At 43.3% G+C, this 230,686-nt stretch carries 164 protein-coding genes and 1 pseudogene (2 of these 165 only partly in view); 88 read left to right on the plus strand and 77 right to left on the minus strand.

Translation table 11 applies throughout. The features are described from left to right. Together BW980_RS05575 and BW980_RS05580 are read left to right on the plus strand one after the other, a co-directional pair. On the plus strand, positions 1-2,803 hold the 3' portion of the coding sequence (locus BW980_RS05575) for a SusC/RagA family TonB-linked outer membrane protein (RefSeq protein WP_245799962.1). The gene continues 932 nt to the left of window position 1, outside the view; only the last 2,803 of its 3,735 coding nucleotides appear in the window; its start codon lies off the left edge, out of view; it ends in the stop codon at positions 2,801-2,803. A gap of 17 nt (positions 2,804-2,820) precedes the next feature. After that, complete coding sequence (locus BW980_RS05580) at positions 2,821-4,677, plus strand: SusD/RagB family nutrient-binding outer membrane lipoprotein (protein WP_076453971.1); 1,857 nt, start codon at positions 2,821-2,823, stop codon at positions 4,675-4,677. A 143-nt stretch (positions 4,678-4,820) separates the two neighbouring features. Here the strand turns inward: BW980_RS05580 and BW980_RS05585 are convergent, their stop codons facing one another. Next, positions 4,821-5,864, minus strand: coding sequence for a LacI family DNA-binding transcriptional regulator (locus BW980_RS05585; protein ID WP_076453972.1), 1,044 nt, complete (start codon positions 5,862-5,864; stop codon positions 4,821-4,823). A gap of 252 nt (positions 5,865-6,116) precedes the next feature. Between BW980_RS05585 and BW980_RS05590 the strand changes: the two genes are divergently transcribed. The 9 genes from BW980_RS05590 to BW980_RS05630 all read left to right on the plus strand — a co-directional run bounded on the left by BW980_RS05590 (position 6,117) and on the right by BW980_RS05630 (position 19,590). Further along, entirely contained in the window at positions 6,117-9,215 is a 3,099-nt protein-coding gene (locus BW980_RS05590) for a SusC/RagA family TonB-linked outer membrane protein (RefSeq protein WP_076453973.1), read from the plus strand. An 11-nt stretch (positions 9,216-9,226) separates the two neighbouring features. Then, the gene (locus BW980_RS05595) at positions 9,227-10,591 is read left to right on the plus strand and encodes a RagB/SusD family nutrient uptake outer membrane protein (RefSeq protein ID WP_076453974.1); all 1,365 of its coding nucleotides are present in this window, start codon (positions 9,227-9,229) and stop codon (positions 10,589-10,591) included. Between the two features lie 38 nt (positions 10,592-10,629). Next, positions 10,630-12,072, plus strand: coding sequence for a CBM96 family carbohydrate-binding protein (locus BW980_RS05600; protein ID WP_083690370.1), 1,443 nt, complete (start codon positions 10,630-10,632; stop codon positions 12,070-12,072). A gap of 47 nt (positions 12,073-12,119) precedes the next feature. After that, positions 12,120-12,866, plus strand: coding sequence for a glycoside hydrolase family 16 protein (locus tag BW980_RS05605; protein WP_139327616.1), 747 nt, complete (start codon positions 12,120-12,122; stop codon positions 12,864-12,866). 46 nt (positions 12,867-12,912) lie between these two features. After that, a complete protein-coding gene (locus tag BW980_RS05610; protein ID WP_076453976.1) occupies positions 12,913-13,674 on the plus strand; it encodes a 6-phosphogluconolactonase in 762 nt (253 codons plus the stop codon). Between the two features lie 82 nt (positions 13,675-13,756). Beyond that, positions 13,757-15,265: a family 20 glycosylhydrolase gene (locus BW980_RS05615; RefSeq protein WP_083690371.1), complete on the plus strand. Its 1,509-nt coding sequence runs from the start codon at positions 13,757-13,759 to the stop codon at positions 15,263-15,265. Between the two features lie 45 nt (positions 15,266-15,310). Then, the gene (locus BW980_RS05620) at positions 15,311-16,789 is read left to right on the plus strand and encodes a sodium:solute symporter family protein (protein ID WP_076453978.1); all 1,479 of its coding nucleotides are present in this window, start codon (positions 15,311-15,313) and stop codon (positions 16,787-16,789) included. Positions 16,790-16,793: 4 nt separating this feature from the next. After that, positions 16,794-17,942, plus strand: coding sequence for an N-acetylglucosamine-6-phosphate deacetylase (locus BW980_RS05625; protein ID WP_076453979.1), 1,149 nt, complete (start codon positions 16,794-16,796; stop codon positions 17,940-17,942). A 55-nt stretch (positions 17,943-17,997) separates the two neighbouring features. Further along, on the plus strand, positions 17,998-19,590 hold the full coding sequence (locus BW980_RS05630) for a beta-N-acetylhexosaminidase (RefSeq protein ID WP_076453980.1): 1,593 nt from the start codon (positions 17,998-18,000) through the stop codon (positions 19,588-19,590). 68 nt (positions 19,591-19,658) lie between these two features. Here the strand turns inward: BW980_RS05630 and BW980_RS05635 are convergent, their stop codons facing one another. Beyond that, positions 19,659-20,723, minus strand: a complete 1,065-nt coding sequence (locus BW980_RS05635) for a serine hydrolase domain-containing protein (protein ID WP_076453981.1) — start codon at positions 20,721-20,723, stop codon at positions 19,659-19,661. 296 nt (positions 20,724-21,019) lie between these two features. Between BW980_RS05635 and BW980_RS05640 the strand changes: the two genes are divergently transcribed. Then, complete coding sequence (locus tag BW980_RS05640) at positions 21,020-21,622, plus strand: collagen-like protein (protein WP_076453982.1); 603 nt, start codon at positions 21,020-21,022, stop codon at positions 21,620-21,622. 217 nt (positions 21,623-21,839) lie between these two features. Here the strand turns inward: BW980_RS05640 and BW980_RS05645 are convergent, their stop codons facing one another. The 3 genes from BW980_RS05645 to tcmP all read right to left on the minus strand — a co-directional run bounded on the left by BW980_RS05645 (position 21,840) and on the right by tcmP (position 24,351). Next, a complete protein-coding gene (locus tag BW980_RS05645) occupies positions 21,840-22,415 on the minus strand; it encodes a DJ-1/PfpI family protein (RefSeq protein WP_076453983.1) in 576 nt (191 codons plus the stop codon). A gap of 352 nt (positions 22,416-22,767) precedes the next feature. Beyond that, positions 22,768-23,493: a DUF5131 family protein gene (locus BW980_RS05650; protein ID WP_076453984.1), complete on the minus strand. Its 726-nt coding sequence runs from the start codon at positions 23,491-23,493 to the stop codon at positions 22,768-22,770. Further along, positions 23,494-24,351: a three-Cys-motif partner protein TcmP gene (tcmP, locus tag BW980_RS05655; RefSeq protein WP_076453985.1), complete on the minus strand. Its 858-nt coding sequence runs from the start codon at positions 24,349-24,351 to the stop codon at positions 23,494-23,496. 413 nt (positions 24,352-24,764) lie between these two features. Between tcmP and BW980_RS05660 the strand changes: the two genes are divergently transcribed. Continuing rightward, entirely contained in the window at positions 24,765-25,826 is a 1,062-nt protein-coding gene (locus BW980_RS05660; protein WP_076453986.1) for a LamG domain-containing protein, read from the plus strand. Positions 25,827-26,037: 211 nt separating this feature from the next. On the opposite strand, the gene BW980_RS22775 is transcribed toward BW980_RS05660, so the two are convergent. Both BW980_RS22775 and BW980_RS05665 read right to left on the minus strand, forming a co-directional pair. Then, the gene (locus BW980_RS22775) at positions 26,038-26,277 is read right to left on the minus strand and encodes a DUF1963 domain-containing protein (protein WP_245799964.1); all 240 of its coding nucleotides are present in this window, start codon (positions 26,275-26,277) and stop codon (positions 26,038-26,040) included. Next, positions 26,264-26,869: pseudogene (locus BW980_RS05665) on the minus strand (DUF1963 domain-containing protein); the annotation flags it as partial. The pseudogene BW980_RS05665 and the gene BW980_RS22775, both read right to left, overlap by 14 nt. Positions 26,870-27,195: 326 nt before the next feature. On the opposite strand from BW980_RS05665, the gene BW980_RS05670 reads away from it, so the two are divergent. Beyond that, positions 27,196-27,951, plus strand: coding sequence for a ThiF family adenylyltransferase (locus BW980_RS05670; RefSeq protein ID WP_076453987.1), 756 nt, complete (start codon positions 27,196-27,198; stop codon positions 27,949-27,951). A 37-nt stretch (positions 27,952-27,988) separates the two neighbouring features. Here the strand turns inward: BW980_RS05670 and BW980_RS05675 are convergent, their stop codons facing one another. After that, complete coding sequence (locus BW980_RS05675) at positions 27,989-28,747, minus strand: response regulator transcription factor (RefSeq protein WP_076453988.1); 759 nt, start codon at positions 28,745-28,747, stop codon at positions 27,989-27,991. 162 nt (positions 28,748-28,909) lie between these two features. Here BW980_RS05675 and BW980_RS05680 point away from each other — a divergent pair, with 162 nt between their 5' ends. The 7 genes from BW980_RS05680 (at position 28,910) to BW980_RS22540 (ending at position 37,693) form a co-directional block, all read left to right on the plus strand. Continuing rightward, positions 28,910-29,593, plus strand: a complete 684-nt coding sequence (locus BW980_RS05680) for a hypothetical protein (protein WP_076453989.1) — start codon at positions 28,910-28,912, stop codon at positions 29,591-29,593. A 150-nt stretch (positions 29,594-29,743) separates the two neighbouring features. Beyond that, positions 29,744-29,893, plus strand: a complete 150-nt coding sequence (locus BW980_RS22530; RefSeq protein WP_175609859.1) for a hypothetical protein — start codon at positions 29,744-29,746, stop codon at positions 29,891-29,893. Between the two features lie 5 nt (positions 29,894-29,898). Continuing rightward, entirely contained in the window at positions 29,899-30,051 is a 153-nt protein-coding gene (locus tag BW980_RS22535; RefSeq protein WP_175609860.1) for a hypothetical protein, read from the plus strand. Between the two features lie 62 nt (positions 30,052-30,113). Beyond that, positions 30,114-31,421 (plus strand): hypothetical protein, encoded by a 1,308-nt coding sequence (locus BW980_RS05685; protein WP_245799966.1) that lies wholly within the window; start codon positions 30,114-30,116, stop codon positions 31,419-31,421. 556 nt (positions 31,422-31,977) lie between these two features. Continuing rightward, positions 31,978-34,173: a peptidase domain-containing ABC transporter gene (locus BW980_RS05695; RefSeq protein ID WP_076453991.1), complete on the plus strand. Its 2,196-nt coding sequence runs from the start codon at positions 31,978-31,980 to the stop codon at positions 34,171-34,173. Between the two features lie 348 nt (positions 34,174-34,521). Next, on the plus strand, positions 34,522-36,891 hold the full coding sequence (locus tag BW980_RS05705; protein WP_076453993.1) for a TonB-dependent receptor domain-containing protein: 2,370 nt from the start codon (positions 34,522-34,524) through the stop codon (positions 36,889-36,891). Between the two features lie 625 nt (positions 36,892-37,516). Then, a complete protein-coding gene (locus BW980_RS22540; protein ID WP_175609861.1) occupies positions 37,517-37,693 on the plus strand; it encodes an MBL fold metallo-hydrolase in 177 nt (58 codons plus the stop codon). A 102-nt stretch (positions 37,694-37,795) separates the two neighbouring features. On the opposite strand, the gene BW980_RS05710 is transcribed toward BW980_RS22540, so the two are convergent. The 13 genes from BW980_RS05710 to BW980_RS05775 form a co-directional block, all read right to left on the minus strand. Then, on the minus strand, positions 37,796-38,188 hold the full coding sequence (locus tag BW980_RS05710; RefSeq protein WP_139327617.1) for a DUF3592 domain-containing protein: 393 nt from the start codon (positions 38,186-38,188) through the stop codon (positions 37,796-37,798). 130 nt (positions 38,189-38,318) lie between these two features. Further along, on the minus strand, positions 38,319-38,801 hold the full coding sequence (locus tag BW980_RS05715; protein ID WP_076453995.1) for a hypothetical protein: 483 nt from the start codon (positions 38,799-38,801) through the stop codon (positions 38,319-38,321). After that, positions 38,801-39,157: a hypothetical protein gene (locus BW980_RS05720; RefSeq protein ID WP_076453996.1), complete on the minus strand. Its 357-nt coding sequence runs from the start codon at positions 39,155-39,157 to the stop codon at positions 38,801-38,803. The genes BW980_RS05715 and BW980_RS05720 overlap by 1 nt, the downstream gene beginning before the upstream one ends. Positions 39,158-39,745: 588 nt before the next feature. Continuing rightward, positions 39,746-40,366, minus strand: a complete 621-nt coding sequence (locus BW980_RS05725; RefSeq protein ID WP_076453997.1) for a hypothetical protein — start codon at positions 40,364-40,366, stop codon at positions 39,746-39,748. A gap of 3 nt (positions 40,367-40,369) precedes the next feature. Next, the gene (tssD, locus tag BW980_RS05730) at positions 40,370-42,343 is read right to left on the minus strand and encodes a type VI secretion system tube protein TssD (RefSeq protein ID WP_076453998.1); all 1,974 of its coding nucleotides are present in this window, start codon (positions 42,341-42,343) and stop codon (positions 40,370-40,372) included. Between the two features lie 486 nt (positions 42,344-42,829). Continuing rightward, positions 42,830-43,603, minus strand: a complete 774-nt coding sequence (locus tag BW980_RS05735; protein WP_139327618.1) for a hypothetical protein — start codon at positions 43,601-43,603, stop codon at positions 42,830-42,832. A gap of 573 nt (positions 43,604-44,176) precedes the next feature. Then, positions 44,177-44,761, minus strand: a complete 585-nt coding sequence (locus tag BW980_RS05740) for a hypothetical protein (protein ID WP_076454000.1) — start codon at positions 44,759-44,761, stop codon at positions 44,177-44,179. A gap of 67 nt (positions 44,762-44,828) precedes the next feature. Beyond that, a complete protein-coding gene (locus tag BW980_RS05745; RefSeq protein WP_076454001.1) occupies positions 44,829-45,266 on the minus strand; it encodes a hypothetical protein in 438 nt (145 codons plus the stop codon). A gap of 550 nt (positions 45,267-45,816) precedes the next feature. Further along, positions 45,817-46,233, minus strand: a complete 417-nt coding sequence (locus BW980_RS05750) for a hypothetical protein (RefSeq protein ID WP_076454002.1) — start codon at positions 46,231-46,233, stop codon at positions 45,817-45,819. Beyond that, the gene (locus tag BW980_RS05755; protein WP_076454003.1) at positions 46,226-47,125 is read right to left on the minus strand and encodes a hypothetical protein; all 900 of its coding nucleotides are present in this window, start codon (positions 47,123-47,125) and stop codon (positions 46,226-46,228) included. Before BW980_RS05755 ends, BW980_RS05750 begins: the two co-directional genes overlap by 8 nt. Positions 47,126-47,619: 494 nt before the next feature. Then, on the minus strand, positions 47,620-48,111 hold the full coding sequence (locus BW980_RS05765; protein ID WP_076454005.1) for a hypothetical protein: 492 nt from the start codon (positions 48,109-48,111) through the stop codon (positions 47,620-47,622). Positions 48,112-48,365: 254 nt separating this feature from the next. Then, complete coding sequence (locus BW980_RS05770) at positions 48,366-50,873, minus strand: S8 family peptidase (RefSeq protein ID WP_076454006.1); 2,508 nt, start codon at positions 50,871-50,873, stop codon at positions 48,366-48,368. A gap of 6 nt (positions 50,874-50,879) precedes the next feature. Beyond that, entirely contained in the window at positions 50,880-51,857 is a 978-nt protein-coding gene (locus tag BW980_RS05775; protein WP_076454007.1) for an AAA family ATPase, read from the minus strand. A 395-nt stretch (positions 51,858-52,252) separates the two neighbouring features. Here BW980_RS05775 and BW980_RS05780 point away from each other — a divergent pair, with 395 nt between their 5' ends. From BW980_RS05780 to BW980_RS05810, 8 genes are all read left to right on the plus strand, one after another. Continuing rightward, positions 52,253-53,707, plus strand: coding sequence for an NAD(P)/FAD-dependent oxidoreductase (locus BW980_RS05780; protein WP_076454008.1), 1,455 nt, complete (start codon positions 52,253-52,255; stop codon positions 53,705-53,707). Between the two features lie 39 nt (positions 53,708-53,746). Then, positions 53,747-53,881, plus strand: a complete 135-nt coding sequence (locus BW980_RS22915; RefSeq protein ID WP_262507920.1) for a hypothetical protein — start codon at positions 53,747-53,749, stop codon at positions 53,879-53,881. 2 nt (positions 53,882-53,883) lie between these two features. Then, entirely contained in the window at positions 53,884-54,078 is a 195-nt protein-coding gene (locus tag BW980_RS05785; protein ID WP_245799968.1) for a DUF6132 family protein, read from the plus strand. Positions 54,079-54,235: 157 nt separating this feature from the next. Next, positions 54,236-55,537: a TolC family protein gene (locus BW980_RS05790; RefSeq protein ID WP_076454010.1), complete on the plus strand. Its 1,302-nt coding sequence runs from the start codon at positions 54,236-54,238 to the stop codon at positions 55,535-55,537. Between the two features lie 43 nt (positions 55,538-55,580). Beyond that, the gene (locus BW980_RS05795; RefSeq protein WP_076454681.1) at positions 55,581-56,663 is read left to right on the plus strand and encodes an efflux RND transporter periplasmic adaptor subunit; all 1,083 of its coding nucleotides are present in this window, start codon (positions 55,581-55,583) and stop codon (positions 56,661-56,663) included. A gap of 138 nt (positions 56,664-56,801) precedes the next feature. Further along, complete coding sequence (locus tag BW980_RS05800; RefSeq protein ID WP_076454011.1) at positions 56,802-60,038, plus strand: efflux RND transporter permease subunit; 3,237 nt, start codon at positions 56,802-56,804, stop codon at positions 60,036-60,038. Positions 60,039-60,049: 11 nt separating this feature from the next. Further along, positions 60,050-60,355 carry a hypothetical protein gene (locus tag BW980_RS05805; protein ID WP_076454012.1) on the plus strand — a complete coding sequence of 102 codons (306 nt, stop codon included), beginning with the start codon at positions 60,050-60,052 and terminating at the stop codon, positions 60,353-60,355. An 18-nt stretch (positions 60,356-60,373) separates the two neighbouring features. Continuing rightward, positions 60,374-60,580 carry a YgaP family membrane protein gene (locus tag BW980_RS05810; protein WP_076454013.1) on the plus strand — a complete coding sequence of 69 codons (207 nt, stop codon included), beginning with the start codon at positions 60,374-60,376 and terminating at the stop codon, positions 60,578-60,580. Positions 60,581-60,666: 86 nt separating this feature from the next. Here the strand turns inward: BW980_RS05810 and BW980_RS05815 are convergent, their stop codons facing one another. Both BW980_RS05815 and BW980_RS05820 read right to left on the minus strand, forming a co-directional pair. Beyond that, entirely contained in the window at positions 60,667-62,964 is a 2,298-nt protein-coding gene (locus BW980_RS05815) for a TonB-dependent receptor (protein WP_076454014.1), read from the minus strand. A gap of 77 nt (positions 62,965-63,041) precedes the next feature. Next, the gene (locus BW980_RS05820; protein WP_076454015.1) at positions 63,042-63,416 is read right to left on the minus strand and encodes a hypothetical protein; all 375 of its coding nucleotides are present in this window, start codon (positions 63,414-63,416) and stop codon (positions 63,042-63,044) included. 288 nt (positions 63,417-63,704) lie between these two features. Between BW980_RS05820 and BW980_RS05825 the strand changes: the two genes are divergently transcribed. Continuing rightward, a complete protein-coding gene (locus BW980_RS05825; RefSeq protein WP_076454016.1) occupies positions 63,705-67,877 on the plus strand; it encodes a hybrid sensor histidine kinase/response regulator transcription factor in 4,173 nt (1,390 codons plus the stop codon). 117 nt (positions 67,878-67,994) lie between these two features. Here BW980_RS05825 and BW980_RS05830 read toward each other — a convergent pair whose 3' ends face one another. Beyond that, positions 67,995-69,896 carry a RagB/SusD family nutrient uptake outer membrane protein gene (locus BW980_RS05830; RefSeq protein ID WP_076454017.1) on the minus strand — a complete coding sequence of 634 codons (1,902 nt, stop codon included), beginning with the start codon at positions 69,894-69,896 and terminating at the stop codon, positions 67,995-67,997. Between the two features lie 21 nt (positions 69,897-69,917). After that, the gene (locus tag BW980_RS05835) at positions 69,918-73,232 is read right to left on the minus strand and encodes a SusC/RagA family TonB-linked outer membrane protein (protein WP_076454018.1); all 3,315 of its coding nucleotides are present in this window, start codon (positions 73,230-73,232) and stop codon (positions 69,918-69,920) included. A 757-nt stretch (positions 73,233-73,989) separates the two neighbouring features. Between BW980_RS05835 and BW980_RS05840 the strand changes: the two genes are divergently transcribed. The 21 genes from BW980_RS05840 to BW980_RS05940 all read left to right on the plus strand — a co-directional run bounded on the left by BW980_RS05840 (position 73,990) and on the right by BW980_RS05940 (position 102,683). Further along, positions 73,990-75,183: a glycoside hydrolase family 88 protein gene (locus tag BW980_RS05840; RefSeq protein WP_076454019.1), complete on the plus strand. Its 1,194-nt coding sequence runs from the start codon at positions 73,990-73,992 to the stop codon at positions 75,181-75,183. Positions 75,184-75,296: 113 nt separating this feature from the next. Continuing rightward, positions 75,297-76,175, plus strand: coding sequence for an alpha/beta hydrolase (locus BW980_RS05845; protein ID WP_245799970.1), 879 nt, complete (start codon positions 75,297-75,299; stop codon positions 76,173-76,175). Between the two features lie 4 nt (positions 76,176-76,179). Then, the gene (locus tag BW980_RS05850; protein WP_076454020.1) at positions 76,180-77,658 is read left to right on the plus strand and encodes a sulfatase-like hydrolase/transferase; all 1,479 of its coding nucleotides are present in this window, start codon (positions 76,180-76,182) and stop codon (positions 77,656-77,658) included. Positions 77,659-77,747: 89 nt separating this feature from the next. Continuing rightward, positions 77,748-79,265 (plus strand): sulfatase family protein, encoded by a 1,518-nt coding sequence (locus BW980_RS05855; protein ID WP_245799972.1) that lies wholly within the window; start codon positions 77,748-77,750, stop codon positions 79,263-79,265. A 62-nt stretch (positions 79,266-79,327) separates the two neighbouring features. Beyond that, positions 79,328-82,129 carry a heparinase II/III domain-containing protein gene (locus tag BW980_RS05860; RefSeq protein ID WP_217694787.1) on the plus strand — a complete coding sequence of 934 codons (2,802 nt, stop codon included), beginning with the start codon at positions 79,328-79,330 and terminating at the stop codon, positions 82,127-82,129. A gap of 79 nt (positions 82,130-82,208) precedes the next feature. Further along, positions 82,209-84,194: an alpha-L-fucosidase gene (locus BW980_RS05865; RefSeq protein ID WP_076454021.1), complete on the plus strand. Its 1,986-nt coding sequence runs from the start codon at positions 82,209-82,211 to the stop codon at positions 84,192-84,194. A gap of 286 nt (positions 84,195-84,480) precedes the next feature. Next, positions 84,481-86,787, plus strand: coding sequence for a heparinase II/III domain-containing protein (locus tag BW980_RS05870; RefSeq protein ID WP_076454022.1), 2,307 nt, complete (start codon positions 84,481-84,483; stop codon positions 86,785-86,787). Positions 86,788-86,903: 116 nt separating this feature from the next. Beyond that, on the plus strand, positions 86,904-88,736 hold the full coding sequence (locus BW980_RS05875) for an arylsulfatase (RefSeq protein WP_076454023.1): 1,833 nt from the start codon (positions 86,904-86,906) through the stop codon (positions 88,734-88,736). 115 nt (positions 88,737-88,851) lie between these two features. Further along, complete coding sequence (locus BW980_RS05880; protein ID WP_139327619.1) at positions 88,852-89,601, plus strand: DUF6250 domain-containing protein; 750 nt, start codon at positions 88,852-88,854, stop codon at positions 89,599-89,601. 24 nt (positions 89,602-89,625) lie between these two features. After that, positions 89,626-90,831 carry a DUF4861 domain-containing protein gene (locus tag BW980_RS05885; protein ID WP_076454024.1) on the plus strand — a complete coding sequence of 402 codons (1,206 nt, stop codon included), beginning with the start codon at positions 89,626-89,628 and terminating at the stop codon, positions 90,829-90,831. 6 nt (positions 90,832-90,837) lie between these two features. Beyond that, complete coding sequence (locus BW980_RS05890) at positions 90,838-92,151, plus strand: sugar porter family MFS transporter (protein ID WP_076454025.1); 1,314 nt, start codon at positions 90,838-90,840, stop codon at positions 92,149-92,151. 19 nt (positions 92,152-92,170) lie between these two features. Further along, positions 92,171-93,001, plus strand: a complete 831-nt coding sequence (kduI, locus tag BW980_RS05895) for a 5-dehydro-4-deoxy-D-glucuronate isomerase (protein WP_076454026.1) — start codon at positions 92,171-92,173, stop codon at positions 92,999-93,001. A 32-nt stretch (positions 93,002-93,033) separates the two neighbouring features. Further along, positions 93,034-93,798 (plus strand): SDR family NAD(P)-dependent oxidoreductase, encoded by a 765-nt coding sequence (locus BW980_RS05900; RefSeq protein ID WP_139327636.1) that lies wholly within the window; start codon positions 93,034-93,036, stop codon positions 93,796-93,798. A gap of 34 nt (positions 93,799-93,832) precedes the next feature. Then, on the plus strand, positions 93,833-95,305 hold the full coding sequence (locus BW980_RS05905) for a sulfatase family protein (protein WP_083690374.1): 1,473 nt from the start codon (positions 93,833-93,835) through the stop codon (positions 95,303-95,305). 30 nt (positions 95,306-95,335) lie between these two features. Next, entirely contained in the window at positions 95,336-96,205 is an 870-nt protein-coding gene (locus BW980_RS05910) for an AraC family transcriptional regulator (RefSeq protein ID WP_076454028.1), read from the plus strand. A 99-nt stretch (positions 96,206-96,304) separates the two neighbouring features. Then, the gene (locus tag BW980_RS05915; protein ID WP_076454029.1) at positions 96,305-97,630 is read left to right on the plus strand and encodes an L-fuconate dehydratase; all 1,326 of its coding nucleotides are present in this window, start codon (positions 96,305-96,307) and stop codon (positions 97,628-97,630) included. Between the two features lie 7 nt (positions 97,631-97,637). After that, positions 97,638-98,414, plus strand: a complete 777-nt coding sequence (locus BW980_RS05920; RefSeq protein WP_076454030.1) for an SDR family NAD(P)-dependent oxidoreductase — start codon at positions 97,638-97,640, stop codon at positions 98,412-98,414. 54 nt (positions 98,415-98,468) lie between these two features. Further along, positions 98,469-99,323, plus strand: coding sequence for a fumarylacetoacetate hydrolase family protein (locus BW980_RS05925; protein WP_076454031.1), 855 nt, complete (start codon positions 98,469-98,471; stop codon positions 99,321-99,323). A gap of 7 nt (positions 99,324-99,330) precedes the next feature. Further along, positions 99,331-100,095 (plus strand): SDR family oxidoreductase, encoded by a 765-nt coding sequence (locus BW980_RS05930; protein WP_076454032.1) that lies wholly within the window; start codon positions 99,331-99,333, stop codon positions 100,093-100,095. A 29-nt stretch (positions 100,096-100,124) separates the two neighbouring features. Then, a complete protein-coding gene (fucP, locus tag BW980_RS05935; RefSeq protein ID WP_076454033.1) occupies positions 100,125-101,444 on the plus strand; it encodes an L-fucose:H+ symporter permease in 1,320 nt (439 codons plus the stop codon). Between the two features lie 69 nt (positions 101,445-101,513). Beyond that, positions 101,514-102,683: an alpha-hydroxy acid oxidase gene (locus tag BW980_RS05940; protein ID WP_076454034.1), complete on the plus strand. Its 1,170-nt coding sequence runs from the start codon at positions 101,514-101,516 to the stop codon at positions 102,681-102,683. 17 nt (positions 102,684-102,700) lie between these two features. Here the strand turns inward: BW980_RS05940 and BW980_RS05945 are convergent, their stop codons facing one another. From BW980_RS05945 to BW980_RS05975, 7 genes are all read right to left on the minus strand, one after another. Continuing rightward, positions 102,701-103,336, minus strand: a complete 636-nt coding sequence (locus BW980_RS05945; RefSeq protein WP_076454692.1) for a hypothetical protein — start codon at positions 103,334-103,336, stop codon at positions 102,701-102,703. A 149-nt stretch (positions 103,337-103,485) separates the two neighbouring features. Next, positions 103,486-103,917: a hypothetical protein gene (locus BW980_RS05950; protein ID WP_076454694.1), complete on the minus strand. Its 432-nt coding sequence runs from the start codon at positions 103,915-103,917 to the stop codon at positions 103,486-103,488. A gap of 68 nt (positions 103,918-103,985) precedes the next feature. After that, entirely contained in the window at positions 103,986-105,356 is a 1,371-nt protein-coding gene (locus BW980_RS05955) for an MBL fold metallo-hydrolase RNA specificity domain-containing protein (RefSeq protein WP_076454035.1), read from the minus strand. A 3-nt stretch (positions 105,357-105,359) separates the two neighbouring features. Then, a complete protein-coding gene (locus BW980_RS05960; RefSeq protein ID WP_076454036.1) occupies positions 105,360-106,205 on the minus strand; it encodes an ATP cone domain-containing protein in 846 nt (281 codons plus the stop codon). 26 nt (positions 106,206-106,231) lie between these two features. Next, positions 106,232-106,651 carry a hypothetical protein gene (locus BW980_RS05965; RefSeq protein WP_083690423.1) on the minus strand — a complete coding sequence of 140 codons (420 nt, stop codon included), beginning with the start codon at positions 106,649-106,651 and terminating at the stop codon, positions 106,232-106,234. A 116-nt stretch (positions 106,652-106,767) separates the two neighbouring features. Continuing rightward, a complete protein-coding gene (locus tag BW980_RS05970) occupies positions 106,768-107,607 on the minus strand; it encodes a universal stress protein (RefSeq protein ID WP_076454038.1) in 840 nt (279 codons plus the stop codon). Positions 107,608-107,672: 65 nt separating this feature from the next. After that, positions 107,673-108,524, minus strand: a complete 852-nt coding sequence (locus tag BW980_RS05975) for a universal stress protein (protein ID WP_076454039.1) — start codon at positions 108,522-108,524, stop codon at positions 107,673-107,675. Positions 108,525-108,665: 141 nt separating this feature from the next. Here BW980_RS05975 and trxA point away from each other — a divergent pair, with 141 nt between their 5' ends. From trxA to upp, 3 genes are all read left to right on the plus strand, one after another. Next, a complete protein-coding gene (trxA, locus tag BW980_RS05980) occupies positions 108,666-108,965 on the plus strand; it encodes a thioredoxin (protein WP_013994813.1) in 300 nt (99 codons plus the stop codon). A 108-nt stretch (positions 108,966-109,073) separates the two neighbouring features. Further along, the gene (locus BW980_RS05985; RefSeq protein WP_076454040.1) at positions 109,074-110,072 is read left to right on the plus strand and encodes a Tll0287-like domain-containing protein; all 999 of its coding nucleotides are present in this window, start codon (positions 109,074-109,076) and stop codon (positions 110,070-110,072) included. A gap of 215 nt (positions 110,073-110,287) precedes the next feature. Continuing rightward, positions 110,288-110,941 (plus strand): uracil phosphoribosyltransferase, encoded by a 654-nt coding sequence (gene upp, locus BW980_RS05990; protein WP_076454696.1) that lies wholly within the window; start codon positions 110,288-110,290, stop codon positions 110,939-110,941. 8 nt (positions 110,942-110,949) lie between these two features. Here the strand turns inward: upp and BW980_RS05995 are convergent, their stop codons facing one another. Then, positions 110,950-113,487: a cation-translocating P-type ATPase gene (locus tag BW980_RS05995; protein ID WP_076454041.1), complete on the minus strand. Its 2,538-nt coding sequence runs from the start codon at positions 113,485-113,487 to the stop codon at positions 110,950-110,952. A gap of 208 nt (positions 113,488-113,695) precedes the next feature. Here BW980_RS05995 and BW980_RS06000 point away from each other — a divergent pair, with 208 nt between their 5' ends. From BW980_RS06000 to BW980_RS06020, 5 genes are all read left to right on the plus strand, one after another. Then, complete coding sequence (locus BW980_RS06000) at positions 113,696-114,778, plus strand: efflux RND transporter periplasmic adaptor subunit (RefSeq protein WP_076454042.1); 1,083 nt, start codon at positions 113,696-113,698, stop codon at positions 114,776-114,778. After that, positions 114,775-116,037 (plus strand): ABC transporter permease, encoded by a 1,263-nt coding sequence (locus BW980_RS06005; protein WP_076454043.1) that lies wholly within the window; start codon positions 114,775-114,777, stop codon positions 116,035-116,037. Before BW980_RS06000 ends, BW980_RS06005 begins: the two co-directional genes overlap by 4 nt. Before the next feature lie 10 nt (positions 116,038-116,047). Continuing rightward, positions 116,048-116,719 (plus strand): ABC transporter ATP-binding protein, encoded by a 672-nt coding sequence (locus BW980_RS06010; protein WP_076454698.1) that lies wholly within the window; start codon positions 116,048-116,050, stop codon positions 116,717-116,719. Positions 116,720-116,833: 114 nt separating this feature from the next. Further along, complete coding sequence (locus BW980_RS06015) at positions 116,834-117,220, plus strand: SpoIIAA family protein (protein ID WP_076454044.1); 387 nt, start codon at positions 116,834-116,836, stop codon at positions 117,218-117,220. Between the two features lie 44 nt (positions 117,221-117,264). Next, on the plus strand, positions 117,265-118,215 hold the full coding sequence (locus BW980_RS06020) for a L,D-transpeptidase (protein ID WP_245799974.1): 951 nt from the start codon (positions 117,265-117,267) through the stop codon (positions 118,213-118,215). Positions 118,216-118,231: 16 nt separating this feature from the next. Here BW980_RS06020 and BW980_RS06025 read toward each other — a convergent pair whose 3' ends face one another. The 7 genes from BW980_RS06025 to BW980_RS06055 form a co-directional block, all read right to left on the minus strand. Next, the gene (locus BW980_RS06025) at positions 118,232-120,385 is read right to left on the minus strand and encodes a xanthine dehydrogenase family protein molybdopterin-binding subunit (RefSeq protein ID WP_076454046.1); all 2,154 of its coding nucleotides are present in this window, start codon (positions 120,383-120,385) and stop codon (positions 118,232-118,234) included. Next, positions 120,378-120,869 carry a (2Fe-2S)-binding protein gene (locus tag BW980_RS06030; protein ID WP_076454047.1) on the minus strand — a complete coding sequence of 164 codons (492 nt, stop codon included), beginning with the start codon at positions 120,867-120,869 and terminating at the stop codon, positions 120,378-120,380. Before BW980_RS06030 ends, BW980_RS06025 begins: the two co-directional genes overlap by 8 nt. Positions 120,870-121,104: 235 nt before the next feature. Continuing rightward, positions 121,105-121,533 (minus strand): DUF1801 domain-containing protein, encoded by a 429-nt coding sequence (locus BW980_RS06035; protein WP_076454048.1) that lies wholly within the window; start codon positions 121,531-121,533, stop codon positions 121,105-121,107. Between the two features lie 170 nt (positions 121,534-121,703). Beyond that, positions 121,704-122,219 carry a DUF5004 domain-containing protein gene (locus tag BW980_RS06040; RefSeq protein WP_076454049.1) on the minus strand — a complete coding sequence of 172 codons (516 nt, stop codon included), beginning with the start codon at positions 122,217-122,219 and terminating at the stop codon, positions 121,704-121,706. A gap of 198 nt (positions 122,220-122,417) precedes the next feature. After that, entirely contained in the window at positions 122,418-123,296 is an 879-nt protein-coding gene (locus tag BW980_RS06045) for a DUF808 domain-containing protein (RefSeq protein ID WP_076454050.1), read from the minus strand. Positions 123,297-123,672: 376 nt separating this feature from the next. Beyond that, positions 123,673-124,221 carry a lipid-binding SYLF domain-containing protein gene (locus BW980_RS06050; RefSeq protein ID WP_076454051.1) on the minus strand — a complete coding sequence of 183 codons (549 nt, stop codon included), beginning with the start codon at positions 124,219-124,221 and terminating at the stop codon, positions 123,673-123,675. Positions 124,222-124,403: 182 nt separating this feature from the next. After that, positions 124,404-124,841 carry a response regulator gene (locus tag BW980_RS06055; protein WP_076454052.1) on the minus strand — a complete coding sequence of 146 codons (438 nt, stop codon included), beginning with the start codon at positions 124,839-124,841 and terminating at the stop codon, positions 124,404-124,406. A 693-nt stretch (positions 124,842-125,534) separates the two neighbouring features. Here BW980_RS06055 and BW980_RS06060 point away from each other — a divergent pair. Continuing rightward, a complete protein-coding gene (locus tag BW980_RS06060) occupies positions 125,535-126,878 on the plus strand; it encodes a 3-keto-disaccharide hydrolase (protein ID WP_076454700.1) in 1,344 nt (447 codons plus the stop codon). Positions 126,879-126,880: 2 nt separating this feature from the next. Continuing rightward, on the plus strand, positions 126,881-128,209 hold the full coding sequence (locus tag BW980_RS06065) for a Gfo/Idh/MocA family protein (RefSeq protein ID WP_076454053.1): 1,329 nt from the start codon (positions 126,881-126,883) through the stop codon (positions 128,207-128,209). 233 nt (positions 128,210-128,442) lie between these two features. On the opposite strand, the gene BW980_RS06070 is transcribed toward BW980_RS06065, so the two are convergent. The 5 genes from BW980_RS06070 to BW980_RS06090 form a co-directional block, all read right to left on the minus strand. Continuing rightward, positions 128,443-129,510, minus strand: coding sequence for a LacI family DNA-binding transcriptional regulator (locus BW980_RS06070; RefSeq protein ID WP_076454054.1), 1,068 nt, complete (start codon positions 129,508-129,510; stop codon positions 128,443-128,445). A 230-nt stretch (positions 129,511-129,740) separates the two neighbouring features. Further along, positions 129,741-130,064, minus strand: coding sequence for a hypothetical protein (locus BW980_RS06075; RefSeq protein ID WP_076454055.1), 324 nt, complete (start codon positions 130,062-130,064; stop codon positions 129,741-129,743). Positions 130,065-130,356: 292 nt separating this feature from the next. Further along, positions 130,357-130,701: a hypothetical protein gene (locus BW980_RS06080; RefSeq protein ID WP_076454056.1), complete on the minus strand. Its 345-nt coding sequence runs from the start codon at positions 130,699-130,701 to the stop codon at positions 130,357-130,359. A gap of 25 nt (positions 130,702-130,726) precedes the next feature. Beyond that, a complete protein-coding gene (locus BW980_RS06085; protein ID WP_076454702.1) occupies positions 130,727-132,868 on the minus strand; it encodes a catalase in 2,142 nt (713 codons plus the stop codon). Between the two features lie 80 nt (positions 132,869-132,948). Next, positions 132,949-133,344 (minus strand): hypothetical protein, encoded by a 396-nt coding sequence (locus BW980_RS06090; protein WP_076454057.1) that lies wholly within the window; start codon positions 133,342-133,344, stop codon positions 132,949-132,951. 305 nt (positions 133,345-133,649) lie between these two features. Between BW980_RS06090 and BW980_RS06095 the strand changes: the two genes are divergently transcribed. The 4 genes from BW980_RS06095 (at position 133,650) to BW980_RS06110 (ending at position 135,625) form a co-directional block, all read left to right on the plus strand. Then, complete coding sequence (locus BW980_RS06095) at positions 133,650-134,054, plus strand: VOC family protein (RefSeq protein WP_076454058.1); 405 nt, start codon at positions 133,650-133,652, stop codon at positions 134,052-134,054. A 32-nt stretch (positions 134,055-134,086) separates the two neighbouring features. Beyond that, on the plus strand, positions 134,087-134,608 hold the full coding sequence (locus BW980_RS06100; RefSeq protein ID WP_076454059.1) for a DUF421 domain-containing protein: 522 nt from the start codon (positions 134,087-134,089) through the stop codon (positions 134,606-134,608). Positions 134,609-134,834: 226 nt separating this feature from the next. Next, entirely contained in the window at positions 134,835-135,056 is a 222-nt protein-coding gene (locus BW980_RS06105; protein ID WP_076454060.1) for a hypothetical protein, read from the plus strand. A 119-nt stretch (positions 135,057-135,175) separates the two neighbouring features. Beyond that, the gene (locus tag BW980_RS06110; RefSeq protein WP_076454704.1) at positions 135,176-135,625 is read left to right on the plus strand and encodes a ferritin-like domain-containing protein; all 450 of its coding nucleotides are present in this window, start codon (positions 135,176-135,178) and stop codon (positions 135,623-135,625) included. A 61-nt stretch (positions 135,626-135,686) separates the two neighbouring features. Here BW980_RS06110 and BW980_RS06115 read toward each other — a convergent pair whose 3' ends face one another. Together BW980_RS06115 and BW980_RS06120 are read right to left on the minus strand one after the other, a co-directional pair. Next, complete coding sequence (locus BW980_RS06115) at positions 135,687-136,535, minus strand: phospholipase A (RefSeq protein WP_076454061.1); 849 nt, start codon at positions 136,533-136,535, stop codon at positions 135,687-135,689. Positions 136,536-136,685: 150 nt separating this feature from the next. Continuing rightward, positions 136,686-138,314 (minus strand): hypothetical protein, encoded by a 1,629-nt coding sequence (locus BW980_RS06120; protein WP_076454062.1) that lies wholly within the window; start codon positions 138,312-138,314, stop codon positions 136,686-136,688. Between the two features lie 495 nt (positions 138,315-138,809). Here BW980_RS06120 and BW980_RS06125 point away from each other — a divergent pair, with 495 nt between their 5' ends. The 7 genes from BW980_RS06125 to BW980_RS06155 all read left to right on the plus strand — a co-directional run bounded on the left by BW980_RS06125 (position 138,810) and on the right by BW980_RS06155 (position 150,457). Beyond that, complete coding sequence (locus BW980_RS06125) at positions 138,810-140,333, plus strand: alpha-L-fucosidase (RefSeq protein WP_076454063.1); 1,524 nt, start codon at positions 138,810-138,812, stop codon at positions 140,331-140,333. A gap of 935 nt (positions 140,334-141,268) precedes the next feature. Next, the gene (locus BW980_RS06130; RefSeq protein WP_083690378.1) at positions 141,269-144,352 is read left to right on the plus strand and encodes a SusC/RagA family TonB-linked outer membrane protein; all 3,084 of its coding nucleotides are present in this window, start codon (positions 141,269-141,271) and stop codon (positions 144,350-144,352) included. Between the two features lie 56 nt (positions 144,353-144,408). Then, the gene (locus tag BW980_RS06135; protein ID WP_076454707.1) at positions 144,409-146,175 is read left to right on the plus strand and encodes a RagB/SusD family nutrient uptake outer membrane protein; all 1,767 of its coding nucleotides are present in this window, start codon (positions 144,409-144,411) and stop codon (positions 146,173-146,175) included. A 67-nt stretch (positions 146,176-146,242) separates the two neighbouring features. Beyond that, positions 146,243-147,853, plus strand: coding sequence for a hypothetical protein (locus BW980_RS06140; protein ID WP_076454709.1), 1,611 nt, complete (start codon positions 146,243-146,245; stop codon positions 147,851-147,853). Positions 147,854-147,925: 72 nt separating this feature from the next. After that, on the plus strand, positions 147,926-148,987 hold the full coding sequence (locus BW980_RS06145; RefSeq protein WP_245799976.1) for a family 16 glycosylhydrolase: 1,062 nt from the start codon (positions 147,926-147,928) through the stop codon (positions 148,985-148,987). A gap of 269 nt (positions 148,988-149,256) precedes the next feature. Beyond that, positions 149,257-150,162: a DnaJ C-terminal domain-containing protein gene (locus BW980_RS06150; RefSeq protein ID WP_076454064.1), complete on the plus strand. Its 906-nt coding sequence runs from the start codon at positions 149,257-149,259 to the stop codon at positions 150,160-150,162. A 4-nt stretch (positions 150,163-150,166) separates the two neighbouring features. Then, positions 150,167-150,457: a chaperone modulator CbpM gene (locus BW980_RS06155; protein ID WP_076454065.1), complete on the plus strand. Its 291-nt coding sequence runs from the start codon at positions 150,167-150,169 to the stop codon at positions 150,455-150,457. A 36-nt stretch (positions 150,458-150,493) separates the two neighbouring features. On the opposite strand, the gene BW980_RS06160 is transcribed toward BW980_RS06155, so the two are convergent. Continuing rightward, positions 150,494-154,726 (minus strand): two-component regulator propeller domain-containing protein, encoded by a 4,233-nt coding sequence (locus tag BW980_RS06160; protein WP_083690380.1) that lies wholly within the window; start codon positions 154,724-154,726, stop codon positions 150,494-150,496. 369 nt (positions 154,727-155,095) lie between these two features. Here BW980_RS06160 and BW980_RS06165 point away from each other — a divergent pair, with 369 nt between their 5' ends. From BW980_RS06165 to BW980_RS06190, 6 genes are all read left to right on the plus strand, one after another. Next, complete coding sequence (locus BW980_RS06165; protein WP_076454066.1) at positions 155,096-156,964, plus strand: sulfatase-like hydrolase/transferase; 1,869 nt, start codon at positions 155,096-155,098, stop codon at positions 156,962-156,964. A gap of 3 nt (positions 156,965-156,967) precedes the next feature. Beyond that, positions 156,968-158,476 carry a sulfatase-like hydrolase/transferase gene (locus BW980_RS06170; protein WP_076454067.1) on the plus strand — a complete coding sequence of 503 codons (1,509 nt, stop codon included), beginning with the start codon at positions 156,968-156,970 and terminating at the stop codon, positions 158,474-158,476. A 300-nt stretch (positions 158,477-158,776) separates the two neighbouring features. Continuing rightward, on the plus strand, positions 158,777-161,818 hold the full coding sequence (locus BW980_RS06175; RefSeq protein WP_076454068.1) for a SusC/RagA family TonB-linked outer membrane protein: 3,042 nt from the start codon (positions 158,777-158,779) through the stop codon (positions 161,816-161,818). 14 nt (positions 161,819-161,832) lie between these two features. Further along, a complete protein-coding gene (locus BW980_RS06180) occupies positions 161,833-163,305 on the plus strand; it encodes a RagB/SusD family nutrient uptake outer membrane protein (protein WP_076454715.1) in 1,473 nt (490 codons plus the stop codon). Between the two features lie 132 nt (positions 163,306-163,437). Further along, entirely contained in the window at positions 163,438-165,006 is a 1,569-nt protein-coding gene (locus BW980_RS06185; RefSeq protein WP_076454069.1) for a sulfatase family protein, read from the plus strand. A 3-nt stretch (positions 165,007-165,009) separates the two neighbouring features. After that, on the plus strand, positions 165,010-166,854 hold the full coding sequence (locus BW980_RS06190) for an arylsulfatase (protein ID WP_083690382.1): 1,845 nt from the start codon (positions 165,010-165,012) through the stop codon (positions 166,852-166,854). Positions 166,855-167,051: 197 nt separating this feature from the next. Here BW980_RS06190 and BW980_RS23010 read toward each other — a convergent pair whose 3' ends face one another. From BW980_RS23010 to BW980_RS06215, 6 genes are all read right to left on the minus strand, one after another. Beyond that, positions 167,052-167,159 carry a RagB/SusD family nutrient uptake outer membrane protein gene (locus BW980_RS23010; protein WP_139327620.1) on the minus strand — a complete coding sequence of 36 codons (108 nt, stop codon included), beginning with the start codon at positions 167,157-167,159 and terminating at the stop codon, positions 167,052-167,054. Between the two features lie 34 nt (positions 167,160-167,193). After that, positions 167,194-168,945: a RagB/SusD family nutrient uptake outer membrane protein gene (locus BW980_RS06195; protein ID WP_076454071.1), complete on the minus strand. Its 1,752-nt coding sequence runs from the start codon at positions 168,943-168,945 to the stop codon at positions 167,194-167,196. 10 nt (positions 168,946-168,955) lie between these two features. After that, positions 168,956-172,183 (minus strand): SusC/RagA family TonB-linked outer membrane protein, encoded by a 3,228-nt coding sequence (locus tag BW980_RS06200; protein ID WP_076454072.1) that lies wholly within the window; start codon positions 172,181-172,183, stop codon positions 168,956-168,958. Positions 172,184-172,718: 535 nt separating this feature from the next. After that, on the minus strand, positions 172,719-173,126 hold the full coding sequence (locus BW980_RS06205) for a response regulator (protein WP_076454073.1): 408 nt from the start codon (positions 173,124-173,126) through the stop codon (positions 172,719-172,721). Positions 173,127-173,135: 9 nt separating this feature from the next. Further along, a complete protein-coding gene (locus tag BW980_RS06210; protein WP_076454074.1) occupies positions 173,136-175,802 on the minus strand; it encodes a PAS domain S-box protein in 2,667 nt (888 codons plus the stop codon). A 172-nt stretch (positions 175,803-175,974) separates the two neighbouring features. Next, a complete protein-coding gene (locus BW980_RS06215) occupies positions 175,975-176,838 on the minus strand; it encodes an AraC family transcriptional regulator (protein ID WP_076454075.1) in 864 nt (287 codons plus the stop codon). Between the two features lie 161 nt (positions 176,839-176,999). Between BW980_RS06215 and BW980_RS06220 the strand changes: the two genes are divergently transcribed. The 9 genes from BW980_RS06220 to BW980_RS06260 all read left to right on the plus strand — a co-directional run bounded on the left by BW980_RS06220 (position 177,000) and on the right by BW980_RS06260 (position 188,134). Beyond that, positions 177,000-180,503 (plus strand): PVC-type heme-binding CxxCH protein, encoded by a 3,504-nt coding sequence (locus BW980_RS06220; protein ID WP_076454076.1) that lies wholly within the window; start codon positions 177,000-177,002, stop codon positions 180,501-180,503. Between the two features lie 19 nt (positions 180,504-180,522). After that, positions 180,523-181,380 (plus strand): sugar phosphate isomerase/epimerase family protein, encoded by an 858-nt coding sequence (locus tag BW980_RS06225; RefSeq protein ID WP_076454077.1) that lies wholly within the window; start codon positions 180,523-180,525, stop codon positions 181,378-181,380. 12 nt (positions 181,381-181,392) lie between these two features. Further along, a complete protein-coding gene (locus tag BW980_RS06230) occupies positions 181,393-182,523 on the plus strand; it encodes a Gfo/Idh/MocA family protein (protein ID WP_076454078.1) in 1,131 nt (376 codons plus the stop codon). 133 nt (positions 182,524-182,656) lie between these two features. Next, the gene (locus BW980_RS06235; RefSeq protein ID WP_076454079.1) at positions 182,657-183,745 is read left to right on the plus strand and encodes a sensor histidine kinase; all 1,089 of its coding nucleotides are present in this window, start codon (positions 182,657-182,659) and stop codon (positions 183,743-183,745) included. A gap of 2 nt (positions 183,746-183,747) precedes the next feature. Continuing rightward, entirely contained in the window at positions 183,748-185,070 is a 1,323-nt protein-coding gene (locus BW980_RS06240) for a sigma-54-dependent transcriptional regulator (RefSeq protein WP_076454080.1), read from the plus strand. Positions 185,071-185,264: 194 nt separating this feature from the next. Continuing rightward, positions 185,265-185,699 (plus strand): GreA/GreB family elongation factor, encoded by a 435-nt coding sequence (locus BW980_RS06245; protein ID WP_139327621.1) that lies wholly within the window; start codon positions 185,265-185,267, stop codon positions 185,697-185,699. Between the two features lie 34 nt (positions 185,700-185,733). Beyond that, positions 185,734-186,096 carry a hypothetical protein gene (locus BW980_RS06250; protein ID WP_076454082.1) on the plus strand — a complete coding sequence of 121 codons (363 nt, stop codon included), beginning with the start codon at positions 185,734-185,736 and terminating at the stop codon, positions 186,094-186,096. 317 nt (positions 186,097-186,413) lie between these two features. Beyond that, positions 186,414-187,706 (plus strand): Glu/Leu/Phe/Val family dehydrogenase, encoded by a 1,293-nt coding sequence (locus tag BW980_RS06255; protein WP_076454717.1) that lies wholly within the window; start codon positions 186,414-186,416, stop codon positions 187,704-187,706. Positions 187,707-187,717: 11 nt separating this feature from the next. Then, positions 187,718-188,134, plus strand: coding sequence for a GreA/GreB family elongation factor (locus tag BW980_RS06260; protein ID WP_076454083.1), 417 nt, complete (start codon positions 187,718-187,720; stop codon positions 188,132-188,134). 92 nt (positions 188,135-188,226) lie between these two features. On the opposite strand, the gene BW980_RS06265 is transcribed toward BW980_RS06260, so the two are convergent. The 15 genes from BW980_RS06265 to BW980_RS06335 all read right to left on the minus strand — a co-directional run bounded on the left by BW980_RS06265 (position 188,227) and on the right by BW980_RS06335 (position 215,884). Continuing rightward, positions 188,227-189,294 carry a lactonase family protein gene (locus BW980_RS06265; RefSeq protein ID WP_175609862.1) on the minus strand — a complete coding sequence of 356 codons (1,068 nt, stop codon included), beginning with the start codon at positions 189,292-189,294 and terminating at the stop codon, positions 188,227-188,229. A 102-nt stretch (positions 189,295-189,396) separates the two neighbouring features. Further along, positions 189,397-191,340, minus strand: a complete 1,944-nt coding sequence (locus BW980_RS06270; protein ID WP_076454085.1) for a cellulase N-terminal Ig-like domain-containing protein — start codon at positions 191,338-191,340, stop codon at positions 189,397-189,399. 30 nt (positions 191,341-191,370) lie between these two features. Beyond that, on the minus strand, positions 191,371-192,858 hold the full coding sequence (locus BW980_RS06275; protein WP_139327622.1) for a sulfatase family protein: 1,488 nt from the start codon (positions 192,856-192,858) through the stop codon (positions 191,371-191,373). A 48-nt stretch (positions 192,859-192,906) separates the two neighbouring features. Further along, positions 192,907-194,358 carry a sulfatase family protein gene (locus BW980_RS06280; RefSeq protein WP_076454086.1) on the minus strand — a complete coding sequence of 484 codons (1,452 nt, stop codon included), beginning with the start codon at positions 194,356-194,358 and terminating at the stop codon, positions 192,907-192,909. Between the two features lie 173 nt (positions 194,359-194,531). Further along, positions 194,532-195,833 carry a glycoside hydrolase family 117 protein gene (locus BW980_RS06285; RefSeq protein WP_076454087.1) on the minus strand — a complete coding sequence of 434 codons (1,302 nt, stop codon included), beginning with the start codon at positions 195,831-195,833 and terminating at the stop codon, positions 194,532-194,534. A 45-nt stretch (positions 195,834-195,878) separates the two neighbouring features. Next, on the minus strand, positions 195,879-197,033 hold the full coding sequence (locus BW980_RS06290) for a glycoside hydrolase family protein (RefSeq protein ID WP_076454720.1): 1,155 nt from the start codon (positions 197,031-197,033) through the stop codon (positions 195,879-195,881). Positions 197,034-197,106: 73 nt separating this feature from the next. Then, positions 197,107-200,166, minus strand: coding sequence for a glycoside hydrolase family 2 TIM barrel-domain containing protein (locus BW980_RS06295; protein WP_083690384.1), 3,060 nt, complete (start codon positions 200,164-200,166; stop codon positions 197,107-197,109). Between the two features lie 11 nt (positions 200,167-200,177). Continuing rightward, on the minus strand, positions 200,178-201,617 hold the full coding sequence (locus BW980_RS06300) for a sulfatase family protein (RefSeq protein ID WP_076454088.1): 1,440 nt from the start codon (positions 201,615-201,617) through the stop codon (positions 200,178-200,180). Between the two features lie 37 nt (positions 201,618-201,654). Continuing rightward, positions 201,655-203,946 (minus strand): glycoside hydrolase family 2 protein, encoded by a 2,292-nt coding sequence (locus BW980_RS06305; protein WP_076454089.1) that lies wholly within the window; start codon positions 203,944-203,946, stop codon positions 201,655-201,657. 9 nt (positions 203,947-203,955) lie between these two features. Continuing rightward, positions 203,956-205,908, minus strand: coding sequence for a glycoside hydrolase family 97 protein (locus tag BW980_RS06310; protein ID WP_076454090.1), 1,953 nt, complete (start codon positions 205,906-205,908; stop codon positions 203,956-203,958). Between the two features lie 16 nt (positions 205,909-205,924). Further along, a complete protein-coding gene (locus tag BW980_RS06315) occupies positions 205,925-206,809 on the minus strand; it encodes an alpha/beta hydrolase (protein ID WP_076454091.1) in 885 nt (294 codons plus the stop codon). A gap of 16 nt (positions 206,810-206,825) precedes the next feature. Then, positions 206,826-209,117 (minus strand): FAD-dependent oxidoreductase, encoded by a 2,292-nt coding sequence (locus BW980_RS06320; protein WP_076454092.1) that lies wholly within the window; start codon positions 209,115-209,117, stop codon positions 206,826-206,828. 65 nt (positions 209,118-209,182) lie between these two features. Then, positions 209,183-210,754 carry a sodium:solute symporter family protein gene (locus BW980_RS06325; RefSeq protein WP_245799978.1) on the minus strand — a complete coding sequence of 524 codons (1,572 nt, stop codon included), beginning with the start codon at positions 210,752-210,754 and terminating at the stop codon, positions 209,183-209,185. 198 nt (positions 210,755-210,952) lie between these two features. Continuing rightward, a complete protein-coding gene (locus BW980_RS06330) occupies positions 210,953-212,758 on the minus strand; it encodes a RagB/SusD family nutrient uptake outer membrane protein (protein WP_076454094.1) in 1,806 nt (601 codons plus the stop codon). 18 nt (positions 212,759-212,776) lie between these two features. Continuing rightward, complete coding sequence (locus tag BW980_RS06335; protein ID WP_076454095.1) at positions 212,777-215,884, minus strand: SusC/RagA family TonB-linked outer membrane protein; 3,108 nt, start codon at positions 215,882-215,884, stop codon at positions 212,777-212,779. Between the two features lie 386 nt (positions 215,885-216,270). Between BW980_RS06335 and BW980_RS06340 the strand changes: the two genes are divergently transcribed. After that, positions 216,271-217,287 (plus strand): GntR family transcriptional regulator, encoded by a 1,017-nt coding sequence (locus tag BW980_RS06340; RefSeq protein WP_076454096.1) that lies wholly within the window; start codon positions 216,271-216,273, stop codon positions 217,285-217,287. An 8-nt stretch (positions 217,288-217,295) separates the two neighbouring features. Here the strand turns inward: BW980_RS06340 and BW980_RS06345 are convergent, their stop codons facing one another. From BW980_RS06345 to BW980_RS06380, 8 genes are all read right to left on the minus strand, one after another. Then, positions 217,296-218,738, minus strand: a complete 1,443-nt coding sequence (locus BW980_RS06345; RefSeq protein WP_076454097.1) for a carbon starvation CstA family protein — start codon at positions 218,736-218,738, stop codon at positions 217,296-217,298. A 23-nt stretch (positions 218,739-218,761) separates the two neighbouring features. Next, positions 218,762-219,880 carry a hypothetical protein gene (locus BW980_RS06350; protein WP_076454098.1) on the minus strand — a complete coding sequence of 373 codons (1,119 nt, stop codon included), beginning with the start codon at positions 219,878-219,880 and terminating at the stop codon, positions 218,762-218,764. After that, positions 219,877-221,670, minus strand: a complete 1,794-nt coding sequence (locus BW980_RS06355) for an FAD-dependent oxidoreductase (protein WP_076454099.1) — start codon at positions 221,668-221,670, stop codon at positions 219,877-219,879. The genes BW980_RS06350 and BW980_RS06355 overlap by 4 nt, the downstream gene beginning before the upstream one ends. 242 nt (positions 221,671-221,912) lie before the next feature. Next, positions 221,913-224,828 (minus strand): glycoside hydrolase family 2 protein, encoded by a 2,916-nt coding sequence (locus BW980_RS06360; RefSeq protein ID WP_076454100.1) that lies wholly within the window; start codon positions 224,826-224,828, stop codon positions 221,913-221,915. Positions 224,829-224,864: 36 nt separating this feature from the next. Then, complete coding sequence (locus BW980_RS06365) at positions 224,865-227,126, minus strand: DUF7133 domain-containing protein (RefSeq protein ID WP_083690385.1); 2,262 nt, start codon at positions 227,124-227,126, stop codon at positions 224,865-224,867. 43 nt (positions 227,127-227,169) lie between these two features. Beyond that, entirely contained in the window at positions 227,170-228,408 is a 1,239-nt protein-coding gene (locus tag BW980_RS06370) for a glycoside hydrolase family 117 protein (protein ID WP_083690426.1), read from the minus strand. Between the two features lie 70 nt (positions 228,409-228,478). Beyond that, complete coding sequence (locus BW980_RS06375; protein ID WP_175609863.1) at positions 228,479-229,852, minus strand: alpha-L-fucosidase; 1,374 nt, start codon at positions 229,850-229,852, stop codon at positions 228,479-228,481. 49 nt (positions 229,853-229,901) lie between these two features. Continuing rightward, on the minus strand, positions 229,902-230,686 hold the 3' portion of the coding sequence (locus tag BW980_RS06380) for a sulfatase family protein (RefSeq protein ID WP_083690386.1). The gene runs 703 nt beyond the window's last position; the window shows 785 of its 1,488 coding nt (coding positions 704-1,488); its start codon lies off the right edge, out of view; it ends in the stop codon at positions 229,902-229,904.

Consider the following 230,686-nt stretch of genomic DNA (forward strand, 5'->3'; position numbering starts at 1 on the left):
CGCCAATGATTACGGAAATATTTTGAAAAACCTAAATCCCGATGACTACAAGAGCGTTTCTATCTTAAAGGGGGCCGCCGCTACGGCACTCTACGGCTCACGGGGAATCAACGGGGTCGTTTTGATCCAAAGTAAAGATGGTTCCAACGCGAGGGGTATAGGGGTTTCCGTAAAACAATCCATGGGGGTTGACCGGGCATTTAAGCAGCCTGCCATACAAAATGAGTTTGGACCGGGAACCTTGGCCGGATATGTAGATTATGGGGAAACCAATTCAAGCGGTGATTTTTATCGCTTCGATAGTTCTCAATTCGATTATAACGAAGAAGGGATGCCCACCTTGATCAACCACGCGGGTGGAGGCTTGAGCTATGGCCCTAGGTTTGATGGAAGGCCAATTGAAGATTACGATGGCAATATTATCCCATACAGGGCCAATGACAACAATATGCTAGATGTGTATGACACGGGATACAACTCGAATACCTCGGTTTCCTTGAGTGGTGGCAACGAGAAAGGGAATTTCTATCTGTCGGATTCCTATAACTTAAGAACAGGGATAATGCCCGATAACAGTTTTAGAAGAAACGCATTGATGTTTTCGGGATCTTACCAACTAGCGCCATGGTTACGGGCCAATGCTTCTATTTCATATACGACCTCTAGTTCTAAAAATCCTAGGAACGATATTTCCCAAGGCTTTTTTGACGGTACTTTCGAAAGGATATACAACACCGAGAAATATACCCAAAGACAATATTGGCAAGCCTCGCACGGCGGTGTGCCCAATTCCGATTATGGCGATACATACGCCAATGTACCCAATACGGGACTCTGGTTTGGGTACTACAGTTCCGATCAGGTAAATGAAGAGCAGGTAACACGTCCCGTGGTCAGGCTGACCGCAAATGTTACGGATTGGTTGGATATTACCGCCGAGGGCAATATGAACCACTACACCACCAGATATGAAAACAAGGAGCTGGGTAGCGGTTTTGCCAATGAAGGGGGCTACTATGAACTCCGACATTACGATGATGTAAGCAAAACAGGGAAGCTTACGTTTAACTTTACGCCTAAAATTTCCGATAGTTTTTCAGTCCAATTTTTATTGGGAGGCGAAATTTGGAATCAAGAAAAATCGAATACCAGGGTGCGTACCGACGGAGGTCTGGTAGTTCCAGGAAGGTTTTATCTCGAAAACTCCAAGAAGACCAAACTATCGGAAGGTGGTATTTCGGCCACCAAGCAAATCAATTCCTTGTATTTCCTTTCCAGTTTTAGCTTTAAAGAACAAGTTTTTTTAGATGTGACAGGAAGAAATGACTGGTCTTCGGCCTTGGTATATACCAATGGTGAGGGCAATTATTCGTATTTCTATCCGTCCGTATCTACGTCATGGGTGTTTAGCGAAACCTTCGATATGTCAAGTTTCTTGACCTTCGGAAAGCTGCGCGCATCTTGGGCACAGGTCGGGAGTGATACCAGCCCTTATACGATTAATAGAGGGTACGAGTTGGGCACCTACCAACTGCCGGGGGATAGTTTTATCTACAAGAACTCCGTTAATAATACCGTTGTAGACCGAAATATCAAACCAGAGCGGAAAAATTCCTTTGAAGTGGGGGCCGACGTCCGGTTTTTCAATAGCCGCTTGGGTATCGATGTCGCATATTACGACGAAACGATTACCGATCAAATTGGATCCATTCCTCTGCCACCGGTTTCGGGTTACAGCAATTATTTTACCAATATAGGTACGCTAACCAATTACGGATTTGAATTGACCCTTTCGGGAACCCCCATCAAAACCGAGAACTTTCAGTGGAACACTACCTTTAATTATTGGAACAATACTACGAAGATCAAGGAAATGCACGAGGATCTTGGTGAGTTCAAAAAACTGGGGGGTGATATTACTTATGGGAACTTCCGTATAGGTTCGGTAGCTTTTGAGGGAGGGGAGTATGGCGTTCTTTATTCGGACAGTAGTCCCAAGCGTTATCAGGCGACCGACGACGCGGGCAACCCTATAGACGACCCTAATAATGGTAAGAAAGTTTTGGTATGGAGCGATTCCGGTAGGGGAGCTTACTATGAAAGAAGTTATGAAGCTGAGGAAATAGGTAAGATCCAACCCGATTTTGAAGGCTCGTTCAACAATGAATTCTCTTATAAAGGGCTTTCCTTGTCCGTGCTTTTAGACGCCCGTTTTGGAGGTCATATAGCGTCGTATTCCAGTAGATACGGAACGGCTTACGGATACCTTGAAAAATCGCTAAGGGGAAGGGATGAATCCCACGGAGGAATTGGATGGACGTCGCAATTTGCCGATACCCAAGGCGAAACCTATGTAGATGGGGTTATTCCTGATGGGGTTTTTGCCGATGGACAGGAAGTCGTTACCCCCGATGGCTCTACGGTCGATGTTGGGGGAATGACCTATCAAGAGGCTTATGACCAAGGATATGTAGAACCCACCCATGCCAGTTACTATAATTATTTTAGAAATTCTTGGGGGCAAGGGGTCGTTAATGATGACTGGTTTACCGAGCTTGAATATATCGCCATAAGGAATATTTCGGTGGGCTACCAATTGCCCCGGTCCTTTAGTGATAAGTTGGGAGCCAAAAAATTCTATATCGGTATTAACGCAAGAAACTTGGGGTATCTGCACAATACCATGCCGAACGATATCAATCCTGAAAGTTTTAGGGGTACCTCAAGTAATGAATCCTTTAGGGAACGCTCCTTTAGCCCTTATGTATCTAGCTATACCATGACTATTTCGGTAGATTTCTAAACATAAAACTGTATAAGATGAAAGAAATATATAAGATTGTATTAATCTCTGTTTTGGCACTCGGCGTGGCTTGTGACGCTGATGACTTTGCCGAATTGAACAGTAACCCCTCTGAACTGGCGGAGCCAGATGTCAGGTTTTCAATAACCCAGGCCATACAAGATATGTATGGTAATGACTATACGATTTGGTTCTATGATAATTTCGATTACATTTTTCCATGGAGTCAATTGACAACTGCTGTAGTCGGAGGCGGTAATACCGAGGCATTTGTAGAAATGGGACCTTCTGAGGGACAAAATATTTACCCGAGTCTCTATGCCAATACACGCGATGTGCGTGCGCGTATAGAGGCCCTTCCTGCCGAAAGGCAAGAAGAGATGAAAGCCATTAAGGCCATGACATTTCCTATTCAGATTCACCCGGCATTGACCATTACCGATAATACGGGGTCGATGGTCTATACGGAAGGGGCTATGGCTCCATATACCGATCCACCATTGATTACCCCGGTATTGGATTCACAGGAGACCTTGTTCAATACCTGGTTGGGCGAATTGGATAAGGCCATGGATAGTTTAGTGGCCCCTAATCAGTTTGATATTGGTGATCAAGATGTTATTTATAATGGGGACTATAAGAAATGGGCCAAGTTCTGTAACCTTCTTAAGCTTAAGATAGCCGCAAGGTTGATCCATAAGGATAGGGCAAAAGCCTTGTCAATAGCGGAAGAGGTAGTCAATTCCCCTGTAGGTTACATGAATGACTTGAGCGATGATTTTATCTATAAAAGGGATGTGAATTATTATGGGACCGGAAACGGGCAACAGCCTGGTATAGGGGGAAAACATATAATTGACTTTATGGTCTCCAATGCCGACCCGCGTTTAAGGGTCCTTTATGATAAGAATGATTTTAACGGGGAGGTCGTACAGGCCTTTATCGATGCGGGAAAGGACTTGCCTCCTTATGTCGAGCAATATGTCATCCTTGACGGGGCGGGTAATTTTTCAGGTTGGTCAGGACCGGGGGAGCCTTGGGTCCGTTATGCCGGCGTGCCCCTTTCTCCTGATGCGACCTTTGCGAGTGAAAACAATATTTACTTCAATCAAGGCGAACTCTATAGGGTTTCGGCCGGGGATATTGAAAAAGCGTATACGGCAACCTCTAATTATACGGAACGTATAACGCGTACGGGTTTCAATTTTACTTATCCTACAAAACCAGGTGGTAGGCTTATTGATATTACCGAGAATTTTCCGCCTTTGGAGGTTATTTTGGGCTCTTCGGCCGAGACCAATTTATATTTGGCGGAATTCAAATTGCTGGGGGCCAATATACCGGGGTCGGCCCAAGATTATTTTGACCAAGGGGTGCGGCTTTCCGTAGAACGTTTGGATCGGTTGGCGAGAAACAGTGGTTTGCCCTATTATGAAAAAGACCCGGTATATGAAGATGAGGTAATGGCCGAAGCCGCCTCTACCCGGTTGAAGGCAGGAGAAATCGAAGCGCTGCTTGCTCAGCCTGCCTATGACTTAAGTACCGATGGATTGGAAAAAGTGTACATACAGCAGTATATCAATTTTGCGGCTACGCCAAACGATGTTTGGGCAACTGTACGCCGGTCCGGGATCCCTAAAACGAATAGCGATTACCTGCCTAGGGAAATGTTTACCTCGTCAGGTTCCGAGCTTACGGTACCACGCCGGTTCGTGGTTGGTACCCCTACCGAAGATGACAAAAACTATCAAAATACGGTCAAGGCCCTAGAAGAACAAGGCTTCACTTCGGGAACCAATGACCCTTCCATTTTAAATACGGAAAGGCTTTGGTTTGATCAAGAAAACCCTGGTTATGGGGAAGGACCCCAATAGGGATGCCAATATTTAAGTTAAACCTTGTCTTCCCTTTAGATAAGGGCCGAGGTGTTCGGAAAAAGGCCATTTTAATATTAAAAATGGTCTTTTTTTATGGACATATGTTTTTTTTATAAAGCTGTGCCCCTTGGGCAATTCAACTACAATTTGGTGTCGCTTGCTTTTCTCATTGAGGAAGCCCTGACCACCAAATCGGTCTTGAGGGTAATGGTTTCGAACTCTACAAAACTATCGGTATCGTCTATCTGTCGGATCAATAGGCTTGCGGCGGCCTGCCCCATTTGAAAGGCGCGGTCGTTAATCGTAGTAAGGTTGGGTTCTATGACTCTTGATATGGGGTAATTACTAAAGCCTACTACGGCTATTTGCTCGGGAACCTTGATATGCGCCTTTTGAAAGACCTGAATGGCGCTGATCGCCGTATAATCGTTCGAACAGAACAGTCCGTCGGGCGATTCGGGCAGGGCCAGCATTTTTTTTGCGCATTCGGCCCCTTCTTCGTAGGTCAGGTTCTTGGTTTCTAGAATAAGGGACGGGTCTATGGGCAACTTATGTTTTTTTAAAGCCGTTTTATAGCCCTCCAAGCGGTCTTTGAAAATGTGGGTCGACTGGTTTCCGGCGATATGGGCGATGCGGCTACAGCCTTGTTGGATGAGGTGCTCCGTTGCTTTAAAGGCCGACTCGTAATCGTTGATGACAATTTTGTTCGCGTTAAAATTGGTTGGAACCCGGTCGTAGAAAATTACCGGCACCCCCAATTTGGTAAACTTTTTAAAATGGGCATACGACTTGGTCTCGTTCGAAAGACAGATGATAATGCCCTCGACCATCCTGTTTTGTAAAATACGGGTAATTTCTTTTTCCCTTTCGAAGGAATCCTTCGATTGAAAAATGGTAACATTGTACCCCTTACTGTAGGCGTACTCTTCAATACCGCTAATGACAAGGGAGTGGAAGTGTATATCGATCTTGGGAACGATAATGCCGATGGACTGGGTCTTCTTTTTTCTAAAACTCGAGGCAATGGAATTGGGGGTGAAGCCCAGTTCGTCTGCCTTCTGCTGGACCAGTTTACGTGTGGCATCGCTAATGGCAGGATGCCCCGAGATGGCGCGTGAAATCGTGGAAGGCGATAAGTTCAGTTCCTTAGCCAAATCTTTTAAGGTAACTCTGGAATTCCCCATAGGCGAGTTTTAACAAACGTTTGCGTGAATATTACAATGTCAAATTAGAAGAAATACGTTATATAGGTATAATAACAAATGATATATTGCAAATTTAACATTTTTTAGCTAATTATTCCTAGGTAGGAATAAAATTTAAGGGGATTTTACAATTATTTTATGCAAACGTTTGCATTAATTCGATCTTAATTTTATATTTGAGATCATTAGGTGTTGATATTTCTTTTCTAATAACCAGTTAAACATTGTTTTATGAGTAAAAAAAGTAAATCCGATCGTTCGCATTTCGGTAGTCGAGAGTTCTTCTTAAAGACTGGTATTCTTTGGGTAATGGTGTTTTTTCTTCATGGTTTTGTCTTTTCGCAAGAGCTTCGGATAGCAGGGAAAATTACCGACCAAGAGAGTGGTGAACCTCTTATCGGGGTTAGTGTTGTGGAGAAGGGAACCACAAATGGGGTGGCTTCCGACTTTGATGGAAAGTATATAATAAAAGTAAATTCCCCTGAAGCCGTATTGAGCTTTTCTTCTATGGGTTACCGAGCTGTAGAGGTCCAAGTGGGTGAAAAGGAAGAATTGGACGTTGCTTTACAGCTGGTAGCCAATCAACTCGACGAGTTCGTCGTGGTGGGCTACGGTAAAAAGAAGAAACGGAACTTAACGGGTTCCGTGGTGTCCGTCGGTGTGGAAGATATTGCCCAGACCAACCAACAGGATGCTTTGAGCATTTTACAAGGACGGGCCGCTGGGGTACAGATCGTTTCCAATTCCGGGGCGCCCGGTGGCGGTATGACGGTAAGGGTCAGGGGGAATTCTTCCTTGAACTCGGGAAACTCCCCTTTGTACGTGATAGACGGGGTGCCCGTTGAATCGAATTCCCTTTCTTCATTGAACGGAACGGAAAACTTCGGTTTGAACCCGCTTTCCGATATCAACCCCAATGACATTGAATCCATCGAGGTGCTGAAAGATGCGGCTTCTACCGCAATCTACGGTTCCCGTGCCGCCAACGGCGTGGTGATGATCACGACCAAAAGGGGAAAGGAAGGCAAAGGCCAGGTGAATATCAGTTTTACATCGGGTACGAGCCAGATCACGAGAAAGCTCAGTGTCTTGAATGCTTCCCAGTACCGACAGGTTATTATAGATTCTTATCTGAATATGGACAATCCCGTTGAACCGAACTGGACGGTCATTGATTCCCTAAACCCTAAAAACAACGGTGATGTCGATTGGCAAGAAGAATTGTTGCGGGTCGCGCCACAATATAAGGTAGACGTATCGGTACAAGGTGGTTCGGAGAACGCCAAGTATTCATGGAGTTCTTCCTTTTTGGATCAAGACGGTATCATCCTAAACTCTAACTACAAAAGGGTGACCTCGCGCTTAAATGTTGATTTTGATGTTTCCGACCGATTTAAAATTGGTCAGAGCATTTCCTATACGAACGGGGTGAATAACCGAATAAACGCCGGGGGAACGGGTAACTTAAGTGTGGTTCGTGAACTTTTGATCAGACCGCCATCTTATGCCATGTATTTGCCCGACGGTTCTTTAAACGGGTATCAATTTGGAAAAAGAAATCCCGTAGGTCTCGCCGAATACGCAACGCATTTGAACAAGACCAATAGGGTCATCGGTAACCAATACGGTGAATTCACCTTTTTTGAAGGATTGAAATTGCGCAGTAACCTGAACTTAGACTTCCTCAATATGAAGGAAGACGAGTTCCTTCCGTCTTCCTTAGATTATCGGGAGGGCTACAATTCTGGGGCGACCAGCTCGCTCAACAACTTGACTTGGGGCAATGAAACCTTTTTGACCTATGACAAGGCCTTCAACAAGGGGCATAACCTTAACGCCTTGGCGGGCTTTAGTTTTCAGGAATGGAACTATGAGCGTACCGGCCTTGAGGGAATGTTTTTTCCCAGTGATAACGTCATCACCTTAAATGCGGCGGGAACCATTTCCGGCCAAGAGGCCAACATCCATACCCAACACTCCATGTTGTCGTATTTCGGAAGGTTGTCTTATGATTACAAAGGCAAGTACTTGTTGGAGATGAACTTGAGGGCCGATGGTTCCTCGCGTTTTGGAAAGGACAACCGTTTTGGTTATTTTCCTTCGGCTTCCGTGGGATGGAGGTTTTCCGACGAGAATATATTTGAAAACGTAAATTTCCTTTCCGATGGAAAATTAAGGTTTAGCGCGGGGCAGACGGGTAACGAGGCCATAGGAAACTATACTTCCCAAGGTGAATTTTTAGTGGGTACCAATTATTTAGGCTATTCTGGGGCATCGCCATCGGTAATGCCGAATTCGGGACTCACCTGGGAAACCACTACCCAATACAATGCGGGTCTGGACCTGTCTTTTATGAACAACAGGCTTACGGTCAATGCGGATGTCTACCTGAAGGAAACGAACGATCTGTTGTACAATGTGCCTATACCTAGAACTTCAGGCTTTGCCTATAGCACGCAGAATATAGGAAGCATTGAAAACAAGGGGGTCGAACTCTTGATTTCTACGCGCAACTTGGTGGGTGATTTTAAATGGGATACCAATTTTAATATCAGTACCAACCGTAACGTGGTAAAAGATTTGCCCGACGACTTGTTGACCAATGGATATATACAGAACGGAACCTATCATATCTTACAGGAAGGATTGCCCATAGGTACCTTCTACGGATGGAAGTTCAACGGGGTGTATGCCCGTGATGAGGACAATGTAAACGGTATTACCAACGGGGCCTTGGGCAAGGTGTTCAAAGGGGGCGATCCTATATGGAACGACCTTAACGGCGACAATATCATTGATGAAGACGACCGTGAGGTTATCGGGGATGCCCAGCCTGATTTTTTTGGGGGGATCACGAACAACTTTAGCTATAAAAACTTTAGCCTTGGCGTCTTTATGCAGTTCTCTTATGGTAACGATATTTATAGCGAGATCAACCATCAAAGAAATTCAGTGGTCCGCTATAACAACCTTTCTACCGATGCACTCGATAGATGGCGCCAACAGGGCGATGTTACCGATTTTCCAAAACCGGTTCGCGACGATCCCATGCAATCCGATAGTCGGGTGCAGAGCCGATGGGTGGAAGATGGTTCTTATTTGAAGCTAAAGAACGTCAACTTGCGCTATAGTTTCCCTTCTAAGTTGATCAGTTCATTCGGACTTAGTAAACTTGATGTGTTCGTAACGGCGTCCAATTTGATTACTTGGACCAAATATACCGGTTTTGATCCGGACGTAAACTCTTATAATGGCCTGCGCGCCGGTATTGACGAGGGGTCCTACCCACAGAGCCGTACCATCATGACAGGATTAAACTTTCAATTTTAAAAAAAAGGACCATGAAAAATTATAAAAAAATACTTTCGCTCATTCTTATGGCAGGAATATTTTCTTGTTCCGACGATATATTGGATAAGGATCCCCAAAGCGGTTTTTCCGCCTCGGGTTTCTACCAAACCTCAAGTGATGCCCAGGCCGGGGTATACGGTATCTACGATGCCGTTCAATCTACATTTTCCCTGAACTTTTCCTTTTGGGGAGAGGGTAGGGCCGATGCGGTCGATACAAACCACTCGGGCGACCCATTGCTCATGAAGCAGAATGCCCTGAACAAAACCATGACTTCGGCCCGATGGAACAATTTGTATGAAACCATCAGCCGGGCCAACTATGCCATAAAATACGTACCGGGTGTTTTTGAGTCCGGAAACGATTTTAGCGATCAGTTGGTTGGGCAGGCAAGGGCGCTCAGGGCCTTGTCTTACTTTTATGCCGTACGTGTGTGGGGCGATGTGCCCATGATATTGGAACCCTACGAAAGTTCGGAGCAAGGCTTCTTTGTCGAAAAAACCAATAAAGAGGTCATTTTAGACCAAATAGAAGCGGACTTGTTGTTTGCCGCTGAAAATTGCCGTGAGAGTTTTGGAGGGGAAAGAGATCGCCTCTTGATCACCCAAGGTTCGGCCTATGCCTTGCTAACCCAAGTGTATATGTGGAGGAACAAGTACGAAGAGGCCGTAGACGCTGCCGAAAAAGTGATGGGCAATAGCTTGTACTCCTTGGTGGGGATAGGGGACTGGTCAAAGATTTTTTCGACCGGATTTTCAAACGAAAGCATTTTTGAGATCGGTTACGATGAAACACAGACCAACAATTTAAGGGTACTTTACGCATTGGGCTCCGATAGCCACTATTTCCCCAGTGAGACCTTTAGAAATTCCTTTGAGGAAGGCGATTTGAGAATGGACCTTATTTATGATGTGACGGCGGAACAGCCTAAAAAGATCTGGAAGTTTTTTGGACAAGGCTTCAACGACGAGAGTTCGGATCCCTCCGATAAAAATATAGTAATGGTCCGCTTGGCCGATATTATGCTTTTAAAGGCCGAGGCCCATAATAAATTGGGGCAGGTAAACGAAGCTTTGGGACTCTTGAACATTATTCGAACCAGGGCAGGTCTGGCCGAGCTGACCCAAGACGATGCCATAAGTGCCTATGGCGATGTAGAGTCGGCCATTTTGCACGAGCGCTCCATAGAGCTTTCATTTGAAGGCCACCGTTGGTTCGACCTAGTGCGGACGGGTAAGGCCATTGAGGTGATGAACCCGATCAATGGCTTAAGCGATGAGGCCAACTTGGTGTGGCCATTGCACGAAGACGCCCTAAATAGAAACCCCAAACTCGAACAGAACGCTTTTTACTAGAATCCGGTTCATTTATGTGTTCAATAAAAAAATAAAACATGAAAAATCATATCATAAAATTCACAAAACCCGTTCTGCTTGCCGCCGTTTTTATAGGTGGGGTTTACAGCTGTGAGATCCAAGAAAACTTTGAGTATCAAGAGTCGGGTATAGACGGTAAGTTAGAGATTTCCGCTTGGGAATTTATTAAAAGGGATACCTCCTTGTCCATGTTCGAAAGTGCCATAGTCCGTGCGGAATTACAAGACTTCTTTAGCGATAGCGAAACGAGGACCTTTATCGCGCCTACCAATACCGCTTTTTCCGAATACCTAGAGACGAATTCCTATGCATCTATAGATGATGTGCCCTTGCCTATTTTGCGCAACGCCCTTAAATACCACATTGTAAATGATAAGGTATTGTTTACCGACCCGAAGCTGTTCGAGAACAATAAGCCTTTGCCCTATAGCACCGAGAACGGGCAAACCATGTATTTGTCGCATAACAGTAACTTTATCGGGCTTATCAATGAAGGCACGAGCAAACAATGGGAGATTTACAGTTCGAACATAGAGCCTTTGGGCGATGTGGTACATGTGGTAAATTCCATAGTGTATTTTTCGGCCCCTTCAGGCGATTTGAACGTTCCCGATCCTACCGTAAAAACCGACACCATTTTTCCGATACACGACACCTACGTCAACGGTGGAAGCCAGTCTGGGGCCAATTTTGGTTCTAATGTGCTTTTAAAGGTAAAGAATGTTGATGGTAACGGCGATTATGATAGAAAGGCCTTTTTAATGTTCGATTTGAACGATTTTGACGAAGAAGGGGTAATTACCGATGTAAAACTTGAGATAGCGGTAAAGTTCACCCATGCCAAAGGGGTGGCCTTGGACCTCTATGCCGTACAGGATACGCTGTGGAACGAAATGGGACTCACCTTTGACAACGCCACCTTCCCTACCGATGACCCGATAGCCAGTCTTACGACCACCAAGGTAAGCGCGTTTAGCTATGACCTAACGGATTACGTGACCGGTTTGGGCGGTATGCAACGTGTGGCCTTTATGCTAGATGGTGAGGCGGGTACCAACGAAACGGACGAATTTGGTTCTAAGGAAAATACCGATTTTAATGGGCCCATGTTGATCGCTACCCTAGGTTCGGGCAACAGTTTTCTTGAATTGGAGAAAAACAATGGTTTTACCGTAAACACGGGTGAAGCCTTTGTTTGGAATTCCGATGTTCTTGAAATCTCTGGGGCTTCCAACGGTGATATCATTTATACCGTAGAAGCGATACCTCAAAACGGATGGTTGATCAAAGGGGCACAAACCTTGCAGGTGGGAGATAAGTTTACCCAGCAAGATATCGATTTGATGAACTTGGTCTACATCAATAACGGATCGGGTAGTGCCGATCAGATCGGCTTATCGGCCAAAGACAGGGTCGGGTCGGTCATAGATCCGTTCACCTTGGAAATCCTTATTCAGTAATACGTTTAAATATTCACATGCAAATACAAAAAGACAAAATGTATGCTATGTTACGAAAAGGTATGTTCGGTCTTTTTGTAGTACTCGACCTTTTTGCCCTTAAAGCCTGTAGTGGCCCGGAAGCCCCCCAAGAAACCCCGGTTCAACAATCGAATCGGATCATTGAGTTTTCCGGGCACAAATGGCTGGTCCGTAATTCAAATAATGATAAGCAGGGGCCGGGCCCCAACTACTTCTTAGACTCCGAAGAAAATGTTTGGGTCGACGATGAGGGGCGCTTGCACTTGAAGATTATTAAAAAGGAAGGCATTTGGTATTGCTCCGGGGTGACCTTGCTACGGTCGCATGGGTATAACAAATATGTCATGTATGCCTCGAGTAGGCTGGATCAAATCGATGAGAATGCGGTCGCGGGATTTTTCGTGTACGGAAACGATACCGAGGAAATAGATATCGAGTTTTCCAAATGGTCAAAAACCGAGAATGAAAATTCGCAGTTTGCCGTACAGCCGTCTTCGAAAGTTGACAACAAGTTCCGGTTCAATATGGAATCGGAAAATGGCTTGTCGACCCACTTTTTCGATTGGAAGCCCGATCGCATCGAATTTGCCAGTTTTAACGGGCATGTCGATGTAAATTTAGAAGAACCCCTAAATCACTGGGTGTACAAGGGCGCCGATATTCCGCCCGACGACGAAGAAAGATTAAAAATAAACTTATGGCTTTTTAAAGGAAGTAGTCCATCGAACAACCAAGAGGTCGAAATCATTATCGACAGAATCGAAATTTTATAGGCTCATAAAAGATGTGGCCTAAGCGCAATAAAAAATAGAAACAAAAATGCTAGATTACGCAAAAAATATTAATGTCTTTCCTTCTCGGACTGAAGCAGGTACAGCGGCAGGAAAGGCAATTGAAAAGCATATCCTAAAATTGCAGGAAAGACAAGAAGTGGTACGTATTATTTTTGCGGCCGCGCCTTCGCAAGACGCTATGTTGGAATACTTGGCGCAATCCCCCTCCATTCGGTGGGATAAAATCGTCGCCCTGCATATGGACGAGTATATCGGGTTGCCCAAAGGGGCCCGACAACATTTTTCCAAATACCTCGAAGACCATCTTTTTTCTAAAGTGGGCCTAAAGGAGCGGTTTTTAATAAACCCCCATACGGATTTGGACGAAGAGCTCGAACGGTATTCAAAATTGGTCAACGAAGGCCCAATAGATTTGGTTTGCGCCGGTATTGGCGAAAATGGCCATATTGCATTCAATGACCCTCCGGTAGCCCACTTTGATGACCCTGAAACGGTCAAGATAGTAACCCTTGACGAGGGATGTCGCCAGCAACAGGTGAACGATGGCTGTTTCGCCAGCTTGGACCAAGTGCCGGAAAAGGCCTTGACCTTGACCATTCCCGCCCTGATGAAGGGCGAGAAATTGTTCTGTATTGTTTTGGGCGCCAAAAAGAGCGAAGCGGTAAAAAACTCCCTCTTGGGGCCGATCACTACCGAATGTCCGGCTTCGATATTGGCAACCCATGCCAATTGCGAATATTATTTCGATGAGGATGCCTACCAAGGGGTGCTAAAGGTGTCGAGTTAAATTTTTAAATTAAAGAACGAACTATCCTATGAGGTCAAAATATATTTTACATTCAATCGCGGTGTGGCTTGTACTCCTTGTGATGCCCTTACACTTTCAGGCCCAGACATCGGGGAATAAACGAACGGATGATTTTGCCATTAAGGGCTTTCATATTGATCTACGGATTCAGGTAATGACCCCCCAGGCCTTAAAGGATTTTGCAACGGAACTTTCCGGTTTCGGAATCAATACCTTGGTGATGGAGTGGGAAGGAACCTATCCCTTTAAAAATCACGCTACCATTTCAAATAAGTACTCCTACACGCGTGAAGAGATAAAAGATTTTGTGTCCCATTGTGATAGTCTAGGCATACAGGTCGTGCCACTTCAACAGAGCTTGGGCCATGTAGAGTATATTCTCAGAAACCCCCGGTACAGCATCTTGAAGGAAGACCGAAAAGACATTTCGCAATTGTGCCCCATGCAGGTGGAGGCGAATATAGAGCTGTTTTCGGATCTATTGGCCGATTTGTCGGAAACCCATAATTCCGATTACATACACCTTGGTGGCGATGAGACCTATTTGTTGGGCCATTGTTCCTTGTGTAAGAAAAAGGTAGAGGAAGAGGGAAAGTCGAAATTGTTCGTCGACCATATGAAGATGGTGGCCGAGGCGGTGATCGCCTTGGGAAAGAAGCCGATTATTTGGGCCGATATCATTTTAAAATATCCCGAGGCTGCGGCCGAGTTGCCCGAGGAGACCATTTTTATCGACTGGAACTACGGCTGGAAAACCAATCATTTTGGGGATGTGGCCGGACTTCAAGAATTGGGCTTCACCTTTTGGGGCTCCCCCGCGATCCGCTCCCATCCCGATAATTGGTACGGAACGGGCTGGATGACCCATTTTAAAAACCAAAGGGATTTTATTCCCTACGCCCGGGAGGCCAACTATAAAGGCCTGGTCATGACTTCGTGGTCTACCAGTGGCGTATACGGCTTTACATGGGACGTAGGCTATGATGTGATGGATATGGTGCAAATGCGAAATACTTATCCCATGGCGGGTTTTCGTATCCTTATCGCCAGCTATGCCCATGCCTTGAAAACGGAGAAGCCCTTGGATATCGAAGGCTTTGTTAGGGATTACGGCAAGAAAAGGTTCGGCTTGAACCGGGCCGATAGTCAAAAACTTTGGGATTTCTTTTCGGCCAATCCCGAACCGATTACCAACGGCAAAGCTATAAAGAGTGGCAGTATTGAAGAGGTGGAGGAGCGCTATGGAAAGATAAGGGAGGCCATAAACAGTGTCACGCCCTCAAAGAACGTCAGGGAATTTGAACATTTTAAGTTGATGGCCGATTTAAGGATGCACTACCTAAATTTTAAAAACATTGAGGCCCGCTATAACGCCAAGGGGTTTTCCGTTGCCGATACCCCCGAACTGCTTAAGGCCTTGGACCAGGTCTTAAAAGATGCCGAAGCCCTCGATAAACGATTTATAGACCTCAATAAAGGCTTTCTGTACGATGCCGAATTACAAGAGCAAAATGCCTTAAGGGTCGAGCCTGTGAAAGGACTCTATGACCGCTTGGCCAAATTAAAATAAGTGGATGAATATCGTAAAAACAAATTTTTGCCCTAAATAAGTAAGATGCAGCTACTCGATTGGATTGTTTTATCATTGTACTTTTTAATGCTTTTGTCCATTGGCCTGTGGTCTTATTTTCGGGTAAAGAACGCTGCCGACTTTTACACGGCCGGGGGGAATTTACCCTGGTGGCTATCGGGTATCTCGCATCATGTTTCCGGTTATAGTGGGGCCGTGTTCGTGGCTTATGCCGGTATTGCCTATACCCACGGCTTTAGTCTCTATGTGTGGTGGGCCTTTACGGTGGGCCTTGCTACCCTCTTGGCCGCATTCTACATTGCGCCCCGTTGGTCGAGGCTGCGGATTTTCTCCGGGATCCAATCCCCTACGGAATACCTCCTAAAGCGGTACGACCTAAAAACCCAACAGTTGATCGCCTGGTCGGGGGCTATCATAAAAATCTTCGACACAGGGGGGAAACTTGCCGCCATAGCCGTTCTACTGAATGTGTTCAGCGGAAGCTCCATCACTTTCGGGATTATCTTGGTGGGTACTATTTCCCTCGTATATATAACCATAGGGGGACTCTGGGCGGATGTGTGGAATGATTTCGGACAGTTTATTGTACAGCTGCTCGCCGGAAGCACCATGTTCGTCATGATCATTATGAAATTAGATGATGGTATCGCAGGTATCTTTACGATGTGGGAGCGCTTGCCTGTCGAAAATTCCAACTTTTTTAATAGCCCCTATACCTTTGGCTTTGTGATTGTCATCTTGATCATCAACTTTTTTAGCTATAGCGGGGGTACCTGGAACCTGGCCACGCGCTTTATCTCCTCAACTTCTGGGGAAACGGCAAAGAAGGCGGCCATTCTATCGTCCATACTCTATTTTATTTGGCCCTTGGTCTTGTTTTACCCCATGTTCGCCTCGCCACTTTTTCTAGAGAACCTGGCGGACCCCACACTTTCTTACGGAATGATGGTAAAGCAATTTCTGCCTACGGGCTTGGTCGGACTCGTTCTTGCCTCACTTTTTGCGAATACCCTGTCTATGACGGCATCGGACTCGAATACGGTTTCCGCCGTTATCAGTCGTGATATTCTTCCGGTGCTATTTCCTAAAATAAGGGCTTACGATAACAAAAGCTTATTGCGCCTGGCCAGGCTGACTACCTTTTGCTTTACGGCCCTTACCATAGTGGTCGCATTGAATTCCAGTCATTTTGGAGGTGTTTTTGGCTTGATCATCAGTTGGTTCGGCGCCCTCTTGGGGCCCATCTCCATCCCTATGATCCTAGGCCTGTTGCCTATTTTCGCGAAAAGCGACGGAAGGGCGGCCCTGATATCCATTGTGGGCGGTTTGGTGACCTTTATACTGCTGAAATTATTCCCCATAGATTCCTTTGCCCTAGAGATCGGCGCCCCTACCTTGGTGTCCTTCCTTTTGTTTGCGGTATACGGATTTTTAAACAAGGGCGAAGTGCCGAAAGAAGTATTGGAATTGCATAAAAATTTGGCGAAGACGGATAAAAACTAAAGTAATGAAAGCGAATTTTAAAGGTCAACATTACCGAACGGGAAAGCCTATCGACATTCGTGTTAATGGGGGAAGGATAGTGGAGGTGGAAGAGGGTCTCGCTAGTGAGGGCGAATTTTATTTGGCCCCGGGCTTGGTAGACCTTCAGGTCAACGGATTTAAGGGAATCGACTTTAATAGTGGCCTATTGACGGCCGATGAGGTTTGTGAACTCACCCGTTTTTTATGGGAAGCCGGGGTCACTACCTATCTTCCGACCTTGATCACCAATTCCGACGAAGGCATAGCCAAGGCCATAGAGGCCATTGTTGCCGCCTGTAAGGCCGACGAAAGGGTGAATGCCTCCATCGGGGGGATTCATTTGGAAGGCCCTTTTCTATCGGCTGAGGACGGTCCACGGGGCGCACATCCTTTAAAACATATAAAAGCCCCGGATTGGGAGCTCTTCCGTTCTTGGCAAAAATTGGCCGAAGGCAGGATACAACTCATGACCATGGCCCCCGAATGGCCGGAAGCCGAAGGCTTTATCAAAAAATGTACGGCTTCGGGCGTATTGGTGTCCATCGGGCATACCGCCGCCAGTCCCTTACAAATCCAGACCGCCATAGGGGCGGGCGCAACCATGTCGACCCATTTGGGCAACGCTACCCATTTATCCTTGCCCAGACACGAAAACTACATTTGGGAACAGTTGGCGTCCGACAAGCTATGGGCCTCCATTATCGCCGATGGCTTTCATTTGCCAAAGGCCATGCTAGAGGTGTTCGTCAAGGTAAAGAAGGGGCGGTGCATTTTGGTGAGTGACTGTACAAAGTTTGCCGGCCTCGCTCCGGGATCCTACGATAGCCATATTGGGGGACGTATAGAATTGAGCAAGGAAGGCCGATTGTTTATAAAGGAAGAACCAAAAATGTTGGCCGGTTCGGCCCAGTCCCTCGCTTGGTGCGTTGACCATTTGACGAATTCGGGCATTCTTCCCCTGTCGGAAGCTCTGGATATGGCTTCCGTAAAGCCTATGGAGTTGTTAGGGGCGAACAAGGCCCTGGGATTGACCAAAGGGGCTAGCGCGGACTTCATCGTCTTTGAACGGCGCGCCGATACCATCGAAATTGTAAGGACGGTTAAGTCCGGCGCAACGGTTTACCAGCGCTAGGGCCACTTAAAACACAAAGTAGAATCAAAACACAGTACATAAAAATATTTAGTATATGAAGCTTTCCAATTCCTTTTTTATAGTTCTTGTCCTATCCGTTTTTTCAATGCAGGCTAGGGAAGAAGTCACCATCATTCCACAACCTACGTCACTGGCATATGGCGAAGGCTCCTTTCTATTGAAGGCCAAGATTTCCATAATAAGCGATGGGAACCTGGGGAATGAAGCCAGCTATTTGGCAAAAGTACTGGAGGCAGGCTTTGGGCAATCGCCCCGAATAAAAAGCAAGGGCAAGGGCATTGGACTTTTTCTAGAGGAAAGCCTGTTGTCGGAGCTGGGCAAGGAAGGCTATATCCTGTCGGTCGGAAAAAAGGGGATAACCATTAAAGCAGCTACCAATACGGGGGTGTTCTACGGCATCCAAAGTTTACGACAGATGCTTCCCCCAGATTTCGGCTATGTAGCACCCGTGGAAGGGGTTACTCTTCCGGTTTTGGAAATAAGCGATAGCCCCAGGTTTCCTTGGAGGGCATTTATGTTGGATGAATCCAGGCATTTTAAGGGTAGTGAGACGGTCAAAAAGATGTTGGACCAAATGGCCCTCTTGAAGATGAATACCTTTCACTGGCATTTGACCGATGACCAAGGCTGGCGGATCGAGATAAAAAAATATCCGAAGCTCACGGAAATCGGTTCCAAAAGAAAGAACACCCAGGTGAGCCGAAAGAGTGAGGAAAGAACAAAAGAACCCCATGAAGGTTTTTATACCCAAGAGGAGATCAAGGAAATCATCGCCTATGCCAAGGCCAGGCATATCACCATAGTGCCTGAAATAGAAATGCCGGGTCATGCCAAGGCGGCAATTGCGGCCTACCACTGGCTGGGGACCTTGGGAACCACGACGGAAGTTCCTGCCGTATTCGGAAAAATGGACGATTCCTTCAATATTGGGGACGAAAGGGTAGTGCGTTTTCTTAAGGATGTCCTCGATGAGGTAATGGCCCTTTTTCCAGGCTCCGTAGTGCATATTGGGGGAGACGAGGTGAACTATACGCCTTGGGAGACCCATCAAGATATCGTAAGTTTTATGAAGGAAAAGAACCTCAGTAGCCCTGCTGATTTACAGATTTACTTTACCAATGAAATATCGAACTATATTGACAACGCCGGAAAGCGAATGATGGGGTGGAATGAAATTATGGGCGATGATATACATGGGGAACGCAAGCAGGAAACCGTTCAAACGGAGAAACTGGCAAAATCGGCCATCGTACACTTTTGGAAAGGCGATTTGCAATTGATCAATCGGGCGGTGCAAGAGGGCTATGACGTGGTGAATTCGAATCACTGGGATACCTACTTGGACTACACCTATAAAAGATTGCCCCTGTCAAAGTCCTACGCCTTTGATCCCATTCCTGAAGGCTTGGACCAAAAGTACCATGCGCGTATTTTAGGTTCGGGCACCCAAATGTGGAGTGAATGGATCCCTACGGTAGAAAGCATGGAAAAGCAAATTTTCCCGAGGCTGGCAGCCTATGCGGAGGTAGGGTGGACCCAAACCGACAATAAGGATTTTGAGAGGTTTCGGCGCGCCCTAGACGATTTAAAAATTACTTGGGCCAAATCAGGTATCAGTTTTCACTAGGAACAAGAAAAATCCCCTGCCATGGAGGTAGGGGATTTTTATTTTTTTAAACGCGTGTTGCGCCTTGATCAGTTCAATAAAAATTCTAGGAATTCATTGTCCTCAAAGGTATCTTCTTCGAGTGTGGTCTGCCGGATGATAACCGTTTTAAGCGAGGGTATCAAATACATCCTGTTTTTTCCTGCTCCCAAACCGCCAATGATCTCGGTATACCCATGGTAGTACATGATTCCGCCCGATGAACCATCGGGAGCGGCATCGAGGGGATTGAGTCCATAACCGTTTACATTGTTCAACCAGCAAAAATTACCGTGTCCCGGGTTGGGTCCCGTGGCAACGAACATATCTTCCAACAGCGACGTTTCGATGATTTGCGTGCCGTTATAGTTGCCCTTGTCGATCATAAACTGTCCGAACTTCACCCAGTTTCTCGGGGTTAGGTAGCAACCATTGGGAATGTTGGGATTTCCGGCCTCGTCATGGGTCCAACTCTCATACTCCAATCCGATTTTATCGAAAATTTCAGATTCAAGGTATTCCAATGGGGTTTTGGTAATGCCCTTCTCCTGTAATTTTCGCTCTAAAAGAACCCCGAATATATAATAGTTGCTCGGTCCGTAAGAGAATTTTTCGCCGGGGGTGCTTACCATATTCAATTCGTCAATGGCATATTGATATCTATCGCTCTCATCGGATATCGTCATAAAATTTTGGGAAAGTCCGGAAGACAGGGTCAAAAGATGCTTTATCTTGATTTCATTTTTTCCCGGGTGCAGACCGGTGTCTTGCCATTCGGTGATGGTGTTCGAAACGTACTCCTCGTAATCGATAAGGCCCTGTTGTTTGGCCAATGCGGCAACAGCCGACCAATAAAGCTTGGTCGCACTGTAAATATGGGGCGCGGTATCTTGGTCGGCACCATTGTGGTAATCTTCAAAAATAAGGGAGCCGTCCGTCATGACCAAAACGGCGCTTCCCCCTTTTTCTTTAGAGTAGTTGGCCGCATCCGATAGTTGTTCGGTGGTAAAGGGGTCTTCGGCCTCCGGAACCACTTCGTTAGCGTTGTCATCGCTGTTGGAACAGCCGATCGGAAACAAGGATATCATCGAAAGTATAAAAAAGTGCTTCTTCATGTTATATCGGTTTGTGGGTTGGACTTAAAAAAACGAATTTGGTTTGATCTAGTGGACTATAAGGTGTTTTTCTTTAAGGGGTTAGCTTCCGTTAGGAAGTAAAACGATCTTATCGGCATCCTTATTTTATACATGTTTTTTTCTTTTAAAGGTGAGGGGTGGGGCGGCCCCTTTAAAGCACTACAGAGAACCTGCCGAGGTTGGGCATATATCCTGATTTTTTGTATCTCAAACATACGGGACTCTAACGAAGGGGGAGAGGCTTAGTTTTGCAGGGATACGATAAAATTTCAATTATGGGAACAAAGGGTGTATTGTACGGCTTACTTCTGGTCTTATTGCTTATCTCTTGCTCAAAAGACGGTAATGATGGGGCCATGGGCCCAATGGGACCCCAAGGGGAAACAGGGCGTGCGGGTATCGATGGTCGGGATGGTGAAGACGGGGTCGACGGACAGGATGGAGAGCAGGGGGAAACCGGTACGGCAAATGTCATTTCTTCCGAATGGTTTACCCTCGATTTTGGGGAAACCCCAATAAATGCAATTAATGCATCCGATAATATGAATGTGCCCGACTTAGACCAAGAAATTAGGGATAACGGTTTGGTGACCGTATTTGCCCGAAAAAGTAATGGTGGCGATTACCTGTACTTTCAATTGCCCTATCATCGGTATAATCCTGATTTTCAATATTATTCCATCAAATTGTTTTCTGCTGTAGATGTATTGAACATTAGTGTTTCAAGTGTGGATGGTAGCGATATCTATACTCCCTACCTCACGGAATTCAGGTATATCATAGTACCCAGTGGTATAGCCGCCAAGGGGCAAGCATCGGTAGACTACGCGAAGATGGGCTACGAGGACCTGTGTAGGCACTTAAACCTCGACAAGTAAAAGCCCTCCATAGGAATAGGTGTTGTATTGCAGTTGTGGGGACTTTCGCCCTCCAAGAAACATCCCCCGCCCTGTGCCCCCACCTTCGAAGCAGTGCACTGAGCCTGCCGAAGTGGGGGATTTTAGCACGAGCGTGACGCTTGCGCTAGCGGGGGTGTTTAAATGTTTCGTGTTCGATTGCCCTACAATAAGCTTCCTTGGAATTTGTAGTACCGTTTTACAGGGTAATGCTAGCTCCCATAACTTTTAAGAATTCGCGGATAAAGCCGGGGTGTCCGGGCCATGCAGGGGAAGTAACCAGGTTACCGTCTACAAATACCCCATCTGCGGGAATATCCTGAAATTCGCCACCGGCCAAGGTCACTTCGGGCCCAACGGCAGGATAGGCGGTAAGTTTTCTACCCTTTACCACATTGGCGGCCGTTAATATCTGAATACCGTGGCAAATGGCCGCTACGGGCTTGTTGGTCTCAAAAAAATGGGTGGTGATCTCTAGCAGTCTTTGGTTCAGCCTTAAATATTCGGGGGCCCTTCCGCCGGCAATCACCAAGCCGTCGTAATCTTCAACGACTACATCGTCAAAACTATAGTTCAGGGCAAAATTATGGCCCGGTTTTTCGGTATAGGTCTGGTCGCCCTCAAAATCGTGGATGGCGGTCTTAACGGTATCGCCCTTTTTTTTGTCGGGGCAAACCGCGTGCACTTCATAGCCTACCATTTGCAGCATTTGAAAGGGTACCATGGTTTCATAGTCTTCAGTAAAATCTCCGGTTAGGAACAGTACTTTTTTCATCGTTCTATTTTTTGTTTATGCTTTGTTAAAAGTGGATACGGACACAGACCTAAGATGAGGAGGGAGGTCTGGTCGTAGCAACTAAATTAGGCAATACGCAGCTAAAAATAGAAGGGCAACTATTAAAAAAAAGTGAAGGTTTAGTTATGTATCGATTGGGTGGTTGGGGCGTGTTGCAATTTACATCCCCCGCCCTGTGGGCAGCCCCTTTAAAACCTTGTACTGAGCCTGTCGAAGTAGGGGGTGGCACGAGCGTGACGTTTGTGTTGGTGGGGGACAAGGCAAAATAAAAATTAACTTTGGTGAATTGAAATGTGGTCTTTCTTAGGATACATTATTGCCAATAGTGATTTTACACACTTTGTTGTAATTCCAATTCAGGGATTTCGTCATAAGTTCGTCCGTTAAGTACTCGACCATTTTTCTTTTTATTTTTTCCGCCCCATTGTTTGAAGAAAAACGCAACATCTGCTTCTTCACATTGTTCTTGAATGTCAATAACCCAATCAGAATCCATTGGTCTTGGCGTATGTCCACTTTCTCCACCAACAATAACCCAATCAATTTTATCTAAATTAAGGTTTGGTAAAGGTCCGATTAAAGGTTCAAGAGATAAAAATTTCACTCTCGCATTTGTTTTTCTTAAAAAATCAATTCTATTTTCAACTTTCTGTTCTTCGACCGAAACACCCATCCAAATATTATGTGACCATTTTAATTCCTTGTGAACTTCCAGAAGTCTTTCCGCTCGTTTTGTCAAAACTTGAAAAACATGCCTTGGATTTTCATTCATTACATTAAAAACCTTCTTGATAAACTCTAAAGGAATGTCTTCATGAAATAAATCACTCATTGAATTCACAAAAACTATTTTGGCTTTTTTCCAAGTATATGGAACTTTCAATTCTTTTTCGTGAGTTCTGACTTTAAAATTGTCCTTGTATTTATCAACCCCCATTGCTTTTAAGCGTTTAGACATAATTTCTGCATAGCAAAATTTGCATCCTTGCGATACTTTGGAACAGCCTGTTGTAGGATTCCAAGTCATTTCTGTCCATTCTATGCTTGATTGTGCCATTTAATTTGAGGTGTTATATTTTTCTATTATGTCGTTTGCAATCTTTCGAGCGGTTTTATTATTTGAAACCATATAAAAATGAAACATTATTGAGTTAGATTTATTTTTGAGAATATATGGATTTGTTACGAATGTAAATAATTCTTTAAGTCTTTTCTGATATAATTCAGCTGACCTTTCTATTGCTTTTTCTTCTTTGTTTGTAACAACTTCATCTCCAAATAAAGTAGGCACAATTGTTTGTGAGTAAAAATAATCTAGGATTTCTTTTTTGGGCATTCCGAGAAAAGTCTCCAATCTCATTATCCACGCATCAGAAATTCGACCATCTTTTTTCAATAATCTATTAACACCCATTCCAGTTGGAACTAATATCCAAGCATCAACTTTTAATTCTTGTAGAGCAATTAAAGATTTCCAATTCACTTGCATTCCACACGGGTCGATATAAGCTAAAACTCTATACTTTTTTCCTTTTTGAGTTTTAAGAAATTCTGACATAGATTGTATTTTCTCGTTACAATCAGTATTAACTACATTTATTGTTTTGTGGTTGTAGTTTTGCACCACTTTTTCTATTAATTCATCTGCTTTTTCGATTTCCTTTTCAACAAAATAGTATCTATCAAAAGGTCTTGGCTCATCAATATCTAAAATTCGTTTCGTTGCACCAATTATTATTTTTTGATTTTCATCATTCCCTTTTTTTATAAATCCACTACCTGCAAATCCATCAAAGTAGAGTAGTTTCCAACCAAATCTATCTGCAAATTTGTCCATTATTGTCAGATACGCTTTCGCATATTCAACAAGTATTTCTATTTTGGCTTCAGTCCAATCTCCTCCGAATTTATTCATTTAGTTAGCGGTTAGTTTTGCATTAACGACAACAATCATATATGTGTGTAATATACATATATGCCTCTATATTTAGTTGTGAAACAAGTTCTTAGCGGTTTGAATTCAAGCTAATATAAAAATTCTTACAATCCCGTTCTTACAGAAAAGCGTAATCCAATAAGATAAATTGGTTTTGTGTTGGGGAGAGGGGCGATTTTCGTTCTCTAAAGGAACACCCCGCCCTGTGGGGAGCCCCTTTAAAACCTTGTGCTGAGCCTGTCGAAGTGGGGGTGACACGAGCGTGACGCTCGCGCCAGCAGGGGGTATGTACTCCCCAAGAAAATTAAAGTAAAACCATATGTCTTAATCTTTAATTCATCAGAACAACTCCCGTTTATGGCGTTTTGTTAGTTTTAATAAAAAATAACATTATGATCAAAGTATTGAGACCTATATGCTTGGTATTATTGACTGCTACTTTTGCATGTGGTAATTCTAGCGATATAGATAACGATAAAGGGCAAGAACAGGTAAAAAAGCAGGAGGAAGCGCAAGGGCAAAGCAATGATTTGGATAAGGAAAATGGAAAAGATACGCCCAAACCTACTTTTTTGCCCAATCAAGACCCTAAACCCGATAATAAAAAATGGGTAAAAGTTGAGGGTGTTTCGGATGAGTTTAACGGCAGTGAATTGGATTTTGACAAATGGAACCTGACTCCTGAATTTATATGGAAGGGCCAAGATAGAGGTTGGTACGGCGGAAGTAGGTCTCTTTTTGAAGCGGATAATGTAAGTATTGGCGATGGGTTTCTAAGAATTGAAGGAGAAAAGTTCGATAGCCCTAGGTATTCGCCTAAAGATAATACCAATATGGCGCCACAAAGGAGATATGGGGGAGCCTATGTGTATGGTAAGACCTTGGCCGAACCAGGATATTATATAGAGACCAGGATGAGAGCCAGCAAAACGGCTATGTCTGCGGCCTTTTGGTTAAAATCGGAAACAAAACCGTGTGAGGAAAACTTGAACAATGGTGAAAATCTTGAGATAGACATACAAGAATGTGTTGGCGTTTTTACAGGCGAATTGGGTGATGAATGGACAAAAGATGACTGGGCGGTGAACGCGCATTGGGATCGCATATTTCATTACAATACCCATAGACATAATAGTCCGTGTAGCAACATAGGAGATAGACAGACACGAGGAGGTAAAGCGAATTTCGATAAAAAGAACTCCGAAGAATTTCATATTTACGCGGCCTATTGGCACGTCGATGGTAGTCAAATCGATTTCTACATTGATGGTGAATTGGAAAAATCGGTTACTCCCGTAATTCCGTTTAAAGGCGCTTTACGTTTAATAATGTCGAGTAACTTCTATGATTGGATAGAGGAGACCACAGCGGAAGAAATGGGTTTTAACAGGCCATTGGAAGACCGGTACACCAAATTTGATTGGGTGAGGGTGTGGAAACTTGAAGATTTATAAAAACTACTTTTCAACGGTATTCCGTTGGTGTTTTTTAATGTTCGTGAGTTGCTTGACTTGACAGCACAAATAATCAAGGTATTTCTGTTTATAGTCGAGAGCTAAGAGGACCTTACTGTTTTTGATTTTTTAGAAGGGGAATTTAGTTCTAAATTCAATATTTGCATTTCCCCTTTTCGTATATTTTATACCCTTGGCGGACCGTCACTTTTTAGTGACATTGTAGGGTGAATTTGATTTTTTCTGATTTTTCTTCATAGAAAACATAAATTAATCCAACATCTCCCCACATTAATCCAGCATTGTCTTCCGAGTCTATTTGAAACAATAGTTTTAGTGGGTTTCCTTCGCTGTCTGTTGGTGTAGATTCTCCTTGAACCCATTTGGGATATCCCCCCAAGTTGGCTTTGATAATCTTGTTCTCCAATAAGTTTAGTAACAATTTGGTCATAACTACCCCAAGGTTCGTCTTCGTCTAAAACACAAGACATTTTAGAGGCATTACGGCAATATAAATCTATTCCTTCCCAGTCAGGTAAAGATTGGGTCGAACTGAACTTTATTTCGCAATATCTTGATTTTTCTAGTTCACTTGGTGTATCGATAAGCTTGATATTTCCTTTTTCAATTTTTTTATAAATTTTCACCAACCATCCATCGTCTGAAGTGTCCCAAGGCATCTCATCCCAATCGTAATAGAATTGAATGAGCTCTATACTTTTCGGTAGTTTTAAATCGGTAGAATTGAATACTTGAAAAATGAATTCTAAATTTTTGCCCTTTTTATTTGTTGGCCATACTTCACCTTTTTCAAAATAGGGCCGGCCACCGAAATGTGATATAAATTGAGCATTTTCAGGCGGTCTTGAAGCTGATAAAACCTCCAATTTCGTTGCGGTTCTAATTAAGGGTTTTACCAAATTCTCCAGGTCGGAAATCGTCTTTAAATTCAATTGGTTTAGTTCATTTCGATATTGGTCAAAATGCGATTCAGTTTTCGGTTTTTCTTTTTTACCACTAAATAAATTCTTCCAAAAGCTCATTCTTTACAATCTGGTTTTTATATGGTATACAGCGGGAGTCCGTCTCAAAACCGCCCTCGATTTTGAATAAATTTAATCAATTTCTGCTATAAGGGATGTTGCTTTTAAGGAGAGTTCACAGGGCAGTTATATGAAGGGGAAGCGCGAGAATACCGTAGGCCCTGTTTTCAGAACGTTGATAAAGTTCATGGGACACGGAAAATAAACACCATAGGAATGGCACAGGCCAACAAGGTGATGCAACTCTCATCTGCTAAAACTACACTTATGGGTAGAATAGTATTCTTTTCTAAGTACTAATTTTGTGAATCAAACCATATAAAGGAATGCAAGAACGATATCAACGAAATAGGATATATATTGATGATAAAGAGCAAGAAATTGTTAAAGATTATCCGATAATCCTGGCCGGAAGTGGAATAGGGAGTGTAATTGCCGAATGTGCCTTGCGTTTAGGGTTTGAGAATATCACCATTATAGATGGCGACAAGGTAGAACGATCTAATTTGAATCGGCAAAACTATACCGAAGACGATATTTCTTCTTCGAAAGTAGAGGCTATAAAGTCCAGATTAAAGGCTATTAATAATGAAGCTAATATCAAGGTTTACAACAGTTTTATAACAGAAGCCAATGTAGAGGAATTTGTAAAGGGCCATAAAGTAGCCATTAATGCGCTAGATTTTACGTCGGATATTCCATTGCAATTTGATAAAGTTTGTCAAGAAAACAATATTCCGGTAATTCATCCGTACAATTTAGGGTGGGGCGGACTTGTTACGGTAATTGCACCCAATAGTATAGGTTTATCTGTCATTGCAAAACCAGATGAGAAATTCAATGAGGTAAATATGGTCGAATACATGTCAAGTTATATGAGGTTCTGGGGAAACCCTCAAGATTGGATAGATGAGATCATAGAGAAATACAAAAGCGAAAAAGAAAGTCTGCCACCACCACAACTTTCAATTGCTTCTTGGAAAGTTGCCGCTATGTGCACCCATATTCTTTTTAATATTGCTACGGGAAAACCGGTCAAAAAATTTCCTGAATTTTATTTGTCGACCATATTAAATTCTTGAATATAGGTAATCTTATATTTGCCCCGACCTCAAAACCTTAAATGAGCTTATTATTGGTGGCATACATGATAGCTTCCGATATGTTGGTCACTTCTAATTTGTCGAATAACTTTCTTCTGTGAAATTTTACCGTATCGGGCGATACGTAAATTGATTCGGCTATCTCGTTTATAGTTAAACCTCTAGTCGACAATTGCAATATTTCTTTTTCCCGGGATGAGAGCTTTATTTTTTCATCCGCTTTCCAGAAGTCACCCTCTAGGTTATACTTGAAAATTTTATGATTTCCCTTTTTATAAATTTTAATATTCCCCGCTTGTCGTTCGGCCGATAAGGATACAATACATACGGCTTTCCATATTTTGCCGTTTGCGGTCAAAAATATTGGGGTCAATTTTTGATTTATTAGAATGATTTTTCCTTCTTGGTTTTTTATGTGGAAGTCATATGAAATGGTATGTTCCTTGCGTTCTTCTAAAGGAATTCTGTCATAAAACTCGAAGCCCACCTTGTTGATTTTAATGAGTAAATCCAAATCGGACTTAACTACATACTTGAAGTAGAAAGCATATCCCATCTCCTTGATTTCTTCTGCCGTATGGCCACAAAGGAACAAGGGATTGTCCGAGACGTATTCAAACCCTCTTTTTTGATAATCAATTACATATATACTTTTGTAGGTGGCTCTTGAGAAGGCTTTTATAGCTTCTAAATAATCTAAGGCTTGTCCTTGGTTTTCTTTTGGGATTTCACCAACTGAATTCTTAAAGGAAAAGAAATCTTTCATGTCAGTCATAGAGTCGGTTTGGTGTAGGTTTTTGTGGTTATAAATATAGCTTTTTTCTTATCATTTTGAAAACTACACTTTTGTATAGTTTCAGATAATCAACTAAAAACTACCATTTTGTGTAAACAAACATTACTGAATGCCTAATAGATTTGGAAGTAAAACAAGAATATGATACATCCAAAGAACTATTTAGAAAGATTAGGGGCAGATTGTCTATACGACTTGGCCAAGTTTGTGGTCAATGAAAATTTCAAGCACCACACCAGTAGCGTTTATCCAGAAAACTATACAAAGGAAATAGGATCTATCTTGAAAGAAGAGAAAGATTATTTCAACAATGCCCAGATTTTTGTTTCTAAGGATGAGGACAATTCCATAATAGGATCGATCAGGGTATTACGGTGGAATTATACGGACGTATTGCCTATACAGAAAATATTCGGCATTAATCCATTGCTCCTAAATGGCCATTATATTAAAAGTTCCATTTGGCATATTGGCAGGTTTGCCATAAAGAAAGGGGTAAATGATATTAATTTATTTAAGAGACTTATGGTCTGCGCCATAGCCCCTATATGTCAAGATAAAAATGCCGTAGTCTATGCAGAATGTGACAGTAAACTTTTAAGGGTAATGTTGGCGTTGGGGATCAAGGCCGTGCCTGTAGAGAAACCTCTTAATTATCTAGGCTCTGAAACTATTCCGGTGAGTATGCGGTACAACGGCCTAATCGATTTCTATAATAAGAATAGGTCTTTGGTTCCTGTAGATTTTTTAGGTTCTACCACTGCTCAGCAACTACCTAAAAGGGTAGTTTCCCAACCTCTTCAGCATAACTACTCTTTAGTGTAGAGAAGTACAAAAGACAAACATATAGTTTTATGCTAATAAAATAAATAAGCATATCAAGATATAACGCATACTCTTGGCCGAGAGATAGACCGAATAGCAATTAATGTCTTAAAACTAAGATTGGATCTAATAATTGTAATTTTTTTAAAAATGAAAAATTCAAACCCAGAGAAATTTTTAGATACTCAGGAATTATCAGCTCTTGAGAATCAAACATTAAAAGGAGGTACTTCAATGATCGAATCGGTCGAAGAAGAAGACAAAAAGAAAAAAGAGAAAAAAGTAACCGTTGAAAAGTAATAATTATGAAAAATTCAAACCCAGAGAAATTTTTAGACACTCAAGAACTTTCGGCTCTTGAAAACCAAACATTGACAGGTGGTAGTTCTATGGTAGAATCACTTGAAGATGCAGGTAACAAAGACAAAGAAAAGAAAAAAGAAGTTGTTGTAAAGTAAGTCTTAATAAGGTGTCGGTGTATGCCGACACCTTATTATATATGGAAAAATGATAATATAAAATGATGGAAGATACTAAAAAAGCATTGACCAAAGACTGGTGGCTATTATTTATAGAAGAAAATTTTTCTTTCACTGAGACTAAAGTATTTAAAGACGTTCTCTCTGAATCTTTGCAGGAAAATTTATATAAAGGAGTGAAAGAGATGTTGCAATCAAGAATCAACCGTCTTGATATTTCAAATGGTTTTAGACTATATCAAAAGGGAGAGGAAATTGGTGATTCCAAGGTCCGAAACCTTATAAGGGAAAACAAATTAGGCAGCCAAGAATCAATTGAATCGTATTGCAAAAGGATATTTGGGGAAAATTATGGCATTATCACCAATTATGGTGAGCGTCATTCGGATATTTTAGCTGAAAACGTTTTAGAGGCGATACAACCTCTTTTTGATATTATTGGTATTCCTCCTTGGGGAGTGGAACTTACAACCTTTATAGGTAATTATGGGTGGACTCCCTTGGGGATACATACGGACCAAAGAGGGGAAAATGTTTTGCATTTCCATCTAGGCCCTGGTAAAAAAACAATGTACACTTGGAATGAAGATGTCTATAAAGAGGTAGGTAAGGGCGTTTCAAACAATAAAGATGTAGAGCCCTTGCTCGAATACGCCCAAAAATATGAGTTTGGCCGAGGTGATCTTTACTATATGCCTTGGAATAAGCACCATATAGGTTTTTCCGGCGACTTTTCTATAGGGGTTACATTATGGTTTAATAATCCGACTAAATGCTCTTTTTCAAAACTAATGATCGAGTCGATCAAAAACATGTTTTTAAAAGACGATATGAATATTATAGAAAGTCAATTGGATTACCTGAACAACGAACAAACGTTTAACGACTTCATCGGCACTTTAAATATTTCTTCCAAAACATTAAACGAACCCTTAGTAGACTTTTTGCAGTATACCTATAAAGAATATAAAAAATGTCTGTTGAGTAATGGCGGTTGGCAAAATATTCCCTTAAGGCATCACAAGAAGGTAGAGAACACGAATCATTGTTTTCCAGAATTTGAATTCAAAAAAATTGTCGGTAGCAATGTCTTCAAAATTACACATGAGAAAGAGGAAGATCGCCTATTGGTTTATGTTAGGGGGGTACGGCTATCCTTTAAGTATTTTGAAGGCCTGGTAAAGATTATTGATATGGTCAATACCGGTAAGGTAATTGAAGTTCAAGATGTTATAGAAGAAATTGACGACTTGCCAAAAGATGTGGTGATTTATTTTTTAAAAACCTTGGTAAATAATAGAGGCCTTAAAATTCAAGAGGCCCCGTTAGAGGAAATTCAATTTCAATAGGCCTTTAACCTTCGATTTGTTGAATACGTACTGTGAAACTAAATCTAATAAAATGAATTGCATTGAATTATATGAAACGTATCGGATTAAAAAAAAGAAAGACTATAAATATGTGTTCCAGACAAACGAAGGTGTGATTTATGAATTTAGTTTTAATAGGTCCGGTATACATTATAACTCTTGCTCAACAAATAAAAATATTCTAGAGCTTACCTTGAAATGTAGCTCAGTTTGTCCTAAAAAGGATTATAGAACCTTGACAACAATTGTTCATTTTGTTAAGGAGTTCTTGATAGAATATGATGCATTTTATTTACAAACGCATAATCAGATCGAACACAAAAATACAAGAACGAAAAAACGGCGAGGATTTTCTAGGTTGAAACTTTGGACACGCATTTCAAATCGATACTTTGAGCAGTGCGATTTCCTGATGAGTCCAAATCTAAATGATTCTTATACACAGGATATACCTTGTCTCTTAATAAAAAAAGAGGCCAAGCATTATCGACAAATAGTGAGCAATTTTCATAAGTATTGTAATACGGAATTTTAAATGATAGGGTATAAAAACAGAATAAAACTTGTACGTCAGCACGATTTAATGGATTGTGGACCAGCTTCTTTGAGTATGGTGACCTATTTCTATGGCAATAAATTCCCATTGCATTACCTAAGGGAATTATGCCAAATCGGAAAGGATGGGGTTTCTATGTCGGGAATAATTCATGCCGCTAAAAAAATAGGAATGGAAACGTATTCCACCCGGTTGAATTTAGATCTATTGGTTAAAAAATTTACCAAGCCTTGTATTCTATATTGGAATAAAAATCACTTTCTTGTATTGGAATCCATTAGTAATAAGGGAGGTAATGTTAATTTTCATATTGCAGATCCCGCTCATGGAAAAGTGGTCTTGTCAGAAAAAGATTTTAAAGAACCATGGCTGAAAGGGGGGCAATCTGGTGTTGCTTTATTCTTGTCTCCGACCCATGATTTTTTCTTAAAGAAAAACAATAGCAATGTAAAAAATCATTTCAAGACCATCGTAAATTTTTTAAAGCCTTATAAGAAAAAGATATTGGTTTTGTCTTTTTTGATACTGTTGGGTAGTGCATTCAGTGTGACATTGCCATTTTTAACAGAAGCGTTGATAGATTATGGGGTTACTCCAAAAAACCTGAATTATATAAGCCTTATTCTTCTTGCCCAGTTATTTGTCTTTATAGGGATTATGACCATTAATATCTTAAGAAATTGGTTTACCTTAATTATCGGCACAAAACTCAGTGTAGATATTGTTTATTCGTATCTAGACAAGGTACTTAAACTTCCATTGAGTTTTTTCGACACAAAAAACTCTGGCGATTTTAATCAGAGAATACAAGATAATATTAAAGTAGAAAGATTCCTCACTTCTGACAGTATCTTAACGGTCTTTTCCGCCTTATTACTGTTAGTGTATTCGGGTATTCTATTTCATTATGGCACTTCGCTTTTCTTAACTTATATAGGTCTGACTCTCGTTTCGGTCTATTGGTCTTATTACTGGTTAAAAAAGAGAGAGGTAATAGACTATAAAATATTTCTTGCCAGATCCGAAAATCAAGAAGCTATTTATGAGTTTTACAACGGCATTAGAGAAATGAAGCTCAACCAATATGAGAGTTATAAAAAAAATCAATGGGTTGAATTACAAAACAACTTGCTACAGGCGAATATCAAATCATTAAAAATTGAGCAGTTTCAGTCTATCGGATTTACCTTTTTCAACCAGCTCAAAAATATTTTAGTCACATTTTTGGCAGCTAATTATGTGGTGAAAGACATTATGACCCTTGGGGCTTTGTTAAGTGTTTCATATATCATTGGTCAAATGAATTCGCCAGTACATCAATTATTATCGTTTTTCAGATCTCAACAAGATGCCTTTTTAAGTTTTAATAGATTAAGCGAGGTATATACCCAAGAAAATGAAGAAAAGGAATCCGATAAAAAACTTGACCCCGAAAAAACTCCTGTAGATATTAAAATACAAAATGTCAATTTCAAATATAATGTACTTTCCCATAAATATATTCTTCAAGATATCGATCTAACCATACCACGAGGAAAGATTACGGCCATTGTAGGGCATAGTGGAAGTGGAAAAACAACGTTGATGAAATTACTATTGAAGTTTTTTCCTCCCTTATCGGGGAAAATCTTTTATGGTTTAGATGAAATAAATGGATTGTCTTCGCAAAGTATTAGGGAAAATTCAGGAATAGTGATGCAAGATGGCTATATATTCAATGATACCATTGAAAGGAATATAGCACTGAAAGATAAAATAGTCGATAAAGAAAAATTAGAAAAGGCACTTGGGGCGGTTAATCTGTTAGGCTTCGTCAATTCATTGGCCCTAAAGGAACATACCAAAATAGGTTCGGGAGGGAATGATCTTTCGGGCGGTCAAAAACAAAGGATACTAATTGCACGGGCAATTTATAAAAATCCTAAATATATATTCTTGGATGAAGCCACTTCAGCTTTAGATGCTACCAATGAAAAAGAAGTACATAATAATTTGCAGAAGCTGTTTAAGGATAAAACGGTGGTTATAATAGCACATCGTTTAAGCACTGTTCAAAACGCCGATCAGATTATTGTTTTATCAGAAGGAAAAATGGTAGAACAAGGGACGCATACAGAATTAATAGACAAAAAAGAATTTTATTACACACTGGTTAAAGATCAATTAAATATATAAGAATAATGGGATTTAAAACATTGACAATCATTTTATTAGTTTTAGTTTTTTTGAGTTGTAGTACAACTAACCCTGTCTCATCGTCTAAGTATGAAACAGTATTCTGTACAAGCATAGACAATAGTGAGTATGCTTCGATCTATCGGATTCTTAGAGATAATTTTAATGATTTTCCAAAGAAAAGGGGTAAGAAAGTTACCTATGTAAAAAACAATATAGATTATTCGTTTCGAATAAGCTTGAAAAATAAACGCTTTAAAATGAAATATAGTAGCAATAAGGGATACAATGACCAAATAAGCGCAATGAAGTCGAAGATTGAAAATATGGTGAAGTAAGGAGAAATTTATGAGAATTAGTATAATACTTTGTGTTTTGTTGCATACGGGATTGTTATATTCCCAAAATAGCATTTTAGGTAAGGTTATAGATCAAACGGGAGAGCCATTACCCTATGCCAACATCATCTTATATCATAATGGAAATACTGATGAATTGGTAACGGGTACGGTAAGTGATGACAAAGGGGAATATGTCTTTTTAGATGTTTCAAATGGAACTTATCTGTTGGAGGTTTCTGTCCTAGGGTTTAAAACCGAAAAATCAAATCCCTTTACACTTTCCGATAAAAACCAAGATGTAAGGTTTAATTTTACTTTAAAGGAGGAGGCCCAAGCCTTGAACGAGGTAGTCGTGAAAAGCAATCGCCCGGTAATCCGACAAACCGCGGAAAAATTGATAGTTGATTTAGAGCAATCCGAAATGGTAAGTTCCAACTTACAGGATGTCATGAAAAAAGTACCAGGGATTATCGTTACCAATGGCAACATTACTTATGGAGGGCAACAAGGCGTGACCATTTTGATCAATGGCAAAACGACCGAGTATATGGATATTTCATCCTTGTTGCGCGACCTCCCCGCAGATAATATCGCAAAGGTTGAATTGGTACAACAACCTGGTGCCGAGTTTGACGCAGAGGGATCAGGTCCATTGATCAATATCATCCTTAAAAAAAATGTAAGGCTGGGCACGAATGGAAACCTTAAACTGTATTCGGGATATGACAACCGACCTGAGTATGGGGTGAGTGGTTCGATTGCCAGTTATAAGAACAAGATCAATTGGCAATTAGGTGGCGGTTATAGAAAATCGGCGTGGAGAGAAGACCTCTTTATAACCAGAAGGATCAATGGGGAGGTTTATGATCAATCGACCATTTCACCATACAATCCAAAAACGTATAGATTCAATGGGGGATTGGACTATTACATAAATGAGCATCACACCATAGGGTTTGGAACACGGTTTATTCATACCGATTCCGATAGGATTGCATCTAACAGTACAGAAATCATTGAAGACTCGTCATCGGAAACCTTGCTCACTGAAAATAGCTTTGACCGTAATAGGAAAACCTATAACATAAACCCGTACTATAAGTTCGAAGATGAGCAAAACAAGTTCATTCTAGATTTTGATTATGTTGATTATAATAACGATAATGTTAATGATTTATATCAGCTCGGGCAGAGTGAGATATCATACGACGACCAACGGTATTTTCAGAATGGAAAATATCGGATACTGACTTATAAGGGAGACTATAAACGTACTTTTGGGGAAGGTTCCAATTGGATGTTCGGAACTAAATATTCAAGGGTTTCCACTGATAGTGACTTGAACTCTTTTTTCCGGAACACTGATGGTAATTTCATTTTGGATGCTGATCAAAGCAATGGTTTTTTAGTGGATGAAGATATCTTGGCCATATATTCCAAGTTGGTAAAAAAATGGGAAAAATGGTCGTTTTCCGGTGGGTTGCGATGGGAAAACAGTAATACGAAGGGAACATCTACAAACCCCAATGAGGTAAGAAGTAGGCGAATTTCAAAATTATTTCCTAGTGCCAGTATCGATAGAAAAATCAATGACAAATTGGGGGCTAACCTGTCGTATAGCTATCGAATTTTAAGGCCTTCCTATAATTCCCTAAATGCATTTGTATATTATTACGACCCCTATACCTTTGAGCAGGGAAACCCGAATTTAAAACCTGAATTCACCAATAGTTTTCAATTTAATTTGACTTATGCCAATCAACCTTTTTTTAGTATAGCATATAAAAATACAGAGGATGCCTTGTTCGAAATTATATCGCAGAACGATGTCACGGCCCAAACCTCTCGGTCGGTAATCAACCTTGCTAAAAGGGAGAATTGGAGCTTTAGGGGTTTTGCTCCGGTCGACTTTCTTCATGGCTTGGACGGTTATGCCGGAATTATCGTAAACTATAATAAATATGCTTCGGAGAGTTTGACCCCAAAACTCGATTTGGATAAGTGGAGTTTTACGTGGTATACAAACCTGGAGTATAGCCTGCCTTGGGATATCAATTCAGAATTGACGGGATACTATACCACTGGGGGACTACAAGGGCAAATAGAACACGATTGGTTAGCGGGACTCAGTTTTGCCCTCGGTAAAAAGTTTATGGATGACAAGCTTAAAATAAATTTGGGAATTGAAGAGATTTTGAATCGAAAATTTATAGGTAGTATTAACTATGATAATATTGATGCCGATATTATAAGTGATTGGTCCCGTCAAAATGTCTATTTTCAGTTGACATACAATTTTGGTTCTAATTTTAATAAAGAAAAGGCCGAAAGGAATCCTTCCGAAGAGGAGCAAGACCGAATAAAGGATAATAATTGATTTTTATTCGGTCAGAAAAGCGGGCAAGGCTTCACCCAGAGGTAGTTTACAAGGGAAATTTTATGGATGTACGGGCGTAAGAAGCTATGACCGTTTTTAAAGCCGTAGACCCGGCCTAAACAAAAAGACCCGCAACACATCGTTTGCGGGTCTTTCGTTAACACGAGCTTACACTCTTGATTTACGCTTCTTCATCTTTTTTTCTTCCATGCGTTGAAGAATCTTCTCTTGTTTTTTTGCTTTTAATTCTGCTTTAGAACGCTTTTTTTTAGGCGCAGCCATATGAATAGATTTAATCATTATAAAATAGACCAAGAAGGCATCCTATATGTGGTTCGATTTTTTGCGTAGCGAGTAACCCGACCCAATACGACATGGGACCAGAGCAACTTTTAATAAGGTATATAGGATGCTTACAGGCACACTCGCAGGTGCCCGTTATTTCGGAAAGATGATTTTCAATTTATTGGATTCCATATAAAAACTTGACATACAGATTACCGATACAATTTAGACCTAAAGATAGCCCGATATTTGCATATTACCAAGCTTTTGAAATGCCCTTGGTCTACCCCAATATGCGAAAATAGACCTCGCCGTCCTTACGGTCGGTGACGTGGTCACCATGGGGGTAGACGACGCCATTATGGCTAGCGATTTTGTAGAATGCAATCGCGTCATAGGAGGGCATTACGACTCCTTTCCCTTTATAAAAATCGACCATGGGGCGGCCCAAGAAAAGTTTAAAAAGGCCGAAAAGGAATTACTGCTGTTGGAAGTAGGGGAGTCCGTCACGATTTAAAGGACTTTTATCGCCTAAAAAAGCCCAAAAATCTTGATTTCCGGGCTTTTTCCTTCCAATATGGCCTTGTTTTGTGTATGGGGCCTATTGGTAATCGTTTTTCTACATACCGGCAATGCCAACCAAAGTCGATAGGAGTCCGATTACTAGAAAAAATATGCTACTCTTTAAGTAATGGCCCGAGGATCGACATGTGGAGATTTCCGGCGATTTTTTCCAAACCATAAGGGCTATAGATTCGCCTTTCATGGATTGGGGTTTGAACAGGTGTTTTTCTTCGTCGCTTATTTCCGTATGGGTATATTCCTTATCCTTGACTTCATACCTATAGGTGATTTCCGTCATGTGCACTTTTCTTCCAATACCCTGTTCCTTATACTCCGCTTTGGTAACGGTTCCCTTCATTTTGATTCCAGTGACAAAGAGGAAATACTTTCTGAAATGTATTCCGCCCCAAATGAGTAATCCAACTCCGAATAATAAGGGTAAGATCATATCTTTCTTGGTAAAATGGATGGTTTTGTTCCATTGGTTTTAAGGAAAGTCATTTAGACCTATCGGACTAAAGCGTTTCCTTCCAACTATAGGGAAGTTCTTGCCAAGATGATGCGTAATCGGAATGGGATCAAGCTTCTACAATGGTCACGGACTTTTCTATAGCGGTCTTAAATTCTAGGTATTTTTCAGTAGACTCAAAGTAATCGTGAAAAAATTCATATCTATTTTTTCCGTTATCAGAGTAAATGATAACAGATTCCCCATCATCTGAACTATCTTTTTCATATAGTTCGGATACATCTTTAAAATCGACACTGAGCGTTGATTTTTTATGGGGAAAGACCAATCCGTTTTTACTGATTTTAATGTTGCTACTATTTTGAACGGAATCTTTGTATTGTTTGAATTTATAAATCGAATATACCAGTAACAAAATAGATATAGTTCCCGCTACATAGTAACTATTGGGCGATTCAAGTATGTTTCTGCCTTTATAGGCAATATTGAGGTCATATTGATAGCAGTAAAAGGCTATACCCAAAAAAACAAAGGGCGGTAAGAAGGTCCAATACGAAAACTTGCTTTTGTATATAAATAGTTTTTGTTCCATTAGTCTTTTTGTATTTCAAGTAAGAGCTTCTCGACTTCTTCGGCCACTTTATTTTGCGAACCCGATATTATCATATGCACAAGAATGGCCAGTATGCCCCTTTGTGTCATGTTATTGACAAAAGTGCTGGGGGGCACGGGATGAACATCGACTATACTTGATTCCAATAGGTTGATCTTGGCGCCGGCAGTAGCACTCTTTTTAACCAGAATACATTTTTTGCCAGGGGTGATCGATAAAGAGCCGTCAGTTACCCATTGATCTTGCACGATAGATAAGGTCAAATCGGTTTTTGTCTTTAGGAATTCCATAATTTCCTCTAGGGAATTATACTGGCTCAATAAGTGTCTTTTCATCTTTTTTGTTTTAACTATTTTATAACGATGTATACATGTACTTCTACCTCTATCGCCCGTTATTTGGGGCAACCCAATTTTCTCTACTTAAGATTTTTATAAAAGAGGATTTTTTTTCTTACATGAAAACGTAGTCACTGTAAAAAAATTGCTTTAGGTACATACTTCTATTTAGTGTAGGTTTTGTCTTTCATTATTCTTTTTTTTAGCAAAAAGCTTGCAGTAGAAGTTGTTTTTAAAGTGGAAGTTGACCTGGGGGAATTACTGCCCCATAGGACGTTATAGCGTAGGCTAGGGGCGAGATGGCGCGCTGGCGAAGCAACTTAAGAGTTGCTTGGCAGGGATGTTGTTTAGAGGGCACGGGCGTCAGGCTCAGGATCGTGGGGGCTCAAACAAAGAAGTAGCCCATCTATGTGGGAACTATACATGGAGCTAACCCCATCGGTTTACGAACCGCGTATACAGCCTGTCTCGCGCCGGCTGCGGGAAGACCCGCTCGACACGTACTGAGCCTAGTCGAGGATAGCTTGGTATGAGCGGTGCACTCCATCATTTGATGGGGAGCCATCCACTCGATTCTAAACCGTTTTATTCTTCAGAAGCATAAGGTTCTTCGTATTCCTTAATGATTTTTCCTGTAATACCATCTATTATTATAACACCTAAAAGCATATCTTCCTCACTTTTGTTATAGGTTATAGCCCAAAAAGGTTTTTCGGTTTCCTTACCAATATTTTCAGTACCGAAGCCAAAACTTCTTGTAACTTCAAAACCATAGGCATCCATATCTAACTTTCTGTTTTTAATAAGTTTTAAAATATCTTCCCAAATAAATTTATAGGGAGCATCATAATCTGTTTCTTTTATTAAATTGCCTTTTTCATCATATTCTTTCCAGATACCTTTCTGAAAAAAGTTTTGAAAAATTTGCCCTTCTAATTTGATATTTCCGCTTTTGTAATATCGATTGATAGATTGAAAAAATGATTCTTTAGATTTTACCGTCTCATAGTATTCATAGACATCATCAGATTGTTTTGTAACTGTACTATCATCACTTATAAATGTATATTCATTTAAACGATTTTTGTTTTTATTAAATGTTTCTATATCAAAAGTTTTCATTTTTGTAGTTTTTTGTGGATCATTTTGCGCTTTGCAGTTTGTAAAAAGCACTAATAGTATTGTATATTTTAATAGTATTTTCATTGTTTATTCCTTTTTAAGGTCTTTGTTTGACCAGAGTTTTTTCCATTGCCATAACCAAATATGTTTTCTTGTAGCAGAATAATCCATAATATTTTGCGTAGCTTTCTTTTTGTAACCATAGGTTGCGCTATTATCAAAACTATGTCTTAACCCCATACAATGTAATAACTCGTGTGTTACAGTTGCCTTACGTTTACCAGCAAACATAATAGCTGATTGAGAGTTGAAGCCGTTAGCATATCCTGCTAGTTTTACAATTTTCACTACTTTATCCGTTCTACCACCTGTATCTCCAAAGAAGAACACTTTAAAATAGTCCTTATATTTTGGCAGTTCTTTGTTTAAGGTCATTTCCATATACTCGGCTAAACTATTTCCTCCTTTATTATGATATTTGTTAAGTATTTTTTTACCATTTAGATCTAATAATGTATAACTTTTGTTAAAATCGGGATATTTTGGTTTTTTAGTTGTTGGATCTAATTCAGTCAACTTAAAATCAATTTCGTCTAATTCTAGTTTGGTATAGGCTTGTTTTAAATAACGCGCTAACATCTCCTTTTCAGGTTTTCCTGTCTTGTTTGTTGTATTACCTTTTAATTTTATACCACTATATAGTTCAGTTTCAATTTTTACAAAAACTACCTGAACTTTTTTACGATTGGCTTTATCATTTTTTATGATGTTAAGTTGTCCTAATTGGCGTTTTTGGTACATTACTTTTATAACTTGGTCTGTACTAAACTCTTTAATACACTCAATGGTTAAATGGTCGTCCAACCTTTTTTTTCCTTTGCTTTGTGCGGGTATTTTTTCAGTATTTAGTTTAAAAAGTGTTTTGTCGTACTCAAAAGTTAAATCTAGCTTTTTAGGGTTTTTAATTGTCTCTATCTGTAAACTTAATATCTGCGTTTCTTTTGGGTATATGGTCAACCAACTTTGTATGTATTCATATGCGCTACCATCTGGGTTTTTATGCCAATCTAGAGGTATGGTATCGTAAATATCACATTTTAATTCTTTGTATTTAAAGTCTGTTTTATATTTGGTAAATTTATTTACGCCCTTTATGGATTTGTTTGTGCCTAAGATGTCTTTATAGGTCAGTTTGTCGTCCTTGTCCTTTTTATCTCGCATAAAATCAAAACCGTATTCGCCATCGTAATTTTTGCTTGGTCTAAAATCTACAATTACCTTTGGAGGAGGTATAACTTGCAGAACATTACTTTCTTTATTGGTTCCCTTATAGCTTACCTTGGCAATTAAACCGTCTATTTCTGCAATTCTAAAGTCATCCCATTCTTCTTTGATTTTTAGGGAGCTTATTTGCACAGTTCCTTCATCGGTTAAATATTCGGTAAATGTTAATGATTTCGTGCCCTCTTCGAACTCGGTACCATCTTCTTTTTCAATGATGATTTCAACGCTACCGCCTTCGGCGTTCGTTACTTTGACCTCCAATGCTACTTTTTCTTGGTAGGTGGTCTCTTCAATTGTTTCTCCTTCAACAGTTTTCCACTTTACCGATGCCAATTTTGGTTTTGGCACAATGGATTCGGGCGTTATGTTATTTGCCAAATTAGAAAGGTCGGTTATCTTCCATGGTTTTTCGAATACCATATAGCCTATTCGTAGTATGCCTGGGGAGAAAACGTAGGTATCGATATTGATAGAATGCCCATCATAATTTCTTTGGTAGTTTACTATATAGGTGTCAAAGAACTCATAATCGATAAGTTTTGACGTTCCATCGCGGTTATAAAACCGAATATGACCGTTGCACATAGTGTCGGGCGCAACGGCTAGCCTCAATAAATCAGTATTGTCATCTGCTTCTAAGATAACGGTAAATAATCCTCCATGTGGAACTGAAGTTGGCTTAAAAGTATTGGAGTTGACCCTTTGGTAGAATTGAATATTGGTGTCTAAAATGTTTCTTTTTCTCCCATTAATAGAAAGTTTTGCTAAAAAGCTCATATTTGATTTGTTACTTTTAGGTATAATTTAAACAACGTTAATATAAGAAAATTCTTATTTTCTTAGGTTGTTTATCTGTAAAGGATTTAGAGCGGTTCGGCTATGCGTAGTGTAGGATTTAGAACCTCGTTCTATCAGATTACCGCAATGCTTTTTTAGAAATTGTAAACTTCAATTTTACAACAAAACTCGCATTATGTATAGCCGTTCTGCCTGTTGCACAGATTAACAAAAAAGTGCTTTTGGATTATCCCCTGCTGGCGCAAGCGTCACGCTTGTGCCCATATACTGCTGTGTTTATCACCAATGGCCTGACATGTACAGCCTGTTGCCAGGTCTTCAATTTACCGTTTTTCTTTTTTGGTCAGTGTGTTGGTTTTTGTTGGGGTTAGAAATACATCCCCCGCCCTTCGGGCACCCCCTTCGAAGGGGGATTCATTGTCTGTTGCAGGCACGAGCGTGACGCTCGCGCTAGCGGGGGAGGATTTATCTTATCTTATCCAGTTCCTTTAGTATTTTAAAATACTCCCTTGGAAATTCTTCACGAAACAAGCGTCCAAAATCCTCGTAATGCTCACGGCCGAAATCAATGCGCAACGAGATAAATTCAAATATGGAATCGGTAGTCCTCGTCAGTTTCCAAGGGGGAATTTCACTTCTGATCAGTTTTTCATAGAAATCGTAGCCTTGTAAGAACGCCCTCCCTTTTGGGGTTTGTTCCATCCATTCCCTTACCACGGGCTTCATTGCGCGTGCATTGCAAATGTTAAAGAATTGACGCCAAAAGGTTATTTCGGCCTCGTAGATTGATTCCCTGTTCTTTTTTGATCGGAACATGGGATTATATAACATAAAGGGAAGTATACCTCCCCGTTTGTATTTTCTATAATTGTGCTTTTCGATGATTTCCCGTTCGCCTATGGTGTAACTCCACATATCGGCGTAGGAATTGATATTGATCGAATCTTTCTTGATTAATAGAAACAAGCCAAAGTGTATCGCAAGGGGGTATAGGTAAAACAGGAGTGATGGCCACCAAAACCAGTCGTAATCTACGATTAGCGTTTTGTTGGACTGCAATTGCTTTATCTCCCTTCTTTTATCATGCCATATGGTCAGGCCGTATTTTTCAATAAAGCCTATGTTCGTATTTATATTCTTCTGTGGCTCTTTGTATTCGGTCGTAAAGGGTTGGGATATGGTATCGTTAAGCCATAGGTACAGAATCCTTTTATTCTCTATTCCTCTAGACCTTTTCATCTCATATTTTTTGAGCTCTCCACTTGAAATATCAAAGTCGGATAGAAAGGGTTTTTTAAAAAGTTGGTATACAAGTAGTAGCAAAAGGAGAAAAGCACCTTTTATAAAAAGGATTCTGGGACTCCACCAAAATGATTCCATGATTATTATAAATATTTGGTTCGTCGGCTTCTGGTGGTATAGTTAGGCCGCCGTGGTCCGGCTAGTACGGACAACGGGATGTCCCCCGCCGGTGAGGGATTCTTATGGAGGCCGATATAAACGGTCGCTTTGAAAATGTTATGGCCCGAACTATTTATGGGGTGGGGCACAGGTAAGATAAATTCCATATTGAATTATGATTTTTCAGACCTTAATTTATAATTTTTAACTTTTTTGGTCGGCGCGTTGGTTTTTGTTGGGGTTAGAAATACATCCCCCGCCCTTCGGAGGGGGGAATTGCTCCCTTGAGGACGCATAGCGTAATGTCCCCTTGAGAACGCCGTCTGCGTTAGCAGCGGGCGAGATGGTGCTTTTCAGGGGTGTTCTGAGTAAGGAACCAGGGTGACGCTCGCGTTAGGAGGGGGGCACACCTTATTGCTCCAGGCTATTGATGATTACATTGATGTCCCCAAGATTGATGTGCTTGGCCATTTGTTTGGCGACCACATAGGGGTCCGGAATTTTTTCCTCCTTGATATCGGTGCGTACTACGTATTCTATTGACGATATCCAGTCCTTTGAGGAGAAAAAATAATAAACGTTCGAGTATTCATAGCCTATCAGCTCGGTAAGATTATAGTCCTTATAGATTTCAGTGAAATTTTCCCGGAACAGAATTTTCCGTCCATTTATTTCCGTGGTGCCATCAATTTCGTTCTCTTTCACAAAATTATCCTGTATGACCGAAAGGGTCTCTAAATCTAAAATATCGGAAATATCCTTGATGTTGTTGGTGATGGGGTTCATGGCCTGTGGGCTTACAGAAACGGTTTTGATGATGGTTTCGTTTCCAATGCTTACCGTATCCGTTAGTTGTATGGGCATACCGTCCGTATCCGATAGGGTAAAGTCGCTTTTAATTTTAAAATTCAAGTGTTCGGCTTTTATGCTTTGCAGTTGCGAAAAGGCCGCGGTATAAAGCAATAAGGCTATTAGGGTGAGGCTATTCGTTTTCATTTTTTTCTTTATAAATATTTGTCTGTGTTATGGGTGCTACAGGGCGGGCATGAGGCTCAGGAGTGTGTTATTTTCGTTTTCTCTTTTTTCGATTTTTGTAATTCCTCCAAAACTTTGGTTTGGGCATTGTATTTTCAACAATTTCAATTCCTTTGTTTCTCAAAATCATTTCAATCAGTTCAGGTTTTTGGTCGAACAGCATTGCTAAATACTTGATTGATACACCTTTTAGGTAATTTTGTTGAATTTTTTCTTGGTCAGATTCGGTTATATACTTTAATTCCGGGTTCGATTCTTTCTGAAGTTTTGCTTGATAATTTTGAAGTACTTTAATAATGTCCAATAATACAGAAGGGTTTATTTTAAGAGTCTTTGATTTTTTGTTAGTGTTTAAAATCGTTTGTACAATTTCGATATATAATCGACCATTACCATGTTCCACCAAATCGATAAGAAAATTACTTTTGTCAAATTCAAGTTGAGTGGTTTCCAATATCGTTTTCATTGCTAAAACTCTTTCTTCCGTTTATGGATGTGCTGCAAACTGATTTCAATTCTTTGTTTCCCAAAAAAAGAAATGTCCATTCGATAGATATAGAATTCGATTAACACCCATATCTCCCAATTTCTAAGTATAAATACAGTTGCATTTGGGTGCTTTTTATGTATTATAACGCTGTGTTTGAGTTCAATATTTTGTTGCGGGTATACTCAGGAGTGTAAGGCTTGGGGTAGTAGGTGAACGGCATGGGCGTTATGCTCGTGCTAGTGGGGGCAACTTTGCCCTCGGTTTTGTCTATTCGTCTTCGAAAGAACATCCCCCGCCCTTCGGGCACCCCCTTCGAAGGGGGAATTGCTCCCTTGAGGACGCATAGCGTAATGTCCCCTTGAGGGGACAGAAAAGTAGTCTTAGACTACTTTTCAGGGGTGTTCTTTCGTCGAAACGGCGCGCTGGCAAAGCGGCCTTGGGCTGCTTTTCAGGGGTGTTTTGAGCAGGAAAGGGTGACGCTCGCGCTAGGGGTATAGCAAATGTTTTGTCCAGTTAGATTGTTTGTTTACTTGATTTTGTAGAAAAAATTATCTCCAAAACAACGACTGAAATATTCGGTTTCTGGTTGTTTTCCCATACTGATGCCACCCGTCTTGCTGTTGTCTGAAACCCTAAAATAACTACAGAAACCAGAGGTCAACCCCGCAAGGGTGAATTCCTTCCAGTTTGGCCCCAACTCTTCTTTGAGTTGCTCTTCCGTCATTTCGGTTAAGTCCTCTCTTGGAGACCAACCTGTTCCATTTTCAATGGATTGTTGAAAATAATAGCCGGATTCATCTTTTTTTATTACGAATTCTGTCTTTCCATTTTTTGTTGACGAATATTCGCCTAAAAGATGTTCATTTGAAAATGTCGCTTTTTCTTTTTGAGAGCAAGCTGTAATTAGTATTAAGGTCATTACGATGGATAAATTCTTAAGCATTTTTGTCTTTTTTAAATAATACTGGAATAGTGGAAATAATAATGACGCAACAACCATATATTATATTTTGAAAATTGGTATGAAAAAGGCTGATAATTAGCGTGATAACTGCAAGTCCAGTAAGAATGAAAAGCGAAATTTTAAATTTGGAAAAATTCATACTTAACAAAAATGCAGTTAAGAGTCCGCCATAAAACAAGATTGGTTTTGCATACAGAAGAAAATGGTCTATAAAGCCCAAAGAGGCTGACGAACTTCTTTCTCCAGTTTGAACAAACACGAATTCAACTTGTGATGAATCCATTAGAATTACCCCAAATATTATCATAATATAAACAGGGGAACCTTTCCATTTTTTGTTCATATATGGGAATATTTTCTCCATTTCTAAATTTTGGATTTTTTCCGGTAATTCAGTCAACGAGACTAGAAGTAAAGAAACTACGCTGAAAATAATAGGGAAAATATAGGAATCGTAGGACAGAATGAATAAAGTAAAAACACCTAACAAAGTGAATAAAACTATTTTCACATTCTTGTTAACGTTTACTCTACTGATCAAAAGATTGATTCCTAAATAAATTAGGGAAATCGCTATGGTCGGTTTTAATATCCGCTCGTTGAAAAGCATAAAATCTGCTTGTGAAGAAAAATCAAATCTAAAGTAATTGTTTATGTAAGTCGATTTGGTGTAAAAATTAGATAGAACACCGATTATAATTAGTAAAACTCCTAAGATTTGATTTGTATTTCTTTGTTTGACCTTGCTTTTTTTGAGAGCATCTTTTATTTCCTGTGTTGCGTATTCCCTCTTTAAAAGCTCTTGAGCTATTCTTACCTTATTGTATTTTTTATAGACTAAATCAGATACTACTTTTGATATTTCTTCCATTTGGTCGGTTTTTTATAATTAGCTACAACAATCGTATAGACGTATCCTTATACACCTATACCTCATTATATAGGGGTATAAAACAATAGTTTTCGGCTATCCAAATTCGCTTACAATATAAAAATTTTTATAATTAATTTCTTACGTAAAAGGGTAAGTGCAACCTGATTTTGGGTACGGGTGAGACGCTCACCTATCGGGTATGGGTACCGTTTTATATGGTTTTTGTTACGTATTATAACGTTGACTTTCAGTTGAATATTTTATGGGTGTCCCGTTCACGAATGGGAAATTGCCCCTTGAGGACGCCGTCTGCGTTAGCAGCGGGCGAGATGGTGCGCTGGCAAAGCACCTCAAGAGGTGCTTTTCAGGGGTGTTTTTGCGGGATGAGCGAGAGGATTGGGGTAGCAAAACCGCCATAAAAGCGGTTATGGAGGTGGTTGTTTTGATCATTGCGAGCTCGTGCAATGGTTACTTTTGTTACCGGTAATTATTTATTCGATTATCATTCCGCAATAGTAATTATTCAGTTTGGATAAAATTGTTTTTCCGTATCTAAAAAACTTTAAACATTCATTTTTGTTCATTTTTTCAGTTCCGGCATAACAGAGAGAAATAAATCCTATTTTTTTATCAATCATAATAGCTGTTCTTGAAATCAGTTTTTTAGCAACTTGGTCAGCTCTCCACTTGTCTAATTCAATTATCAGTATTTCATTATTTTTTTCTCCAAAAATATCTATTGCATCTCGTGCTTCACTCACTTGGAATTCAGTTCTCCATTTAAAATCAGAATGATATTCTTTAAGGTGCTCTAAAATATAGTTCTGTAAATTTTGAACTTTTACTTTTTGTTCGGATTGTTTTAATTTAGTTAAGCCTTTTACATAAAGTTCACAATTCAAATTGTTTAAAGAATTAACAATTTGTTCAAACCAATTATCCTCTGATAAATAATCAGTTTTTTCCTTAACTTGAATTTTCATTAATCTTTTTTCGTTTAGCTGGTTTTGGGTGAACCTTGATTACAACAGAACAGCCGTACATATCTCCCAATTTCTAGGTATATATACAGTTGTATTTGGGTGCTTTTTCTGTATTATAACGCTGTGTTTGGGTTCAATATTTTGTTGCTGCCCTGATCGTGAGTATGAGGATTGGGGTAGTAGGTGAACGGTACGGGCGAGACGCTCGCGCTAGTGGGGATACAATTTACAAATGAGGTATAGCAGGCATTATGTTATACCTCTATCGGAATTAATGTTCTGATAGGAGTATAAATATCTACATGAATTTCTGGTGCTTCAATTGTAACAATTAAACTATATCTAACAGTAGAATCATACATTTCAAGTTTTTTCCTCGTTCTATACCAGCCAGAAACAGGATATACAGCTATCTGATTTCTTGTAGCTAGATCTGCCCCAGATCCAATCCAAAAATCACGGTGTATTGACCCTCTATTTCTCTGCTGAGACCCGAGAAACCACTTTTCACCACCACCTGATTTATATTCACTCTGCTCTTCTTCATTCCTAGCATTTTTATTTATTCTTTTATGAAATGTCTCAGGGTCTTCCTCTCGCTTAATTACATTAAAACGTAAGCCATGTGATTGATAGCTAAACTTGTTACTGTATTTTCGGCTTCCTGGGTTTGGTTCTATAAAATAAGAAAGGGTAATGTTCAATTTTACATCTGTTTCGCTAAGAACGTCTTGAAGAACTTCAACAGGCCATGGAAGTTCGAAATAATGAATGTCCTTAAATTTAACATTGCCATCTTTTTTGTAAGGCGTTATTTCTTCTTCGGCAATTAATGTCAATGAATTTTTTGCACTATAGAGAGCTTTTTCTAGGTTTGGAACGCCATAACCAAAAGAACGCAATAAGTTTCTCTTCTCTACTTTATTAAAAGATCTTACATCTTGGATATTTTTACCGCCTAACATAGTTTGTGTCCAGTCAGCGGAATGTATCATTAATCCTCTAATTGTTTCTGGCCATAAATCAGGGTACTCGTTTTTTAGTTGAGCAGCAAAACGTGAAGCCAACGCAGTTGCTGCACTGGTGTCTCCAAATGTTTGTAGTAACGTTGTGCGATAATCTTTATTGGTGGTTAAGAGTTGTAATGAAGAAGGAGCATCGATATCACCTCTTTGGTTAATTAAATTACCTCCTTCCATAACAATGTCTGGCTTTATGGGCCAATCATTTTCCCATATAATTGACGTAGAATTAGCAGGCGACATTCCTCCTCTTTCTGCCAGCAATTTTGAATCTGGAAACTCATCATTGTTCACTGTGTCCATTTCTGTATATGCACCTACAGTTACCGCATTAAATGCTTGAGCAGGATCATGGACTGATTCATAAATGTTTTTATCTGGAAATTCATCGGGCTTTTCAATAACAATGTTACCTCCAGAAACAAAGAACAGTTGCTTTTCTAGGATTTCATCTTCATTGCCGAATGTTATTTTGTCAATAGCAGCAGACCAAGATGAAGGACGACCATAATACGCTTGATTTTTATCTGTTACCGCCATACAGTAGATACGTGGTCGAAAAGGAGCCACAATAATAGGTGAACTAGCTGCATCAATAGTAACAGAGCCATAAAGTTCAGGGTCGTGAGGGTCTCGTTTATTAATTATTTTGACAGATTCTAATTGATGAAAAATTTGAATATTGCTTATTGAGGACATTACAGTTGCAAGGTCACCATATAAGGCAAGACCAGCCATGCCCGTGCCGTGTCCACCTTGAATTTCACTACCGCTGTCATGGATTCCCCAGCTATCAGGTTTATAACTAAAGAGATTACTATTGGGGATAAATTCTCTCAGTAATGGATGTTGATTATTAACCCCTGAGTCTAATATACAAACAGCGATGCTATTTTCATCTGTATGGTTTTCAATTCTGCTTAGAAGTTCATTTACAGCATCTTCTTTTTCAAATAAATTTAAGTTGATAAAGAAGTCAGCCGTTTCTTTTGGTTTTCTTAATTCGGCTAGATTATCTAATAAAAAAAGGGATTGTGATAGTTGTCGAGGAGAAGCCTTTACTAATTTAATAAAGTGTTCAGGGAAGATTAACTCTTGATTTGAAATTTGAGCATCAACCGCTTCTAATTGCTTAATGATTTTATTATATTCAGAAGTTGTGTCAACGCCTCTTTTCCTTCTAAACCAAACTTCCCACCAAACCACTTCATGTTCTTCCGGAAACGGAATTTCCTTAGGTTCTGTCCAAAACTCACGTAATGTCGCAAGTTTTATAGCTGACAAATTACTAACTAATTTAGCGTGACTTGGTTTTTCAGTTGTTGATAGAATATACTCATTCACTCTTGATAAGAAGTGGGAAATTCCCCCTTCAGTTAACATTACTAAAACCCTGAATCTTTCCTTTTCTTGTACCTTTTCAAGTTTTATACTTAATAACTGATATTTAGCATTTTCAGCATTACTATGAAGGCTTTCAAAAGCCGGCTCAATATCAAAATCAGAAATAAATTCTACATAAATGACATTATCTCTCTCAATTCCTTCGGGGGTAGATTGTCCCTTATTATACGCAAATTGATTTCTAATTTGCTCTAAGTGACTTTTTATTTTGTTTCCGTGCTGTATTCTGTTTCTTGAAATTGGAGCATCTGGGTAGAATGACCTTGGACTAGTGTAGTTTTCAGTCCTTGAATAGCCTTCAATTTTTATATGTCGCAGTGGGTTTTGGTTAGCCATCAAAGATTATTGTTTTCGCTTATCGAGAGAAGTCAAAAGAGACGATACGGCAATTTTACTTTTACCCATAATTATCATTTCCTTTATAGCTTCTTCGCAAGCTCCAACAATATCAGAGTAGCTCAACCCAATGGCTTCTTTTGCAATTTTGTCAAGAGAAGTTCTTGTTGATAGTGAAAAACCAGATAGATTTTTTTTCAACACTTTTTTTATTTCTCCGACTTCTGGTAATGGGTATCTAATTATATCATCAAATCTTCTGAACAGTGCTTTGTCTAATAATTCTGGTAAGTTAGTCGCGGCAATTATAATGCTATTAGACTGATCTTTTTCGATGTTAATCAGAAAACTATTTAAAACTCTTTTAATTTCTCCTACATCCTGTCCCTGATCACGCTGTGCTCCAATCGAATCAAATTCGTCAAACAAATAAACCCCTCTGTAATCTTCCATCGCATCAAATATCATTCTCAGTTTGGCAATTGATTCCCCCATAAACTTAGACATAAGGCCATCTAATCGAATTATAAAAACTGGAAGACCTAATTCTCCTGCCAAAGCTTGAGCGGTCATTGTTTTTCCACATCCTGGCAATCCGGTCAATAATAATTTTCTTTTTGGGCTCAGGTTATGCTGTCTTAGAAGATCTATCTTTCTTTGTTCTTGAATAACACGATTCAAAGATTCACGTACTTGCTTATCTAAAACCATATCATTGAGCTTGATCTTGGGTTGAAATACCTCAATGAGTTCATTTAATTCTCTTTTTGGTTTAGAGATAGAAATGGTTCTAGCTTTATCTGAAAAAGAATTGGAACGTTCTTTTTTTGCTCGCTCAATTAGATTTTTAAGTTCTTGAGCAAAAGTAGTATGCCCCTTTCTAGCTTCAGAGGCTGCAATTTGCATAGCAGTAGCAAAGAATCGAGGTTCATCCCCATCCCCAAAAGATTTGATTAAACTTTTTATTTGTTCTGCTGCTGCCATTTATTGCAAAGTTATTCTATTTTGCAAGATTTGTAAGTTACAATTTGTTTTTTTATCCGTGCGGTTAATTAAACACAGCAACCGCATAAGCGTACCCCTATACCTATATATTTTCAGACCTAAAAATAATCTAGGTACCCAAATCCACCCGCAATATAAAAAATCCCCCAATTTTCTTAAACAAAAGTGTAACCCAGACCTGATCTATAGTCTTTATAATTCTTTTTTCACTCTAAGTTTCTTATCCGTCCCGGGCCTGCGTTTTCTGTAACAATAGTTGCTGTGGGGGCTGGGACGAATCCTGAAATTTACGGTATCGGAGTTACGGATTCCCGCCACAGCAAATAAATACCGTGTTGTATCGTGGAACCGACTTGATCTTAAATCCAAACAAAATGGCTAAAATAGTTATACTCGGTGCAGGTATCGCCGGTCACGTAGCGGCGGCACACCTGCGAAGGAAACTACCCAAGGAACATGAGGTCTTGGTGGTTTCCCCAAACGGAAACTACCAATGGATACCCTCCAATATCTGGGTAGGCGTCGGGCGTATGCAAGCGAAAGACATCCTCTTTCCCTTGGGGCCCCTGTACCAAAAAAAGGGCATCACGTTTAAAAGGGCCAAGGTTACTACCTTTCATCCCGAGGGCGATGCCGAAACCCCAAAACCCTATGTAAACATCGAATATGTGACGGGAGCCCCTAAGGGCCAGACCGAAAAGCTCACCTACGACTACCTGATCAATGCCACGGGCCCCAAACTGGCCTTCGATATGACCGAGGGGCTTAACCCGGGTACCAACAAGGCCTATTCGGTCTGTACTTATACCCATGCCGAACATGCCTGGCAGGCCCTTGACACCTTGATCCAAGAAATGAAACAGGGCAAAAAGGCCAAAATATTGATAGGAACGGGCCACGCCAAATCCACTTGCCAAGGGGCCGCCTTTGAATACATCCTCAATGTAGAAAAAGAACTACGCCGGCACAAGGTAAGGGACAAGGCCGAAATTACATGGATTTCAAACGAATACCAGCTGGGCGATTTTGGTATGGACGGCGTTTTGCTGAGCTACGGAAGCAATATTATGAAGTCCAGCGAATTGGTCGAAATGGTCTTTGAAGACCGCGGTATCAAATGGATCCTGGGCGCGGGGGTACATAAAATTGAAGACGGGGTGGCCCACTACGAAAACTTGGAGGGCGAGCAAAAATCGGAGTCCTATGATTTTGCTATGTTGATTCCCGCTTTCTCGGGGTATGGCTTCAAGGCCTATGATAAGGCCCATACCGATATTACCGATAAGCTCTTTAAGGGCTTTATGATTGTCGATGCCGATTACACCCCCAAGCCCTACGAGGAGTGGAGTGTACAAGATTGGCCCGAAACCTATCAGAACCCTTCGTACAAAAACATCTTCGCACCGGGCATTGCCTTTGCGCCGCCCCATGCGATTTCCAGACCCAGGACGAGCAAGAACGGTACGTCCATTTCACCGGCACCGCCACGTACGGGAATGCCCTCGGGCATTACGGCCAAGTTGGTCGCCGATAACATTATAGACCTTATTAAAGGGGGAAAGGAACTCAAGCACAAAGGCTCCATGGGCAACATGGGGGCGGCCTGTATCGCTTCCGCGGGTTATGGGATGACCGAAGGAAGTGGAATCAGTATTACCACCTATCCCATTGTTCCCGATTTTGAAAAATACCCCGATACCCACGGGAGAAAATTGGGCAAGACCTTTGGTGAAATCGGACTTGCGGGGCATTGGCTAAAACTGGCCTTGCATTACGCCTTTATCTACAAGGCCAAGATGAAACCCTTTTGGTGGCTCATTCCCGAGTAGGAGGGAGGCAGTGTACCGTAAACCGTAAAAACGCAAAAGATGAAAAGAATATCAAGATCTAAACGATTTGTAATGCGCAACCCCATCATCCAGTTCTTTAAGTTCATTTGGTTGAGCCTAAAAATATTGGTGGTAGTGGCCGGAGGCCACGGGGGAACGCGAAAAACAACATGAACATGACACGAAAACTGATTTTGTTTACGGTCCTGGGCATTGCTGTGGGGGCAATGGCCGGTTACCTGTACTATTCGTGCATAGGTTGTGTTTCGGGCACTTGTGCCATTACCTCGAACCCTCTGAACAGTACCTTGTACGGGGCCTTTATGGGAGGTTTGCTGGTCAATACCTTTGTCAGGCCCCCTAAAAAATAGGTGGTTGTTAATTTGGTTGTTTTAGGAAGGCACCCCGGTAAACGGGGTGTCTTTTTTTATGGGCGATACCGAAACCCGGACGGCTTTTTTTGAATGGTAACAATGGTTACTGTGGAGGGCGGAAGCCGGGCGTAATTTTGTGGAAAATACATGAACGATGAAGTATATTTTCTTGATATTGATTTTGTTGGCGACTTCCTTTTCTGCGGAAGCACAGGAAACGCAATTGATAACAAAGGCGGAAGTCATGGCCAGGGTAAGCGAAAACAACAACAGCCTAAAAATGGCCGAGCAGGAGGTGGAGGCCGCCTTGGGCGATTACAGGCAGACCAATGCCGTTCTCTTGCCCAACATAGGGGTTTCGCATACGGGCATTGCCACTACCAACCCCTTAATGGCCTTCGGTTCCAAATTGAACCAATCCATTTTAACGGCGGCCGATTTTAACCCGGATCTTTTGAACGATCCCCGTCAGATCGAGGATTATGCCACCCGTGTTGAGGTGCAACAACCCTTGTTGAATTTCGACGGTATTTTTCAACGTAAGGCGGCCAAGGCCAAGTACCGGGCGACCCAGTTTCAATCGGAACGTACCCAGGAATACATCGTACTGGAACTCGACAAGGCCTATATGCAGCTCCAGTTGGCCTACAAAACGGTGGAGGTGCTCGAAAAGGCCAAGGCGGCGGCCCTGGAAAACAAGCGTATAGCCGACAACAGCTTTAAGCAGGGCTATTTGCAGAAATCCGATGTATTGGCCGTGGAAGTCCGCGTAGGCGAGATAGAGAACCAGTTGCAATACGCACAGAGCCATATAAAGAACGCCTCGGACTATCTGTCGGTCTTAATGAACGATACCACCTATGCCATCTTACGCCCCGCAGATTCGCTAAGCCTAAGGGTTAGCGATCTGGAACGTCCGGCATTTTCGGAAAGCAGGGCCGACATACAGGCGATGGCGTCGGCGAGCAAGGCCTACGAGCAGATGCACAAGGCCGATAAGATGAGTTTCTTGCCGCGCTTGAACGCCTTTGGCACCTATGAACTCCACGACGATGAAATTTTCAAGGGGGCCTCCAACGGTTATTTGTTCGGGGCCGAGTTGAAATGGAACATTCTGGAAGGAAGCAAGCGTTTCGGGAAGGCCCAGAAGAGCAAGGCGGAATACGAAAAATCAAAATTACAATTAGAGCAATATACAGCTGAAAGTCAGGTAGAGCTGAATAGGGCCATACGTTCGCTCCAAGATGCCAAGAACAACTTGGAGCTTACGGCCCTTGCCTTGGAACAATCGAAAGAATCGTTGCGCATACGTACCAACCGCTTTCAACAGGGCTTGGAGAAAACCACGGACCTATTGATGGCCGAGACCCAATACGCCCAAAAGCAATTGGAATATTACAGTACCATTTTTCAGCACAATTACGCCTTGGCCTATGTGCAATTCTTGACCAAGTAACACCCTACGATAAATGTTTTACCCAGTATTTAATTCTAAGATGATGAAAAACAGAAACTACATAATAGCCGCAGTACTCACCTTTAGCCTGGCTTTGGCGAGCTGTGGGGATAAAGAAACGAAGGCCCTGGCCGACAACACGCCGGCCGTTCCGGTACAGGTACGATCGGTAGCCGAAAACACGGAAGATTCCTTTGTAACGGCCAGTGGAAAGATAGAGGCGGCCAAGAGCGCCAATATCAGCACCCGTATGATGGGCTATGTAGACAAGATCTACGTGAAGGTGGGCGATAAGGTTAAAAACGGACAGCTTTTGTTGAGCGTGAACAATGCCGATGTTTCGGCCAAACTGGCCCAAGTGAATGCGGGCATTGCCGAGGCCGAGGCGGCCTTTGCCAATGCGGAGAAAGATTACCAACGCTTTACGAACCTGTTCAAGGAGAACAGTGCCTCGCAAAAGGAGCTGGACGATATCACCGCCCATTACAACATGGCCAAGGCACGATTGGAAAGTGCCAAACAAATGAAGAACGGGGTAAACGCCCAAATGGGCTATGCCAATATACGTGCCCCTTTTAGCGGGGTCGTTACCAACAAGTTTATAAGTGCGGGCGATATGGCGAATCCGGGTATGCCCTTGTTGGAAGTGGAATCGCCGGGGCAATACCAAGTATTGGCCATGGTGCCCGAATCGGAGATTTTAGAGATCCGTCCCGATACCGAGGTAAGCGTACGCTTAAAGTCCTTGGGACAATCGGTTAAGGGCAAGGTGGTAGAGGTCAGCACCTCGGCCAAGAATACCGGGGGGCAGTACCTGGTAAAGGTGATACTCGAGCCGGCCGATGTGCCCATACTATCGGGGATGTACGCTACGGTACAGTTTCCGGTAGAGCGTAGGGCAAATGCAGCGGCGGTAATGGTACCCAAGGAGGCCTTGGTAGAACGGGGGCAGCTGACCGGTATCTATACCCTGGGCCAGAGCAATACGGCCTTGTTGCGCTGGTTGCGCCTCGGAAGAAGCTACGGGGATAAGGTGGAAGTATTATCAGGACTCTCACAGGACGAAAAATACATTGTTTCCTCAGAGGGAAAGTTGTTCAACGGGGCCAAGGTGAGTATACAGTAAAACAGAATAAAAGATAACGAGCGGTTGCGTTAGGGATTGCAACGGATACCCCACAGTGTTTTTGATCGGTCTTCGATCAAGAACACGAGGAGTAGGAGTGAAAAGCCCGCCCGAACGCCCAAAATAAGATAAATAGCGATGAAAGAAGGATTAGCAGGTAAAATTGCCAAAATGTTCATAGGCAGCAAGTTGACAGTACTGTTGATGATTGTGTTTATGGTCATTGGGGTGTACAGTTCGTTTTTGATTCCGAGGGAAGAGGAACCCCAGATAGACGTGCCTATGGCCGATATTTTTGTGGGCTACCCCGGGGCGAGTCCCACTGAGGTGGAAAGCCGGGTGACCAAGCCCTTGGAGAAACTGATCTCGAACATTAAGGGGGTAGAGTATGTGTATTCGACCTCGATGAAGGAACAGGGCATGGTGATCGTACAGTTTTACGTGGGCGAGGATATTGAACGCTCCTTCGTAAAACTCTACAACGAGATCAACAAGCATATGGATATTATGCCGCAAGGCGTAACCTTTCCGCTGGTAAAGACCCGGGCCATTGACGATGTGCCCATGTTGGGACTCACCCTGTGGAGCGAAAATTACGACGGTTACCAACTTAGCCAGATGGCGCAGGAACTGGAGAGCGAGATCAAGAAGGTGAACGATGTGGCCGTAACCCATAAAATCGGGAATCAAGACCGTCAATTGCGGGTGGTTTTAGACAAGGATAAACTGGCGGCCAGTGGATTGGACTTCTTATCGGTCTCTGAAATGATCAAGGCCAACAACGCCCAGTTGAGTTCGGGCAGTTTTGATAAGAACGATACCGAGTTTTTGGTGAATACCGGTAATTTTTTGGCATCGGTGGACGATGTGGAAAACTTGGTGGTGGGCGTACAGCAGAACCGCCCCATTTATTTGAAGCAGATCGCTAGTATTGTAGACGGACCTGAAATTCCACAGAGTTACGTGTCCCTCGGTTTTGGACAGGGAAGCGATAAGGTGGCGGATCATAGATCGGAGTACCCTGCGGTTACCATTTCGGTAGCAAAGCGAAAGGGGGCCGATGCCATGAAAATTGCCGATATCGTAATCGATAAGGTAGAGCACTTGCGGGCGGATTTGATTCCCGACGATGTTCATGTGGAAATTACCCGGAACTATGGTGAAACGGCTTCGCACAAGGTGTCGGAACTGTTGTTGCACCTTATCGGGTCTATCTTTGCCGTAACCCTAGTGGTGATGCTGGCCATGGGATGGCGAGGCGGACTGGTGGTGTTTTTATCGGTTCCGATAACCTTTGCCCTGACGCTGTTGAGCTATTACATGCTGGACTATACCCTGAACCGGATCACGCTTTTTGCCCTGGTCTTTGTTACGGGTATCGTGGTGGACGACTCCATCATCATCGCCGAGAACATGCACCGGCATTTTAAGATGAAGCGCCTGCCTTTTAAACAGGCGGCATTATACGCCATTAACGAGGTGGGGAACCCTACCATTTTGGCGACCTTTACCGTAATCGCCTCGGTATTGCCCATGGCCTTCGTATCGGGGTTAATGGGACCTTATATGGCACCGATGCCCATTGGGGCCTCTATCGCCATGATCCTATCCTTGTTCGTAGCCTTGACCATTACCCCGTATTTGGGCTATGTGTTCTTACGTGAAAAGGACAAGAAGAAAGGTGCGGAGGAGAAAAAGGAAAAGCCCTTGGAGGAAACTTTGATCTACAGGCTTTACAACAAATTTGAACGCCCCTTGATCGAAAGCAAGGGAAAACGTTGGATGTTTTTGGGCTTGACCTTCTTATTGCTCATGGCCTCCATGGCCTTGTTCTTTACGAAGTCCGTTGCCGTAAAAATGCTGCCCTTCGATAACAAGAACGAGTTTCAGGTGGTAATCGATATGCCCGAGGGTACGACCCTTGAGCGTACGGGAGTGGTAGCCCAGGAAATAGCACAGTACCTGTCTACCCGCCCCGAGGTGGTGAACTATCAAAATTACGTGGGTACCTCGGCACCCATAACCTTTAACGGCCTGGTACGCCATTACGACCTTCGCGGTGGTAGCAATATGGCCGATATTCAGGTGAACCTGATCGATAAGGGCGAACGTTCGGCCCAGAGCCACGATATCGCAAAACTGCTGCGCCCCGATATTCAAAAGATAGCGGCCAAGTACAATGCCAATGTAAAGTTGGTGGAAGTACCGCCCGGACCCCCAGTACTTTCTACGATCGTAGCCGAGGTCTACGGACCGGATTACGGGGAACAGATGCGGATCGCCAACAGCGTTCAGAATATCTTGAAGGCTACCGACGATGTTGTGGATGTCGATTGGATGGTGGAAGCCGACCAGACCGAATATCAATTCGAGATCGACAAGGAAAAGGCCATGCTCTACGGGGTGGCGCCCCAGCAAATTGCCTACACCATGAACATGGCCTTGTCGAACAGGGCCATTACCAACCTCTATGACGAGGACGCGAGTACGCAAATAGGACTGGTATTGGCTTTGGATGAAAAGGAGAAATCGACCATTTCGGATATTGCCCAATTAAAAGTGACCTCGAAACAGGGCAACATGGTTTCGATATCGGATTTGGTAGACATTAAGGAAACGACAAGTGCCAAGAGTATTTACCGTAAAAACCAAAAACGCGTGGTGTACGTACTGGCCGATATGGCCGGGGAATTGGAGAGTCCCGCCTACGCCATTCTGGGGATGGAGGAAAAGCTAAAGGAAATCGCCCTGCCCCAAGGGTATACCATTAACGAAATGTATTTGGGCCAGCCCGATTTTGAGGATGACTATACCGTAAAATGGGACGGTGAATGGCAGATTACCTTAGAGGTGTTCCGCGATTTGAGCATTGCCTTTATGGGGGCCATTATCTTGATCTACATCTTAATCGTAGGATGGTTCCAGAACTTTAAGGCCCCCGTGGTCATGATGGTGGCCATACCGCTGTCATTGATCGGTATTGTTTTGGGTCACTGGATCATGGGAGCCTTCTTTACCGCTACCTCTTTTATTGGTATGATCGCCTTGGCGGGTATTATGGTGCGTAACTCGGTATTGCTTATCGACTTTATCAACCTGCGTTTGGCGGAGGGCGTCCCCTTAAAGCAAGCGGCCATAGAAGCCGGTGCCGTACGTACCACCCCCATATTGTTGACCGCGGGAACCGTTGTGATCGGTGCCTTCGTGATCTTGTTCGACCCTATTTTTCAAGGTCTGGCGATTTCCTTGATGGGCGGAACCATCGTATCTACCGTACTCACCTTGTTGGTAGTGCCCTTGGTATATTTTATGATAGAGCGCAAGAACTATCCCGAAACGGGAAGTGAGGAAATAGCAAGTAAGATCGAAGACTAAAAAAAGAAAAAATGAAACTACTGATCGTAACCGTTGTAGAAGAATTCGAAAAGGAAATTCTGCGACTCTTTAAAAAAGCGAATATCGAGAATTATAGCGGCTCCGATATTGATGGATATAAAAATGGGGCCTCTATGCTGCGTACCGCAAGCTGGTTCCCCAGTGAAAAAGGGGGAGTGGAGTCGAGCATGTTCTTCTCCTTTACCGAGGAGGAAAAGATCGATGCCCTGTTCGAACTTATCGAAGCATTCAATCAAAACCTGGATACCAATAACCCCATAAAGGCGGTTGTGGTTCCTATTGAAAGATCTATTTAATCATTAAAACGTATCGCAATGTTAAACACATATTTTAGGGTAATTGTAGGGACCATGGTCTTGCTAAGTGTGGCCTTGGCCGTGTATGTAAATATCAACTGGTTATGGTTTACCGTTTTTATAGGGGTGAACATGATACAATCGGCCTTTACAAAGTGGTGCCTGCTAGAGGTTATACTCATGAAATTGGGCATCAAAAAAGAAGGAAAGGGTTGTAAGGTATAAGCACTTCCTAGTTTTGGCAGAGGCCAAAATAAACAAGTCCCGTCACACCTAGCGTATGACGGGACTTTTGGTTTGTGGGATTTCGCTTAAAATTTGTACTGCACAAAGGCCGATAGGTTTCTCCCAGGGTCATTGATGGGTACACTGCCAAAATCCGCCTGGTTGTTAAAGGCGAAGTTCAAGTGGTTGTGGTAGGTGGTATCGAAAACATTTAAGGCGGCGACCCCAATGGTTATATTTTTAAAGGGAATGACCCCAAGGCGGATATCCAGGATATTGTAGCCATCCGTTTCGGTTTCCCCAAAGGACGAAGCAATGTTGTCTTGTTTTGAGGTTAAGGTATAATTGGCCTTGGCCCAGAATTTTTCCTTCTCAAAGCCGAGTTTGAAGCGAGTGGTCAAAGGCGGTACCAAGGGAAGGGATTCGCCCAGGTCTTTGTTCTTGGCATAGACATAGGACAGCTCGGTAGTAAAATTGAAATCAGTTAGAAAGTCAATACCGGCGTTCAGTTCGAACCCGGTTTTATAGGCATCGTTTAAATTCCGAAAGACCTTGACGCTTGTGGGTTCTTGCATGGGCATAAACTTCCGGCTTTGGCTGGGGTCGATAAGGGCTACAATGTAGTTTTCATAGAAGGAATAGTAGAAGGAGCTACCGTAGGTGAATTGATCCCATCCCTTGCCTTCCAAAGGAATTTTTCCTTTAAAACCGACTTCAAATTGATTGTTGACCTCCGCATCGAGATTGGGGTTGCCCACGTATTCATAGGCGTCTTGTCCCACACTGAAGTGGTTGATAAATCGTTCGACCATATTGGCGGAACGTACCCCTCTTCCGTAGGCCACTTCCATTAAAAACTGACTTGAAAGGGCGTATTTTACAGATGCCGTACCGCTGATGTTGTGTTCGCTGCGTTGGTCCAGGTCGGTGTACAGCGCGGCAAAATCGGCTTCGGGATCTTTGGTTTCCGATACGACCCCGTCATAGCGCAAACCTGCGGTTACAATGGTCTTAGGGCCCATGGCGTATTTCCCTTCTAGGAATACCCCAAAATCGTTGATATAGGAATCTTGCCAAACCTTATCGGTAAATTCCATGGGCGTGGCCAAGGGGCCCATAGCATTTCGTTTTACCAATCTGGTACGTTGGCCGTCCCTGGCAATATGGAGCAAGTCGACCCCGGTGAAGAGGTTCAGGTTTTCCATAGGTTTGAGTTCCAATTCTACCTTTCCCCCGGCGGTAACCGCATCTACGGCGGAAACGGCATCGACCATCATAAAAGTGGGGCGTTGGGCATTGGTCATCAAGTGGTCGACATAGCTGTAATAGGCCTTGGCGTCCAATGCCTTGATAAGGCCGTTGCGGCCGTTCAGGGTATAATCCAAGGAAAAGACGGAGCTATTGTCCTTTTCCGTATCCATGGGGAGTCCGGCATGCAACACGTCCCTTCCGTACGATTGCCGCCAATGGGCCTGTAGGCGTTGGTTTTCGGTAAAGTTATAGCCGAGGCGTAGGCCGTAATCCAAGCTGCGGAAAGAGGAGGGAATCTCAACGCCGTCGCCGTCCTCATAGTTGCCAAAATCCCTAAAGCCAAGGTTTCCTACTACGTCGTACTTTTCCGTGGCCTGTTGTACGCGGGCCATAGAGACCAATGAATTGCCATTACTTTCATAGCCCCCTTGAACACTTCCGCTCAGGCCATAGTCATCGACCCCGGGTTTTTGGGTGACCAAATTTACGATACCACCAAAGGTGGCACCATAGCGAACGGTATAAGGGCCCTTAATGATCTCAATTTTTTCTATCTCTTCGGGAATGACGTGGGTGGTAATGGGATCCATGCGGTTGGGACAGGCGTGCATGGCCTTGGTGCCGCCGTCAAACTGTACGTTGAGCTGTTCGTACTGCGAAGCCCTGAACGAAGGGTCGATGGCATAATTGCCCCGTTTGATGAGGGAAAAGCCGTTGAGGTCGTTAAAGAGGTCAGCCACATTTCTGGGCTGTACTATTTTCTTGACATAGTCGTTGGTAACTACCGCAAATACAGGGTCGATCTTGGCGTTCCCGGTTACCATTACCCCATTTACCTCAATGGGCGCCTCTTGCAAGAGGAATCGGGTGGTGGTTTCAGACGGCCTAATAAACTGTTCTATGGGCCTGTAACCCATATAGGAAATGGTGAGGGTCGTTCCTTCTTCGGGAATGGAAAGTTGAAAATTTCCAACCGCATCGGTGTAGGTAGCCTTGCCGTGCCGTGGTATGACGTGTGCTTCTGGGAGGGGACTGTTATTTTGGCTATCCCATACCGTTCCGCTGAAATTTTGGGCCATGCTGAACTGCCCAATGGAAAACAATAGGGATACCAATAGATATTTAAAATCCATAGTTTAATGCTTTAAAATGATGTATAATGATGTTTTCGGAAGCCTTGAAGCCTCCGGAATAGGAGTGGGGTATCACTTTAGACCCTAGGCGGATGCTTGATGCGGTCCGTCAAACGAAAACGGTAGTTATCGGTATAGGCCACATCAAAGGAATGAGTAAGCGGGGTAAAGGGGAATTGGATCTCGGAAACAGTATGTAGAAAGAGTACCGTTTCGATTTTTAGGAAATCGAGGTTGATGCCATCGTTTTTGTCGTTTTCGCTGGCGATCATTTGGGAGAGTGCACATTTTCCATCGCAGTGCAATTCCGGTTTATTCTTGTTTTCGCAAAGGGTTTCGATAAAATTTTCGGTGAACAGGGTATAGTAGCCTATGGTCCCTAGAATCTTTAAGCTACCCGTCAGGGTTATGGCCAAGAATAGAAGCGATATGACAAGTTGAGATGGTTTCACTTGACAAAAGTAGGGGCAAGTTTTGGTTTGGAAAGTGACAAAAGTCACCTTCTGGCGCTATTTTTGAAAAAAATAGGATAAAAGAGTCCGATTTTAGGAAAAACACCATGAAGTTGTGGATAAGGCTTGGGTTTGGGCTTCCCGACTTCTTCTTGTCAAATACAACCATTTTATTGCCAAATACTAAAAATTAATGGCGATTTTACTGTGGTGCTAGCACATCTTTTCGTAGATTTTGTCGGTTAACTAGAGAGGCCGTTTGCGGACCTATTAAAGTAAAATTCATAGATGCCTATCACCAAACATATTTGTCTTTTCCTTTTCCTTATCTCCTTTACATTAGAGGCACAGTTCAATACCCTCAAATTCGAAAATTTTGAGACCCCTGAAGGCCTATCCAGTAGTACCTGTTCCGAAATATTTCAAGATAGGGAGGGCTTCCTCTGGTTTGGTACGATTGACGGACTCAATAGATACAATGGCTACGAATTTGAAATCTTTAGGTCGGTGCTAAACGATACGACCTCTATCAGTAACAATAGAATAAATACCATTACCGAAGATAAGTACGGAAAACTATGGGTGGGTACCAATAATGGCCTGAATGTTTATGATAAGGAAACCGGTAAGTTTACCCTTATCGACCTTTATGGACCATTGTCTTTGTCGACCAGTCCGAGAAAGATCATAAACGATGTTGAGTACGATGAGGTAGGCAATGCCATTTGGGTGGCTACGGAAAATGGCGTGGTTAAAATAGACCTGACCGATGCCGATAACCTGCACCACGAAAAATTCTCATACTATTTAAACGACGCCACTAATGATAGGTCCATAGACTCCAATGGTGTTAATGCCATTGTAATGGGAAGGGAAGGCGAGTTGTGGATTACGACCGATGGCCAATACCTCAACAAGTACAACCGGTCTAAAGACGATTTTGACAAGGTCTTTATCGATAGCGGAAACCCGTATGAGCTCAACCATATTCCTAAAAGGGTGTTCATTGACGACGATGGGGATTTCCTGATAGGGAACGATATGTCGGATATGATATTTTGGATTCGAGAGAAAAATGAATTCCAACACCTTTCCTTGGCCGATTCCCATATTCCCGTAAGCAATATTTACCAAGATGATAAAGGTGTTTTCTGGTTGTCAACCGACGGCCATGGCATCTTTCTTTACAACAAGAAGAAGAAGGCCATAACCCAGCAGATAACGAACAACCTCTTTGACCCCTTCTCCTTGGCCAATGATAAGCCGTCTATTATATATGAAGACCGTGATGGCATTTTGTGGATCGGGAGTTATGATAAAGGGGTGAGCAAATTAGATCCTTCAAAATACTCTTTCGGTCATTATTACTACCAACCCAATGAGGCGAACGGACTAAGTGAGAAAATCGTACAGTCGGTTTTACAAGATTCCAAGGGACGGATATGGCTCGGGGCTTATAATGGGGGACTCGACCTGTTCGATGAAAAAAATGAGTCGTATCGGCATTACGGAAACGTACCGGGCGATGAAGGGTCGCTTTCTTCAACCAAGATTTTGTACACCTTCGAGTCTTCCGATGGCAAAATATGGATCTGTACCCTAGATGGGGGGCTCAATAGTTTTGATCCCGAAAAAGAGATCTTTACGCGCTACGAGCATAATGTGTTCGACCCGAAATCAATAGACCAAAATTCGGTATGGGCAGGCCTTGAAGATTTTGAAAAAAGAATATGGATCGGTCTGCGTACCGAAGGCCTCAACCTGTTGGATCCCAAAACGGGTACGTTTTACAAGTACAAGAATACGGCCCTAAAAGACATTGGGTTGACGAGCAATATTGTCTTGTATTTGTATGTCGATTCCAAAAAACGCTTGTTGATCGGAACAACACTTGGCCTGAACGTAGTAGCGCTCGACAAACTTAAAGAATTTGCACCCGAGGAAATTGATTTTGAAAGGGTCAATGAAGATGGCGTAGAGGGCAATAGGATCAACTACATTACCGAAGACCACAAGGGCCATATTTGGTTGGGCACTGACTCGGGCATCTTTGTCCTTGATGATACCTTGAAACGGATAAAATCGTATTCTTCGCTTGACGGACTCCCCAATAATCTGGTGGTAGGCCTTGAGGAAGACGATAATCACAATTTTTGGATTACCTCTAAAAGTGGACTTTCATTCCTAAATCCTGAAACCGATGAGATTAGAAATTTCAACGTGCACGACGGACTTCAAGGTTCGGAGTTCCAGACCAAGTCGATCGATAAGACCAAAGACGGTAGAATATTGGCAGGAGGGATCAATGGCTTCAATATCTTCCATCCCGAAAATATAAAGCTTCCAGCCGATGTAAAGCTAAATCCACTGATCACGAGTTTTAAGCTCAACAACAAAAAGGTGGTCAAGGGCGATTCCATAAACGGGCGGGTCTTGATCAACAGTGCTTTGGATTCTATAGGGAACATCACGCTCAAATACGATGAAAACTACATCTCTTTTGAATTTGTAGCCCTGTATTTTGAAAATCCGGAACAAGTGCAATACGCGTATAAGATGCACGGGCTTGACGACGATTTTGTCAATATTGGCAATAACAGGGTGGTGAACCATTCCAACCTACAACCCGGTAATTATGTCTTTGAGGTCAAGGCCTCGGTCGACGGCAAATGGGAGAATGCCGGTTCGGCCAAATTGAACATAGAGATCCTACCGCCTTTTTGGAAAACGTGGTGGATGTATCTCATTTATGCCATTGCCGGTGGTCTACTCATTTGGGCCATAATGCACTATTACACCCAAAAGGTGAGGGAAGACCAAAAGCACGAACTGGATCAAATGAAACTACAGTTTTTTGTAAACGTTTCCCATGAGTTCAGAACGCCATTGACCTTAATCTTGAATCCGGTAGACAAAATACTTTCGAGCATTAATGAATCAAGTCCAATGATGAACTCGGCACAGACGATCCAACGTAGCGCCAGAAGGCTATTACATTTGGTGAACCAGCTCTTGGATTACAGGAAGATGGACGTGGGTATGATGCCGCTTCAGCTCGAGAAAGGAAATATCGTTGCGTTCTGCGAAGATATTTTTATGCTTTTTAAAGACCTGGCCGACCAGAAAGACCTGACCTATACTTTTACTTCCGATTCAAAGAATATACAGGCCCATTTTGATTTGGACAAGGTGGAAAAAATCATCACAAACCTCATTTCCAACGCCATTAAGTTTACGCCGCCGGAAGGGACGATCGAGGTTGCTATCAACAAGGTCACCCAAAAGGTAACCACTTATGATTCCATCTTTTTCTCTAGGGAAAAAATGGGCGATTATGTAGAGATCGTGGTCAAGGATAGTGGTACCGGGCTTGACAAGGTGCAATTGAAGAATATTTTTTCAAGGTTCTACAATCTCGATCCCTCCAAGACCGGAACCGGTATCGGACTGAACTTTAGCAAGGCCCTGGTCGAAATGCACGGCGGTGATATTTCGGTGGAAAGCCAGGCGAAAAAAGGAAGTAAATTCAAGGTGCGTTTACCGTTGAACCTCGACAAGGAAGCCATGGAAACGGAAAATATCAAGAATGAATTCCGGATCAATTCCATGAAGGCCGTAGAATACGAAATGCTAACGACCAATGAATTGGTGGCTGCCAAAGATTTTGGCGAACAGCCCGACGATAAAGACCGCCCAAGGGTACTAGTGGTTGAAGACAACAAAGAGCTGCGTACCCATTTGGTCAACGACCTAAGGGAGTTCTATCAGGTAAAACAGGCCGCTAATGGGGAAAAGGGACTCAAAATGGCCAAAAAGCATTTTCCCGATATTATTATAAGCGATGTAATGATGCCCGTTATGGATGGCTTCGAGCTCTGTAAGAACATCAAGAACGAGTTCGAAACCTGTCATATTCCCGTATTGTTGTTGACGGCCAAGAGCTTGGATGACGATAGGATAGAAGGCTATCACAGTGGTGCCGACGGTTATTTATCGAAGCCTTTTGTAACGCGGGTACTCATTGCCCGGATCAATAATCTCTTGGAAACCAAGAAAAGGCTCCGGCAACGATTTTCTGAAGTGGGCGGTATATTTCCGGCAAGCGAGGTTACGACCAATAGTATGGACGAAGTGTTTTTGGACAAGGTGACCAAAACCATTTTAGACAACGTAGGGGATATGGACTTTAAGCAGGAAGACCTTCTCAAGGAATTGGGCATAGGCCGTTCACAACTCTATCGAAAGATAAATTCCCTTACGGGGAAAAACCCCAGCCACTACATGCGTACGGTACGCTTGAGGTATGCTTCCGAACTATTGAAGGAGAACAAGTATTCCATAAAGGAGGTCTCTTATATGACCGGTTTCAATTCCACTGCATATTTCAGTAAAACGTTTCGGGAACTATTCGGTGTTACCCCAACGGAATTTATGGAGCAAAAGGAAGCTCCAAAAGAATAAGCCATCTAGGCTCGGGCATTAAAACAAAAAAAGCAGCTGTACGGAAAATACAGCTGCTTTACTCAATAACTCAAAACTGAACAAATAATACTTCTGCCGAACTCGCAGAAAATAATATTACCACCCTGGGTTTTGTACTAGTGCGGGGTTAAGTTCTATCTGATCCGTTGGTATGGGATCCACATAATTCTTCAGGGTCCAATTTCGGTTACCGGAAGGATCAAGGATCAAGGCTCCGGGTTTTGTGGTGGCTATACCTGAATAGGTAGATACACTTTGTTCCGACTGGGTTAACCCGTAAGGGAATGCCCCGGCTACGTAGATAGGGTTTCCTGGATCTTTAGGATTTTCGGCCGTTTCGTATTCGGTACCTTCGATATAGGTAAGGCATACGTTTTTGTTTAGGGTTTCTACGGCAACATTCCAGCGCTTAAGGTCGTCAAAGCGGAAGTTTTCCCCATTTAATTCTATGGCGCGTTCTCGGCGTATCTCGCCCAACATGTTCAGGTCGGGGAAAGGGGCAATCAAGGCATTGGTCAATGGGGCCACACCGGAGCGCTCCCTAATTTTGTTGATCGAGATGTCTAGATCACCGTCAGAGATGGTGCCACCGTTGATTTCACAGCTTGCTTCGGCATAGATGAGCATCACTTCGGCCAAACGAATTTGTGGGTAGTTGTACGACTCTTCCTTGGTTTCCCGCAATCTGTACTCCGTGGTAAATTTTCTTCCTTGGTAACCTACGTTTCTGGCACCACCGGGAGAGGTCAGTTGAGGTACGTACCTGTAGTCGTAATTAATACCGCTATCTTCAAAGGCAACGCCGTATTGGGCACCTCCGCCATTGGTATTGGACCCCCAGCCCCAGTACTGCTTCAAGGGTTCGTTTACGAAACTCTTTAAACGGTAGTCCCTATTCTCGAATTCAGAGGCCATATCGTCGTATCCTTCAAAAACATCGGAGTGCTGTACGGGGAGGCCATCGGTACAGAGGTACATGTCCATCAATTTTCTATTCGGACTGACGGGCTTGGCGTGGGTCAGGTTTTGATTGATCTTTCTTAGGGTGAAATCATATACCGTTTGAAAGATGAACTCCTTATTGTCGGCTTTTGAAAGTCCGGCTGGGTTCGAGCCTCCATCTTCTAAGTTGAACAAATAGAAGAGGTGTTCTTCCCCAATGGCATCGCGTTGGTCCCATAGTTCATAGGCACCACTATCCATAACTTCCTTGGCGGCTTGCTTGGCTCCGTTGAACATCTCCGCTATAGAAGGGTAATCGGCAGGTTTGTTTGATCCGGCCCCTTCACTGGTTCCGTCGCCATCGGTGGCAGCACCCACGTATTTTTCCCAAGTAGCTTCGTAAAGAAGAACACGGGCCTTAAAAGATTTGGCGGCTTCTAGGGTAAGTTTCCCTTGCTTGTCATCTGCCAAATCGTTTTGGGAAGGTAGGTCGGCTATGGCCTGGTCAAGGTCTTTCAAGATTTGGCCTACCACTTCATAACGACTGTTTCTAGGGCCGTAAAACTTTGAAATGCTCTCTTCTGAATCTAGGTTGAATGCTTCGGTCGCCAAGGGCACACCCCCAAAGCGTTTTAGTAATAGAAAGTGGTGCCAAGCCCTAAAGAAATAGGCCGTAGCCACAGATTCGGCTATTTCGGAAAATTCTCCAGGATAGTCGGCCGCCTTCTCTATAAGTTGGTTCGGGGCACGTAGGTAGGAATAATTGTCTTCCCAAATATCATCGCTTGTCGGGGTAATGGAATTTCCTTGACCGTATAGCGGGTCGCCCGAAATGTTTCCCGAAAGGTCGGAAGATTCATCCCCGTAGTCAAAGCCCAATCGGGTGTAGAATAGGTTGGCCGAACTTTCAAACTGATCGGGAGTTTCAAAATAGACCGCCTCACTTAGCGAATCTTGGGGGAGCTGTTCCAAATAATCTTCACATCCTCCTAAAAACACTACCGAGAGCAGTAGCATCAGGTATGATATTCTTGAATTTAATCTAATATTTTTCATTTTATTGATCTTTAGTGGTTGTTAGAATGTTACTTCAAGTCCTAATAATACGGTAGAGGTGTAGGGTACGGTGTTTCCTTGGTTGGCACTGCTGCCCATTTCAGGATCCATACCATCCTTTACGTTCGAAATGACGAAGAGGTCATTACCGGTAACCGATAGTCTCACTCTTTCAAGTCCTGATTTGGCCAATACATCTTGAGGAAGGGAGTAGCCCAAGGTCAACACCTTGGCCCGTAAATACGAAGCTTTGATAACGTTGATGTCGTTAATGTGACCGTAGTTCCAGTTTTTCCTTTGACCATTGTAAAAGCTTGCAGGATTCTCCGCATTAGGGTTGTCTTCTGTCCAAGTAGTACCCAAGAAGGCCGAGTTTTGGTTGGTCCACCAGCTTCTAAAAGGGTAGGCCAATGCGCCTTCACGTACAATATTCTGTTGGGCAACACCTTGAAAGAAGGCACTGAAATCGAAACCTTTGTATTCTAACCCAAGGTTGATACCATAACTCTTATGGGGATTGGCATCCCCAAAATAAACGAGGTCGTCTTCATTGATCACCCCATCTTCGTTCACATCAATACGGTTTACCGTACCGGGCACCAAACGGTCTGCACTTCTATAGTTGGGCAGAACCGTACCGGGTTTCATTTCCAATTGATTTGCGGGGTCTACAAAGCCATATTGGTTGTAGTAGTTTAAAACCTGTTCTTCTGTTTGTAAATAACCATCGGTCTTATACGTATAGATTGCATTAAGGGGCTTCCCTTCAATGATATTGGCACCTGAGCCACTCGATTTGTTTACACCTAATTTGATGGCCGTGGCACCTTCCATACGGGTTACCTCACTTTCGCTGTCCCATGCCATTACGCCAATGTTGTACTTGAGTTCCCCGATTTGGTCTCTCCAATTCAAGGCAATCTCCCAACCATTGGTCTTAAAATCACCACTATTGGTCTTTGGTGCCGAAGCCCCAAGTACTTGAGGGTAGGTGATAGGGATAAGCATATCGTTGTTCTTTCTTGTGAAGTATTCGGCATTACCGCTCAAGCGACTGTTCAGTACCGAAAAATCGACACCGAAGTTAGTCGTGGCCACGCGCTCCCAGGTTCTTTCCGTAGAGGTAAGTGAGGCAATCCTAGCGGTATTGGCCAAAGCGGGGCTAGCACCGAAAATTGTGGTTCCAACGGTGATGTTCGAAATGTAGTCATATGCACCGATACCGGTTACCGAACCTGTTTCACCATATGAAGCTCTCAGTTTTAAGTTGTTGAAAAAGCCATCTTTCATAAATGCCATTTCAGATAAACGTATACCTGCCGAGGCACTGTAGAAATTTTTCCATCTATAATCGGGGTGTAGTCGCGAAGAACCATCCCTACGTCCTAAGACTTCTAAAAGGTAAATGCCGTTATAGTCGTAGTTCAATTTACTGATATACGATACAAGTCCCACGGCATTACTTCCCGAATTAAAGGTGTTTCCGTTGGCATCTTTTGGCGATCCCCCGTTCACTTGGGTGGTAACATCTCCGGTATTGATATCGTCTAGCTCATCGGAAGCCATATTGCTTCGTGACTGAAAGTACTTATAGCTTTGCTCTTCCTCGGCCGTCAAGCCCAAAAGGAAACCAATATTGTGATTCCCGAAAGATTTGTTGTAATTGGCCTGTATGACATGGTTTTGAAACATGATTTCCGTTTCGTAAATCTTGACCCCGGAAGTCAGTAGGGTAGTAGGGGTGTAGCTGATGTTGCCTTCCCAGTCGTACATGGTTACAGAGGTGGTCCTTTCGGTTTTTCTACCGTTTCTAGAACTGAAATTACCGTTGTATTTAAGTGATAATCCGTCTACATACTTATCAAGGTTTAAGGTAACCACACCGCCTAAGCGGAAAATTTCCTCTTTGTTTTTGATACGCCCACCTTCGTCCAATTTGGCCAATAGGTTGTTGGCGCCAAAGATATCGTAGTACTGACCTTGGGGGTTGTACAGAGGAAATAGGTACATATCTTGAACCCCGTGTCCCACACCTTGGGTGGGTTCGTCTACCAATCTATTGTCATATGAGACGGTAAGTTCGGTCTTTACCATATCGCTCATTTGATAGGTAAGGTTGGTTCTGAAGTTGTATTTTTTGGCCCCATCATATACAAAGGAAATGGGCGAACGCTCGTTGGCATAACCGATCGAACTTCTATAGGTCGCATTTTCACTACCCCCGGAAACCGAAAGGTCATGACGTTGGGAAAGGGTAGAGCCGTAAACCGCATCGAATTGGTTGACATCTTCAAACCGATGTTCTTTGGTCAACCAGAAATACGAATCAGGGGCCATGGGCATGGTGCCATCAACGATAGAGACCAATTCGTCCCTTGTAAAAAAGCGATAGTTGGGAGCCGCTTGTTGTGTGATACCATCGGTATCTACGTAGCTGATCCCATCGTTGTCACCTGCCCGTAGCCATAATTGGGCCCATTCCTGTAGGTTGGCGGTGGGAAAATCGTGGGGAATGTTCATTTGGGTCTCCCCTTTGTAATTCACTTTCATTTTACCTTGTTTCCCTTTTTTCGTGGTAACCAAAATAACCCCACCGGCAGCTTTGGTACCATAAATAGCGGCAGCACCATCCTTTAATACGGAATACGATTCTATATCGTTGGCATTTAAGGTGGCAAGTTGCCATTCGGGTATTTCAAGACCATCTAACAAAATGAGGGGGCCAATGTTGTTTACCGAAATATCGCCCCGTATCTTAATGTTGGTGCCTTCGTTACCTGGTCGTGAAGAGGTACGGGTAACGACAACCCCCGGTACTTCACCTTGCAATGCCAAGGCCGCGTTGGAGGTTCCTTTACCTTTCATGATATCGTCACCTTTTACTTGGGTCACCGAACCGGTAAGCGTCGCTTTTTTCTGCGTACCGAAACCTACGACCACGACCTCATCAAGGGCACTGACATCCATGTCGAGTGCGATGTTGATCGTCGTGTTGTTTCCTACCCTTACTTCTTGTTTTGCGAACCCGATAGAAGAGAATACGAGTACGCTGTTGGAAGAAGCGACCTTTATAGAGAAGTTTCCATCAAAATCGGTCGTTGTTCCTGTGGTCGTTCCTTTTATAATAACGTTTGCCCCAGGAATCGGCATACCGTCTTCAGAGGCGGTTACCGTACCTGTAACGGTCAGGTCTTGAACGGCCGTGATATCAAGAGGGCTAATACTGCTTGTCGCTGCATATAAATGCGTAAATGTACCGCTTATCAGAAATCCTATGATTCCTAATAGACCGGCAACGTACTTAAGGTTGGCTCGAAATTTTTTCAAAGTGGTCATAAAAGTGTTATTTAATAGTTTTTGTTGAATTAGTTTTTTGAATTCATATCGTTGAACATGTATCCATAAAAATTGTTAAGCCAATGTTAAAAATAATTGAAGGTAGGGGCGATAAATTATCATTCATTGATGATAAACTATTGTTCATTATCAGTTATGCTGGCCTAAAATTGTGGTCTTCGTAAAAAAGAGGTCCGAAAAAACGAAAATATAAGGCTTGGGTCCATAGAGGATTTTACGAAGGTTCCCATGCCATAATCCCTAGGTCTTTCAGTGTGAAAAATAGACGATTTACAAAGGGAATGTCGTAGGGTGAGTGAGGTAGGGCGTGTTAAAGTGCCGTAAACAGGGCGTTAGGGGAAAGTGAAGGCCTTTCTTGGGCTAGGAAGGAAGAAAATCCCGAGTCCCATAAAATTGAATTTCAGGCAAAAAAAAGATCCCTATTTGAAGGGGCGCAAACCGTCTATTTTTTATAAGGCACTACTTCTTCTGCAAAAGGAAAGAAAAAAACACCCCGAACGGACAAAGAGGAGGCCTACCTGCCCTTGACGGGGGTAAAAGGCTATTATTTTATAGCTTATGAATCATAATTTATGAGTCTTTATCTGCATTCTAGGTAAAATTGTATGGAACAAAAAACCAAGTTAAGACACGGCCATAGTGCAGCGTATTTTATGGGTCGAAGAACCGGTTTTTTGTTTTGAATGAATCAAACAATTTTAATGATATCCTATTAAGGTATCGAAAAACACTTCAGATGAGAGTCAGGCTACAGCTAATTTTATTCGCTTCGTTTTTAATGTTTTCATGTGCTTCACAAAAGAAAGAAACAGTTCAATTTTCTCCGGAAAGAATACTTGATGAAAATGTCAAGAAAATCAAGGACGTACAGAAAACGGTAAAGAGTGTCGACCAATTTCCCAGAAATATTCCTAAAGGACAGACCCAATGGGAAACGGTAGGTGCCCGCGATTGGTGTAGTGGCTTTTGGCCCGGGGTTTTATGGTATGCCTATGAGCAATCTAACGACCCCGAATTAAAGCAGGGGGCCATGAAATCTACGGAGGCCCTAAGGCAAATAGCCTATAGCCCCGCAGAAAACCACGATATCGGTTTCATGTTATATTGTAGCTATGGCAATGGGTATAGACTTACGGGAAACGAAGATTATAAAAACGTATTATTGGCGGCTGCCGATACCTTGGCTACACTTTACAACCCCAAAGTGGGCAGTATCTTGTCATGGCCGATCAAGAAAAGCGAATTTGATCATAATACCATTGTGGATAATATGATGAATTTAGAACTGCTCTTTTGGGCCGCTAAGAATGGCGGTAGTAAAGACCTATACGATCTATCTGAAAGCCATGCGCGCGTCACCATGGATTACCTGGTGAGGGAAGATGGCTCTATGTTCCATTTGGGCTCTTTCGATAGTGAAACCGGAAAGTTCTTAAAAGGAATGACCCACCAAGGCTATGCCGATGACTCTATGTGGGCCAGGGGACAGAGCTGGGGCATTTACGGTTTTGCCATTGCCTATAGGGAGACCGGAAACGAAGATTTTCTTAAGACTTCGATCAAACTCGCCGATCACTTTTTGAAGCGCTTGCCCGAAGATGGCATCCCTTATTGGGATTTTGACGACCCGAAGATCCCTAATTCGCCCAAGGATGCATCTGCGGCGGCGGTTGCGGCCTGTGGTATGTTGGAACTTTCTGAATTGGTAGAGGGTACAGGGCTAAAGCAAAAATACCTTGATGCGGCCGAAGGCCTGTTGGAAAAATTGTCAAGTGACACCTATTTGAGCCGAGATGCCAATCAAGCGCTCTTGTTACATTCTACGGGGCATCACCCTAATAATTCTGAAATTGATATGCCGATCGTATACGCCGATTATTACTATATGGAGGCCTTATTGCGATTGAAGAGGCTAAAGTCTTCCAAATAAAGTAAATCGAATATTTTGGATATAGCCCTACGGGAAATATAAAGATGTGGCCTGAATAGGCATGATATTAAAGAATAGCCATTAAATTTATAGGGAACCTTAAATTTTGGTCCATGAGAATAAAAGATATACAGCTTAAAGCCTTGCCTATTTTGATGCTATGGGTCATAACCATGGGCCAAGGTCAAAATGTAGATACGTCTACTATATCCCTTCCCGATGGAATCATCTATAAAATTGTAGATGGCGATACTTTGAAAATGCATTTACTCTACCCGCAAAAAATAAAGGCCAAAAAAGAATACCCCGCCATAGTATTCTTCTTTGGAGGGGGATGGAATGGCGGTACCATTACGCAATTTGAAGACCAGGCCAAATACTTTGCCTCTAGGGGGATGATCGGGGTTTTGGTCGATTATCGCGTAAAATCAAGGCATGGTACTACACCCTTTGAAGCGGTCAGTGATGCCAAATCGGCTATGAGGTTCGTAAGGGCCAATGCCCATAAATTTCAGATAGACCCGAATAAAATAGTCGCCTCTGGAGGTTCTGCCGGCGGGCATTTGGCCGCCGGCACGGCCACCCTTGACGGATTGGACGAAGCTGCCGACGATCTTTCCATAAGTGCAAAACCCAATGCCTTGGTGCTCTACAATCCCGTGATCGACAACGGTCCGGAGGGATTTGAATACAAACGAATGGGAGGGCGGCACATGGAAATCTCCCCAATACACAATATTAAAGCGGGAACCCCGCCTACGATTATTTTTTTAGGAACAAAGGATGCCCTGATACCGGTAGCTACCATAGAAAAATATAAGGCGAAAATGGAGGCGGTAGGAAGCCGTTGCGATATCTTTTTGTACAAAGACCAAACCCATGGATTTTTTAATAAGCCCAGAAGTAATGGCGAGTTTTATGTCAAAACGACCCGCGAGGCCGATATATTTTTGAAATCCATCGGCTACCTAAAAGGAAAACCGAAAATTTAATCCCATGGAAGAGAGACGTATTGGCGCTATAAAAATACTTGTTGCACTCATAGGCTGTGGACTTTTGATTTCCTGTAAATCGACCAAAGAAGAGGGTGCCGCTAAGAAATTGGAACAGCCGAATATCATTGTACTCTTATGCGATGACCTAGGGTATGGCGACCTCTCTTCCTTCGGACATCCCTTTATAGAAACCCCTAATTTAGACGCATTGGCGGAGTCAGGTATCAAACTGACCAGCTTTTATTCGACCGCTCCCGTTTGCTCGCCTTCGAGAATCGGACTTTTAACGGGGAGAAGTCCCAATAGGGCCGGGTTGTACGATTTTATTGTTGGGGGAAATACCCCAAGGGAAGACCTGAAGGATGTAGTGCACTTAAGGGCCGAAGAGGAAACCATACCGGCCTTGCTCAAAGAGGTCGGATACAGTACCTGTTTGGTGGGGAAATGGCACGGTAGCTCACTGTTTAACTCTGAAAAACAACCACAACCGGACCACTTCGGTTTTGAACATTGGTTCGCGACCCATAACAATGCCTCACCGACACATAAAAACCCTAAGAATTTTGTACGTAATGGCTCCAAGGTTGGCCCCTTAGAGGGCTTTAGTAGCCAACTGATCGTAGGTGAGGCCATAGATTGGCTCAATAAGAAGAAGAGTGATGATCCGTTCTTTCTTGAAGTAGCTTTTCATGAGCCACATGAGCCCATAGCTTCCCCTGAAACTCTGGTCAAGAAATATCTGGAGTTTACCGATATTAAGGAGGAAGCCGAGTTTTTTGCCAATGTTGAAAATGTAGATATTGCCGTGGGGCGTTTAATGGCCTACTTAAAAGAAAGGGGCTTTGATAAAAATACCTTGGTCGTTTTTACTTCGGATAATGGGCCTGAGACCTTAAATAGGCATCCCAAGGCCAAACGTTCTTTTGGTTCCCCAGGCGATTTAAAAGGGATGAAGTTATGGACCAACGAAGCGGGTTTTAGGGTACCTTGTATCATCAACTGGTTAGGAAAGGATACGTATAACGGTACTACGGATACGGTCATATCCGCCTTGGATTTCTTGCCTACTTTTTCTGAATTGGCGGGCGCAAGCTTACCTCAAAAGGAATTGGATGGACAATCGATCGCCTCCTTTCTAAAAACGGGTACTATCGAGCGCCAAAAACCACTGGTGTGGAGTTTTTACAATGCCCTTAACGAACATGTGGTGGCCATGCGTAAGGACGATTGGAAAATAATGGCCCGACTCAAAACGGAAGAGGGCTACCTGCCAAAGATTCTTAACATTCATAGGGGAAATGAGGCATTGGTAAAAAAGGCGAAGCTCTCAGATTTTGTCCTATACCATATAAAGGAAGATATTGGGGAAAGTCAAGAGGTGTCGAAAAAACATCCTGAACTTTTTGAACGGATGAAAACGGAACTGGTTCAAGAATACGAAGAGCTCCTCGACGATAGCCATATTTGGGCCCGTAATTAAAGGTACGAAGGCTCTAAATCAATAGAAGGAAAACGGGCGATCGTCCGTATCGGATACATAAAATTAACTGACCGGAAAATAGAGTAGATATGAAAAATAATTTTTTTGTTTTCGCAATTACCATGTTGCTGTTTGCCCCCAATCCTAGTTTCGGATTTCAACAGCCACAAAAGAAAAAAACCAACCTGAACCTAAAGAAATTCAAGGGGCACGGAAAGCGCAATGTCATTTTTATCTTGACCGATGACCACCGCTACGATTTTATGGGCTTTACGGGAAAGGTGCCTTGGTTGAAGACTCCTAATATGGATAAGATGGCGGCGGAAGGTGCACATATGAAAAATGCCTTTGTAACTACGTCTTTATGTTCGCCCAGTAGGGCTAGTATCCTAACGGGAGAATATTCACATGTGCATACCATAGTGGATAATGTGGCGCCCAATCCGGGAAACCTGACCTTCTTCCCTGAATACCTTCAAAAGGCAGGATATCAAACCTCCTTTTTTGGAAAATGGCATATGGGGGACCACAATGATAGTCCGAGACCCGGTTTTGACCATTGGGAAAGTTTTGCGGGGCAGGGAGATTACTACGCGCCCAACCTTAACATCAACGGAAAGAACATACAGTACGATAAAGATACCTATGTGACCGATCTATTGACCGAACACGCAGTCGATTGGTTGGATAAGAGGGATGCCGACAAACCCTTTTTTATGTACCTCTCGCATAAGGCCGTACATGCCATGTTTAAGCCGGCCAAACGCCATGAGGGCATGTATGCGGGTAAAAAAATAGAAAAACCCGACTCTTACACCCAAACCATCGGTAGTGCCTATAAAAAGTTGAATTGGCCGGAATGGGTGAAAAAGCAACGCGATAGCTGGCATGGTGTAGATTATATGTACCACGGTAGGGCCGATGGCACTTTTGATGACTTGGTACAGCGCTATTGCGAAACCTTGATGGGAGTTGATGAAAGCGTGGGGACGGTCATGGATTGGCTAAAGGCCAATAGCCTCGATGAATCTACCATGGTCATTTATATGGGGGATAACGGATTTAGTTGGGGGGAACACGGCCTGATAGACAAGCGCCACTTTTACGAAGAATCGGTTAAGGTGCCTATGTTGGTGCGCTGTCCTGAAATTTTTGAGGGAGGACAGACCATAGAGCGGATGGTTCAAAACGTAGATATAGCTCCTACTATTTTAGAGTGTGCCGGTCTTGAAAAACCCGATTATATGCCGGGCAAGTCTTTTGTTCAATTGCTTAAAGGCGACGAAAACAACTGGCGCGACAAAATATTCTATGAGTATTATTTTGAATACGATTTCCCCATGACGCCGACGGTTTTTGGTGTTCGTACGGATAAGTACAAATACATACGTTACAATGGCATTTGGGATACGAACGAGCTTTACGATATAGAAAACGATCCCAATGAAATCGTCAACCTTATCGATAAACCCGAATTACAGCCCATGATAAAGGAGTTTGCCAATAGCCTCTACGACTGGTTGGAAGATAGTGACGGTATGCAAATCCCTTTAAAAAGGAACGTCTACCACAGAATAGGTGATTACGAACACCCGAATCAGTATTAAGGGGATAAAACCACCGAGGAATCGGTTTAAGGCATAGCATGGGAATGAATCTTAGAAAGGCGATGAAGCAAGTGAAAGGAAAAGAAATGTGGTTTACCATCTGTATGGTATGGGTTTCGGTTATGGCCATGGCACAAACTACGGCGCATCCAAGAATTTACGTTACCGATCAAGAAAGAGCGGTTTTTGTAAAATCTTTGGAAAGTGTTGAATGGAAGAAGGAACTGGTCAATGCAAAGAAGGAGCGATTGGCAAAGTATATTTCTTATTGTGAAAAGGATCCCGAATGGTTGGTTTCACGGCTTCAAATGAACTGGAACACCAAACACGATAAGGTCTTTTTAAAAGGCGGTGATTTTTCACATTCCAAAGGAAAGGCTCCCGTTCCCACAGTGAGGTATTCGGGTACACGTGATTGGGCAACGGATTACGAGCGTCCGAAATTGGAAGAGGTGCAACCCTACTTGGACGACCCTCGGGGCCTGTATCTAAGGCATAAGGAAAGCGGAAAAATGGAATGGGTACACCCTTCCCGATCAGGCTTTGCCATCGATAAGATCAACGAACAGATTATGGAACTCGTGGCGGATGCCGCTTTTTTGTACTGGCTTACCGGTGAACAAAAATATGCCGATTTTGCCGCCCCAGTTTTCTTTACCTATATGGAGGGAATGTATTATAGGGATGCGCCCATCGATCTTGAAAAATCGGAACAGGCCAATATTTCAGGCCTCGCCACTTTTGAAGTCATTCACGAAGGTATTGTAGTTTCCTTGGTAACCACCTACGATTTTCTCTACCATTACTTTAAGGCAAATAAAAAAGACCTCGATACTTCGGTGGCCGTATTCCAAAAATGGGGCGACCAGATTATCAAGAAGGGAATTCCCGATAATAACTGGAATCTATTCCAAGCCCGGTTTCTTACCTACATCGGCTTGGTGCTAGAGGGAAATCAAAATTATAAGAACGGAAAGGGACAGGAGTATTTTTTAGACCATACTTTCAATATATCTACGGATCGGCAAATTGCCATCAAGGAAAGCTTGTTGGTTTATGACCAAGAAAATGCCATGTGGCCCGAGTGTGCTTCGTATTCGGTTCATGTAATCACTACCTTTTTACGTATATTCACTTTATTGGACCATGCTACCAATGCCAATGAGTTTGCCAATTTCCCTATTGTTGAAAGGGCGGCCTTGGCTTCTTTTCAGTATTTGTTTCCGAGTGGGTATACCGTTGGCTTTGGCGATTCCCACCATAAAATGCTTCCCCCGGAAAACTTTGAACTTTTGGTGGCCAACTATAGAAAGTACGGTCAAGTGGAAAAGGAGAAATTGATATCGGGACTCCTATCGGAAATGGTAAATGAGGGGGTATATGACCGAAGGGCGAAAGATTTCTTTGAATTGTTTTTCTATACGGATCATTTGATCGAGAACCATTCCAGGGAAGATGTAAACACCGATAAGCTCGTGTCGCCCACTTTTTATGCGCCGAATGTAAGTATGCTCAACCAGCGCATGGGAAAGGGAGAAAATGCGGTAATGGCTTCTATAGTGGGGTCTTTTGGTAACCATGCCCACGCCAATGGCATTTCATTGGAGTTGTATGCGAACAATTACGTTTTGGGTACCGATATGGGGCGCGGACCGAGTTATTGGCATGATGACCATAGGAATTTTTATTCCCGTTTTCCGGCCCATAACACCGTAGTGGTCGATGGTCAATCGGATTATGCGGCAATGCGTACCTATTTTCCTTTTAAGCTGGAGAATGTGTTTCCTAAATCTGGGGAAAGACCTTCCTTTGATAAAGTAACTTTTTCGAACGTATCCTTTGTAGAACCAAAGACGGTTTCCGACCAGCAACGCTTTACGGCGGTAATTGCTTCCAACAGTAAAAAACCATACGTGATCGATGTATTTCGCTCTAAAAAACAAAAGGGAGGAAGGCAGAAGCACGAATATATCTACCATAACCTAGGGCAATCGTTAGAGCTTTTTGACGTAAAAAATAATCCCTTAAAAACAAGGCCTACAGATGAACTGTCTTCTAGTAAAGGGGATTTAAAGGGCTATGATTATTTTACGGATAAGACAAAAACAATCAATTCTGATGATATTCGGGCCATTTTTACCCTAAAAAGCAGTGAAAGTCCCGATAATTTCATGAAACTATGGGTCAAAGGAAGCGAAAACCAAACTTTGTATAAGGTCAATTCGCCAAAATCGAACGCCCTTAGTGAGGGTACCGCTCCTAAAGAGGTTCTTGAAAAACCCATACCGACCTTAATTTTGAAAAGGGACGAAGCGGCTTGGGAGCATCCCTTCGCGGTAATTTTTAATCCGTTTATGGAAGGGGAGGCCAACCCCATAGCAAATGTGTCTTTTTCATCCGTGCCCGAGTATCCGAACACCCAGATTATCGATGTGTTGTTAAACGATAAAATCACTTTGGATCGAACGGTGTTAAATGCCTCGGAAAGCGATGTGGTATCTAAAGACGGTTTTTATCAAAAAGGATTGTTGTCTATTTTACGCTTGACCCACAACGAGGCCGATATCGAGTTTATGTTTTTGTCGGGAATGGAAAAGTTTGAATCGCATGGCTGGGATATCGTTTCATCGGGAAGACCATTTTCCTTTACACTGGAAAAGACTGCAAATGGATATGCCGTAAGCAATGATAAGCCCATAACCATCAACATGCCCCTGCCAAAGGAGGGAAGTCAACCTGAAATACAGTTGTACGAAGACGGTAAGCTCGTAGCGAGCAGAAAGGGAACCACCAATAGGAATAACTCGGGGCAAGTCGTGTTTAAGCTTTCCAAGGGGTATGACAAGGGTTTGATTACGTACTAAATCATGATAGTTAATCAGAACCAAAAGTAACAAGAAGTAAAATTATCAATTAGAACCAAGTAACCTTAAGTACGAGAACATGAAAGTAATAATGAAAGTGGTATTGTTCGCATTTGTTGCGATATTGACTTTGGGAATAGGCCTGGCCCAAGATAAGGAAGTAAAAAAACTGTCCGATGATGAACGTATGGCATGGTGGCGCGATGCCAAATTTGGAATGTTCATCCATTGGGGCGTCTATTCCATTCCCGGAGGGGAAAGAAACGGGGAAATCTGTGGAGGGGGTGCCGAATGGATTATGGACAAGTTAGATTATACCATTGAGGAGTACGAAAATTTACCTCCTGTATTCGACCCCGTTAAGTTCGATGCCGATGAATGGGTTGCCATGGCCAAGGATGCCGGAATGAAGTATATCGTAATCACTTCAAAACACCATGATGGTTTTGGTCTGTGGGACTCTAAGGTGTCGGATTATGATATCATGGATTCGTCACCTTTTAAGCGAGACGTGATCAAGGAATTGTCGGATGCCTGTAAAAAACAGGATATCGTTTTCTGTTTCTATCACTCCATCGTAGACTGGCACCACCCTCAGGCGCAGGGCAATTTATTCCCGAATTACAATGCAGGTCAAAAAGACCAGACCATAGTAAACCCTGAATTTCCCGAATACTTTAAGAATTACCTAAAACCCCAGGTAAAAGAGCTATTGACCAATTACGGCGATATAGGCGTGGTTTGGTTCGATGGGGATTGGATTGCCGATTACACCACCGAAATGGGGAAGGAAATGTATGATTTTATCAGGGGTATCCAACCCAATACCATTATCAACAATAGGGTAGACAAGGGCCGTATGGGAATGGAAGGTATGGACCGCGAAGGGAATTTTGCAGGTGATTTCGGTACGCCCGAACAAGAGATACCGGCTACGGGCATCGATTCCGACTGGGAGTCTTGTATGACCATGAACGGGTCGTGGGGCTATAAACCTTCCGATAAAAACTGGAAAAGCAGTAAAAAGTTGATCCAGAACTTGGTAGATATCGTATCAAAAGGCGGTAATTTTCTTTTGAACATAGGTCCTGACGGACTTGGCCAGTTTCCACCGGAAAGTGTAGAAAGATTAAAGGAAATTGGTGATTGGACCGATGTCAACGGTGAGGCCATTTACGGAAGCAGTGCCAGTCCTTACGACCGTCCTGAATGGGGGCGTTATACTATTAAGGATGATATTCTTTATGCCCATGTTTTTGATTGGCCGGAAGACGGACAATTGGTAATCAATAGGGATATCCAATTACAAAGGGCTTCGTTATTGGCCGACGGTACTAAATTGAAAGCGGGGCTCACCGATAAAGGCTTGACGATCCAGCTTCCGAAAACGGCACCTGCTGCTGCCGTCAGCGTCATTAAAATGACCTTGTTGACTAAGGACGATTGGGCGAATTTCGGAAAATATAGGGCGGCCAACGAGCAATTACAAGCGCCTTCTAAAAAGGAAAATCGCGTAGTTTTTATGGGGAATAGCATTACTGAAGGCTGGGGAAAGCACCATGCCGAATTTTTTACCGAAAACCCCTCGTATATCAATCGCGGTATTAGTGGGCAGACAACTACTCAAATGCTATTGCGTTTCAGGCCTGACGTTATCGATTTAAACCCCAAGGCGGTCGTGATTTTGGCCGGCACCAATGATATTGCCGGTAACCGTGGGCCCATAAGCAACGATATGATCGCAAAGAATATCTTTTCAATGGCAGAGCTCGCCAAGGCCAATGGTATAAAGGTAGTATTGGCCTCGGCATTACCGGCCAACAGCTATTCTTGGAGCCCCTCGATCGCACCCGCGGACCAGATTATCGAACTCAACAAAAGGATCAAGGCCTATGCCGATAAGAACAAGATCGTATACCTCGATTATTACACGCCTATGGTAGATGGAGAAAAAGGTCTGAAAAGCGAGTACGGTAGGGATAGTGTGCATCCGAACCTTGAAGGGTACAAGGTTATGGAACCCTTGGTAAAGGAAGCGATCAAAAAAGCCTTAAAACGAAAATAAGATAAGGGCGGAATGATGTTGGTCTAGGAAAGATACATACGACTTCACGGGGATAATGATGGTTTAAAATACATTCGAACACTGTGGGGTAGAAATAAAAACTTTTTTTGAATCTGAAGCCTTATCGCCCGATATACGGTCAATGGGCTATAATTTATAGAGCCTGAATACTATATTATATTATAAATAGCCAAGAACCGATAACATTGTAATGTGATTGGTGCTTGGTTTTTTTTAGCCGGAATAGGCCGATCATTGAGTTTTGACCAATAGTGAACATGAAACGATGAAAAGAACACTTCTATATATTTTCCTTGCTTTGGTAGTTGTAGGGAGGGCCCAGGAAAGAAACTACCTTCTACATACCGATGCCAATATAAAACAACTGAAAAACCAGATTTCCCGTAACGAAGCGGTTCGTAAGAGTTGGGATACCCAATACAAAAAAGCCGAAAAACTCCTGAAAAAAGGCAAGTTGAAGGCTGCCGATTGCCAATTGTTGGGGCTGGCCTACCGCATGACGGGTAAACCGAAATTTGCCGAAGCCATAAAGGTGATTTTAATCGATTACACAAAAAGGGATACTTGGGAAAGTAAAACGCTTTTGAGTCGCACCCCAAAATGGAAGGGGGGGCTGAAGACCTCCCATACGAGCTTCTATATTGCCATTGGATACGATTGTATTTATAACTATTTGACGGAAAACGAAAGACAGGAAATCGCGGAAGATTTTGTCAAGGTGGGAATAACGCCTCCCCGAGAAGACTGGCTGCTTCCTAATACCGACTTTCATACCTTCGATACCATGGGCCATAACTGGTGGAGTGCCTGTGTGTACATGGCCGGATTTAGTTCCTTGGCGATCAGGAACGAGATTCCCGAAGCCCAAAAATGGGTCGATGAAATTGCGGATACCGCCAAAGAATGGATAGATTACTCCGGTAGCCTACTTCAAAACAAGCCTCCTACTTTTGATAAGGATGGTGGGTTTTACGAAAGTATCAACTATGCTTCCTATGGGGTCTCGCAATATTTATTGTTTCGCTATGCATTTCAATCGGCCTTGCCCGAGGTCAAGCAGGTAGAGCTGCCTATTCTGGATAAAATAGGGGACTTCTTTATACAGACCAGTTATTATGTGAAAGACGATAAGGTCATGTCGGTCAATTTCGGCGATTCGTTTATCAATAAAACGGGTAATAGCTGCGTAACCCTATTATGGCATTTAGGCTATACCGATGATAAATACGCTTGGTATATTGACAAGGTTAGCCAAGGGAGCGACAATGAAGGGATGCAATTGGAAACGCCCAATGGTCTATTGTTGCACCCCGTGCTTCCTAAGTTGGCCGATGATTTCGTTCCCGACTTGCCCACATCACATTTGTATAAGGATATGGGCTGGGCGACCCTTCGCAATTCTTGGGACGATAATGCCACCATGCTTGCGGTAAAGTCCGGTTTCACCTGGAACCATACCCATGCCGATGCGGGGTCTTATATCCTCTTCCACAAAGGAAAGAACTTGATAATCGATTCAGGAAATGCCTCTTATTTGAGTCCCCTTTATACCGAATACTACTGTCAGAGCGAAGCCCATAACGTGGTAATGTTCAATGGCGAAGGGCAAAATCGAAAGGATATATACTTTGGGGTAACAAACCAAGGGTCGCTCCATAATTTGGTGGAAGGCGAGAATTTCAAATACCTTTTGGCCAATGCTACTGGACCGTACTCCCATATATTGTCACGCAATTACAGAAATTTTGTTTGGGTAGGCGATGTTATTTTGGTCATAGACGACCTCTTGGCCCATAAGCCGGGTAAGTTCGAGTGGTTGCTGCACTACAACGGCGAATCAACGCTAAAAGGGGGTATTGATTTGACGATAAAGGAAGATGATGCCAAGGTTTTGGTCCGTCCACTTTATCCAGAGACTTTTCCTCCAGGAGGCGAACGACCTCATGATTTCCCCGAACACATGCTGCTGACGGAAAAAATGGGCTATGAAGACCATCACCCCGAACAGATCAAACCCTATTGGTCCATCAGTCATTTTGAGGAAACGGTGCGGACCAAATTTGTTAGCGCCATCATTTTGGAGGATGAGGAAAATAAAGGGAAGCTCCCTGTTATCGAACGCTTTGAAGGGACGGATTTTTTGGGCGTGTCCATCACCCAAGAAGGCAAGACTACCCAAGTGTATTTGAACTTGTTGGCGGATGGAAGGCTAAAGCATAGGAACAGTGTGATTGATATGAACGGTTGGCAAACAGATGCTTATCTCACTGTTTTGACTTTTAAGGAAGGCGCCGATGTGACCAATATTGAAAATATAGATGAACTTTTCATTGGCCATGGTAGCTACTTGAGAAGGGACGGGAAGGCCTTAATGCATTCCCACTCAAAATACACCGCATTGGTAGAGGATTTTAATTCAGGGAGTTTAAAAGTTGAATTTCAAGGACAGGCCAATACCACGCTCAGCATCCATACGAAGAATGTGGAAACTTCCGTAGACATAGGCCGGAATGTGAAATCCCAAAGTTTCGACGAAAGCCTAAATATGATCCAACTAAAAATCACGGAATAAGGTGCATGGATGAATCAATGGGGGCTATTGGAAGGATGCTCCGATATCTTCAATTAGTGAAACTAGGATGTTATTGGTGGTTCCGGAACATAGCTTAAGACTTTAAATAAAATTTCATGATATCAATTCGGAAAAAAGAAAATAGACAGTTCCTAAAGTATGTAAGTGTGGTGGCACTTTTGTTCTTTTGGGTCCAGATAGGATATAGTCAAGAAAAGAAGGAGCGGCCCAACGTCATTCTTATTTTGGTAGATGACCAAGGGTATGGCGATATTGCCGCCTTGGGAAATCCCTATATCAAAACTCCCCATATCGACGACCTGCATGCTACAAGTGCAAGGTTCACCGACTATCACGTCAACCCGACCTGTGCCCCCACGCGAGCGGCCTTGTTGACCGGTCACCACGCGAATAGGGCAGGGGTCTGGCATACCATTAACGGTCGCTCCCTACTATTGGAAAGAGAGACTACCATGGCCCAAATATTTAAAGAGAATGGCTACGTAACTTCTATGTTCGGTAAATGGCATTTGGGCGATAATTATCCTTTTCGACCCCAAGATAAAGGCTTTGATGAGGTCTTAAGCCATGGTGGTGGCGGTATGGAGCAGACCATGGATTATTGGGACAACGACTATTTTGACGACATGTATGTCCATAACGGGGAACTGAAGAAATACGAAGGCTATTGTACCGATGTTTGGTTCAACGAGGCCATTAAGTATATCGAGGCGCATAAAAACAAACCCTTCTTTTGTTATTTGCCTACCAATGTCGCACATTCGCCCTATTTTGTGGCCGATGGGTTTTCGGCACCTTACCAAGACAATGAAAACATTCCGCTCCCTGCCTTTTACGGTATGATCGCGAATATTGATAAGAACATCGGCAAGCTGATGGAGTATTTGAAAGCTTCCGATATTCTCGATAATACCATCATTATCTTTACTACCGATAATGGTACCGCCCAAGGGGCAAGGGTTGAAGGACATCGCTTGGATGGTTTCGTGAGCAAAGGGTACAATGCGGGTATGCGTGGTATTAAGGCGAGTAAGTATGAAGGCGGACATCGGGTTCCCTTGTTCTTACATTGGAAAAATGGGGGCATTACCGTAGGAAAGGATATTGACGAACTGACCGCCCATTATGATGTATTGCCCACCCTTGTAGAACTGTGCGGGCTGAAGACGAATGCCGATATCGAATTTGACGGACAAAGCCTTGTTCCTTTATTGAACGGAGACAATAGCCAGTTTAAAGACCGAATCGTCATTACCAATTCACAGCGTACCGAAGTGCCGGAGCCGTGGCGAAGGACTTCCCTAATGCAGGGAAAATGGAGGCTGATCGATGGGGTGGAGCTGTATGATCTGAAAAAGGATCCGGAACAACGTACTAATATTGCGCACCAATATCCTGAAAAAATAAAGGAATACAAACGGGCCTATGACGCTTGGTGGAAGGATTTGGCACCGGGTTATAAAGACCTGCCTCGAATATATGTAGGCCATGAAGCGGAAAACCCCGCTAAATTGTATTGTCACGATTGGCATACTACAGGTGATAGCCCGTGGCATCAGAGGCATATACGTACGGCTTATATCGATAACGGGTATTGGGCACTACATGTTCACGAAACGGGCAGCTATGAGGTAAAACTCCGTAGATGGCCCGAAGAGACCCGACTGTCCTTAAATGCAAAAGCCCCGATAAGACCGGCCATTGCAGGAACCAGTGTTAGTGAAAGTAAACCGAGTGTAGCCTTGAATATAGAAAAGGCAAGGTTGAAAGTCCAAGATTTTGATAAGAAGGTGGATGTTGACCCTTCCGCAGAATATATAAAGTTCACCGTACGCCTGACACAGGGTGAAGCGAAATTGCAAACCTGGTTTACATTGGATACCGGGGAGACCCTCGGAGCTTATTTTGTCAGTGTAGAAAAGTTGTAATGTAGCCCTGATTATCTTTTCAACTTGTATCTTTAGTCGATTTTCGAATGGTATTGAAGTATTAAAAATGAGAAAAATAGGGAACGTAACATTTATGAAGAAGATACAAAAGTATATGAGTGGAAGAATAACGAACAAAATACAATTGACCTTATTAATGGTTTTGTCAATTTCGATTAAGGCCATGGGCCAAGATGAGCGCGTTGTGATCAATGATACACTAAGCGCAAACGCCAGTTTGATTTTTTTGGATTCTTTTCAACTAGGGCTGGGAAACTGGCAAGTGGAGCAGATGCCGAAAGGAAGGGTCGAGCAAAAAAACGGAAAAATGGAAATCACCGATGTTTCCGGATGCACCATCTGGCTAAAGAAGAAGCTGGAAGGGCCTATAATGATTACCTATGACGCCTATGTTATTGATGAAGATGGCCCGCAAGACCGCGTATCCGACTTGAATTGTTTTTGGATGGCCCAAGATATGGAGCATCCCGATGACTTGTTCGTGAATTCGGGAAAACGGGGAGGGAAGTTTTCAAACTACGATAGTCTTAGGTTGTATTATATGGGCGTTGGGGGCCACGACAACTCCAAGACCCGCTTTCGAAGGTATACCGGTGATGGCAATAGGCCCTTGTTGTCCGAGCACGACCTTTCGGATAAGAAATACCTGATCAAGCCGAATACGCTTACCCAAATCAAGATTATCGCCTTTAACGGAATCGTTCAATACTATAGGGACGGAAAGCGCATAATCGATTTTTACGATCCAGCTCCATATACCTCAGGCCATTTTGGCTTTAGAACGGTAAACAACCACATGACCTTGGATAATTTCAAGGTGTTTAGATTAGATAGTGAACAATAGTATAGTAACGATAAAATAGAAACCATGAAAATCAACCTGACGATTCCTTTTAACCTAGCTTGCTTGGCCCTGTTCTGTTTGGTGGGATGCGAATCCGCTCCCAAAAACGAAACGGTATCCGTTGAGGTCAAGAACGATCTTGATTTTTTACGTAATGAAGTGGTGGGCCTAGCCGCTGAAGAGCTTTCCGGACTTTTGGAAAACAACCCTGAAAACCACATTCGGGTAAAAAAGGAAGGGACCCAAGAATACTTGCGGACCCAATGGATAGATTATGACCAAGATGGTAGCAACGACGAACTGCTTTTTCAGGCAGAGGTTCCCGCTAAGGGGACTTCGACCTATCTAATCGTTGTGGATAGTTTAAGGGCACCGGCCGAAAGTGAGGTAATGGCGTATTCCCGCTTGGTTCCAGAAAGAACGGATGATTATACTTGGGAGAATGACAGGGTAGCGTTTAGGACCTACGGACCTACAGGTGAGCGTGAGGCCTTGGAAGGTGTTCCGGGAAGTACGCTTTCTAGTGGAATCGATCTATGGTTGAAACGAACCGATAAATCCATTATAAACAAATGGTACAAGGCACATTTGACCGAACCGGGCTACTACCATATAGACCATGGCGAAGGCTATGACCCCTATCACGTAGGCGCTAGCCGGGGTACCGGGGGGATCGGTATCTGGGAAAACGACAGCCTTCTCGTTTCCAATAATTTTACGGCTTCAAGAACATTGGCAGCAGGTCCTTTGCGTACGGTATTTGAATTGGATTACGCCCCGTGGAGTGTATACGGCGTCAAAGAAACCAAAAGGATAACCCTCGATTTGGGCTCCAATTTTTCCAAGTTCGATATACGTCTTTCTTCCGAAAGGGAAGTGCCCAATTATACCATAGGCATCACCTTGCACAAAAACGAGGGAGAAGGGGCGATCCATAAGGAAGAAGGTTGGTTCCGTCATTGGGAAACCATCGATGGTTCAAAAGTAGGCGAAGGGGTCGTTATAGCCCCTGAAATAGTCAAAAATGCCATACTCCACAAGTCCGAAGCCACAGATCAAAGTAATCTGTTGATCATTACCGAACCTCAAGAGGAATTGAGCTACTATGCCGGTTTTGCGTGGGAAAAAAGTGGACAGGTGGCTTCTTTGGAAGACTGGGAAAATATGCTCGAACAACAGGCACAGGTTTTGTCAAGTCCCTTATCGGTTTCAGTTAAAACATCTAAATAAAGCATTATGAAGACTAAATTACTGTTTACATCATTTGTGGTTGCCCTGGCGGGATTCTTGTTCGGTTTTGATACCGTGGTTATCTCAGGGGCCGATCAGCAATTACAGACCTTATGGGGCACTTCAGACCTGTTTCACGGCACCTTCATTATGTCGATGGCATTATGGGGTACGGTAATAGGGGCTATTTTTGCGTCTATCCCTTGTGACAAAATAGGGAGAAAGAATACGCTTTTATGGATAGGGGTATTATACTTTGTCTCGGCCTTGGGCTCGGGTCTCGCAGATGATCCTTATTTGTTTTCCTTCTTCCGTTTTCTCGGAGGCCTAGGGGTAGGGGCATCGACCGTTGCCGCACCGACCTATGTGTCTGAAATCGCACCGGCCAAAAGTCGCGGTCGATTGGTAGCCTTGTACCAGTTCAATATCGTCTTCGGTATTTTAGTTGCTTTTGTCTCGAACTACCTGTTGAAGGATTTCGGTTCGGAACCTTGGCGTTGGATGATCGGTATAGAGGCTCTCCCTGCATTGATCTATACGGTGGCCATGGTAGGCGTACCTAAAAGTCCACGATGGTTGTTAGAGAAAAGAAACGATTTGGAAGGGGCGAAAAGAATTCAATTGGAACTCACCGGAACCGAATTGGACGAGTCGGTCATTGCTCAATTGAAGGAGGAACAGACCGAGAAATCGACCTTGTTTGTCAAAAAATACAAGTTTCCCCTAATGTTGGCCTTTTTGATCGCTTTCTTCAATCAATTGTCGGGGATCAATGCCTTTCTCTACTATGCCCCGCGAATTTTTAGTTCCGCTGGCCTAGGGGAAAATACGGCCCTGCTGAGTAGTATAGGAATCGGTGTTACCAATTTGGTGTTTACCTTATTAGGACTTTACTTGATCGATAAAGTGGGCCGTAAGGTGCTCATGTACATTGGTTCGGTAGGATATATTATTTCACTGACCATGGTAGGTTTGGCCTTTATCCTTGAATGGGAGGGCTTAATGGTTCCAATTTTCCTATTCCTGTTCATAGCATCACATGCTATTGGCCAGGGTGCCGTTATCTGGGTCTTTATCTCAGAGATATTCCCTACCAATCTAAGGGCGCAAGGCCAGTCCTTCGGTAGTTCCACCCATTGGGTCTTGGCGGCATTGATCACGCTTCTTATGCCCATAGCCATGGGCGGTTTGTCCAACCCGGGTCTAGTGTTCTTCTTTTTCAGTGGAATGATGGTACTGCAGTTGCTGTTCGTCATCTTTATGATGCCCGAAACCAAAGGAAAAACCTTGGAAGAACTCCAAAAAATGATAACAAAATAATTAAATATAAAATTATAACATGGAAGTTAAGTACGCCGTGCATCCCGATGATGCCAAATTATACGACACACAGAGAATACGGAAAGAGTTTCATAGCTCTGACCTCATGGGCGAAGACGCCATCAAAATGATTTACACACATTATGATCGTTTTATCTATGGCACCGCTTTTCCAAAATCAAAAAGCCTTTCATTGCCCACTTACGACGAGTTGAAAGCCGATTATTTCTTAGAACGAAGGGAATTGGGGATAATCAATGTTGGAGGCAAGGGTACCGTAACCGTAGATGGTGAAGTATTTGAACTTGCGAACCTCGAAGCCCTATACGTAGGCAAAGGTTCTAAAGAAGTGACTTTTTCCAGTGCGGATAGTTCCGACGCTGCAAAATTCTATTTGAATTCCGCTCCGGCACATAAGGAATACCCTACTAAAAAAGCGACGCAATCCGATGCCAATATTGTAGAGTTGGGTGCTGTGGAAACCAGTAACGAAAGAACCTTGTACCAGTACATTCACGAAGACGGCATTCAAAGTTGCCAATTGGTCATGGGGTATACCGAACTGAAAAAAGGTAGCGTTTGGAACACCTTTCCACCGCATACCCATGAGCGTAGAATGGAAGTCTATTTTTATTTTGATATTCCAGGAGACAATATTGTAATGCACTATATGGGGCAGCCTCAAGAAACGCGGCACATTGCCATGAAAAACTATGAGGCCGTAGTATCCCCACCATGGTCGATTCACTCGGGTTCAGGTACCAGCAATTACAGGTTTATCTGGGGAATGGCAGGCGAGAACAAGGCTTTTACCGATATGGACGGCGAACCGCTACAGGGCGTACTTTAAGATTTTAATAAATACCAGTAAGAACGAATATGATATTGAATAAGTTCGATTTAAAAGGAAAAACGGCTTTAGTAACGGGTTGTAAACGCGGTATCGGTTTTGCCATGGCCGAGGCCTTGGCCGAAGCAGGTGCCGACATCATTGGCGTTTCCGCCACCTTAGAACTCTCGGCTTCGAAAATTGAGAAGCGGATCACCGAATTGAATAAAAGCTTTAAGGCCTACCAATGTGATTTTAGCGATCGAAAATCTTTGTACGCTTTTATCGAAAAGGTAAAAAGTGAAAACCCTAAGATAGATATCTTGGTAAACAATGCGGGTACCATTTTAAGACAGCCGGCCGCCGAGCATACAGATGAGTATTGGGATAAGGTCATTGAAGTGAACCAAAATGCCCAGTTTATCCTGTCTAGGGAAATAGGCAAGGAAATGGTAAAGAGAGGAAGCGGGAAGATCATCTTCACAGCTTCTTTATTGACTTTCCAAGGAGGAATTACCGTACCGGGATACGCCGCTTCGAAAGGGGCTATTGGGCAATTGACCATGGCCTTGTCGAACGAATGGGCCTCCAAAGGGGTGCAGGTAAATGCCATTGCACCCGGATATATCTCAACGGACAATACGGAAGCCCTACGTAAAGATGCCGATAGAAGTGCTTCTATTTTACAGCGGATACCAGCCGGAAGATGGGGCGAACCGGAAGATTTTAAAGGGCCTATCGTTTTCTTGGCCTCAGCAGCTTCAAATTACATGACGGGCACCGTAATGTTGGTTGACGGTGGCTGGATGGGCAGATAGTAGAAGAACAATATCTTTTTAAATAGAGCACAAGATGAAAATTTATAACAGGGGTTTCTTATGGGCTTTTTCAGTGATGATGGTTTTGGCATCCTGCAAAAGCGAAGAGAAAAAAACGGAAATCAAAAAACGACCGAACTTTCTTTTTGTTTTGGTGGATGACCAATCGCCTTTTGACTTACAGGTGTACGATCCAAAGTCCATATTGGAAACCCCCGTTATTTCAAAATTGGCGTCGGAGGGTACGGTTATAGAAAACGCCCACCACATGGGCTCTATGAACGGTGCGGTATGCACCCCATCGCGACATATGATCATGACGGGGCGCACCTTATGGCATTTACCGCCCAGTGCGGAATTCCAGAAGAATACGGCTCCCCATGAATTGGACGAACAGACCATAGGGGCTATTTTCAATAGGGCGGGCTACAACACTATGAGAACCTGTAAAAAAGGAAATTCATATCCTGGGGCCAATAAACAATTTACGGTAGTGCATGATGCCACAAAAAGAGGGGGCACTGAAGAAACCGGAAGCGCTTGGCATTCCAAGCAGGTTTTAGAGTATTTGGGGGATCGTGAGAAAACGAAGGAGGATGCCCCCTTTTTCATTTACTTTGGATTTTCCCATCCACATGATACCCGGGATGGTACGCCAGAGTTGCTGGAGAAATATGGAGCGGTAAATCATAAGGACAAAAATAGTCTTCCTCCTGCGAATGATAAGCAACCGCCGCTTCAGGACAATTATTTGGAAGCACATCCTTTTTTCCACGGACATCCGGAACTTCGTGATGAGGAACGGGTAAGTGGGGTTTGGAAAAACAGAGATGAGCAGACGGTTAGAAATGAATTGGGCAGGGAATATGCCTGTTCCGAAAATATAGATATCCAGCTAGGCAAAGTGCTCAAAAAGTTGGAGGCCATGGGCGAATTGGACAATACCTATATCGTTTATACTTCGGATCATGGAATGTCTATAGGAAGACACGGACTTATGGGCAAGCAAAACCTATACGAACATACATGGAGGGTACCTATGATCATCAAAGGGCCCGGACTCCCATCGGGTAAGCGTACCAAGGGGAATGTCTATTTATTGGATGTTCTACCTACCTTATGTGATTTGGCAGGGATAGAGATTCCAGAAACCGTAGAAGGAACAAGCTTTAAGCCTGTTTTGGATGGTGAAAAAGAAACTGTCAGGGATGTGTTGTACGGTGTATATTGCGGAGGAACAAAGCCTGGTATGCGTACCGTAAAGAAAGGCGATTGGAAACTGATCAAGTACGATATGATGGATGGGGCGGTACGGGAAACACAACTGTTTAACTTGGCCGAAAATCCAAATGAGTATTTAAACGAACACCAAAAGGAAGGCGAAATGCTGACCAATTTGGCGGATAATCCTAAATATGCGGATAAGCTGACGGAAATGGAAGCCTTGTTGCTGGCGGAAATGGAAGCCCATGAAGACCCGTATAGGCTTTGGGATCAAGTACAATAGAACCTGCGGCTATGCATTAAATCGCGATACATGAAACTTCACCTGTTAAATAGGGCCTCTGTATCGGACCGGTCATTTTCGGTCAATCATAATCTGTACCCTAATTTCTTGAGGGTTTGGCATTATCATCCTGAACTTGAACTGGTCGTAATTCTAAAAAGTTCGGGTACACGGTTTATCGGTGACAGTATAGAAAAGTTTCAAGAAGGAGAGGTTGTGCTCATTGGCAAGAACGTACCGCATATGTGGTTGAACGATGAGATTTATTTTCAGCCGGATAGCGCCTTAGAGGCCGAAGCACTTGCTATTCACTTTACAAGGGATTTTTTGGGAAAGGGCTTTTTCGATATTCCCGAAATGAAACAGATATCGGCCGTTCTGGCCCGGGCGGATAGGGGCGTTAAGTTTAACGGACTGCATGAAGACCTTATAGCTAAAATCATGGGACTTATCGACTTAGATCCTACCACTCGTGTATATAAGATCATTGAGGTACTATCTCGCCTGTCTAAGCACAATAACTATCAGTTACTGTCGAGTGCCAGCTTTGTAAATGCTTTTCAAAAGGCCGACGATTCACGTATGGACAAAATATATGCCTATGTATTCGAGAATTTCAATGATGGGATCAGTGCCAGCGATGTAGCCGAAATGATAGGTATGAACAAATCGGCGTTTAGTAGGTTCTTTATGAAGGCCCATAAAAAGCCTTTTACCCGATATCTGAATGAAATAAAGGTAGGCTATGCTTGTAGGTTGCTTTTGGAAAATAAAGAGAGCATCACCTCCATTGCTTATTTATCCGGGTTTAATAATATCTCCAACTTTAATAGACAGTTTAAGGTTATTCATGGCCTAGCACCTTCCGCTTATTTGAAATATCACTCCTCTAACGACTAGAATTGGTCGTTTTGGGCAAAAAAAGTATCACTTTAGGTAGATTATAAGGTGGTTTTGAAAAACATGAGCGTTTAATTTTGTGCTAGTAATATAGAATTTATGTCAAAGAAGATAACAATTACAGGGGTCGAAATTAAAGATGTCCGCTTTCCAACAAGTAAGTCCCTAGACGGTTCCGATGCCATGAATCCTGATCCCGATTACTCCGCGGCCTATGTAATATTAAAGACCGATTCGGAGAACGGACTTGAAGGTCACGGCTTGACGTTTACCATCGGTAGGGGCAATGAGTTATGTGCCGCAGCCATCCATTCTTTAGCGCCTTTGGTCGTCGGAAAAACATTGGAAAGTTTTACGGCCGATATGGGTGCCTTTTGGAAAATGATTACGGGCGATAGCCAGTTGAGATGGCTCGGGCCGGAAAAAGGGGTCATACATTTGGCTACCGGTGCCGTGGTCAATGCCGTATGGGATTTATACGCCAAGGCCGAAGGGAAGCCCTTGTGGAAATTGTTGGCCGATATGACTCCCGAGGAGTTGGTAAGTTGCGTTGATTTCACATATATAACCGATGCGGTTACACCTGAGGAGGCCTTAGTTATGCTAAAGGAAAAAGAGAGTACAAAACAAGAACGTATTGCAATATTAAAAGAGTCAGGGTATCCCGCATATACTACTTCAGCAGGATGGTTGGGCTATTCCGACGATAAGATGCGCAGGCTTTGTAGGGAAGCAAAGGCAGCAGGTTTCGACCATATGAAAATCAAGGTAGGCTCCGATTTGCAGGATGATATGCGCCGCGCGGCAATCATTCGTGAAGAAATTGGAAGCGAGCTACGGTTAATGATGGATGCCAACCAAAAATGGGATGTGGACGAAGCTATCGAAAATATGGCCGAACTGAAAAAATTCGACCCGTATTGGATTGAAGAACCTACAAGTCCTGATGATATTTTAGGGCATGCCAAGATAGCCAAGGCCGTAGCTCCTATTAAAGTGGCTACGGGCGAGCACTGTCAGAACAGGGTGATGTTCAAGCAATTGATGCAGGCCAATGCCATAGGGATATGCCAGATAGATAGTTGTCGGGTAGGGGGCGTCAATGAAATATTGGCCATTCTATTCATGGCGGCTAAATTCAATATTCCGGTTTGCCCGCATGCAGGGGGAGTCGGACTCTGTGAATATGTACAGCATTTGTCTATGATCGACTATATTGCCATAAGCGGCTCTTTGGAAAATCGTATTATTGAATTTGTAGACCATTTGCACGAACATTTTTTTGACCCTGTAGTTATCAAAAATGGGGCGTATATGCCACCTAGCATGGCAGGGTATAGTATTACTATGAAACCCGGATCCTTGGTGGAATACAGTTTTCCGAACGGGAGTTATTGGGAAAAGGAATTAAGCACAACATTATAAATTACCTATGAAATTTAGTTTAAAGGATAAATCGGCAGTGGTTACCGGTGGCGGTAGCGGTATAGGCAGGGCCATTTGCTTGGCACTTGCCGAACAAGGCGCTATTCTTCATATTTTGGAGATGAACCAAGAAAATGCAAAGGAAACCGCAACGCTTATTGAAGATATGGGCGGTATAGCCTATACCTATAGCTGTAATGTGGCGGCCCAGAGAGAGGTAGTTGCCGCATTTGAGGCCATAACGGCAGAAAACCCCATCGATATTCTGATCAATAATGCGGGCATTGCCCATATCGGAAATCTAGAAAATTGTAAGGAAGAAGATTTGGATCGCTTGTACGAGGTAAATATCAAAGGGGTGTACAATTGTATGTATGCCGGTATTGGTTCATTGAAGAAGACCAAAGGGGTAATCATCAATATGGCCTCTATAGCTTCATCGGTAGGGATCAACGATAGGTTTGCCTATTCCATGACCAAGGGCGCGGTATTGACCATGACGTATTCGGTGGCCAAAGATTATTTAAATGAGGGTATTAGGTGTAACTGTATTTCCCCAGGTAGGGTACACACGCCTTTTGTAGATGGGTTTATCAATAAGAATTACCCCGGTCGGGAAAAGGAAATTTTTGAAAAACTGTCTAAAACCCAGCCTATCGGTAGAATGGGAAGACCTGAGGAAATCGCCAATTTAGCTGTATACCTTTGTTCGGAAGAGGCTTCGTTTATTACGGGAACTAATTTCCCAATAGATGGGGGATTTGTTACCTTAAACGGTTCGTAGTAAAAACGGGATCAAAACAATAAATATACAGACGTATTAAAATATAAATTACTTATGAAATTAATAAGATTTGGAAGTATAGGGGCTGAAAAACCCGGAGTGCAATTGGATAACGGTACACGCTTGGATGTTTCCGAATTCGTATCGGATTACAACGAGGAATTTTTTGGTGGCGATGGCATAGCAAAACTGGCCGAATGGTTGGAAAGGAACGAAAGAAACTGTCCCGTAATTTCTAATGACGTGCGTTTGGGGCCGCCTTTGCTACGCCCTTCAAAAATTGTATGTGTAGGGTTGAACTATGCCAAGCACGCAGCGGAAAGTGGAATGGCCATACCCAAAGAACCTGTTCTTTTCTTTAAATCGACGTCGGCCATTGTAGGTCCGAACGACGATGTAATCATTCCTAAGAACAGTAAAAAAACCGATTGGGAGGTAGAATTGGCGGTTGTTATTGGAAAAAAGGCTTCCTATGTAGCGGAAAAGGATGCTTTGGACCATGTGGCCGGCTATGTACTGCACAACGATTACAGTGAACGCGCTTTTCAAATAGAGAAAGAAGGACAATGGTGTAAAGGAAAGGGGTGCGATACGTTTGCCCCCATAGGTCCGTTTATCGCAACGGCGGATGAGATCAAAAACCCCAATGACCTTGACCTATGGTTGAAGTTAAATGGTGAAACCCTTCAAGACAGCAATACCTCCGATTTTATTTTCAACGTACAGGAAGTGGTCAGTTATATCAGTCAGTATATGACCTTGTTGCCGGGAGATATTATTTCCACAGGAACGCCTTCGGGCGTAGGCCTAGGGTTTAACCCTCCTAAATACCTCAAGGAAGGCGATGTGGTAGAACTTGGTATCGAAGGGTTGGGAAGCTCCAAACAACACGTAAAGGCATACAAATAGCGGGAAGGTGGACTTGAACTTGAAGGATAAGGTCATAATTGTAACCGGTGGTTCAAAGGGGATCGGTCTCGCCCTTAGTCAGGTGCTATCAAAAGAAGGGGCCATTCCCTTTATCATTGGGAGAGACAAACCGAGTATCATCGCGGTCGCCGAAGAAATTGAAAAAAACGGTGGACAAGTAGGGTTTGCCTTTGCCGAATTAACAGACCCGGAACAATGTAAAGCGGCCGTAGGGCAGGTAGTTTCTACATTCGGAAGAATCGACGGTCTTGTAAATAATGCGGGGGTAAATGATGGGGTCGGTTTGGAAAACGGCAATTACAAAGACTTTATGGCTTCTTTGCACAAGAATTTGGTGCATTATTACCTCATGGCACAACATGCGCTTCCCGAGCTTAAAAAGAGCAAGGGGGGCATTGTGAACATAGGATCTAAAACCTCTTTTACCGGACAGGGAGGAACATCGGGTTATGCGGCTTCCAATGGAGGACGAAATGCCCTTACCAGGGAATGGGCCGTAGAACTCCTGCCCTACGGAATAAGGGTGAATGCCGTAATTGTGGCGGAGTGTTATACACCCCTGTACGAAAAATGGATCAGTACATTTTCCGAACCCGAAAAGAAATTAAAGGGCATTACGGATAAGATTCCATTGGGCAATCGTATGACGACGACAACGGAAATAGCCAATACGGCCGTTTTTCTATTGTCGGAACTATCAAGCCATACTACGGGACAGTTGATTTTTGTAGATGGGGGATATACTCATTAAGATAGGGCAATAACAGCATAACAAACCATATGAAAAGCGAACAAAAAATACCGGTAGTAGCCAAGGAAATTCTTTTTCCTTTTTTATTGATTACGTCTTTATTTGCCCTTTGGGGTTTTGCTAATGATATTACCAACCCCATGGTAGCCGCGTTTAAAAGAATATTGGAACTGAACAATACACAGGCTTCCTGGGTTCAGGCTGCTTTTTACGGAGGCTATTTTACCATGGCATTGCCCGCAGCGTATGTGGTGAAGAAATTCAGTTATAAAGTCGGTATTTTGGTAGGTCTTGCCTTATATGCGGTAGGGGCCCTTATGTTCTATCCCGCAGCGGCCATGGAGAACTACCTGTTCTTTCTTTTGGCTTTATATGTACTGACCTTTGGCCTTGCCTTTCTCGAAACTACGGCCAACCCTTATATCTTGGCCATGGGAGCGGAGGAAACCGCCACCTTGCGCTTGAACCTCGCACAGGCCTTTAATCCCTTGGGGGCACTTTCCGGTCTGTTCGTGGCCCAGTTTTTTATTCTGGGGGCATTGCAGTCGGACGATATGGCTGAAGACGGTTCCTATATTTATGAAACACTATCGGAATCGGCAAAGGCAGCCGTCAAGACTTCGGATCTAATGGTCATCAGAAACCCCTATGTAGGCTTGGGGCTCTTCGTGATTTTTATGTTCGTCGTCATTGCCATGGTTAAAATGCCGGAAGGCAAAAAGGAAAACCAAGTAGGCTTAAGGGAGTCTATTAAAAGGATTTTCAAAAAGGAACGCTTTGTGGGGGGAATGCTCACCCAAATGTTCTATGTCGGTGCCCAGATCATGTGTTGGACCTATATTTACCAGTATGCCGAAAACATTGGTATAAACAATAGGGATGCCGTAAACTACGCCTATGCGGCCTTGGTGATTTTTCTGATCAGTCGCTTTTTGTGTACCTATCTTTTAAAATTCATCAACTCGGGAAGATTGCTGATGATGCTCTCCCTTTTGGCGATTCTCTTCTGTGCGGGTACTATCTTTATACAGGGTGAAATCGGACTATATTCCTTGGTCATGGTGTCTTTTTGTATGTCTTTGATGTTCCCGACGATTTACGGAATTGCCCTGACAGGATTGGGAGACGATGCCAAATCGGCCTCTGCTTTTTTGGTGATGGCCATTGTAGGCGGTGCGTTTATGCCCATGTTGCAGGGACTAATATTGGACATTGGCGGATCGGGATATAGCGATGTACGTATACTGGGAGTTCCTGAGGTGAATTTCTCCTTTATACTTCCTATGCTCTGCTTTTTTGTGGTAGCCTTTTATGGCCACAGGGCGTATAAAAAATACGATTTAGAATAGCATTTACTTTGAAATAAAATTTGGGCGGCACCTATAAAAGAGGTGCCGTTTCACATAGCACTTACTACAATGGGAAAAAAAACTGCAAAAGGCTTCGATACGCGTTATCCTTCCATAAGCGACTTACGAAATAGGGCGATGAAGAAGATGCCGAAATTCGCTTTTGAATACTTGGATGGCGGATGCAACGAAGATGTCAATCTCCTTAAGAATACCGCAGAAATCCGTGAGGTGGAACTCTTGCCGTATTACCTCGGCAAGCACACCGAATCTGTAATGAAAACCGAAATTTTCGGTCATACCTACGACGCTCCTTTTGGTATAGCACCGGTCGGTCTGCAAGGATTGATGTGGCCCAATGCCCCCGAAATTTTAGCGAAAGCGGCATTTGAACACAAGGTTCCCTTTGTGTTGAGTACGGTAAGTACCAGTAGTATTGAACGCATTTCTGAGATTACGGAAGGCCAAGCCTGGTTTCAGTTGTACCACCCTACGGAGAATTCCTTGCGGGACGATATTATCAGAAGGGCTGCCGTGGCGGAATGCCCGGTTCTCGTTATTCTCTGCGACGTGCCCACCTTTGGTTTTAGACCAAGGGACATTAGAAACGGATTGGCCATGCCTCCCAAAATGTCATTGAAAAATATACTTCAAATTATGGGCAAACCGGAATGGGCGATGAAGACCCTTATTCACGGACAACCAAATTTTGAAACCCTAAAACCCTATATGCCCAAAGGATTGGATTTAAGGCAATTGGGGAAATTTATGGATCAGACCTTTTCGGGGCGATTGAACGAAGAGAAGATCAAACCCATTCGCGATATGTGGAAAGGCAAGCTGGTCTTAAAGGGGGTAGCCAATGAAGCCGATGTGGAAAAAGCCTTACGTTTAGGTATCGATGGGGTCATTGTCTCCAATCACGGGGGAAGACAATTGGATGCCGGTGAATCTACCATAAAACCATTGTCTAGAATAGCTGAAAAATACGGCGACCAGCTTACGGTAATGATGGATAGCGGCATACGTTCCGGTCCTGATGTGGCCCGGGCATTGGCCAGTGGGGCCAAGTTTACCTTTATGGGACGCTCGTTCATGTACGGTGTTGGTGCTTTGGGCAATAACGGGGGTAACCACACCATATCGTTGCTTAAAACCGAATTACAACAGGTGATGGAGCAAATCTGTTGTGAGCGCATAGAGGATTTTCCCAAGCATTTGATCAAAGGGAAGGCATAGAAAACGGCCTAAGACCGCTATTTGTCTTTTCTAAAGATCAAATCTTGTTCTTCCATGGCGAGAACAATAAGTTTTATGTAGTCGTCTACGGTTTTTTCAATGTTCTTGGGGTCGGTAACATCTATGCTGCCACGCCAGATCATTGATCGGTCTTTGCCTTCACAAATACAGTAGAGGGTGGTTTCTGCGTGATAGACGTCAAATTTTTCGTAGTAGTCGTCATCGTAATAGATGTCTTGGTTCCTAAGGTAATCATCATTGAAGCGTCCTTTGTAATTGTCCAATTTTGCGAGGGTACGTAGAAAACTTTCGCGGTTTTCGGAGCCTGTAACTTTGGTAAATAGAATGGCATCGAAATCCTTGTCCAAGAGGCTTTGCTCAACGTCATCAAGTTCTTTTTCTGTTTTTTTCGAGTCGGTAAACGAAACATCAAAGACATCTAGGCTTCGCATGGCCTCCACATTCCGCTTGTCAAATTCTTTTTGAAGCTTGGTCTCGAAACGCTCCCTTGCGTTTTCATTTTGGGTCATCCCCACAATGAGCACCTTTTGGGCATCGAACAAAACGATGTCGGGGTTTTTCCAATTTTCGACCAAGCTGGTCGAGGAACAACTGACAAAAAGGACTAAAAGTAGTATCGAGAGTTTTTTCATAAACGTATTTTTCTTCAATTGTCCAGCGTATGATAAGACTTGATGCCCCATATCCCACTAAAAGAATCGAACGCAAGGTATAAGTTCTAGGAGTGGATAAAAATGACAATTGTCAGTTCTTGAACAAAACTAAGATACGTTAAATCGTTTTAAGGTTTGCGCTTTTTTAGTATCGTACCCGCATAGTTGAAGATATGGGTCTTTACCCCCCCAAAACTTGTCGTGCAGAAGTCGACCTCGAACTGTAGGCGTTCATGCCGTCTATAGAAAGCTATATCGAAGGCAGCCGTGTTACACTCCAAGATTCCGCCCAACACGTTTTCATGCTGGTAGATTTGCCCCTGAATTTTCTTCACGGCGACTTCGATATTTTGTAAGCCCTTTTTATGGCTTTGTAGGCGGTCGAACAGGCTGGGGGTATCAGGTTCAAAAACGTATGAATCCAATAGGTGTTCAATAAAGGCCATTTCATCTTCTAAAAACCTAAGACTCGATTTCCATTGCTGAATTTCCCTAAAGAGTTCCCCTTCTTTTTTCAGCTGTGTCCAGCGCGATGTAGAGGTTTCGATTATTGTTGTCATAGCTTTCATATATAAGCGAATATAGGGGCGGTGGTAGGCTGGTACAATGACCTAGGTCATTTAGGGGGCTAAACGATGATTTCTTTGGTCTCGTTCAATTTCGGAATGTGTACCTGCCAGTTGTGAACATCGCCGATCTTCACCCGAAAAGCATCGAGTGCCGTGGGTTCGCCATGAATAAGAAATACCGTTTCGGGAATGTTCTTGATATCTTCCATCCAATGGAGCAGTTCTTTTTGGTCAGCGTGAGCCGACAGGCTTTCCAAGTGGCGTATTTTCGATTTTACGGGATAATACTTTCCGAACAGTTTCAATTCGTAGGCGCCTTCTAAAAGCTGCCTTCCCCTAGTACCCTCTGCCTGATATCCTACAAGTAAGACCGTTGTTGAGGAATGGCGCATGAGTTGTTTCAGATAGGTGAGTACCCGCCCCCCGGTAACCATGCCGCTGCCCGCTATTACGATTTTAGGTCTAGGGTCGTCAATGGTCTTCCAGGTATCGGCATACGAACTTATAATATTGAAATGCTTGCACATGGATTGGTACTCCTTGCTTGAGAGTTTATGCCATTCGGGAAACCGTTCAAAAACAGATAGTACATTATTGCCCATAGGGCTGTCGATAAAAATAGGAATGTTGGGTATTCTGTTTTTCTTGAACAATTGCCACAAAACATACATCAGCGATTGCAAGCGCTCTACGGCAAAGGACGGAATGATAAGGTTGCCCCTTTGGTTGATGGTTTCGGTGACCAGGTCGACCAAAATTTCCTCAACATCTTCCTGTGGGTGCAATTTGTTGCCATAGGTGCTTTCTACAAATAGGTAGTCGGCCCATTTCGGATGTTCGGGAGGGGCCAACAAGATATCGTGTTCCCGGCCTATATCCCCCGAGAAGACAAACAGCTTTCCAAAAATTTCCAACTCTATAAAGGTAGCGCCTATAATGTGCCCGTTATACTTGAACCTCAACCGTAGGTGTTCGGAAAGGGAAATCCATTGGTCTTTTTCCCCATAGGAAAAAAGGCTTATGGCCCGTTCCGCTTCCCGGATCGAGTAGAAGGGCTTGGCAGGGTGGTGTTTGCTATAGCCTTCCTTATTGGCGCGTTCGGCTTCTTCCTCGTGAATTTTAGCACTGTCCAAAAGAATGATTTCGGTTATGGCCAAGGTAGGTGGGGTCGCAATTATCTTTCCCCTAAATCCTTCCATAACCAATCTAGGAAGGTAGCCCGTATGGTCTAGGTGTCCGTGTGTCAAGAGTACCACATCTATTTTTGAGGCATCTATGGGCAAGGGTTCCCAGTTCAATTGCCGCAATTCCTTCAGGCCTTGGTACATACCGCAGTCCACCATAACGTTGAGTTCAGGGGTTTCCAGGTAAAATTTCGATCCGGTTACGGTGCCCGAGGCACCCAAAAAGTGAATTTTTACTTTATTCATAGTTTAAGGGTTGCAGAGTTGTTCGATTTCGTTCAGTATTTTATTCTTTCTGGTAAGCGATATCCCTAAATGATCCAATAAGAACTTGTTTTTCCATAGTTCGCGACAGAGCACTACGTCCCTGCTCAGCAAAAACTGCTTTTCGCTACTGCTCAGTATCGTAGAAACGGTAATCGGATAGAGTCCCAATCTATCGATACGGTCTTTGAGGCCATTGTTAAAGGGGTGGTCCCAGCTCAATAAATACAAATCGGCACAGGTTCCGTATTTGACGGCATCTAAGGTGAAGCGTGTATTGGTTACGACCCAGCCTTGGCCCAATGTCTTCGTCTCATTGGTCTTGCTGTTCCAATGGGCCTTGACATCATTGTAGCGCGAGTGTATATAGAGCGGTATCTTTACATTGCAATTGCGGCCTTCTTCACCGTGAAACTTGCATTCAATAACGGTTACCGTATTGTTTTTTTCGGCCACCACGTCGATTTCATGGGTAACGCAAAGGCCGTCCATAACAATACCTACCTTGGTCTGGTATCCCGAATAGGTCAAAAGGGCACTTATAAGCCGTTCAAAGGGAAAACCGGTAGGGCCTAATTCGTAAATGGCCTTTTTTAGCTTGTACTTTGAGGCGAAAACCGATTTTCGTTTTTTTAGCAGGGCAAAGGCCCTATTGTATATCTCATTGGTAGATATGCCTTCATAGAGTTCGTCGCGTACTTGGTCGACGATTTTTTCTACCAATTCGTGATTGGCTCCCGTATGTTTGAGGGAGTTTCTGAGCTTGTCTATGGAAAACTTTGCCTTTGCGCCAGAGGATTTTATAATATCGAATTCCGTTTTGTTCTTCATTGCTTTTTGAAATGGATACGGTTATTTTATACTTGGGGTTTGACCTGGACGTTTATATTGGGAACCTTCAATAGTTGTAGGGTAGTTGAGGCCAGTACGACCTTGCCTTCGGTGGTGAATATCGACTGTTGTATACGTTCGAACAGCTGGTGTTTGGTGGCATGCCGAAGCTTATAGTCGGTAATCTTAAGGGCTAGGGTCGGTTCTAGCGTAGCATCTTCAATGTTTTCTACGGTAAACAAGAGCAAGACCAAGAAAAAAATAAAAAAATAGCCCCCCAGTTCAACACCCTTCAGGGCCTTGTACCTTATCGTGGCATCACCGATGCTTTTTTTGAGGGGTTTCCTTAAAAGACCCATGGCAATACTGATAAAGATGATCCATAACAACGGCTTGATCACCTTGGCGGCAAAAGGGGCTTTGAGAAAATCGAGAAGTGCGTCCATACAGGTTTGCTTATAAAGTTGACCATGCGTATTGTACATGTTCTTGGCCCTAAGGTGAAAAAGGGAGGATTGCCGTAATTTTCTCCAAAAACCCTTTAAACTCTTGTTCGTGTTTTTTAGCGCAGGGCCAAGATGGGAACGGTAGCGTCGTAGCCTATTTCCTTGACCAGGGGTCTAGAAAATATACTCGCAAAGAAAAAGTGCTTATGGTTGATAAAGGCGATTATATCGCTTTCCCTACTTTCTACAAAAGCTGTAATACCGTTGGCCACGTTCTTCTCCGAAAGGGTATGAAAACTGTGGTCTATTTGTTCGAATATTTGACTTAACAGGGCTTTGTTTTTTTCTTGTTCGGAGGTCAAGATTTGTTTTTTGCTAACATGGAGTACACGAACGGCCGCCCCGTGCATCTTGGCGATTTCTATGAGATAGCTCAGTTCCTTGCGCTTAAAGTCTGACTTGTAATCCGTTGAAAAAACAATTTCCTTGGGTGTTGAAAAATGGGTGTCTTGGGGTATGGCCAATACCGGACATTCCGTTATCCTTTCCATGGTATTGACCGTGTTACTGCCGAAGATGACCCCTTTGGTTAACGAGGCCCCCTTGGTGCCCATGACCACCAAATCGATATCCTTTTCGGAAATCATTTGTTTTAGGGCTTCCGTCAAAAAATTAAAGGTAGAGGTAGTATGGTAGATATGCTTTGGATTGTCATGGTGCAGTGCCAACATATCCAACAATCTCACAAAGTTTTCTTCAGATTTTGCCTTTGCCGCTTCGTATTCCGCGCTACCGGGTTCTGCCATGATAAGGCTGTCGGTAGTGTAGTTTTCTAGTTTAAAAACGTTTAAAAAGTAGAACTCGCAGTTCAATTTTGCATAGAGATCAAGGGCGTACCGCACCGCATTGAGGGCATTTTTTGAAAAATCCGTGGGCACTAATATTCTTTTGTACATGCTGTTCTTTTTTCAAGGGTTGAATAAATCTAATTGATTTTTAGTGGTTTACCTATTTTTGGCGGTCAGTCTTTATAAGGAAGGATAAGGAAAGGAACATCGGTATACTTACTTATATCCTTTACCACGGGTTCGTGTATAAGGCGCTCAAAAAAACTGTGTTTATAATAGACCATGGCGAACATATCAATGCCTTTGGTCTTCAAGAAATCGTCAATGGCCACGGCTTTGTCGGAAAAGGCCCGTACCCAATGGAAACTGTGGTCAATGTGCTTAAGGCATAGCTCGAGCATTTCTTTATGTGATTGTTGTTCTTTGCTTAGTTCTTCTTCTTCGTTGATGTGCATGACCTTTATTTTTGCATCGAAGATCTCGGTAATGAAAATGAGGGGGGTAATCGTTTTTTTGGTACATCCCCTTTTATAGTCCGTTACAAAGGCAAGGTCTTTAGGTTTTGAGAAATCCCTTTGTTTGGGAACGGTCAAAATAGGACATTGGGTTATGGTGTCGGCTACTTGTATGGTGTTGCTGCCCAAGAAAATTTCTTTGGCCCCGGTATGGCCCTTACTGCCCATAACGATGAGATCTATGTCGTATGGATTGAGCATCTGGTGTATGGTCTTTACCAAATTTCCTTTTTTCGATAGGGTCTCGAACCGGTGCAAGGGGTTTTCATTGTCTAGATTGATACGGTGTTTAAGGGCCGTAAGATTATCGTTGGATGTGATCTTTAATTGTTCCAGCAGTTTCTTTCCCACCAAAAACTCCGGTTTGCCTCCCTCCAAGGGGGTAAGTTGATCGTATACGTTCAGAAGGTAAAAGGTACATTCCTTTGAGGCCAACAAGCGGGTAGCGTAGAAAAGCGCGCTGTAGGCGTAGTTTGAAAAGTCAGTGGGCACCAGTATATTTTTTATCATTATCTTATATTTAGAATTAATCGAATCGCGGCAGCTTTGAATCACTGTATAAAACTAATCGAGAAGAATTTATAAAACCATGATATTGGTCAGTTTTGCAACGATCTATTTTCAGTAATTTTAACCATCAAAATTTCAGGAATGAAAAGTAGTTTCAGTAAAATCGTAGAATCGGATACACCTGTATTGGTAGACTTTTATGCCGACTGGTGCGGGCCCTGTAAAATGTTGGCCCCTATTTTAAAACAAGTCAAAGACGAACTTGGGGATGCCATTAAGATCGTAAAGATCGATGTGGATAAAAACCAACCCTTGGCGAATACCTATAATGTTCGTGGCGTACCCACCATGCTATTGTTCAAAAACGGAAAACAGGTCTGGCGACAGTCGGGGGTACTACAGAAAAACGATATTGTACAGATCGTGAAGTCGAACTCTTAGTATTGCCGGTATTCTCGTTATAGGGAGTGGGGAGGGTGTCCCGATGGGCTTCCCGAACCTTTGACCTATTCTGAAAGGGACAAGGCCTTTTATCTAAAAAATAACCGAATGAAAAAGTACTCTATTTATTTACTAATGGTTTTCTTCCTTGCAAGTTGTAGGGACGGTCAAAAAACAAAAACGGGGCCTGTTGATGATAATGGGCAGACCCAAACCGTTGTGGCCAAGGAACCACATCCGGGAAAACTCATCATGGAGAGGGAGTGCTATATGTGCCATGATCCCAAAGCGACCATGGCGAATCGGATTGCACCGCCTATGGAAGCGATTAAGAGACATTATATCGATTCGACCGTTAGCAAAGAGGAGTTTACGGAAGCCTTGATCAAATGGGTGAACGATCCGGAAACGGAAACCAAAATTCCCGCCGCCCATAAAAGGTTCGGTCCCATGCCCTATCTGCCCAACCGCGATGAGGCCGTGGCACAGATTGCCGATTATATCTATAATAACGAATTGGAACGGCCCGACGGCTTTGATGACTATTTTAAAAGGGCACATAAAAAAGGTATGGGGATGGAAGAATGCCATTGTTTTGATTACCCCGACCCCGATAAAGTGTATGCCTCTATAGGGATGTCATATGCAAAAGAAGCCCAAATGCAGTTAGGGAAGAGCTTAACGAAGGCGATTCAGGAAAAGGGGCCCGTAGGGGCCATAGGTTTCTGCAACCTAGAGGCCATAAAAATTACCGACAGTGTGTCTTTGATGAAAAATGCGGTCATTCAAAGGGTTTCCGATAGGCCCAGAAATCCCAAGAACAAGGCCAATGCCCAAGAATTAGAATACATATCCTCTTTCAAGGAAGCCTTGGCGTCGGGAGGGGAAGTAAGCCCCGTGGTACATACTGAAAACGACGAAGTCTCTTTTTACGCACCGATCGTAACCAATGCCCTTTGTCTACAATGTCACGGGAAACCCAATGAGCAAGTACTGCCCGAGACTATGGCGGCACTGAAGAAATTGTACCCGAACGATAAGGCGGTCGGCTATGATGTTGGTCAGGTACGCGGTATGTGGAGCATTGCGTTCTATGGTGATAAATAAGCTTCAAGGATGGAGCAGGAAAATCGATAAAGTAAAATAGGTGGTTCCGCATCAAATATTTTAGATGGTTGGAAAAGGGGTGTTGTTATTGGCAACATCCTTTTTTTATGGTAAACTTTTTCGAATATCCGATTTAAGTGTACCTTTTGAACAAATTCAAAAAGTCCGATACCTTTGTAATCAAACATATTCATAACTCAAATCAAACGATAATTATGACGATTCATAACCTTGGCGAAAACAATTCGCTGATGAACAAATTCATTGCTGAAATTAGGGATGTTGCTATCCAAAAGGATGCTATGCGGTTCAGGCGGAATATTGAGCGTATCGGGGAAGTGCTAGGTTATGAAATGAGCAAATCGTTTCGGTACGAGAGCAGTCAGGTACACACACCATTAGGAAGCAAGGAAATGGACCTACCCACGGACAAGGTGGTTTTGTGTTCCATTTTACGGGCCGGACTTCCCTTGCACCAGGGATTGTTAAATTATTTTGACGGGGCGGAAAATGCTTTTATTTCGGCCTATCGCCACCATAGGGGAGACGAAGATGCCTTTGAGGTCGTTGTCAACTATTTTGCGGCACCTTCCTTAGAAGCTAAGATATTGGTGTTGACAGACCCGATGTTGGCTACCGGGAAAACATTGGAGAATGTCTTGAAAGTACTGAAAAACCAAGGCACGCCGGCACAGATACACATTGTTTCGGTCATAGGGGCACAAGAGGGTGTGGCCCACGTTCAAAAGGTATTTCCAGAAAACACCCATCTATGGATTTCTGCCATTGACCCCGAACTGAATGCCAGGGGCTATATTATACCTGGCATAGGGGATGCTGGTGATCTGGCCTATGGCGAAAAACTTTAGGTTCTTCCCTAGGGCGCCTTCATGCCTTTTTCCAACATATTAGTTTTTCTTAGCCCTAGGCGTTTGCCCCATTTTACCACCTCGTACCAGAGCACCGAAATACTACCGGCCAATAGGCAGACCGACAATTGGTCTACGTTCAAGGTGCTGAATTCAAAGAAGGTGGTCAAGGGGGAGACAAAGAGCAGGCTAGCGGCCAAGGCGGCCGTTATGCCAATAATCAGGCCAACTAGATTGTTCTTATACCTCAAGGTCGTCCATAGCGAGTAATAGAAAGATCGGTTCACCAAGGTCAAAAAGATATTGGCCACGATCAACACCATAAAAACCATGGTACGGGTAGTGTCTTCATCAAAGCTTTGCGCTACGGCATATTGGTAAACCGATAGTGAAGCCAAGGTGATGATCAGACCTTGTACGATACTTGTAATCAATTCGTTGAAATTGAAAAATGTGGTCGTAAACGGCCGGGGTCTTTGGTTCATGGTATTTTTTTCCATAGGCTCGTTCTCGTAAATAATGGAGCAGGTGGGGCCCATGATGAGTTCCAGCAAAATAACATGCGATGGTGAAAATATGGAAGGGAAGCTCCACCGTAGGGCCAAGGGGATAAATACCGTTAATATGATGGGAATATGGATGGAGATAATATACTGGATCGCTTTTTTGAGGTTGGTATAGATCTTTCGTCCCATGGCAATGGCATCTACCATTTTAGAGAGGTCGTCGTCGACCAAAATCAATGAGGCCGCCTGCTTGGCGATTTCCGTGCCCTTTTTTCCCATGGCAATGCCGATGTGTGCCGCCTTGAGCGCCGGGCCGTCGTTGACCCCGTCACCTGTCATGGCCACGACTTCCTTGTTCACTTTTAGGGCATTGATAATTCTAAGCTTGGCTTCTGGAAACATTCGGCTGAACACATGGGTGTCCGTTACCCTCTCCTGTAATTCCGCATCGGTCAACTGCATCAATTCGTCACCCGACATACATTTGTCGTAGCCAATAAAATCGATTTCCTTGGCAATAGCTATGGCCGTAGCGGCATTGTCTCCGGTTACCAGTTTTACGTTTATTCCGGCCGTATTGAAATCTTTGAGCACCTGGGGGATGTTTTCCTTTGGCGGATCGTAAAAGGCCACCAGTCCCTTAAATTCGAATTTAAAGTCCTGTTGGTATTGAGGAAAATCGTTTCCTTCGAATAGGGCCTGTCCTACGCCCAATAAACGAAAGCCTTGTTTGCCCAGTTTCTCTATGGTAGAGTAGATGTATCGCTTTTCCTCGTCGCTGAGGTTCGAGCCTTGTATCAGGGCTTCCGGTGCGCCCTTGGCGGCAATGATCCGTTGACCGGCCCGATTTTCGAACAAATGCGTCATCATGGGCGGCTTTCCGCTTAACGGATATTCGTGGATCATGTGGTAATTGGGCCTTTCGTCCACCTCCGTATGCTTTGCATAGGCTTGGTGCAAAGCGATTTCCATGGGGTCAAAAGGTATGGGCTCACTGGCCCACATGGCTATGGTAATTAGTTCTTTTTCTTCGTTATTTAAGCCTTCCTCGAGAGAGACGACCCTTGCGGCCCTAATGGAAAACAATAGGGCCAAGCTCATTTTGTTCTGGGTGAGGGTCCCGGTTTTGTCGGTGCATATAACGGTGGCGCTACCCAAGGTTTCCACCGTTTTCATCTGTTTTACCACAACGCCCAATTTCATCAGTCGCCAGGCTCCCAAGGCCATAAAGGTGGTAAAGGCGACGGGAATCTCTTCGGGAAGAATACTCATGGCAAGTGTCAGCGCCTTTAGTAAACTATCGAGTACGTCACGTGAATTGAAGTAATTAATGCCCCATACCAAGAGAAACGTAAGGCCGCCCCAAAGGGCCATCTGCTTTACAAAATTGGCGATTTGCAGTTCTAAGGGCGTTTTTTCGTCTTCAATGGTGTTTAGGCTGTTGCCGATTTTTCCGAGTTGGGTGTGATTGCCTATAGCGGTAACGACGGCAATGGCCAGGCCACTGGCTACGGTGGTGCCGCTAAAAATAGTATTGTCGGTAGAGGATACATCCTTAAAGACCGAAAGCGACTCTCCGGTGAGTATGGATTCGTTTACGGAGAAGTCGTTGGAATGAACGATGGTGCCATCCGCAGGAACCATAGTGCCTTCCTCTACGATCAGGCTGTCGCCAACGACCAGCTCCTCACTGGGGATCTCTACGACCTTGCCGTTACGGATGACCTGGCAGTTGGGTTCGGTTAGGTTCTTTAATTTTTCCAAGGCCTTCCGGCTTCTCGAATCTTGATAAAGCGAAATGGAACCCACCAATACAATGGCGGTGACCATAAAGATGCCGTCGCCAAAATTGCCGCTGATAAAATATATGGAAGAGGCCACCAAGAGCAAAAGGATCATAGGTTCTTTTAGAAGACCTTTTAGGGCATCTAAAAAACCGTTTTTTTCCTTATAGGTAAATGAATTGGCCCCGTGTGTTTTTCTTGACCGGTTTATCTGCTCGTCGGTCAGTCCCTCAATACCCAAGTTCTCAACGGCCATATACGTTCTTTTTTCAAAAATAGGTGAAATAAAATATAGCGTGATTGATCTATGTCATTTTATTGGAGTAAGTTAAAGGTGCCATGGGCAGGTCGCCTTCCGAGGGTGAGAGGGGGCTTTTTTTTTACGAAATTGTCGATAGTATGACTTATCTCATGTTCTTGGAATGGAATTTCGCTTTACTTTGAATATCTGCAATTTATAAACTATGCGTTATATATTTATATGGGTCTTGGTATTGGTACTGCAATCGTGTGGTGACGAACAGGAAAAAATCCTTCCCCAAAAAACGGAACTCACCGAATCGGTATATGCATCGGCTACGGTACAGCCCGATAGCCTCTATAAGGTGTATTCGGCCGTTGGCGGAATTTTAGAGCGCAATTTGGTAGAAGAGGGCGATCGTGTCAAAAAGGGAAGCCCTTTGCTGCAGATCATCAATAATACTCCCAAGCTGAATACGGAAAATGCCAAGCTTTCGTTACGTTTGGCCCAAGAAAACTATAACGGTAGCGCAGCCGTGCTCAAGGGCTTGGAAGACGAAATAAAAGCGGCCGCCCTATCGTTTCATAACGATTCCATCAATTTCTATAGACAGAAACGCCTGTGGTCGCAAAACATAGGGGCTAAGGTTGAATTTGATAACCGTAAATTGGCCTATGAGCTTTCCCGAAACAATCTCAACCTTCTAAAAAGTAAGTACGAGCGCACCGAGAACGAACTGTTGACCCAAGTACGTCAGGCTCGTAACAACTATGAGTCGGCACAGATCAATACAAAGGACTTTACGGTAACGAGCAAGATTAACGGCAAGGTCTATGAACTGATGAAAGAACCCGGTGAAATCGTAAGCACTATGGAGCCCATAGCGGCAGTAGGAAGCGATTCGGTTTTTATCATCAAAATGCTGGTAGACGAAGTGGATATCGTAAAACTCGGTTTGGGCCAAAAGACCTTGGTTACCTTAGATGCATACCCTTCGGAGGTGTTCGTTGCCACGGTAGACAAAATCTATCCACGTAAGGATGAGCGCTCACAGACCTTTACGGTAGAGGCCAGTTTTGACGACCCGCCAAAAATCCTGTATCCGGGATTGGCAGGTGAGGGCAATATTATCATCGCCCAAAAGAAAGAGGCATTGACCATTCCCAAAGCCTATCTTATAAATGGCAACAGCGTACGTACCACTAACGGTATGGTAGAGGTGGTTACGGGACTGCAAAATTTAGAACGGGTAGAGATTGTTGAGGGAATCGGCGAAACTACCGAGCTGTTAAAACCGGAACAATGACCAATTGGAGCGTTATATTGAACATTGCCAAAACACATTTGGTAACCAAGGTAAAGTCTACGGCTACGGCGGCCCTCGGGATTACGTTCGGTATTGGCGCCTATATTACCTTGATCAGCTTTATGACCGGACTGAACGTTATGTTAGATGGACTCATATTGAACCAAACGCCGCATATTCATTTGTACAACGAGATCGAACCGAGCGAATCCCAGCCCATATCGCTTTATGACGAATTTCAAAATTCGGTAAACATCGTGCATTCGATTAAACCTAGGCGAAGTCAGAAGAAAATTCATAACGCCCTGCCCATTTTAAGCTATCTAAAAAAGGATAAGGAGGTAAAAGGGGCCACGCCCCAGCTCAGGGCGCAGATCTTTTATTTGTCGGGTTCCATAGAATTGAGCGGTAACCTAGTGGGTATCGATATTATGGAGGAGACACGGCTCTCCAATATGGGCGATTACATCATTCAAGGAAGCCCTCAAGCCCTCAAGAATACTGAAAATGGCATATTGCTAGGTTCGGGCCTTGCCGAAAAAATGTCGTTGTCGGTGGGGGATAGGGTACAGATAAGTACCGTATCGGGCGATATTTTTCCCTTGAAAATAGTAGGTTTTTACCAAAGCGGGGTGGCCGATGTAGACAACATTCAGAGTTTTGCCAACCTTAAGACCGTACAGCGGATTCTAGGCGAGGCACAGAACTATATTACCGATATCAATATTAGACTGTTTAACATTGAAGGGGCACCGGCCATGGCAAAACGGCTGCAAAAACAGTTTGATATAAAGGCTACGGATATCAATGAGGCCAATGCCCAGTTCGAGACCGGATCCAACATTAGAAACCTGATTACCTATGCCGTATCCATTACTTTGTTGATCGTGGCCGGCTTCGGAATTTACAACATCTTGAACATGCTCATCTACGAAAAAATGAAGGATATCGCCATTCTGAAAGCCACGGGGTTTTCGGGGCGCGATGTACAGCTCATTTTTATGAGCCAGGCCATGATCATTGGAGTGGTAGGAGGTGTTCTCGGTCTCCTCCTTGGCTTCGGCCTATCGCATATCATAGACAATGTAGCTTTTGAGACGGCCGCCCTTCCCACCATAAAGACCTATCCTATAAGTTTTGATATCAGCTACTATGTGGTGGGACTCACTTTTGCACTGCTCTCTACCTTTATTGCAGGTTGGCTGCCTTCCGTAAAGGCCAAGCACATTGATCCGGTGCGCATTATTCGTGGAACTTAAAATCGGGAAAATGGAATACGTTCTAGAAACGAAAAACATCAATAAGCATTTTTATAAGCCGAAAGACTTTCATGTACTAAAGGATATCTCTTTTGGGGTAAAAGTGGGCGAGTTTGCTTCCATTATGGGAAAATCCGGATCGGGAAAATCTACCTTGCTCTATATTTTATCGACCATGGATACCGATTATACGGGTGAACTCTACCTCAACCATGAATTGGTCACGGGAAGGTCGCATCAAGAACTGTCGCGCATTAGAAACAAGCATATAGGCTTTGTCTTTCAGTTCCATTACTTATTGTCGGAATTCAGTGTTTTGGAAAATGTCATGCTTCCGGCAAAGAAACTGAACGAGAAATCACATGCCGATATTAAACGCGATGCTATGCAAAAGCTCGAAATGCTTCATATCGATTATCTGGCCCAACAGCGTGCTTCTCGAATATCGGGGGGTGAAAAGCAACGGGTAGCCATAGCCAGGGCCTTGATCAATAATCCCATTATTCTTATGGGGGATGAACCTACCGGAAACCTTGACAGTCAAAACTCTGATAACGTTTTTAATATATTTAAAAGGCTGAAAGAGGAAGAGGGACTTTCCCTATTGGTGGTAACCCATGACGAGGATTTTGCCCAACGGACGGATCGTATCATTCAAATGGAAGACGGACGTATAATATAATATCTTGAGCCCCTCACTGACCCAAGTCATACTACGAATCGACGGAAGCCTTTACTTTTGATGGATATTATACGGCTTGCAGCCTTTTATTATAACACGCTTTAAACAGGAACAATGATTGAGAAAATAAAAACTTATAAGGGCAACTCCCTAGCTTTAGAAGTTATAGACGGATTTACCGAAACCGATGAAAAATTGGCCCTAAAGTTCTTTCAGGAAAAAATTGACGAAGGATACGGGCATGTGAACGTACTGGTCAAACTCGACGAGTTGAAAATTAGCCATAGTGAGATAAAAGCACTTATGGAAGATGCCAAATGGACCCTAGGGAATTATGGGCAAATTGGGAATATAGCCATTGTGGCCAATTCGAACATCTTAAAGGCCTTGGTCTCCCTTGATGCTCTTTTCTTTGAAAGACTGCGAAAAGGTTACGAAGAGCGTTATTTTGATATTTCACAATTGGATGAAGCGCTCGAGTTTATCGCACCTAACCCGTAAGATGGCCCTTGCCCATGTCATACCTTAAAAATTGCATATATAGTTTGCCTCCAAAGTCTATTTGGACTCTCCTTGGTGTGCTTGTGCTATGCCTATGCGTGGGAGGCTGCCACAACCGTGGTAATGCCACCACGGCAACTAGGGCAGATATACGTCAGGGAAAGCCGATTTCCCTTCCCCATAAAAAGGCGAAGACCTATGAAGATATACACCTATCGAGAAACATCAAGGTGGCTGAGTATTTTGAATATTTGGATTCTTTGGTGCAACGCTACGATTCCTTGGTACCCTATCCCTTGTCGGAACATTTATTGGTACGGAACAATCCGTGGATTATAGATACTTTGGCGAATACCGATTACTACCGTATGATGGCCAGGGATTCTTTTGTGTACGATCAAAGACAGATGATCGTATTGCCCGAAGGAAGTGTACTGCACCTTCCTGACTCGGCAAAGGCCTGTCGCCTGCTCGATGATTTTGCCCATACCGAGATCGATGTGAATATACCCGAGTTTAAACTGCGTATTTTTCAAGATTCCGTTTTGCTCCATACATTTCCGGTCAGGGTAGGGCAGAACCGACAACGTTATTTAAAAATGGGAGACCGTATTACCGATTTAAGAACTAAAACCGGGGAAGGAAGCATTATTAGGCATGCAAAGCACCCAGACTTCTACAATCCTGTAAACGGGCATCAGTTTTATGTGACCAAACGTGATGACGGAAAGCTTACGCAGATGCCGCAAATTCCATGGATAGAGACCGAGATCAATGGAATAAGGAACGGACAAATGATACATCCGACCACGAATCCCAAGAGTTTGGGGAAGGCTTATTCCAATGGATGCATAGGTACCCGTGAGGCCGATGCTTGGGTCATATATTATCATGCCCCCTTGGGTACCAAATTGAAAATCCGCTATGACCTGGAAACCTATTTTGAAGGTTCGGTAATATCGGTCTTAAAGGATATCTACGGGCTTGAAGAGTAAGCCTGTGTTTTCTTTATCACGATAGTTTTAGGGGTAGTTGCTGCAAACGTTTCCCTGTCAAACGGAATACGGCATTGGCCACGGCAGCGGCGATAGGTCCCAAAGGTGGTTCGCCCACGGGTCCCGGGCGGTCTCGCCCTTGTAGCAGTACAACATCTATTTCTTTAGGGGCGTGTTTCATCAAGGCCATTTCGTACGGGCCGTAAATGGTAGGTTGCAAGGAGCCGTTTTCAACGTACATCTGTTCGTGCAAGCCGGCACTGATTCCCATAATAATGGCACCTTCACATTGCGCCCTTACTTGATCGGGATTGACGGCAATTCCGGGGTCGAGGGCACAGGTTACCTTATGCACCTTGATCTTTCCATCTTCAATCGACACTTCGGCTACTTGGGCACAGGGTGTTCCGCTATCGATCGAGGCGGCAAGCCCCATGGCACGACCGTTCACGGCCTGGTCAACATAACCCGCCTTTTTCGCGGCGCTTTTTATCGTTTCTTTTAATCGTATCCCGAGGGGATCGTCGGCTATTTGTCGCAATCGAAAATCAACCGGCCCTATACCGGACTTGACCGCCATGGCATCGATAAAGCTTTCAATGGCAAAGGTATTGGCCAAAAGCCCGAGACTTCGCCACCAGCTAGTGGCGAAAGGCAGACTTACATGCCAATAGACCGATCTGTAATTCGGCACCTTGGTGTATTGTAAAAAACCACCGCGAATGGCTCCGATATCGGCGCCGAGGATACTGGGAACGATATCGGACACAAGGGCCGAACGGTTGCCTACATCGCCACTTACAAAATGGTGTTCCAGTCCTTCCAAAAGGCCGTCCTTATTTAATCGTCCCTTTAAAATATGGTGTGTAGGCGGTCTGAACATATCGTGTTGAAACTCTTCCTTTCGACTAAAAAAATATTTTACGGGCTTGCCTACGGCCTTAGACATTAGGGCGGCCTGAACGGCATGGGGCGTATGTAGCCTTCTTCCGAAACCTCCCCCCAAATAGGTGGGTATCACGTTTACCTTTTCCTCGTCGAGGTTTAGGCGATTGGCAACTTCTTTTCGGGTAAGGCCGATTACTTGGGTGGAAATCATTATGGTGGCCTTGTCTCCATCTACGGAGGCCAATACGCCGTTGGGTTCTATTTGGGCATGTGCACCGATAGGACTCCTAAACTCCATTTCCACTACACCTTCGCCTTTAAGGGCTTGGCCTTCTTTTTGGATTATGGTCGATTTTCCGTTGCCTACGGTCATCATGGTCACAATATCCTCGGTCTGCAGCTCGCTTTGGGTTTTCCAATTGACCGTAATGGCCTGTTTGGCATTTTCGGCTTCCGTCATAGAACGGGCCACTATACCCACAAAATCGTCTTCTTCAATAATTTTTACCACGCCGGGCATATTTTCGGCCTTTGAGGTATCGGCACTTTCAAATGAGGCCCCGATAGTGGTGGGCCGTACAATAGCACCGTAAAGCATGCCGGGCATGGTGGCGTCCATACCAAAAATAGGTTCCCCAAAAACCTTGTCCGAGAGGTCTACGCGGGCTACGGGAGTGCCGATATATTTATAGGCCTTGAAATCTTTTAGGGGCGGGGTATCGGGAATATCCCATTCCGTTACGCCCATGGCCACTTCCGCATAGCTGAGGCTTTGGCCGTTTCCTTTTACGCTAGCGTTTTCGGTAAGGAGTTGATCGGGGTCTACCCCTAGTTTTTTAGCGGCTTCTATTTTGAGCATTTCGCGAGTGGTGGCCGCCATTTCACGTAGCGGCTGCCATAGTCCGGAAATCGATGTACTGTCTCCTGTGGCCATACCGTCGATATTGCCGGTGGCCGTGGTAGCATGAACCACTTCGATCTGTTCCATGCTCACATCGAGTTCGTCGGCGGCCATTTGCGCCAGACCGGTAAAGCTGCCTTGTCCCATTTCTACTTTTGGGGAATGGAGGCGTACGGTATTCTGTTCGGTAATCTCGAACCAGAGCATGGGGTCGTTGGTGCTGCCCATATAGGCGGTATCCATACTATTGGCCAGGCCTAATACTTTTCTGCGAATAGGGTTGCGGAGAATATAGGTGCCGACCGCAAGCACTCCTAATGTGCCCAATCCTCCCCTGACGATAAATTTACGACGCGATAGCGTTTTCTTTTCCTTAGACATCGGTATCGGTTTTAGGGGTTATGGCTTGGTTCAGCTCGGCCGCGCGATGAATGGCCTTTCTCATGCGGTAATAGGTACCGCAACGGCAAACGTTGATAATGTTGCGGTCGATATCTTCATCGGTCGGGTTTGGAATCTTGTTGAGCAAGGCGGCGGTGGCCATCATAAAACCAGGTTGGCAGTAGCCGCATTGGGGAACGATTTCCTCGATCCAGGCCTGCTGCACCGGATGTGGGGCCTTTGCATTGCCCAAGCCCTCTATGGTCGTGATGTTTTTGCCCTGGGCGAACTTGGCGGGATAGGAACAAGAACGTACCGCTTCGCCCTCAACATGTAGGGTGCAAGCACCACAGGCCGCTTTTCCGCAGCCGAACTTGGTGCCTTTTAAACCGATGATATCCCGTATTACCCACAAGAGGGGGGTATTTTCATCGGCAAGATCAACAGAACGTTCTTCGTTGTTGAGCTTAAATTCTAGGATCATAGCTTTTGTTTTGTTTGGGGCCGCTTTAATGAGGGCATATATTGCACTCTTAAACGGCTTGCCAAGGCATAAGATGGTTTGGGGGTCTTTTCGCCGTATTGTTAACTGGTAGCGATACGGTTCTTAAATATAGGGCTCCAAGGGCGAGTTATCAAAAAAATCGAACACCCTTATTGGGAAATGTTACGAAAAATGGCTTAAAGCACAGTCTGTGCCGCTGGAAGTACGTTTGGCACTATATGCCCAGTGTAGGCAATTTCTTTACCTTGTGATAGGTCAGTGCCGCTGTGATGCAATGGACCAATATTTCGGTTGGGAGTTCGGCATCCAATTTAAAAACCAGGGCGCGTTTGCCCTCATAATCCAACGACCGGTTAAAGATTGCCCTAAAGGTTTCTACCAATCTGCAGGTACATTTAAAATAAAGGGCATATTGATCGGGTGATTTGGCTTTCCAATCCATGCGTAGCGTGCTGCCAATGGAGGTAAGGTAGCTTGGCTCGCCCCATTTTAGGGTTTCTTCCAAGTGGGTGATGCCCTCGATCCCTTTGGCCGTGTCGATTACCAATTGCCGTAAGGCCAGCATTTGGGGTCTTACCGAACTTGGGTAGGCGTCAAAAACAGCGGCTACTTCGGGGGAGGTCTTGAGTTGGAAGTCTGTCATAGATTCAACCTTTTGGCGGCTAAATTACAATATACAAGGCTAAGGCTCCTATTTTTGTATAAAAATCAGAGACCTCACTTGAGGTTGAATAAGGTACAAACAAATTTGCCGACCAAGGGATTTCCTTGATCGGCAAAACCTCGTTGGCACAGTTGAGGTGGTATTTTGGCTTATTGGGCCGTGTAGGTAAAGGTGACTTTAGCCTGAACGACCTTGCCGTCTATGTCTTTTATGTTGAACGTATCGGTAAACGAAAATTCCGATGCGTCATCTTTAATGTTCAGCGAAATGTTCTGAACGATACAGGCTCCTACTAGGCTCAGTACTTCGCCGCTAAGTTTCCAGGTACCACTTAAAGTGGCCTTGTTGTCGCAATCTTCGGCGACATGGCTCTGCTTGTAGGTGTAGGTCCTGTCGCTACCAAAGGTGTAAGAGGCGTCTTTTTGGCAGTCTTCGTACTGGGCAAAGAGGTCTTTTATCGGGTTGTCTTCTTCGTCATCGGTCAGGTCTACTTCCGTGTCGGCCATCATACCGGTAAGAACCCAGTCCCCTTGCATTTTTTCCTCACTTGCGGCCAAGGCTCCCGTATAGTTTTCGGGGCATTCAATATCGTTGTCAGAGTTACATGCGGTAAACAGTGCGGTGACGACCGAAGCGGTAAGCGCAAAAAATAGGTTTCTTTTCATAAAATATAGATTATTGGTTCGTTAGCTAGATACTTGAAAAGTAAAAAGGTTGCGAGCTGGGATTGTTAAAAATGGAGCATAGGATAGCGATCAACATACAATATTGGCTAGGGGGGGCGGGCTATCATTGCCTTTTGAAAAGACAAAATCCCACTGCTGAAGAAATGAAATGCAAAGACGGGCAGGGCTTGAGCCCTCTTATTTTCGCTTAAAGAGGCTTATGACCTTACTTACCAGTTTAACAACGACCAAGACCACAAAACCTACGCCGAGGCCTACCAAGAATTCTTTGATAATACTTGGAAGCTGGGGAAGGAGGTCGTGAAAGAAATGAATGTTATGGGCAAAAATACCGCCGGCGACCAACAAAAGTGCAATAGTACCGATTACCGATAAACTCTTGATGACCCATGGCAGGGCGTTGACCAATAACCTACCGATGTAGTCGGAGAAGCTATCGTCCCTTTCGTTAAGGTTGATGAGTCGTAGTCCGAATTCGTCCATACGAACGATTAAGGCTACTATACCGTAAACCCCAATGGTAGCGATCAAGGCAATTAAGGATACTACGGGAATCTGTATGGAAAGTGGTTCTTCGGCGACCGAGCCCAAGGCAATGATTACAATTTCTACCGAAAGTATAAAATCGGTAACAATGGCCGCCTTTACCCTTTCCTTTTCCAAGGCCAATATGTCGGCTTCGGTAAGGTTCAGCATAGAGGCCTCGTGTTCTTCGTGGCCGTGCGGAACAAAGATTTCGTAGATTTTTTCGGCACCCTCATAGGCTAGGTAGAGTCCCCCTAAGACCAAGGCAACGATTATGGCCGATGGTAGGAATGCACTTAATAGAAAGGCGATAGGCAGAATAATAAGTTTGTTCAGCAAAGAACCTTTGGAGATGGCCCAGAGTACGGGTATTTCGCGACTTGACATAAAGCCGGAGGCCTTTTCGGCATTTACCGCCAAATCATCACCTAGAATACCGGCCGTTTTCTTGGCCGTAATTTTACTCATGGCGGCAACATCGTCCATAAGTGTAGCAATATCATCTAGTAAGGCGAAAAATCCGGAAGCCATAATTCAAGGGTACTTTTAATTAATGATTCTGTTTTATTCCATTGACCGGTTTCTAGATTCTAGGATAAGGGCCCAAATCGGGAATGGCTGAATTAGGCTTCCTAAAATCTTAGAGCTCAAAAATCCTAAAATTCATCCAATAATCAATACTATTCTTATAGTATATATAAAATATTTTAGAATTGACGGTGATTTTTTCCATCCCAAAATAGCAAGTGTAGCCTTTCTTATTTTAAGACATCGCTAAGTTCATAAAAATATCGTTAGGACACCTCCTTCCATATATAGCTAGTGATGATTAAAAACGACATAGGGTTTAAGGTTATGGTAAAAAAAAAGCCGGTCATAACGACCGGCTTAGACCTAGCATCTAAAATTAATCTTTATCAAGAAGCTCCATTTCGGTATATTCGAACTTTTGTCCACCAACGGAAAGGTCGGCCATCAATCCCTTCTTGGGCTTGGCAAACACCACTACACCGTCGTCATAATTGGCATTGGCAGCAACACCTTTTTTAAGGGCTACCGCTGTGGCTTGGGCAGAAAGTTCATATTCCCCCCGTTTAAATTCGTTTAAGGCATCTGCCGTCTCAAAGAATATCACTTCGGTCAAGGCTTGTCCACCGGCTTGAAGACCTACATCTAATTTTTTTAGATCGGCCATACCTACGGCTTTGCCCTTCTCGTAAAGTACACCGTTACCCGATGCCCCTCCGATGATAAGTCCGCCCTCGCCAACATTGGGGAAAACCACATATCCCGATGCATTTTTAAAGAACTGATCGAGTCCGTAATTGTCAGATTGTAGTTTAATTTTCGCTTTCTCGGCATCGGCTATAACTCTTTGGTCGTCTTTGTCTTGGGCAAAGGAAACAAAGCTTATGCATACGAGTGCCATGGTTAAAATCGATTTTTTCATTTTCATATTACTATGTTTAAATTTAACTTCATTTAAAAATCAACTTGTATTGATTTCAATACAAAATTACCGGTCGATAGCAACCCATATTAGCGCTATGCATTGAAATTATGATGCAAAAAAAGAAGGTCGGTCCCTGATAGACAAAGTGCTTTGGTTGTCATAAAAAAGAGAAGCTCTAGGGTGTTTTAGACCAATATCACGAAGGGAGTGTTCCCTTCTTCGGTAGTAGGGGTACTAGCCATTGACTCAAGGCTTTTGTGGAGCATGATTTTTAGGTCATCGAACGAGGTCGGTTTTTGAATATATTGATTGGCACCATCCGTTTGCAATTGTTTTATCTCTCTTTCACGGTGGGATGTGGAATACACGATTACCTTAATGGCGTCGAACCTTTGAAAGTTTCGGATGTCGGTCAAACATTCAAAGCCATTCATCAAGGGCATGTTCAAGTCAAGATAGATAGCATCGGGCAAGGGTTTGACGGAGAAAAGATGGTCCATAAGGTCGACCCCATTGTCAAATTGGGTCACCGTAGTGGGGATGTCGATTTCACTGAGGGCCTCTACGAACAATTCTCTATCATCATTGTCATCGTCGGCCAAATATAGGTTTAGGTTTTTCATAAATAGCGAATAAGGTGTATGTCTTTAATAGGATGCATAGTAGTGCCTTGCTTCAGGCTCCATCTAGAGATGATCGAAATCAACTTGTTGAACTGTGTAGCACCTAAAGCATATCTCATTTTAAAAAAAATAAAGGGGGATTTTACGCTGCAAAATAGGGCCTTTGGGCTATTTGGGGGGAGGGGATTGCGATAAATGTTGACTCAATACGTTTTCGGGTCAATATGTCGTCTTTATATGATTCCTTCGCCCGGTTGGGCTAAGATGCCGTAAGATGGTGGGACCTAGAATCCCCAAAAAATAATATCATATTCGCAGCCGATATTTCGTGTTCGGCCACGATTGATTTTTGTGTGCGCACACAATTATTGTGAAATCCCTAGGTTTTTTCAAAATAGAAAATTACATTCGTAGATTCATGATCCTTTTGTGTCTTTGATTTTAATGAGGGAAGATACTCTGTAATCCGCAGGAATCTTACGACCTCATAAGGGATGATCGTACGAAAATTAGCCTGTAGGGTATTAGGATAACGATATAAAAGGGGGAGGGGACAGGCCCTAGGTTGAAAGAAAGCAAGGCCTTTATCGAAAACGTAAAATTATACATTCAAACCATTTAGAAATTATAGAAATGAAGTACTTAAACGTTAGCAAGTTAAAATCCATCCGTTATGGCGGGGTCTTTTTATTTATGGCATCCGGTCTATTATTGAGCTGTGAACCTGAAAAGGAAGCCATACCATATACCGATCTTTTTGATGGAGAAACCTTAACGGGATGGACGCAAAAAGGGGGAGAAGCCATTTATGAGGTTAGGGACAATGCCATTGTCGGGACTACGGTTAAAAATACTCCGAACTCTTTTATGACCACAGATAAAATGTACGATGATTTCATTTTGGAATTGGATTTTAAGGTAGACCCTTCTATGAATTCGGGCATTCAGATTCGAAGCAATAGTTTTCCGTATTATATGAACGGAAGGATACATGGCTACCAAGTTGAGATCGACCCATCGGATCGGGCATGGAGTGCCGGTATTTACGACGAGGCGCGAAGGGGGTGGTTACATCCGCTGGCCGACGATAACGTAAAGGCAAAACAAGCCTTTAAACAAAACGATTGGAACCATTATCGTATCGAAGCTATCGGCGATACCCTAAAGACTTGGATTAACGGCGTGCCAGCGGCACATCTTATCGATAGCCAGACCGATAGTGGGTTTATCGGCCTACAGGTGCATTCGATACATAAAGACCAAAAAGCGGGAACCGAGATCGCGTGGAAGAACATCAAGATCCTTACCGAAGATCTACAGAAATATTCAATGAAGAGTCCTCTTCCCGCCGTTAATATGGCCAACAAATTGACAAAGAACGAAAAGGATCAAGGTTGGGAATTGCTCTGGGATGGAAAAACAACCAATGGTTGGAGAGGGGCTAGATTGGAAACTTTCCCTACAAAAGGCTGGGAAATCAAAGATGGCATCTTAACGGTATTGTCTTCAGGAGGGGAAGAGTCCGCTGCAGGGGGTGATATTGTTACTACCAAAAATTACGGTGATTTTGAGATTATGGTCGATTTTAAATTGACCGAGGGCGCTAATAGCGGTATAAAATACTATGTGGATACCAACATCAACAAGGGAAAAGGTTCTTCCATTGGTTTGGAATATCAAATCTTGGACGATGACAAACATCCTGATGCCAAAAAAGGAAACCACGAAGGAAGCCGTACCGTTTCTTCGCTTTATGACCTAATCAAAGCGGATCCCAAAAAACCGATCAAACCTATTGGTGAGTGGAATACTGCCCGTATCGTTTCTAAAGACAACCATGTGGAGCACTACTTGAACGGGGCGAAGGTATTGGAGTATGAAAGAAAGAGTGAAGCCTATAGAAAATTAGTATCTGAAAGCAAATACGTAAAATGGCCGAATTTCGGGGAACTCGATAGCGGTCAGATCTTATTGCAAGACCATGGCGACAGGGTTAGCTTCAAGAACATCAAAATAAAAACGCCTAAAAACCAATAGTAATGACCAGTAGACGAAACTTTATAAAGAAAACGGCAACCGGTTCAGTGGCATTGACCTTTGGCGGACTAGTATTGCCTTCTATGGCCAATGCGAACATCCTCGGAGCCAATGAGCATATCAACTGTGCCATTATTGGGGTTCGAAGCAGGGCCAAGGCCCATGTGATGGCCATTCACCAGCAGAAGAACGCTAAAATTGTATACAGCTGCGACGTTGACGATACCATATTGGAAGAACACAATAAATGGTGCCAGAAAAATATTGGATATATTCCTAAAATAGAAAAGGACTTTAGGAAGGTCTTGGAAGATAAAGATGTAGATGCCGTGTTCATCGCTACGCCCGAGCATTGGCACGCACCAATGGCCATTATGGCCTTACAGGCGGGTAAGCATGTTTATGTAGAAAAACCTTGTAGCCACAATCCTTACGAAAACGATTTATTGGTAAAGGCCCATAAAAAGTACGGTAAAAAGGTACAAATGGGAAATCAACAGCGATCGGCCCGTACCTCGATCATGGGGATAGAGGATATTAGGAATGGTGTAATCGGTGAGGTGTATAAAGGAGAGGCCTATTACAGTAATAACCGCGGTTCAATTGGTAAGGGCAAGGTCATAGACGTTCCCGATACCTTGGATTGGGAAATGTGGCAAGGGCCCGCCCCTAGGGAAAAATACAGGGACAACGTACACCCTTATAACTGGCATTGGTTCAAAACCTGGGGAACGGGTGAAGTACATAACAATGGCACCCATGAAATCGACATATGCCGTTGGGCCTTGGGTGTAGACCTTCCGGAAAGCGTTACTTCTTTTGGCGGAAAATACGCTTATGACGATGATTGGCAGTTTGTTGACAACCAGCAGGTAACCTATAAATATCCCGATAACAAGTTTATTACTTGGACCGGACATAGTCGCGGGAAGATAATGCCCAAACAACCAGGCCGTGGCGCCACCATTTACGGAAGCAAAGGCATCATTCGACTCGACCGTAATTTCTATAAGTTGTACGACCTTGACGGTAATCTGCTTAAGGAGGAAAAAGAAGGGGCGGCCAGTGCCACGACCAATACCATGGGGCAGGGGCAATTAGATGTAAATCATGTTGGTAACTTTTTTGAGGCCATTAGAACCGATAAGTCCTTACATTCCGATATAAGTGATGCCAGTATCTCTACAATGCTTTGTCATTTAGGCAATATGGCCCAAGATGCAGGGGAAACCTTGAAAATTGACCAGGCCACTGGAAAAATATTGAACAATGAAAAAGCTATGGCCCATTGGAAGCGTGAATACGCAGAGGGTTGGGAGCCGAAGTTATAATATGTGGAAACCTAGAGGTTTCCTCAACAGTTGATTTTAAATTTTGTGTTAGTTTTTAAGGTCCGTATGATTCGTTCATACGGACTTTTTTATTGGAATGCTGTCAAAGAAGTAGCGGATATGGCAATGGGTCACTCCATAGGGGCTAGGGCCAATAGGGCGCGTGAAAGGATGCCCTTGGCTACAGCCGAATTTTGGTCTTTCTCCGTGAATAAAAGAAATCGGTCTACCTGCTAAACGCTATATTCAATGGCCGATGCAACATTGAAGGAGTCTACATTTTCCTTGGTGACAATGTTCATGGGGGAACGATATTCCGGCTTCGGGGTTTTGTTCAGGAGCAAGTATTCAAATAGTATTTTTACGCCCATATACCCCTGTTCAAAGGGATGCTGGTCAATAGCGAAATCTATGGTACCCTTTCTGATATAGTCAAGGTTTTTCTGGTGTACGTCAAAACCAACGGTACGTATGTTCTGTAAATTTTCGCTTTGTAAAAAATCCGCTACCGTAAACAGGGCACTCGAAGGAACAAATATGCCCGTGATAGGGCGGGGTTTTGAGAATTCTTCGGTCAAGGCCTTGTAAACCTCTTTAGGGGCAAAGCTCTCTACAAATATTTTATGTATCGGTTTCTCGCTTATGTTCGTTTCAAAAAAGTTCATAAAACCTTTGATGCGCGTTTCGATCGCCAAGTGACTATCGACATTTTTCTTAGACGTTAGTATGGCTATGGACTCTTTAGGGGTGGTAATGATATTCATCATCTTCCCACATAGATAACCACTCTTAAAGGAATCTTGACCGATATACGATAGCTTATCGGCGGTTTCCAAATCAATATTTATCAAAACAAAGGGAATGTCATTGGCCTTTAACTTTTCTACAAATGCTAGGGAGGTATTGTAGAAAAAAGGGGCAAAGACAACACCGTTCGGCTTGAGTTTGAGTATTTGTTCAAGGGCTCTTTCGTACGATTTTAGGTCGTACTGGTCAAAATAGTACCTATGGGTGATAACTCCGTATTTCTGGATTTCCTTGGCGGCGGATTTCAGACCTTTGTTCGGCCCGCTCCAAAATTGGTTTTTAGAGGCCGGGGTCGGAATTAAAGTAGCAATATTATATTTTTTTTTGAAGGCCAAGGTACTGGCAAGGATGTTTCTTTCAAAATCGTACTTGTCAAGTAGTTTCTGTATGCGTTCCTTGGTTTTTGGCGATACCCCAGGGCGATTATGAATAACCCTATCCACTGTTCCTGTAGAGACTTTGGCCTCTTTGGCAATATCTTTTATCGTTTTCAATAGAATAAATTAAAAGGTCTGGTAGTTGAGTTCAATCCACTGGTTTAGCCAATTGTTCTTGAATGGATTGAGTTTCAAATGTACGTATAAATCTAGTTTTATAAAACTGCTACGGGGCTTTTGTGTTCGCACACGAAATTTGGTGGCCGTTGTAGCTGCGAGAGTATCGGACATTGAAAATTATACATAGCTTATTGGGATGGGGGAAGGCCATTAGGGTAAACGACCTTTTATGAGTCGCACAATTGCTTGTTGGCCTCTTGTAAATTTTGGATGTCTTTCGAAAGAAACACGATCCTTTCCCGTACTTTCTTTCTATTTCGGGTGAGCATAGGGGGCAGCTGGTTCAGTCGGGCTTTTAAGTTTATGAGTTTGATATTAAACTCACGAACATCCTCGAATTTACTCGATGGGTATTTGGGAAAGTTCCCTTCAAAGGTTTTCTGAAGTTCGAAAGTCCGCCTTTTTAACTGGTTTAATCGGGCTTTCAGCGCATTGGTGTCGGCTAGTATTTTTATGACATTTCGTTTTTTTGCTATACGCGGCGCTTTCATATCTAATTTTTTATAAAAGTAATACGGTCTATTTTTTAGGGGGAATGCTATAACTGAAAATCTTATCTCGAAGCATCAGGTCGGAATAAGGCTGGTGGCCGAGGTGATAAACTTTTGAATACTTTCGTTACCAAGGCATATTTTAGTGATAAGAATACCTTTCTTTCTGTTTTTCACACTCAACATGGGCCATGGGGTAGTTGTAACCAAAGTCTTTATCAAGACAGCTTCCCAATGGGAAGACCCCGGAAAATCTAATTTCAGGGGTCTTGACCATATATTTTAAATCGCATTATTGCGCATCAGGGGGCAATATATCTTTGTCTTTGATATTCTGTTCCGGAATGGTCTCTAAAAACGCATAGAGGTCGGCATCTGCGCTGGGGCCATAACCGGCCAATAAGGTCCCTTTTCCACCATCGCTAGTTTCCAAGACATATAGTAAAGACATATCTGAGGGGTTGCTCATTCCTTCATAGCGATGCTCCTTTACAATAGTAATGTCCTTTGCGGCATAGGTCTTATCAGATTTGGTACTCCTTAGTTTTTCGTTAATAAAGCGATACGCGTCGGTATACCCTAACTTTTCGTAGCGTTTTATGTAATCGGTCTCGTGTTTTGCATATTCTGTACTCATAATATTTTTCTTTTAGACGTTCAACTTAAGCGGGTATGTTTTCCGCTTTTTCCCTTCTTTTCCAATTTCGGTGTTGGGCTATCGCTTTTATAAAGCCTATCGGATTTTCATTGACAAAAATGGCCTCGTCTTCACGTATATCGATTATGGCCGTGTGTTTTAGAAAATCTTCGGCTTCACCACTTACCGAAATGGCTTTACAGTGCTTGTAACTTTCGTTTACGAATTTGGTGAATTTGGCCTGTGCCCTTAAGGCTTCAATAGATGGTTTTCCTCCGGGGATATAAAGGGCATCGAATAGTACACTTTCCGTAGTCATGATTGCGGCATCAACCTGATGTTCCATACCTTCATCGCATGTAACCGTACCCCCATGTGGAGCGATCAACTTTACCACGGCCCCTTCTTTTTCAAGGGCATCCTTCGCAATTTTGAATTCGCTCATGCGAAAGCCATTACCTACGAGAACCGCGATTTGCCTTGTTGCTATTGAGTCGAAGGTGGTATGGGCCTGACTCAGTTTAGGCGACTCATCTAGGTAGATTTTCTTCTCCGTGGGTTGCTGGGCCTCGACATCGGCATCTGCACCTATGGCTTGATTGATCGGTTTCTCAATAGAAGAAGGGACTTCCATACCTAAGTTCTTAGCTACTTTTTCCGCCAGGCTCGAATCGATTTGGTCGATTAGGTATAGCATTCGCTCTTTGATATGCTCGATCTCACATTTACCCAGTTCAAAGGAGTATGCACTTATTACATGTTCCTTTTCCCAATCGCTAAGGCTTCTGTAGAATAAAGCAGGTTGAGAGAAATGGTCGTTGAAACTTTCGCTGCGCGTTCTTATTTTTTTAGCGTCAATACGCTCTTGGTAAGAATCAAAACCACCTTCTGCAACTGTGGAGAGGTAGGGGCATCCGCCACCTATGGAATTTGGAAAATAGGCCGTACGCCCTTTTGGGATTTCGGTCTGCATATGCCCGTCGCGCTGATTGTTTCGAACTTCGGCAATGGGTTTGTTAATGGGGATTTGATGAAAATTGTGCGTTCCTAATCGAGAGAGCTGTGTATCTCGGTAGGAAAATAATCTACCTTGTAACAGGGGATCGTTCGTAAAATCTATACCGGGCACTATGTTGCCCGGCAAGAAGGCGACCTGTTCCGTTTCCGCAAAGAAATTTTCAGGGTTGCGGTTCAGTACCATTTTCCCGATTATGGTAACAGCTACCATTTCTTCGGGAATAAGTTTGGTAGGGTCCAAAAGGTCAAAATCGAACTTATGTTCATCTTCTTCGGCAACTATTTGTAGTCCTAATTCCCATTCGGGATAGTGTCCTGCCTCAATGGCTTCCCATAGATCCCTTCTGTGAAAATCGGAATCTGCCCCACTGATTTTTACAGCTTCGTCCCAAGTTACCGAGTGTACCCCAAGTTTTGGTTTCCAGTGAAATTTAACAAAATGCGCTTTTCCTTCCGCATTGATCAATCTGAAGGTATGTATACCGAAGCCTTCCATCATACGTAAACTACGCGGAATGGCGCGGTCGCTCATTACCCATATTTGGTTGTGTAAGGTTTCTGGTGTAAGCGAAACAAAATCATAGAAGGTGTCGTGTGCCGATGCCGCTTGTGGGATTTCGTTATTGGGTTCGGGTTTGACCGAATGAATGAGGTCGGGGAACTTCATGGCGTCTTGAATAAAGAAAATGGGCATATTGTTGCCGACCAAATCCCAAGTGCCTTCCTCTGTATAAAATTTTACGGCAAAGCCGCGTACATCCCTCGCCAAATCTGTAGAGCCTTTTGAGCCTGCAACGGTAGAAAAACGTGCAAAAACCGGCGTTTTTCGGGAAGTATCGGTAAAAATACCTGCCTTTGAGTATGCTTCGATACTATCGTATAATTCAAAATAGCCGTGGGCCCCACTCCCCCGAGCATGAACAATTCGTTCGGGAATGCGCTCGTGGTCGAAATTGTGGATCTTTTCCCGAAGAAGAAAATCTTCTAAAAGGGTAGCTCCCCTTGGGCCCGATTTCAATGAATTATTGGTGTCGTTTATTTTTAAACCTTGTTTTGTGGTCAAAGGTTGATTTGAATAATCGACCCTGTGCTTTTTAAGTTGCTCGTCTTTACGGGTCGATACTGTTTTGTGTGTGTCCTCAGATTTCATATAAGTCCATTTTTGTAGTGGTGTTATAGGGGAATGCTTAGATGTTGCGCCAAAGGCCTGCATCGGTCTTGTGATAGCATTTAAAAATGCTTTAGCGTAAATAGGTTTGCCTCTAACTTTACGGCCTGCTCAATAAACAGGGCGATAAGTTCTTCGGAAAGGTTCGAATGCATCATATATTGACAAATTTCGAAGGCTGTTTGGTCAAGCTGTGCTATGTTCAAATGATAGAAGGGCCTAGTGTTGAGGTAGTCCGTCCCATATAAATTCTTGTGCCAAGCAAGTAGGCCACCTATATCGATAGGTTGCTTCTTTCTTATGACCATTTGCCATATATCCATTATAAAATCGGAACGATCAAGTGCACATTGCTCCATAAAGGTGCGGATAAGTGGATTTTTCGAGCCGAGGGCCCTGTCGGTATACCGTATCTCACCAATAGCATAAACTTGCAAAAGACATTCAAGACCTTCCATAATTCAATAAGCTTTGTTTGTAGCGTGATAAAATTATCGGTGTGGGGAGAATTTCCTTGGCTGTAAAAAAAACATTATTAGTGCAATTGCCCATGATGCTCGGGTGTCTTCTTCGTTTGGAACGGACATGGTTTAATTTTGGCGGAAAGGGGACGGTTTCGAGGCTCCAATGGCCCCTATATAGTAATAAGGTAGGATGGTAGGGCGATAACCTACACATTTTTTTGTGTTAAGGATAAGTGCGATGTAATCGATCATAATGGAAGACTCCAAGTAAATTGGCCTAAACTTTAAAACGCAATAACATGAAGACACAAGCATACTTAGCCTTTGACGGTAATTGTCAGGAAGCCCTTAATTTTTATGCCGATTCCCTTGGGGCCGAAATCAAGAATAGACAGACCTACGCCGATAAGAAAATAGATTTACCCGCATCGTATCGCGATCGCTTGCAACATGCCGAGTTAAAAGGAAAGGGAATACATTTTATGGCCTATGACGCCGCACCCGACACGCCACTAACGGAAGGAACCAAGATACACCTAAGCATTGACCTGAACGATAAAAACGAAGCCGAGGAACTGTACGGGAAGCTTTCCGCTGGAGGACGTATACACCATGAACTAAGGGAGCGCGAATGGAATGCCCTTTTCGGACGTTTCACGGATCGTTACGGTATCAATTGGATGATCAATTGTGACTTGAACTAGAAAGATCTTGAATCAGTTAAATAAAGAATAGTATGGAGGAGTGGTTTAAATTTTCATGGGATGCCATTTTCGCAATAGGTCTGTCGGCGGTCGGTATTTATGCGGCCGTAATTATCATGACCCGTATTTGCGGAAAGCGTAGTTTCTCAAAAATGTCGAGTTTCGATTTTGCCATGACCGTAGCCGTGGGTTCCATAATTGCCACTACCATTCTTTCAAAATCGGTAAGCCTGGTGGATGGGATTGTAGGTATAGTGGCCGTATATCTTTTACAAATGGGGGCGGCCTTGGCCAGAAGGAACGACATGGTGAAAAAAATGATGGACAACACTCCATTATTGCTCATGGACGGAGCGATTATTTTAGAGGAAAACCTGCGAAAAGGCCGGGTTGCAAAGTCCGATTTACGGGCCAAATTAAGAGAGGCCAATATAACCGAGCTCTCGGAAGTAAAAGCAGTGGTATTTGAAACCACTGGCGATATTTCGGTACTCCATAAAGAACATCAACGCCCGGTAGAGGATTTTCTACTCGAAGACGTTCAGCGTTCTTAGTGTTTTTTTAAAATTACGATCGCGATAGAAATAAGAAGGGTACACTAGGCAGGTGTACCCTTTTTTATGGATGCTCAATCAAGTTCAAATTGCATTGAAAAGGGTTCATTTCAATTTTCATCACAAGTTATATTTGGCAGAGGTTTCAACGGATATGCACTCTGATAGGGCGTTGGCCCCTTTTGGGAAAAAGTAAATCCGAAGGTTAAATTAAAAAAGAAGAAAGATGAACGATTTTAGTTATAAGTACACCATTATTTCCAAGAATACGGGGAAAACCCTTTTTAGGGGGATAACCGATTTAAGCAAAATAGGCGTCTTGCTTAACGATGATTTTTTCGAGTATATCGCGACCGAGGCCCAAATGAAACGTTTGGGTGAATGCAAGCTGGAAAATGAAGATTATATCTGTATAGTGAAGCTGACCCATAGTAAACGCGTGGCCTAGTACCAGTGATTTTTTTACGTTCATATGGTATGTTTATGAGTTGATCGGAATCGACCATAATGTATAAATTGAGAACATGCCAAACGGTAGGCATTAGAGTTACCGCTAAAAATGAAAATATGAATAGTGATATAAAGGAGATTGAAGAAAGTATAAATGATATTATGCAAAAGAATGAAGACGCGATAAAAGGATATGATCAGGCTGTGGAAAACTCCAAAGAAATCGGACTAAAAAGCTATTTCCAAAATAAGGCGATCGAAAGGCGAAATTTTCTTTTGGAGTTAAAGGCGGCAACCCCTGCATTGAAAACAAGGGAAGAGGTAGAAGGAAGCGTGACCGGAGCCTTGCATAGAGCATGGATGGACGTAAGGACTTTCTTTTCTGGTAACGATGATAGGGCCATGTTGGAAGAGGCCATTCGAGGAGACAAGGCGGCCATAGATGAATACAACGAGGTGTTGGCAGACACCCATCTGCCCCTTAAAGCGGCGGCAGTAATCAGAAAGCAGAGAGATTGGTTGCTAGATGACTTGAAGGCCATAAAAACCTTGGAAGACGTAAGGTAAATTCGTAATGAAATCCTGTAATGAAACAGCCCCTGACCAGGGGCTGTTTTATATAACAAGGTCAAGGTCTTTTACGATTTCTTTTTAAGATGTCGAACTCATTGGTTTTTATGACATAGCCAATCCGTAGCATGCTATGGTATTGTTTATAGTCGATAAGGTTTTCGCTATGACCACTGAACCATTCAAGCATTATGTATTGGTTGGAGCTATGCTTGAAAGGTCTGTAATGTAGGCGGCTTCGTATCATTCCTTTAAAGTCGTTGCTTAGACCCTTTCTGAGTTTGACTTCAAATATAAGCCTGTCGCGTATAAAGTCGTGCGAAAGGCTTACTTCCCCTAGGCCCACATAATCGATAAGATCGGGGTTTCCTGATTTATAGCCGTAGGGCAACCAGGCTTTAACGTGAAGCATGGTCCTTTCTGATAACAAGGTAGAGTATTGAAGGCTCAAACGGTTCCAGCTTCTGGAAAAGATACTATCACGTCCGTTTGATTCATGTTCGAACACCAAACTGGCCAGACCCTTAATTCTGTCATCTGAATCGTAAAATGCCTTCCCAACGCCTATGGTAGGGTTAAAGTTGATTTCTTTGAACGGGTATGAATCTTTATAAATATCCCAAAACGCTTTTTGGCTATAGGTCAAATAGAGGTAGGTTTCCCAAGGCAGCATGCTTCGGGTAATAATCTGTTTAAAACTGATTTGGTACTTGGCATCGGCGGTTGAACTGTTGATCGGTTTGTTCGAGGGTACGCCGGTAATGAAATAATTGTCTTTATGTATCGTGAACCACGGTATGTGTTGCATGGTATCGCGCACTTCTTGTCGGGTAAGGGCTTGTGCGCTTAGGTCGGAAATAAGGAACAGTAGCCCCATTAATATCCATATCGAGCTTTTGGCTTTCATAAGGGTGTTTTTTTATCGGGATAAAAATAGATGCACAAAATTAACCCATCGGAGCGGCCATTGCCCTTTTGATACGATAAAATATTGGTTCAATTAAAAATGGGCGGTGCTCCTTCCCTAAAAAAAAATAGTGTTTATTTCAATTGTGGCTTATAGTGAAGCAATGAGCTCTTCCAAGTTGTCGCTGCGTTGTAGCCCCATTTTTTTACGTAAACGATGTCGTGTGGTGTGTACCGACTTTGTTGAGATTCCCAATAGCCGTGCCATATCCTTGCTGCTAAGGTTGAGCTTGATCAGGGCACAGATTTTTTGGTCGGTTTGGCTCAGGTTGGGGTAGGTGCTGTTGAGCTTTTTGTAAAAGTCTTTGTTCACATCGGTAAACCTAAGTTTGAATTCTTCCCAGTTGTTCGCATTACCCGCTGAAATCGACTTCAAGACCCTATTGATTTCAGAGATTTTTACACTGCCATCCTCGCCTTGTAATTCGGTTTTGAGCTTTTTTAAAAATTCTTCTTTTTCGACCAGCTGAAGTGTAGACGCCGCCAACTCTTTATTTTTGGTTTCCAGAAGTTCGTTCGCTTTCTGCATTTCAAGGGCCTTGGTTTTTTCTATCAATCGTTTTTCGGCCCTGTGTTTTGAACGTATGTGCTTTACATAGACGAAACCAATGACTATCACGAATATGAGCGAAGTGGCCAATATAATGCGTTGAAGCATCAAGATTTTATCCTGCTGCTCCAATTTTTCCATACGTTGCTGCCTAATGATTTCTTGTTGACGTTCTTTTTCGAGCCTATATTCGTTTTTGATTTCCATTAAGGAAATATTGTTTTTACTCCTACCGTCGAAAAATACACTGGTTAGCGCTTTTGCCTTGTATAGATGGTTGTAGCCTTCCTTGTAATTGCCCGAGAGTTTATAGATTTCCGCCAATTTTTCATGAATGTATGGGGTGAAATCCATATGGCTCTTGTGTTGGTCGGAAATATCAAGCGCCTTATGGTAATAAGATGCTGCTTTTTTCAATTGTCCGGTCTTTTTATAAATTACGGCCCAGTAGGCATATACCAGCACAAGGTATGAAGGAGCGTTTTCTTGAAACCACGGTTCAATTTCTTCTAGTATTTTTTCAGCTTCCCCATATTTCCCATCCTCCTGAAGCACATAAGCTTCTTCAAACTTTATATAGGGCATGTATACTTGTTCTTGCTTTTCGCTATAATAGATATAACAGCTATCTAAATACTTTTTTGCCATTTTAGGCTCTTCCAGACCTCGATAGGTGTAAGTGAAGGTATAGTAGTGGTTCAAAAGATACTCCTCCTTCATTCTTCCTTTCTTGACAAGGTCTTTGATGATATCTAATGACAGTTGCAAATATTTTATAGACTCATCCTTTCTTTTACTAAAGCTGTACATAGCGCCAAGCCTTCGGTAAATATGCGATTTAACCACTTGGTTATCGTTCGTATCGGCTATACTAAGGGCTTTCCAGGCGGTTTCGTACGATTTGGCGTAATCGGCCCGGTGGCCATATTCTTCGGTAAGCTTGATCAAGGTATAGAGGGCCTTTGTCGATTCGCCTGCTTTGAGAAAGGCATCGATCTCGTTTTGGATAGCAACAATAACACTGTCTTGTTCAATGCTATCGAGCTCAGTTGTTATGGGGACAGGCGTACTTTCAGGAATGGAGGAGTCTTGGGCTCGAAGAGAAAAATTAATCAGGAGTGATAAAACAACAAGACCGTGAGTAGGGCTAAGTCTTTTTGATAATAACATTCAGTTCTATAATTTGTTAATACTGTCTTCTTTCAATCGTATCGAAAGCTAGGGCTTTTAATCGTAAATAAACAATTCTTAAATAATGGATGATTATTGGGTAGTGTAGGGTCAAGTGTAACTAATTTCTTGCATTTTTCAAAATTATCGAGGCCTTCGCTTTGGCCAAAACCAGGTTTGTAAAGAATTTCAATTTTGCAAAAATGTCACCTGTATAGTAGTTTCGGTAATAAAATGATATGCTTTTATCTTAATTCTATAATTTAAAAGGATAGCTTGATTTGAGCGAACAAAAAAGTGCGAAATCAGGTGGATTAAAGAATGTTGGGTGGGGATTTGACCTATATTTACTGGTAAATTATACTATACATGAACTCTACAAGTAGGTATAGGTACCCTATTTCTTAGTATTGGAGGTAAAAAGCCGTAATTTTCGGTTACCAATATTTCCCTCTTTTTGAGGGAAGCATAAACTTGATATAAATTTTAGGAAAAATGAGAAGGATTTATTTTGTTTTGGTATTGCTACTCGCCGGAAATTGGGGCGGCGCACAAGAGAAAAGATATGAGGCCGATTGGCAGTCTCTAAAGGAGTATAAAACCCCAGATTGGTTTCGCGATGCGAAGTTCGGTATTTATTGTCATTGGGGGCCTTATTCGGTTCCGGAGTATGAAAACGAATGGTATTCACATTGGATGTATACTTCTCCGAACAATCCCGAACACAAACAGGGAAAACGATTTTATGAGCACCATATAAAAACCTATGGTCCTTTAAATGAGTTTGGTTATAAAGATTTTATACCCATGTTCAAGGCCGAAAAGTTCGACCCGGCGGAATGGGCCGATCTTTTTGAAAAGGCTGGCGCCAAATTTGCCGGGCCAGTATCGGAACACGCCGACGGCTTTGCCATGTGGGATAGTAAGCTCACACGTTGGAATGCTAAAAATATGGGGCCGAAGCGCGATATAATGGGAGAGCTCGCCCGGGAAATCAGAAAACGCGACATGAAATTCATTGCTACCTACCATCGACAGTGGCTCTTCGGATGGTTTCCTACATGGGACGAATCGACCGATGCCGCCGACCCACAATATGCCGATCTCTATGGCCCGAAATTAAAAAAAGGCGATTTTCAATATCCGTATCGTACTAAAGAAATTGACGAAGGCGTAAAACGCTACTATCCTGTTGGCGATAAAAAGTTTAACGAAGAATGGTTGGCACGACTCAAAGAGATCATTGATAATTATAATCCTGATTTGGTATGGTTCGATAATAAGATGGATGTTATTGATGAAGCTTATAGAAAGGAGTTCCTGTCGTATTATTACAATCACGCGCTAAAGAACGACCAAGAGGTAGTAGCTACCTATAAATTTTATGATTTTGCCAAGGGTACGGCCGTTTTAGATGTAGAACGGGCGCGGATGAGCGAAATGAAGAGTTTTCCATGGTTGACCGATGATTCTATCGATTGGAAGGCCTGGAGCCACATCAGTAATCCCGATTATAAATCGGCCAATCGTATTATCGACTTTTTGGTAGATGTGGTAAGTAAAAATGGTTGTCTTCTATTGAATATTACCCCTAAGGCAAATGGTGAAATTCCCCTTCCGGTACAAGAGCGTTTATTGGAAATAGGGGAGTGGCTAAAACAAAATGGGGAGGCTATCTATGGTACACGCCCCTGGCATGTATATGGCGAAGGATCAACCCGTGTGGTCGAAGGGCATTTAAGTGAACGAAAGAATCCTGATAACACGGCAGATGATATCCGTTTTACGGTAAAAGGCGATGCGCTATATGCCATACAACTAGATTGGCCGAGTTCTGGTGAGACTGTTATTAGAACACTGGGCAAGGATAGCAAACGGCTTGACAAGAAAATCAAATCCATTGAGCTACTTGGGTCTTCTGAAAAACTGAAGTTTGATAGAAAACCTGACGGTCTATATATCTACTTGCCAAAGAAACCTGTAGGGAAACATGCCTTTGTTTTCAAGCTAACTTTCTGAAAATAAAATGTACTTATTGTTTTATTGGCTACGGCATCTGCTTTTCTAGAATCGAAGAAAAGGAGTTGCCGTAGATTTTTTCGTCTCCATTTTTGGGTCCCGATCCTTCTGTTTTGATCATATGTTATACTCAAAACCATTTGTTCTATTCAAACTACAAAGGCTCCTATATTCCATTTTTGGAGTTATAGAAGGCAAAAAAAAGCGGAGTTGAACAAGAGTTAAAAAAAAAGGTAAAAGACGGTGTATATGGGAGGATTCGTGAGCGGTGTCATTCCTATTTATGCGTATTTACCCCCTCTTCTTTGTGGTTTGTTCCCCTCTATTTTAACATTTTAAAAATTGGCCATTTTGTCAAGTTGTAGTTTCTTTTAACACTTACGAAAAGTAAAGTAAAATAGGGGGTTGCAGCGGTGTAATTGACGAATAAATTGGTTTTGTCAAGTTTTTGTCAAGCGTTATTTTTAGGAGTAAATTAACAATATCTCTACTTTGGGCATCAATTAAAGGGTATATGGAAATTAATGATGCTCTTAATTGATAATTCAATAAATAAACTTCACTCATTTTAAACCAACTCGTATTATGAAAAGTAAAAATCACTTTCCTTCTAACCATGCACCACCCAATCTATTGGGTGTTCCTCTGCGTGTATTCAAAAAAAATCACAACGGACATAATGTTGATTCCATTTTTGAATAGGTGTTCAATACCGTGAATCTTACACCTCGATAGAAAATTAAAAATTTGGTTAGGTCGAGCCCGTCCGTAAAATAGAATAATAGCTCAACATATGAATCTATAGACGGGGTATTGGTCACTAGTTTTTTATCAAGGAGACCGTTTAAGTCAGGTTTGCTTACATGACTTTAGGGCTAAGATTCCCTCTTATTTTTTATTTCACTATGTCCATTTAAAATTTAACAAGAAACTATATGAATTTCAAACACATTTTTCATTTCGAATCCCACATTTTTCGCATGGGGTTGTTCTTGGTCTTTTGTATAAGTACAGTGGCCGCGCAATCTCAAACAGTAAGTGGAACGGTATCGGCCGATGATGCGCCCTTACCTGGAGTTAGTGTCGTGGTCAAAGGGACCAACAATGGGGTTGTAACCGATTTTGATGGTCTTTATTCCATAAAGGCGGAATCTAGTGACGTCTTGGTCTTTAGTTATATCGGTTTTAAGACCAAAGAGGTAGCTATAAAAGGGAATAAAACCCTAAACGTTATTTTACAGGAAGACGTATCTGAACTTGATGAAGTGGTGGTAGTAGGGTACGGTGCCCAAAAGAAAAAGGAATTGACCGGTGCGGTAGCGCAAGTGAAGTCGGAAGAGTTAATGAAAACTTCAACTTCCGATATAGGTGCCGCATTACAAGGTCAGATAGCCGGGGTAAACGTAACGGCAAGTTCAGGATCTCCGGGAGCGGAGGCTAACGTTCAGATTAGGGGGCTTACCTCGATCAATGGAGCTAACCGACCGCTTTATGTGGTAGATGGAATTCCTTTTGAAGGTGATCCTAGGTTGAGTATTAACGAAATAGAGACCATCGATGTTCTGAAAGATGCCGCATCTGCAGCGATTTACGGAACTCGTGGCGCCGCTGGGGTTATCTTGATCACCACCAAGAAGGGTAAGGAAGGTCAAATGAAAATTGCCGTAGACAGTTATTACGGTCTACAGAATATTACTTCTGGAACCCCACTATTGAACGTAGAGGATAAACTGTATGCCACTTTTGTTCAATCTGCCGCCTTGAGCGATAGAAGGTATGGTAACACATGGACGACCATAGAGCAGAGTCCGCATTTCCTTACCAATAACACTAATTTGATGGATGTGGTAGAGAACGATATGGCACCGATCCAGAACCATAGCCTTAGACTTTCAGGGGGTAAAGACGGACTCACCTATAACGTAACGGGAAACTATTTCGACCAAGAAGGGGTAGTAATTAAATCTGGATATGAAAGATTCAATGTAAGGGCCAATACCCAATTTAAAAAAGGTAGATGGGATATTTCTACGGCTATCTCATTTAGGGTAGAAGATAGGGAGTATGAGCCATGGGGCCTTTTGAGAAATGCCATTGGGTACAATGCGTATCAGCCTATTCTCGATCCGAGCACCAGCGTATTGGAAAATGCCGGTGATGGATCAGGTGCTAACAATCTCTCTTATCTCGGCTACCAGTTCTTGCAAGAAGACAATCAAGAAAACCAGTATTTTGATGGTAATTTAAGTGCCACCTATAATATTACCGATAATCTTAAATTTACAACAAGGGTGGCGTCGAGTTATGATAATGGTACAAGAATAACCATCAATCCTAAATTTATTGCTTACCGAGACGATGGTTCAGAAGTTTCTACCCAGCGTTCAAAAGTCAGAAACTTGAGTTTGTTGGCGAAGAAGTCTACTTTGGAGAGTATTATAAACTACAATAAAAGTTTTGGAGATCATAACATAAACTTTACGGGTGTTTATTCTTCCGAAAAATATACCTATTCCCAATTTTTTGCGGAAAAGAGCGATCTGGCTTCCAACGATATTACGGTGTTAAATGGAGCTACGTCCGACCCCAATGTGGGATCTGGTACTAATCCATGGACGCAGAATAGGGAAAGTACATTGATCGGTATGTTGGCACGACTTCAGTACAACTACAAGGGAAAATACCTTTTGAACGCATTTGTAAGAAGGGACGGGTCTTCTAAATTCAAAGAAGAACCTTGGGGAGTTTTTCCTTCTGTATCCGCAGGATGGAACGTGTCGGATGAAGGGTTTTGGGATCCCATCAAAAATACGGTTTCCTCGTTTAAATTAAGAGGAAGTAGGGGAACCGCAGGTAACCAAGGTATCACCGATTATACCTATACGCCAACCATTACTCTAGATAATGATTATGTCTTTGGGGCCGATAAAAATGAGAACCTGGTTCTGGGAGCTATCCAAACGGGCTTTGCAAATCCTTTGGTAAGTTGGGAAACTTCGGTTTCATTGAACGGAGGTTTTGATTTGGGCTTTTTTGATAACAAGTTGACCTTTTCGGGAGATTTCTATGAAACTAAAAAGGAAGATATGTTGTTTCCCGTATTGTTACCGCCAACTGCAGGGGGTGGAACAAATGCCGAGGTGACCTTGAATGTTGGGGATATGACCAATAAGGGTGTGGAGTTTGCCATGAACTATCGCCACTCCGGTAAATTTTCGTGGAATGCAGGACTTACCTATACCAAGAATGACAACGTCATCACCAAAATGAGCGGTAGTAACAAAATCATTTATTTTGATGATAGTAGTATCTCCGGACATGATAACGATCAAGATTTAATCTCTGCCTTGGCAGAAGGATATGAAGGAGGGGCCTTCTTTTTGGTAGAGACCGATGGGACCATTAAAAATGAAGAAGAACTAGCGGAATATCAGAAAATCGTCCCCGATGCCAAATTGGGGGATTTAAAATATGTTGATTTTGATAATAATGGAACCATTGATATCAATGATCGACAGTATATGGGAAGCGGTACTCCTGAATTTGAAATGGGCTTTAATTTTTCCGCCTATTACAAATCACTTGATTTCTCCATGCAATGGTACGGATCCTTTGGGGCCGAAATTATAAATGGAAATAAAGCCTTGGCGTACAAGCTCGGGAACCATCAAGATATGGTATACCAATGGACACCTCAGAACAACACTTCCAATATTCCTGTTAACAGAAATGCCACCCATAACAATTACAGGGGACAGACGGACTATTGGTTGGATGATGGCACCTTTGTAAGGCTACGCAATATTTCCTTGGGTTACACTATTCCTAGGGATTACACGGAAAAATTGGGGATTACAAAGTTCAGGATTTATGTAGCCGCCCAGAATCCACTTACGTTTACCAAATATGACGGATACGATCCAGAGGTCGGTAATAACGGTCTTAGTACGAGAGGTATTGACAAGGGTACCTACCCCGTAAGCTCTCAAATACGAACCGGACTTCAAATCGAATTTTAATACAATTTGATATGAAGATGAATAATTCCGATAAAAAAAATGACAAAATAAGAGTTATGAAAACAACGATAACAAAACGGTTATTTGCCATAATAGTACCTATACTGGCATTTGTAGGCTGTTCTGACGATTTTCTTGAACAGACCAATCCCAATCAAATTTCTACGGAAACTTTTTGGAAAGACAATAAAGACCTTGAGCAAGGTCTAATTGGAACATATAAGGGTTTTGCAAATGCGAATAATATAAATTTGGTAGGTGAGCTTGCCAGAACCGATTTGGCTTGGGCAAGTGGGTATCAGCGCCCCAACAATACAAATGAGTATTATCTACAGATATTTAACGATGCTTCTTCCGTACCCAATAATAAGTGGAGTGCAAACTATACCACTATATTCAGGGCCAACCAGGTTATTGAGGCGGCTGCAAAAATAAGCGAAACCTACACCACCGAAAAGGAGAAAGAAGAAGGGCTTATAATTCTTGCACAAGCTCGGTTTATAAGAGGATACATTTACTTTAATCTTTATAACACATTTAATAAAGGGGCGGTACCTATTTTTGATTTCGTACCGGTCAAAGAAAGTGAGTTTTATCAGCCCATTTCATCGGCCGAGGAAGTAAAGAAATTCTACATGGAAGATTTGAAGTTCGCTTCCGAAAACCTTCCTGTTAGTTGGGAAGATAAGGAAAAAGGACGTGTAACCGCAGGTGCCGCCGTGGCCGTTATGGGGCAATCGTATCTCTATGAAGGCGATTACGAAACCGCATCGACTTATTTTAAGAGTGTAATCGATGATTATGGGTATTCATTAACGCCCAATATTGGTAGCAATTTTACCACTATGGACGAGTTCAACGAAGAATCTATACTTGAAGTCGGTTATTCCCTGGATTTTAAGAACGAATTAGGCCCTTATGATGGAAGGGATGTTGCCAATCCGTCTTATGTTAGACAGTTTACAGGGGGTGATGGTAAATGGTTTGGGGCTGTGCTGGCCAACTGGTTGATATTGAAATATAGAAATGAGCCCTTAGATTTTTCAGACCCAAGAAACAAGATAATAGATGAGGAAGGTAATGAACGTTATCGAAAATTTAGTTTAAGAACATCGTGGTCGGTTGCTTTGGTAGACGATGAGGATATGGGGTATTATTTAAGGGAAAAAACAGGGCAAGCTTCGAATTTTAACGTTAAAATGACTGCGTTTTGGAGAAAACACACGAATTGGGATATCACCCGGTCAGAAGAAGAATTATCGCCAGGAAAGGTCAGATCTGGTGTTAACGAACGTTTGATCCGTTTGGCCGAGATTTATCTTCAGTACGCCGAGTGTCAAATCAAATTAGGTAACATAGATGAGGCCTTGGTCTATATCAATAGGGTAAGGAGAAGGTCTGGTGTTCAGCTATTGGGGCTCAACGGTACAGGCGAGTTTCCTGCCAACGACCACGATAATAAAAGCTATGATGCCCAAAGCTTGATGGAACATCTTATGTATACCGAATTGCCTTTGGAACTCTCTGCGGAAGGTGACGGAAACAGAAACATCGACTTGAGAAGATGGGGCGTTAAGGCGGATCGTTTTAAAGAATTGGCCCAAAGACGTTATTCGGCAGATCACTACAAATTGCTGGATGAAGATGGTAAAGAGGTTACCCGATGGGGTTCAATTGTTAAGGAACTACCTGTTGGTGATCCAGACATAGACGAAAATTGGAACGAATTTCAAGAAGCCGCCAACAACTATAACGATGATCTTCATGCCTATTGGCCATTGCCAAATTCTGAAATTATATCCAACCCTCAATTAAATGACTAATGTTCTAGAAGATATTAGGGTTAGATTATTGAAAATGCCTAAAAACAAGCAATTAAAATATCATAAAATGAAATACGCAATAAGAATATTAGCGGTCTTGGCCATCCTGTTCGTGGGCTGCGACGATAATGAATACGAGGCGCCCTTCCCCTTTTCAGATATAGGGTTTTATACGAGTAAGGGTACAGCCAATGATCTTCAGGTCAATATAGATGAATACTTGTCGTTTACCGATCTCTCACAAGGTGCCGTAAACCACAAATGGACCATAGAAACATCGGATGCCTTTTTAGAGGGGCCAATCGATAGAAATGACACAATTTTGGAGAAATTCATTATTGAGCCTAGAACGACAACCTCGTACGAAAAGACGGTACATGTACTTTTTCAAACCTCGGGTATGAAAAAGGTAAGGCTGCACAATACCTTTAATGAAATGGTTGTCTTTAAAGGGAATCGTGGAGATGTAGATTATGAAATGCCCGCGAAAAAAGAAGGGGACGTGTTTGTTATAGATACTACCTTTTTAGTGAAGGTTTATCCGAGATTGGTTCCTAAGATTAAAGTTAGAAATGACGATGTCGTAGTAAACCACCAAGCTACCGATACGGTATATATAGAGGCCGGTAGTAGCTTAGAGTTTACCGACTTGACCACCATAGGTGAGCCTACTGGCCGAACATGGTCTGTACGTAAAGCTTTTAAGCCAGGAGATGAAGTGGCGGAAAATCCGGTTTTGAACAGTAGTGGTGATTCTATCGCAAATATAACCTTTAATTCCTTGGGAAGCTTTAGGGTAAGTATGAACTCGTCACGATCGGGACAAAATTTACCAGGTGCTTTTGCAAGTTACCAAATGACCGCACCTATAAAGGTTATACCCTCGTCTAAACCTTTTGAACTGACCGGAGTGATTCGGGAATTGGAAGATGAAACTATACAAGTACCCTATAATGGAGAATTCACACCTTTTGGTGGTCAAGAAGAGTTTTTTACGGTAAAGGTGAACGGAGAGGCTTTTGAGGTTGCCTCGGTTACCGTTAACGAAGATGATGCCACAAAAATGGATATTAAATTGGCGGCACCTATTTACCGACCTGATGTAATTACCGTTTCTTATTCCGGAGGTACCATAGAGTCTACCGATACACGAGAGGCCTTGCCATTTACTGATGAACCTGTTATCATGAGTACCGTGAACCTTGTGCCCGAGGCAATAGCAGGTTTGGAGACCGGTGCGGATAGCTGGGGTACATTTTGGAGTAATAAGGGAACTGTAGAGTATTCAACTGAGCAAGCTTCAACCGGTAATTATAGCCTGAAACTCCAAATTGAACCGGGTCAAGATAATGCAGAGGCTAGTGCTATGTTTGAAAACCCAATCATTTTTGAAGAAGGTAAAACGTATATAGTTTCTTATGATATGTACGTGGAACCAGGTGTGGTAGGTGCAGCTGATGCGGAGATAGGCTTATTCCTACTTCAGAACTGGAATTTCCAAGTACGCACGCTGTTTGAGCATCCTGAAGGCGTTTGGGTAACAATCACAAATGAATATGTCAATACTTCGTCTTTATCACAATTCTATCTTAGAATTCTTACTAATGCTGACAAAACTACGGCTGCAACCGTGTATTACGATAACTTCTCTATCATTGAAAAAGAAGAGAGGCCATAACAATTGTTGAGTTGTTTGAGTTAGAGGGAGAGTTGAAAGATTCTCCCTTTTTATTCCTTTTTAAAACTACGTATGAACATGTATTTAATCCATCTGAGGTTGGTCTTTTGTTGTGCCCTTTTGTTGGGGTGTGGCGATAATTCAAAATTTGATAGTACAACGGATTTACCGGTTGAACAAGAACAGGAAACAGAACAAGAGGGAGAACCCGAAGAAAGCTCGGAGCAAGACCTTGATAAGGAGGTTGACTGGAAGGATATTCCCGTACCCGCCGATGCAGGACCGGATATGAAGTGGGAGTTTCAAGAGATTTCCGATAATTTTGAATATGAGGCACCTGCCGATAATAAAGGGAGTGAATTTCTCGAAAAGTGGGACGATTTTTATCACAATGCCTGGGCAGGCCCAGGGCTGACTGAATGGAAACGTGACAGGTCTTATGTAGCCGATGGCGAGCTAAAAATGTGGGCGACAAGAAAACCGGATTCCGATAAAATGAACATGGGGTGCGTTACGTCTAAGACCCGAGTGGTCTATCCTGTATATATCGAGGCAAGGGCAAAGGTCATGAACTCTACCTTGGCCTCCGATGTTTGGCTATTGAGTCCTGATGACACCCAAGAGATAGATATTCTAGAGGCATATGGGGCCGATTATTCCGAAAGTGCCGGAAAGGATCATTCGTATTTTTCTAAAAAGATACATATAAGCCATCACGTCTTTGTTCGAGACCCATTTCAAGATTATCAACCAAAGGATGCCGGTTCTTGGTTCGAAGACGGCACCGTCTGGAACAAAGAGTTCCATAGGTTTGGTGTGTATTGGAGGGATCCATGGCATCTAGAATATTACATAGACGGTGTTTTGGTGAGGACCGTTTCAGGAAAGGACATTATCGACCCCAAACACTTTACGAATACAACGGATTCCGGTAATACGGAAATCGATACCCGCACCGGTCTCAATAAGGAAATGGATATCATTATCAATATAGAAGACCAAACTTGGCGGTCTTCACCGGCCTCGGGTTTACAATCCAGTACCTATACGCCTACGGACAATGAACTGGGCAATATAGAAAACAATACGTTTAGGGTCGATTGGATCAGGATCTATAAACCTGTAGAGAAATAAGAAAATCCTTCTTTTGCTTTGGTAGCGCCCGTGAGCTTATGATTCGGCGCTGTCTAAATAGTTTTATAAAACCATAGGTAGTTCCCCCTTTTGTTCAAACTACTTGCCTATGGTTTTTTTTATGTTTTATTCCAGAAAGATGACCGTGGTCATATGATGTTATTTATCTTTTTCTTTCCGTAAAAACATTGCCCAAAAGGCTTGACCTAGCGCTGATTTTTGGTTAATTTCATGCTGAATTTCACGTCTTCGCTTAAATAAACATCAAGATGGAGTATATCGATTATTACAAGGTTTTGGGCGTACCCAGGAATGCTACTGAAAAGGAAATTAAAAAAGCATACAGAAAACTGGCAAGAAAGTACCATCCTGATGTAAATCCCAATGATGCGGCTGCCGAGAAAAAATTCAAGGAGGCCAACGAGGCGAATGAGGTTTTGGGCGATCCTGAAAAGCGAAAGAAATATGACCAGTACGGAAAAGACTGGATGCATGCCGAAGAATTTGAGAAAGCCAAGGCCCAACAACGGGGCTCTAGGGCAAGTTCAGGACAGCGCCAAGATTTTGGTGGGGGCGATTTTTCCGATTTCTTCGAGTCTATGTTTGGTGGGGGTGGATTTTCCCAAGGAGGCTTTTCCTCTCGGGGCGGACAACAGGTACGGTACAGAGGGCAAGACCTGAACGCCGAACTCCGCTTAAATTTACATGATGCCTATAAAACCCAAAAGCAGACCCTGACCGTAAATGGAAAGAATATAAGAATCACCATTCCCGCCGGAATCGAAAATGGCCAGACTATTAAAATTACAGGGCATGGTGGGCCAGGTCGTAATGGTGGGCCCAAAGGAGATCTTTATCTCACCTTTATCATCGATAACAATACCCCGTTCAAAAGAGACGGGAACCATTTGTACAAGAACGTTGACCTAGACCTGTATACCGCCATCTTAGGGGGTGAAATTACGGTCGATACTTTCGATGGAAAGGCAAAACTCAAGGTCAAACCTGAAACCCAAAGTGGTACTACGGTAAAATTAAAGGGTAAAGGTTTTCCTATCTATAAAAAGGAAGGTCAGTTCGGAGATTTGTTCATTACGTACAATGTGAAGACCCCTACCGGTCTTTCCGATCAAGAAAAGGAACTGTTCAAAAAATTGGCATCCCTTAAAAACTAAGATTATGCAGCAAGAAGAATATGTATCGGTTACCGAATTCTGTAACGGCCATAGTATTTCTACAACGGTCATTAGTCAGTTGAACGAGTTTGGACTTGTAAGGGTCATACAGCGTAGTGATAGCTTGTACATTCCTATGGAAGAGCTTCCCAAGGCCGAAAAAATACTGAGGTTGCACACTGATTTGAATATTAACCTTGAAGGGGTAGAGGTCATTACGCGGCTGCTTGAACGTATCGAACGAACCGAAGAAGAGCTCATAAGGCTTAAGAATAAATTGAGCTTCTACGAGTAAGGCCGTCTTTGTGTACTACGTGGTAAAAGCTTTCGATCAAAGCAGGGGCTCCTTCTTAGGGTTGTCTTGTTGACGCCGTGAGGCCTGATATTCCTTAGGAAGTTCCCCGTATACCTTTTTAAAACATTTGGTAAAATACGAAGCCGTATTGAATCCTGACATGTATAGGATTTCTTTAACGGTCAGATCAGTGGTCTCCAATAACTGTTTCGCCCTTTTAAGCCTGAATCTTCTGATAAATTCCCCAGTCGATAGTCCGGTATATTCCTTGAACTTATTGTAAACGGCACTTCGGCTCATAGAAAGTGCGCTAGTGAGCGATTCTGCATTGAATTCGGCGTCCATTATATTCATTTCGAGCAGTTCTATAACACGGTTCAAGAATTCTTGGTCGGGTGATGTAACCATTATCTCACTTGGCGACAGCGAAACTTCACGTTGCATATAGTTTCTCAACTCCCTGCGGTACTTGAGAATGTTGTTTAGTTTTACCTCTAAATGCTCAAGGTTGAAAGGCTTGGTCAGGTAATCGTCTACGCCTAGTTTTAGCCCTTCGAGCTGGCTCTTGTCGTCAGATTTTGCCGATAGGAAAATAATGGGAATATGATTGTATTCCATCTCCTTTTTTAGTGCTTTGGCAAATGATATACCGTCCATTTTGGGCATCATAATATCACTGATAATAATATTGGGCGTGTGCTCCTTTAAAATTTCCAAGGCTTTATGGCCATTTTCAGCTTCTAAGATTTCGTATTTTTTATAAAGGCCACTTTTGATGAAGGTCCTCAGGTCTGTATTATCTTCAACGACCAATATTACGGGTTTTTTGTCCGTTGTGGTAATTTCGTCCTCCTCGGTTTCAAAACTAACTTCCTTTAAGTGGTCTAAGTTAGGGTGTACCATGGCCTTGGTCGATTCTGAGCCAATAATCTTATCGTCTTTGTAAAAATCGAATTTTTTAGGGAGGAAGAAGATAAAGTTGGCCCCTTTTTTCGTTCCTTTTTCCACTATAATCTCACCGTGGTGACGTTGTACAAGGCTTTTTGTGAGGGCAAGGCCAATACCCATGCCGTAGGTATTCCTATTTTCGGCGCTATCGTCATTAAAGAAACGGTCGAATATTTTTTCGAGACTGGAGGAGGAGATTCCGTTTCCGTTATCGCGAACCTCTATCTTAACGAATTCTTCCTTTGTGGTACCTACATATTTTGAAATGTTGCCGACCACTATGGAAATCTCACCACCATCGGGCGTAAACTTGAATGCATTGGATAGCAGGTTGTTCATGACTTTTTCCAAGGCATCTGGACTAAACCAGGTAATCAGTTCCTCCGTATCGCTGATAAGTGAGAATTGGATCGAACGGTTGGTCGCCAAAAAATCGAAAGAGGCTTTGATTTCCCTTATGTTCTGTAAAATATTGAAGTACCCCACTTCAAGAACCATCTTTTTTTGTTCGATTTTTTGAAAATCAAGAAGCTGGTTGACCAGCCGTAAGAGCAGGGATGAGTTTTTTTGCATGAGCCTGTATTGGTTCAGACGTTCTTTAGGCTCCATAATGTCGTTGTTTTTTTCAAGAAACTGCAAGGGGCCGTTGATCAACGAAAGTGGGGTTCTGAACTCGTGTGAGACATTGGTGAAGAATTCCAGTTTCATTTGGTTGAGTTCATGGGCCTTTTGTTTGGTAAGATGGTCCATGGTGAGTTGGTGTTTCTCCTCGATTCGAATCAGGGTAAATTTACCAAAGGCATAGAGTAATAAAATGACCAAGAGGGTATAAAGGGCATAGGCCCACGGGGTTTTCCAAAAAGGAGGGGTAATGGTTATCTGTAGCACATCGGGTTCTTGGTTCCAGAATCCGTCGCTATTGGCGGCCTTTACCTCAAAATAATAGGTGCCCGGGGCCAAGTTGGTATAGGTAACCAGGTTTCTATTGCTCGGGCTCTCTGACCAATCGTCTTGAAAGCCCCTCAAGCGATATTGATATTGGTTTTTGTTCGGCGACGAAAAGTGAAGGGCCGAAAAACCTAACGATATGTTGTTTTCATTATACCGAAGTTTAAGTTTGTCAGAGGTCAGAATGGTTTGGTCTATAATTTCCTTACCTTCTATTTTTCTATTGGGGGTCAGCTGCTTGTTGTTCAAAAAAAATCGGTCTATGTGTACATCGGGCGGAATGATATTTTGTTTGATGTTCTCCGGATAAAACGTACTAATACCGTTGACACCGCCAAAAATCAGTTCGCCATCGGACCTTTTTAATGATGCCAGTTCATTAAATTCATTGCCCTGAAGGCCGTCTTTGCTGTCATAGTTTTTGAAGGTTTCCTTGATGGGGTCGAATTTAGAGATGCCGCTGTTGGTCGATATCCAGAGATTGCCCTCATGGTCTTCTTCAATGCTTTTAATGACATTGTTGGGGAGGCCATCGGCCTCGGTATAGGTTTTAAAATATTCCTTACCGCTAGCTTCATCTTTAATGTACCGGTTGAGCCCTCCACCTAGGGTTCCGATCCATATGATTCCTTTTGAACTCTCATAAATCGGCAAGATATAGTTGTGGCTTATACCAATGGAATCATTTTCGACTCGCTTATAAGAAACAAATTGGGGGGCGTCGGACAACAGTTGGTCGGCAGATAGTTTGTTCAAGCCTTTACCGGTACCCACCCATAGATTACCCTTACTATCTTCTACGATGTTTCTGATAATGTTACTGGAAATATTATGGCTACTGTCAAAATTTTTTAAAACTGGGTCTGAGGCAGACTTGGCCCGAAAGAGACCTTTGTTGTAGGTTCCGTACCAAACTTGCCCGAACCTATCGGTACACATGCTGAACACCGTGGCATTTGTTTTGTGACTGATTTTTAGCTTGGGGCTTTTTTCAGGGATGGTGATGTCTATTTGATATACCCCTTTGAAACCTGAGTTGCCCAATTCCAATATTTTTCGATTACCAATTTGAACCTCGTTCATACAAAGGGCCGAACTCACTTCGCTTATTTGACGGAAATTAGAGAAAGTACCATCATTATCCTCCTTCAGAAGCATGTTTAATCCTCCTCGCGTGCCGAACCAAAGCGTACCGTTGCTGTCTTCGTAAATCGATTTTATAATATTGTTGCTTAGGGTCCCTTCCCGTAAATTGCCGACATAATGGTTGAACTGTTTACCGTTAAGGTCCAATTTATTGATGCCGGTACCAAAGGTTCCGGCCCAGAGTACCCCTGTTTTGTCAATAAGCAATGACCGGATATAGTTGGAACTCAGGCTTGATGGGTTTTCAAAGCTGTTTTTATAATGCTTTTTCAACAAAAGGGTGTCGGATTTCAGCCAAAATTGGAATAGACCGTGTTTTGTTCCTCCCCATAGTCTGTTCTTGGCATCGACAACCATTTTCACTAAGTTGTGGTCCGCTATTTTTTTAAGCTGTGCATCGTTCGGCCCCTCGGGCTCGATTTGGGTGTAGACCCCGTTCGCTGTAGCAAAGACCATCTGTCCGGAAGGACTTTGGGCAATACTTCGCGCTGGAAAGACATTTTTAAAGGCCTTAATGAGCTGAGGCCGTGGTGCCCGGTCTTGAGGTCTTGTTTTATAAATACCCGTAGCACTGCCCAACCAAACCGCACCGTCACGGTCTTTGAACAAAGAGGTGGGCACGGTTTTGAATATGGCTTGATTGTCGGATAAAGGTGAATTGAAAGCCAAATTTCTATGATCGGCCGAAGTCTGTGCCACTTGCAGGCCCTTGTCCGTTCCGACCCAAAGCCTATTTTTATTATCGACGACCATATGCTTTATAAAGTCGGAAGCAAGCCCGCTATCGTCTTTCCCACCGGCCATATATGTATAGAACTTTCCGGTCTGCCGTTCATAGAGGTTAATGCCGTAACCGACCGTTCCGATCCATAGATTTCCTAAGGTGTCTTCTGCAATGGTACTGATTAAATTCCCGCTTATGGCGTATTCGTTGTTAAGTGAGGGTTTGAATTTTTTGAAAGTGCGTCCATCGTATCGGTTCAGCCCATCGTCGGTACCGATCCAGATATATCCGTAAACATCTTGGTGAAGGGCGAGAACATCGTTTTGAGAGAGCCCGTCATTGCTGTTCAAGTGTTGAAAATAGGTTTCCGTCTGGGCAGTGGCGAACAATGAAATTAAGGAAAGGAACACGATAAGGGCTCTTTTGATATTGCCTGGGCCAGACGGTTGCGATTTTAAAAATGTACCTGAGGTATGGATATTTATTTTTTTTGTTGGATGCATTCTTTCCTTATTGGTGCCAAAAGGATTCTTTATTTGAGGTGCTCAAACAATAAGTAACGAATAAATTTAATCGAACCCATCTATTTTGCCAGCTTTTATCCTTAAAAAAATCAAAAGTGTTATGGTTTTAAACATTTGTTTCGATCCCTACGATCGAAAATAACCTGTAGGGAAGAACAAATGAATTAAAAGGAGAGGGGATTATCTGCTGTTTAGGGTAAAACAACTCTACGATTTCTATACAAAAGACTTTTGTTCTATAATTAAGAGTGATAGTTTTATGGAATACGAAAGATTAATGACATTTTTGGAGAAGGGTTAAAGCACGTCATTTTTAAATTCGATTCTTATTTCAAATATAAAAAACATATGAAGTTACACCTTGTATTTCCCGTACTTGCCATATTACTTAATCTGTGCTGTAAGGAGGAAGAAAAAGTCGATCAAAAACCACCGAATATTGTCTGGATCGTTTCGGAGGATAATTCAAAACACTATTTGAAGTTGTTTGATGCTAACGGAATAGAGACGCCTAATATCGAAGCCTTGGCAGAACATGGTATACAATTCGATCGTGCGTTTTCGAACGCCCCCGTTTGCAGTGTGGCACGGTCTACTATCATATCGGGTTGCTATGCACCTAGAATCGGTGCACAGTTCCATAGGCGTTCAAAATTGGTGCCTATGCCCGATAGCTTACGAATGTTTCCGGCCTATCTCCGTGATGCAGGCTATTATACGGCCAATAATAGCAAGGAAGACTACAACCTTGTAAAAAGTGATGATGCTTGGGACGAATCGTCAGGAAAGGCCACATGGAAAAAACGCAAGGGAGACCAGCCCTTTTTTTATGTACATAATATAGGGACTACCCATGAATCGCGGGTACACTTTCCGGAAAGCGATATGGAAAATGTACCGACCATCGCCCAAGGCGAAAAATTTAAGGTGCAGCCGAATCATCCTGATACTGAGCTTTTCCATTATACGAACGCACGTTATCGCGATAAAATTAAGGAAATGGACGGTCAGTTGGGAGAAGTGGTCAAGGCTCTTGAAGCAGATGGTCTCTTGGAAGACACCTTCATTTTCTATTACGGAGACCATGGCGGGGTATTGCCGGGCAGTAAAGGCTATCTCTATGAAACTGGATTACACGTGCCTATGGTGGTTCGTATTCCCGAGAACTATAAAGATTGGGTCGACTTAAAAATAGGGAGTAAAACCGATCGTTTCGTCAGCTTTATTGATTTGGCGCCAACGGTACTGAACTTGGCGGGCGTTCAAATACCCGAACAAATAGACGGCAAACCGATTTTGGGAAATGGGGTAGACACAAAACAACTAAATCAAGAAAATGTCACTTATGGATATGCCGATCGGTTCGATGAAAAATACGATATGGTACGCTCGCTGCGCAAGGGTAAATACAAGTATATAAGAAATTATCAGCCCTTTAATTTTGATGGTTTGATGAATGAGTATCGTTATAAACAGGCGGCTTACGGCGAATGGGAGAGAATGTACGAAGAGGGAAAGTTAAACGGGCAACAGTCCGCTTTTTTCAAATCGCGGACCCCAGAAATGCTCTACGATGTAGAAGGCGACCCTTATGAAACCGTCAATTTGGCCGGTGACCCTAAATTTGAAGCCAAGCTACAAGAAATGCGCGGTCTACTGAACGACTGGGTCGAAGGTATGCCCGACCTGTCGTTTTATCCTGAATTTTATTTGATAGAAAACGCCTTTGATGCGCCCGTAGAATTTGGGAGGGCACATCAAAAAGAGATTCAAGCGTATATAGCAACGGCCAACTTAATGTTGGAAGATGCAGCGGGTGTACAAGCACAATTAAAAGACTTGCTGCAATCTTCAGATCCATGGCAACGGTATTGGGCATTGATCGTCTGCAGTAGTTTCGGTGACGGCGTAAAGGCCCTTGTCCCCGATATTAAGGAAATAGCAAAAAATGATGGGCAAGCGGTCAATAGGGTAAGGGCTGCGGAGTTTCTGGGAATAACGAAAAGCGGCAATCCGGTTCCTATTATGCTAGAGGCACTTTATTCGGCCCAATACGAGACCGAAGCCCTACTGATCTTAAACTCCATTGTGCTTTTGGGATCACATGACTACGGATATAACTTCCCAATTGACGAGAGTAAGATTTCCCCTGATTTCAGGAAAAAGAAATCGGAGGTCGTCCGCCGATTGAATTTTTTGAAAACCCAATTACGCTAATCTATGGGGTATTGTACATTCGTTATAAAACAAGTATTGCAGGGTAAGAATTTAACCGTTTTTTTCGTACTTATTTTACTTGCGGCAGGAACAATAGGTAGGGCGCAAAAAAAGAAAAAATCGCAAGAGCCGCTCAAGCGCCCTAATGTGATTTTGATTAATGTGGATGATTTGGGATATGGCGATTTATCCTCTTACGGAGGCGAGCTTTTTGAAACACCCAATATTGACAGATTGGCAAAAGAAGGAGTTCGTTTTACCGATGGCTATGTATCGGCCCCGGTTTGTTCACCCAGTAGACATGGTTTGTTATCGGGCGCATATCAACAACGCTTTGGAGTGCAATGGAATCATGATACCTGGAAAATGAAGCATCGTGAAAACGAAGAGGTTGTTCCTAGGTCTCATAAGTTCATCAATCAAGCTTTTTCAGATGCGGGCTATGTTACCGCTATGGCGGGAAAAATCAACTTGCAAGGCTATCCTAAAACAACGTTTGACCATAATTATTCACTTACGGCATCGGGCTCTAATTATTTTCCGGTACCGACCGGAAAGTATTTGGGGGTAGATGATAAACCCGGGGAGAATTCTAAACCTAAAGGAGGTTGGACGCCGATGTTGTGGGGTCCTGAAAGGCCAGGGGAAGAATATCTTACAGACCGTTGTGGAAGGCAATGTATAGAGTTTATAGAAGAACATAAAGATCAACCTTTTTTCTTTTACTTGGCCTTCAATGCGCCACATACGCCACTTCAGGCTAAAAAATCGGACCTGCCTAGGGTAAGCCATATTAAGTCTGAGGTAATGAAATTGTATGCAGCTATGGTTCTTGCTATTGATGATAATGTGGGGCGTATTTTAGATTACCTCGAGAAAGAAAAATTACGGGACAATACCATTGTTGTGTTCGTAAGTGATAACGGCCCAGCCAACCCTATTCACTTGTCGTTACCAACTTGGTGGCCCGAAGATACGCCATATCACCTCTTAGGGCAGCGGGGGCCTCTTTCGGGGTTCAAAGGAAATATGTGGGAAGCGGGAATACGTGTGCCCTACATTATAAGTTGGCCTGCACAATTAGAGCGAGGGCTGGTCTTTAAAAAACCGGTAAGTACCCTTGATCTATATCCGACGCTATGTGCCGCGGCAGATGTCAAAATACCCGATCATACGACCTTGGACGGGGAGAACCTTTTACCCTTTCTCAAAGGAGGATATGAAGAAGATCCCCATCAAGCATTGTTTTGGTATGCCAATAGAATGGGGGCGGCCCGTATGGGAAAATGGAAATTCTTGGTAGAGGATAATAAGCATTATTTATTTGACCTAGAAAATGATATAGCCGAAACTACCGATGTCAGCAGGAAGAATCCAGTGGTGATGCAAACTATTTTTGAAGCCTATATTAATTTTAGGAACGAGATGCCGGCCATGCGTAACCCATTTTTAAGACCTTTGGACCTACCTTCGTCAGATGTGACCGATTTACCCGTTGTGGAAGGGGAATAAAGAAGGGAGGGGCTTCCACAAAAAAATAGAGGGCTTTGCTATTTAGGCAAGGCCCTTTTTGTTTCTCTGTGATCGTGAAAAGTAAATATTATGGAAAAAAATCCTGAATTTTATATCTCAAGGAAAAAGAGTGTGTCGAGATCCTTGGTTTTCTATATGTCAAGCGCCGAATAAGGGCTGGTGTTTTATCTAGGATTGTCAATTTGATAAATTGTTCTAAGGATAAAAACAACTGTTGCATTTTTCTACTAGCAATATTGTCAATTTGGTCGGAACAAAAAACAACAAATGACAACTCTTATGAAAACCACTAATTTTTTTGGGAAAAACATTCGTTTTTCTAGTCAATTTTGGTGCCTTTTTATGTTGTGCTTTTTAGGTGCATTTGCACAAGCGCAAACTGTAAAAGGAACCGTTTCCGATGCCCAAGGACCATTACCGGGGGTCAACGTAATTTTAAAGGAATCATCAAATGGTACCACTACTGATTTTGATGGTAATTTTGTACTTCAAGGTGTATCTAAAGGAGCCACTTTGGTCTTTTCGTACATTGGTTATAAGTCTCAAGAAATAACCGTAACCGGTGCAGACCTTAAGGTAACTATGGAAGAGGATGCACAGGCCTTGGAAGAGGTCGTCGTCGTGGGGTATGGGGTACAGAAAAAGAAAGACCTGACCGGTTCAATTTCTTCCATTAATACCGATGATATTCAAAAGACAAATACCGTTTCGTTAGACCAAGCCATACAAGGTAGGGCGGCAGGGGTGTCGGTATCTGGAACTTCAGGGGCTCCGGGAGCTAGTCCAACCGTTAGGATTAGGGGTACGGGAACCGTAAACAACTCAGACCCCTTATACGTTATTGATGGAGTGCCCATCAACGATATTGCCAACTTCAACATGGCAGATGCGGCATCCATAGATGTGCTTAAAGATGCTTCGGCTACTGCAATTTATGGTTCAAGAGGGGCGAACGGGGTTATTTTGATAGAGACGAAAAAGGGATCGAAGCGAAAGACCACGGTGTCGTACAACGTATATACAGGGGTACAGAACAAAATAGACAATTTAGATGTACTGACGGGGCCGCAGTGGGCTATGTTGGTCAATGAGGCCAATACGAACGACGGGACACCCTTAAATCCTGAATTGGCAAATACAGGGGCATTGCCCACGTATAATTGGAAAGATGCCGCTTACCGTTCCGGTTTTATTCAAGACCATCAATTATCCGTTTCAGGTGGGAGTGAAAAATCGACCTATTACATCTCCTATGGATATATTTCGCAAGACGGTATCCTTAAGGAGTCAGGCTATAGCCGTCACAATTTTAGGGTAAACAATACGTACCAAGTAGGTAAAAAAATTAAAGTAGGTCATAACATTCAATACTCTAATTCAGACAGGACCTCCGTTCCCGAGGTGGGCGGTAACCCTTGGCAGCGTGCGGCTTTTGTAGGCTACGTTACTGATCCCGTTTCCCCGATTTATGCACCTGATGGTAGTTTAGGCATTCCTGGTTATTCTAGTGCCATTAATGCATTAGGACTGGTCGAATACGGAAAAAGAGACCGTATGAAGGAGAGTTTTTTCGGCAACTTATTTGTTGAGCTAGACTTGGCAAAAGGTCTAAAGTTCAAGTCTAATTACGGGTTGGAAATCACAAACGTAAAAAGTGATAATTACGTGCCTGAATATTTTGTGGGACCCACCTATAACAGTCCGGTAAGTCGATATATTCTGAGCCGTTCGGAAAACAGGGTTATGGTACTTTCCAATACTCTTAATTACCTAAAGGTTTTTAAGGATAAACATAATTTTAATGGCTTGCTGGGACAAGAAATCCAAAACCTAAACTCTAACAATGTACAAGCAGAGCGTAGTGAAATCCCTTCAAGTGTAGCTAATCCGACCTTAGGTTCTGGAAATGTATCTACCTCTACCAACAATGGTGGCATCTCCGAATCTAAACTCTTATCCTTCTTCGGTAGACTCAACTATAACTATGATGAGCGCTACCTGATAACCGCTACGTATAGGTTTGATGGGTCTTCACGTTTCGGGGAAAACCAACGCTGGGGTAAGTTTCCTTCCGTGGCTTTAGGCTGGAACGTTCACAACGAACGCTTTTATAATATTGGCTTCTTGGACCAGTTGAAATTTAGAGCAGGTTGGGGAGAAACCGGTAACCAAAATATTCCCAATTCGGCAACCTTCAATACCCTTAACCTGAATACCAATTATATGTATGGTGCCGACGAGACTACTACGGTAGGGGCGGCTCCATTAAGACCCGGTAATCAAGATTTAAAATGGGAAACTACGGTAACGAAGAATATTGGTGTCGACTTAGGACTTTTCAATAACTCGCTTACCCTTACCGCCGATTATTTTATCAAGAATACTACTGACTTGCTTTTGGCCATACCTATTCTTAATACAGCGGGTTATAAGACAAGTCCTTACGGAAATGCAGGTAATATAGAGAACAAAGGTTTTGAACTTACCGCAAATTACAGAAAGAGTTTTGGTGATTTTTCGTTCAGCTTAGGAGGGAACATCTCCTTTGTGAAGAACAAGGTCATTTCTTTGGCCGATGATGGTATCTTGATCGGTAGTAACCGTTCTAAGGATTATAGCCGTACAGAGGCCGGTCACCCTATAGCTTCTTTCTACGGATATGAAATGATCGGTATTTTTCAGACGCAAGATGAGGTCGATAACAGCGCAGTGCTTCCTAAGACCCAACCGGGCGATGTAAAATACAGGGACCTTAACGATGATGGAATTATTAATGATGACGACCGAAAGTATATTGGCTCGCCTTTTCCAGATTACACTTATGGTATAAACCTCGATATGAACTACAAACAGTTCGACTTTTCAATGTTCTTTCAAGGAAGCCAAGGGAACGATATTTTGAACCATACGATTTACTGGTTGGAAGCGGATTTAGGTACCAATATGTCTAGCAATATGTTGAACCGGTGGACAGGGGAAGGAACGTCCAATACTTTGCCTAGGGTAACTTTTGCCAATAACGGTGTAAATATGCCAAAATCTTCTAGTAGATATGTTAAGGACGGTTCTTATTTGAGATTGAAGAATGTACAATTGGGCTATTCCTTACCGCAAGATATGCTTGACAAAACACCAATTTCCAACCTTCGTATTTATTTAGCCGCACAGAATTTGCTCACTTTTACCAAATATGAAGGTATGGATCCAGAAGTAGGTGTAGATACATCTGACAACGGTACCAGTCCTTTAGACATAGGGATTGACAATGGGTTATATCCTTCCGCAAGAACTTTCACATTGGGCTTGAATATTAAATTTTAAAAATGACATTTATTATGATACGATATAGAATGATTAAAAACGGACTCAAGTCTTGTTCCGTGGCCTTGGTCTTTGCGTTAAGTTCATGTAGTAAAGATTATCTTGAAGTAGAACCATCGGGAGAGCCGACTATCGCGAATTTTTATAAAACCCCAGTAGATGCCGAGCAGGCCCTGACGGCAGCCTATTCCCCAATGCGTGAAATGTATTCCCGCGAAAATTTTGGGGCGGCCAATGCAAATGATCTCGTTTTTGGCGATGTAGGTACCGATGACATATTAAAAGGAGGCGCAAGGGTAAATGATGGCCCACACCTGTATGAAAAGGAAATATTTAGTCTTACGACCTCTAATTCCGCTGTAGAGAAACTATGGCAAGTGAATTATAAAGGGGTACTTTATGCCAATTTGGTTCTAGAAAATGTGCCTCTTATAGAATTTGACGATGAAGAGAGGAAAAAGGATATTATTGCCGAAGCCCATTTTTTGCGGGCCTACTATTATTTTGACCTGGTAAATACTTTTGGAGGTGTACCAATAATAGATAAACCATTAGAGCCTGGGGAATACAACGTAGCACGTTCCTCAACCGAAGAAACATACAACTTTATTGAAGAGGACTTGAAAAAAGCAATTACTGAATTGCCTTCCAGGTTCGATAAAGGAGCTGATTATTTGGGGCATGCCGACAAAGGTGCCGCCCTGGGGCTAATGATGCGTGTAGCGCTCTACCAGAATAAAATGGACCAAGTTAAAACCTATGGGGAACAGTTATTTGAATTACCTTACGTACTAGCAGATTATGCTACGATCTTTGAGCCTTCCGGTGAGTGGAATACAGGGTCAATATTTGAAGTTAATTTTTCGTCGAATTCAGACAAATTGGGAACTCTAATTCCTCGTATGATCGGTGCAAGAAAGAAGGGTGGCGTTGGTTTTTCCCAGATTAAAGAAGACTTAAGAAATGAGTTTGAACCTAACGACCCTAGATTTGACGCCTCTTTTTATAACGTCCCGGGTGGGTATGGAACGGAGTGGTATATTAGGAAGTATTCCATAGCTCCATTTAGTGAAAACCCGAAACCTTCGGTGGGTGGAAATGGAAATAGTGGCAATAACATTAGAATCATCCGTTTGTCCGATGCTTATTTAATGTATGCCGAAGCTATTTACGATACCGACCCCACAACCGCTATAGGCTATGTAAATAAGGTAAGGCAGAGGGCAAGGGGCGATAATGACGCTTCCGTTGTGCCGGATTTGGACGGCAGTCTAAGCGGACAAGCTTTGTTGGATGCCATTTATCACGAGCGCAGGGTTGAATTGGCAGGCGAAGGCTTCCGGTATCATGATCTAATTAGAACCGACAGGGCGGAGGCTTTGTTGGGGCCCTTGGGCTTTAAAAAAGGACTGCATGAGATTATGCCTATACCTTTGTCACAAATAGATTTGTCACAGGGCGTGTTAACACAGAACCCTGGATATTAAAAATGAAAGTATGAATGCACCTTTTCTGGGTAAAGACAAGAGAGGTGCATTTCATTCAAATAAATCGCATAATCCCTTACTTTGCGAAACTATCGATAACTGAAGAAGGCTTATGTATAAATTCGTTGAGATATGAAAAATAAAGGTACGTTGATGTTAATTTTTCTGGTTGTGTTCATGGTTGGAAAACGTGTTTTGGGACAGAGTGATGATAGGCCCAATATCATATTTCTTCTTTCAGATGACCAGACCAGTGTGGCTACCGGTTGTTACGGAAATGACCAAGTGAAAACGCCCAATATGGACCGGCTGGCCAAAGATGGTGTGCTATTTCTCAATCATTATAATACGACCTCTATATGTATGGCCAGTAGGGCCAATATTTTAACGGGGATGTATGAGTACAAAACCGGGTGTAATTTTATGCATGGTGATTTAGCCGTTGATAAGTTCGAAAATTCCTATCCGGTTTTGTTGAAAGAAGCGGGATATTTTACGGGCTTTGCGGGCAAGGTTGGATTTGTTCTTGAAGGGGAAGGTTCAGAAAAAATTGAAGATGGATTGCCAGTAGGTTATTTTGACAAATGGGGCGGAGGACCCGGACAGACCATTTATGAGACGGTCAAGAACCCGACTATAGCGGAATATGCCGAAGAATATCCGCACAGCACACGGGCCTATGGCGCATGGGCGGGCGACTTTATCAAGGAAGCAAAAAGCTCGGGAAAGCCCTTCTGCATGTCCATTAGTTTTAAGGCGCCTCATTTGCCTTTTACACCCGATCCTTTCTTTGACGGGGTCTATGCCGGACAAACCTATAAAAAACCCGATAATTACGGAGCGGAAAATGCTACCCATTTGGCACCCCAGGCAAAATCGGGGCGACAGTATAATTCATATAATTTTTGGAGGGAGTCGGAAGCTTCCTATCAAGAAGCGATCAGAAAATACAACCAATTGATCCATGGTGTGGATTATGCTATCGGAATGATTCGTAAATCCTTGGTAGAACAGGGCCTCGATAAAAATACCATCATCATATTTACCAGTGATAATGGTTATAGCTGTGGAGCCCATAACCTAGGGGGAAAGGTACTGCCGTATGAGGAGGCTTCCAGGTCGCCATTTATTATTTACGATCCACGAACGCCCCAAAGTCAACGCGGCATTAAAAGGAAGACCGTAACGGCCAATATAGACGTAGCTCCAACTATCCTAACGTATGCGGGAGTCGATATTCCCAAAAATATGGATGGCGAAAACTTGTTGCCTCTAATAGATAGGGAAGGGGGAATCAAAAGAGACCATATTGCGCTGACCAATATGTGGGGAAACGATGAAATTCAAGCGCTATCGGTGGTTACCGAAGACTATAAATACATTTACTGGCAATATACCGATGAACGCATGCAGCCCACGGAAGAGCTCTTTCATATTGCCGTAGATAAACTGGAAATGCACAACTTGGCACAAGACGAAGCGTATAAGGCAGAGTTGAAGAAAATGCGCAAACTTTACGATAAACGATATCGACACTTGGTAAAAGAAGGTATGAAAGCCAACGATTACGGAAAATACACTGTTTTATTCGATAGAAAAGCTCCAGAGAGTCAGAAGAACCAGTATCGTCAACTTACCTATGCGAAGTTGCTTGAGCAAGAAGCCGAAAAGAAGAAAAACAAGAACACTCATAAAAATTAATAAATGGGAATATTAAGTAAAGTAATGTACGCATGGGCCTTAGGTTCTAGCCTTTTGGGTACGATGGCAATGGCACAAACAGATAAAAAGCCAAATGTGATTATAATTTTGACCGATGATCAAGGCTATGGGGATATTGCGGCCCATGGTAACAAGGTCATTCAAACGCCGACAATGGACAAGCTGCACGATGAAGGCGTCCGTTTCACGAATTTTCATAGTGGAACGACCTGCGCGCCGAGCCGGTCGGGCTTATTAACGGGAGCGGACGGTAACCGTGCGGGAGTATGGCATACCATTGGTGGCGCCAGTTTGCTTCGTGAGAAGTTTGTATTGATGCCCCAGGTCTTTGAGGATAACGGATATGCTACCGGAATGTACGGAAAATGGCATTTGGGCGATGCCTATCCGTACCGTCCCCAAGATAGAGGGTTTCAAGAAACCGTAGTACACGGTGGTGGAGGTGTAGGCCAAACACCCGATTATTGGCAGAACAATTATTTTGATGATACCTACTGGCGAAACGGGGTTCCAGAGAAGTTTGAAGGCTATTGCACCGATATCTTTTTCTCGGAGGCAATGGATTTTATGGAAAGAAAAAAAGACCATCCTTTTTTCCTCTATATCTCATTGAACGCCCCTCATGGTCCATTGAACGTACCCCAAAAGTATTACGATATGTACAAGGGCGAAAAGACCATCAACGATGACCAAAAGGCCTATTATGGTATGATCACCAACATAGATGACAATATTGCCCTTCTAGATAAAAAACTGGAGGTTTTAGGTTTGAAAGACAATACCATTTTGATTTTCATGACCGATAACGGTACCCAGACGGGACATAAAGTGGTTAAAGGAAAAGTTCAAGGTTATAACGCAGGTATGCGTGGGCATAAGGGTTCACAATATGAAGGCGGACATCGTGTCCCTTTCTTAATGCGTTGGAAAGACGGTAAGCTAACAGGGGGGCGCTCGATCGATCAACTGGCTATGAATTTTGATGTGCTTCCTACCTTGATCGACCTATGTGATTTGGGGAAAGTTCCAAATCTAGGTTATGATGGAAAAAGCTTGGCGCCCTTGTTGAACAAGGAAGTGGAGAAGCTTCCGCACCGCTATTGCGTAGTAGACAACAATCGTTTACAGCAACCTGTAAAATGGAGGATGAGTGCTGTTATGGATGACGATTGGAGACTTATAGATGGCAAAGAACTATATCATATTAGGAAAGATCCCGGACAAGAAAAAGACATCGCTTCAAAACATCCTGAAAAGGTAAGGGAGATGCGTGAAGCCTATGAAAAGTGGTGGGACTATACGTCTCGGGATTTTTCGCACTATGAGGCTTATAAAATTGGAGTGCCTACCATTCAAGAAACCGCGATTACCGTTCATGACCTGCATAGTTCGGATCCCATAGCATGGAACCAATCGTATATCCGAAATCCTGAATCTGGTAAAAAGCCGGCTTTTGCCGATGGGTTTTATATGATAGACGTACAACGCGACGGATATTATGAAATTGAGTTGCGAAGATGGCCCAAGGAATCGAACTTGGCATTTAATGCTACACCACCACAGCTCGGACAGGCCGAAAAATGGTACAACGTTCGGCCAGAAGGGGTGTCGTATCCGCTAAAAAGTGCAAGTCTAGATATTGACGCACTGCATCTGGATAGTCCCGTTGACATGAAGTCAACTAACGTAACCTTTAAGACGTATTTGGTGAAAGGCCGTAAGCATTTAAAAGCGAATTTTACTAGGGAAGATGGTGTTCGTTTTGGAGCGTTTTATGTCTATTTGAGAAAGGTAGGGGCCTTATCTGACCAAAAGGATACCAAATAGTGAAGAGATTGTATTAGGGTATTGTAATATATGAAAACAGGGAGCCGATTTATAAAAGGAGGCTCCCTGTTTTTATTTTGTGCTTTTTGGGTTCTTCTATTTTAGGCAAAAAAAGCCAGGGAACCCTAAGGCTCCCTGGCAACAAACTAACTCAACAAACAACTCAATATAAATTTTTTATAAGGTGTTCAATACTTTTAGTAACCGGCGTTTTGAAGCATTGAAGGAGCTTTTTCAACCTCGGACTGTGGTATGGGCAGGTAATATTGCCGGATGAACCATGGTCGTTGTATTATATTCTTCATTGGTCAAATTACCGTCTGCAGCCTTAAGTTTTAATTAATAACCTTCGTTTTGAATAAGCGCCTCGGTTCTATTTATTTCTGATTGTGGTATTGGCAAGTAGTACTGTTTTTTATCAAATGGTCTTGTTTCAATTGTAAATTCTTCAAAAGAAACATTTTCATCAAGATCTTTTGTCCAGCGCAGACCTTTTACGTCAAAACCAAGATTATCTTCATTTAACCAACGTCTTTCGTCAAAGAAGTTATGACCTTCAAAGGCAAGCTCTACCCGTCGCTCTCTTTTTATTGCTTCTAATAGTTCTGGACCACTAGCTGTAATAGCTGGTTGCAAGGCCCTTTCAGAAACCCTACTTACATATCTTCTTGCCGTCTCTTCATCACCAGCTCTAAAGGAAGCCTCTGCATAATTTAGATAAATTTCTGCAAGTCGATAGATGATATAGGGTCTACCCGGGCTAGCTTGTTTTACATCTGTACCCAATGCCTCATTTTGAAATTTACGTATTCCATATCCAGTTGTAGATCCGTGTCTAAAGTTTCCTAAGGTCTGCTGGTCTTGTGAAAAAGAATCTAAACCATCTGGGACAACGGTGTTATCTAAAGAAATAGCGTAATCAATAGGTCTTCCTCTAAATATAGCTCCTTGGTAATTGATATTGGCGTAAAAACGCATTTCGCGATTCTCGTAAGGGTTTGCTGCATCATAGGAAGGACTATCCGTAGTATTACCGTCATCCATATTATAAATTAAGGTGTGGTTGTGCAATGGTGTAGAAAGATTCCATCCATCAAAACCTCTAGGCGATTGCGCATTGTCAGGTTGGGTCGTTACATCGGTGCCGAAGCCAAAAACAGTTCCCCCAAACGGTCTTGCGAATAAGATATCTTGATTTGCTGATAAAAATAGATCTTGATAAGCCTTAGCATCGGGAGTACTTATCAAATCTCGATCCCCTACCAAATCAATGACTGCTTTAGCAGCATCCGCAGCATCTTGCCATTTGTTGGCCTTGTCATAGGTGTACAATTCCAAATTAGATGTTTGCGGAGCCATAGACGGGTCGTGCAAATCACTCGCTGCATATAACAAAGTTCTAGATTTCAATGCCAACGCAGCCAATCTTGTAGCTCTGCCAAATTCTCCACTTTCTCTAGTTAGTGGTAAAAGTGGGGCGATTTCATCAATTTCACTAACAATAAAATCTACGACTTCTTGATAACTATTACGTGGAATATTAAAGTCGTCATCTAGCGTTGTAGCCGAGGTTAATAATGGTACGCCCCCAAAGAACTTTAATAGTTTTGAATACTGATTAGCCCGTAAAAAACGCATCTCAGCCTTTAAGGCTTCTATTTCATCAGGATGATTTATTTGGGCCTCGCTACCTTCAACCAATTCTAAGAATACATTGGCTTGTCTTACATAGGTGTAAAGGTCTTGCCATTTTTGACCTAACTGTCCTACATTTTGAGAAGACCAACCCCTAAGAACTCTAAAGATGTCCAAGGCTTGTGTTGCTGCGTTGAAATTCATTCTAGCTTCAATGGATGCTATTTCCACATTCATGTAACGTGCCCAAAACTGGGAGCCAGCCCCAAATGACTCTGTACTGTTATAAGTAGTAAGTAATAACAGTTCAACTTGTTCTGGTGTACTCAATACCAAATCACTGGCAAATGAGTCCCTTACGTCTATATCCAAGCTTTCTTCACAACTGCTAAAGGTCATAAAGAATGCTATCAGCATGATAATGCTTATTTTTTTTATTGCTTTAATATTTCTCATAATTCTTTTTTTAGAAACTAAAATTAACACCCAAAGTATATGTTTTTAGAGGAGTATATTGTGCTCCCCTAAAATTGTTATACCCTGTAGCTTCAGGATCGAGGCCCAAGTCCCAGATATCTGAGAAGAAAGTGGCTAGGTTAAACCCTCTGGCAAACAGGCGAACATCAGCAAATTTGATAACATCGCTTTTTAAGGTGTACGAAAGTTCCACTTCTTTTAGGCGCACAAAAGAGGCGTCAAAATAGTAAAGGTCAGCAAAACCATCAGTACCGTCTATTTGCCCTCCACTAATGGCATCTCCTTGTGCAAACGCTCTTGGATAGATTGAGTTAGTGTTGTTTGGCGTCCATCTTTCATTGAATACAAATTCTGGTTTTGCGCCTGATTGATCAAAGAATACCAATGTTTCTGCTTCAGCTTGCCCTTGAAACAAGAAATTAAAACCAAAAGATTTGTAATTGAAGCCCCCATATATACCGTATTGTATTTGTGGAATGTTTGAAGTTGATGTTCTGATAAAATCATTTCCATCAACTACACCATCATCATTTACATCTATGTAAATCGGTTCTCCCGGCACAGTGCCCTCTCTTTTAATGGAAGTAGCATCAACCTGGGCTTGGTCTTTAAAGATTCCATTTGTCGGGAAGACCCTATTATAGGAGTCTATGGGTTTACCTGCTTGCTTTTGGGAATCTAAGATATTTTCTCCCTCAGGCAAAGAAACTACTTCGTTACGAGCATTTGTAAAATTCACTCCTAAATTATAAGAGAAGTTATCGGTTACTTCGTCATTCCAGGCTAATTCAAATTCGTAACCCCAGCTTCTGGTCTTACCTATGTTTTCAGCCGGAATTTGACTGTTCTGTAACCCTATAAACCCAGGAATAGCTCCTGATCTATTCACTAAAATATCTGATCTATCTTGTTCGTAGTAGTTGAAATCACCTGATAATTTATTGTCGAACAATGTAAAGTTCAAACCAATATTCCATAGCTGTGCAGTCTCCCAAGTAACATCGGGGTTAGCTAGCCTAGCAAGATTGTAGGTATTGACAAAACTTTCACCACCTTCTCCCAATACGTAATAATTTGGGAACCTTGTGCCTAATGGATTAATTGCGTTACCTGTATTCGTTCCAAGATCGAACAAGGAAAGGAATTGGTTCGCACCAATACGGTCGTTACCCATTTTTGACAAAGAAGCCCTAAGTTTTAAACCATCGATCCAAGCTACATTCTCTAAAAAACTTTCTTTATCCATCGCCCATGAGACTGCAGCACTTGGAAATGTCCCATAACGATTGCCTTCACCAAATCTACTGGACCCATCATATCGCATTGTGAAGTCAATAAAGTATTTTTTCTTAAAATCATATGATAGGGACCCAAAGAAATCTTGTCTTTTGAACTCAGAACTTGTTCCGCCTGAAGCCTGTCTATCATCATTATTACCTTGAAATAATTCTCCTCTTCTAGCATCAGGAAATCCACCAACTTTAGTAGCAAAGAAATTGTTTGAAGCATTATTCAATCTTTCCATTCCTATGAAGGTGCTTATAGAGTGCACGCCGAAGGTGTTATCGTAATGTAAACGTGCATTATAGATTTGTTCATCAAATTTGCTAAATCTCTCTGTCAAGATACGTTCAGTTCCTTGTTGGTTGGATCCAATTCTTGGCTCAAAAGTACCATCATCCAATTGCGCATAAAAAGTCCATGGCGAATACCAAGATTTTGAATTGGTTTCAATTTTCCTGAATCCTGTAAATCCTTTTATACTTAAACCCTTTAAAACTTTATCCAAGTTCCAATCTGCCGTGAAACGACCTGTTGTCGTGTTTGTAAAATTATCTTCAAAACCAGAGGCGTTGCTTGAAGTTAAAATAGGGTTACCTTCATCACCTCCCCGTGCAGGAAGACCATTAGGGTATCTTGCAATTTCATTTGGCGGTAGAGCAAAAATTAATTTATAAATATTATTTGCGTTAACACCTGGCGCCGTCCTTTTACCAAAACGTGTAGCCAAATCTACTCCTAGTTTAAAGCTGTCCGATAAATTGACATCTATATTAGAACGTAGTTGGTATTGCTTAAAACCTAAAGCACCTGATTTATATAAACCTTTTTGGTCTATAAAATCACCACTTACAAAATACTTTGCTTTTTCGGCACCTCCAGAAACAGAAAGAGAGGTTCTAGATTCGGGAGAAGTCTTTGCCAATACCTCATCGGCCCAATCCGTATTTGGAAAACCTGCAATATCCTCAGGTGTAAATACAAGATCTGCATCAGCACCATTAACTCTTGCATTTATTTCATTCTCGTAGGTTGCAAACTGGTTTACATCCATCAATTCTGGCCGTTTGGTAAATGATGAAACGTTGTAAGCATGAGAGAAATTGATTTTCGGCTTTCCTGATTTACCTCTTTTCGTAGTTACCAAAATTACCCCGTTGGCTGCTCTAGAACCATAAATTGCAGCGGCACCATCTTTAAGTACCGTAAGTGATTCAATATCTTGCGGTGCTAATTGAGAGAATGAACCTGAGGGAACACCATCTATAAGAATCAACGGAGTGTTATTACCTAAGGTAGATTTTCCCCTGATCAAGATCGTAGTAGCATCATCGTCTGTACTGCCACCGCCGCCATTGCCTGCACCTGGTACACCACCACGGTCACTAATAATTAGACCAGAAGCCCTACCTGCCAGGGATTTGGCAACATCTTTACTTGAGGATTGTTCAATTGCTTTGTTATCAATAGTACTTACCGATCCTGTTACTTCTCCTTTTTTCTTGGTTGAATACCCCAATACAACCACTTCTTCAAGTTTGGCCGCATCTTCTTCTAGTGTAACGTTAATTTCAGTTTGGCTACCAACTTTAATTTCTTTTGAAGAATATCCTATATATGAGTATACTAGGGTAGTTTCCGCATCTACTTCTATGTTATAATTACCATCAAAATCTGTAGAAGTACCTTTGGTACTTCCTTTAACAAGAATGGTTACACCGGCCAATGGTCCCATGGCATCCGATACGGTACCGGATACCGTCCGTTGGACTGGGGGGGCGGTGAGGTCGTTTTCTAAAGGCGATTCCGTAGTCTTCGAAAATGCGTGTGATTGCATTGGAATCGTTACTGCTAAGATTATCGCGAATTTGAGAACGAGTAATCTTTTGATGGAGTTGCTTGGGCAGCCCGCATCAGTAAACCATTTGATTTTCATAAATTTGAATTAGTTAGAGTTAAACATGCCCCAGGATCAATGGGGTAATACTTTACATCATGCTTGGCATGAAATTCTAAAGGGGAATGTTGGCGCATTCTCCTTTTTTTGGTCGGTTACATCTTGTGTTTTTTTTTCTTAGGGTTCAACATTTTAATGTGTTAGGTCGAAATATGAATTTGATAATATGCAATTGAATTTTACAAAAGAAGCATAAAAAAAGAGGGAAGCATTTGCGAAATTTAACTAGCGGTAACACTATTTTACCATTTTTTGGGTTAGATGATGGTAATAGTGTTAAAAATTCAGTTTATGAAGGGGAATGGAAGCCTTAATCGTTTGGTAGATTTCTATTTTTTGAAGAAAAGTCTTTCTTCGCGCTTATCGGTCGAAGGGTAGGGGAGGTGTTCCTTTAAACAAAGAAAGCTGACCAGAAAGGCTTGATGACCTTCTAGTTAGCTTTGTTGTGATCTTTATAAAACGATAGGGCCTGATATAGGCGAAAATGGATAAGCAGCTTAATATAGGTTTAAAGCTAGCTGGCTTTCAGTTGGGTAAATACGAGTTCGAGCTGTTCGGTTTTTATGGGTTTTACAAAATAGTCGCAAATTTCATTTGCCCTTTTCGCCCTGTCGATGTCAATGGGGTCCAAGGAAGAAGAAATCATATAGATGCTTATCTTCTTTTTGAGTTGGTGCCTGATCTTATCGAACTCCTTTAAAAACTGAAATCCATCCATAACCGGCATATCGATGTCAAGAAAAATAACATCGGGTAATTCGGTGTCACTATCAAGGTGGTCGGTTATATAATTGAGGGCCTCTTCTCCATCCTCAAAGTCTAGGGTTTTTGCGTCTAAACGCATATTTTCCATTTTTTTCACAACGGTATATCGATAGATGTAATCATCATCGATAATACAGATTTTCGGGGTTTTACTCATGTGTTATACTCAATTAAAATTTATTGTGAAAGTAGTTCCGACATCTACCTGACTGGTAGCGGTAATAGTCCCCCCCATAGCTTCTACCTGTGATTTGGTCAAGAATAGTCCTACGCCTTTGGCTTCGGGATGTCTATGGAATACTTTGTTAAGACCGAAAAGTTTGTTACCGTGCTTTTCGAGGTCAATGCCCAGGCCATTGTCCTTGAATTGCAGCATTATTTTACCATTTACTGTCATTGATTTTATCTCTAATTCAAGAGTGCGTTCTTCACTTCTGTATTTTATGGCATTGCTTATTAAATTCAAGAATATGCTTTTTAAATATATGGTATGGTAACGTATAACTTGACATTCCGAAAAATCAGCGGTAATTCGGGCTCCCGATTTTAATATTTCACCTGCTAAAATTTCCTCTGTTCGGTGAAGCACCTGTTTAAACTTAATATCGGCAATATCGTCTTCATTATGTTCACTTTTAATTTTTAACGTTTCAACTAGAGTATTTAGTGTTGTGGTAAGGTGATTTATTACCATTTCGAATTTGTCGAATAAGCTTTCACGTAAGATTTTGCTATCTGTAGTTTTGTAAATGTCTAGTAATGAGTTTAGATTGCTTACCGGGGCACGAAGGTTATGTGAGGTGATATGGGTGAAGTCGGCCAGTTGTTGGTTTTTGTCGGTAAGTGTTTTGGCCAGTATTTCAAGGTTTTCCTTTGCTTTTATAATTTTTCGTTGTGCCGCCTTTTGCTTGGTGATATCACGAACGGCCAGTGAAACCAAGGTGCCTTCTTCGGTTTGTAAAGGGGCCATGTTTATTTGAACCGGTATTTTTTGACCTGTTTTTCGAATGCCGAAAAGCGGTTCGGTTATGCCTAGTTGCTTCACTTTTGAACCGTTGAAGAATGAACTTATATTTTTCTTGCTGAGAGGTAAGATCTCTTGAGGTATGATTTTGGAAACGGGCTGGTCCAACAATTCTTCTGAGGTAAACTGAAATAGGTGTTCGGTTTGCTTGTTGGTGAGTTGGATATAACCGGAGCTGTTAATGATGACCATGGCATCAGGGGCTGATTCTAAAAGCCCCTTAAATTTCTTTTCGGCCATTTTGAGTTCGGTAACGTCTTGGGCCGTACCGATCAATTCTACCACATTTCCTTCCGTATTTAGAACTACCTCGCCAATATTATTTATAATTTTTATATTGCCCTTGGCCGTAATGATACGATGTGTGTAGTTTTTAAACTCTTTATTTACGACACTTTCTTCATTATGGGTCACTACCGATTCACGGTCTTCAGGGTGGATGTAGCTCAGGAAATCTTCGAAGGTAAGCATGGTACTGCTGTTTTCGATTTCAAGTATTCTCAATAGGTTTTTCGAATGAAAGGTCTCGCCGGTATATGGCTTATAACGCCAGTTACTTATTTTGGTAAGTTGTTCGGCATAGTTCAAACGCTCGTTTTTAATGACGAGTCTGCGTTCTATTTTCTTTAATCTTGAAATGTCGGTAGCTACTACGGTAAAACCGATATTTATTCCTTCGTCGTTTCTAAGGTTGGATACCGTGGCCTGAACAGGTACACTTGTACCATCTTTTCGGATATAGTTCCATTCCCTTGTATCACTGAGTTCTTCGTAGGTGATATCGGAATAGTGGTTGAAATTTGCGGGTGATTTTCCGATCAGGGTAGCTACATCATACTTGAATTTTTTTACTTCTTCTAAAGGCAGGAAATCGGCCGGTGTTTTTTTGCCGATCATTTCTTCGGCCGAATAGCCTAAAAGCCTTTCTGCCCCTTTGTTAAAATGGTCGATAAAGCCCGATTCGCCCGTAGAGAAAATTACGTTGTGGTTCGAATTGAAAATAGATCTTAACTGGGCATGGGCCTTGTTTAGTTCTAATTTTGAAAATGTAACATCACTGATATCTTGAACGAGACCGACCACACTTTTAAACTGGCCATCTATGATTTCGGGTTTCCCAATGACACGGACCCATCGGCGATTCCCCTTGGCGGTAATAAGTTCAAAATTAAGGTCAAAGGAAATCTTCTTCTCAATGGCGTCTTGAATATGGGCGCTGAGTCTGGGGCGACTGTACTTTTCTTCAAAGAAATTTATGGCCTCCTCAAGACTAGGGGTGTATTCGTCTTGAATCTCATGTATTTCACGGGTTATTTTACTCCAATATACCTTATTGTCGGTTAAACTGATTTCCCAAGTGCCCAATCGGGCCACTTCCTTGGTTTGTGCAAAAATATCTTCGGTCCGTTCTTTTTTGAGTTCATTTTCCTTTTGTGGGGTAATGTCTATGGTATTGATAAAGAGGCCCCCGACCTCTCCTTCAGAAATGAACCAAGGGAAAATCTCCCAATGGAGCCATTTTACCTTCCCGCTTTTATTCATAAAGCTGGCTTCATCGGTTGTATTGACCCCCTCGGTAAGACATTTTTGGTGGACTTCTTTTGAGCTTTTACTTATTTTAGGAAATAAATCATAGTAGCTAGATCCCACTATTTCTACGCCTTGCAAATTATATTCTTTTATCCAACGTTGTGATGCGGCAATACAATGCATATTCTTATCGAGCATTACAATAGTAGTAGGCGCCTGCTCGATAAATATTTTATGGTATGGTATTTTTGATTCCGCTTTTTCGGTTGATTTCTCCAAATTGGTTAGGTTTATAAGAATATACCTTCAAGATAGTTATAATTTACTGATGAAGGCTTTGGCTTTTCGTTTTTTTATGCGTAAAAAATGAAAATGGCCCAATCGCGCCCTAAAAACATGTGAATATTCCGTAAATCCCGTGATTTTAAGCTATTATGGGAATTTTTTGGGCCTATTTCATTTGGTAACGTTCTTTGTATGCTGTAGGGGTGTGGTTGGTAGCGGCCTTAAACTGTCGGTTAAAGTTAGACAAGGTTCTAAACCCACTTTGGTAACAGGCTTGTGAAGCGGTCATTTTTTTATCGATAAGTAATTTACAGGCATGGCCAATCCGTATTTCGTTTACGAATTCAGAGAAGGTTTTATTGGCGTGGGTCTTAAAATACCTGCTGAAAGACGTTGGGGTCATATTGGTGAGCTCGGCCATCTCGGTTATACCAATTTTTCGCGTAAAGTGTTTCATGACATGGGCATAGACCCGGTTCATCCGTTCGGTATCGCCTTCCCTTAAGGTATTGGTGTAACCGGAACTTGCCAAGACTTGCAAATCTTCGGTCTTGGCAAGAAGGTTTAAAATGTGAAGGAGGCCGAGAACAGAATCAAATCCTTCCAAATCAGGGAGCTTCATTATTTTCTGTTGAATGATCGGTGCCGTTTGCCCTATAACATCAAAGCCCCGTAGGCTCTTTTTTAAAAGCTGTCGCAGTTCAATGTACTCTTCCTTGTTCAGAAGCGATTCGCTGATGAAATCGTGGTCAAAGTAAACCACTATGCCTTCTGCCTTAGCTTCTTGATCGGATTCTACAGGGTCGCTCTTCCATAGATGGGGTAGGTTTGGCCCGGTAAAGGTAATATCGCCCTGCTGAAATTGTTTTACATGATCGCCTACAAAACGCGTGCCTTTTCCTTTCAATACCATGAATAATTGATATTCAGGATGAAAGTGCCAGTTCGGGTCAAAAACAGGTTGCTTCAGGCGTTGAACGACGAAGGCATGGGTTTTGGGTATGGGCGATTTTTTTAGGGCAGATTTCATAACACAATAAGGGCTGAATCTTTATCGATACGATACTAATTTATCGATAAAAATGCATTTATGGGCATATAATGATATATTTCAGTCAATATCTGACAATAGACAGTCTTTGTCGCCTTCAATAAATTCATAAAATTGAATTGTATTTAGAATTCATACTTATGAAAGCCGCGATGAAATTGTTTTTTAAGTTTTTAGTAACGAGCCTTTTATTGGTTTCGTGCCACACCGAAAACAATCGAAAGATGTCTCTTGACGACCAACCAAGAAAGATAGAACTGTTGTTTTTGGGGCACGATCAAGAGAATCATGATTCAAGGGCATACATGCCGGTACTGGCCTCGGCCCTGGCCAAGGATGGAATCAATATTACCTATTCTGAAGATGTGGACGATATTAATGCCGAGAACCTCGGTCTGTACGACGGACTGATCCTTTACGCCAATCACGAGCACATCGATACCGACCAAGAGAAGGCTTTGTTAAATTTTGTAGCGGACGGGAAGGGATTCATTCCCATTCATTCGGCCAGCTTTTGTTTTAAGAATTCCGAGGCCTATATCGATTTGGTAGGAGGCCAGTTCTCTAGCCATAAAACCGGAAGGTTTACGGCAAGTATTGTCGACTCTACACATGCGATAATGAAGAATATAGAGGAGTTCGAAACCTGGGATGAAACCTATGTACACGATAAAATAGCCGATGATATTAAGATCCTGATGGAACGTGTTGAAGCAAAACATCGAGAACCGTACACATGGGTAAAAAACTATGGGGAAGGAAAGGTGTTCTATACGGCTTTGGGCCATGATGCACGTACGTGGGAAAATCCTAAATTCCACAAGCTTCTTAGGGAGGGAATTCTTTGGGCCGTAAACGATAAGGTAAAACAGAACTGGAAGGCCTTTGTAAAAGAAATGCCCGAATTGAAATATGAAGAAAGGGAGAATATACCCAATTATGAAAAACGCGACCCGCCATTAAAGTATCAATTGCCCCTATCGGCAGCGGAGTCGGCTAAGCTGATACAGGTTCCACCGGGTTTTGAGTTGCAATTATTTGCTTCCGAACCCGATATTGTGAACCCCATAGCTGCAAATTGGGACGAAAGGGGAAGGCTGTGGGTCATAGAAACGGTCGATTACCCCAATACCGTCCGCAACGATAAGGGCCAGGGCGATGATCGTATCAAAATATTGGAAGATACCGATGGCGATGGCCGGGCGGATAAGGTTACGGTTTTTGCCGATAAATTGAATATCCCTACCAGTTTTACATTTTATAATGGGGGAATTATAGTTTCCCAAGCCCCCCAATTCTTGTTTTTAAAAGATGTCGATGGCGATGATAGGGCCGATATCAAAGAAACCTTGATAGACGGATGGGGCGTTTTTGATACCCATGCCGGCCCTTCCAATCTCCAAAGGGGAATAGATAATAAAATATATGGCGTTGTCGGATATTCGGGTTTTAAGGGGGAGATCTTTGATGAAGAATACCAATTTTCACAAGGCATGTATCGCTTTGATCCCAAAAAGGAAACCTTTGAGTTTTTAACGCGAACCAGTAACAATACCTGGGGCTTGGGGATAACCGAAGATAATTCCCTTTTTGCCTCTACCGCGAACAATACCCACAGTGTGTATCTGGGTATTCCCGATAAAAATTTAAAAGGTGTAGAAGGAATTCCTTTAAACGGAAGCCTAAAGATAGATGGGCATTACGATATACGGCCCATAACAAAAAACATAAGACAGGTAGATGTTTTTGGCGGATTTACCGCCGCTGCGGGACATCACTTCTATACGGCAAGGGATTACCCTAGCAGTTACTTTAATAAGGTTGCCTTTGTATGCGAACCTACGGGAGGTATCGTTCATATGGCCAAAATTCACCAAGAAGGGGCTGGCTATGTTGAAACCGATGGAGGGAACCTATTGGCCAGTTCCGATGAATGGGTATCACCCGTAGAAGCCAAAGTGGGGCCTGATGGCGCCGTTTGGGTTTTAGATTGGTACAATTTTATCATTCAGCACAATCCCACTCCCAATATCGAAAGAGGGGGATACGATGCCGTAAACGGAAAGGGAAATGCCTACGAAAATCCGCTTAGGGATAAATCAAGAGGCCGTATCTACAGGGTGGTTTCACGAATGAACGGTGTGGGACAAAAAATGGACTTAGATTCAACTGATCCCAAGGCCTTGGTAAAGGCGCTTTCGCATAGCAATATGTTCTGGCGTATGACGGCACAACGGCTATTGGTAGAAAGAGGAAAGCGCGACGTAGTGAAGCCACTCGCCAAATTGGTCGCCAAAAATAAGGTAGACGAGCTGAATATGAATCCGGCGGCCCTTCATGCGCTATGGACCCTGGAAGGCTTGGGCGCTTTGGAGGCCACCCCTGAATTGTACGAACTGGTGGAAAAGGCCCTAAAGCATCCGGCCCCATCCGTGCGAAAGGCGGCCCTACAGATCTTGCCTAAAAATAAAGGAAGCGATGAGGCGATTTTAAAGGGAGGGATGTTGAACGATAAGGACCCGAAGGTACGTTTGGCCGCCTTGCTGTATTTTTCCGAAAGGCCGGAGTCCGTAAAAATCGGAAACTTGCTCTACCAGTTGAGCAAGGAAGCGGAAATTGTAGAAGATACTTGGTTGTCAAAGGCCTTATATGTCGCCGCTAGTGCACACGCCAAGGGCTTTATGCAAAAGGTAAAATTACAAAGGCCCAATTTGCATGAGACCAAAAGGGAAGTAAAAAGGTTTGTCATAGACTATGATGACAGTCATTGGAAAACGATGGAACTTCCACAACTTATTGAGGATGCCGGTCTCGATATGGATGGAATCATTTGGTTTAGGAAAGAGGTGGTGATTTCAAGTGATGTTTCCATTGGCACGGCAACAATTTCCCTAGGGCCCATCGACGATTCCGACGTGGTTTATCTCAATGGGGAAAGAGTTGGGGGAATTGAACAGAGATATGACATAGACCGGGTATATAAGATTCCTAAAGGGGTTTTAAGAAAGGGGAGGAACAGTATTGCCGTTCGTGTCGAGGATACCGGAGGAGGCGGTGGAATTTATGGAAAGGAAAGCCAAATGTTCTTACAGTTCGGAAAACAGAAAATACCATTGTCTGGAAAATGGGGCTATGAAGTCGAAAAAAAACTATTGGGGAATACCGATGAGATTTTTGCCACTTCAAGCATTGCCGAAGTTTTTGCCAAGGCCTATATCGACAAAATCGATATGGTAGAAAATAAAACGGACATAGATGAAGGGCGTTTGGTGGTCACCATGCAAACCGTCAAGAACGAAATGAAATACGACCTGTCGGAATTTGTGGTGACTGCGGGAGAGTCGGTTGAATTGATTCTTGAAAACGTCGATTTTATGCAGCATAATTTGGTAATCGTAAAGCCCGGTGCAATGGAGAAAGTGGGACTGGCTTCTGATAAGCTTGCCGCCGACCCTAAAGGTGCCGAACAAAATTACGTGCCAAAAATGGACGAAGTGCTTTTTGCTACGACCTTGGTCGATCCCGAACAAACGGTGAGCTTAAAATTTACCGCTCCCAGCGAGCCGGGGGAATATCCCTTTATCTGTACGTTTCCGGGGCATTGGCGCATTATGAAAGGTGTAATGAAGGTCGTACCGAACTAACCCATATAAAAAGAAATACGTGAACGATAAAATACAATTTGGTGTCAGCACCTGGTTATGGCAATCCCCTTTTACTTCAGAATCGGTATCCCTCTTTCCCAAGATAAAAAAGATGGGATTCGATATAGTGGAGATCCCGGTCGAGATGCCTTCTAAAATCGATGGAAAACTGGTGAAAAAGGCCCTTGATGATAACGGGCTTCGGGCAACGGTCTGTGGGGCCTTTGGTCCGACCAAAGACTTGACGGCAGACGATACGGCCTTGCATAAAAACTGTTTTGACTATGTGGCGGATTGTTTTGCCCTCTGTAACCTTTTGGAAATCGACTTCTTGGCCGGACCCATGTATTCGGCCGTAGGAAAGGCACGTATGGTCTCTCAGGAACAACGCAAGGTGGAATGGGGGCGAGCGGTGGGCAATTTGTACCGGGTATGTGAAATGGCCCAAACGTATGGGCTATCTATCGCCTTGGAACCTTTGAACCGGTTTGAATCGGACCTGGTCAATACGGCAAAAGATGTGATGCGATTAATTCATGACATCAACCAGCCCAATGCAAAGGTCTTGCTTGACGGATTTCATATGACCATTGAAGAAGGAAATATCAGGGAGGCCATACAATTGGTAGGCGACAAATTGATACACCTTCAGGTTTCCGAGAATCACCGTGGAATACCCGGAACGGGACTCACCCCTTGGTCCGATTTTAAAAAGGGGCTCGACGATATAGCGTATACAGGGGCGGTGGTCATAGAGAGTTTCACCCCTGAAATAGAAGAACTGGCCGGAGCGGTATGTATATGGAAAAACCTAGCCGAAAGCCAAGATCGATTTGCCTCCGAAGGCATCCATTTTTTAAAGCAAACATTTGCATAACACATTAGAGCCATGAATAAACAAAAAATCAATATTGCCATTGTCGGACTCGGTTTCGGGGCCGAATTCATTCCTATTTATCAGAAACATCCCCATGCCGATTTGGTGGCCGTATGTCAGCGAAATGAAGAAAAGCTCAATCAATTGGCCGATACTTTTGGTATCGAAAAAAGATACACTTCTTACGAAGCTTTGTTGGAAGACCCCGAAATCGATGCGGTACATATCAACACGCCCATTCCCGATCACGGAAGGCAATCGATATTGGCCCTTAAGGCCGGAAAACATGTGGCGTGTACCGTACCCATGGCTACCACCCTCGAAGAATGTGAGGAAATCGTTCGTCTGACCGAAGAAAGCGGACTTACCTATATGATGATGGAAACCGTGGTATATGCCCGTGAGTTCTTGTTCATGAAAGAATTGTACGAGAACGGTGAATTAGGCAAGGTTCAATTTGTAAAGGCGAGCCATCAGCAAGATATGGACGGCTGGCCCAATTATTGGCCGGGTCTTCCTCCCATGCATTATGCCACACACTGTGTGGGGCCCGTTTTGGCACTGACCCGTGGGGAGGCGGAATATGTTTCCTGTTTCGGTTCGGGTACCATTCGCGAAGAATTGATACCGCATTACAACTCCACCTTTGCGGTAGAAACCACCCATATCAAATTCAGGAATTCCGATTTGAGCGCACAGGTCTACCGTTCCCTCTTCGATGTGGCCCGACAGTACAGGGAGAGTTTTGAGGTATACGGCTCAAAGAAATCCGTAGAATGGCCCCTTATTGAAGGAAGACCATTGGTAGTGCATACCGCTAAAAAACCGGAGCCTGAAATCCCGGAAGAAATCGAGAGTCCCGATTTCGCAAAATTGTTGCCGGAAGAAATCCAACATTTTACTACCAAAGGGGTCTACGATTCCGAAGAACATCAACACTTAAGTTTTACCCAAGGCGCCGGCCACGGAGGTTCGCATCCGCATTTGGTGCACGAGTTTGTCAATGCCCTGGTCGAATGGAAGGCCCCCTATCCGAATGCCAGGCAATCGGCCAATATAACCTGTGTCGGAATCTTGGCCCATGAGTCGGCCCTAAAGGGCGGCGAACTTATAAAGCTACCCGATTTTACGTTTGAGAAATAACCTGTACCGACCCATTGGTTATTTTTTTTAAGTTGAGACCGCCCCCATTTTGTACGGTCTCAACTTTTTTTGTTTATACTTCGACGAAGTCTACTATAAATGTGATCTTTGTAAATAGAACTATTTCTGAAGTATGGCTACGATCAAACACAAATTAAAAGAACGCATCAAGGAGTTGACCTGTCTCTATGAGGTAACTTCCATAATTGTAAATTCAGATTTTGACCAGCTTGAAACCTCATTGGAGGCTATTGTACATTCGCTTAAAAAGGCTTTGCAGTTCAACAATGTGGCGGAGGCCTACCTAAATTTGGAAGACTATTCGGTACAGACCGAAGGTTTTCATTCCAAGATGACCATTATGCACGCCGACATCAAGGTGTTCAATAAGGTCAGTGGGGTAATAGAAGTCGGTTATCCGGAGGATAGGTATTTTTATGTGGACTTTCTTGAGGAAGAAAAAGACCTGCTGAACAATGTGGCCATTGCGATAGGAAGCCTACTCGAGCGAAAACAGATCAGGGATAGCGAGGCCAAGGTGAAACGCCAAATGGAACGGACCGACAGGCTGCACATATTGGGCGAGATTACGGCCGGCATCGCTCATGAACTCAATACCCCCTTGGCAAATATTTTAGGCTTTACCGAATTGCTCAAAGAGCGGGTAAAAGATAAAGGAGCCTTGAGAGATCTTGATAAAATTGTTGAAAATGCCATCTACAGTAGGGAGATAGTCAAGAAGCTGATGTTCTTTGCCTGCGAAATGCCGCAAGAGATGAAAATGGTGGAACTGAACCCCATTGTAGAAAGCACCCTAAAATTGTTGACCCCCTCGTTACGCGCCAAGAACATTCGCCTGACCAAAAAAATCAGTTCAAAGTCCATTCAACTGCGGGCCGATAAGGTGCAGCTTACCCAGGTACTCTTTAACCTGGTGATGAACGCTATCTATTATTCACCCGTGAAGGGAGAGGTGGTTGTATCGGTCGAAGAAAAGGGTAAGACAATTCAAATCGGTATTTCAGATCAGGGAGAAGGCATAGGGGCACAGATAGAAGATAAGATCTTTGAACCTTTCTTTACTACTAAGCCCTTGGGTGAGGGTTCCGGTTTGGGGTTAAGTGTGGTGCACGGTATTATCAGTAGCCATAAAGGTAGCATCGAACACAGGCCGAACAAACCCAAAGGAACGATTTTCATTCTAGATTTTCCTAAATTGTAGACATGCTTCAAAAAGAGAACATTTTATTGGTCGATGACGACATCAATATCCTAGAGTTATTACAACGTCATCTTCAGTCGATGAACTATCATACCTACAAGGCGGTTTCGGTCAAGGAAGCCCTACATGTGATGAAAGATACGTTTATAGACCTCCTCATCACCGATATTCAAATGCCCGAGGTAGATGGCTTGCAATTGTTGAAGTTTGCAGATGAGCATTACCCTGAAGTGCCAAAGTTGGTGATTACGGGATATCCTTCGGTAGATGGGGGCTTAGAGGTGATTAAGTCGGGGGCCATCGATTATTTGACCAAGCCCTTTACCAAGGAAGAGCTGCGTCAGGCGGTAGAAAAAGCTTTCGAGCATGGTGAAAGCCGAAGGGCTAAAAAAATCAATAAGCCCGGAGCACAAAAGTTCGTAAATAATGAAATGATCGGTGAATCGGAAGCATTTCAGAAGATTACCGATGTAATCGAGAGGGTCAAAGACAATAAGGCGACGGTCTTGGTAAAAGGCGAAAGTGGTACCGGTAAAGAACTTGTGGCCCGGGCCATTCATTATTCGGGCAAGTTTTCCCGCTCTCCTTTTGTGGCCGTCAATTGCGGGGCCATACCCGAAAATTTATTGGAGGCCGAACTTTTTGGTTATGTAAAAGGGGCCTTTACGGGAGCCAATGACAATAGGGATGGTTTCTTTCAGGCCGCAGAGGGCGGCACCTTGTTTCTAGATGAAATAGGAACGGCGCCCTTGAGTGTACAGACCAAGTTGTTGCGGGTACTTCAAGAGAAAGAGCTGACCAAGGTGGGTTCTAGAAAAACGGAAGCAGTGGATATTCGTGTGATTGCGGCTACAAATTCCGATTTGCAACAAGACATTAAGGACCATAAATTTCGAGAAGACCTATATTACCGTCTAACGGTAGTGGAAATAGATGTTCCGCCATTACGTGAACGGAAGTCCGATATCCCCCTTTTGGTCGATAAGTTTTTAAGAAAGTACGGGGTAGAGTACAAGGACCGTTTGCTAAAGATCACTCCAGACGCCCTAGAGGTGTTAAAACGCTACGATTGGCCGGGTAACATCAGGGAGCTGGAAAACGTGATCCAACGGGCCGTTATCATGTCTAACGGGGCCATAACGGTCAAAGAACTTCCCGATACGCTAAAGTTTAAAATCGATTTTCCGCAGACCTCCTTTCCTCCCTTAAAACAAATGGAAAAGGAATATATACAACGTGTACTGCTACATACACAGGGCAATAAGACCAAGGCGGCCGAAATTCTTCAAATAGACCGTAAGACCTTACGTGAAAAGCTTAAGTAAGGAGGTGGGGAGTTTTTCTCCCAATGGGTAAATTCTCCTCGGTTCGTTTTTCTTCACTTTCAAAACAATTAATTGTTTGTGGTTGATTGTCAATCATTTGTATTTATTTTTTGGTTTTGGCCTACGTATGGGTATGGCTTTTGCTCAAGTCTTGGCACAAGAAATTTGAGCGGACACTTAAAAAGCAAATACATATGAAGTACGGTAGTTTGGTGTTCGTCAAGAACGATTTTAAAGAGGTTAAAAAATGCCTTGAACGAAATAAGTATATAGAGGATTACAGCCATAAGGATGTGCTCGAGGTTTTTGAAGGGAATTTAGCGACCGCCTTGGTGGTCGAGGCCGAGGATATGCCACAAGATGTGGTACGGTTGAATTCCATGGTTACGGTGAGCAGCATATTCGGATGGGAGAAAATATTTCAAGTGGTTCGGCCCAAGGATGCATGCATTGAAAACGAAAGATTTTCCCTGTGCAGTAAGATTGGGGCTTCCGTTTTGGGGCTTTCCGAAGATGATGTTTTTCAATATGGTTCCCCTGCAGATAGTATTTCGTTGAAAATCGTAAAGGTAGACCACTATCACGATGAGTTGAAAGGGGCTATGGAAATAGAAAATCTACCGGTTTAAAACTTAGAATTATTAACCTTAAAAAGAGTAAAGGATGATTAAATATATAGTAGTGTTTTTCTTTTCGGCGAATCTGTTGCATGCACAGGGAGATATCCATAAGGAAGGAGAGCAAGTGAAGGTGGGCGATGTACTTGAAATAGGAGTGCCTACGAGCCATAAATACAAGCATATAGAATTTCCTAGGGCCAATTTCATTATAAAAAGGGGAGGTTTGGCCAATTATAAGTCTTTAAAAGGAAACAAGGTAGTGGTAACGTCTATTGAAGAAGGAAAAGACGGCGCTACCGAGATAAAAATAAAGCGCAAAGATGGCGGTCGTTTCTTCGGGAGCCATACGCTCATCTCCGCAGATATCGACGATGCATTGGCATCGGGCGAGTTGCTTACAAATTAGTTTTGATAGTTGGTTATGAAAATCTGCCCGGTTGTCCGCGCCTTATGGTTTACCCTATAAGGTTATCGGGCAGGTTTCATTGGTTGTTAATCTAAAAAACTAGCATCGTATGAACTTATTTACCAGAAGTATTTGCAATACGTGTCAACATGTAAATAGTTGCGTAGTTACATCCAACAAACATTTTATCCGTTCGTGTAGTGAATATATGCATGTACACGACCAAACTCAAGCGGATAACGGTAATCTCAAACCGAAAACGCAACGCCACAAGAGAAATCGCAAGGCCGAAGAGGTCTTATTTTAAGTATACAAATATGATAGTTAAAACACCCGAGCAAAAAAAAGCTTTAAAACAAGGCATGCTCGCAAACGTGATGCGACAGTTCGATAACGTTGCCGACATCATTGATCTTAACCCAAATATCAGAAAGATATTAGAGGTGACCAACAACGAACTCGTTGTTCATTTTCCGGTACGGATGGATGATGGCGAAGTTGAAATCTTTACAGGGTACAGGGTGCAGCACAACAATTCGTTGGGCCCTTATAAAGGGGGACTTCGCTATCACCCTACGGTAGATATCGATGCAGCACGTGCCTTGGCTATGTGGATGACCTGGAAAACTTCATTGGCAGGTTTGCCGTACGGCGGTGCCAAGGGAGGTATTCAATTAGATCCTACCAAATATTCGAATGACGAGTTGCAGCGCATCACGCGCAGGTTTACGTATGCCTTGGGCGATAATATCGGTCCAGAGCTCGATATACCCGCTCCAGATGTGAACACAAACCCCCAGACCATGGCGTGGATCTTAGACACGTACATGTCTACAAAATCACCGGCAGAGCGGTCGACCAATATGCATGTGGTTACGGGTAAGCCAATTGGGGCCGGAGGTTCACAAGGGCGTGACCGGGCTACGGGCTACGGCGTGTTCTTAAATATCAAATTTTGGGCGGAGCACAAGAACATAGACCTGAAAGACAAACGGTTTATTGTTCAAGGCTTCGGTAATGTAGGGTATTGGGCTGCGCATTTTCTGGAAAAGGAAGGCGCTTCAATGATCGCCGTTCAAGATGCCTACGGCAGTATCGTAAACGAAGATGGTATTTCTGTAGAAGACCTCTTGGCATACACCAAGGCCAATAAAGGCAGTATCATGGGATTTGCAAAGGCAGAAACCTTAGATAATGTCGCCTTCTTTGGATTGGATTGTGATATCTGTATCCCTGCCGCATTGGGCAACCAAATTACGGAGGCCAATGCATCTTCGGTCAAAGCCTATTTGATTGCCGAGGGAGCCAATGGTCCGACCGATGTTGCCGCAGAAGAGATCCTATTGAAAAAAGGAGTGGCTATTTTACCGGATATCCTTTGTAATTCAGGAGGGGTTATCGGAAGCTATTTTGAATGGCTTCAAAACCGCAACGGTGAGATTTGGCAATTGGATGAAGTGCTTCAAAAGCTAGAGAAAAAGCTTAGGGAGTCTTTTATCAAAGTAGTGGAAACTTCCGAAAGCCGGAAGATAGATATGCGTACTGCGGCTTTTATCATAGCCATAGAACGCTTAGAAGAAGCTTATGTTCAACGAGGTATTTTTCCATAAATAATAGAATCATGAAGTATGGTGGCTTAGTAATAGAGAAGAAAGAGTATGTGCTGTTGAAAAGGTTCATGAACCTGACGGGCTATTATAAAGACAAGACGCTTCGCAAATCGGTCGAGAAGTTAGTAGGCGAATTAGAGTCTGCCCAAATTCGGGACGAAGCCGAGATGCCGGAAGATGTTATTCGTTTTAATTCGACCGTTAGCATTGTATCTGAAACGGGGTGGCGCAAAAAGTTCAAACTGGTAGTGCCCACCGAGAGCGATGTGAACAGTAATAAAATTTCAATTTTGACCCCCATGGGTGCAGCCGTAATCGGTTATGCCCAAGGCGATACTTTAATATGGGACTTTCCTGCCGGAGAGCAGCGAATGGTCATAGAAGAAGTAGATCAAGAACATAAGTATATCAATCTAGATATAATTTAGAAAGCACGGATAGTTAGTTTTACTCTCTCCTTTTGGCGACACGTAAATCCATGGCAATTTTTTTACATTTATCGGCCAAGAGGAGAGAATAACTATCTGAATTTAAGGCATACCGGTTGAGGTAGGCCTATTTTTTTTCCTGTAAATGATAGCAAGCCGGAGTCTTTGTCCCGTTTAAATACGGCAATGTCGTCGGTTTTTCTATTGGCGACGAGCAGAAAATTATTGCCAGGCGACAAAGTAAAATTACGAGGCCAGTCCCCTTGAACGGGTTCGGTGCCCAAGGAGGTCATATGCCCATCGTCCGATACCGAAAAAATAGCAATACTGTTATGTCCGCGATTACTGGCGTATAAAAACTTACCGTCATCGCTCAAATGGATATCGGCACAGGCATTCGGGCCGTCATATCCTAAGGGAAGCGTGCTCTTTTTGTCAATGGTCGTAAAAGTACCCGTCTTGGTATCCATTTCCACCGAAATTACCGAGCTGAAGAGCTCATTGATGATAAAGGCCCTATTTTTCGTGGGGTGAAATATCAAATGACGCGGTCCGTCACCCGGTTCTAATTGTAAGGCCACATGTGCTTTTTCCAGTGCACCGTTATTGGAGACGGGGTAGGCCAAAATTTGGTCGGTACCAAGGTCTACCGCATAGAGAAAATCGCCCGACTTACTGAATTTTACACAATGCGCATGGGCCGATTTTTGATTGGGGTGTGGACCATCGCCTTCGTGCTGTCGGGCTACGGGCTTTCCGCTTATTTCCCCGTTTTCGTCAACGGCATACATAACAATGCTTCCCGAACCGTAGTTGGCGGCAGCTAGAAGGTCTTCATTTGAACTCAATTCAATATAGCAGGCACCATCGCCTTCACTTGGTAAATTCGAAATTTTTTCCAATTGGTTTCCGTCTTCGTTCCATACAAAGGCCGAAACGCTTCCAGGTTTTGTACCGTTGGAAGAGTACACCCTTTTGTCGTCCTTTGATAGGTAGAGGTAACCGGATTTTCCTTCCTTGGCCACATGTTGTATATTGGATAGTTCACCCGTTAAGGTGTTGAAGTTTAGTTGGTATATGCCGGCGTCATCCCCGTCGGCATGAGTGCCGACCAACAATTTTATATTAGGCTCAAGAACTACTTGTTTTACCTCGCTCATGGTCATTTTTTTAGATGTCTTCTTGCAGGATACCGCTGCTATTATGAGGATAAAAAAAACTGAATAATCTAAAAAATGTTTCATGTTAAAAGAGGTGTTGGTTTAGTTTTTTACGTCTAGCCTGACCGATTTGTCAAGGCCTAGATAGCCGTAAGATAAAACTAAAAAGCTTACCGACGAATTTTTCGGTATTTTGAAGCTGCCAACAAAGGTCCCGGTATTGGCTCCGCTTTCCTTCAAGTTGATCTTTTCGGTTTCCTCCCCATGCTTTAACAACACCCATCCTTGGTCAATAGCATTTCGGTCAAGGTTTAGGGCCGCCTTCAATTGAATGGTAATGCTTTGGCCCGGTTTTACACTTGATATTTCCTCTTTGTATTTCGCATCAAAAACTTTGAGGCTATGGCTTCCTAAGGTAGAGAAGGTGACTGTGGCCTGCCAACCTCGATTGGAGATGCCCCAACCTTCCGTCGCGTAGGCATTTTTTCCAAAAACGCGACCGTCGTTTTTCCCTTCAATAGCTTCGAGCTTTTCGGCAATGGGAAATTGTCCGTCTAAGGGAGAGCCATCTAGGGCGCCCCTTACCTTACCGAGTTCGCCATAGCCATGAGGATGCGACTGTGGCCATCCTTTTTCGACCCCTGCCCAATAGCCTCCGATTTTTACGCGATCCTCACTTTTGTTGCTAAGATGGGTTCCTACGGGATTCACTCCGAAAACAAAATCGGTTTGGGCCCAGCCTAAGGCACGTAAATCAGGATCGTTCAGTAAATGGGCCACGGCGAACATGGAGCCTCCTAAGGCCGGTGCCCCGCCCAATTCCTTGGTTTTGGGGTGGGCCCATTCGGTTTCGCTATGTTTGCGGTATTTCCAGAAGTTGTTGCTCTTTTGTTTCATATGAAGCGCCCAGGCTTCCAGTTTTTCCTTTATGCCTTCAGGGGCCTTGTCGGGTGCCAATAATAGAAAGAACGACAGGGCCTGTGGCGTTATGTGTTCGGCATTTCTAATCCACCACATATGACGGGGGTTATTAAAGTCCCAATTGGTAATAATATCTGAGGCACCTGATTGCGCCCATTTCAAAAACTTTTCGGGATTACCGTCTTTTTCATGTCTTTCGCATTCGTACATGAAGAGGTTACGAAAGACCGATTGCCCGTAGGCATTGCCCATTTCATTGAATTCTTGAAAGCCTTTATCGACCCATTTTGTACTGTACGTCCAAAATCGAACAACCTTATGACGGTCATAAGCTTCCCAATTGTCTAAACAGGCTTTTCGATATTTTTGATAGGTTTCTTCGGGCAAGTATGGTTTTAAGAAGGAATGATAGGCGGCACAAACGGCAGCCAGTTGGTCTAAGGTATTCCAATAATCGTATGTCATTCTCGGTTGTCCTTGATAGCCCAAGGTGCCGTGACGGGTTTTTACGGGGCCATTATAGTCAATGTATTTATAGGCAAATTCGGCGTGCCAAAGAATAAGGTCGATAAGATCGGCCACTTTTTTGTCGCCCAGTTCCGTTTTCCAATTATCGAAGAGGGCCGGGTTGCTGGCATATTGTAAAACTTCAAAGACCGCTTCGAGTCCGTATGCCCCGACGTCACGAGTGGGCCCGCCCCCATAGACCGAAGCCATGTCATAGGTTTCCAAATCGGCAAATCCCCTGGCATCGACAAAAAAGTCATAGGCCAATTTTGAAGATGCGGTTTCCAAAAGGTGGTCCGCTACGGAAAATGGAACCGAATTTCCATGGCCCTCGACCTTGATGATATATTCATCGTTTGAACCTGTGGGGTCAAACCCTGAAAACCATCCTTCATTATTCAATATTTTACCTTCAAATACCGTTTTTGACGTACGGGTATTTATAATCTGAAAGGGAGTGTCGTCTTCGGCGCCATAGCAGACAAAGCGTTTAGATTCGCCCATATTATACCCCAATTGGTTCACATAGGGTTCTAATTTTTTTGGGTCAGGTGTTGATTCTTGCGCAGAACCATAGGCTGAAGCGCACAACAAGACGGCCAGTAGTATTTTTTTCATTTTCTATTTTCTTTGTAACTGCAATTTTATTTACTCGGATACGGCATATTGAACCTTCAATTTGGCGAGCTCTTTTTTCATTTTTGAAATTTGCTTTGCTACCGTAGATACGCCATATAGGTTGTTCATTTCCGAAGGGTCTTTCTCTAAGTCGTAAAATTCCCATTCTTCCCCATTGGGCACATCTTCCCCATAAAAACGAATCAGTTTGTAACGTTGGTTGGCCACACCTTCATGGCGGCGGACCGCATGTGCCCCGGGGTATTCATAATAGTGGTAGTAGATAGATTTACGCCATTTCTTAGGGGCTTTGCCCTTTAATAGGGGTACGACACTCTTTCCTTGCATATCATCTGGAATGGGTGCGTCGGCCAAGTCAAGAAAGGTTTCTGCAAAATCGATGTTCTGTACCAAGTCGGTGTTTACGCTTCCTGGTTTTACCGTTCCCGGCCATTTAACGATTAGGGGTGTACGAAACGACTCCTCGTACATAAAACGCTTGTCGAACCATCCGTGTTCGCCCATGTAAAAACCTTGATCAGAGGAGTAGATGACGATGGTGTTTTCGTCTAGACCTTGTTCTTTAAGCGATTGCATTATCTGGCCCACACTTTCATCTACTGACCAGATACAACGTAAATAGTCTTTCATATAGGTTTGATATTTCCATTTGACCAAGGCTTCTCCCTTAAGGTTGGCTGCGGCGAATTTAGCATATCGCTCCTTATATCTTGGGTCATTGGCATAGCGGTCACCTTCGGCCTTTAGGTCAATATGGGTATTCATGCTGGTAGCAATGTCCATCTCTTGTTTATGGGCCGCTGTAGTGCGGGTGGCATAGTCGTCAAAAAAATTGTCGGGCTCGGGTATTTCTACATTTTCGTATTTGCTCATATAGCGTTCTGCCGGATCCCAGTTACGATGAGGGGCCTTATGGTGTACCATCATCATAAAGGGTTTGTCTTGGTCGCGTTCATTTTCTAACCAATTCAGGGCACGGTCGGTAATAACATCGGTAACGTATTCGCCTTTGTAGTTTGTATCACCTTCCTCGGTAATAAAATCGGGGTTGTAATATTTGCCTTGTCCAGGAAGTACCTCCCAATAATCAAACCCCTGCATTTTTCCGGGAAGATGGATTTTACCGATCATGGCCGTTTGGTAGCCGTTCTGACGAAGAATTTTTTGAAACTGTTGTTGGTCGTGGTCAAATACGGTTTTTTTGGTGTTGTCCTTTTTTTTGTGGAGGTGGCTCATTTTTCCCGTTAATAACGTGGCCCTACTGGGGGCGCAAATTGAGTTTTCAACATAGGCTTTGTCAAAGCGCATACCTTCCGCAGCCAATTTATCGATGTTGGGCGTTGGGTTCAGACTTTGTAGCCTACCACCGTAGGCACCAATGGTTTGATAGGAATGGTCATCGGAAAAAATCCAGACGATGTTAGGCTTCTTTTCTTGGGCGATGGAAATCAAGGGTAGAAGATAGGCCAGCAAGCAGATGAGTCGATTCAGTTTCATATAAATGTCATTTTGGGTTTGGTAAATTACGGATGTCAAAAATGTTCTTTAGAGTTTGCCGATTTCCCTGTTTTCAGTTCCTCTTTCAATGCCGACGTTCAGGTCGCCCAATGCTTTACGGGCCTTTTCTACTTCTAGCATCAGCTCTTTTACTTTTTCGGGATGATAGGCGATTACGTTATATCTTTCCCCCGGATCGCGCATCATATTATAGAGTTCGGGCTGCTCTACTACGGTTTTTATTCTTTTTCCTCCTATGCCATCATTGCCGGGTTCGGTATTATAGCTACTGTAGGTGTGGGGCAATACCAGTTTCCAATTGCCTTTTCGAACTCCGTTCAAGTTGTTCTTTCCGTAATAATATAATATGGTATTACGAGGTGTTTCTGAAAATTGTCCCTTCCAAAGCGATGATATGTCTACGCCGTCTATTTTATTATCGGATAGTTTCCCATTGATAATCGCGGCGAAGGTAGGAAGCAAATCAATGGCACAGGCCAATTTGTCCGACATCGTTCCTTCTGGGGTCTTTCCTGGCCAGCGAATGATAAAGGGCACTCTTTGTCCACCCTCCCAGCTTGTGGTTTTACCTTCGCGAAGACCTCCGGAAGAGCCCGCATGGTTTCCGAAATTCAACCAAGGTCCGTTATCCGTTGTAAAAATAAAAATAGTGTTGTCGGCAATGCCGTTCTGTTTTAGGGCCTTATCGATTTCGCCTACCGACCAATCGATTTCCATCATGACATCGCCATAAAGACCTTGTTCGCTTTTGCCCCTAAATTTATCGGATACGCCCAGTGGAATATGTCCCATAGTATGCGGTACATATAGAAAAAAAGGTTCGTTAGCATTTCGGTTTATAAAATCTACTGCTTTTTCAGTGTAAAGCGTCGTTAATTTATCTTGGTCTTTTAAGCTTTTGATATAGGATGTAGTTGTATTTCCTTCAATTAGAGGTAAGTCTGGGAAGTTGGCCCTATTCATTTTATCAGAAAGGTTTTCGCCGGTAACATTGTCCTGCGGCCACATATCATTGGAGTAGGGCAGGCCAACAAATTCATCGAACCCGTGTTGTAAGGGCAAGAATTCTTTTTGCCAACCCATATGCCATTTGCCGAAGCAGGCCGTTTTATAATCTTGCTCCTTGAACATTTCCGCCATGGTAAGTTCATCTTTGTTTAAACCGATCTCATGTCGTGGGAAAAGTGCTCCCGAGAACCCTATGCGATTTGGATAACAGCCGGTCATTAGTCCCGCCCTGGAAGCACTACAAACAGGTTGTGCCGAGTAATAGTTGGTAAAGCGTGTGCCTTGTGCGGCCAATTGGTCGATATGGGGCGTTTTAAACCCAGTGGCGCCATAAACGCCAACATCACCATAACCTTCATCATCAATAAATATGAGAACAACATTAGGATGCTCTTTATCTTTATTTTGGGCATTGGAAAAATGAAAAGAAAAAAAGAGAATCAGAGCGATAAAAATTGATGCATTTTTCATGTACGTAGCGGTTTGGTAGTTGAAGTTCTTAATATGGTGTTATGGTATTGGAAAGGAAAATCAATATTTTACCAATGCCATAACACCAAGTTAAATGTAAGATAATAATTAAATTCCCGCTATCGTTTAACAAGTGTATATTGTACTGTTATAATTTTGTTTTGTAGCTGGTTCTAACGTCCTTCAGGGTTTCTGTTTTCATTAGGCTTCTGTGCAAAATATACCTCTGGGTCGTGGTACACCCCTGTTTTTTTATAGGATGGAATATCAACATCAAGACTCAGGTCACAATCAAAACGTGCCATTATGGAATAGGCTTTTTTACTACTTTTCCCTGCATTGGTAAAATGAGAAAGTCCCCAAGTAACCCCTCTTCCGTTACCCGAATCGGTAAAGGCATCCGCGGCGAAAGGAGCGGCTGCCGTTGGGGCCAGAGAAACTACCGAGGCAATTTCAAAATTGACACCGTCTTTGGCGTATTGCATGGTATATCGTTCGTTACCATCCTTTATGGCCAATGTGGCCACTCCTTCTTTAAAAGGAAAATACGTGGTTTCGTGTCCCGAGGTCATTACGGGGTTCAAGGGGTGTTTTTCAAATGGCCCTAAAGGATCATCTGCAATAACAAGACCATGGCCAACAGCATATTTATCTCGTATATCTGGCCATTTATTATAAGCAGCTTTATAGTACAGATATATTTTTCCTTTGTAAACAATAGGTTGTGGGTCATGGGTGGCATCTTGGTCCCATTCCCCTTTTTTACCAAAGGGAATTACGGCATCCTTGCCATGCGTCCATGGTCCGTCGGGAGAATCTGCATAGGAAACCGAAACGGGACACCAATCGCCTCTTAGTCCGCTCGGCTCGTTAAAGGCTTGGTAGTATAAATAGTATTTTCCCTTCCAAACCAGGATATCGGGTGTGGCTACGGAGCGCCATCCGGGCTTGGGCTTTTCCGGTCTTGCAATGGCAACGCCCTCTTCTTTCCATGTTGTTCCATCTTCACTGGTAGCGTACCAAATATCACATAGGTCCCAATCGGTAGACGGAATCTCATCGGTAGCTTCTTTGGCACGGTTCCAACCAATGGGGGGCACTTTGGTATCTCTTTTAGTGTAGTAGATATAATATTTTCCATTTACTAAAATGGGCCTTGAGGGGTCTCGCCTAGAAATGGTTCCATCGCCATTATTGTAGTCGAAGCCTTTAAGACGGGTATATTTGAACTGTGAAAAAAGCTCGTTATCCTGTACTCTGGGAGCGGGATAGCTGAACATGCGTTCCGCGGCGGCACTTAAGGGCATATCCGGTTTTTCGGTGGGCATTTTATGGGGAAATACTTTGTGTTCGGCAGTTGTGGAATCTTCTGTTGGGGCCGGTTTGGTTTCCGTTTTTTGTTCGGAACAAGCGATAAGCGATAGGGCCATTAGAAGACTAAAGGCCGATTGCTTGAGAAAAAGATTGACTTGCATAGGTGTTGTTTTAGAGTTTGAACAGCTTTTGTTTTGAGTCCTATTTTAGTTGGCTATTTTTTCTATTTTTAAAGGAATCTGAATATTGAACGACTCTCGAACTCCCTTGGCATCAAGGGTGTCGGCCGCACATAAGAGCGCTATAGGTTCGCCGTTTTCCATGTATACCTGCGGACGTTCCAGATGTTCGAACTGTTGGGTTCTTCCGTTTTCCCATTCGACGATACGTTTGGAAATTTCAAAGTATTTGGCCTTCTCCCATTGGATACCGTCTTCCGAATCGTAGTGTACCAAAGAGAATTCACGTTTTTTACCGTTGTTTTTTATACGTTTTACAATGGCCCTGAATTTACCATCTTGATACCAAATGTATGGGTCTTCGGCAGGAAAGCGTTCGCCTTCGAAAGTAAAAACGGGATCGGGGTATTTCTTGAACGGACCGGTAGGGCTGTCCGCTATGGCTACCATGTGAACCACGGGGCCACCACTAGGTAAGGGGTCTTTTTTCCCTACGGCCTTATAGACCATTAAGATTTTTCCATCGGGCATTTGGCATACCGACGGATTTGAGGTCATTAAGGCATCAAGGGCATCGTCGTTAGGGGATATATCCAAAACAGGTTTGTCAAACCGCTTCCAAGGGCCGTTGGGCGAATCGGCTACGGCTACCCCTATGCGTTGGTTGTTGCGGTGTACCCAGTTTATTTTTGGTTTTCCGGGCGTACTTACTATTTTTTTATCGCCCGTATTTCCCATATAATACAGGTAATATTTTCCATTGAACTTATGTACGGTCGGGTTATGGGTGGTAGAACCATCCCAGAATTCTGCACCACGGTCCGGTAAGGCAAAGTCTTTATGCTCAAATGGACCAAAGGGTGATTCAGATACCGCATGGGCTATTACGGAGTAGTTTACCCATTCCCAACCAATTTTTTTTGGCCATTGGGAGTAAAACATATGGTAAAGTCCGTCTTCGCCCTTGACCATAGAACCGCCCCAGATACTGAGACTGTCGTTTCTGAATATGGATTTGGGCGAGACCTTTCCGAATTCTATTTTGTAGTCGGAAATCTTACTTTTTTCCGATACTTGGTTTGCAACTGGTGTCTCGGTTGTGGAGCGGGGCTTTTTTTCGTTCTTACATGCCGTTAGGTGGCAAATACCTGCAAAAGCAATGACTAGGCTGAGTGTTTTCATATTGTTGTTTTTAATGGAGCTGAAATGCCATGGGTGGTTTTCCATGTTGAACTTTTATGGGTTAATTTTTTACTTAGTTTCTATATTCCTCCTTGTTTCTTATCGTGTAAACATGGGTCGGTTTCGACCAATCACTTTCTCCGGTCTTGGTCTTTTTCTTGATGCTCACGAAATGGGGGTCGTCGCCTTCAAAATCGATGACGGTCATACCCTTGGTCCGCGTACTGTTTTTATAGGGGAAATAACTGTCTCGTAAACCGTATTTCACGATATATTCCACATCGTCCGGTGCGCCCGAATAGCCGACGACCAGCTTTCCGTCCGATAGAAAGGCATCCCAGATCATAGGGGGAAGTACATGGGCGTTCGCTTGGGCGGTACGCGTGCCCGAGGGAACACTTTTTCCTTTCGAATTTTGGGCTATGACGCTGAAGGTATACTCTTCTTCAGGGTCGAGGTTTTTTATTTCGATATTATGGGTCGTGCTGGTGTCGGACTTCTTTTCGTTACCCTTTCCATCGGCATATGCCACGTAATAGGTGTCGGCTCCGAAAACAGGGCGGTAATGCACCCGTACGGTGCCGTGCCCCTTTTCAATGGCAAGAATGGAAGTCTTTTCAGGGAGCTCAAGGGAGACCGAGGTCTGGTGCCTGATATAGCCGTTGGGTGAAATCACTGCGGCATGTATTTGTGCCATACCGGTCATATACCGTTGCCAATCGATAGCAACTTCCATAGGCTTGCCACCAGGGACGATACGGGGAAGGGTATGGGTCTTGGAAAAAAGGATTTCCCCCTGCGTATCGTACAAGGTAAATTCAAGCGTATAGTCCTTGAGGCTATAGACGGGGTAAGCATTTACGGGTTTGGGCGTGATACTTACCTTGGCCCCTCCGTTCTTTAAATCGACCCCATCGATTTTTAAATTGGCTAGGGGACTGTTTTCCTTTTGGATGCGATGGTACAACTTTCGCTTTTGTCGCCATGTGTTGACCAAGCCCCAAACTCGGTTTTCCTCAGGTGAAGTTGCCGCGTAACCGCTGCGATAGTCATTGAACGTCCACAATGATGCCCCGATTACATAAGTGTTCTTGCCCCTTAAATGATCGTTCCAATCCGATAATTCGGGAATGTCGCCATCTAAGGAGGTGGTAGCCATGGGATTTATACCGTATTCCGAAATAAAAATCGGTTTGTCGGGCCACTTTGAGCGTAAGGTTTTAAACACTTTATCGGGAGTCCCTTGAAAAGGGTAGAGGTTGTGCATAATGATATCCACTAAGGTGTTAGGGTCGTTTTCGGGAGTTGCCGAATCGCGCCATCCGCTATTGCTCACACAGGTAACCAAGCGATATGGATCTAGTTCCTTCTTGACGTAGTCAATCGTTTCTTTGGCATAATCAAAGTGGTCTTTTAGTTCATTGCCAACGCTCCAACCGATAATACTGGGGTGGTTGACATCACGATCTATCATTTCTTTTAGCCATTGTTTGGCCAAGGGATAGTGTGGAGGCGTAAACTCGGGATTGGTGAGTTCTCGTACATTGACTTCCTCAAAAATCAAAATACCCTTCTCATCACAACGATCCATTAATTTTTTGTTCTGGGTGCCGTGCATGATGCGCATAAAGTTGGCCCCGGCATTTTTCATGAGATCTACATCTTTTTCGATCAAATATTGCGGTTCGGAAGAGCCCCAATACCTATGGTCGCTAACCCGATTAAAACCGGACAAGCGTACGGGCTCGCCGTTTAAAATCAATTGGGAGTCGGTCAATTCTATTTTTCTGATACCGAATCGGTCTTTTTGGGTGTCTAAAACCTGTCCGTTTTCCGATATTTTGGTAGTCAAATGATATAGATTAGGGGTATCAAAATGCCATAGTTTTACATCGGTGGCGGGTAGGGTTGTGGCCAGTTGTATTTCTTGGGTGCTGTTGGCCGGTACTTTAACCTTGTACTTTAAGTCGACGGGACTTGTAGCCTCTTCAATATGCGCAGACAGTAAAACGGTGCGTTGGTGTGCCGATGAATTTTTGATCCGAACCTTAAGCTTCAGGTTTGCCGATCCTTTTTTTAGGTCGGGGTCGGCATGTATGTATTGATAACTGATGCGCACATCATTGTTTTTAATAAGATGTACATCGCGAATGATGCCGCCCCAGTTCCAAGTGGCCCCTACAAGGGCATTGTTGTCGGCTTCTACGGCCAGTACGTTTTGGCCGTTATAATTCAGATTGTCGGTTATATCAAATTCAAATGGGGTAAAGCCTCCTTGATGGCGCCCAATCAATTCCCCGTTTAAAAAGACACGGGCAATGTGGTATACGGCATCGAATTTTAACCTTATCCGTTCGTCTGAAACCGATTTCCAGTTCTTGGGCAACTCAAAGGTTTTGCGGTACCAGCCTTTACCGGTATAGTTCGAATATGCGTTGAGCATGCCCCAATGTCCGGGCACCCATAGGTCTTCCCAATTGGAATCGTCGAAACCCACTTGAAAAACGGAAGTCTTTTCAATATCCGCTTCTTCCATTTTTTCCTTCGATACCGGTCTGAACATCACCGCATCGGCAACTACGGTACGGGCCGTGATGGCGGTTACTTCCACATAGCTGTCCAAAGTCTTGTCAAAACTGAATACCCCTAGGCTCAACCATTGGTCGCAGCGGTTTCGTTGGTTAAAATAGGAAGTCGTAACTCCTTGGGCGTGGTTGACATTCACTTCCGCCGTTAGATGTGAAGCGAAGGGGAAGCGGACAAATGCTTCGTAAAACCCTGATTCGGATAATTCGGGACGATAACGAACATAGTTTTGATCCGACTCGCCGGATTTAAAGTCTCGCTGCAAATAATCGGCACCGAAAAATCCGGACCCGCGTTCTCCTTCCGATCGGGTTTTCCAGTTCCCTTTTACCGAGACTCGGTCCTTATCGGTATTGTCGATGACAATATCATCGGGGGTTTCGAAAATATCAATATAGTTCGAGCCTTCGCCATAAATAGCATGGAATTTCCAATTTCCGCTAAGCAACATCCGCTCCTCGCCGGGATAGTCGACTTTTTCGGTCTGGGCATGGCAAATTCCGAATACTAGGAATAGCGTATGGAATACAAAGGATTTGAGCTGCATAAGTCTTGTTTTTAATAGTCTTTCTTAACGAAAGGATGCTTCACTTTTGATTTAGGCTTGCGAAATACCCAGGGCTTCCAGGCTTCGTAGCGTTCCTTCCATTCTTCAAGTGTTCGCGTAGGGTATTTAGATGAGAGTCCGCCTTCCCTGAATTCTTGGGATACCCCTTCATCATTGATCGATCTTCTCCAAACGTACAGTTCTTCCAAGAGTTTATCCTTGATATCCCCATAGTGCGGGTCATTGGCAAGGTTGTTCAATTCGTAAGGGTCTTTTTCTATGTCGAAAAGTTCGAACTCGGGCTTCGAAGGTGCGAAGAATTTCGCCTGGTCTTCATTAAGCTTTCCTTCCATATACATGATATTCATCTCGGCCAACATGGGGTACATATCTTCTTTGTAGCCACTGTATTGCAACCATGCACGCTCGGGCATCAAATTATGGATCAATTTGTATTTTTTTGAACGGATGGTACGCATCGCATCGTGGGTACCGCCCATTCGCCCCCTTGCGGCAAAAATGTATTCCCTGTTCTTCGATTCCTCTTCAAAAAGGTTTTTTCCTTGTAGCTCATGTTCCGGTTTGGCCCCGGCGACATCTAGAATGGTAGCGGTAATATCAATAGTCTGTACCATGTCGGTGTTTACTTGGGCGGGAGCGACCTTACCGGGCCATTTGATGATCATAGGCACTTGAAGTCCCGGATCATACAAGAACTGCTTTCCGCGAATATGGCAGCGGCCGTTATCGCCAATAAGAAAAATCAAGGTATTTTCGGCAAGACCTTCTTTTTTCAATCGATCGAGAATGTCACCGATTTCACGATCGCAAATTTGCATCTGCTCAAGACCGTTGGCCCAGTCACGTCTGGCAAAAGGGGTGTCAACGTAATAGGGAGGGAGCACTACATCGGCAGGGTCTATGGGGTTTTTGGCATCGCGATTCCATTTTCGGTGTGTACCGCCCAAGGTTATTTGGGCGAAAAAGGGCTGTCCTTTTTCACGTTCCTTCCAATCCTTGCCCATAAAACCCAAATCGCCGCTAAAATTGGCGTCGGTTTTATTGTAGATCATTAAGGCCGTAAAGTATCCTGCCTCTTTTAAGAGTACGGGCATGGGCTTAATGCCATACGGCAATGGTTTTTTGTCTTTTTTGGCCGTTCTGTGCTGTTGGGCCCCTATGTAGTTTTGGTGATAGCCCGTGAGCATGGCCGAACGCGAAGTGGAACAAACCGGGGAGGTACAAAAGGCATTGGTGTAGCGTATGCCTTCGGAGGCGAGCTTGTCGGTAACGGGGGTTTCTATTCCCGGGGTGCCATAGCAGCCCAAGTCAAGCCCCCAATCCTCGAGCATGATCCAAACAATGTTCGGACGGTCGCTAGTTTCGTTTTGGGCCATTGCATGGAATGGAATAAGCAATAATGCCAAATATAAGGTTTTAATCAGTTTCATATGCAAGGATTCTGGTTTAGATTCTAATTGTTTTATGTTACTCTATTAATTGCGATGTAGTAGACCAATCCGTGACATCGGATTTTAATTTCACAAAAAAAGGCTCTGATGAAGGCCATTCAATTTTGAAGGCCCCTTTTAGGTCCGTAGTTAATTCTTTGGTCAGATGTTCGGGGGCGTTTCCATATTTAAAAGTGAAAATAGAATCTTTTTCGCTTACGGTATAGCCTATGGAAATACGCCCGTCATTCCGGCCCAAAAACTCTATTACAGGGGAATTTGAGTTTTTTACGGCGGGCTTGTGCCATACTTTTGATGAAGCTGTTTTTACCTCGATTTGCATGGGCGACCATAGACCGACATCGATTCGGGCGACGTTGTTTTCATTTTTGAAATTGAACTCTAGTGCGTCATCCCCGGGTTTTATGGTGGGAAGTTCAATACGCTCTTTGCCGATCGATTGGTCTTCGGCGTTAAAAAGCTCATATACCAGGGTATATCCTTCCATAATGTAGGCGGGAATGTCTTGCTCGTTTCTGGGGAGCAAAGTGATTGCAAGGGACTGTTTACCAACACTGGCTTTTAAACCTTGAACAGGCGCGTAGATATCTTGAATCTGTTTGTAGGCTTTTTTCTTGTTTCGCCATACATCGACCACACCCCAAGCCCTATTTTCGGAGGGAGGTGTAGCCTTGTAGTCGCTTCGGTAATCGTTGTAGGTCCATAGGGCGGAACCTACGACGTAGGGAAGCGTTCTTATTTTATCAAGTTGCTCAATGAGGGTATCACTGAACTCGGCATCGGGTGTCAGTCCTATTTGTTTGTCGCCAATCTCTGAAATGAAGATAGGTTTTCCGGGAAACTTTGCATGGGCCCTGCCCACTTTTTCATAGGTTTCCCCATAGGAGTTCATACAGAGCAAATCAAGTTTTTCGTAAGGCTCGTTACCAGGTTTGGCCAAGGGTAGGTGTGATGTAAAGCTTACCACGGTTTTCAAGCGGGTAGAGTCTAGGGAGGCCACGTGGTCTAGCATATCATTTACATATTCATATTGGCCGGGCGTCATGGTCATATCTTGCCATTCACCGTCAGGGTTGCCAATTTCGTTACCCATACTCCAACCGACCACACTGGCATGGTTATAATCGCGCGCAATCATTTCGTCCAACCATTTTTTTGTTCGTGGGTTATCGGGGATGGCATTGGGTGCGCCACGGCCCCAAACCGGAATTTCTTCAATAACCATATAGCCAATACTATCACAGAACTGTAAAAGGTTCTTCGATGCAGGCGCATGCATGATCCTTGAGAAGTTACCACCAAGGGCTTTGATATCTAGGATATCGTTTTTGATAAGTTCGTCAGGTTCGGTATTGCCGTACAGGCGATGGTCGTGTACCCGGTTGAAACCGTTTAGCCGAACAGCCTCGTTGTTGAGAAACAATTGTTCGCCAATGGCCTCCATTTTTCGAATACCGAATTTATCGGATACGGCATCGACTTCTTGGTCGTTAGAAACGAGGCTACTATTTAAAACGTAAAGATGTGGTCGGTCAAAATGCCATAATTCTACTTCCTTCAACTCCTTTTTAAAGGTCAAGACCTTTTCTGTGGTCTCGTTTGCGGCTACGGTCACTTCAAGGGTTTCGGGTTGCCACGATTTATGGTCGGGCCCAAGGATTTCTGGATTGATGTTCAGGTTTTGTGGGGTATCGGAATTATTTTCAATTTTATAGGAAATGGCAAAGTCCACTACGCCGTTGTCAAAATCGGGCACGGCGGAAATATGTTGACGAACCAAGCGAACATCGTTATGGGCCAGTAAGGATACATCTCGGCTTATACCGCCCCAAGCCCACCAAGCACCTCTTCTAAAGGTATTGTCGGCCATGACCAAAATCGAGTTCGGTTTATCGGTGCGTACATGGTCGGTTATATTGAATTCAAAAGGGGTGTAACCACCTTCATGTTCGCCCAGTAACTCACCGTTCAACCATATTTTGGAGGTTTCATAAACGGCATCGAACTTTAATCGTACCTGTTTCTTTTGCCAATTTTCGGGAAGGGTAAAATTACGTTGGTAATACCCTTTGCCCTTAAAATGGGCGTATTTGTTCTCAACATCCCAGTTTCCTGGTACGGTCAGGGTATCCCACTGGGTGTAATCTGCGGTCAATAATTGTTCTTCACTTTCTTCGTTAGAAGCTAAAAAGTGCCATTCCCCGTTAAGGGATAGGGTTTCGTTTTTTAGAACCGTATCAGCTTTTTTTGGTGAACATGAACTTAGAAAAACGATTGCAAAAAGTGTTAGGGAAGCAAAAATTCTCATAGATCCTCTTTATTTTTTAGTAAACTTTATGGTGGCACCACCGTGCTCGGCTAAATGAAGGGTTATCGATTTTTCCTTAGAAACCGTTTCGGTCGATTTTTTAAAGGGTACGGCCGTATTCCATTGGCGTAGGTTGGCTTCCTTGTTAAGTCCTTCCAAATTAATACGCTCGGCCTCGGTATCGTCGGTAAAGATTTCCGCGAGGTATTCGCCATCCCCTAAAAAACTACAGTCGATTTGCATTTCTTGGGCCGCTCCACTTCGCAAAATACCCAAGTACCAGTCCTTGTTTTTACGTCTGGCTATGGCCGCCAATTCCCCGATCTTACTTTGGGGCAAGACAAAGGTTTCGTCCCAGACCGAAGGTACGGTCTTAATAAAATCCAGTGCAGGTTGAACACTCTTGGTTTTCAGTAGAAACTGGGTGTTTTCCGCAATACAGTTAAAAGGTGAATAAAAAGTAACCAAAGTAGCCAATTGATGGGCCCAAGTAGTTTCTCCCGGTTCGGTAAGGCCGAGTGGGGTATAGTCGCCATGACCGGTAACGTATCTTGTAAAGGGCAATGCCGCATTGTGGGAAGCGGGTAGGGGACCTTCTTTCATATGGTTTACCTCTAGGCCACGTATACCTTCACGGGTAACCTCATTCGGATAGGTGCGATATTCGCCCGAACTTTGTTGGCAACCGTGAAAATTAACCATCAATTGCCGTTCTGCCGCTTTTTTTAGTAAGGCTTCATCAAAGGAGATGATCGATTTGCTCTGGCCGTTCATAAAATCGACTTTTACCCCAACCGCACCGGTCTGCTTTACGCTGTCTAAAAAATGCCCCATGACGGCATAATCGTTTTCGGGAAAATTGATTTCCTTGGAATGCTTCCAAACAAAAATGCCAACCCCTTTTTCCTTCGCATAATCACAAAGTTTGGTAACCGACTCCCATTTATTGGGCCATCTTTCCCAACCTTCGTCGACCATGGAATAGGCAAAACCAAGCGACTGGGCATCATCGACCATATCGTGCTCTTCTTTATAGTTGACGTATTTTCCGGACCACCAGTGCCAAACGGACTTTCCGGGTTTGATCCAGTCGGTATCGGCAAATAAATTGGCATCTGGGGCAGGGTTAAGGGAAGCTACCATAGTATTGTTCGCCAAATCGTTCAGGGTATCGGCCAAAAGAACGCAGCGCCAAGGCGTGGTAAGTCCACCTTTCACATCAAATCCGGCATCGCCTTCTTCGAAATTCGCCTTGAACGAATTATTACCTATGGCTTCCAAACGCATACCGCTATAATTAAAGAGACCGGCTTCGGCCAACAATGCATATCCCCCTTGTGGAAGTTCGCAAGTGAGGGTCAAGCCTTGGATCGGACCCATTTTGGAAACCGTTGGCATTTCAGAAATATCGGCGGAAAGCCATTCACCGGCGTGCGATTTCAGCTTCCATTCGCTATCACGCTCAAAGTACCAGACCTTGGTTTCCTTCGGTAGTTTAAAACTGCTCTCTTCGCCCTGTACATGTTGGGTGCCTTCGCCTGAAACCACATAACGATAGGCCACACCTTCATCGGAAAGTTGAAATTCCAATTTCCAATCGCTTCCATCCGCTTCGGAAACCTCGTATATGTATAGATCTCCTGTGTACGAGGCCTTACTTTTTATGCCGTTAAGAGGGTATTCTAAGGCAACTTCCTTTTGTTCTAAAAGCGATAGGGTAGCATTCTTTCCTAATTGTTTGCCATCGACCTTAAGGCCTAAAAGGGAAGTATCTAGAACCACCTGCCGGTCTTTGTTGATAAGGAAGGCCAGTTGGCCGTTGGCAGCCGTCAACAAGGAAACCTCGGTATTGCCATAGTGCATGTTAAGGGCTTTATTTTTTTCCTCGGTCGCGTTTTTGCATGAAGTAATGCTTATCAGAATGGCGATAGCGAATGCCGATGTCAAGATTGCTTTTCTCATGTTACATTGTTGTTTTTTAGTTTTTATCGATTACTTCCAATAGCCATGTCCTTATAATCTTCCGTTCTTCCAATTGGTATAGGGGCCAAGTATTGGTATGGTTTCTAATGGGAATATCCATAAAAGCAAAATTTCCTTGAATTCCCGATTGGGCCAGGTAATTTTTACTTTTGCTCGTTCCATGACCCTCGGCACAAATAAACTGCGGCCTCCCGTTCAGCCGTTTCAGCCGTTCAAGGGCGGAAGCCTTATCGGAGTTGGGGTAGTTCCATGTCTTTAGGCCGTCGTAATGCGAATTGACGATAAAGGCCTTCCAAAGAGGGGAGATTTCATCATCGTGAAGCCCGATATAGTTTACGGCGATGGCTCCCCGTGAAAACCCGGCCAAAACGATGTTGGAGGCATCACCTCCGTATTTGCTACAGACCTCTTTGACCGCATCCATGCAGTATTTTTTGCTTGCTTCTATATCGCCCCACCACCATTTTTGGTTTTCTTGGCCATCAACACTGATAAAGGGCATGCTCACCCAAATGAAATCTTTGCCTTCGCTTAGGCCGTAGCCTAAATTGCAACCGTCTACCTGACCTGTTGAAAGGTCACCGGAAGCACTTGTATACGGCCCATTGCCCGGATATTCTACAATGACCGGGTATTTTTTGCCTTCTTTATAATTGCTGGGCAGGTAGAGCAAGTGGTAGACTTCGGTGTTTTGGTACGAAGCCAAGCTTTGTCGCACCCGCTTACCCGCTTCAGGTGGACCTTGGGTGATATCGGGAACAAAAAGATCTTGGGCAAAGGAGGCGATATCAGGTAATCGGACAGAGGCCTCTTTCTGGGCATCGACTTGCGCAGTACCCAGAATTAGAATGAGACAAAGTCCAATTACGTTCTTAACCATTTTATTTTTATAGGGATTAGTTATAAGCTGATATTTTAAATAGGGAAACGGGTATATGCTTTTCTTTTTTGCTAAACTCGAAGACCAAAGTATCGGTGGAAATCGCTTCGTTCAATTCAATGGTGTTTATGGCCTGGTAATTTCCTTTGATTTCCTTTAAGAGTTTACCGGAAGCATCCTTGATCGTATAATCGGCCACCACAAAAGGAATGACATCTTCCGGATGTCCCATAAGGGTAGTTTCCAAGGCGTGGTCATAGTCGCAGTCAAAAAAGAGTTTTATGGTTTTTATATTGACCTTATCGTCCCATTTTAAGTTCAGTGTCGGTTTTTTATCTTCTATTTCGGCAACCCAGGCATTGGTGTTTCCGTTAGCGTTGGGCCGAACTTCGCCGTTTTTGATATTATCGGGTTCAAAAATAGGTAGGGCCTTTGCCATTTGAAGGGCTATATTTTTTCCTTTAGGACGGCGTTCGGGCGTCCAAAACTCAAAACTGTCAACATTGATATCGGCAGGAGGGTCTTGTCTTCCGTAATTGGATACCGCTTTATTTATTTTATTCTCAACCGTCATCAAACCTGTGATACGCTCATCTGAAAGACGGACTTTTACCTTTTCGTTTTTCATTAGGCAGAAGAATGAATAATGGTTTTGCTCCTGTGTATTAGTAGTGGTAAAAGTAATCTTTTGTTTTCCCTTTTGTAAGTAAAATTCTTTTTTGTCGATAACCACATCTGGGGTAAAATGGGTAGAGGCCGAACTACTTTTAAGCTGAAGTTCTAGGCTGGTTGCTTCCGAGGCATCTACTTCAATCTCAAAACTATAGGTTTCGTTCGCCTTAAGCGGTAGCATTTGGGCGAGTCCGAACTTTAGGGGCTGCCAGTCGTCAGCTTCCGAAAAACCTTTGAATTTTAAGGTGGAGCTCGCTTCAACATTCGCCTTTACCACTAAGTCGTCGGTGTCGTTTAGGGCGATGCGAGGAATACTTTGTCCGTTTCTGTTCAAGGCCAGTTGTAGCTTTCCAATATGTTCTTTGGAAGCCACGTCGCGGGGAAGCAGGCCTTCTTGCTTACATAAGACCGCTGCCTCCCCAACCGCTTGCGCCCCGTGTGCACAGGTAAGCATAACCCTTGAAGAACCAAAGGCCACATGACTGGCACTGATGATCCGGCCGGCGAGGAACAGGTTCTTGATGTTTTTGGAATAATAGCAACGGTAGGGAATGGAATATACGCCTTTACCATGCCATTGGGTACAAGAATTGTGTTCGCTATAGATACCGTCGGCGGGATGTAAATCCATGGCCCAACCCCCAAAGGAGACCGCATCGTAATAATCGCGCTGTTCAACAATATCTTTTTGGGTCAGCATAAAGTCACCTTCAAAACGACGGCTTTCCCGTTTACCTGGTATGGTGCCCACCCATTCTAAAGTCAGGTTTGCCGCTTCGGGAAATTTGCCACTGTTCTTTACATAGTCCCAAATCCCATAAACCACCTTCCACAGTTCAAATTTGATGTCTTCCGATTGGTGAACGGTATCGAGGCGTCCACCGTGCTCTACCCACCACAGTTTACACCCATGGTCGCCTAATTGAAAGTTTTTGATACGTGGAAGTTCTTCTGCATTCTTTATGGCAAAGGAGGGAGGCGTATAGCTAATAGGCTTGCCCACATCTTTGGTGTAAAAGTATAGCGAGTGCCCTAAAAGGTTGCCATAATCTTCGATATTCGGCGCAAATCCTTCATCAAACTCCTCTTTGGTCTCCGCGCCCATGCGGAACGAGGCTCCGGCCATAAAGGCAACAATACCATCGCCGGAAGCATCACAGAAAAGGGGGGCGCTGGCGATATAGGTCGTTGAGTTCTGGCTACAAAAGGCGGTTACGTTCTTTACCTGGTCGTCTTTGCCTTTTTCAACCGCATAGGCCGCTGTATTCAGTAGAAGGGTAATATTGGGCTCTTCGTATACTTTTTCAAGCAGTACGGTGTCGAACAACAAAGGGTTACCTTCTTTATTTCGTTTTAGGTTCTCTAAAAGGATTTCATTGATCAATCCACCTTCACGGCTCCATCGGTTGTTGTTGCCCATGTGGGAGGTGGCACCCAAGCTCCAGAGCCGAACTTCTGAGGAAGCATTTCCCCCAAGTACGGGACGGTCTTGTATAAGAACGACTTTTAGGCCGGATCGCGCGGCGGTTATGGAGGCACAGACACCTGAAAGACCTCCACCCACGACAACAAGGTCGGCCTGTAGTTTTACGGTCTTTGTATTTCTAGTTTGTGGACTATATGCTTCTGAAATCATAAAATGCAATTTGAACTTTAATAATTCGATTTGGTGTGTTAAGGAAAAAATGTAGGTAGAGCCGCTTAGCCCGAAATCTTTTGGCTCGATTTATAGATGATAAAGCTGCCTAACAGCAAGACAAAAAGGCCCATTCCGCCTACGAGTACCGCTCCGGTTTCGGCCATAAGCGATAGTATTACGATCAGTAGGCCGGTTAGGGCTACGCCTATACCTATGACCCGTGTGCCTTTTTGGTTTCCGGAAGCGGATTCTTCTTCCGCCTCCAAATTTTTATCGGCAACTTTAAGTTGATAGTTGTCGTAGGCTACGGTCGGTTTTTTCCGCGTGCGGGCATATATTTCAAATGCCGCCAAAAGTAGTACGGGAATACCCATGCCGAATCCCATTTCTTGGGCCCTGTCAAACGAAAAATCGAGAAGGCTAGGGGCCAAGAATTTAAAAAATGCATTGATGGCCAAAGTGACTATGGTAACGATCAAGACACTTTTTCCGGTTTGGTATTTACTGAACAAGGCCCACATAGGTGGCAAGAACATGGCGCCGCCGGTTATGGCCGCCAAACTCATCACCACTTCTACTATGCCGCCCATATATGGGACCAAGAGGGCGATTATTATCGTTAGTATACCCAAACCTATGGTTGCCATTCTACCGACTTTGACCAATTGATCGTTGTCGGCATTGGGCCTAAAGTGTTTGTAAAGGTCATTCGACAGCACACCTGCCGAGATGTTTAAAGTCGTATTGACCGAACTCGATGTGGCAAAGATCATTCCGCCTAACATTAAACCTAACATTCCTACGGGCAGTACTTCCTTACACATTAAGAGATAGGCCCCTTCGTCGGCCAAGCCCCCCAAATCTGGGTTCAGTACCCTATAGATCATAGGGGGCAACATCCAAACTAACGGACTAACGAGATAGAGTCCGCCAAAAAGCCATCCTACTTTTTTGGCATCTTTTGGGGTGGCCACACTGGTATAGCGTTGTACATAGGCCCAATTGCCCGCAATGAAGAAAAGGTTGTACAATCCGAAGGCAATCATAAAGCCCCAGGTGTACTCCTCATTTACCAAATTGAAAAAATTCTCGGGAGCTTGGGAAACAAAGTTCCCTATACCTCCAATTTTATCGAGTGAAAGCGGTACCACGATTAAAACGGCCGCAGTAAGTACCACAAACTGAAGTACATCGGTAACGATTACGGCCCAAAGGCCACCAACTGCCGTGTAAATTAATATTAAGATTCCCAGTACGATAATACTGGTACTTATGGGGAAACCTGTTGACACCTCTACAATCTTGGCCACGGGATATAAAAATGCGCCAGTAGTAAAAATGGAAATTAACAGGAATAGATATGTATAAATTTTTTGAGTGCTGTAACCTAAGCGGTCCGTAATGAACTCGGCGGCGGTCAGCGCTTTTGTTTTTTGCCATTTCGGGGCGATGAAAAAACCGATAAGTACACCGGCTATGCACATGGTCGTTTGAATGGTGATAGCTACCCAGCCGCTGGAATAGGCTATAGAGCCCCATACCACAAAAGTACCCGCGGAAAAGAAACTCATAAAGAGCGAAAGTCCGCTCATCCACCAAGGCAGTGCCCCGCCTGCGGCAAAAAATGACTTCATGTTTTTACCGGACTTTGAAAAACTTAGTCCGCATACAAACACGAGTAAAGTAAAAATCAGTATTACCGTAATATCTATGGTGCCCATTCTTGTTTGTGAATATACTTTATTATGCTTGTTTATGTAGTGAAAAAATAGGGGATAGACCTAATATCCCCTATTTTCAAAACAAACTAACAAAAACAAATTAAATGAATTTTAATAACCGGGATTTTGGGTTACGACATTCTCGGTAGCATCTATCTCGGCCTGCGGTATGGGCCATAGGTAATGCTTTCCGGGATCGAATGTTCTTTCTTCCAATTCCCTATAATCAAGGTTCCCTAGTTCAACCCTTGGTTGTGAGGGAGCCCCAGTGTAATCGATATAACCGTCATCGTCAATATTGGGAACAAAGTCTAGATCCCCAATTTTACTGAAGCCGTTTGCAGGTCCGCCCAAAACGGTGGTGTTCAATACTTTTTCGGCAATTCTCCATCGTTTAATATCAAACAATCTCAAGCCCTCATCGGCAAACTCTACTTTACGTTCCCTTCTGATTATTTTTCGGAGTTCGGCCTGATCGGTAGTAGATATGGCTGGAAAAGGCACCCCACTATTGGTATAGGCTCTTTCGCGTACCGCATTAATGGCGTTCAAAACACTACCGTCTATGGATCCGCCTTCAATTTTGGCTTCTGCATAATTAAGAAGAACTTCGGCATATCTCAATAGATAAATGGTCTGCTCGGATTGTAAGGGACTAGGTCCACCGGACAAAGAACCTAATAGTCTTGGGGCATCTGAGAATTTTTTCCAAAAATATCCACTAAAGGCGGTAAAACGGTTAGCACCTCCGGTAACGTATTCCGTACCATCATAGGGGTCTACTATGGCTCGCCCTGCTGGGTTGGCAGAGTTAGGGTTGAACACACGCTCTACTTTAACACCGTCCTCTATTCGCCATGTGGCAATACTATCGCTATGCTGTTGAATGATGTGGCCCGTCCAAACGCTGTTCGGAAGTGCAATGGTAGCGGCAAGTCTTGGATCGCGATTTTCAAACGGATTGGCAGGATCGTATTCTGGGTCTTCATCAATCGGTAGTCCGTTTATGGTCTCATAACTGTCTACCGTTTGTTGTGCAGGTACCAGTTGGCACCATCCGCCAAACCTACTGCCTTGTCTTTGTGATAGACCGTGGGTTTTTGTTCCGTTTATATAGGAAAGGTCGAATAAAACCTCGGAAGAACCTACACCGGCATCTGTAAATAATGCCTCGTAATCTGGGTACAATGAAGGGGTTTCAGCCGAGTTCATTACTTTGAGTGCGGCACTCTCCGCTAATTCATAATCTTCATTATAAAGGGCAATACGTGAGATAAGCGCGTTTGCGGCATTTGCCGATGCCCGACCTCTCTCCGTAGCCGGTTGCGTAGGAGGGAGTATGGCTGCAGCTTCCTGCAAATCAGATATGATACTAGCTACAATTTCAGATTTTGGTGTTCTAGCCACTATTTCGAGTTCTTCCAAAGAGGTTACCTCAGTTCTAAAGGGAACGTCTCCATAAAGCTCCGTTAGGTAACTATAGAAAAATGAACGTAGAAAAAGAGCTTCCGCCTTAATTTGCTCAAAACGACTAGGGTCTGATGCATCTGCCGCCTTGTCCATATTGGTCAATAGGTTGTTGGCGCGTTGCACTCCCGTATAGAAATTATTCCAAAAACCATTTACAAGGCCTTCAGTAGAGGTAAGCCCTCCTGTAGTTGCCGCAATGGTTCCCCCTACATTCCCTCTATTAAAAGCGTAATCTGTGGTATGATCCAATAATTGCGGAAAAGGAACCGCATTTACATAATTTAATTGCTCGTAAATTCCGGTAAGGGCAACCTCTAGTTGCGCTTCCGTTCTAAAGAAGGTTGCATCGGTAGGGCTTCCCGGGTCTTCCAGATTAAGGACATTGTCTTCACAGGACCCAAAAATCAGTAGGCCCACGCTTAGGATGATATATTTTATATTTTTCATTGTATAGAAATTATGCGATTAGAATGTTACGTTAAGGCCCATTGTAAAAACCTTGGTTACAGGGTAAAAACTACCTTGTGAAAATTGTGGGGTCAATGGGTCTATACCTTCTGGCATATTGTCCCAAGTGGCTAGGTTTTGACCGGACACATAGATTCGAGCGGCGGAAATACTGAACTTGTCGATCAGGTCATAGGGTAATTTATACCCGAGGGTTACGTTTCTTAACCTTACATAGGAGGCATCGTGCATCCAGGTTTCGTTCACTCGCCAGTTCGGGTGTGAACTTCCTGGGGTTAACCTTGGATATTCTGCACTTGTATTATTTGGAGTCCAATAATCACCTTGCCATTCTTGGATTTTACCGGCATTGTAGAAAGCCCAACCAGCATCTCCTTCCAAGACCACATCTCTTCCTCCGGCACCTAACAAGGAAACCGAAAGATCAAGACCTTTGTAAGCGGAAAATAGCTCAAGTCCCCAGTTTTCAGTAGTAATATTGCTACCTATAATGGTTCGGTCATCATTGGTAATCAAGCCATCGGGAACGCCTTCCGGACCCGAAATATCGGAATATTTGATGTCACCCGCTTGAATGGCCCCAAAACCTGGTGTAGGCAAGGAAGCGTTGAGGTTTCCATCTACGTCAAAATCACTTTCTTGATATAGTCCATCTACTTTAAGTCCGTATATAGCACCTATTTCTTCGCCAACCCTATTTATTGTATTTCCTGGAGGCAATTGGTCCAATCCTCCCAAATCTTTGATTTCATTATCAAAACCGGAATAGTTAAGATTGATGCCATATCTGAAATCCTCACCGATCATATCGTTCCATCCAATAGAAATGTCATAACCTGTGTTCCATACTTCACCGGCATTTTGAACCGGAGCGTCAAGACCAACCGAAGTAGGAATGGTAACCCCTAACAAAATATCCTTGGTTTTACGTACGTAGTACTCACCGGTTACTGAAAGTTTACTGTTTAAAAGTTTAGCGTCAAAACCTATGTTCTGGGTTTCTCCGGTTTCCCAACGCAATTGTGAGTTGGCCAGTACAGTTTGGGCGCCACCTACAACAGGTGTACCACCGATAACGGCATTGGCGTTACCCAACCCGAACAATGAGGTATATGGAAAGTTTACTTCTTGTGCCACGGCAGAACCATCGGAACCTTGAATTACATCCCCATTATTGTCCGTTTGATTATTGGAGTAGATGAACTGGTTGCCTAATTGCCCCCATGAAGCCCTAAATTTTAGAAAATTAAGAGTTTCGTTGTCCTGTAAAAATTTCTCTTCGGAAACTACCCATCCCACGGAAAACGAAGGAAATGTAGCTGAACGGAAACCCTCGGCAAATCGTGAGGAAGCATCCCTTCTCACATTGGCCTCAAGAAGATATTTGTCTTTATAAGAGTAGTTGATTCTTCCAAAAACGGATTCTAAACCATTAAGTGTAGAACTACCACTGTTTAATTGTGTATCCGGTAAACCGTTATCCAATCCGCGGAATTCATCCAAAACAAACCCTCTTCTGCTGGCCGTCCATACTTCTGAATTGAATTTTAAAAATTCATAGCCACCTAAGACAGAGATGTCGTGATCACCGAATTTCTTGCCCCAGTTGGCTACGGCATTAAAGTTATCTTGAAACGTGGTAAAGGTCTCTTTGAACAAAGAGCTTTCGCCAACACCACCGCCAACTGTTGTAATGGCAGGTCCGCCAGAACCTTCGTAATAGGTATATCCTGCTCTAAAATCATCTCTGTCCCTGTCAAAAAATTGAGGGGCATAGGTAGCCGAAACGGAGAAATTATTGAAAGGACGGTAAGTTACCTTTGCCAAGGCCCTAAAGTAATTTGATATGGTTTCGTCCTTAGCGCTGGAATTTGCAAGGGCAATTGGGTTACTTCCCCCAAAACCTGAACCATAGGTTCCGTCATCATTAAACGCTATAAATAAAGGTTGCAAACGATAAGCCGAACGGGTAAGGTTGTTTAGTCTTGCTGGCTGACTTTTTATCTCTCTTCTGAAGTTAAGGTCAAAAGCAAGGTCTAACTTTTTACTTAAAGCATAATCCAGATTAAACCTGCCGTTATATCTTTTGAAATTGAAGTTGGCCACGTTACCCTCTTGATCGGTATAGGATATAGAACTTGATACTTTTAATTTTTCCGAACCACCACGAACGGAAAGACTGTGGTATTGCTGTAAAGCGGCAGAGTTAAAAAGAAGATCGACCCAATCCGTATCCGGTAAGGCTTCCGTACCTACACCGTTACCCGAACGGTATTGGTTTAAGGTTTCTTCTGAAAATGCGCCTGGCTCTGCACTGTTAAAGGCCTCCATATAGCCTAAGGCATCCATGAACTTTAAGTTTTGTGCTACGCTTTGTATTCCAACATAAGTATTATAGGAAGTGCTTATTTTCCCCTCTTTACCTCTTTTGGTAGTAATAAGGATTACCCCATTTGCAGCACGTGAACCGTATATGGCCGCTGCCGAGGCATCTTTTAGAACGGAAATGGATTCAATGTCACTGGGATCTAATCCGTTGATGTCGTCAGGAATACCATCGACCAAAATCAAGGGGTTGTTTTTGGCGCCATTGCCTAAAGTTCCCACCCCGCGAATACGAATGGCAGCACCGTCTGAGCCTGGTTGGCCACTAGATTGGGTGGCTGTAAGACCGGGAACAAGACCAGCTAATGCCTGCGAGGCCTGGGCAACGGGTTGCTTAGTTATTTCCTCGGCCTTTACGGTTTCTACCGATCCGGTAAGGTTGACCGCCTTTTGTGTTCCATAACCTACTACGACGACCTCATCGAGTTGTGAGGCTTCTTCGGCCATGGTTATGTTGAGGGATGTTTCACCGTTAACGGTTTGTTCAACGGTTCCATAACCGATTGAACTAAAAACAAGGGTTGCCCCTTCTTGGGTTTCAATGCTGAAGTTTCCATCGAAGTCGGCCACAACTCCGTTGGTCGTTCCCTTTTCAACAATGTTGGCAGCGGGTATAGGGATACCCTGTTCATCGCTTACGGTACCTGAGACCGTAATTTGTGCCGATATCTCGCAAAGCGCGAATATCGATAGGAGAAAAAATAAGACCGCTTTTTTCATAAGCTTTAGTTTTAGTTGAGAGGTGAATAGTGAGTTATTTAGGGTCGACCATACTAGATTACAAGTCTAGTCTGGTCTAGTCCGTTAACAAATAAATAACATTAATCTAAGTTTGCCAAATCTTTTTTTGTGAAATGTGGATTTTAAGGGTCTTACAATTGTAAAACTCTCATATTTAATAGATTTAATAAGAGTTTTCCTTATCACTTTGTCTTAAGTGGAAGATGTGTGAAGGGGGCGATTTGAGTTAGGATGTGCAGTTTTAACCTTGATTTTTTGAAAATAGATTGTATTTTTCAGGAAAATTCAAAGACATACCAATACGGACTAGGGCATTTTTAGTTTTAGTATTTTTGTCGTCATTCCGTTCCACCAAGAAACAATAAATGGTAAAACTTAGTATCGAAAAGAACTCGAAGAAGCCTAAATACCTTTTGCTTGCCGATAGTATTACGTCACAGATCGAACAGAAGCAGTTGGTACTGGACGAAAGGTTGCCATCGGTGAACAAGCTCTCCGCACATTTTAATTTCAGTCGGGAAACGGTTTTTAAGGCATTGAACCATTTGAGTGAAAAGGGAATCGTTCGGGCGGTCGACAAAATCGGTTATTTTGTGAACGATCTTTCGGTAGAGACCGAGTACAAGGTGTTTTTTATGCTCGATAAGTTTACACCTTTTAAAGAGGACCTATACAATTCGCTTATTTCAAACTTGGGCGAGAACGTAAAGGTCAGACTTTATTTCCATCACCAAAACATTGAGATTTTTGCGCCTTTGATTTTAGATAACCTGAAGAATTACACGCATTTTGTGATAACCACCTATATCAAGGATTCTAAATCGGTTCAAAAGGTATTGAACAAGATACCGCCGGAAAAGTTAATCATTCTTGATAAATACGAACCTAATGTCAACAATGGATGCGGTATGGTCTTTCAAGATTTTGAAAACGATATTTTCAATCTATTGAAAGAACATATTGAATTGGTCAAAAAATATCAAAGATTGGTGCTTTTCAACCGTAAGAATGCACCCCATGGTGATTTTGTCCAAAAAGGTTTTGAGCGGTTCTGTTCGGATTACAATTTTAAGGGCAATGTATACGACAATTTTTCTCCCGATTATTTTGAAAAGGGAAGTCTGTATATAACCATTGATGCCTATGACCGTGATATGGTAGAGATCATAAAACTCGCGCGTAAATCAAAGTGGAAGCTCGGTAAGGAAATCGGACTCATAAGCTATAACGATACCAGTACCAAGGAGATTTTAGATGGGGGTATTTCGGTAATCAGCACCGATTTTAAGAAAATGGGAGAGGAGGCCGCCAAAATGATATTGGAGGGCCGAAGGGAACGAAAGGGCAATGAAACCAAATTGATTTTAAGAAGCTCGTTCTAACACTCCGATTACATCAGCTGCGCAAATACTTTCTTGCGCTGGACGGCATAATACCAAAAAAGCAGCGAGATTATTAAGGTAAGGATGCCGCCGCCCATATAGGCCAAGTCATTGTTCAACTGAAAGCCTTCCGGGGCGATAAGAATGTAGGTGGTACATACCATTGTCATAAAAAGGGCCGGTATGAGGGTAATCCAAAACATCTTTCGTTCGTAGATCAAATAAGCGGTAATCGTCCATAGGACAACTGTGGCCAAGGTCTGGTTACTCCAGGCAAAATACCTCCATATTATCCCGAAATCGATTTGGGTAAGGGCAAAAGCGATGATGAAAAGGGGGACACTGATATAGAGCCTGTTCTTGATTTTCTTTTGGTCGTTCTTGAAAATGTCCGATAAAATCAGCCTTGCCGAGCGAAAAGCGGTATCACCAGATGTAATAGGGGCCGCTACAATGCCCAATAAGGCCAAAATGCCGCCTATCTGCCCCAACATATTCAGTGATATTTCATTGGCCGCCCAAGCTGCGTTATTTCCGTTGGCCAACATGGCTTCATTGAGTCCGCCTACATTTCCGAAAAAGGTCATGGCCGCTGCTGCCCATATAAGGGCCACCACGCCTTCGGTAATCATTGTACCGAAAAAGATTTTTCGGCCCAATCTCTCGTTTTGCATGCAACGTGCCATGAGTGGCGATTGGGTCGCGTGAAAGCCCGATATGGCCCCACAGGCTATGGTTACAAAAAGTATGGGAAAAAGCGGGGTTGCTTCGGGGTCGGTGGTCATGTTCCTTAAGTTGGCAGGCGTCAGTTCTGGAATCTGGTAATCACCGAAAAATAGGGCAATGAGCAAACCTAGGGCCATTAAAAGCATGGCAATACCGAAAACGGGATAAAGTTTGCCTATCATTTTATCGATGGGCAGGAGGGTGGATAAAATGTAATAGACGAGAATTATACCTACCCAAACCCAAAGGTTCCACATATTACCGGTCATGCCGTCTATGATCTTTGCCGGCCCCATTAGAAAAACGGTACCTACAAAAATCAAAAGTATCACCGTGAAAAAGCGCATGATATGTTTCATTTTAGGTCCCAAGTAAATTCCAACGATTTCACTTATGCTTAATCCGTTATGGCGAACGGAGAGCATGCCCGAAAAATAATCGTGGACGGCTCCTGCAAAAATACTTCCCAGTACGATCCACAGAAAGGCGGCAGGACCGAACATGGCTCCTGCAATGGCCCCGAAAATGGGACCTAGGCCAGCGATATTCAAAAATTGGATAAGAAAGATGCGCCAAGCGGGCAGGGGCATAAAATCAATATCGTCACGTAAGCGTATTGCCGGGGTTTCCCTTTTTGTATCGATACCAAAGATGTTTTCCACCAATTTTCCATAGGTGTAATATCCGATAACCAACACAGCAATAGCAATAACGAACGATATCATAAAGTAAGGGTTTAAGGGGGCGACTAGCTGTAATCTTCTAAAAATTGAACAACAATATAGGCATTCTTCTCTTTAGATGAAGCGGCAAAGCGCCGTAGGTTTTCCAATATTTTCGCAGATAATGACTTTTTATTTTCCAAATGTGACAAAAACTTGAGAAGCTGGTTTTTGGTCAATACACCCAATTGTGTCGAAATCGCGGTTACCGTAGCTTCCGAAGCGGTATCGATATGTTGCAAGAGGAGACTTCGGGTGTTGATGTCAATATGCGGTAGGGCATCCCAAAAGGGCTGCATGGTCGAAGGCGATTGGACGAACATATCGGCCATGTTTTTAATGATGAAGGACCGAACCAAGGGAATTCCCGATTTAAAAAGCTCGGAAATTCTAGGGAAATTGGCCTTATATTGGCCTTGGTCAAGGTTTTCCAAGGCGTACATCTGGTAATTGGTATGGGCACTGTTGAGCATACGAAGCAACATATCTTCATTTTGTTGCCCGAGCGTATATGCTTTTAGTTCTTCCTTAATTTTGCCGTGGACCAAATGCCAGGCCACATAACAGGAGTAGAGTGCGCCCGACACAACCGATTCTTTTACCTCTTTCACCGTTGCGCCCGACAAGGCATCGACACCTTCTATCGTAGAGGGCTTCGGTTTGGTAACCAGTTCATCGATGGCCCTTCTCTTTAAAATGGAATTATGGTCTTGAAGCAATTCGTGCAGCTTCCAGTAATCGGTGAATAAAAACTCGTCATGGTCGTGCTTGGTCAGTGGTTCTTCAACAGAGCGGTCAAATCCGGCATAATCGCCCAAGAGCGTCCAGTATAAGGTAATATGCATCAGTTTACAGTCGCCATCGGCACAGACGGGAGTAACAATGTTGGAGGAATACAGTACCGGGGCGCGGTCTTTGTTACGGAGTATGTTTATTTTTTGGGCCCCGACCGAATCTACCATTATGCTCATAGGCGTTTGCGAAATATCGAGTACGGTGCCTTCTTCCCAGTTTAAGACGAAAAACTCCGGACTGGTATCCAGAGTTGTTCTTTTGGAATTATTGGGAAATGCGATAGCCGATCCGAATTGCGCTTCACACAGATAGGATACAAGCAAGAGGAAGACTAAGGCAATCGGTCTCATTTTTTAGAGGTAGGGATTTTTTCATATTTCTGCTCCTCGATCAAATTCAGGTATTCGTCTAAATAACCGGTGTATATATCACGGGGCATAACCTCGTATTTTTTACATAGGGAGGCCGCATAGCCTACGGCCGCACCCATCTGTCCCGTGGTAAGCATAACCCTCGGTCCACCGAGTCCCGCATGCGAGCAACTGAAATTACGTCCGGCCATAAACAGGTTCTTGATGTTTTTTGAATACAGGCTTCGGTAAGGAATGTAGTATTGTGGTCCTCTATAGAAAAGGGCTTCGGAAATGAAATCTGGATTTTTTTCGTCTTCCAAGACCGTTTGGTAATGCACGTCTACCGCTCGTTTTTCGATAACCACACCATCGGGAAATTTGCGTCCTTCCTTGGCATCGTTAAACGTAAAGATATGGTCGCCCACCAATCGTCTTGATTCGCGCTTCCCGACCAGGTAAGAAACCCATTCCAGCCTTCGGTTTTTGTTGACCTCGTCTTTTTTGGCGTTGGAAAACGAACCATATATGGCACGAAGCATATGGTCACGAATTTCTTCGGCATCGTCAATTTGGCTTAGGTCGTTTCGGCTAAACTCCCACTGCCATTCGCCATTGACCTCGGCATAGTCTTTTGCTACCGGCATGGCCCAAGGTACTTCCGGAAAGCTCTGGGGCGTATCGGTATCGGTAGACCCCCAAAGTACGGAAGAGCCCATGACGGCGTTATCGGCTTCCTTTGGACTCCATAGTTCGCCATGTTCTTCCCAGTGTTCTCCGTAAGTATCGACACTTTCCCGACCGTACGAGAATTCGGCACCTGCCCAGAAACCGATCCAACCATCACCGGTAGAATCGACAAAATAGGGGGCCGTAAACCGTTTTCTTTCCCCTGTAAAGGTTTGTCTGGCGTCTACGTATTTTATACTGTTGTCTTCGGATATGGCATCATAGGCCCGCCAGTTCAGAAATAAGTCGATGTTCTCGTAACTCTTAACGTTCTGATCTCTTTTTTGTTGGTCGAACTTGGCCTCTGCCGATCCATTGGGATAATGTTTGGTATCAATTTTTGTTAGGATCCGCTCAAAATTACCGTAAATGCCCTCGGTGTGTACCCGAATTTCTTCACTGGCATTTCCGCCTAAGACAGGACGGTCATGAATTAAGGCAACTTTCAGTCCTTGTTCGGCTCCTGCTATGGCCGCCGCACAACCTGCCAGTCCGCCTCCCACAACGACTAGATCATAGGTTTTTAAGTCTTCGGGCGCATTGGGTTCGGCGGTAATTTCTTGACGCCAAGCGGTCAATTTTTTTAAGGAAGAGGGGGGCGTGTTTTTTTTGGTCGAAAAATAGATGGCATCGCAACGTCCGTTAAATCCCGTAAGATCTTGAAGTTCAATGTGAGTGGCCTGTTTTTTATTGATTTTGGCCTGTCCGGCGTACTGCCATCCCCAACCGGAGCGGGTTCCTAAAACCGTATCGAGCACGGTTTGGTTTACCTTTAATTGAAATCTTCCGGGGGCTTCCCATTCGCCGGGGACCCAATTCATGGTACGTACCCATATATGATAGGTGCCCGATTTTTTGAAATTAACCTTTGTAGATGCATTTTCTACAGGTTTGCCCATGCCGTGCGCATTGAGATAGGGAGAGCCCATTTGCTCCACGAATTGCGGATCTACGACCCAACCGCCAGGGTTGTCAAAACTTTCTGCTTCAACAAGCATATCTTGTGATAGGGCGTAAAATGAGCTGAAGATTACACATAAAAAGGTCAATACATTTTTCATAGCGTGAATATTAAATCAGGTACGGCACTATCCTTTTTAAAAATCTAGTACGGTCTGGTATGGTTTCGGTAAATATATAAAATTATTTTTAATATAAATATCGGGGGGATAATAAGTGATGTTAATAGGTTTTATGGGAGGAATTTAAGGATTTGATAGTTTAGGCAAAAAGGAGGCTATATTCATAAAAAAATCCCCTCGGCATAACCGAAGGGATTTTTGGAAAGTTTAAGTCTTATTTTTTAATGCCATTCGCTCAAAATAAAACTATTGAGCCAAACCGCTTTTTGGTCCGTGCCTTTAAAAACGAGGCGTACCTTGTTTTTTCCATCCGATTCAAAATAGATTTCAGTAGGTTGAAACGGCGTGGTCTGCATGGTTTCTCCTTCCGTAACCGTAATGTTCGATAAGGTAGAGGTACCGTTCGCATCACTCACTGTAATCCCGATTTCTTTGGCATAAGGAATCTTATATATTTTATAAGTGGCCATTTTTTCTTGATTGGGGTCCATACTATCGGTATTGGTCCTTGGGGCATGATGCACCGTATTCAATTTGTACCTTCCTTTTCTTAGACCCGAAAATTCTAGGGTGAGACCTTCCTTAGATACGCCCAAGACACCTTCGCCATGTGCAAAACCGTACTTTCCGATAACATTTATTTCGCCCAACCAACGGGTCGAATTTGCATTGCCGTTACTTTGAACCGTAGCGGAAAAACCTCCGAATTCTTTGAACTCTTTGGTTGATGGGGCATTATCCTTCCCGTTCCAGGGCGTCCAATCGAACTGAACCAACTGTTCTTCGCCCCCTAGATCTACACGAAGCGTTTCAAAATCATATATCGGCTGTGCATTTGCGGCAATGACATCAAAATCGGCTTTTTGGGTTGTTACCCTTGCACTAGCTGATTTTAAGCCTTTTGCCTTGGCCGTTATGGTAATGTTACCGGGCGTGTTACCGGCCCGTATCAATACGGGTGCCACACCGTACTCCGTAGGCATGGGGTTGGAACCGATACCTTCCTTATCGCCAATGATTTCGGCATCGCCCTTTATCGAGAACTCAACGGCTAGGTCGGCGTCGACAAGCAGGGTACCATTTTTATCTACAACTTTGGCGTAGGCTACAAGGATATCGGAACCATCGGCAACAAATTTACGTCCTTCAGTATCCGGCTCAAGTACAATTTTATAAGCGGATTCGGGGGTCTGGGTAGTTTCCGAAACCACTACTTTTCCTTCAATCAGGCCATTTGCGGTCAGTTTGCCTTTTTCGTATTTGGGAATGGAAAATACGAACGGGGCATGTTTGAGGTATTTGTACTTATCGGCTTGGGAAGGATGTTGTGTTGCTATGGTCTTACCGTTCACTTTTAATTCCACTTTTTCAGAATTGCTGAAGACTACGACTTCCTTGGTACCTTCTTTCCAGTCGGTGGCGATATGTAGATAAGGGTAGTCGGTCAGTTCGGCAGGGTACCAAGCCAAGTTCTCCTCGGGCCTTGGATAACGAAAGGCCGTCATAAACCCACCGCGGCTCCTGTTTTTTGGGGTTTTGGTAGGATGGAAGGTATAATAGGCGTGGGCCGTCCACGAAATGAGTCCCAGTTTCATAGGGTCGTTCATATAGGCATTGACGGCTTCGGGGCCACGACGACCTTCCATGGCCAGAACGGGTTCATCACCACTCCAATAATAGGGACCATAGACCATTTGGCCATAAATATCGGTCAGGCCCGAAGTTTGCCAACCTGTCCATCGGCTACTTTGCGAAGCGGTATATCTGAACGGATCTTCTTGTTTAATGACGTTATGGGCCCTAGGCACATAGCCCCTATGGTTGATACCGGCTCCCCAAATAAATACAGAGGTGTGGTTTCTATGGTTCCTGACCATGGTTCTGGCCGCTTTTTCATAATTGTCGAACCACGCTTCGTTACCGATTGACATCCACGTCGGGGCTTCCTCATATACCAACATACCGAGTTCGTCACAGGCTTCGAGCAAAGAATTGTCATGCGGGTAATGGGCGGTACGGATCACGTTCATACCTAACTTCTTCAATTGAAGAATGTCTTTATAATGTAAAGAATTGGGCATGGCATCACCTATAAATCCATAGTGTTGGTGCAAATTGGTACCAATGAGTTTTATGGGCTTTCCATTGAGGACGACACCGTCATGGTTGTTCATTTCAATTTTACGGAAGCCCGTTTTAACTTCGGCTTGGTCTACGGCCTGATCATCGTCAAAAACCAAAGTGTTTACACGGTACAAATTGGGTTCGTCGGTAGACCATAGTTTTAAATTGTCTTCTATACTTCCTATAAGATTAAACTGAACGTCAGCTCCGCTAGGAATCGTTTTGGTCTGCTTCAACTTTAATACAACCAGTCCCTTGTCATCTATAAGCCTGTTGACTACCGTGGTCTTTTTAGATTGGCCACTTTCATTACGGACCGTTGTTTTGATATTGATCGTAGCATTAAGGTTTACCGGATCTACGGTCGGGGTGGTAATATACTGGCCCGCATTTTCGGCTTCCCAGTTAAAGGTAATGTGGAGCGGATTGGTCTCGACCAAATACACATCACGGTATAGGCCGGCAAACTTGATATAGTCCATAGGCCCTGGATCTGGCGGAACGTCTTCGCGTCTACGGTTATCGGCCAAAACCGTAACAAGGTTCTTTTCCCCTCGATTTACAAAATCGGTAATATCAAAGTGGAAAGGGGTGTAGCCTCCAACGGCATGCTGACCGATGTGTTTGCCATTGACCCAAACATCGGTTACTTGATGGACGCCTTCAAATTCAAGAAAAACTTTGGCGTTCGCGTTTTTGGAAACTTGAACCTCCTTCCGGTACCATCCTACTTTTCGCATAAAGGTTTTCTGGTACTTATCATCTTGGGCACCGTTCAGGTCCATCGTAGTGAGTTCCAATCCGTGGGGCACGTTAACCGTTTCCCACTTCGAATCGTCCGTGTCCAATGTATAGAAATCGGCATCGGGATCGCCCAAATGGAATTTCCACCCTTGGTTGATATTCAATTTAGAACGGTCCGTTTTTATAAAACCTTCCGGCAAGTTTGCATTTTGCCCCCAAGCCGCTACGGATAAAAATAGCGCACAGAGCATTACTTTAAATGTTTTCATACTATAAATGATCTAAGTGTTTTGAATTAAAAGATTTTACTTCTCTTTTTCCAGTTCTTCGATGGTCCAATAATCCTCACGATTTTTTTGGCTGTTCCGAACATTTCTAACCTGCCAGGCGCCAATACCCTTGGAATCGTTCAAGTGCATTCTGATATAGGTCAATACACTGGCAATGTAGTCGTCGTTTTGTTGTTTCATGCCGACCATGACCCCCGAGTACTCCTTACCGTCAATAGGACCTGTAAGTCCGTTCAGAAGAATTTTTACCGGAATATCCCATTTTTTTGCGGTCACCCTTGGGGAGCCGATCAATGAAGGGGCCATACCTTCAATTCCTTCCCCGTTTTTGCCATGACAAGAGGCACATAGGTTTTTGAAATGGGTATATCCGTTAACTATCCTATTTCGGGTATTGCTACTCTCTAGAACATATTGTTTTTTGATCTGTTCGATTTCCAGGGGAAGTTCTTTTAAGCTTTCCTTACCGATAACCGCTATGGCCTCATTGCTTGGGTGGGCGGCCATAATTTCGGAAATGGTTTCTTTGCCCGCCTTGTCCTTGGCCGACCTCAGGGAGAGTACTACTTGCTGTAGTACCTGGGGTTCATTGTCGTTTTTCAAGGCTTTTACGGCCTCAAGAACGTCTGGGTCTCCAGCAGCCAATAAGGGCTCTCCTACACGTAAGGCCGCCATGCGTACGCGGGCGTCTTTATCTTGTAGGGCTTTGAGTACAAGGACCTTGTCAATGGCATCGAGGCCCTCTAATGTCCAAATGGCGTGGAGCCTTCCTAGGGCATAGTCGGCATTCCCGAACATCGAACCGATAAAGGGGTCGCCTCCGGTAATTATATCCTTTAAATCGGAAACGATAGCCTTGTCTTGTTTGAGTACCAATAGTTTTTGGGCGGTTAGCCGGTACCAGCCGTTCGGATGGTGTAAATAGTCTAATAGTGCATCACTGGATTTGTGTAATAGGTCTTCTTGTTTTGAAGGGGCGATTTGGTCGTGGACCACTCTGTAGATCCGTCCTTTTCCTATGTTCTTGTCAAAGCCTTTTCGTTCTACCACGGGACGTAGAAAGCTACCTTTTCTGACCCAGTTGCCTTCTTGTATGATACCTCGGTACATATCTACCACATACAGGCAACCATCAGGGCCGGTCTGGGTATCCACAGGTCTAAAGTTGGTATCGGTAGAAGCCAGGAATTCGGTTTCACCATAAGGGTTTGACAATACTTTTTTACCGTTTACGATATTCACTTTGGCCCTGCGGATCAAGCGTCCGACAGGTTCCGGAATGAAGAGGTCGCCATACATGGGGAGTTTGTCGCCCAAGAAAATCGATTGTCCGCAGCTAGCCGTAAAATGGTTTAACGTTCCATCTTCGCGCAAGCGGCCAAAACCACCTTGAACGTCGGGTGTTCCGATAATGGGCCATACTTTTTCAAAACCTTCTTCCCATTTTCCTTCCATTTCCAGGGTGCCGTAATAGGGGTGTTGTTGATAGCCTAGGGCGGGAGTCTCGCCACCGGCACTGGAATAATAGATTTGGCCGATTTCATCTTGTGTCATACCCCATTGTCCGGAGGGGGCATCCATGAGGGTGTCGATTTCCATTTCACCTTTGGCAAAACGGTATCGTAGGGAACCATTGGATAGATAAAGATAGTTGTCTAAGCCCCAGATCATGGTAGCGGATTGGTGTTCTAAGTTGGCGTTGTCGCGTTTGTCGTTTTTCAGGATGAGCTTCTTTTCATCGGCCACGTTATCGCCATCGGTATCACGGTAGGTATATAGGCTACGATTGTAGGTTTCCCCTATAATGACTCGGTCATCGAGTGGAAGCAGTATTCGAGGTAGGATCAGGCTATCTACGAATACGGTGCTCTTGTCCATTTTTCCATCGCCATCGAGGTCTTCTAAAACCGAGACCCGGCTCCATGGCTCGTTTTCATCGGTACCGTCTATATCTTGCATATAGGTCAACATTTCGGCCACATAGAGTTTGCCATCGGGGCCCCAAGCAATAGTAACCGGTTCGTTGATCATGGGTTCACTGGCCACGAGTTCCATATGATAGCCTTCGGGCAGGTACATGTTTTTCATGCTTTCTTCGGGAGACATAAAAGTCGATGGGGGATCTTTTACCAATTCGGGTTTGGTATAGATAAGGTCTGCATAGACCGGTTTTTCTTTTTTGCAACTGCTAATCGTCATCATGATGACGATTAGCAGTAAAAAAAGATTACCTCTTTTTATGAGACTTCTTTTAAGGTGGTAGATGGTTTGATACATGTTCTGTTGTTTATTAGTGTAATTAATTCGTATAAAGGTTAGATTATTTAGGTTGTTTTTCGATACGTTCGCGCTGTTTTTTTGAAAGCCCCATTTGGTAGTAGAATTCGGGCTTGAAATAAGTGCCCAAGCGCTTCATTTGCGGGTCGTCTACATCTAGGCTCAGATCACAATCAAAGCGGGCCAGTACGGCATGGTTTTGCTCCCAGGTCGTGGCATTGGTAAAATGCGAGATGCCCCAGGAAATTCCCCGTCCGTATTTGGTATTGGTAAAGGCGTCGGCCACATATGGCCCGGCGGCGTTGGGCATAAACTCGACTATGGAGGCGATGTTAAAGTTCACCCCGTCTTCAGCGTATTGCACGGTGTTGTGTTCGGTACCATCACGTATGACCAAGGCGGCCATACCTTCTTTAAAGGGAAACAAAGTAGTCTCATGGCCCGAGTTGATTACCGGGTTCAAGGGACTCTTTTTAAAAGGCCCCAAGGGGTTATCGGCTATGGCCAAACCTTGCATACGCACCAAATTGGGGTCGCCGTCAAAATCGGACTTGTAGTACAGGTAGATTTTGTCTTTATAGACAATGGGGTAAGGGTCGTGGATGGAATATTGGTCCCATTCCCCTTTTTTTCCATTGGGAATGACCACCTCGGTATGGGGTGTCCAGGGACCATCAGGGGAATCGGCATAGGATACGGCAACGGGACAATCATCACCCCTTGTTCCACTGGCTTCCATAAAACCTTGATAGTACAGGTAGAATTTTCCTTTCCATTTTAAAATGTCGGTGGTGGTGACCGAGCGCCAGCCTACGTTCGGTTTGGGAGGTCTGGGTACGGCCACGCCCTGTTCTTCCCAAGTAAAACCATCCTTACTGGTAGCATACCAAATTTCTGCCAGGTCCCAGTCTGCCGAGGGAATGGTATCATTGCTGTTTTTTGCCCCTTGCGGTGGGGTCGGGGTGTTGCGGTAGGTGTACCATACGTAATATTTGCCGTTTTCGTAGATGACTTTTGAAGGGTCTCTTCGCGAAATGGTACCATCATGGCCGTTGTAATCAAAGCCCTTTAGCTCGGTATACTTGAATTGCGTATACAGTTCGTTGTGTTCGGGTCTCGGGGCCATGTAACTGTCGTAGTTGCGTTGCATGGCCGCACTCAATGGTCGATTGGGTTTTTCTTTGGGAAGGATGAAGGGAAAGCCTTCGGTCGCTTTGTTTTTTTCTTGGGCAAAACCACCAAGGGTGAGTAAAATCATAAGAAAGCAAAGTGTATTTTTCATGTTCATTAAAGTTTTTTGTGATTTTTTTAATTTATAATGCGGGAGTAGCGAACGATTTTCATTGATATTTTTATTGAAGTGTTATTTTGAAAACATTGGCCGATTCGTCAAGCGTCACGCCCTTCAATTTTAAATGAAGTCCGTTTTCATTATGGTCAAATTGAATCGTTTTACCGGTGCCTAAATGCACGATTTTTAGAATATCGCCTTTGCGGAGTTTAAAAGTGGAATTTAGGGATTTTATGAGGAGGTCATCATCGGGCTTGCCCAAAGCGGTAGCGTAGAGGTTGTTGTCTTTTACGGTAAACCGGATGTCTTCTTTGGAGTATTGGATCTGTGCAAAATGGTTGTTATGGTGATAGGTGTAATTGCCCTCGTCGATATCGGTAGGTCCTTCACCGTAGATAAACCAAGGGGCGGTGTTATAGACCGCTTCTCCGTTTTTGTTCAACCAATCGCCCATTTGGCTTAGGTTATCGACGACTTCCTTGGGAAAGGTACCATCTGCTTTGGGAGGGATATTTAACAAAAAGATTCCATTTTTACTGATAACATCCATTAACATATCTATCAATTCATTGGAAGAACGTAAAGGAATTCCTTCCCTATAAAACCAACCATGGGTGGGGAAATCGGGAGGTACGTTCATATCCATATCGGTCATCCAAACATCATAGGCCGTTTCGGTCAGAATACCGTTTTCTAGATCGCGCATACCGACGGAAGGTGGAATGTCATTGGACTTATATACAAATTCTACTTGTTTGTGGCGCTCTATAGCCTTGTTGTAAAAGTAGGATATAAACTCCCTTTGGTATTTGTCTTCAAATACAGGCGATGCTAGGCTTCCTTCACCGATAAACTTGCTTTTACGCGTCACTTTTTTGTTGTGTGCGCCTTTGGTACCGCCAAAACTGGCATCGACCCAAAAAATATCCGGATCATATTTGTCTACTCCTTCCTTGGCAAAATCGACCCATTCAGCACCTGAAATGGAATGATAGGAAACCAAGGTTTTCATATTTCGTTTCCTGATGGCCTTAAAAACTTCGCCTACGATATCTATTTTAGGTCCAACTTTAGCCGTATTGTAATCCGATATGTCGCTGTCCCAGTGTTTTAAATCACTACCGTGCCAGCCGATTACCCCACCGAATTTGGCTCCTGCGGTTTCGAATAGTTTGGCCCACTCGTCAGCATTGAAATTTTCGCCTTTAAATTGTTTGAGCAGTTCTTCGTTCGACCAGTTTTCTTTTCCCTTTTCATAACTGATGGTCTGAATACCCCAGTGGCAATAGATTCCGAACTTGGCATTGACCAACCATTCAGGTGTGTGATGGTTTTGCAATGAATTCCAGGCGGGTTTGTATTTCTTTTCTTGGGCGGATAAAAGGGTAGGGAGCCATAATAAAATGGCTATCGGTTTAAGAATGCTTTTTTTCATGATCATTGTTTCTCTTAGGTATATGGTTTTGGTATGTATTTACATGTTTTTAAAAAAGCGTACTTGTATCGTTGTTTCTCAGTTCGAGGTATTTCTTGTGCATTCGGGCCACACGTTTGGCCTGTTCGGGGCGGTCTATAAGGTTTGTTTCCTTTTTCTCCTGTATGTTATCCTTTAGGTTGTATAACTCTATGGGCTTTAAGTCCTTGAAGTTTTTTTTGTTTTTACCACGTAGGATCAATTTGTAGTGGCCATCACGTATGGCGTAAAAGGGGCCGTTAGCGGCTTGCGACATGTGCATGAGGTATTTATGGACGGGCTGATCGGAATTTTGTGTAAAAATCGGCAAGAGGTTGGCGGAGTCTAATACCTTACCGTCCAAGGGTAGGTTGACAATTTCTGCAAGTGTAGCGACCATGTCGTGGCCCACAACGGCAATATCGGACACTGAGTTTTTAGCGATTTTTCCGGGCCATACGGCTATAAAGGGAACGCGATGCCCACCTTCGTAGATCGAAGCTTTTTTACCCGTTAGGCCATTGCTCGAATCGTGACCTGCTTGGGTCAAGGCCTTGTCGTGATTGAGACCGCCGTTATCGGAAGTAAATACAAAAAGTGTGTTTTTGTATTTACCTGATTTTTTTAGGGCCTTTATCATCATGCCGACCTGTGCATCGAGTTCGGCGATCATATCACCGTGTTTGCCCAAAGTGCTCCCTTTGATTTTTACACCGTTTAAGGTTTCGGCAGGGGTGTGCGGAACGTGTACCGCCTGACTGCAGTAGTAGATGAAGAAGGGTTTTTGTTTTTGGCTCTTAATATAGCCTACGACCT

The organism is Zobellia uliginosa, assembly GCF_900156625.1.
GTDB lineage: Bacteria > Bacteroidota > Bacteroidia > Flavobacteriales > Flavobacteriaceae > Zobellia > Zobellia uliginosa.

Bases quoted from the DNA above. Each gene is read 5' to 3' on its own strand.
- BW980_RS05835 (WP_076454018.1), bottom strand. From the start codon at position 73,232: ATGACCACTTTGAAAAAATTTCGAGCCAACCTTAAGTACGTTGCCGGT.
- BW980_RS05995 (WP_076454041.1), bottom strand. From the start codon at position 113,487: ATGGCCGTTGAGAACTTGGGTATTGAGGGACTGACCGACGAGCAGATA.
- BW980_RS06370 (WP_083690426.1), bottom strand. From the start codon at position 228,408: ATGAAAAATACACTTTGCTTTCTTATGATTTTACTCACCCTTGGTGGT.
- BW980_RS06095 (WP_076454058.1), top strand. From the start codon at position 133,650: ATGAAGACACAAGCATACTTAGCCTTTGACGGTAATTGTCAGGAAGCC.
- BW980_RS05625 (WP_076453979.1), top strand. From the start codon at position 16,794: ATGAAAGCGAATTTTAAAGGTCAACATTACCGAACGGGAAAGCCTATC.
- BW980_RS06035 (WP_076454048.1), bottom strand. From the start codon at position 121,533: ATGACAGACTTCCAACTCAAGACCTCCCCCGAAGTAGCCGCTGTTTTT.
- BW980_RS05850 (WP_076454020.1), top strand. From the start codon at position 76,180: ATGGAAGAGAGACGTATTGGCGCTATAAAAATACTTGTTGCACTCATA.
- BW980_RS06215 (WP_076454075.1), bottom strand. From the start codon at position 176,838: ATGAAATCTGCCCTAAAAAAATCGCCCATACCCAAAACCCATGCCTTC.
- BW980_RS06030 (WP_076454047.1), bottom strand. From the start codon at position 120,869: ATGATCCTAGAATTTAAGCTCAACAACGAAGAACGTTCTGTTGATCTT.
- BW980_RS06305 (WP_076454089.1), bottom strand. From the start codon at position 203,946: ATGAGAATTTTTGCTTCCCTAACACTTTTTGCAATCGTTTTTCTAAGT.
- BW980_RS05620 (WP_076453978.1), top strand. From the start codon at position 15,311: ATGCAGCTACTCGATTGGATTGTTTTATCATTGTACTTTTTAATGCTT.
- BW980_RS05585 (WP_076453972.1), bottom strand. From the start codon at position 5,864: ATGGGGAATTCCAGAGTTACCTTAAAAGATTTGGCTAAGGAACTGAAC.
- BW980_RS05915 (WP_076454029.1), top strand. From the start codon at position 96,305: ATGTCAAAGAAGATAACAATTACAGGGGTCGAAATTAAAGATGTCCGC.
- BW980_RS05865 (WP_076454021.1), top strand. From the start codon at position 82,209: ATGAAAGTAATAATGAAAGTGGTATTGTTCGCATTTGTTGCGATATTG.
- BW980_RS05870 (WP_076454022.1), top strand. From the start codon at position 84,481: ATGAAAAGAACACTTCTATATATTTTCCTTGCTTTGGTAGTTGTAGGG.
- BW980_RS06000 (WP_076454042.1), top strand. From the start codon at position 113,696: ATGCGTTATATATTTATATGGGTCTTGGTATTGGTACTGCAATCGTGT.
- BW980_RS05810 (WP_076454013.1), top strand. From the start codon at position 60,374: ATGTTAAACACATATTTTAGGGTAATTGTAGGGACCATGGTCTTGCTA.
- BW980_RS06285 (WP_076454087.1), bottom strand. From the start codon at position 195,833: ATGCAAGTCAATCTTTTTCTCAAGCAATCGGCCTTTAGTCTTCTAATG.
- BW980_RS06355 (WP_076454099.1), bottom strand. From the start codon at position 221,670: ATGAAAAATGTATTGACCTTTTTATGTGTAATCTTCAGCTCATTTTAC.
- BW980_RS05635 (WP_076453981.1), bottom strand. From the start codon at position 20,723: ATGAAGAAGCACTTTTTTATACTTTCGATGATATCCTTGTTTCCGATC.
- BW980_RS05960 (WP_076454036.1), bottom strand. From the start codon at position 106,205: ATGAAGAACAAAACGGAATTCGATATTATAAAATCCTCTGGCGCAAAG.
- BW980_RS05950 (WP_076454694.1), bottom strand. From the start codon at position 103,917: ATGACAACAATAATCGAAACCTCTACATCGCGCTGGACACAGCTGAAA.
- BW980_RS05650 (WP_076453984.1), bottom strand. From the start codon at position 23,493: ATGGCACAATCAAGCATAGAATGGACAGAAATGACTTGGAATCCTACA.
- BW980_RS06265 (WP_175609862.1), bottom strand. From the start codon at position 189,294: ATGAGCGAGGTAAAACAAGTAGTTCTTGAGCCTAATATAAAATTGTTG.
- BW980_RS05670 (WP_076453987.1), top strand. From the start codon at position 27,196: ATGCAAGAACGATATCAACGAAATAGGATATATATTGATGATAAAGAG.
- BW980_RS23010 (WP_139327620.1), bottom strand. From the start codon at position 167,159: ATGAAGAATATAATACAACGACCATGGTTCATCCGGCAATATTACCTG.
- BW980_RS06270 (WP_076454085.1), bottom strand. From the start codon at position 191,340: ATGAAAAAAATACTACTGGCCGTCTTGTTGTGCGCTTCAGCCTATGGT.
- BW980_RS06150 (WP_076454064.1), top strand. From the start codon at position 149,257: ATGGAGTATATCGATTATTACAAGGTTTTGGGCGTACCCAGGAATGCT.
- BW980_RS05765 (WP_076454005.1), bottom strand. From the start codon at position 48,111: ATGAAAATTCAAGTTAAGGAAAAAACTGATTATTTATCAGAGGATAAT.
- BW980_RS05875 (WP_076454023.1), top strand. From the start codon at position 86,904: ATGATATCAATTCGGAAAAAAGAAAATAGACAGTTCCTAAAGTATGTA.
- BW980_RS06245 (WP_139327621.1), top strand. From the start codon at position 185,265: ATGAAGTACGGTAGTTTGGTGTTCGTCAAGAACGATTTTAAAGAGGTT.
- BW980_RS06260 (WP_076454083.1), top strand. From the start codon at position 187,718: ATGAAGTATGGTGGCTTAGTAATAGAGAAGAAAGAGTATGTGCTGTTG.
- tssD (WP_076453998.1), bottom strand. From the start codon at position 42,343: ATGAGCTTTTTAGCAAAACTTTCTATTAATGGGAGAAAAAGAAACATT.
- BW980_RS05920 (WP_076454030.1), top strand. From the start codon at position 97,638: ATGAAATTTAGTTTAAAGGATAAATCGGCAGTGGTTACCGGTGGCGGT.
- BW980_RS06230 (WP_076454078.1), top strand. From the start codon at position 181,393: ATGAATAAACAAAAAATCAATATTGCCATTGTCGGACTCGGTTTCGGG.
- BW980_RS05710 (WP_139327617.1), bottom strand. From the start codon at position 38,188: ATGATCTTACCCTTATTATTCGGAGTTGGATTACTCATTTGGGGCGGA.
- BW980_RS06110 (WP_076454704.1), top strand. From the start codon at position 135,176: ATGAATAGTGATATAAAGGAGATTGAAGAAAGTATAAATGATATTATG.
- BW980_RS05905 (WP_083690374.1), top strand. From the start codon at position 93,833: ATGAAAATTTATAACAGGGGTTTCTTATGGGCTTTTTCAGTGATGATG.
- BW980_RS06140 (WP_076454709.1), top strand. From the start codon at position 146,243: ATGAAATACGCAATAAGAATATTAGCGGTCTTGGCCATCCTGTTCGTG.
- tcmP (WP_076453985.1), bottom strand. From the start codon at position 24,351: ATGAATAAATTCGGAGGAGATTGGACTGAAGCCAAAATAGAAATACTT.
- BW980_RS22530 (WP_175609859.1), top strand. From the start codon at position 29,744: ATGAAAAATTCAAACCCAGAGAAATTTTTAGATACTCAGGAATTATCA.
- BW980_RS05580 (WP_076453971.1), top strand. From the start codon at position 2,821: ATGAAAGAAATATATAAGATTGTATTAATCTCTGTTTTGGCACTCGGC.
- BW980_RS05780 (WP_076454008.1), top strand. From the start codon at position 52,253: ATGGCTAAAATAGTTATACTCGGTGCAGGTATCGCCGGTCACGTAGCG.
- BW980_RS06005 (WP_076454043.1), top strand. From the start codon at position 114,775: ATGACCAATTGGAGCGTTATATTGAACATTGCCAAAACACATTTGGTA.
- BW980_RS06185 (WP_076454069.1), top strand. From the start codon at position 163,438: ATGAAAAATAAAGGTACGTTGATGTTAATTTTTCTGGTTGTGTTCATG.
- BW980_RS06240 (WP_076454080.1), top strand. From the start codon at position 183,748: ATGCTTCAAAAAGAGAACATTTTATTGGTCGATGACGACATCAATATC.
- BW980_RS05615 (WP_083690371.1), top strand. From the start codon at position 13,757: ATGCCCTTACACTTTCAGGCCCAGACATCGGGGAATAAACGAACGGAT.
- BW980_RS05595 (WP_076453974.1), top strand. From the start codon at position 9,227: ATGAAAAATTATAAAAAAATACTTTCGCTCATTCTTATGGCAGGAATA.
- BW980_RS06135 (WP_076454707.1), top strand. From the start codon at position 144,409: ATGAAAACAACGATAACAAAACGGTTATTTGCCATAATAGTACCTATA.
- BW980_RS06165 (WP_076454066.1), top strand. From the start codon at position 155,096: ATGAAGTTACACCTTGTATTTCCCGTACTTGCCATATTACTTAATCTG.
- kduI (WP_076454026.1), top strand. From the start codon at position 92,171: ATGGAAGTTAAGTACGCCGTGCATCCCGATGATGCCAAATTATACGAC.
- BW980_RS06340 (WP_076454096.1), top strand. From the start codon at position 216,271: ATGGTAAAACTTAGTATCGAAAAGAACTCGAAGAAGCCTAAATACCTT.
- BW980_RS05825 (WP_076454016.1), top strand. From the start codon at position 63,705: ATGCCTATCACCAAACATATTTGTCTTTTCCTTTTCCTTATCTCCTTT.
- BW980_RS06055 (WP_076454052.1), bottom strand. From the start codon at position 124,841: ATGAAAAACCTAAACCTATATTTGGCCGACGATGACAATGATGATAGA.
- BW980_RS05605 (WP_139327616.1), top strand. From the start codon at position 12,120: ATGTTACGAAAAGGTATGTTCGGTCTTTTTGTAGTACTCGACCTTTTT.
- BW980_RS05840 (WP_076454019.1), top strand. From the start codon at position 73,990: ATGAGAGTCAGGCTACAGCTAATTTTATTCGCTTCGTTTTTAATGTTT.
- BW980_RS06160 (WP_083690380.1), bottom strand. From the start codon at position 154,726: ATGCATCCAACAAAAAAAATAAATATCCATACCTCAGGTACATTTTTA.
- BW980_RS05725 (WP_076453997.1), bottom strand. From the start codon at position 40,366: ATGAAAATACTATTAAAATATACAATACTATTAGTGCTTTTTACAAAC.
- BW980_RS06250 (WP_076454082.1), top strand. From the start codon at position 185,734: ATGATTAAATATATAGTAGTGTTTTTCTTTTCGGCGAATCTGTTGCAT.
- upp (WP_076454696.1), top strand. From the start codon at position 110,288: ATGACGATTCATAACCTTGGCGAAAACAATTCGCTGATGAACAAATTC.
- BW980_RS05830 (WP_076454017.1), bottom strand. From the start codon at position 69,896: ATGAAAAATATTAGATTAAATTCAAGAATATCATACCTGATGCTACTG.
- BW980_RS06220 (WP_076454076.1), top strand. From the start codon at position 177,000: ATGAAAGCCGCGATGAAATTGTTTTTTAAGTTTTTAGTAACGAGCCTT.
- BW980_RS05885 (WP_076454024.1), top strand. From the start codon at position 89,626: ATGAAAATCAACCTGACGATTCCTTTTAACCTAGCTTGCTTGGCCCTG.
- fucP (WP_076454033.1), top strand. From the start codon at position 100,125: ATGAAAAGCGAACAAAAAATACCGGTAGTAGCCAAGGAAATTCTTTTT.
- trxA (WP_013994813.1), top strand. From the start codon at position 108,666: ATGAAAAGTAGTTTCAGTAAAATCGTAGAATCGGATACACCTGTATTG.
- BW980_RS05785 (WP_245799968.1), top strand. From the start codon at position 53,884: ATGACACGAAAACTGATTTTGTTTACGGTCCTGGGCATTGCTGTGGGG.
- BW980_RS06310 (WP_076454090.1), bottom strand. From the start codon at position 205,908: ATGAGAAAAGCAATCTTGACATCGGCATTCGCTATCGCCATTCTGATA.
- BW980_RS05975 (WP_076454039.1), bottom strand. From the start codon at position 108,524: ATGATAAAAAATATACTGGTGCCCACTGACTTTTCAAACTACGCCTAC.
- BW980_RS05775 (WP_076454007.1), bottom strand. From the start codon at position 51,857: ATGGCAGCAGCAGAACAAATAAAAAGTTTAATCAAATCTTTTGGGGAT.
- BW980_RS06190 (WP_083690382.1), top strand. From the start codon at position 165,010: ATGGGAATATTAAGTAAAGTAATGTACGCATGGGCCTTAGGTTCTAGC.
- BW980_RS05675 (WP_076453988.1), bottom strand. From the start codon at position 28,747: ATGACTGACATGAAAGATTTCTTTTCCTTTAAGAATTCAGTTGGTGAA.
- BW980_RS06105 (WP_076454060.1), top strand. From the start codon at position 134,835: ATGAACGATTTTAGTTATAAGTACACCATTATTTCCAAGAATACGGGG.
- BW980_RS05755 (WP_076454003.1), bottom strand. From the start codon at position 47,125: ATGGAAGAAATATCAAAAGTAGTATCTGATTTAGTCTATAAAAAATAC.
- BW980_RS06200 (WP_076454072.1), bottom strand. From the start codon at position 172,183: ATGAAAATCAAATGGTTTACTGATGCGGGCTGCCCAAGCAACTCCATC.
- BW980_RS05855 (WP_245799972.1), top strand. From the start codon at position 77,748: ATGAAAAATAATTTTTTTGTTTTCGCAATTACCATGTTGCTGTTTGCC.
- BW980_RS05845 (WP_245799970.1), top strand. From the start codon at position 75,297: ATGAGAATAAAAGATATACAGCTTAAAGCCTTGCCTATTTTGATGCTA.
- BW980_RS06300 (WP_076454088.1), bottom strand. From the start codon at position 201,617: ATGAAACTGATTAAAACCTTATATTTGGCATTATTGCTTATTCCATTC.
- BW980_RS05610 (WP_076453976.1), top strand. From the start codon at position 12,913: ATGCTAGATTACGCAAAAAATATTAATGTCTTTCCTTCTCGGACTGAA.
- BW980_RS06170 (WP_076454067.1), top strand. From the start codon at position 156,968: ATGGGGTATTGTACATTCGTTATAAAACAAGTATTGCAGGGTAAGAAT.
- BW980_RS06130 (WP_083690378.1), top strand. From the start codon at position 141,269: ATGAATTTCAAACACATTTTTCATTTCGAATCCCACATTTTTCGCATG.
- BW980_RS05720 (WP_076453996.1), bottom strand. From the start codon at position 39,157: ATGAAAAGACACTTATTGAGCCAGTATAATTCCCTAGAGGAAATTATG.
- BW980_RS05590 (WP_076453973.1), top strand. From the start codon at position 6,117: ATGAGTAAAAAAAGTAAATCCGATCGTTCGCATTTCGGTAGTCGAGAG.
- BW980_RS06320 (WP_076454092.1), bottom strand. From the start codon at position 209,117: ATGATTTCAGAAGCATATAGTCCACAAACTAGAAATACAAAGACCGTA.
- BW980_RS06345 (WP_076454097.1), bottom strand. From the start codon at position 218,738: ATGATATCGTTCGTTATTGCTATTGCTGTGTTGGTTATCGGATATTAC.
- BW980_RS06325 (WP_245799978.1), bottom strand. From the start codon at position 210,754: ATGAAGTCATTTTTTGCCGCAGGCGGGGCACTGCCTTGGTGGATGAGC.
- BW980_RS06365 (WP_083690385.1), bottom strand. From the start codon at position 227,126: ATGTATCAAACCATCTACCACCTTAAAAGAAGTCTCATAAAAAGAGGT.
- BW980_RS05795 (WP_076454681.1), top strand. From the start codon at position 55,581: ATGAAAAACAGAAACTACATAATAGCCGCAGTACTCACCTTTAGCCTG.
- BW980_RS05680 (WP_076453989.1), top strand. From the start codon at position 28,910: ATGATACATCCAAAGAACTATTTAGAAAGATTAGGGGCAGATTGTCTA.
- BW980_RS05740 (WP_076454000.1), bottom strand. From the start codon at position 44,761: ATGAAAACGAATAGCCTCACCCTAATAGCCTTATTGCTTTATACCGCG.
- BW980_RS05805 (WP_076454012.1), top strand. From the start codon at position 60,050: ATGAAACTACTGATCGTAACCGTTGTAGAAGAATTCGAAAAGGAAATT.
- BW980_RS06330 (WP_076454094.1), bottom strand. From the start codon at position 212,758: ATGAAAAATATAAAATATATCATCCTAAGCGTGGGCCTACTGATTTTT.
- BW980_RS06125 (WP_076454063.1), top strand. From the start codon at position 138,810: ATGAGAAGGATTTATTTTGTTTTGGTATTGCTACTCGCCGGAAATTGG.
- BW980_RS22915 (WP_262507920.1), top strand. From the start codon at position 53,747: ATGAAAAGAATATCAAGATCTAAACGATTTGTAATGCGCAACCCCATC.
- BW980_RS06375 (WP_175609863.1), bottom strand. From the start codon at position 229,852: ATGAAAAAAAGCATTCTTAAACCGATAGCCATTTTATTATGGCTCCCT.
- BW980_RS05645 (WP_076453983.1), bottom strand. From the start codon at position 22,415: ATGAAAAAAGTACTGTTCCTAACCGGAGATTTTACTGAAGACTATGAA.
- BW980_RS06115 (WP_076454061.1), bottom strand. From the start codon at position 136,535: ATGAAAGCCAAAAGCTCGATATGGATATTAATGGGGCTACTGTTCCTT.
- BW980_RS06255 (WP_076454717.1), top strand. From the start codon at position 186,414: ATGATAGTTAAAACACCCGAGCAAAAAAAAGCTTTAAAACAAGGCATG.
- BW980_RS05940 (WP_076454034.1), top strand. From the start codon at position 101,514: ATGGGAAAAAAAACTGCAAAAGGCTTCGATACGCGTTATCCTTCCATA.
- BW980_RS05705 (WP_076453993.1), top strand. From the start codon at position 34,522: ATGAGAATTAGTATAATACTTTGTGTTTTGTTGCATACGGGATTGTTA.
- BW980_RS05685 (WP_245799966.1), top strand. From the start codon at position 30,114: ATGATGGAAGATACTAAAAAAGCATTGACCAAAGACTGGTGGCTATTA.
- BW980_RS06015 (WP_076454044.1), top strand. From the start codon at position 116,834: ATGATTGAGAAAATAAAAACTTATAAGGGCAACTCCCTAGCTTTAGAA.
- BW980_RS05970 (WP_076454038.1), bottom strand. From the start codon at position 107,607: ATGTACAAAAGAATATTAGTGCCCACGGATTTTTCAAAAAATGCCCTC.
- BW980_RS22775 (WP_245799964.1), bottom strand. From the start codon at position 26,277: ATGACCAAATTGTTACTAAACTTATTGGAGAACAAGATTATCAAAGCC.
- BW980_RS06010 (WP_076454698.1), top strand. From the start codon at position 116,048: ATGGAATACGTTCTAGAAACGAAAAACATCAATAAGCATTTTTATAAG.
- BW980_RS06045 (WP_076454050.1), bottom strand. From the start codon at position 123,296: ATGGCTTCCGGATTTTTCGCCTTACTAGATGATATTGCTACACTTATG.
- BW980_RS06290 (WP_076454720.1), bottom strand. From the start codon at position 197,033: ATGAAAACACTCAGCCTAGTCATTGCTTTTGCAGGTATTTGCCACCTA.
- BW980_RS06060 (WP_076454700.1), top strand. From the start codon at position 125,535: ATGGCATCCGGTCTATTATTGAGCTGTGAACCTGAAAAGGAAGCCATA.
- BW980_RS22535 (WP_175609860.1), top strand. From the start codon at position 29,899: ATGAAAAATTCAAACCCAGAGAAATTTTTAGACACTCAAGAACTTTCG.
- BW980_RS05815 (WP_076454014.1), bottom strand. From the start codon at position 62,964: ATGGATTTTAAATATCTATTGGTATCCCTATTGTTTTCCATTGGGCAG.
- BW980_RS05750 (WP_076454002.1), bottom strand. From the start codon at position 46,233: ATGCTTAAGAATTTATCCATCGTAATGACCTTAATACTAATTACAGCT.
- BW980_RS05735 (WP_139327618.1), bottom strand. From the start codon at position 43,603: ATGAAAAGGTCTAGAGGAATAGAGAATAAAAGGATTCTGTACCTATGG.
- BW980_RS06280 (WP_076454086.1), bottom strand. From the start codon at position 194,358: ATGAAAAATGCATCAATTTTTATCGCTCTGATTCTCTTTTTTTCTTTT.
- BW980_RS06155 (WP_076454065.1), top strand. From the start codon at position 150,167: ATGCAGCAAGAAGAATATGTATCGGTTACCGAATTCTGTAACGGCCAT.
- BW980_RS05630 (WP_076453980.1), top strand. From the start codon at position 17,998: ATGAAGCTTTCCAATTCCTTTTTTATAGTTCTTGTCCTATCCGTTTTT.
- BW980_RS06100 (WP_076454059.1), top strand. From the start codon at position 134,087: ATGGAGGAGTGGTTTAAATTTTCATGGGATGCCATTTTCGCAATAGGT.
- BW980_RS05660 (WP_076453986.1), top strand. From the start codon at position 24,765: ATGATCAAAGTATTGAGACCTATATGCTTGGTATTATTGACTGCTACT.
- BW980_RS05965 (WP_083690423.1), bottom strand. From the start codon at position 106,651: ATGGACGCACTTCTCGATTTTCTCAAAGCCCCTTTTGCCGCCAAGGTG.
- BW980_RS06195 (WP_076454071.1), bottom strand. From the start codon at position 168,945: ATGAGAAATATTAAAGCAATAAAAAAAATAAGCATTATCATGCTGATA.
- BW980_RS05880 (WP_139327619.1), top strand. From the start codon at position 88,852: ATGAGTGGAAGAATAACGAACAAAATACAATTGACCTTATTAATGGTT.
- BW980_RS06025 (WP_076454046.1), bottom strand. From the start codon at position 120,385: ATGTCTAAGGAAAAGAAAACGCTATCGCGTCGTAAATTTATCGTCAGG.
- BW980_RS05790 (WP_076454010.1), top strand. From the start codon at position 54,236: ATGAAGTATATTTTCTTGATATTGATTTTGTTGGCGACTTCCTTTTCT.
- BW980_RS06090 (WP_076454057.1), bottom strand. From the start codon at position 133,344: ATGGAAGGTCTTGAATGTCTTTTGCAAGTTTATGCTATTGGTGAGATA.
- BW980_RS06335 (WP_076454095.1), bottom strand. From the start codon at position 215,884: ATGAAAAAAGCGGTCTTATTTTTTCTCCTATCGATATTCGCGCTTTGC.
- BW980_RS06315 (WP_076454091.1), bottom strand. From the start codon at position 206,809: ATGGTTAAGAACGTAATTGGACTTTGTCTCATTCTAATTCTGGGTACT.
- BW980_RS05860 (WP_217694787.1), top strand. From the start codon at position 79,328: ATGAAGCAAGTGAAAGGAAAAGAAATGTGGTTTACCATCTGTATGGTA.
- BW980_RS22540 (WP_175609861.1), top strand. From the start codon at position 37,517: ATGGGGGTAGACGACGCCATTATGGCTAGCGATTTTGTAGAATGCAAT.
- BW980_RS05770 (WP_076454006.1), bottom strand. From the start codon at position 50,873: ATGGCTAACCAAAACCCACTGCGACATATAAAAATTGAAGGCTATTCA.
- BW980_RS05695 (WP_076453991.1), top strand. From the start codon at position 31,978: ATGATAGGGTATAAAAACAGAATAAAACTTGTACGTCAGCACGATTTA.
- BW980_RS05910 (WP_076454028.1), top strand. From the start codon at position 95,336: ATGAAACTTCACCTGTTAAATAGGGCCTCTGTATCGGACCGGTCATTT.
- BW980_RS06235 (WP_076454079.1), top strand. From the start codon at position 182,657: ATGGCTACGATCAAACACAAATTAAAAGAACGCATCAAGGAGTTGACC.
- BW980_RS06175 (WP_076454068.1), top strand. From the start codon at position 158,777: ATGAAAACCACTAATTTTTTTGGGAAAAACATTCGTTTTTCTAGTCAA.
- BW980_RS06180 (WP_076454715.1), top strand. From the start codon at position 161,833: ATGATACGATATAGAATGATTAAAAACGGACTCAAGTCTTGTTCCGTG.
- BW980_RS06075 (WP_076454055.1), bottom strand. From the start codon at position 130,064: ATGAAAGCGCCGCGTATAGCAAAAAAACGAAATGTCATAAAAATACTA.
- BW980_RS06360 (WP_076454100.1), bottom strand. From the start codon at position 224,828: ATGAAAACATTTAAAGTAATGCTCTGTGCGCTATTTTTATCCGTAGCG.
- BW980_RS05890 (WP_076454025.1), top strand. From the start codon at position 90,838: ATGAAGACTAAATTACTGTTTACATCATTTGTGGTTGCCCTGGCGGGA.
- BW980_RS05715 (WP_076453995.1), bottom strand. From the start codon at position 38,801: ATGGAACAAAAACTATTTATATACAAAAGCAAGTTTTCGTATTGGACC.
- BW980_RS05955 (WP_076454035.1), bottom strand. From the start codon at position 105,356: ATGAATAAAGTAAAAATTCACTTTTTGGGTGCCTCGGGCACCGTAACC.
- BW980_RS06205 (WP_076454073.1), bottom strand. From the start codon at position 173,126: ATGAGTAAAACCCCGAAAATCTGTATTATCGATGATGATTACATCTAT.
- BW980_RS06080 (WP_076454056.1), bottom strand. From the start codon at position 130,701: ATGAGTACAGAATATGCAAAACACGAGACCGATTACATAAAACGCTAC.
- BW980_RS05985 (WP_076454040.1), top strand. From the start codon at position 109,074: ATGAAAAAGTACTCTATTTATTTACTAATGGTTTTCTTCCTTGCAAGT.
- BW980_RS05925 (WP_076454031.1), top strand. From the start codon at position 98,469: ATGAAATTAATAAGATTTGGAAGTATAGGGGCTGAAAAACCCGGAGTG.
- BW980_RS06295 (WP_083690384.1), bottom strand. From the start codon at position 200,166: ATGCAGCTCAAATCCTTTGTATTCCATACGCTATTCCTAGTATTCGGA.
- BW980_RS06120 (WP_076454062.1), bottom strand. From the start codon at position 138,314: ATGTTATTATCAAAAAGACTTAGCCCTACTCACGGTCTTGTTGTTTTA.
- BW980_RS05600 (WP_083690370.1), top strand. From the start codon at position 10,630: ATGAAAAATCATATCATAAAATTCACAAAACCCGTTCTGCTTGCCGCC.
- BW980_RS06275 (WP_139327622.1), bottom strand. From the start codon at position 192,858: ATGAAACTGAATCGACTCATCTGCTTGCTGGCCTATCTTCTACCCTTG.
- BW980_RS05945 (WP_076454692.1), bottom strand. From the start codon at position 103,336: ATGAAAAAACTCTCGATACTACTTTTAGTCCTTTTTGTCAGTTGTTCC.
- BW980_RS06065 (WP_076454053.1), top strand. From the start codon at position 126,881: ATGACCAGTAGACGAAACTTTATAAAGAAAACGGCAACCGGTTCAGTG.
- BW980_RS06040 (WP_076454049.1), bottom strand. From the start codon at position 122,219: ATGAAAAGAAACCTATTTTTTGCGCTTACCGCTTCGGTCGTCACCGCA.
- BW980_RS05640 (WP_076453982.1), top strand. From the start codon at position 21,020: ATGGGAACAAAGGGTGTATTGTACGGCTTACTTCTGGTCTTATTGCTT.
- BW980_RS06145 (WP_245799976.1), top strand. From the start codon at position 147,926: ATGAACATGTATTTAATCCATCTGAGGTTGGTCTTTTGTTGTGCCCTT.
- BW980_RS06085 (WP_076454702.1), bottom strand. From the start codon at position 132,868: ATGAAATCTGAGGACACACACAAAACAGTATCGACCCGTAAAGACGAG.
- BW980_RS05745 (WP_076454001.1), bottom strand. From the start codon at position 45,266: ATGAAAACGATATTGGAAACCACTCAACTTGAATTTGACAAAAGTAAT.
- BW980_RS06350 (WP_076454098.1), bottom strand. From the start codon at position 219,880: ATGAGACCGATTGCCTTAGTCTTCCTCTTGCTTGTATCCTATCTGTGT.
- BW980_RS05800 (WP_076454011.1), top strand. From the start codon at position 56,802: ATGAAAGAAGGATTAGCAGGTAAAATTGCCAAAATGTTCATAGGCAGC.
- BW980_RS06050 (WP_076454051.1), bottom strand. From the start codon at position 124,221: ATGAAAATGAAAAAATCGATTTTAACCATGGCACTCGTATGCATAAGC.